Origin of the sequence: Uliginosibacterium sp. H1 (genome assembly GCF_036017065.1) — a bacterium.
Taxonomy (GTDB): Bacteria; Pseudomonadota; Gammaproteobacteria; order Burkholderiales; family Rhodocyclaceae; genus Uliginosibacterium.
Genome location: NZ_JAYXHR010000001.1, coordinates 343,129 through 573,814 on the forward strand (window position 1 = coordinate 343,129; position 230,686 = coordinate 573,814).

The 230,686-nt window shown below is 65.4% G+C and carries 192 protein-coding genes, 8 tRNA genes and 1 pseudogene (2 of these 201 running past the window's edge); 114 read left to right on the forward strand and 87 right to left on the reverse strand.

Translation table 11 applies throughout. The annotated features are described in order from the left end of the window. The 7 genes from ureA to urtA all read right to left on the reverse strand — a co-directional run. A protein-coding gene (ureA, locus tag VVD47_RS01545; RefSeq protein ID WP_327601642.1) for an urease subunit gamma crosses the window boundary here: on the reverse strand, positions 1–58 show its 5' end (the start). The gene continues 245 nt to the left of window position 1, outside the view; only the first 58 of its 303 coding nucleotides appear in the window; it begins with the start codon at positions 56–58; the stop codon falls past the left edge of the window. Between the two features lie 30 nt (positions 59–88). After that, positions 89–979 carry an urease accessory protein UreD gene (locus VVD47_RS01550; protein ID WP_327601643.1) on the reverse strand — a complete coding sequence of 297 codons (891 nt, stop codon included), beginning with the start codon at positions 977–979 and terminating at the stop codon, positions 89–91. A gap of 129 nt (positions 980–1,108) precedes the next feature. After that, positions 1,109–1,801, reverse strand: a complete 693-nt coding sequence (gene urtE / locus VVD47_RS01555) for an urea ABC transporter ATP-binding subunit UrtE (protein ID WP_327601644.1) — start codon at positions 1,799–1,801, stop codon at positions 1,109–1,111. A 113-nt stretch (positions 1,802–1,914) separates the two neighbouring features. Then, positions 1,915–2,769, reverse strand: coding sequence for an urea ABC transporter ATP-binding protein UrtD (urtD, locus tag VVD47_RS01560; protein ID WP_327601645.1), 855 nt, complete (start codon positions 2,767–2,769; stop codon positions 1,915–1,917). Beyond that, complete coding sequence (urtC, locus tag VVD47_RS01565) at positions 2,766–3,854, reverse strand: urea ABC transporter permease subunit UrtC (RefSeq protein ID WP_327601646.1); 1,089 nt, start codon at positions 3,852–3,854, stop codon at positions 2,766–2,768. Before urtC ends, urtD begins: the two co-directional genes overlap by 4 nt. A 124-nt stretch (positions 3,855–3,978) precedes the next feature. Next, positions 3,979–5,625, reverse strand: a complete 1,647-nt coding sequence (gene urtB, locus VVD47_RS01570; RefSeq protein WP_327601647.1) for an urea ABC transporter permease subunit UrtB — start codon at positions 5,623–5,625, stop codon at positions 3,979–3,981. 285 nt (positions 5,626–5,910) lie between these two features. Further along, the gene (gene urtA / locus VVD47_RS01575; RefSeq protein ID WP_327601648.1) at positions 5,911–7,182 is read right to left on the reverse strand and encodes an urea ABC transporter substrate-binding protein; all 1,272 of its coding nucleotides are present in this window, start codon (positions 7,180–7,182) and stop codon (positions 5,911–5,913) included. A 272-nt stretch (positions 7,183–7,454) separates the two neighbouring features. Between urtA and VVD47_RS01580 the strand changes: the two genes are divergently transcribed. Further along, a complete protein-coding gene (locus VVD47_RS01580) occupies positions 7,455–8,546 on the forward strand; it encodes a Kelch repeat-containing protein (protein WP_327601649.1) in 1,092 nt (363 codons plus the stop codon). 47 nt (positions 8,547–8,593) lie between these two features. After that, a complete protein-coding gene (locus tag VVD47_RS01585; RefSeq protein WP_327601650.1) occupies positions 8,594–8,959 on the forward strand; it encodes a hypothetical protein in 366 nt (121 codons plus the stop codon). A 129-nt stretch (positions 8,960–9,088) separates the two neighbouring features. Here the strand turns inward: VVD47_RS01585 and VVD47_RS01590 are convergent, their stop codons facing one another. The 5 genes from VVD47_RS01590 to bioF are packed head-to-tail and all read right to left on the reverse strand — an operon-like array spanning position 9,089 to position 13,656. Further along, complete coding sequence (locus VVD47_RS01590) at positions 9,089–10,258, reverse strand: DUF2863 family protein (protein ID WP_327601651.1); 1,170 nt, start codon at positions 10,256–10,258, stop codon at positions 9,089–9,091. A gap of 18 nt (positions 10,259–10,276) precedes the next feature. Beyond that, a complete protein-coding gene (gene bioD / locus VVD47_RS01595) occupies positions 10,277–11,011 on the reverse strand; it encodes a dethiobiotin synthase (RefSeq protein ID WP_327601652.1) in 735 nt (244 codons plus the stop codon). Next, positions 11,008–11,769, reverse strand: a complete 762-nt coding sequence (locus VVD47_RS01600; protein WP_327601653.1) for a methyltransferase domain-containing protein — start codon at positions 11,767–11,769, stop codon at positions 11,008–11,010. Before VVD47_RS01600 ends, bioD begins: the two co-directional genes overlap by 4 nt. Then, entirely contained in the window at positions 11,762–12,496 is a 735-nt protein-coding gene (locus VVD47_RS01605) for an alpha/beta fold hydrolase (RefSeq protein ID WP_327601654.1), read from the reverse strand. The genes VVD47_RS01600 and VVD47_RS01605 overlap by 8 nt, the downstream gene beginning before the upstream one ends. Next, positions 12,493–13,656: an 8-amino-7-oxononanoate synthase gene (gene bioF / locus VVD47_RS01610; protein ID WP_327601655.1), complete on the reverse strand. Its 1,164-nt coding sequence runs from the start codon at positions 13,654–13,656 to the stop codon at positions 12,493–12,495. Before bioF ends, VVD47_RS01605 begins: the two co-directional genes overlap by 4 nt. Positions 13,657–13,785: 129 nt before the next feature. Here bioF and flgK point away from each other — a divergent pair, with 129 nt between their 5' ends. From flgK to VVD47_RS01655, 9 genes are all read left to right on the forward strand, one after another. Beyond that, positions 13,786–15,726, forward strand: coding sequence for a flagellar hook-associated protein FlgK (gene flgK, locus VVD47_RS01615; RefSeq protein ID WP_327601656.1), 1,941 nt, complete (start codon positions 13,786–13,788; stop codon positions 15,724–15,726). Positions 15,727–15,752: 26 nt separating this feature from the next. Beyond that, positions 15,753–16,967, forward strand: coding sequence for a flagellar hook-associated protein FlgL (flgL, locus tag VVD47_RS01620; RefSeq protein ID WP_327601657.1), 1,215 nt, complete (start codon positions 15,753–15,755; stop codon positions 16,965–16,967). A gap of 15 nt (positions 16,968–16,982) precedes the next feature. Then, positions 16,983–17,429, forward strand: a complete 447-nt coding sequence (locus tag VVD47_RS01625) for a hypothetical protein (RefSeq protein WP_327601658.1) — start codon at positions 16,983–16,985, stop codon at positions 17,427–17,429. A gap of 180 nt (positions 17,430–17,609) precedes the next feature. After that, the gene (locus tag VVD47_RS01630; RefSeq protein WP_327601659.1) at positions 17,610–17,843 is read left to right on the forward strand and encodes a hypothetical protein; all 234 of its coding nucleotides are present in this window, start codon (positions 17,610–17,612) and stop codon (positions 17,841–17,843) included. A gap of 83 nt (positions 17,844–17,926) precedes the next feature. Next, positions 17,927–18,002 (forward strand) — tRNA-Gly (locus tag VVD47_RS01635). 76 nt (positions 18,003–18,078) lie between these two features. Continuing rightward, positions 18,079–18,152, forward strand: a tRNA-Cys gene (locus VVD47_RS01640). A gap of 21 nt (positions 18,153–18,173) precedes the next feature. Next, positions 18,174–18,249: transfer RNA gene (locus tag VVD47_RS01645), tRNA-Gly, on the forward strand. 58 nt (positions 18,250–18,307) lie between these two features. Continuing rightward, positions 18,308–19,543 (forward strand): alkaline phosphatase family protein, encoded by a 1,236-nt coding sequence (locus VVD47_RS01650; protein WP_327601660.1) that lies wholly within the window; start codon positions 18,308–18,310, stop codon positions 19,541–19,543. A gap of 60 nt (positions 19,544–19,603) precedes the next feature. Next, positions 19,604–19,783: a hypothetical protein gene (locus VVD47_RS01655; RefSeq protein ID WP_327601661.1), complete on the forward strand. Its 180-nt coding sequence runs from the start codon at positions 19,604–19,606 to the stop codon at positions 19,781–19,783. On the opposite strand, the gene VVD47_RS01660 is transcribed toward VVD47_RS01655, so the two are convergent. Then, positions 19,740–20,162 (reverse strand): DUF1178 family protein, encoded by a 423-nt coding sequence (locus VVD47_RS01660; RefSeq protein ID WP_327601662.1) that lies wholly within the window; start codon positions 20,160–20,162, stop codon positions 19,740–19,742. The genes VVD47_RS01655 and VVD47_RS01660 overlap by 44 nt on opposite strands. Positions 20,163–20,275: 113 nt before the next feature. Here VVD47_RS01660 and VVD47_RS01665 point away from each other — a divergent pair, with 113 nt between their 5' ends. The 6 genes from VVD47_RS01665 to VVD47_RS01690 all read left to right on the forward strand — a co-directional run bounded on the left by VVD47_RS01665 (position 20,276) and on the right by VVD47_RS01690 (position 24,220). Further along, positions 20,276–21,241, forward strand: a complete 966-nt coding sequence (locus tag VVD47_RS01665; RefSeq protein ID WP_327601663.1) for a tRNA dihydrouridine synthase — start codon at positions 20,276–20,278, stop codon at positions 21,239–21,241. 9 nt (positions 21,242–21,250) lie between these two features. Further along, on the forward strand, positions 21,251–21,910 hold the full coding sequence (gene trmB, locus VVD47_RS01670; protein WP_327601664.1) for a tRNA (guanine(46)-N(7))-methyltransferase TrmB: 660 nt from the start codon (positions 21,251–21,253) through the stop codon (positions 21,908–21,910). Continuing rightward, positions 21,903–22,268: a YkgJ family cysteine cluster protein gene (locus VVD47_RS01675; protein ID WP_327601665.1), complete on the forward strand. Its 366-nt coding sequence runs from the start codon at positions 21,903–21,905 to the stop codon at positions 22,266–22,268. Before trmB ends, VVD47_RS01675 begins: the two co-directional genes overlap by 8 nt. Before the next feature lie 99 nt (positions 22,269–22,367). After that, a complete protein-coding gene (locus VVD47_RS01680) occupies positions 22,368–22,958 on the forward strand; it encodes a peroxiredoxin (RefSeq protein ID WP_327601666.1) in 591 nt (196 codons plus the stop codon). Then, positions 22,924–23,403 (forward strand): FKBP-type peptidyl-prolyl cis-trans isomerase, encoded by a 480-nt coding sequence (locus tag VVD47_RS01685; protein ID WP_327601667.1) that lies wholly within the window; start codon positions 22,924–22,926, stop codon positions 23,401–23,403. Before VVD47_RS01680 ends, VVD47_RS01685 begins: the two co-directional genes overlap by 35 nt. Before the next feature lie 232 nt (positions 23,404–23,635). Further along, positions 23,636–24,220 (forward strand): C40 family peptidase, encoded by a 585-nt coding sequence (locus VVD47_RS01690; protein ID WP_443080916.1) that lies wholly within the window; start codon positions 23,636–23,638, stop codon positions 24,218–24,220. 36 nt (positions 24,221–24,256) lie between these two features. Here VVD47_RS01690 and VVD47_RS01695 read toward each other — a convergent pair whose 3' ends face one another. Both VVD47_RS01695 and VVD47_RS01700 read right to left on the reverse strand, forming a co-directional pair. Next, entirely contained in the window at positions 24,257–25,615 is a 1,359-nt protein-coding gene (locus VVD47_RS01695; protein WP_327601668.1) for an ExeA family protein, read from the reverse strand. Further along, on the reverse strand, positions 25,612–27,087 hold the full coding sequence (locus VVD47_RS01700) for a sigma-54-dependent transcriptional regulator (protein ID WP_327601669.1): 1,476 nt from the start codon (positions 27,085–27,087) through the stop codon (positions 25,612–25,614). Before VVD47_RS01700 ends, VVD47_RS01695 begins: the two co-directional genes overlap by 4 nt. Positions 27,088–27,309: 222 nt before the next feature. Between VVD47_RS01700 and tig the strand changes: the two genes are divergently transcribed. The 8 genes from tig to VVD47_RS01740 all read left to right on the forward strand — a co-directional run bounded on the left by tig (position 27,310) and on the right by VVD47_RS01740 (position 35,817). After that, positions 27,310–28,617, forward strand: a complete 1,308-nt coding sequence (gene tig / locus VVD47_RS01705; RefSeq protein ID WP_327603166.1) for a trigger factor — start codon at positions 27,310–27,312, stop codon at positions 28,615–28,617. Between the two features lie 23 nt (positions 28,618–28,640). Further along, complete coding sequence (gene clpP / locus VVD47_RS01710) at positions 28,641–29,282, forward strand: ATP-dependent Clp endopeptidase proteolytic subunit ClpP (protein WP_327601670.1); 642 nt, start codon at positions 28,641–28,643, stop codon at positions 29,280–29,282. Between the two features lie 35 nt (positions 29,283–29,317). Continuing rightward, on the forward strand, positions 29,318–30,586 hold the full coding sequence (clpX, locus tag VVD47_RS01715; protein ID WP_327601671.1) for an ATP-dependent Clp protease ATP-binding subunit ClpX: 1,269 nt from the start codon (positions 29,318–29,320) through the stop codon (positions 30,584–30,586). A gap of 87 nt (positions 30,587–30,673) precedes the next feature. Further along, entirely contained in the window at positions 30,674–33,091 is a 2,418-nt protein-coding gene (lon, locus tag VVD47_RS01720) for an endopeptidase La (RefSeq protein WP_327601672.1), read from the forward strand. A gap of 243 nt (positions 33,092–33,334) precedes the next feature. Beyond that, complete coding sequence (locus VVD47_RS01725; protein WP_327603167.1) at positions 33,335–33,607, forward strand: HU family DNA-binding protein; 273 nt, start codon at positions 33,335–33,337, stop codon at positions 33,605–33,607. Between the two features lie 33 nt (positions 33,608–33,640). Next, positions 33,641–33,716 (forward strand) — tRNA-Val (locus tag VVD47_RS01730). Between the two features lie 50 nt (positions 33,717–33,766). Next, a tRNA-Asp gene (locus VVD47_RS01735) sits at positions 33,767–33,843 on the forward strand. A 66-nt stretch (positions 33,844–33,909) separates the two neighbouring features. Then, positions 33,910–35,817 carry a SurA N-terminal domain-containing protein gene (locus VVD47_RS01740; protein WP_327601673.1) on the forward strand — a complete coding sequence of 636 codons (1,908 nt, stop codon included), beginning with the start codon at positions 33,910–33,912 and terminating at the stop codon, positions 35,815–35,817. Between the two features lie 57 nt (positions 35,818–35,874). On the opposite strand, the gene rsgA is transcribed toward VVD47_RS01740, so the two are convergent. Next, the gene (rsgA, locus tag VVD47_RS01745) at positions 35,875–36,762 is read right to left on the reverse strand and encodes a ribosome small subunit-dependent GTPase A (protein WP_327601674.1); all 888 of its coding nucleotides are present in this window, start codon (positions 36,760–36,762) and stop codon (positions 35,875–35,877) included. Continuing rightward, positions 36,759–38,006: a M48 family metallopeptidase gene (locus tag VVD47_RS01750; protein ID WP_327601675.1), complete on the reverse strand. Its 1,248-nt coding sequence runs from the start codon at positions 38,004–38,006 to the stop codon at positions 36,759–36,761. The genes rsgA and VVD47_RS01750 overlap by 4 nt, the downstream gene beginning before the upstream one ends. A 56-nt stretch (positions 38,007–38,062) precedes the next feature. Between VVD47_RS01750 and orn the strand changes: the two genes are divergently transcribed. From orn to ilvN, 3 genes are all read left to right on the forward strand, one after another. Continuing rightward, positions 38,063–38,614 carry an oligoribonuclease gene (orn, locus tag VVD47_RS01755; protein WP_327603168.1) on the forward strand — a complete coding sequence of 184 codons (552 nt, stop codon included), beginning with the start codon at positions 38,063–38,065 and terminating at the stop codon, positions 38,612–38,614. A 324-nt stretch (positions 38,615–38,938) separates the two neighbouring features. Then, positions 38,939–40,600 carry an acetolactate synthase large subunit gene (gene ilvB / locus VVD47_RS01760; RefSeq protein WP_327601676.1) on the forward strand — a complete coding sequence of 554 codons (1,662 nt, stop codon included), beginning with the start codon at positions 38,939–38,941 and terminating at the stop codon, positions 40,598–40,600. Position 40,601: 1 nt separating this feature from the next. Beyond that, positions 40,602–40,913: an acetolactate synthase small subunit gene (gene ilvN, locus VVD47_RS01765; protein ID WP_327601677.1), complete on the forward strand. Its 312-nt coding sequence runs from the start codon at positions 40,602–40,604 to the stop codon at positions 40,911–40,913. Here the strand turns inward: ilvN and VVD47_RS01770 are convergent. The 6 genes from VVD47_RS01770 to VVD47_RS01795 all read right to left on the reverse strand — a co-directional run bounded on the left by VVD47_RS01770 (position 40,896) and on the right by VVD47_RS01795 (position 52,158). Continuing rightward, positions 40,896–45,338: an EAL domain-containing protein gene (locus VVD47_RS01770; protein WP_327601678.1), complete on the reverse strand. Its 4,443-nt coding sequence runs from the start codon at positions 45,336–45,338 to the stop codon at positions 40,896–40,898. The two genes, ilvN and VVD47_RS01770, sit on opposite strands and share 18 nt — an antisense overlap. Before the next feature lie 28 nt (positions 45,339–45,366). Next, positions 45,367–46,386 (reverse strand): ABC transporter substrate binding protein, encoded by a 1,020-nt coding sequence (locus VVD47_RS01775; RefSeq protein WP_327601679.1) that lies wholly within the window; start codon positions 46,384–46,386, stop codon positions 45,367–45,369. 49 nt (positions 46,387–46,435) lie between these two features. Further along, entirely contained in the window at positions 46,436–48,526 is a 2,091-nt protein-coding gene (locus tag VVD47_RS01780) for a TonB-dependent receptor plug domain-containing protein (protein ID WP_327601680.1), read from the reverse strand. 217 nt (positions 48,527–48,743) lie between these two features. Continuing rightward, positions 48,744–49,577 (reverse strand): hypothetical protein, encoded by an 834-nt coding sequence (locus VVD47_RS01785; protein ID WP_327601681.1) that lies wholly within the window; start codon positions 49,575–49,577, stop codon positions 48,744–48,746. Beyond that, the gene (locus VVD47_RS01790; RefSeq protein ID WP_327601682.1) at positions 49,574–50,380 is read right to left on the reverse strand and encodes a hypothetical protein; all 807 of its coding nucleotides are present in this window, start codon (positions 50,378–50,380) and stop codon (positions 49,574–49,576) included. The genes VVD47_RS01785 and VVD47_RS01790 overlap by 4 nt, the downstream gene beginning before the upstream one ends. Next, positions 50,377–52,158, reverse strand: a complete 1,782-nt coding sequence (locus VVD47_RS01795) for a thiamine pyrophosphate-binding protein (protein ID WP_327601683.1) — start codon at positions 52,156–52,158, stop codon at positions 50,377–50,379. The genes VVD47_RS01790 and VVD47_RS01795 overlap by 4 nt, the downstream gene beginning before the upstream one ends. Positions 52,159–52,452: 294 nt before the next feature. Here VVD47_RS01795 and aroC point away from each other — a divergent pair, with 294 nt between their 5' ends. The 9 genes from aroC (at position 52,453) to VVD47_RS01840 (ending at position 61,536) form a co-directional block, all read left to right on the forward strand. After that, the gene (gene aroC / locus VVD47_RS01800) at positions 52,453–53,586 is read left to right on the forward strand and encodes a chorismate synthase (RefSeq protein ID WP_327601684.1); all 1,134 of its coding nucleotides are present in this window, start codon (positions 52,453–52,455) and stop codon (positions 53,584–53,586) included. Between the two features lie 8 nt (positions 53,587–53,594). Next, positions 53,595–54,776 (forward strand): MFS transporter, encoded by a 1,182-nt coding sequence (locus VVD47_RS01805; RefSeq protein WP_327601685.1) that lies wholly within the window; start codon positions 53,595–53,597, stop codon positions 54,774–54,776. A gap of 13 nt (positions 54,777–54,789) precedes the next feature. Next, positions 54,790–55,602 (forward strand): M48 family metallopeptidase, encoded by an 813-nt coding sequence (locus tag VVD47_RS01810; protein ID WP_327601686.1) that lies wholly within the window; start codon positions 54,790–54,792, stop codon positions 55,600–55,602. A 126-nt stretch (positions 55,603–55,728) separates the two neighbouring features. After that, complete coding sequence (gene gltX / locus VVD47_RS01815) at positions 55,729–57,123, forward strand: glutamate--tRNA ligase (RefSeq protein WP_327601687.1); 1,395 nt, start codon at positions 55,729–55,731, stop codon at positions 57,121–57,123. Positions 57,124–57,440: 317 nt separating this feature from the next. Continuing rightward, positions 57,441–57,599, forward strand: coding sequence for a periplasmic nitrate reductase, NapE protein (gene napE / locus VVD47_RS01820; RefSeq protein ID WP_327601688.1), 159 nt, complete (start codon positions 57,441–57,443; stop codon positions 57,597–57,599). A 10-nt stretch (positions 57,600–57,609) separates the two neighbouring features. Continuing rightward, positions 57,610–57,900: a chaperone NapD gene (locus VVD47_RS01825; RefSeq protein ID WP_327601689.1), complete on the forward strand. Its 291-nt coding sequence runs from the start codon at positions 57,610–57,612 to the stop codon at positions 57,898–57,900. Then, positions 57,887–60,382: a periplasmic nitrate reductase subunit alpha gene (gene napA, locus VVD47_RS01830; protein ID WP_327601690.1), complete on the forward strand. Its 2,496-nt coding sequence runs from the start codon at positions 57,887–57,889 to the stop codon at positions 60,380–60,382. The genes VVD47_RS01825 and napA overlap by 14 nt, the downstream gene beginning before the upstream one ends. A 10-nt stretch (positions 60,383–60,392) precedes the next feature. Further along, positions 60,393–60,884: a nitrate reductase cytochrome c-type subunit gene (locus VVD47_RS01835; protein WP_327601691.1), complete on the forward strand. Its 492-nt coding sequence runs from the start codon at positions 60,393–60,395 to the stop codon at positions 60,882–60,884. A gap of 10 nt (positions 60,885–60,894) precedes the next feature. Continuing rightward, entirely contained in the window at positions 60,895–61,536 is a 642-nt protein-coding gene (locus tag VVD47_RS01840; protein ID WP_327601692.1) for a cytochrome c3 family protein, read from the forward strand. A gap of 81 nt (positions 61,537–61,617) precedes the next feature. Here the strand turns inward: VVD47_RS01840 and minE are convergent, their stop codons facing one another. The 7 genes from minE to fliO all read right to left on the reverse strand — a co-directional run bounded on the left by minE (position 61,618) and on the right by fliO (position 65,955). Next, positions 61,618–61,881: a cell division topological specificity factor MinE gene (minE, locus tag VVD47_RS01845; RefSeq protein WP_327601693.1), complete on the reverse strand. Its 264-nt coding sequence runs from the start codon at positions 61,879–61,881 to the stop codon at positions 61,618–61,620. A 3-nt stretch (positions 61,882–61,884) separates the two neighbouring features. After that, positions 61,885–62,700 carry a septum site-determining protein MinD gene (gene minD / locus VVD47_RS01850; protein WP_327601694.1) on the reverse strand — a complete coding sequence of 272 codons (816 nt, stop codon included), beginning with the start codon at positions 62,698–62,700 and terminating at the stop codon, positions 61,885–61,887. A 49-nt stretch (positions 62,701–62,749) separates the two neighbouring features. Continuing rightward, positions 62,750–63,511 carry a septum site-determining protein MinC gene (gene minC / locus VVD47_RS01855; protein WP_327601695.1) on the reverse strand — a complete coding sequence of 254 codons (762 nt, stop codon included), beginning with the start codon at positions 63,509–63,511 and terminating at the stop codon, positions 62,750–62,752. Between the two features lie 164 nt (positions 63,512–63,675). Further along, positions 63,676–64,461 carry a flagellar biosynthetic protein FliR gene (gene fliR / locus VVD47_RS01860; protein ID WP_327601696.1) on the reverse strand — a complete coding sequence of 262 codons (786 nt, stop codon included), beginning with the start codon at positions 64,459–64,461 and terminating at the stop codon, positions 63,676–63,678. Between the two features lie 10 nt (positions 64,462–64,471). Then, positions 64,472–64,741: a flagellar biosynthesis protein FliQ gene (gene fliQ, locus VVD47_RS01865; protein ID WP_327601697.1), complete on the reverse strand. Its 270-nt coding sequence runs from the start codon at positions 64,739–64,741 to the stop codon at positions 64,472–64,474. Positions 64,742–64,763: 22 nt separating this feature from the next. Next, positions 64,764–65,504: a flagellar type III secretion system pore protein FliP gene (gene fliP, locus VVD47_RS01870; protein WP_327601698.1), complete on the reverse strand. Its 741-nt coding sequence runs from the start codon at positions 65,502–65,504 to the stop codon at positions 64,764–64,766. A gap of 19 nt (positions 65,505–65,523) precedes the next feature. Beyond that, positions 65,524–65,955, reverse strand: coding sequence for a flagellar biosynthetic protein FliO (gene fliO / locus VVD47_RS01875; protein WP_327601699.1), 432 nt, complete (start codon positions 65,953–65,955; stop codon positions 65,524–65,526). Between the two features lie 182 nt (positions 65,956–66,137). Between fliO and VVD47_RS01880 the strand changes: the two genes are divergently transcribed. The 4 genes from VVD47_RS01880 (at position 66,138) to ftsB (ending at position 69,812) form a co-directional block, all read left to right on the forward strand. Further along, complete coding sequence (locus tag VVD47_RS01880) at positions 66,138–67,775, forward strand: CTP synthase (protein ID WP_327601700.1); 1,638 nt, start codon at positions 66,138–66,140, stop codon at positions 67,773–67,775. Positions 67,776–67,818: 43 nt separating this feature from the next. Further along, complete coding sequence (locus tag VVD47_RS01885; protein ID WP_327601701.1) at positions 67,819–68,121, forward strand: Dabb family protein; 303 nt, start codon at positions 67,819–67,821, stop codon at positions 68,119–68,121. Positions 68,122–68,162: 41 nt separating this feature from the next. Continuing rightward, positions 68,163–69,452 (forward strand): phosphopyruvate hydratase, encoded by a 1,290-nt coding sequence (gene eno / locus VVD47_RS01890; protein ID WP_327601702.1) that lies wholly within the window; start codon positions 68,163–68,165, stop codon positions 69,450–69,452. A 72-nt stretch (positions 69,453–69,524) separates the two neighbouring features. Next, complete coding sequence (gene ftsB, locus VVD47_RS01895) at positions 69,525–69,812, forward strand: cell division protein FtsB (protein WP_327601703.1); 288 nt, start codon at positions 69,525–69,527, stop codon at positions 69,810–69,812. Positions 69,813–69,856: 44 nt separating this feature from the next. On the opposite strand, the gene VVD47_RS01900 is transcribed toward ftsB, so the two are convergent. Beyond that, entirely contained in the window at positions 69,857–70,477 is a 621-nt protein-coding gene (locus tag VVD47_RS01900) for an arylesterase (protein ID WP_327601704.1), read from the reverse strand. On the opposite strand from VVD47_RS01900, the gene VVD47_RS01905 reads away from it, so the two are divergent. Continuing rightward, on the forward strand, positions 70,478–71,176 hold the full coding sequence (locus tag VVD47_RS01905) for an ABC transporter ATP-binding protein (RefSeq protein ID WP_327601705.1): 699 nt from the start codon (positions 70,478–70,480) through the stop codon (positions 71,174–71,176). It abuts the gene before it with no gap. Between the two features lie 103 nt (positions 71,177–71,279). After that, on the forward strand, positions 71,280–73,070 hold the full coding sequence (locus tag VVD47_RS01910) for a M61 family metallopeptidase (RefSeq protein ID WP_327601706.1): 1,791 nt from the start codon (positions 71,280–71,282) through the stop codon (positions 73,068–73,070). A 124-nt stretch (positions 73,071–73,194) separates the two neighbouring features. On the opposite strand, the gene VVD47_RS01915 is transcribed toward VVD47_RS01910, so the two are convergent. Continuing rightward, entirely contained in the window at positions 73,195–74,565 is a 1,371-nt protein-coding gene (locus VVD47_RS01915; RefSeq protein ID WP_327601707.1) for an MATE family efflux transporter, read from the reverse strand. Beyond that, positions 74,562–75,104: a hypothetical protein gene (locus VVD47_RS01920; protein WP_327601708.1), complete on the reverse strand. Its 543-nt coding sequence runs from the start codon at positions 75,102–75,104 to the stop codon at positions 74,562–74,564. The genes VVD47_RS01915 and VVD47_RS01920 overlap by 4 nt, the downstream gene beginning before the upstream one ends. A gap of 346 nt (positions 75,105–75,450) precedes the next feature. On the opposite strand from VVD47_RS01920, the gene VVD47_RS01925 reads away from it, so the two are divergent. The 8 genes from VVD47_RS01925 to VVD47_RS01960 all read left to right on the forward strand — a co-directional run bounded on the left by VVD47_RS01925 (position 75,451) and on the right by VVD47_RS01960 (position 83,952). Then, entirely contained in the window at positions 75,451–75,687 is a 237-nt protein-coding gene (locus tag VVD47_RS01925; protein WP_327601709.1) for a hypothetical protein, read from the forward strand. Between the two features lie 199 nt (positions 75,688–75,886). After that, positions 75,887–77,044: a flagellar biosynthesis protein FlhB gene (gene flhB, locus VVD47_RS01930; protein WP_327601710.1), complete on the forward strand. Its 1,158-nt coding sequence runs from the start codon at positions 75,887–75,889 to the stop codon at positions 77,042–77,044. A 15-nt stretch (positions 77,045–77,059) separates the two neighbouring features. Continuing rightward, on the forward strand, positions 77,060–79,165 hold the full coding sequence (gene flhA, locus VVD47_RS01935) for a flagellar biosynthesis protein FlhA (RefSeq protein WP_327601711.1): 2,106 nt from the start codon (positions 77,060–77,062) through the stop codon (positions 79,163–79,165). 25 nt (positions 79,166–79,190) lie between these two features. Then, a complete protein-coding gene (gene flhF, locus VVD47_RS01940) occupies positions 79,191–80,753 on the forward strand; it encodes a flagellar biosynthesis protein FlhF (RefSeq protein ID WP_327601712.1) in 1,563 nt (520 codons plus the stop codon). After that, entirely contained in the window at positions 80,750–81,538 is a 789-nt protein-coding gene (locus VVD47_RS01945) for a MinD/ParA family ATP-binding protein (RefSeq protein ID WP_327601713.1), read from the forward strand. The genes flhF and VVD47_RS01945 overlap by 4 nt, the downstream gene beginning before the upstream one ends. A gap of 109 nt (positions 81,539–81,647) precedes the next feature. Then, positions 81,648–82,406 carry an RNA polymerase sigma factor FliA gene (locus VVD47_RS01950; RefSeq protein WP_327603169.1) on the forward strand — a complete coding sequence of 253 codons (759 nt, stop codon included), beginning with the start codon at positions 81,648–81,650 and terminating at the stop codon, positions 82,404–82,406. A 30-nt stretch (positions 82,407–82,436) separates the two neighbouring features. Further along, positions 82,437–83,177, forward strand: a complete 741-nt coding sequence (locus VVD47_RS01955) for a flagellar motor protein (RefSeq protein ID WP_327601714.1) — start codon at positions 82,437–82,439, stop codon at positions 83,175–83,177. Positions 83,178–83,217: 40 nt separating this feature from the next. Beyond that, on the forward strand, positions 83,218–83,952 hold the full coding sequence (locus tag VVD47_RS01960; RefSeq protein WP_327601715.1) for a class I SAM-dependent methyltransferase: 735 nt from the start codon (positions 83,218–83,220) through the stop codon (positions 83,950–83,952). An 87-nt stretch (positions 83,953–84,039) separates the two neighbouring features. Here the strand turns inward: VVD47_RS01960 and leuA are convergent, their stop codons facing one another. Next, a complete protein-coding gene (gene leuA, locus VVD47_RS01965) occupies positions 84,040–85,722 on the reverse strand; it encodes a 2-isopropylmalate synthase (protein WP_327601716.1) in 1,683 nt (560 codons plus the stop codon). A gap of 472 nt (positions 85,723–86,194) precedes the next feature. Here leuA and VVD47_RS01970 point away from each other — a divergent pair, with 472 nt between their 5' ends. Then, on the forward strand, positions 86,195–87,364 hold the full coding sequence (locus VVD47_RS01970) for a DesA family fatty acid desaturase (RefSeq protein ID WP_327601717.1): 1,170 nt from the start codon (positions 86,195–86,197) through the stop codon (positions 87,362–87,364). An 80-nt stretch (positions 87,365–87,444) separates the two neighbouring features. Here the strand turns inward: VVD47_RS01970 and ppsR are convergent, their stop codons facing one another. After that, positions 87,445–88,293, reverse strand: coding sequence for a posphoenolpyruvate synthetase regulatory kinase/phosphorylase PpsR (ppsR, locus tag VVD47_RS01975; RefSeq protein ID WP_327603170.1), 849 nt, complete (start codon positions 88,291–88,293; stop codon positions 87,445–87,447). A 137-nt stretch (positions 88,294–88,430) separates the two neighbouring features. Here ppsR and ppsA point away from each other — a divergent pair, with 137 nt between their 5' ends. The 5 genes from ppsA to VVD47_RS02000 all read left to right on the forward strand — a co-directional run bounded on the left by ppsA (position 88,431) and on the right by VVD47_RS02000 (position 93,169). Further along, positions 88,431–90,800, forward strand: coding sequence for a phosphoenolpyruvate synthase (gene ppsA, locus VVD47_RS01980; protein WP_327601718.1), 2,370 nt, complete (start codon positions 88,431–88,433; stop codon positions 90,798–90,800). Positions 90,801–90,989: 189 nt separating this feature from the next. After that, positions 90,990–91,943: a M23 family metallopeptidase gene (locus VVD47_RS01985; RefSeq protein ID WP_327601719.1), complete on the forward strand. Its 954-nt coding sequence runs from the start codon at positions 90,990–90,992 to the stop codon at positions 91,941–91,943. Beyond that, positions 91,936–92,283 carry a hypothetical protein gene (locus tag VVD47_RS01990; protein ID WP_327601720.1) on the forward strand — a complete coding sequence of 116 codons (348 nt, stop codon included), beginning with the start codon at positions 91,936–91,938 and terminating at the stop codon, positions 92,281–92,283. Before VVD47_RS01985 ends, VVD47_RS01990 begins: the two co-directional genes overlap by 8 nt. 21 nt (positions 92,284–92,304) lie before the next feature. Beyond that, positions 92,305–92,724: a bactofilin family protein gene (locus VVD47_RS01995; protein ID WP_327601721.1), complete on the forward strand. Its 420-nt coding sequence runs from the start codon at positions 92,305–92,307 to the stop codon at positions 92,722–92,724. A gap of 13 nt (positions 92,725–92,737) precedes the next feature. Next, the gene (locus VVD47_RS02000; RefSeq protein ID WP_327601722.1) at positions 92,738–93,169 is read left to right on the forward strand and encodes an NfeD family protein; all 432 of its coding nucleotides are present in this window, start codon (positions 92,738–92,740) and stop codon (positions 93,167–93,169) included. A 165-nt stretch (positions 93,170–93,334) separates the two neighbouring features. Here the strand turns inward: VVD47_RS02000 and VVD47_RS02005 are convergent, their stop codons facing one another. The 6 genes from VVD47_RS02005 to smc form a co-directional block, all read right to left on the reverse strand. Beyond that, positions 93,335–96,538 (reverse strand): error-prone DNA polymerase, encoded by a 3,204-nt coding sequence (locus VVD47_RS02005; protein WP_327601723.1) that lies wholly within the window; start codon positions 96,536–96,538, stop codon positions 93,335–93,337. Then, positions 96,535–98,169 (reverse strand): Y-family DNA polymerase, encoded by a 1,635-nt coding sequence (locus VVD47_RS02010; RefSeq protein ID WP_327601724.1) that lies wholly within the window; start codon positions 98,167–98,169, stop codon positions 96,535–96,537. Before VVD47_RS02010 ends, VVD47_RS02005 begins: the two co-directional genes overlap by 4 nt. After that, positions 98,055–98,756 (reverse strand): translesion DNA synthesis-associated protein ImuA, encoded by a 702-nt coding sequence (imuA, locus tag VVD47_RS02015; protein ID WP_327601725.1) that lies wholly within the window; start codon positions 98,754–98,756, stop codon positions 98,055–98,057. Before imuA ends, VVD47_RS02010 begins: the two co-directional genes overlap by 115 nt. 161 nt (positions 98,757–98,917) lie before the next feature. Then, positions 98,918–100,963 carry an NAD-dependent DNA ligase LigA gene (ligA, locus tag VVD47_RS02020; RefSeq protein ID WP_327601726.1) on the reverse strand — a complete coding sequence of 682 codons (2,046 nt, stop codon included), beginning with the start codon at positions 100,961–100,963 and terminating at the stop codon, positions 98,918–98,920. Further along, positions 100,960–102,102, reverse strand: coding sequence for a cell division protein ZipA C-terminal FtsZ-binding domain-containing protein (locus tag VVD47_RS02025; protein ID WP_327601727.1), 1,143 nt, complete (start codon positions 102,100–102,102; stop codon positions 100,960–100,962). Before VVD47_RS02025 ends, ligA begins: the two co-directional genes overlap by 4 nt. A gap of 82 nt (positions 102,103–102,184) precedes the next feature. After that, positions 102,185–105,697, reverse strand: a complete 3,513-nt coding sequence (gene smc, locus VVD47_RS02030) for a chromosome segregation protein SMC (RefSeq protein WP_327601728.1) — start codon at positions 105,695–105,697, stop codon at positions 102,185–102,187. 186 nt (positions 105,698–105,883) lie between these two features. On the opposite strand from smc, the gene dapC reads away from it, so the two are divergent. The 5 genes from dapC (at position 105,884) to prmB (ending at position 111,370) form a co-directional block, all read left to right on the forward strand. After that, positions 105,884–107,071, forward strand: coding sequence for a succinyldiaminopimelate transaminase (dapC, locus tag VVD47_RS02035; RefSeq protein ID WP_327601729.1), 1,188 nt, complete (start codon positions 105,884–105,886; stop codon positions 107,069–107,071). 64 nt (positions 107,072–107,135) lie between these two features. Further along, positions 107,136–107,957 carry a 2,3,4,5-tetrahydropyridine-2,6-dicarboxylate N-succinyltransferase gene (dapD, locus tag VVD47_RS02040; protein WP_327601730.1) on the forward strand — a complete coding sequence of 274 codons (822 nt, stop codon included), beginning with the start codon at positions 107,136–107,138 and terminating at the stop codon, positions 107,955–107,957. A gap of 59 nt (positions 107,958–108,016) precedes the next feature. After that, positions 108,017–109,195 carry a PilT/PilU family type 4a pilus ATPase gene (locus tag VVD47_RS02045; RefSeq protein ID WP_327601731.1) on the forward strand — a complete coding sequence of 393 codons (1,179 nt, stop codon included), beginning with the start codon at positions 108,017–108,019 and terminating at the stop codon, positions 109,193–109,195. Positions 109,196–109,256: 61 nt separating this feature from the next. Then, positions 109,257–110,399, forward strand: coding sequence for a succinyl-diaminopimelate desuccinylase (gene dapE, locus VVD47_RS02050; protein WP_327601732.1), 1,143 nt, complete (start codon positions 109,257–109,259; stop codon positions 110,397–110,399). Continuing rightward, positions 110,396–111,370 (forward strand): 50S ribosomal protein L3 N(5)-glutamine methyltransferase, encoded by a 975-nt coding sequence (gene prmB / locus VVD47_RS02055; RefSeq protein ID WP_327601733.1) that lies wholly within the window; start codon positions 110,396–110,398, stop codon positions 111,368–111,370. Before dapE ends, prmB begins: the two co-directional genes overlap by 4 nt. Before the next feature lie 65 nt (positions 111,371–111,435). On the opposite strand, the gene mnmA is transcribed toward prmB, so the two are convergent. Both mnmA and VVD47_RS02065 read right to left on the reverse strand, forming a co-directional pair. Further along, positions 111,436–112,530, reverse strand: a complete 1,095-nt coding sequence (gene mnmA, locus VVD47_RS02060; RefSeq protein ID WP_327603171.1) for a tRNA 2-thiouridine(34) synthase MnmA — start codon at positions 112,528–112,530, stop codon at positions 111,436–111,438. Between the two features lie 49 nt (positions 112,531–112,579). Continuing rightward, the gene (locus VVD47_RS02065; protein ID WP_327601734.1) at positions 112,580–113,026 is read right to left on the reverse strand and encodes an NUDIX hydrolase; all 447 of its coding nucleotides are present in this window, start codon (positions 113,024–113,026) and stop codon (positions 112,580–112,582) included. A gap of 159 nt (positions 113,027–113,185) precedes the next feature. Here VVD47_RS02065 and VVD47_RS02070 point away from each other — a divergent pair, with 159 nt between their 5' ends. The 5 genes from VVD47_RS02070 (at position 113,186) to VVD47_RS02090 (ending at position 116,803) form a co-directional block, all read left to right on the forward strand. Continuing rightward, the gene (locus VVD47_RS02070; protein ID WP_327601735.1) at positions 113,186–114,106 is read left to right on the forward strand and encodes a branched-chain amino acid transaminase; all 921 of its coding nucleotides are present in this window, start codon (positions 113,186–113,188) and stop codon (positions 114,104–114,106) included. 13 nt (positions 114,107–114,119) lie between these two features. Continuing rightward, positions 114,120–114,320 carry a zinc-finger domain-containing protein gene (locus VVD47_RS02075; RefSeq protein ID WP_327601736.1) on the forward strand — a complete coding sequence of 67 codons (201 nt, stop codon included), beginning with the start codon at positions 114,120–114,122 and terminating at the stop codon, positions 114,318–114,320. A 71-nt stretch (positions 114,321–114,391) separates the two neighbouring features. Further along, entirely contained in the window at positions 114,392–115,417 is a 1,026-nt protein-coding gene (gene waaF / locus VVD47_RS02080) for a lipopolysaccharide heptosyltransferase II (RefSeq protein ID WP_327601737.1), read from the forward strand. Then, entirely contained in the window at positions 115,414–115,845 is a 432-nt protein-coding gene (locus VVD47_RS02085) for a YybH family protein (RefSeq protein WP_327601738.1), read from the forward strand. Before waaF ends, VVD47_RS02085 begins: the two co-directional genes overlap by 4 nt. A gap of 7 nt (positions 115,846–115,852) precedes the next feature. Then, positions 115,853–116,803, forward strand: a complete 951-nt coding sequence (locus VVD47_RS02090; protein ID WP_327601739.1) for a hydrolase — start codon at positions 115,853–115,855, stop codon at positions 116,801–116,803. Positions 116,804–116,846: 43 nt separating this feature from the next. On the opposite strand, the gene VVD47_RS02095 is transcribed toward VVD47_RS02090, so the two are convergent. The 5 genes from VVD47_RS02095 to VVD47_RS02115 all read right to left on the reverse strand — a co-directional run bounded on the left by VVD47_RS02095 (position 116,847) and on the right by VVD47_RS02115 (position 118,580). Continuing rightward, positions 116,847–117,035 carry a putative motility protein gene (locus VVD47_RS02095; RefSeq protein WP_327601740.1) on the reverse strand — a complete coding sequence of 63 codons (189 nt, stop codon included), beginning with the start codon at positions 117,033–117,035 and terminating at the stop codon, positions 116,847–116,849. A 41-nt stretch (positions 117,036–117,076) separates the two neighbouring features. Next, positions 117,077–117,568 (reverse strand): YajQ family cyclic di-GMP-binding protein, encoded by a 492-nt coding sequence (locus VVD47_RS02100; RefSeq protein ID WP_327601741.1) that lies wholly within the window; start codon positions 117,566–117,568, stop codon positions 117,077–117,079. 137 nt (positions 117,569–117,705) lie between these two features. Then, positions 117,706–118,020, reverse strand: a complete 315-nt coding sequence (gene ppnP, locus VVD47_RS02105) for a pyrimidine/purine nucleoside phosphorylase (protein WP_327601742.1) — start codon at positions 118,018–118,020, stop codon at positions 117,706–117,708. A gap of 57 nt (positions 118,021–118,077) precedes the next feature. Further along, positions 118,078–118,293, reverse strand: coding sequence for a DUF2788 domain-containing protein (locus VVD47_RS02110; protein WP_327601743.1), 216 nt, complete (start codon positions 118,291–118,293; stop codon positions 118,078–118,080). 211 nt (positions 118,294–118,504) lie between these two features. Next, positions 118,505–118,580, reverse strand: a tRNA-Thr gene (locus tag VVD47_RS02115). A gap of 125 nt (positions 118,581–118,705) precedes the next feature. On the opposite strand from VVD47_RS02115, the gene VVD47_RS02120 reads away from it, so the two are divergent. The 7 genes from VVD47_RS02120 to VVD47_RS02150 all read left to right on the forward strand — a co-directional run bounded on the left by VVD47_RS02120 (position 118,706) and on the right by VVD47_RS02150 (position 132,037). Then, entirely contained in the window at positions 118,706–120,241 is a 1,536-nt protein-coding gene (locus VVD47_RS02120) for a hybrid sensor histidine kinase/response regulator (protein WP_327601744.1), read from the forward strand. Continuing rightward, positions 120,241–120,900, forward strand: a complete 660-nt coding sequence (locus VVD47_RS02125) for a response regulator transcription factor (RefSeq protein ID WP_327601745.1) — start codon at positions 120,241–120,243, stop codon at positions 120,898–120,900. The genes VVD47_RS02120 and VVD47_RS02125 overlap by 1 nt, the downstream gene beginning before the upstream one ends. Before the next feature lie 72 nt (positions 120,901–120,972). Further along, the gene (locus VVD47_RS02130) at positions 120,973–122,793 is read left to right on the forward strand and encodes a GGDEF domain-containing protein (RefSeq protein WP_327601746.1); all 1,821 of its coding nucleotides are present in this window, start codon (positions 120,973–120,975) and stop codon (positions 122,791–122,793) included. Positions 122,794–122,980: 187 nt separating this feature from the next. After that, entirely contained in the window at positions 122,981–126,439 is a 3,459-nt protein-coding gene (gene mfd / locus VVD47_RS02135; protein ID WP_327601747.1) for a transcription-repair coupling factor, read from the forward strand. A 314-nt stretch (positions 126,440–126,753) separates the two neighbouring features. Beyond that, a complete protein-coding gene (gene pflB / locus VVD47_RS02140; RefSeq protein ID WP_327601748.1) occupies positions 126,754–128,991 on the forward strand; it encodes a formate C-acetyltransferase in 2,238 nt (745 codons plus the stop codon). Between the two features lie 19 nt (positions 128,992–129,010). Then, positions 129,011–129,835 carry a pyruvate formate-lyase-activating protein gene (gene pflA / locus VVD47_RS02145; RefSeq protein WP_327601749.1) on the forward strand — a complete coding sequence of 275 codons (825 nt, stop codon included), beginning with the start codon at positions 129,011–129,013 and terminating at the stop codon, positions 129,833–129,835. A 312-nt stretch (positions 129,836–130,147) separates the two neighbouring features. Continuing rightward, positions 130,148–132,037, forward strand: coding sequence for a sensor histidine kinase (locus VVD47_RS02150; RefSeq protein WP_327601750.1), 1,890 nt, complete (start codon positions 130,148–130,150; stop codon positions 132,035–132,037). A gap of 268 nt (positions 132,038–132,305) precedes the next feature. Here VVD47_RS02150 and VVD47_RS02155 read toward each other — a convergent pair. After that, positions 132,306–132,390 (reverse strand) — tRNA-Leu (locus VVD47_RS02155). A gap of 232 nt (positions 132,391–132,622) precedes the next feature. Here VVD47_RS02155 and VVD47_RS02160 point away from each other — a divergent pair. Both VVD47_RS02160 and VVD47_RS02165 read left to right on the forward strand, forming a co-directional pair. After that, positions 132,623–133,156, forward strand: a complete 534-nt coding sequence (locus VVD47_RS02160) for a hemerythrin domain-containing protein (protein WP_327601751.1) — start codon at positions 132,623–132,625, stop codon at positions 133,154–133,156. A 79-nt stretch (positions 133,157–133,235) separates the two neighbouring features. Then, a complete protein-coding gene (locus VVD47_RS02165) occupies positions 133,236–135,320 on the forward strand; it encodes a catalase (RefSeq protein ID WP_327601752.1) in 2,085 nt (694 codons plus the stop codon). A 167-nt stretch (positions 135,321–135,487) separates the two neighbouring features. On the opposite strand, the gene VVD47_RS02170 is transcribed toward VVD47_RS02165, so the two are convergent. Both VVD47_RS02170 and VVD47_RS02175 read right to left on the reverse strand, forming a co-directional pair. Beyond that, positions 135,488–136,657 carry a phospholipase D-like domain-containing protein gene (locus VVD47_RS02170; RefSeq protein WP_327601753.1) on the reverse strand — a complete coding sequence of 390 codons (1,170 nt, stop codon included), beginning with the start codon at positions 136,655–136,657 and terminating at the stop codon, positions 135,488–135,490. Positions 136,658–136,706: 49 nt separating this feature from the next. Then, complete coding sequence (locus VVD47_RS02175) at positions 136,707–137,162, reverse strand: DUF2383 domain-containing protein (protein WP_327601754.1); 456 nt, start codon at positions 137,160–137,162, stop codon at positions 136,707–136,709. A gap of 241 nt (positions 137,163–137,403) precedes the next feature. Here VVD47_RS02175 and VVD47_RS02180 point away from each other — a divergent pair, with 241 nt between their 5' ends. Genes VVD47_RS02180 through VVD47_RS02200 form a run of 5 tightly spaced genes read left to right on the forward strand, consistent with a single transcriptional unit; the run spans position 137,404 to position 141,775 of the window. Further along, a complete protein-coding gene (locus VVD47_RS02180) occupies positions 137,404–138,273 on the forward strand; it encodes an STAS domain-containing protein (RefSeq protein WP_327601755.1) in 870 nt (289 codons plus the stop codon). 14 nt (positions 138,274–138,287) lie between these two features. Then, the gene (locus VVD47_RS02185) at positions 138,288–138,671 is read left to right on the forward strand and encodes an STAS domain-containing protein (RefSeq protein ID WP_327601756.1); all 384 of its coding nucleotides are present in this window, start codon (positions 138,288–138,290) and stop codon (positions 138,669–138,671) included. After that, positions 138,643–139,077, forward strand: coding sequence for an ATP-binding protein (locus tag VVD47_RS02190; RefSeq protein ID WP_327601757.1), 435 nt, complete (start codon positions 138,643–138,645; stop codon positions 139,075–139,077). Before VVD47_RS02185 ends, VVD47_RS02190 begins: the two co-directional genes overlap by 29 nt. After that, positions 139,053–140,093, forward strand: a complete 1,041-nt coding sequence (locus tag VVD47_RS02195) for an ATP-binding SpoIIE family protein phosphatase (RefSeq protein ID WP_327601758.1) — start codon at positions 139,053–139,055, stop codon at positions 140,091–140,093. The genes VVD47_RS02190 and VVD47_RS02195 overlap by 25 nt, the downstream gene beginning before the upstream one ends. Continuing rightward, complete coding sequence (locus tag VVD47_RS02200; RefSeq protein ID WP_327601759.1) at positions 140,090–141,775, forward strand: ATP-binding response regulator; 1,686 nt, start codon at positions 140,090–140,092, stop codon at positions 141,773–141,775. Before VVD47_RS02195 ends, VVD47_RS02200 begins: the two co-directional genes overlap by 4 nt. 36 nt (positions 141,776–141,811) lie before the next feature. Here VVD47_RS02200 and VVD47_RS02205 read toward each other — a convergent pair whose 3' ends face one another. Then, positions 141,812–142,633, reverse strand: a complete 822-nt coding sequence (locus VVD47_RS02205; protein WP_327601760.1) for a hypothetical protein — start codon at positions 142,631–142,633, stop codon at positions 141,812–141,814. Positions 142,634–142,819: 186 nt separating this feature from the next. Here VVD47_RS02205 and VVD47_RS02210 point away from each other — a divergent pair, with 186 nt between their 5' ends. The 12 genes from VVD47_RS02210 to VVD47_RS02265 all read left to right on the forward strand — a co-directional run bounded on the left by VVD47_RS02210 (position 142,820) and on the right by VVD47_RS02265 (position 164,152). Beyond that, complete coding sequence (locus VVD47_RS02210; protein WP_327601761.1) at positions 142,820–143,167, forward strand: PRC-barrel domain-containing protein; 348 nt, start codon at positions 142,820–142,822, stop codon at positions 143,165–143,167. A 270-nt stretch (positions 143,168–143,437) separates the two neighbouring features. Then, positions 143,438–146,497, forward strand: a complete 3,060-nt coding sequence (locus VVD47_RS02215; protein WP_327601762.1) for a hybrid sensor histidine kinase/response regulator — start codon at positions 143,438–143,440, stop codon at positions 146,495–146,497. Next, entirely contained in the window at positions 146,473–147,408 is a 936-nt protein-coding gene (locus VVD47_RS02220; RefSeq protein ID WP_327601763.1) for a CheR family methyltransferase, read from the forward strand. The genes VVD47_RS02215 and VVD47_RS02220 overlap by 25 nt, the downstream gene beginning before the upstream one ends. Positions 147,409–147,419: 11 nt before the next feature. Then, positions 147,420–148,010 (forward strand): chemotaxis protein CheB, encoded by a 591-nt coding sequence (locus VVD47_RS02225; protein WP_327601764.1) that lies wholly within the window; start codon positions 147,420–147,422, stop codon positions 148,008–148,010. Beyond that, entirely contained in the window at positions 148,007–149,170 is a 1,164-nt protein-coding gene (locus VVD47_RS02230) for a hybrid sensor histidine kinase/response regulator (RefSeq protein ID WP_327601765.1), read from the forward strand. Before VVD47_RS02225 ends, VVD47_RS02230 begins: the two co-directional genes overlap by 4 nt. Positions 149,171–149,484: 314 nt before the next feature. Beyond that, positions 149,485–151,419 (forward strand): 1,4-alpha-glucan branching protein GlgB, encoded by a 1,935-nt coding sequence (gene glgB / locus VVD47_RS02235; RefSeq protein WP_327601766.1) that lies wholly within the window; start codon positions 149,485–149,487, stop codon positions 151,417–151,419. Between the two features lie 93 nt (positions 151,420–151,512). Then, positions 151,513–152,727: a glucose-1-phosphate adenylyltransferase gene (locus VVD47_RS02240; RefSeq protein WP_327601767.1), complete on the forward strand. Its 1,215-nt coding sequence runs from the start codon at positions 151,513–151,515 to the stop codon at positions 152,725–152,727. A 111-nt stretch (positions 152,728–152,838) separates the two neighbouring features. Beyond that, positions 152,839–155,028 carry a glycogen debranching protein GlgX gene (glgX, locus tag VVD47_RS02245; protein ID WP_327601768.1) on the forward strand — a complete coding sequence of 730 codons (2,190 nt, stop codon included), beginning with the start codon at positions 152,839–152,841 and terminating at the stop codon, positions 155,026–155,028. After that, positions 155,025–156,872 carry a malto-oligosyltrehalose trehalohydrolase gene (gene treZ, locus VVD47_RS02250; protein WP_327601769.1) on the forward strand — a complete coding sequence of 616 codons (1,848 nt, stop codon included), beginning with the start codon at positions 155,025–155,027 and terminating at the stop codon, positions 156,870–156,872. Before glgX ends, treZ begins: the two co-directional genes overlap by 4 nt. Then, on the forward strand, positions 156,869–162,055 hold the full coding sequence (locus tag VVD47_RS02255; RefSeq protein WP_327601770.1) for a malto-oligosyltrehalose synthase: 5,187 nt from the start codon (positions 156,869–156,871) through the stop codon (positions 162,053–162,055). Before treZ ends, VVD47_RS02255 begins: the two co-directional genes overlap by 4 nt. Then, positions 162,052–163,632 (forward strand): glycogen synthase GlgA, encoded by a 1,581-nt coding sequence (gene glgA / locus VVD47_RS02260; protein WP_327601771.1) that lies wholly within the window; start codon positions 162,052–162,054, stop codon positions 163,630–163,632. Before VVD47_RS02255 ends, glgA begins: the two co-directional genes overlap by 4 nt. Before the next feature lie 85 nt (positions 163,633–163,717). Beyond that, on the forward strand, positions 163,718–164,152 hold the full coding sequence (locus tag VVD47_RS02265) for a DUF3224 domain-containing protein (protein ID WP_327601772.1): 435 nt from the start codon (positions 163,718–163,720) through the stop codon (positions 164,150–164,152). 115 nt (positions 164,153–164,267) lie between these two features. Here VVD47_RS02265 and glgP read toward each other — a convergent pair whose 3' ends face one another. The 4 genes from glgP to VVD47_RS02285 form a co-directional block, all read right to left on the reverse strand. Further along, complete coding sequence (glgP, locus tag VVD47_RS02270) at positions 164,268–166,820, reverse strand: alpha-glucan family phosphorylase (RefSeq protein ID WP_327601773.1); 2,553 nt, start codon at positions 166,818–166,820, stop codon at positions 164,268–164,270. Positions 166,821–167,023: 203 nt separating this feature from the next. After that, a complete protein-coding gene (locus tag VVD47_RS02275) occupies positions 167,024–169,435 on the reverse strand; it encodes a two-component system response regulator (RefSeq protein ID WP_327601774.1) in 2,412 nt (803 codons plus the stop codon). Between the two features lie 499 nt (positions 169,436–169,934). Further along, positions 169,935–170,024 (reverse strand) — tRNA-Ser (locus VVD47_RS02280). A 65-nt stretch (positions 170,025–170,089) separates the two neighbouring features. Next, a complete protein-coding gene (locus VVD47_RS02285) occupies positions 170,090–170,761 on the reverse strand; it encodes a Crp/Fnr family transcriptional regulator (RefSeq protein WP_327601775.1) in 672 nt (223 codons plus the stop codon). Positions 170,762–170,972: 211 nt separating this feature from the next. On the opposite strand from VVD47_RS02285, the gene trxB reads away from it, so the two are divergent. Both trxB and VVD47_RS02295 read left to right on the forward strand, forming a co-directional pair. Further along, entirely contained in the window at positions 170,973–171,932 is a 960-nt protein-coding gene (trxB, locus tag VVD47_RS02290; RefSeq protein ID WP_327601776.1) for a thioredoxin-disulfide reductase, read from the forward strand. Between the two features lie 26 nt (positions 171,933–171,958). Then, the gene (locus tag VVD47_RS02295) at positions 171,959–172,822 is read left to right on the forward strand and encodes a Smr/MutS family protein (protein WP_327601777.1); all 864 of its coding nucleotides are present in this window, start codon (positions 171,959–171,961) and stop codon (positions 172,820–172,822) included. Positions 172,823–172,858: 36 nt separating this feature from the next. Here the strand turns inward: VVD47_RS02295 and VVD47_RS02300 are convergent, their stop codons facing one another. Then, entirely contained in the window at positions 172,859–174,115 is a 1,257-nt protein-coding gene (locus VVD47_RS02300; protein WP_327601778.1) for an N-acyl amino acid synthase FeeM domain-containing protein, read from the reverse strand. 501 nt (positions 174,116–174,616) lie between these two features. On the opposite strand from VVD47_RS02300, the gene VVD47_RS02305 reads away from it, so the two are divergent. After that, entirely contained in the window at positions 174,617–175,843 is a 1,227-nt protein-coding gene (locus VVD47_RS02305) for an alginate lyase family protein (RefSeq protein WP_327601779.1), read from the forward strand. Positions 175,844–175,940: 97 nt separating this feature from the next. Here the strand turns inward: VVD47_RS02305 and purL are convergent, their stop codons facing one another. Continuing rightward, positions 175,941–179,873 (reverse strand): phosphoribosylformylglycinamidine synthase, encoded by a 3,933-nt coding sequence (gene purL, locus VVD47_RS02310; RefSeq protein WP_327601780.1) that lies wholly within the window; start codon positions 179,871–179,873, stop codon positions 175,941–175,943. A 221-nt stretch (positions 179,874–180,094) separates the two neighbouring features. Here purL and VVD47_RS02315 point away from each other — a divergent pair, with 221 nt between their 5' ends. Continuing rightward, positions 180,095–180,550 (forward strand): hypothetical protein, encoded by a 456-nt coding sequence (locus VVD47_RS02315; RefSeq protein ID WP_327601781.1) that lies wholly within the window; start codon positions 180,095–180,097, stop codon positions 180,548–180,550. A 170-nt stretch (positions 180,551–180,720) separates the two neighbouring features. Here the strand turns inward: VVD47_RS02315 and VVD47_RS02320 are convergent, their stop codons facing one another. Both VVD47_RS02320 and VVD47_RS02325 read right to left on the reverse strand, forming a co-directional pair. Beyond that, positions 180,721–181,323: a hypothetical protein gene (locus tag VVD47_RS02320; protein ID WP_327601782.1), complete on the reverse strand. Its 603-nt coding sequence runs from the start codon at positions 181,321–181,323 to the stop codon at positions 180,721–180,723. A gap of 202 nt (positions 181,324–181,525) precedes the next feature. Further along, complete coding sequence (locus tag VVD47_RS02325; RefSeq protein WP_327601783.1) at positions 181,526–181,999, reverse strand: acyloxyacyl hydrolase; 474 nt, start codon at positions 181,997–181,999, stop codon at positions 181,526–181,528. Between the two features lie 241 nt (positions 182,000–182,240). On the opposite strand from VVD47_RS02325, the gene msrB reads away from it, so the two are divergent. Beyond that, on the forward strand, positions 182,241–182,642 hold the full coding sequence (gene msrB, locus VVD47_RS02330) for a peptide-methionine (R)-S-oxide reductase MsrB (protein ID WP_327601784.1): 402 nt from the start codon (positions 182,241–182,243) through the stop codon (positions 182,640–182,642). A gap of 60 nt (positions 182,643–182,702) precedes the next feature. On the opposite strand, the gene VVD47_RS02335 is transcribed toward msrB, so the two are convergent. From VVD47_RS02335 to VVD47_RS02345, 3 genes and pseudogenes are all read right to left on the reverse strand, one after another. Continuing rightward, entirely contained in the window at positions 182,703–183,392 is a 690-nt protein-coding gene (locus VVD47_RS02335) for a DUF599 domain-containing protein (RefSeq protein WP_327601785.1), read from the reverse strand. Further along, positions 183,389–184,300, reverse strand: a complete 912-nt coding sequence (locus tag VVD47_RS02340) for an alpha/beta fold hydrolase (RefSeq protein ID WP_443080922.1) — start codon at positions 184,298–184,300, stop codon at positions 183,389–183,391. Before VVD47_RS02340 ends, VVD47_RS02335 begins: the two co-directional genes overlap by 4 nt. Before the next feature lie 121 nt (positions 184,301–184,421). Beyond that, positions 184,422–186,674 (reverse strand): annotated as a pseudogene (locus VVD47_RS02345) (DNA internalization-related competence protein ComEC/Rec2); the annotation flags it as partial. Between the two features lie 87 nt (positions 186,675–186,761). On the opposite strand from VVD47_RS02345, the gene VVD47_RS02350 reads away from it, so the two are divergent. Both VVD47_RS02350 and VVD47_RS02355 read left to right on the forward strand, forming a co-directional pair. Next, a complete protein-coding gene (locus VVD47_RS02350; RefSeq protein WP_327601787.1) occupies positions 186,762–187,313 on the forward strand; it encodes a DUF2062 domain-containing protein in 552 nt (183 codons plus the stop codon). 88 nt (positions 187,314–187,401) lie between these two features. After that, on the forward strand, positions 187,402–188,091 hold the full coding sequence (locus tag VVD47_RS02355; protein ID WP_327601788.1) for a hypothetical protein: 690 nt from the start codon (positions 187,402–187,404) through the stop codon (positions 188,089–188,091). Between the two features lie 78 nt (positions 188,092–188,169). Here the strand turns inward: VVD47_RS02355 and VVD47_RS02360 are convergent, their stop codons facing one another. From VVD47_RS02360 to VVD47_RS02370, 3 genes are all read right to left on the reverse strand, one after another. Then, on the reverse strand, positions 188,170–190,164 hold the full coding sequence (locus VVD47_RS02360; RefSeq protein WP_327601789.1) for a methyl-accepting chemotaxis protein: 1,995 nt from the start codon (positions 190,162–190,164) through the stop codon (positions 188,170–188,172). A 201-nt stretch (positions 190,165–190,365) separates the two neighbouring features. Next, positions 190,366–191,046, reverse strand: coding sequence for a lipoprotein-releasing ABC transporter ATP-binding protein LolD (lolD, locus tag VVD47_RS02365; RefSeq protein WP_327601790.1), 681 nt, complete (start codon positions 191,044–191,046; stop codon positions 190,366–190,368). After that, positions 191,039–192,289: a lipoprotein-releasing ABC transporter permease subunit gene (locus tag VVD47_RS02370; RefSeq protein ID WP_327601791.1), complete on the reverse strand. Its 1,251-nt coding sequence runs from the start codon at positions 192,287–192,289 to the stop codon at positions 191,039–191,041. Before VVD47_RS02370 ends, lolD begins: the two co-directional genes overlap by 8 nt. 117 nt (positions 192,290–192,406) lie before the next feature. Between VVD47_RS02370 and VVD47_RS02375 the strand changes: the two genes are divergently transcribed. Together VVD47_RS02375 and recJ are read left to right on the forward strand one after the other, a co-directional pair. Further along, positions 192,407–193,477 (forward strand): hypothetical protein, encoded by a 1,071-nt coding sequence (locus VVD47_RS02375; RefSeq protein WP_327601792.1) that lies wholly within the window; start codon positions 192,407–192,409, stop codon positions 193,475–193,477. Further along, positions 193,474–195,189: a single-stranded-DNA-specific exonuclease RecJ gene (gene recJ / locus VVD47_RS02380; protein ID WP_327601793.1), complete on the forward strand. Its 1,716-nt coding sequence runs from the start codon at positions 193,474–193,476 to the stop codon at positions 195,187–195,189. Before VVD47_RS02375 ends, recJ begins: the two co-directional genes overlap by 4 nt. Before the next feature lie 32 nt (positions 195,190–195,221). Here recJ and VVD47_RS02385 read toward each other — a convergent pair whose 3' ends face one another. Genes VVD47_RS02385 through VVD47_RS02395 form a run of 3 tightly spaced genes read right to left on the reverse strand, consistent with a single transcriptional unit; the run spans position 195,222 to position 196,913 of the window. Next, positions 195,222–195,644, reverse strand: a complete 423-nt coding sequence (locus tag VVD47_RS02385) for an ankyrin repeat domain-containing protein (protein WP_327601794.1) — start codon at positions 195,642–195,644, stop codon at positions 195,222–195,224. Between the two features lie 11 nt (positions 195,645–195,655). Further along, positions 195,656–196,138, reverse strand: a complete 483-nt coding sequence (gene rnhA / locus VVD47_RS02390; RefSeq protein ID WP_327601795.1) for a ribonuclease HI — start codon at positions 196,136–196,138, stop codon at positions 195,656–195,658. Positions 196,139–196,181: 43 nt separating this feature from the next. Beyond that, positions 196,182–196,913 (reverse strand): class I SAM-dependent methyltransferase, encoded by a 732-nt coding sequence (locus tag VVD47_RS02395; protein WP_327601796.1) that lies wholly within the window; start codon positions 196,911–196,913, stop codon positions 196,182–196,184. A 27-nt stretch (positions 196,914–196,940) separates the two neighbouring features. Here VVD47_RS02395 and gloB point away from each other — a divergent pair, with 27 nt between their 5' ends. Continuing rightward, the gene (gene gloB, locus VVD47_RS02400; protein WP_327601797.1) at positions 196,941–197,720 is read left to right on the forward strand and encodes a hydroxyacylglutathione hydrolase; all 780 of its coding nucleotides are present in this window, start codon (positions 196,941–196,943) and stop codon (positions 197,718–197,720) included. Between the two features lie 28 nt (positions 197,721–197,748). On the opposite strand, the gene VVD47_RS02405 is transcribed toward gloB, so the two are convergent. From VVD47_RS02405 to VVD47_RS02450, 10 genes are all read right to left on the reverse strand, one after another. Further along, positions 197,749–198,804 carry a lactonase family protein gene (locus VVD47_RS02405; protein ID WP_327601798.1) on the reverse strand — a complete coding sequence of 352 codons (1,056 nt, stop codon included), beginning with the start codon at positions 198,802–198,804 and terminating at the stop codon, positions 197,749–197,751. Positions 198,805–198,898: 94 nt separating this feature from the next. Next, positions 198,899–200,161, reverse strand: a complete 1,263-nt coding sequence (locus VVD47_RS02410) for a glycerate kinase type-2 family protein (RefSeq protein WP_327601799.1) — start codon at positions 200,159–200,161, stop codon at positions 198,899–198,901. A gap of 141 nt (positions 200,162–200,302) precedes the next feature. Next, positions 200,303–201,229, reverse strand: a complete 927-nt coding sequence (locus tag VVD47_RS02415) for a 2-hydroxy-3-oxopropionate reductase (RefSeq protein WP_327603173.1) — start codon at positions 201,227–201,229, stop codon at positions 200,303–200,305. A 225-nt stretch (positions 201,230–201,454) separates the two neighbouring features. After that, positions 201,455–202,246, reverse strand: a complete 792-nt coding sequence (locus VVD47_RS02420) for an HpcH/HpaI aldolase/citrate lyase family protein (RefSeq protein WP_327601800.1) — start codon at positions 202,244–202,246, stop codon at positions 201,455–201,457. A gap of 11 nt (positions 202,247–202,257) precedes the next feature. Next, positions 202,258–203,100, reverse strand: a complete 843-nt coding sequence (locus tag VVD47_RS02425; RefSeq protein WP_327601801.1) for an ABC transporter ATP-binding protein — start codon at positions 203,098–203,100, stop codon at positions 202,258–202,260. Between the two features lie 16 nt (positions 203,101–203,116). Further along, positions 203,117–203,968, reverse strand: a complete 852-nt coding sequence (locus VVD47_RS02430) for an ABC transporter ATP-binding protein (RefSeq protein WP_327601802.1) — start codon at positions 203,966–203,968, stop codon at positions 203,117–203,119. Between the two features lie 14 nt (positions 203,969–203,982). Next, entirely contained in the window at positions 203,983–204,903 is a 921-nt protein-coding gene (locus VVD47_RS02435) for an ABC transporter permease (protein WP_327601803.1), read from the reverse strand. Further along, positions 204,903–205,949, reverse strand: coding sequence for an ABC transporter permease (locus VVD47_RS02440; RefSeq protein WP_327601804.1), 1,047 nt, complete (start codon positions 205,947–205,949; stop codon positions 204,903–204,905). The genes VVD47_RS02435 and VVD47_RS02440 overlap by 1 nt, the downstream gene beginning before the upstream one ends. Before the next feature lie 222 nt (positions 205,950–206,171). Beyond that, the gene (locus VVD47_RS02445; protein WP_327601805.1) at positions 206,172–207,773 is read right to left on the reverse strand and encodes an ABC transporter substrate-binding protein; all 1,602 of its coding nucleotides are present in this window, start codon (positions 207,771–207,773) and stop codon (positions 206,172–206,174) included. A 45-nt stretch (positions 207,774–207,818) separates the two neighbouring features. Further along, positions 207,819–208,973 carry a mandelate racemase family protein gene (locus VVD47_RS02450; protein WP_327601806.1) on the reverse strand — a complete coding sequence of 385 codons (1,155 nt, stop codon included), beginning with the start codon at positions 208,971–208,973 and terminating at the stop codon, positions 207,819–207,821. Between the two features lie 331 nt (positions 208,974–209,304). Here VVD47_RS02450 and VVD47_RS02455 point away from each other — a divergent pair, with 331 nt between their 5' ends. The 5 genes from VVD47_RS02455 to VVD47_RS02475 all read left to right on the forward strand — a co-directional run bounded on the left by VVD47_RS02455 (position 209,305) and on the right by VVD47_RS02475 (position 216,347). Further along, the gene (locus VVD47_RS02455; RefSeq protein WP_327601807.1) at positions 209,305–210,024 is read left to right on the forward strand and encodes a FadR/GntR family transcriptional regulator; all 720 of its coding nucleotides are present in this window, start codon (positions 209,305–209,307) and stop codon (positions 210,022–210,024) included. A 58-nt stretch (positions 210,025–210,082) separates the two neighbouring features. Beyond that, a complete protein-coding gene (locus VVD47_RS02460) occupies positions 210,083–210,715 on the forward strand; it encodes an HAD family hydrolase (RefSeq protein ID WP_327601808.1) in 633 nt (210 codons plus the stop codon). 258 nt (positions 210,716–210,973) lie between these two features. Further along, positions 210,974–214,429, forward strand: a complete 3,456-nt coding sequence (locus tag VVD47_RS02465) for a hybrid sensor histidine kinase/response regulator (protein WP_327601809.1) — start codon at positions 210,974–210,976, stop codon at positions 214,427–214,429. Then, positions 214,416–215,390: a response regulator transcription factor gene (locus VVD47_RS02470; protein WP_327601810.1), complete on the forward strand. Its 975-nt coding sequence runs from the start codon at positions 214,416–214,418 to the stop codon at positions 215,388–215,390. Before VVD47_RS02465 ends, VVD47_RS02470 begins: the two co-directional genes overlap by 14 nt. A gap of 33 nt (positions 215,391–215,423) precedes the next feature. Further along, a complete protein-coding gene (locus VVD47_RS02475) occupies positions 215,424–216,347 on the forward strand; it encodes a DUF2971 domain-containing protein (protein ID WP_327601811.1) in 924 nt (307 codons plus the stop codon). Positions 216,348–216,359: 12 nt separating this feature from the next. Here the strand turns inward: VVD47_RS02475 and VVD47_RS02480 are convergent, their stop codons facing one another. Further along, positions 216,360–217,331: a glycoside hydrolase family protein gene (locus VVD47_RS02480; protein WP_327601812.1), complete on the reverse strand. Its 972-nt coding sequence runs from the start codon at positions 217,329–217,331 to the stop codon at positions 216,360–216,362. A gap of 11 nt (positions 217,332–217,342) precedes the next feature. Further along, positions 217,343–219,391 (reverse strand): di-heme oxidoreductase family protein, encoded by a 2,049-nt coding sequence (locus VVD47_RS02485; RefSeq protein WP_327601813.1) that lies wholly within the window; start codon positions 219,389–219,391, stop codon positions 217,343–217,345. An 827-nt stretch (positions 219,392–220,218) separates the two neighbouring features. Between VVD47_RS02485 and VVD47_RS02490 the strand changes: the two genes are divergently transcribed. The 3 genes from VVD47_RS02490 to VVD47_RS02500 all read left to right on the forward strand — a co-directional run bounded on the left by VVD47_RS02490 (position 220,219) and on the right by VVD47_RS02500 (position 222,306). Beyond that, complete coding sequence (locus VVD47_RS02490) at positions 220,219–221,022, forward strand: hypothetical protein (RefSeq protein WP_327601814.1); 804 nt, start codon at positions 220,219–220,221, stop codon at positions 221,020–221,022. 80 nt (positions 221,023–221,102) lie between these two features. Further along, positions 221,103–221,498 carry a hypothetical protein gene (locus VVD47_RS02495; RefSeq protein ID WP_327601815.1) on the forward strand — a complete coding sequence of 132 codons (396 nt, stop codon included), beginning with the start codon at positions 221,103–221,105 and terminating at the stop codon, positions 221,496–221,498. 61 nt (positions 221,499–221,559) lie between these two features. Next, positions 221,560–222,306 carry an SDR family oxidoreductase gene (locus VVD47_RS02500; protein ID WP_327601816.1) on the forward strand — a complete coding sequence of 249 codons (747 nt, stop codon included), beginning with the start codon at positions 221,560–221,562 and terminating at the stop codon, positions 222,304–222,306. A 12-nt stretch (positions 222,307–222,318) separates the two neighbouring features. Here VVD47_RS02500 and VVD47_RS02505 read toward each other — a convergent pair whose 3' ends face one another. From VVD47_RS02505 to VVD47_RS02525, 5 genes are all read right to left on the reverse strand, one after another. Then, positions 222,319–222,567, reverse strand: a complete 249-nt coding sequence (locus VVD47_RS02505) for a FeoC-like transcriptional regulator (protein WP_327601817.1) — start codon at positions 222,565–222,567, stop codon at positions 222,319–222,321. A gap of 14 nt (positions 222,568–222,581) precedes the next feature. Further along, the gene (feoB, locus tag VVD47_RS02510) at positions 222,582–224,894 is read right to left on the reverse strand and encodes a Fe(2+) transporter permease subunit FeoB (RefSeq protein ID WP_327601818.1); all 2,313 of its coding nucleotides are present in this window, start codon (positions 224,892–224,894) and stop codon (positions 222,582–222,584) included. Beyond that, positions 224,891–225,166 carry a FeoA family protein gene (locus tag VVD47_RS02515; RefSeq protein ID WP_327601819.1) on the reverse strand — a complete coding sequence of 92 codons (276 nt, stop codon included), beginning with the start codon at positions 225,164–225,166 and terminating at the stop codon, positions 224,891–224,893. The genes feoB and VVD47_RS02515 overlap by 4 nt, the downstream gene beginning before the upstream one ends. A 154-nt stretch (positions 225,167–225,320) precedes the next feature. Then, the gene (locus VVD47_RS02520) at positions 225,321–225,824 is read right to left on the reverse strand and encodes a DUF6803 family protein (protein ID WP_327601820.1); all 504 of its coding nucleotides are present in this window, start codon (positions 225,822–225,824) and stop codon (positions 225,321–225,323) included. A gap of 516 nt (positions 225,825–226,340) precedes the next feature. Next, on the reverse strand, positions 226,341–227,087 hold the full coding sequence (locus VVD47_RS02525; protein WP_327601821.1) for an alpha/beta fold hydrolase: 747 nt from the start codon (positions 227,085–227,087) through the stop codon (positions 226,341–226,343). A 399-nt stretch (positions 227,088–227,486) separates the two neighbouring features. Here VVD47_RS02525 and VVD47_RS02530 point away from each other — a divergent pair, with 399 nt between their 5' ends. After that, entirely contained in the window at positions 227,487–228,116 is a 630-nt protein-coding gene (locus VVD47_RS02530) for a tetratricopeptide repeat protein (protein WP_327601822.1), read from the forward strand. A 102-nt stretch (positions 228,117–228,218) separates the two neighbouring features. On the opposite strand, the gene VVD47_RS02535 is transcribed toward VVD47_RS02530, so the two are convergent. Beyond that, on the reverse strand, positions 228,219–229,052 hold the full coding sequence (locus tag VVD47_RS02535; protein ID WP_327601823.1) for an AraC family transcriptional regulator: 834 nt from the start codon (positions 229,050–229,052) through the stop codon (positions 228,219–228,221). 114 nt (positions 229,053–229,166) lie between these two features. Between VVD47_RS02535 and VVD47_RS02540 the strand changes: the two genes are divergently transcribed. Together VVD47_RS02540 and VVD47_RS02545 are read left to right on the forward strand one after the other, a co-directional pair. Next, positions 229,167–230,393, forward strand: a complete 1,227-nt coding sequence (locus tag VVD47_RS02540; RefSeq protein ID WP_327601824.1) for an MFS transporter — start codon at positions 229,167–229,169, stop codon at positions 230,391–230,393. A gap of 48 nt (positions 230,394–230,441) precedes the next feature. Continuing rightward, on the forward strand, positions 230,442–230,686 hold the start of the coding sequence (locus VVD47_RS02545; RefSeq protein ID WP_327601825.1) for an NADH:flavin oxidoreductase/NADH oxidase. 865 nt of this gene lie beyond the right edge of the window; 245 of the gene's 1,110 nt are visible here — the first part of the coding sequence; it begins with the start codon at positions 230,442–230,444; its stop codon lies beyond the right edge, outside the window.

Sequence of the window (230,686 nt, forward strand, 5' to 3'; positions counted from 1 at the left end):
CCAGCAGGGCGGCAGTGAAGATCAGCAGCTTGTCTTTTTCGCGCGGGGTCAGTTCCATGCCCGTTCCTCTTCTGTGAGCCCGTATCGTTCAGGTGGACCAGATGCGCGGCGCCAGCGCCTCGCGTCCGATGACGACCGGCCGGGCGCGGTGCCACAGCCGGGTGAAATAGTGGCGCAGCGACTCGGCCTTGTCACCGATGGCGCGCGCCACCACCAATCCCTTGTCAGTGCCGGCCGGCATGGTGATGCCGGCCTGGCCGTCGTCGAAGCGTTCTTCGCGCAGGCTGTCCAGCAGCGTGCGGTCGAGGCCGGCGGCATACATCCAGAACGTGCCGTTGACGGTGCAACCGGCCAGCCCGGCGTCGGCGGCAAGCAACGCATCGCTGCCCTGCAGGCTGCCCCGTTCGGTCCACAACAGGCGGCCATCCACTCGGAAGTCCAGCGCCTGCCTGAGGGTACCGCGGGTGAAGCGCTCGCCACGCGCCTGACGGCCGATACAGAGTATGTCCCAGCCCATCGCGCGTGCGCTTGACGCCAGGGCGATGTCGATGTGCTGGCGGGCGAGTGCCTCGTCGAACAGGATGGTTTCCTGCGGCAGCCACTCCAGGCGGGCTTCGGCTTCGGCTTTCAGGTGGATGCGCTGGTGCGCCCACGGTCCGATGCTGCGGTACCACTTGCCGGCTCCCGGCGTGGTGAGCTGCAGGTGCGAGCCGGTGGCGGCGGAGATATCGAGATCCAGCTCGTCACCCCCCGCGATGCCGGCGGGCGGGTGCAGCACCAGCACCTGGCAGACGGCGTCGCCTTCGGGATACAGGGCCTTCTGCACCCGCAGCGGCCCGAGGTGTTCGCGACGTACCAGCGCGCTGCGCCCGTCCCGGTTCTCGGTGCGCAGCGTCAGGCGCGCACGCCAGCCGTGGGCATGGGAATGCTGGTTGTGCTGGGCGTGGGCGGCCGCGAGGGCAGATTCGACCGGGATCATTCAGCGGGTCGGAGGCGGGACGACATGGGCGGGATCATAGCGCGCCAGGCACGGTCGCTGGCGCGCGAGCAGGCATGAGGCCTATGTGCCTCAGGTGCCCGGAGAGCCCGGCCGGCCGGGCGTTGCCGATCAGATCGCCACCAGCGACTGGACGTTCTTTTCCTTCATCTCGCTGCCGGGACCGGCCTGGATGATCTCGCCGCGCGACATCACCGCGTAGTTGTCGGCCAGCGACTCGGCGAAGTCGTAGTACTGCTCGACCAGCAGGATCGCCATCTCGCCGCCGGCAGCCAGCTTGCGGATGGCATTGCCGATGTCCTTGATGATGGACGGCTGGATGCCCTCGGTGGGTTCGTCGAGGATCAGCAACTTGGGGCGCATGGTGAGCGCGCGGCCGATGGCGAGCTGTTGCTGCTGGCCGCCGGACAGGTCACCGCCACGGCGCTTCAGCATGTCCTTCAGCACGGGGAACATCTCGAAGATGTACTCCGGCACCCCGCGCGAGGCCTTGCCGTTGGCGAGGCCCATCTGCAGGTTTTCTTCCACGGTGAGGCGCGGAAAGATCTCGCGCCCCTGCGGCACGTAGGCCATGCCCAGGGCGGCGCGCGCATACGGCGCGCTCTTCGTGATGTCCTTGCCTTCGAACTTCACGCTGCCGGACGCCACGGGCAGCAGGCCCATCAGGCATTTCAGCAAGGTCGTCTTGCCCACGCCGTTGCGGCCGAGCAGGGTGGTGACCTTGCCTTGCTCCAGCGAGAGCGACAGGCCGCGCAGGGTGTGGCTGCCACCGTAGTACTGGTTGAGTTGTTCGACTGTCAGCATGCTTGGAAACCTTGTTGAGTGAAATGTGAAAAGTGAAACGTGAAATGTGCGGCAGCACCGCGCGCATCAATACGTTTCACCTTTCACCTTTCACGTTTCACAGCGAGGCCGCGTCAGCGGCCGAGATACACCTCGATCACGCGCTCATCGTTCTGCACCTGCTCCAGCGTGCCTTCGGCCAGTACGCTGCCTTCGTGCAGGCAGGTCACCTTCTTGCTGATCTGCTTGATGAATTCCATGTCGTGCTCGACGACCACCAGCGTGTACTTGCCGGCCAGCGACAGAAACAGCTCGCCGCTGCGCGCGGTTTCCTCGTCGGTCATGCCGGCGGCCGGTTCGTCGAGCAGCAGCAGTTGCGGCTCCTGCATCAGCAGCATGCCGATCTCCAGCCATTGCTTCTGGCCGTGCGACAGCAGGCCGGCGGGGCGATGTGCCTGGTCCTTCAGGTTGATGATCTCCAGCGTCTCGGCGATGTGGTCACGCTGGGCGCCGGTCAGCTTGAAGAACAGGCTGGTCCAGATTCCCTTGTCCATCTTCATCGCCAGCTCCAGGTTCTCGAAGACCGAGAGCTGCTCGAAGACGGTGGGCTTCTGGAACTTGCGGCCGATGCCGGCGTGGGCGATCTGCGCCTCGTTCAGCTTGGTCAGGTCGATGGTCTGGCCGAAGAAGGCGGTGCCGGAGTCCGGTCGCGTCTTGCCGGTGATGACGTCCATCATGGTCGTCTTGCCGGCGCCGTTCGGGCCGATGATGCAGCGCAGTTCGCCGCGGTCGATGGCGATGTTCAGCTTGTTGATGGCGCGGAAGCCGTCGAAGGTGACGGTGATGTCTTCCAGGTACAGGATGACGCCGTGCGTGGTGTCCAGCTTGCTGCTGTCGACCGGGCGCTCCAGGCCGACGGCGCGGTCGGTCGTGCCTTGGGCGCCGCTCATGCGCGCTTCGTTCTTCTCGTTGGTGGCTGCGGCGTTCATGCGCGTTCCTTGTTGATCAGGCCGACCACGCCGCGCGGCAGGTACAGCGTGACGAGGATGAAGATGAGGCCGAGGAAGTACAGCCAGTACTCGGGGAAGGCCACGGTGAACCAGCTCTTCACACCGGCGATGAGGCCCGCGCCGATCAGCGGCCCCACCAGCGTCGCGCGGCCACCAACGGCGGTCCAGATGGCGATCTCGATGGAGTTGGCCGGGGACATCTCGCTCGGATTGATGATGCCCACCTGCGGGACGAACAGCGCACCGGCGATGCCGCAGATCACGGCCGACAGCACCCAGATGAACAGCTTGTAGGGCAGCGGGTTGTAGCCCGAGAACATCACGCGCGATTCGGCGTCACGGATGGCGTTCAGCACGCGGCCCAGCTTGCTGGTGACGATGAATCGGCCCAGCAACAGGAAGCCGATGAGGAACAGCGCGGTGATGGCGAACAGTGCGACACGGGTTTCCGGCGCAGCGATCGGGAAGCCCAGGATGCGCTTGAAGTCGGTGAAGCCGTTGTTGCCGCCGAAGCCGGTCTCGTTGCGGAAGAACAGCAGCATCGCGGCGAAGGTCAGCGCCTGGGTGATGATCGAGAAGTACACCCCCTTGATGCGCGAGCGGAAGGCGAAATAACCGAAGATCAGCGCGAGGATGCCCGGCACCAGCACCACCAGCGCCATGCAGTACAGGAAGCTGTCGGTGCCGACCCAGTACCAGGGCAGCTCCTTCCAGTTCAGGAACACCATGAAGTCCGGCAGATCGCTCTGGTAGTTACCCTCACGGCCGATGGCGCGCATCAGGTACATGCCCATGGCGTAGCCGCCGAGCGCGAAGAAGATGCCGTGGCCTAGCGACAGGATGCCGGTGTAGCCCCACACCAGGTCCATCGCCAGCGCGACGATGGCGTAGCACATGATCTTGCCGATCAGCGTTACCCAGTAGGTGGAAAGGTGGAAGGCGCTGTCCTCGGGCACGGCCAGGTTGAGGATGGGCACGAGCACCAGGGTGATGGCCGCGAAGAGAGCGAGCCCCAGCCAGCCCCTGGGGCCGAAGATGCGGGTGACGAGAGTCTTGTCGAGCATGGCTGATCAGTGAAACGTGAAAGGTGAAATGTGCAACGCAGGCGCGCGCTGATCGCGGTGATCGATTCCCTCCCCCGGTGGGGGGAGGGTCAGGGAGGGGGCATCACTTTTCACGTTTCGCCTTTCACTGCTCTACAAAGCGGCCACGCACGGCGAACAGGCCCTGCGGACGCTTCTGGATGAACACGATGATGATCACCAGCACGGCGATCTTGGCGAGCACGGCACCGGCCTGCGCTTCGAACAGCTTATTGATGACGCCCAGGCCCAGCGCGGCGTACACCGTGCCGGCCAGCTGGCCCACACCGCCCAGCACCACGACCATGAAGGAGTCGATGATGTAGCTCTGGCCGAGGTCCGGCCCCACGTTGCCGACCTGGCTCAGCGCACAGCCGGCCAGCCCGGCGATGCCCGAGCCGAGACCGAAGGCCACGGTGTCGACACGCGGGGTGGCGACGCCGACGCAACTCGCCATGTTGCGGTTCTGCGTCACGGCGCGGACGAACAGGCCGAGGCGCGTCTTGGTGAGGATCAGCGCCATGCCGGCGACGACCAGTCCGGCGAAGACGATGATGGCGATGCGGTTGTACGGCAGGATCAGGTTGCTCATCACCTGGAAGCCACCGGACAGCCATTGCGGGTTTTCCAGCGGCACGTTCTGGGCGCCGAACAGCGAGCGCACCAGCTGGATCAGCATCAGGCTGATGCCCCAGGTGGCCAGCAGGGTTTCCAGCGGGCGGCCGTACAGGTGGCGGATGACGATGCGCTCCATCGCCACGCCGACCAGCGCGGCTGCCGTGAAGGACACCGGCACCGCCAGCAGCGGGTACAACTCGAACAGGCCCGGTGCCCAGGCGCGCACCAGGTTCTGCGTAAGGTAGGTGGCGTAGGCGCCGATCATGATCAGCTCGCCGTGCGCCATGTTGATGACGCCCATCAGGCCGTAGGTGATGGCCAGGCCCAGCGCGGCCAGCAGCAGGATGCTGCCCAGCGAGATGCCGGTGAAGGCCATGCCGGCGTACTCGCCCATCTTGAGGCGGCCGTCGATGTCGCTGATGGCCTTCTGCGCCTCGATGCGCACGGCGGCTTCGGGTTCCTTGAAGGTCTCGCCGTTCTTCTCCAGCAGGCCGAGCAGCAGCTGCTTGATCTCGGAGTCACCACTGCTGGCCAGTGACTTGACGGCGGCGATGCGGGTGGACACGTTGTCGCTGGCGAGCTGCAGGCTGGCCTGGGTGGTGCGCAGCAGCGCGCCGACCTGCGGGTCCTTCTCCGCCTTCATGGCACGCTCGATCAGCGGCAGCATTTCGGGTGTGGCACTGCTCTTGATCTTGCGCGCGGCGTCTAGGCGCACGGCGGTGTCGGCCGCAGTCAGCTGCAGCGCGGCCATCGCACCTTCGAGCGCACTGCGCAGGCGGTTGTTGACCGTGATGTCCTCGGCGCCTTCGGGCACCGGGTCCAGCTTCGCGCCGGTGACGGCATCCGTCACTTCGCCGGCCTCGTTGTACAGCAGGACCTGCTGCTTCTCTTCCAGTACCTGCAGGCGGCCGTCGTCCATGGCCTGCAGCAGCGGCAGTGCGGCGGGATCGGCGGTGGCGGCGATCTGGCCCATCGCGGCGATCTTCTCGTCGCTGTCGCCGGTCGCCAACTGGAGGATGAGTTCTTTCGGAATCGCCGCGTGCGCGGTGCCCAGCATGCCGAGGCACAGGGCCAGGCACATCAGCACATCGGCGAACAGGGCAGGGAGGGGTCTTGCAGCATGAGTCATGGCCATGGCGTTTCCGTCTGTACGTCTGTTCTTTTGTGCTGTTTGTGCCGCCGGCTCTGGCGGTTTGATACGGCGACCCGTGCGGGCATCGCGGCTGCGCAACGGTCGATGCTGCGCGGGGAGTTACGTTGTTGCGGCGGTCGTTGCGGTACTGCGGTCTTGCGAATCACGCTGTCGCATCGGCGGCTGCGGTCCGCCGGTGGCCTGGCGACGGCTTGCGCCACCGCCAGGCTCTCCGTTCGTGTCATGCGCACGCAGCCTTGCGGATGCACGCGCATGACATGGTCGGTCTTACTTCTTCTCGGGCACGTTCTTCTTGCCCTTGTTCTCGGCGATGTAGTCGCTCCACGGGTCGGCAACCACCGGGCCCTTGGTCTTCCACACCACGTTGAACTGGCCATCGGCCTTGATCTCGCCGATGAACACCGGCTTGTGCAGGTGATGGTTTTCCTTGTCCATCGTGGAGATGAAGCCGCCCGGCGCCTTGAAGGTCTGGCCGGCCATCGCGGCGATGACCTTGTCGGTGTCGACCGACTTGGCCTTCTCGACAGCCTGCGCCCACATGTGGATGCCGATGTAGGTGGCTTCCATCGGGTCGTTGGTCAGCGGCTTGTCCTTGTGGCCGGGGATGTTCTTGGCCTTGGCGTAGTCGCTCCACTTCTTCACGAACTCGGTGTTGGCCTGATTCTTGACGGACATGAAGTAGTTCCAGGCGGCCAGGTGGCCCACCAGCGGCTTGGTATCCACGCCGCGCAGTTCTTCTTCACCGACCGAGAAAGCCACGACCGGCACGTCGGTCGCCTTCAGGCCCTGGTTGCCCAGTTCCTTGTAGAAGGGCACGTTGGAGTCGCCGTTGATGGTGGAGATGACGGCAGTCTTCTTGCCTTCGCTGGAGAACTTCTTGATCTTGGCGATGATCGATTGATAGTCGCTGTGACCGAAGGGGGTGTATTCCTCGATGATGTCGGCTTCAGCCACGCCCTTCGACTTCAGGAAGGCGCGCAGGATCTTGTTGGTGGTGCGCGGGTACACGTAGTCGGTGCCCAGCAGCACGAAGCGCTTGGCGGAGCCGCCGTCCTTGCTCATCAGGTACTCGACGGCCGGGATGGCTTGCTGGTTGGGCGCGGCGCCGGTGTAGAACACGTTCTTGGAGAGCTCTTCACCTTCGTACTGCACCGGGTAGAACAGCAGGCTGTTCAGTTCTTCGTACACCGGCAGCACGGACTTGCGGGACACCGAGGTCCAGCAGCCGAAGGTCACGGCAACCTTGTCCTTGGAGATCAGCTGGCGGGCCTTTTCGGCGAACAGCGGCCAGTTGGAAGCGGGGTCGACCACCACCGGCTCCAGCTTCTTGCCCAGCACGCCACCCTTGGCGTTGATCTCGTCGATCGCCATCAGGACGGTGTCCTTCAGCACGGTCTCGGAAATGGCCATGGTGCCCGACAGCGAGTGCAGCACGCCTACCTTGATGGTCTCCTGTGCCTGGGCGAACGCAGCCGAGAAGCCGGCCAGTGCCATGGCAGCGGTCATCGCCGAGGCCTTGATGAAGTTACGACGTTGCATGAGTGCTCCCCTGAGGAATTGAGTTTGTCTGACGCCGGTCCAGGTACTGCCAACCTGTCGTTACCGTGCGGGGCTCAATGTACGGAGGGGGGGGGAGGCGAGGAATACGCCAGATTGCGTAGGGGGTGCGCAGGGATGGGTATCGCCTCTTCCGCATGTCGCGGCGCCGGTGCTTGAAGGCGTCACGCCGTCGCGGTACGGTTCGCCTCGCGCCAGTTTCGTTCGATTCACGTTTCACTGCTTCACCTCATCCACCCCAACGAGGAGGCTGCATGAACCGACAACGACGTCTCATCCTGGGCGGTGCGCTGGCACTGCCCGCCGCCCGCGTCCTGGCCCAGCAGGGCAGCCCGCACGGCGCCCACCACGGCGGCATGTACGAACGCCTGCAGACACCCGGGCGCATCGACAAACCCGCCATCGCGGCCACGCAGAACGACTTCGTCAGCAATGCGCCGAAGGCCGCCCACCCCGGGCGCTGGACGCCGCGCGCGCCGCTGCCACTGCCACGCAGCGAGATGGCCTGGGCCACTGCCCACGCAGGTCGCATGCATCTCGTCGGCGGTTATGGCGAGCAGCGGGTGGACCGTCCCTACCACCACGTCTACGACGCCGCGCGCGACACCTGGCTGACCGCCGCGCCGCTGCCGCGTGGTGCCAACCACGTCGGTGTGGTGGTACTCGACGGCCTCCTGTACGCCATCGGCGGCTTCGTCGAACAGAACCGCAAGCCGCACAGCGAATGCTTCGTCTTCGACCCCGCCTCCGACCGCTGGCGCGCCATCGCGCCGTTGCCCCAGGCCTGCGGCTCGGTCGCCTGCGTCGCCATGGACGGCTTGCTGTACGGCATCGGTGGCGCCGTGGGTGACAGCTTCGACGACAAGCGCTCGATCAACTGGCACCTGGGCTATGACCCGAAGGAAGACAAGTGGCGCACCCGCGCACCGCTGCCCACCGCGCGCGACCACGTCGGTGGCGTCGTCATCGGCAAGCTGATCCACGTCGTCGGCGGCCGGGTGGACAGCTTCCACACCAACTCCAACCTGCATCACGCCTACAGCCCGGCAACGGACAAATGGGAGATGCGCAACCCGTTGCCCACCGCCCGCTCAGGACACGGCGCCGTGCTCTATCGCGGGCTGATGTTCGTCATGGGTGGCGAGGGCACCAACCGCGTGTTCGGCCAGAACGAAGCCTACGACCCGGCGAAGGACGCCTGGGAGCAATACGCACCGATGACGACGCCACGGCATGGCCTGGGCGCGGGGGTGATCGGTGACGCCATCTACGTGGCAGGCGGCGGGCCGCAAGTGGGTGGGGGTGTGCAGAGCGCGGTGCACGAGGCGTTTACGCTCGGGGTTTGATACGAGCGCTTGCCGCACTCCACTCCATTGGATACCGAGGAAAAACGATGGCAACCACGATGAGGAAGCAAGTCATCAACTACTACGCCTATGCCGCTGTCGCGCTGGGCGTGGCCTTTCTGTCGAGCCCGGCATACTTCTACGCGCTGCTGATTTCACTCCTGGGCTCTTCGATCCTGACCTGGCCGATGTATTTCCTGATGAAAATGGTGGCCGGCCGTGAGCCGGCCAGGCTCACTATCCCGGACTGGATCTACCTGGCAGGCGGAATACTCGGAGCCGCAGCAGGTGTTTACTTGCAGAGCATCGCCGCCATGCCTGCGCACGCGATCACCGCGTTCTCAGTAAGTCTGAGCTGCTTGCTCGTGCGTTGCATTCCGGAAGACGCCAACGCGGGCCTGACTACCGGATAGTCGTCGCTGCGTGTGTAAGGTGGGTTCGCGCACGCAACCCACCAGAATGATCGGCCGCCGTAGCAGCGGATACGAGGGCGGAGGGCGCCGAAGCGGCGGCAGGCTGCCTCCGCCCCTGCGCAGCACCCCTCAATGCAGGTGCTTCGGCACCTGCTCGGCCTTGTCCTCGGGCAGCTCGGCGTGGGCCACCTCGCCGTCGGGCGACGGATACATCGGCGCGCCGCAGTCGTCGCAATACTCCAGCGGGAAGCGCTGGTCGAGCTGCAGGATCTCGCTGATGCCGCATTCCCGCAGCGCAGCGTCGATCTGTGCCGGCACGTCGGCGCTGTCGTCTTCCGCTCCCAGCAGCGGCCACACCACGCCATGCAGGACGTTGTTGCTGTCCGTGGTGGTGAAGCCGATGCGGTATTCCTCCAGCTGGCGGTCGTGGAAAGGGGCGACGACCGCGCGCAGCTTGTTGGGCGGCAGGTCGAGGGTGGTGCTGAGGAAGGCGACGGAGGCGCGCACGGAGTAGGGACGGGACGCGCTGTCGGCTTCGCGGCAGCCGGCGAAGAAGGCGTCGGGCAACACCGTTTCCGTGGCGCAACCGGCGAGCAGCGGCGTCAGGCAGGCACCGCCCTGGGTGCGCCATTGCGCGGCGGCGACGTCGCGGGTGCCGTCACCCTCCTGCCAGCTGAACAGCGGGGCGCCGGGTCTGGCGGCGATGGCGAACAGCACGTAGCGCACGTCGGACAGGAAGCGCGAGGTTTCCGGCAGGGTTTCCTGGTCGACCTGCAGGTCCTGGTTGCGTAGCGCGCATGCGCCCAGTTCGGCCGCAAAACGCGCGGTCTCGCAGTAGCCCTGGGGCAACTGGTCGGGGCTGAACAGCGCGTCGGCCACTGCCAGCTTCACGCCGTCGGCCAGCACATGGGCGCTGAGGTGCACGCGCAGGTTGGCGAGCACGGTGGCCGGCAGGGTGCTGGAGGGAATGGAGAAGCGCGACCAGGCGAGCAGCGGCGCGGCGAGCAGCAGCACATTGCTGTCGGTACGACGCTCGGCGCCGCATTCGGCGCGCGACTCCAGCATGTCGGCCAGCTCTTCGTAGCCCTGGGTGCTGGAGGCGTACAGGTGGTCCAGCGCGGCGTTCAGGCTGTCTTCCTGACCGGCTTGCAGCAGCTCATCGACGGCATCGGCGAGCTTCTGTTCCCAGAAGGCGTCCTCGGCACGGCTATGGGATTCCGCCAGGCCACCGGCCAGACGCAGGAGTTCTTCCGCTTCGCGCGGCAGACCACTGCGACGCCCGAATCGAGCACGCTTCATTTTGGTATTTCCGTCAGTCTAGGAGGATTGCGGCGAGTTTAGCACCGCAGTCATGACGGGCTCAGTGAGCAAAAGGGCGGCGCGTGTGGCATTTGTCATATCGAGCCGGGGCAGCGTGCCAAGCCGTGGCGCGGCGATGCGCGCTTCCAGCGTGGCGATGTTGTCGGTCAGACCTGTCATGTGAGGATCGACCGTGTTGGCGATCCAGCCCGCCAGCTTCAGCCCGCGGTGGGCGATTGCTTCCACCGTCAGCAAGGCGTGGTTGATGCAGCCCAGGCGCAGGCCTACGACGAGGATCACCGGGAGGCCCAGGCGTCGGGCAAATTCCGCGGTGTCGGTCTCGTCGTCCAGGGGCACGATGAAACCGCCCACCCCCTCGACCAGCACTACGTCTGCGCGACGGCGCAGCGACTCGAAGCCGGCAAGCAGCGCGTCTGTGTCGATCCGGTGACCTTCTCTGCGGGCGGCCAGGTGGGGGGCCATCGGCGCCTGCAGGCACAGCGGGTTGATGTCGGCAAGGCTGAAGCCGGGACTGCTGGCCGCCAGCAACTGGGCGGCGTCTTCATTCACCCATTGGCCGTCGACCAGGGTGGCGCCGGCCGCGACCGGCTTGTAGCCGACGCAGCGCAGGCCGTCCTGCTGCCAGCGCTGCAGCAGCGCACAGGTGGTGAAGGTCTTGCCGATCTCGGTATCGGTGCCGGTGATGAAGAAGGCGCGGGCAGGAGCGTTCATGCTGAAAGGCGTGGTCTTCATGCGCGGGTCGCGCACAGGAAGATGGCGTCATAGGTGTAGGGCAGGCCGGCGGCTTCGCGCTGTGCCTCGTAGGCATCGTCCACCCGTCGCCATGCGGCGCGGCTCATCAGGCCTTGTCGGCGGCCGTCACCGATGACGTGTGCGCCCAGGGTGCGCAGGTTCTCGATGATGTCGCGCAGCGTGGCGGCATGTGCGACGAAGCGCCTGCGCTCGATGTGGATGGCGTCGAAGCCGGCGGCGGACAGCCATTCGGGGTAGCTGTCCTCGTCCGGAAACTGGCGGGTGTGCCGATGATCGTCGGCGCTGGCGAAGGCTTCGTTCAGCTCACGCAGCGTGTCCGGCCCCAGCGTCGCGACACGCAGGAAGCCGCCCGTGGCCAGCGCGCGCGCGGCCTCGCTGATCGCGCGTTCGGGTTGCGTCCATTGCCAGGCCAGGCTGGACCAGTACAGCGCCAGGCTCTGGTCCGCGATCGGCAGGCGTTCGATGTCGCCACCCAGCGTGGGGTGCGGACGCACCTGCTGCAGCATGCCGGTGGCGAGGTCCATGCCGAACACTTCTGCATCGGGGTGGGCCGAATGCAGGGCGCTCAGGCCGTAGCCCGTGCCGCAACCCGCGTCCAGCAGGCTGCCGGTAAGTCCGGGTGGCGTCATGCCGAGCAGGCGCTCGGCGATCAGCCGTTGCAGCGCCGCGGCCTTGTCGTAGTGGGAGGCGGCAGCGCCGAACGCGGCGCCGATCGCTCGCTTGTCGGCATCAAGCATCGATGAACTCCCGGATCGCATCGGCGACTTGTTGCGGACGGGACAGATGCGGCGCGTGACCGCAGCCGTCCAGCCGCAGCACGCGGCTGGCATGCCAGCGCGCCGCCAGCCAGTCGCTGGCGGCCGCCGGCATCAGCGCGTCGCCCTGACCGTGGATGAGCAGCGCGGGCAGGGCGGGCGATGGCAGTTCGCGGCGCAGGTCGGCCGTCGCGAGCAAGCGCAGGCCGTTGGCGAGCGAGGCCTGTTCCGCGCCGACGTCTGCCGCATGTGCCTCCAGCGTGGCACTCACGCCGTGGCGGTTGTCGTCACCCATGGTCTGCAAGGCGATGAAGCGTCGCTGCGTGCGCGCCGCATCGCGCAGGAGGCTGTCGCGGAAACCCTGCACGGTGGCGGCATCCAGCGCGTGCGGCCAGTCGGGACGCGCAACGAAGGCCGGTGTCGCGGCGATGAGCGCGAGGCGGGATGCCCGCTGCGGATGGCGGGCGGCAAGCGTCAGCGCGAGCATCGCACCCAGCGACCAGCCCAGCACGACCGCGCCTTCCGGAACCTGCGGCGCAATGTCGTCGGCCCAGTCGGCGAGCGTGCCGGCCGGCGCGCGCAGCAAGGGGCGCAAGGCGTCGGGGCGGTCGAGGGCGGAAACCAGCGCATCGAAGACGCCGGGACGGCTGCCCCAGCCGTGAAACAGGACCAGCGGCCTGGGTGTGGTGTTCGGTGTGGCGCTACTCATGCGGCCGCCGACAGGGTCTGCAGGGCGGCGGTCAGCGCCTGCACCTGTTTGAGGGTGTGTGCCGCGGTCAGCGATACGCGCAGCCGTGCGCTGCCTGCCGGCACGGTGGGCGGGCGGATGGCAGGCACCCAGAAGCCGGCGTCGTCCAGCGCGCGGGCCAGTGCCAGCACCTCGGCGTTGTCACCGACGATCACTGGCTGGATGGCGGTACGCGAGTCCGGCAGTGTCCAGCGCGTGCCCTGCATGCCGTGGCGGAAGGCGGCGATCAGTTTCTGCAGGTAGGCACGTTGCGTGTCGGCTTGCTCGATCAGGTCCACCGCTGCCAGCAGCGTCTCCGCCAGCATCGGCGGTGCCGCGGTGGTGAAGATGTAGGCGCGGGCGGTGTTCACCAGCCAGTCGACGAGATCCTGCGAGCCCGCCACGAAGGCGCCTGCCACCCCCGCAGCCTTGCCCAGCGTGCCCATGTAGATGATGCGCTCGCTCTGCAGGCCGGCCTCGGCCAGCGCGCCGCGCCCCTGCGGGCCCAGCACGCCGAAGCCGTGGGCGTCGTCCAGCAGCAGCCAGGCATCGAAGCGCTCGGCCAGTTCCAGCAGGCCGGCCAAGGGGGCGACATCGCCGTCCATGGAAAACACGGTGTCGCTGACGATGAGCTTGCGGCGCGAGCCGGAGGCGATCAGCGCGCCCTCCAGCGCCTTCAGGTCGCCATGCGGGTAGCGGTGCAGCTCGGCGCGGGCCAGCAGGGCACCGTCCACCAGCGAGGCGTGGTTCACGCGGTCGGCAAAGATCGCATCGTTGCGCGACAGCAGTGCCGGCATCACGGCAATGTTTGCCATGTAACCGGTGGAGAAGCTGATGGCCGCCGGCAGGCCGACGAATTCCGCCAGCCGCTTTTCCAGGGCGTCGTGGGCGCTGTAGTGCCCGCTTACCAGGTGTGAGGCGCCGGCGCCGGCGCCCCAGCGCTTCGCGGCCTTCTGCGCGGCGGTCGCCAGGGCGGGTTTGCCGGCCAGGCCGAGGTAGTCGTTGCTGGCGAAGGCCAGCAGGCGGCGACCGCCAATCTCGATCTCCGGTCCGCAGGGGCTGTCGACGATGCGGCGCTGGCGGAGCAGGGACTGGGACTGGAGGTCGGCGAGGGACTGCTTGAGTGAATCGTAGATAGGCATTGCGGGATGAATTGAACCACAACCGGCAGGCGGCCGGTCCGCTGCCGGGAAGGCGATCTGCAAGCGGCATCGGCAAGCTGGCAAGGATTTTGCACTTACCCCTCCGAAGTCCCCTTCCGGAGTTGTGCCATGAGTATGCTGAGTATCGGTCTGACAGGTCTGAATGCCGCCCAGGCGGGCTTGACCACGGCCGGCCACAACATCACGAATGCGGGCGTTACCGGCTACACCCGGCAACAGGCCATCCAGGGCACCAACACGCCGATGTTCAGCGGTGCCGGCTTCTTCGGCCAGGGCACGCGCATCGAAACCGTCCGCCGCATGTACGACCAGTTCCTCGAAAACCAGGTGCTGGCGGCCGATACCTCGCGTGCGGAACTGGAAACGTACTCCTATGAAATCAACCAGATAGACAATCTTCTGGCGGACGAGACGGTAGGCTTGTCGCCCAGCCTGCAGGAGTTCTTCAAGGGTATCCAGGAAGTGGCGGCGAACGCGGCCAGCGTGCCGTCGCGCCAGTCCATGCTGTCGGCGTCCGAAGCGCTGGTGAGCCGCTTCCAGTCGCTGTACACACGCATGGAGGACATCCGCCACGGCGTGGAGTCGCAGATCACCCAGACGGTGACCGACATCAACGCGCTGGCGGGGCAGATCGCCCAGCTCAACCAGCAGATCGTGACCGCCCAGGTAGCCGGCCCCGGCGTGCCGGCCAACGACCTGCTGGACAAGCGTAACAACCTGATTGCAGAGCTGAATCGCCAGGTCCGCGTGAGTACGACGACGGAGGCGGATGGCTCGGTCAACGTGTTCATTGGCACCGGCCAGCCGCTGGTGGTGAATACGGACACCTTCACGCTGACCGCCAGCCCGTCCCCCGACGACATCTCGCGCCTGGCCGTGGGCTTGAGCATGCCCAACGGCACGGCCGTGGCCCTGCCGGAGTCGCTGGTCACCGGCGGCAACCTTGGCGGATTGCTGAAGTTCCGCAGCGAGTCGCTGGACAAGGCCCAGAACGCCATGGGGCGTATCGCCGTCGGCCTGACCGAAACCTTCAACGCGCAGCACCGCCTGGGGCAGGACCTGGACGGCAACATGGGCGGCAATTATTTCGTGCCGCTGACGCCGACCGTGCAAAATTTGCCGGCTCCCGGCACTGGCGTGCCGCCCACCGCGACCGTCACCGCCAGCATCACCTCGGTGTCGGCGCTGACCACGCAGGATTATCTGCTGAGCTACGACGGTACCAACTACCAGCTGCGCCACCAGTCCAACGGCGCCATCGTCTACAGCGGCGCGACCCTGCCGACCAACGTGGAAGGCATCTCCGTCTCGCTGGCCGCCGGGACCATCAACGCGGGCGACCGCTTCCTGATCCAGCCGACCCGTGCCGCGGCCGGCGCCATCGAGGTGGCCATCAAGGACACCCGACTGGTCGCCGCCGGCGCACCGATCCGCACGCTGACCGCCAATACCAACAGCGGCTCCGGCAGCATCACGCAGGGGACGGTGGTCAGCAACACCGGTATTGCGGCGACCGTGCCGCACATCGGCAACATCACGCTGACCTTCGATTCCGCCACCAACCAGTTCGTCCTCGGTGGCGCCGCGGCCGGCACGCTGGCCTACAACCCGTCTTCCGAGTCGTCCGGCAAGACCTTCACGCTGGCCTCGCCGAACATCTCCTTCCGGATTGCGGGCGCGCCCGGCAACGGCGACGTGTTTACCATCACGTCGAACGACAGCGGGGTGTCGGACAACCGCAATGCGGTGGCGCTGGGGCAACTGCAGTCCGCCAAGACCCTGATCGGCGGCGGCGCCAGCTACGAGTTTGCGTACTCGCAGCTCGTCGGTGACGTCGGCAGCAAGGCGCGCGAGGTGAAGGTCGGCGCGGAGGCCCAAGAGGCGCTGCTCGACCAGGCCAAGAGTGCGCAGCAATCGGTGTCGGGCGTGAACCTCGACGAGGAGGCGGCCAACCTCGTGCGCTTCCAGCAGGCCTACCAGGCGTCCGCGCGCGTGATGAACACCGCCAACACGCTGTTCAACGAAATCCTCGGCATCGCGCGCGGTTGATGAAGAGCCGGTAGCAGGAGCAAGTCATGCGTATATCCACCAGTCAGATCTTCAACACCAACGTCGCCACGATGAATCGCCAGGAGGCCAACCTCCTGCAACTGCAACAACAGCTTGCCCTGGGCAAGCGTGTGCTGCAGCCCAGCGACGACCCGGTGGCCGCTGCCCGTTCGCTGGAGGTGGCGCAGGCCGTCAGCCAGGTGGCCCAGCAGCAGGGCAACCAGGGTACGGCCAACGACTCCCTGTCCATCCTGGAGAGCAAGCTGGCTTCCATCGGCGAGCTCGTCACGTATGTGCGCGAGCGCGCCATCCAGGCCGGCAACGCCGCGCTGAACCCCGATGACCGCAAGGCGATCGCCACCGACCTGCGCGCGCAGTTCGAGAACCTGCTCGGGATTGCCAACACCACCGACGTGAATGGCGAATACCTGTTCGCCGGTTTCAAGGGAGACACGGTGCCCTTCGTGGGCAACATCGGCGGTGGCGTGAGCTACTTCGGGGACCAGGGGCAACGCGTGCTGCAGGTGTCCAGCACGCGCCAGATGCCGGTGAGCCAGAGCGGGCAGGAAGTGTTCATGAACATTCCCAACCTGAACGGCCGCTTCAACACCGCACCGGGCGCGACCAACTCGGGCGGCGCCATCATGTCCGATGGCGTGGTGACCGGCGCTTACGCCAACGGCCAGTACGGCATCCGCTTCACCGCCCCCGGCACCTACGCGGTTTTCGACCGCGCAGTGGACCCCGGCATGACGGGCGCGCCGATGGCCACGGGTGCCTACACCTCCGGCACCGCCATCGACCTGCCGCCGGCCCCGGCTGCGTCCCAGATCCAGGTGACCATCGCCGGCACGCCGGCAGCGGGCGACACCTTCACCATCGAGCCCGGTGGCAACACCGACATGTTCACGATCCTCCAGCAATTCACGCTGGCCCTGGAGAACACCACCGGCAGCGACTACCAGAACGCCGTGGTGGAGGCGCTGGGCCGGCTCGACAACGGGCTGGAGAACGTACTGAAGCTGCGCGCGCAGGTGGGTTCGCGCCAGGTCGAACTGGATGCGCTGAGCAACTCCGCGGAGGACCTGAATCTCCAGTATGCCGAACGGATGAACCGGCTGGTCGGCCTCAACTACACCGAGGCGGTCACCAACCTGACGCTGAACAACACCTTCCTCGAAGCCTCCCGCCAGTCCTTCTCGCGGGTCTCTCAGCTCAACCTGTTCAACTTCCTCGACTGAGGGAAGGGGCCAGCCATGCGCAGACTTTCAATCGCCGTCCTGGCATGCCTGCTGGCCGCCTGCAACGCGATCAGCGGCACCTATCCGCGCAGCGGCTCCATCATTCCGGATGCGTCCATCCAGCTCACGCCCGACTACGCGATCGCGCTGGCTGATGCAGTCATGATCGCGGGCGTGCTCTACCTTGCCTACCAGGTCGTCGATCCGCTGGCACCGGCCTGGGAGATCCGAGAAGTCCACCTGGCGGAAGACCGCGTCCAGTTCGACATGCAGATGCAGCGCATCAGCATGGGCGGTGACGGCGAGGCGCGTCTCGTCATGCAGCGCCGTGCCCGCGCGCTGGCCCGGCAGGGCGGCTATTCAGGTTTCGAGATCGTGTCCTACGCCGAGAGCCTGGACTCGCGCCTGTTTCTTCCCCGGCGCATGGCGGAAGCGGAAATACGTCTCACCCGGCCGCTCTGACCGGTGGGCGGAAATCCCCTGTTGTGCGCTGCGGCGTGACGACCGTCACAAGGCATCCCCGATGCGAACTTGATTGAAATACTGAGATTGTCTGGACTGCAGATACTTGGCACAAAGGCATCGCACAGGTCTCCGTTTCTTCCTCGTGCGGCGCATCCTCCACCAGACAGGAGCTGCAGCATGTTCGAACGTCGCCGTCGTTTGCAGTCCAGCAGTGATTTTGTACAGGCCCAACGCGCACTGCGCGGAGGTGAAGCCATTCCCGCCTTGCCCGGCCTGCTCGCGCAGATAGAAGCCTGTCGCAGCGAGATGCAGCGCAGCCGTCGTCATCGCGACGAAGTCGACGACGTGCCGGTCGCAGTGGTCGTCGAAGACGACGAGGAGCAGGCCGACGGCTACGAGCTCGTGGCTTGATTCGCACCGACGGGGCGAAGACGTCCGATGTAATTTCGTCCTTGACTTCTCGCGAACGCGCATTACAATGCACGACTCCTGTTGCGGGAGTAGCTCAGTTGGTAGAGCGCAACCTTGCCAAGGTTGAGGTCGCGAGTTCGAGACTCGTCTCCCGCTCCAGAAAAAATTCAGGGGAAAGCAACGCTTTCCCCTTTTAGTTGCAAACCGGCTGTCGAAAGATGGCGCAGGTAGGCGGGGCGCGGTAGCAAAGCGGTTATGCACCGGATTGCAAATCCGTGTAGGTCGGTTCGACTCCGGCCCGCGCCTCCAGCAGGTTGTTGTGTAGTGCATGCGGGAGTAGCTCAGTTGGTAGAGCGCAACCTTGCCAAGGTTGAGGTCGCGAGTTCGAGACTCGTCTCCCGCTCCAGATAAAAGAAAAAAGGGGAAGGCTACGGCCTTCCCCTTTTTGTTTTCCGTGCCGTCGTATGGATGTCTCGCAATCGCAGCGCTTGCAGGCCGCGCTGGCGCCCTTGTCCGGTGTGGGTGCCGACTACGTGCTCCCGGACTACGCAGGCAGGGGCCTGTTCAACCTGGCCGTCTCGCTGGCGCGCGTCTGTGGTGCCTCGGTCCCTCCCGAATATGCCGATCTGCTGCTGGCGGATGGACGCAGGGCGTCGGCGGCGTGGGAGCGGTTCCCGACGCTGGTGTTCTTCCTGGTCGATGGCATGGGTGACCTCATGCTTCATCGCAACCGCGATGTCGCGCCCAACCTGTGGCGCCATCGCCAGCAGGCCATCACCTCCGTCTTCCCGTCCACGACGGCGACCGCCATCACCACCCTTATGACGGCGGAGCCGGCAGCGGTGCATGGTCTGCTGGGCTGGTTCGTGCGCGACGAGCGAAGCGGGCAGATCGTCGCGCCACTACCGATGCGCCATCGCACAGGGGGCCCGGTTACCGATACGGGCATCGTGGACCGGCTGCTGCGCGTCGAACCGATGCTGGCCCGCGCGCGGCGCAAGCCCGCTTTCGTCACCCTGCCGGAACTGGCGGAAGGGCCTTATGCCCGCCGGCACGGCGCCGCTGCAAGCGTGTGGACCTACCCGGAGCTCACGGAGCTTACGGCTGCTGTGATGCGTGCCGTGAATGGCGCGGACGGCGCTGGCTTCGTGTATGCGTACACGCCTTTGCTGGATGCGACAGCGCATGACCACGGCATCGATTCGGCAGCGGTGCGCGAGGTGCTGGCGCGCGTGGATCAGTGCTTCGTCGAGTTGTGCGAGCGCTTGCCGCAGGCGCTCGTCGTTGCGACTGCCGACCATGGGTTCATCGACTGCCCGGAATCACGTTGTATCGACCTGGCCGCACATCGCCAGCTCTACGCCATGCTGCGCGCGCCGCTCAGTGGTGAGCGCCGCGCGGCCTATTGCCATGTGAAGCCGCAGTATGTCGAAACGTTTGGTGCAGCCGTGATGGCCGAACTGGGCCATGCGGTGCTGGCGGTCAGGACCCGCGAGGCACGGGCGGCTGGATTGTTCGGGCCCGGCGTCCCCGTGACGGTGGAGGATCCGGCGGGCGACTGGATACTGATCGCGCGTGATGACTGGACCGTGCGCGACGTATTGCCTGGCGAGAATGCGTACCGGATGATCGGCGTGCATGGCGGCCTGACACCGCAGGAGATGCGCGTGCCGCTCGTCGTGCGCGAGCCGGCTGACTGACATTTTCCCGAAACCGGGCTGTCAGCCCGCTGTCACGCAGCCGCCCTAGCATGCGTGCACATGAAGACACTCATCGAACTGTGGCGGGCTGCATCCGGGCAGGCGGAGACGACCTTCGAGGCCGTGCTGGGGGAGTTCTTTCCGCTCAGCTATGTGCCGGACCGCGTCGAGCCCTGCGAGCCGGAAAGCCGGGATTTCAGTGCAGGCCTTTCTTCGGGCCTGGAACTGGCAGCACGCTGACCCCTTCTTCCAGCAGTTCGCGCATGTCCTGCGCGGATGCCGTGCCGCGGATGCTGCGGTCTTCCGCATCGCCGTGGTGAATGCGCCGTGCTTCTTCCGGAAAGCGGGCGCCGACGTCCTCGGCGTGCTCGGCCTGCTTCTTCAGCGTTTCGATCAATTGGGTGAGCAGCCCGTGCGACGCATCCGGCTGGCTGTCGGAGGCGCTGGCGCGTTGCGGGCTGCCGCGCTGAACCAACGACGGGGCGGAGGGTAGGCGACGGATCTCCTGGTTGCTGCAACTGGGGCAGGCGACCTGACCTGATGCGCATTGCTGCTCGAACTGTTCGGCCGAGGCGAACCAGCCCTCGAAACGGTGTTCCCGCGCACAGCAGAGATCCATCACTATCACTTGCAGACTTCCCGAGGATGGCCGGCCGTGCCGGCGAGGGCGGCAAGATAGCATGGGGCTGGGGGTAGAATCGCGCCCTTCCTGTTTTGCCTGCAACCCGTTTCGTGTCCCGCCTGTTTCTTGCGCCCATGGAGGGTCTGGTCGACGAGGTGATGCGTGCCACGCTCACCGAGGCGGCGCCCTACGATGCCTGCGTCACCGAGTTCGCCCGCGTGGCCGGCTCGGCGCTGCCGGCAAAATTCTTCACGCGTATCGCGCCGGAACTGCATACCCGCAGCCGTACCGCAGCGGGCACGCCGGTCAAGGTGCAGTTGCTCGGCTCGGACCCCGGCCGTCTGGCAGAGAGTGCGCTGACGCTGGCCCAGCTTGCGCCGGCAGGGATCGACCTGAATTTCGGCTGCCCGGCGCCGACGGTCAATCGTCATCGCGGTGGCGCCGTACTGCTGGACGAGCCGGAGCTGTTGCATCGCATCCTGCTGGCCGTGCGTGCGGCGGTGCCGCCATCCATGCCGGTCACCGCCAAGATGCGTCTGGGCATGCGCGACACCTCGCGTGCGCTGGAGGCAGCCTGCGCGCTTGCCGATGGCGGCGCCGGAGAGCTGGTCGTGCACGCCCGTACCAAGGAGGACGGATATCGTCCGCCGGCGCATTGGCCGTGGATCGCACGCATCGCCGAGGCGGTGAGCGTGCCGGTGATCGCCAATGGCGAGGTGTGGACGCTGGACGACTACCGTCGTTGCCGCAGCGAGAGCGGCCGTTGCGACGTCATGCTGGGGCGTGGCGCGGTGGCGGATCCTTTCCTGGTGGAACGCATCCGCGCGGCGCAGGCAGGCGCCGTCGTGCGCAGCCATGACGAGGACTGGTCGCGGCTGCATCCCTTGATCGAGCGCTTCTGGGCGCGCGTGCTGGACAAGGTGGAGCCGCGGCATGCGCCGGGGCGCCTCAAGCAATGGCTCAACCTGCTGCGCCGACACTACGCGCAGGCCGGGCTGCTCTACGACGCCATCCGCCCGCTGCGTGATCCCGCTGCCGTGTCGAACGTCCTGCAGCAGGCCGTCGTGCTCGCCTGAGCGCTTGCGATGTACGCGAATTCCCGTTCCATCCAGTCCGCCCAGGAGACGCCGCACGAACGTCTGGCCGAGATCGTGCAGCGGCATCGCGACCACGCTTTCCAGCGGCCGATCGCCGCGCATGCCCGCCAGGCCTTCGAACGCCTGAAGGCCCACTGGCACCCGTCGCAGCCGTTGGTGCTGGATGCGGGCTGTGGTGTCGGAGCCAGCAGCCTGCAACTGGCAAAGGCGATGCCTGAAGCCTTCGTCGTCGGCGTCGACCAGTCCGGGCATCGGCTCGGTCGCGGCAAGGAAGGCCCCTTGCCCGGCAACCTGCTGCTGCTGCGGACAGATCTGGTCGACTTCTGGCGCCTGATGGCCCACGAAGGCGTCCACCTGCACCGGCACTACCTGTTGTACCCGAATCCCTGGCCGAAGATTGGCCAGGTGCAGCGGCGCTGGCACGCGCACCCGGTTTTTCCTTTCCTGCTGCAGCTCGGCGGGGTGCTGGAGTGCCGCAGCAACTGGAAGGTGTACGTCGAGGAACTGGCGGTCGCCATTGCAGTGTTGAGAGGCATTCATCCGGCAGTGGAGCGTTTCGAGGCGGGCGCGCCGCTGACGCCCTTCGAGCGCAAGTACCGGGATTCGGGCCAGGAGCTCTACCGTCTGCAGGTGGAACTGGATGTCTGAACCGGCACCGTTTGATGCACTCAACCCCTGCACCAGTTGCGGGGCTTGCTGTGCGTCGGTGCGGGTGAGCTTCCACCGCAGCCAGCTCGACACGGAGCCGGGAGGGTACGTGCCCACGGAGCTGGCTGACGAAGAGAGTGCCAGCATGTGCCGCATGCGCGGCACCGACCATGCACGGCCACGTTGCGTGGCACTGATCGGCAAGGTGGGGGCCGAAGTGCGTTGTGGCATCTACGAATACCGTCCCGACCCCTGTCGAGATTTTCATGCGCATGGAGTGCATGGCATCCGCAACGAGGCATGCAACCGCGCGCGTGCGCGGCACGGCTTGCGTCCACTGGCCGACGCCGATCAGTAACGAGGCTGAATTCTCATCATTCGCGCGACTCGCCTTGTGCTCGCTGCACACCTCGTCTATCCCGACAGAGGGCAGCACGCTAAACAGTGGGGAGGCAAGATGGGCAACACGGTTTCAGTTCTCGCCAATGGCTCGGGCCCGCAGGCCGGGGTAGAATCCATGCCGTCCCGCGTGTCACCGATTGGCGAGGGGGAGAGCGCACCGTTGTTCTGTCTGCTCGATGCCGACATGGAACTGTTCGATCTCCACGAGGTACTCAATCATCAGATGGCGGTGCTGCATTTTTATCCGCGCGATGCCATGCCTTCGAGCACGCGGCTTGCCATCGGCTTCTCCGATCTGGATGAAGGATTCACCCGTTGCGGTGCGCGGGTCGCGGTAGTGAGTCTGGACAGTTGTGCGACCCATGCGGAGTTTCGCGACGAGCATGGTGTGGCCTTGCAACTGTTGTCGGATGAGGATGGCGAGGTGTCCCGACTGTTCGGCCTGTGGGACGCAAACGGCGCAAAGAATGGATCGAAGTCGAGTGCCATGCGGCGCGCGACTTGCATCATCGGACGCGATGGAATCGTCCATCGTGTGTTTAATGAAGCGCCCACGCGGGAATTGCCCGCGCAGGTGCTTGAGTATGTGAAGCAAATTTCTGGGAGCTGGAATGGAAATCGTCAAGAACACCGTCGTCACGCTTGATTACACCGTGCGGGATACGCAGGGAAACATGGTTGACGATGGCGCGCAGCCGCTGGTCTATCTGCATGGTGGCTACGACGGGATCTTCCCCTTGCTGGAAGAAGCACTGCACGGCAAGAAGACCGGTGACAAGTTCCAGATCAAGCTGCAGCCGGACGACGCTTTCGGCGACTACGACGAGTCCCTCGTCATGGTGGAAGAGCGCGCGCTGTTCCCCGACACCATCGAGATCGGCATGGCCTTCGAGCGCGTGGGCGAAGATGGCGAGGACGACATGATCTTCCGCGTGACCGACATCGAAGGTGACAAGGTGGTGGTGGACGGCAACCACCCGCTGGCCGGTGAGGCGCTGGTGTTCGATGTGACCGTTTCCGAAGTGCGCGCCGCGAGCGCCGAGGAAGTCACCCATGGCCACGTCCATGGCCCGCATGGCCACCATCACTGATCGACCTGCTTGATCGTTTTGATCCGTCGTTGTGATTCGCTTTAAACAGGCCGCCATGCGGCCTGTTTCATTTCATGGGCGCTGCCTGTTCCTGCAACCGTGATCCGTCGTCGATGGGCCAGCGATCCGTCGTGTGAGGCCCTGCCGGATGCCGGTGCAGAGCTAACCGTTTATCCCTGCTGTCGGATCAAGGGTTTACAGGTTCGCCGGGGCGCCGCTATAGTCCGGCCCCATGCGTTTGGCTAAAAGCTATTTTCTCGTCCTATGTTTCGCGCTGGCTACGGCCGCGCGGGCAGAGCCCGTGCCGACCGCAGGCGAGCAGCCGGGCGGCATGCTGGAGTCCGCCCAGCAGGCGTTGAACGCAACCCGCAGCAATATCGAGAGCCTGGTGGATCGGGGCATGAACTTCCTGGGCATGCGCTACCGGTTCGGTGGTACCGGCCCGGAAAGCGGCGGCTTCGATTGCAGCGGCCTGGTGCGCCGGGTGTTCGGCGATGCGCTGGGCCTGGGCTTGCCTCGCACGGCTGCCGAGATGGCGAAGCTGGGCGACAAGGTCGGCAAGTCTGACCTGAAGCCGGGTGACCTGGTGTTCTTCAACACCATGCGTCGCACCTTCTCGCATGTCGGTATCTACCTTGGCGAGAATCGCTTCCTGCATGCCCCGTCGAAGGGAGGCGCGGTGCGCATCGAAAGCATGGACACTGCCTATTGGCAGAAGCGCTTCAACGGTGCGCGTCGCATCATGCCGGAGGCGGAGGCCGCCCAGCCGGCAGTCGTGGTGCCGGCTTCCACCGTATCGCACGCTGCTTCTCAATAAGCGCCGGCCGCATCCGGGCGGCACTTCTGCTTTTCCCTACCTGAATACCTTGTAGCTGCGCACGTAGGCGCCGCTGCCGCGTAGCCATGCCGGCATCGCCGCCAGTGCGCGAGCGGCGCTGGCCTGATCGGCGTAGTTGCCGTAGATCACGCCCAGGCGGGGGCGGCCGGATGCAGCAGAGCTGTAGACCAGCAACGCCTCTGGATCGATTTCCTGACCGGCACGGCTGATGAAGCTGTCCACAGCCGCAGTGTCCTGAGGATTCGCGGTGAGCAACTGGATGAACCAGTGGTCCACCGGTCGTTCGGCGATGAGTGGCCTGGCTGTGGCGATACGCTCATCGAGGGAGCGCGGAGGCGAGGCCGGCGCACTGGATGCTGGCTTGAGCGCCGTAGGCCCCGATGCATCCGCTGCGGTGGCGGTCGCGGGGAGACTTGCGGCGACGGGGGCGGCAGAAGGTGCAGGCGCTGCAGCAGCTGCTTCGGGTGCTGACGGCCGGTTGACCAGCCAGATGCCCGCGGCGGCCAGCCCGGCAGCGCAGAGGGCGGCAATGGTCCATCCATGCCGGCGCCCGGAGCCGAAAACGGTTGGCGGATAGCCCGCATCCCGGATTGCCAGCCTTGCCTGCTTGCGACCGATGTGATGGGTGCCGTCGGCGTAGGCCGCGGTCAGGGCTTTGTCGGCCAGGATATTGAGACGGCGCGTGAGGCCGGCGGCCGCGCCTGAAATACTCCGCAGCGCGCCGCGGCTGAACGGGTCCGGGCCGCGATAGCCTGCCGCGTGCAGCCGGAAGCGCAGGTACTCGCTGGCTTCCCGCTGGCCCAGCGGACGCAGGGCAAAGCGTTGGGTGATGCGTTCGCGCAGTGAGCGCATCTCACGGCTGGCGAGCAAGGTGTCGAGTTCGGGTTGGCCGAACAGCACGATCTGCAGCAGCTTGCGGGTCGGTGATTCGAGGTTGGACAGCAGGCGCACCTGCTCAAGCGTGGCGGCTGGCATCGCATGCGCTTCGTCGACCATCAGTACGACGCGGCGGCCTTCCGCATGCAACTCGACGAGGCGTGCCTCGATGCTGCGCAGCGCAGTGAGCGCCTCGACTTTCCCCACCCCCAGTTCCAGCGCCAGCGTGGCGAGCAGGTCTTCCGGGCTCAGGCTCGGATTGGACAGGTAGATGACGCGCGCTTCCGCATCCAGCCGCTCCAGCAGCATGCGCGCGAGCATGGTCTTGCCCGTGCCCACCTCGCCGCTGACCATGACGATGCCCTCGTCGTGGGTCACTGCAAATTGCAAGGCGTGCAGCATTGCGCCGCGCTGTGCGCCGGAGAAGAAATACTCGAGTTGCGGCGTGATGCGGAACGGCGGTTCGCGCAGCCCGAAATGCTCCAGGTAGATCGTCATTGTCCGTTCCAGCCGGCGTCCGGGCTGTCCAGGCCGATGCCTTCGCCGTGCCGTGCCAGGGTTTCCATGCGGTTGTAGAGCGTCGACCGGTTGATGCCCAGCATGCGGGCGGCCTGGCTCATGTTGCCGCGCGCCAGGTGCAGGGCGGCGGCGATGTGCTCGCGCTCGACACGTCGCAGGGCGGCATCGAGATCAATGCCGCCTTCCCGCCGCAGCGTTTCGAGCAGGCTCGTTTCCGTCGAAGGAGGGAGCGGCGACTCCCGGGTGGGTGGAGGAAGGTCTGGTGGGCCGTCCAGTTCCAGCTCGGCCTCCAGTTGCGAGACATTGACCCGATCTCCCGGGTATCGCGACAGCAGGCGGATGACGATGTTGCGCAACTCGCGCACATTGCCGGGAAAGTCGTAGGACAGCCAGCGGCTCCGGGCCTCGTCGTCGAGGCTGAACGCAGTCGCTCCCATCTGTTGCGCCAGATCGCGCCGCAGCGCGTCCAGCAAGAGCAGGCGATCCTGGCCCAGCTCTCGCAAAGGCGGCATGGCCAGCACCAACACCCCGAGGCGATGGAAAAGGTCGGAACGGAAGCGTCCACTGCGGACTTCCTGACGCAGGTCGCGGTTCGTCGCGGCGACGATGCGCGCCTTCAGCTGGCGGGTCTGCGTTTCGCCGACGCGCTGGAAGTCTCCGGTTTCCAGAACGCGCAACAGTTTGGGCTGCAGCTCCAGCGGCAACTCGCCGATCTCGTCCAGCAACAGCGTGCCGCCAGCGGCTTCTTCGAAGTACCCCGGCTGGGCACCGATCGCGCCGGTATAAGCCCCCCGCGCATAACCGAACAACGTCGCCTCGATGAGTCCGGGGGCGATGGCGGCGCAGTTGAGCGCCAGGAAAGGGCCGTCCGCCTGCGGGCTGCATTCGTGCAGGGCGCGGGCGGCAAGCTCCTTGCCGACGCCCGACTCACCGGTGATCAACACGGGAAAGCGCGCCGGCGCGAGTTGCAGGATACGTGCGCGGCTGCCCTGGGCTGCAGGGCTGTCGCCGAGGATACGGAGCAGGGCGGGGGGCAGTTCCTTGCCTTCGTCTTCCTGCTGGCGCAGGCGTGCAGCACGGAACAAGGCCACCCGCAGCGGTTCCGGCTGCGCGGGTTTGGCGATGAAATCCAGCGCCCCGAGCGTGCGCGCGTGGCGCGCATTGCTGTCGTCGTTCTGGCCGGACAGGACGATGATCTTGCAGGCGGGTGAGATCGCCAGCAGCTCGCCGATGAGTGCCAACCCCTCGTCGGGGCGATGCGGGATCGGGGGCAAGCCGAGGTCCACCAGCGCCACATCCGGCCCGCCAGCGATTGTCCGGGCCAGGCTGGCGGCGTCGCTGCGGCTCCCGGCTGCATGAATCCGGAAACTGTCTCCCAGGAGGTAACGCAGGGTTTCGACGATCAAAGGATCATCGTCGACGACCAGCAGGGAGGGCGGGGTGTCTGCCATGACTGGTAGAAATGGTGCCGGGACAGGGTGTGCGTCGAGTGTAGCGCAGCGTCAGCGGGCGCCGGGCCGGGGGTTTCTGCTAAAATCGCCGCGTTTCGTCTTTGTGTTGCCAGGGGTGCTGCCGTTGGCCAGCCAACCGCGCAGCCCTGCGTCCAACCCAGAGGGGCGCGGCGGCGGAAGGTTGCCGGCGCGATCCCTGCCCGTTTTTCAATAGGAATTCTCATGCAAACCAACGAAGTGACGCAGGGCGCCCTGGCGCGCCGCATCGATATGGCCGTTTCGATGGCCGATGTCGAGAAGGATGTCGAGTCTCGCCTGAAGAAGCTGGCACGTACCGTCAAGATGCACGGGTTCCGTCCGGGCAAGGTGCCGCTGAAGATCGTCGAGCAGACCTACGGTCCGCAAGTCCGCTCCGAAGCCATCGGTGCCGCCGTCGAGCGCGTGTTTGGCGAGAAGGTGCGCGAGCAGAACCTGCGCGTTGCCGGCTATCCCGACATCCAGCCGGCTGACGCCAGCGCTGAAGGAACCCTGGCGTTCTCGGCCACGTTCGAGGTCTATCCGGAAGTGAAGCTGGGCGACCTGTCCGCCAAGGAAATCGAGCGCCCGGTGCTGGAGATCGGCGAAGCCGAAGTCGACCGCACCCTGGAAGTGCTGCGCAAGCAGCGCGCGACCTTCGAAGCGGTGGATCGTGCTTCGCAACCTGAAGACCGCATCGTGATCGATTTCACGGGCCGCAAGGACGGCGTGGTGTTCGATGGTGGCCAGGCGACCGATTTCCCGGTGGTCGTGGGTGGTGGCCAGATGCTGCCGGAATTCGATGTGCAGCTCCACGGTGCCAAGGCGGGTGAAACCCGTCAGTTTGACCTGACCTTCCCGGCTGAGTACCAGGCCGCTGACCTGGCCGGTAAAACCGTGCAGTTCGAAATCACCGTCAAGCGCGTCGAAGCTGCCGTGCTGCCGGAAGTGGACGCCGCCTTCGCCAAGACCCTGGGCATTGCCGATGGTGACATCGCCCGCATGCGTGAGGAAGTGAAGACCAACCTCGAGCGTGAAGCCAAGCGTCGCGTGCAGGTGCGCGTGCGCGACCAGGTGCTGGATGCCCTGATCGACGCGACCGCCTTCGACGTGCCGAAGGCGCTGATCGATGCCGAAGCCCAGCGCATGGCCGAAGCTGCTCGCCAGGATCTGGTGCAGCGTGGCATTGATGCCAAGAATGTGCCGGTCGAGGCTGGCTGGTTTACCGAACAGGCCATCCGTCGGGTAAAGCTTGGACTGATTGTTGCCGAAATGGTGAAGGACAACGATCTGCAGGCGAAGCCGGAACAGGTCCGCGAACGCGTGCAGGAAATGGCGCAAAGCTATGAACAACCGGCCGAATTCGTGAAGTGGTTCTATTCGCAACGCGATCGTCTGTCCGGTGTCGAAGACCTGGTGGTCGAAGAAAACGTCGTCGCATGGGTATTGAGCCGTGCCAAGGCCAGCGATAAAGTGGTGTCGTTCGATGAGCTGATGGGCAACGCCCAGGCTTGATTTGGAGACTTTCGGAACAGCAGATGAGCCAACACTTCTTCGGGTCCGGCAATACGCCGGTGGGTCTCGGCCTCGTGCCGATGGTGGTCGAACAGAGTGGTCGCGGTGAACGCGCCTACGATATCTACTCGCGCCTGCTCAAAGAGCGGGTGGTGTTCCTGGTCGGCCCGGTAACCGATGACACGGCCAACCTGATCGTGGCGCAGCTGCTGTTCCTGGAGTCCGAGAATCCGGACAAGGACATCTACTTCTATATCAATTCACCTGGCGGGTCGGTGACCGCCGGCATGGCGATCTACGACACCATGCAGTTCATCAAGCCGGACGTCAGCACGTTGTGCGTGGGACAGGCCGCCAGCATGGGGGCCTTCCTGCTCGCGGCGGGCGCGAAGGGCAAGCGGTTCTCGCTGCCGAATTCCCGCGTGATGATCCACCAGCCACTGGGCGGCTTCCAGGGGCAGGCGTCGGACATCGAGATCCATGCCCGCGAAATCCTGACCCTGCGTGGCAAGCTCAATGACATGCTGGCGCATCACACCGGACAACCGGTGGACCGGATCGAGCGCGATACCGATCGCGACAACTTCATGTCCGCCAAGGACGCAATGGAATACGGCATCGTTGACAAGGTGCTGGCAAGCCGGTCCGAAGCAGCGGCTGGCTGAGCACACGGATACACCGCGGTAAAGAGGGCGGCAAGATGACTGACAAGAAGGCCGGGAGCGGCGAAAAGCTCCTTTACTGCTCGTTCTGCGGCAAGAGCCAGCATGAGGTCCGCAAGCTGATTGCGGGTCCTTCGGTATTCATCTGCGATGAATGCATCGAGCTGTGCAACGACATCATCCGCGACGAGATCGGCAGCGATACCGCCACCCGCATGGACAAGGGCGACCTGCCCACGCCACGTGAGATCGGCGAGCTGCTCGACCAGTATGTGATCGGCCAGGTGGCTGCCAAGCGCATTCTTGCGGTGGCGGTGTACAACCATTACAAGCGCCTGCGCCACATTGGCAAGACCGACGAGGTCGAGCTGGCCAAGAGCAACATCCTGCTGATCGGACCGACCGGTTCCGGCAAGACGCTGCTGGCCCAGACCCTGGCCCGCCTGCTGAACGTGCCCTTCGTGATGGCCGATGCCACGACCCTGACCGAAGCCGGCTATGTCGGCGAGGACGTCGAGAACATCATCCAGAAGCTGTTGCAGAAGTGCGACTATGACGTGGAGCGCGCGCAGCAGGGCATCGTCTATATCGACGAGATCGACAAGATCTCGCGCAAGTCGGACAACCCCTCCATCACGCGCGACGTCTCCGGCGAAGGCGTGCAACAGGCATTGCTGAAGCTCATCGAGGGCACGATTGCCTCGGTGCCGCCGCAAGGTGGCCGCAAGCATCCGAACCAGGATTTCGTCCAGGTCGACACGACCAACATCCTGTTCATCTGCGGCGGCGCCTTCGACGGGCTGGAGAAGGTCATCCGCAACCGGACGGAGCAGGTCGGCATCGGTTTTGGCGCCGAAGTGCGCAGCCGCAGCGAAGTCGCGGTGTCCGAAGCCCTGCAACAGGTGGAGCCGGAAGATCTGGTGCGCTACGGCCTGATCCCGGAATTCATCGGCCGTCTGCCGGTCGTCGCCACCCTGCACGAGCTGGACGAGGAGGCTTTGATCGAAATCCTCATCGAGCCGAAGAACGCGCTGGTCAAGCAGTACCAGAAACTCTTTGCGATGGAAGGCGTCGAACTGGACATCCGTCCGGCGGCGCTGCATGCGGTTGCCCGCAAGGCGATCAAGCGCAAGACGGGCGCGCGCGGTCTGCGCTCCATTCTTGAAGGCACGCTGCTGGACATCATGTACGAGTTGCCCAGCCTCGAGAACGTGGAAAAAGTGGTCGTGGACGACAGCGCGATCGAAGGTAACGGCAAGCCGATCCTTATTTACGCCGATCAGCCCAAGGTGTCAGGTTCCAACTGATCGGTTCAAATGGGGCGGTTCAGGCACGAAGCTTGAATCGTCCTTCGTAGCCCCCATATGCTGGGGGTACCTTTCGAAGGAACCAACATGTCGAACAAGCCCGAGCTCCCCCCTGAGACCATAGAACTCGCACTGCTCCCGCTGCGGGATGTGGTGGTGTTCCCGCACATGGTCATTCCGCTGTTCGTGGGCCGCCCCAAGTCGATCAAGGCCCTCGAAACTTCCATGGAGTCCGGCAAGAGCATCCTGCTGGTGGCGCAGAAGTCTGCCGCCAAGGACGAGCCCAGCGCCGATGACCTCTACGACATCGGCTGTATTGCCAACATCCTGCAGATGCTGAAGCTGCCGGATGGCACCGTTAAGGTGCTGGTTGAAGGTACCCAGCGCGCCCGCGTGGAGCAGGTCGAGGACCAGCGTACGGTGTTCGTCGCCCGTGTGACGCCGATCCCCGGTGCCGAGATGGGTACGCACGAGATCGAAGCGATGCGTCGCGCGATCATCAGCCAGTTCGACCAGTACGTGAAGCTCAACAAGAAGATTCCGCCGGAGATCCTCACTTCGCTGGCGGGGATCGACGAAGCCGGGCGCCTGGCCGACACCATCGCTGCGCACCTGCCGTTGAAGCTTGAACAGAAACAAGCAGTGCTGGAACTGTTCGACATCGGCCAGCGGCTTGAGAAGCTGCTGGCCCAGCTCGAGACCGAGCTGGATATCCTGCAGGTGGAAAAGCGCATCCGCGGTCGCGTCAAGCGCCAGATGGAGAAGAGCCAGCGCGAGTACTACCTCAACGAACAGGTCAAGGCGATCCAGAAGGAACTCGGCGAAGGCGAAGACGGCGCCGATCTGGAAGAACTCGACAAAAAGATCAAGACCGCCGGCATGTCGAAGGAAGCGACCGCCAAGGCCCAGGCCGAGCTGAAGAAGCTGCGCCTGATGTCGCCGATGTCGGCCGAAGCCACCGTGGTCCGCAATTTCATCGAGACGCTGACCGGCCTGCCGTGGAAGAAGAAGTCCCGCATCAGCAAGGATCTGGGCGAAGCCCAGAAGGTGCTGGACAAGGATCACTTCGGCCTCGACAAGGTCAAGGAACGCATCCTCGAATACCTCGCCGTGCAACAGCGCGTCGACAAGTTGAAGGCGCCGATCCTGTGCCTCGTCGGCCCCCCCGGCGTGGGCAAGACCTCGCTCGGCCAGTCGATCGCCAAGGCGACGAACCGCAAATTCGTGCGCATGTCGCTGGGCGGCGTGCGTGATGAAGCGGAGATCCGTGGTCACCGCCGTACCTACATCGGTTCGATGCCGGGCAAGATCCTGCAGAACATGACCAAGGTGCAGGTGCGCAATCCGCTTTTCCTGCTCGACGAAGTCGACAAGATGGGCATGGATTTCCGCGGCGACCCGAGTTCCGCATTGCTGGAAGTGCTGGATCCGGAGCAGAACGCGACCTTCGTCGACCACTACGTGGAAGTCGAATACGACCTGTCCGATGTGATGTTCGTGGCCACGGCCAACTCGCTGAACATCCCGGCGCCGCTGCTCGACCGCATGGAGATCATCCGCCTGTCCGGTTACACGGAAGAGGAGAAGGTCAACATCGCCCAGCGCTATCTGCTGCCGAAGCAGATGAAGAACAACGGTCTCAAGACCACCGAGTTGTCGGTCACCGAGGACGCGCTGCGCGACATGATCCGCTACTACACCCGCGAAGCCGGCGTGCGTAGCCTGGAGCGTGAAGTCTCCAAGGTGTGCCGCAAGGTCATCAAGGGGCTCGTGCTGCGCAAGCGTTCCAGCAAGATCGTGGTGAACGCCAAGAACCTGGAGAAGTACCTGGGAGTGCGCCGCTACAGCTTCGGCGTAGCGGAGAAGGAAAACCAGGTCGGCCAGGTGACAGGTCTGGCGTGGACCGAAGTGGGTGGCGAGCTGCTGACCATCGAATCGGTGGTGTTGCCCGGCAAGGGCAAGATCATGACCACCGGCAAGCTGGGTGAAGTCATGCAGGAGTCCATCCAGGCCGCGCTGTCGGTCGTGCGCAAGCGCGCGCGGCAGCTGGGTATCCAGGACGGGTTCTACGAGAAGAGCGACATCCATATCCACTTGCCGGAAGGCGCGACACCGAAGGACGGTCCGTCTGCCGGCATCGCCATCGCGACAGCGCTGACTTCAGTGCTGACGGGTATTCCGGTGCGTGCCGATGTTGCGATGACGGGTGAAATCACCCTGCGTGGCGAGGTCCTGGCAATCGGCGGGCTGAAGGAAAAACTGCTTGCTGCGGTTCGTGGTGGCATTCGCACCGCGCTGATCCCGGAGGAAAACGTCAAGGATCTGAGCGAGCTGCCTGAAGACATCAAGGACCGTATCGAGATCGTCCCGGTGAAATGGTTCGATCAGGTGCTGGAGCGTGCGCTGGAGCGTCAGCCAGAGGCATTGCCCGACAAAGAGGAGGCGCCTGCCGTGGCAGTCGCTTCGGGCGACGCGGGTACGCCGGGAACCGTCGTGACGCATTGAGCCCGATGCAATTTGCATGAGACGGGAAAGGCAGTCCTGAACGGACTGCCTTTTTTTATGCATTTGTGAGCCATCTTTGTGCAGGTCCGATTCGCTGCAAAGCCGCTTGACACAAGGATTTTGGCCTTGTTATAAGTTCCGAGGCAGTCTTCAATGCAGCATGGCATCGTGCGTCGAGGCGTGTTGCGTAGCCAGTCGTTCCCGTTGTCTGTCCATGACCTGATAATCACAGAGGGGGTTTCCGTGAACAAATCCGAACTGATTGAAGTTATCGCCAAGCAGGCTGACATCTCCAAGGCGGCTGCGGGCCGTGCACTGGATTCGGCTGTGGCTGCCATCAAGCAATCGCTCAAGAAGGGCAACGACGTTACCTTGGTCGGTTTCGGTACCTTTTCGGTGGGCAAGCGCGCAGCGCGCACTGGCCGCAATCCCCGCACCGGCGCCACGATCAAGATCAAGGCTGCCAAGGTTCCCAAGTTCCGTCCTGGCAAAGCGCTCAAAGATGCTGTAAACTAATGCGCCTTTGGTGGCCGTGTTGTCGCCAAGCGTGGGTGCTTAGCTCAGCTGGTAGAGCGTCGCCCTTACAAGGCGAATGTCGGGGGTTCGATCCCCTCAGCACCCACCAAGCATGAGTTTTACCCCGTGTCGCCTGGCAGGCGGCACGAACACAACCGAGGAGTGGTAGTTCAGTCGGTTAGAATACCGGCCTGTCACGCCGGGGGTCGCGGGTTCGAGTCCCGTCCACTCCGCCAGTAGTAGCGAGGAAGGCGAACGGAAGTTCGCCTTTTTTGTATCCAACGCTTACCGATTGATCTGTCATGTTCGACGCCGTCCGCAACAACAAGAAGATCGTCCAGATCTTTCTTGCCCTGATCACGATTCCTTTCGCGCTGTGGGGTCTAGAGTCCTATACCAACCTGTCGAGTACGGCAGGCGGCGTAGCGGCGACGGTCGGCAAGGCCGAAATCAGCGAGGCTGAACTCAAAGACGCGCTGAGTCGCCAGCAGGAGCAATTGCGCGAGCAATACGGTCCGGCCGCGGCTGAAATCGCGCAGAGCACGGCTTTCCGTACGGGCGTGCTGGATCGCCTGATCAACGAGCGCGCGGTGGACAACAAGGTCAAGAGCGCCCGTCTGCTGGTGCCCGATGCACTGGTGCGCGACACGATCCTGAATTTCCAGGAATTCAAGAACGACGAAGGCAAGTTCTCCCGCGAGAAGTATTCGGCCGAGTTGCGCGCGCGTGGCATGACCGAGACCGCATTCGAGGAGCGCGTCCGGGTCGGTCTGGCGGAACAGATGCTGCTGGGCCCCATCGTGCAGAGTGCGCGTGCGCCGCGCAGCGTCCTGGAGCGCTGGATCGCACTGCAGGATGAAGAGCGCGAAGTGGCCGAGCTGCATATCGATGCCAAGCCCTTCGAGGCGAAGGTCAAGCTGGCCGATGACGCGGCTCAAAAGTACTACGACGCCAATCGGGCCGAGTTCGAAGTGCCCGAGCAGGTCAAGGTCGAGTACGTTGCGCTGTCTGCCGAAGACCTTGCCAAGCAGGTGAAGGTTAGCGATGAAGAAGCGCGCAAGTGGTACAGCGACAATGCCGCCCGCTATCGCGAGGCGGAAGAGCGTCGTGCCAGTCATATCCTGATCACGGCTGATCGTGGCGCGCCCAAGGATGTCCGCGATGCGGCCCGCAAGAAGGCCGAAGAGGTGCTTGCGCAGGTTCGTGCCAATCCGGCTGACTTCGGCAAGCTCGCCAAGACTGCATCGCAGGATCCGAGCAGCGCGGCGAACAATGGTGATCTGGGCTTCTTCGCGCGCGGCGCGATGGTCAAGCCTTTCGAGGACGCCACTTTCGAACTGAAGAAGGGTGAGATCAGCGGCATCGTCGAGTCCGACTTCGGCTATCACATCATCCAGCTCACAGACGTGCGTGGCGGAACGGCCAAGCCCTTCGAGGCGGCGCGTGCCGAGATCGTCGATGAACTGACCCGCCAGGCGGGCAGCAAGCGCTACAGCGAGGCCGCCGAACAGTTCACCAATCTCGTGTATGAGCAATCCGACAGCCTGAAGCCGGCAGCCGACAAGCTGGGCCTGGCGATCCAGAAGTCGGAGTGGCTGAGCAAAGGCCAGGTCCCGCCCGGCATTCTCGGCAACGCCAAATTGCAAGGCGCGATCTTCAATGCCGACAACATCAAGGACCAGCGCAATACCGAGGCCGTCGACGTCGGTGCCGGTACCCTCGTGTCGGCCCGCGTAACCGAGCACAAGGCGGCTGAGTTGCGGCCCTTCGAACAGGCCAAGCCCTTGATCGAGAGCCGGCTGGTTGCCGACGAAGCCACCAAGCTGGCCAAGGCCGATGGCGAGGCAAAGCTGGCGCAATTGGCAAAGGGTGAGAAGCTGAGCCTGGGCTGGGGTGCCAGCAACAAGCTGAAGCGTGGCGCCGGCTTGATGCCCGAAGCGCAGAAGGCGGTGTTCGGTGCGCCTTCGGACAAGCTGCCTGCCTATGTCGGTGTTGCTTCCCCGGTGGGCGGCTATTCCCTGTACCGCATCGACCGTGTCAGCAAGCCGGTGGTCGCGGCCAACGATCCGCGCTTCGAAGGCACGGGTGCGGCTTATACCCGACTCGCCGGCGAGCTCGATTCGCGCGCTTACATCAGCGCACTGCGTGACAAGCTGGGAGTCAAGATCAACGCTGCGCCCGTGGTGTCCGAAGAGATCCCCGCAGAGTAAGCAGAGCGTCCCGCCTTACACAGAACGCCACCTCCGGGTGGCGTTCTGCTTTTGTGTTCAGTAGCGAGGCAGTGCGCGGTGCTCGTCGAGCAGTTTGCGCAGGACGCCGAAACGCCGGGCGTGGATGTCGCCGTTCTCGTACGCAGTGCGCACGACGCAGCCCGGTTCGTTGTCGTGCCAGCAGTCGCGGAAACGACACTGGCCGAGCAGCGGGCGCAACTCGCGAAAACCGCGTTCGATCTCTTCGCGGGCCAGGTGCGCCAGGCCAAAGGCTTGCAGCCCCGGGCTGTCGATCAGACGGCTATCAGCGTCCAGTTGGTAAAGACGGGCATGCGTGGTCGTGTGCTTGCCGCTGTCGAGCGCTGTCGAGATTTCGCGCGTGTCGGCGCCCGCGTCGGGAATCAGTGCATTAGTCAGGGTCGACTTGCCCATGCCCGACTGCCCGACGAAGAGTGAGGTATGACCATGCAGATGATCGCGCAGGACTGCGATGTCGCCTTGTCTGGCGGATAGTTCGAGGACCGGATAGGCAAGCGCGGCGAACGGTTCCAGCTGGTGACGGGCTTCCGCCAGCCGCTCGCTGAGATCGCACTTGTTGAGGAGGATCAGCGCCTGCAGGCCCTGCGATTCAGATGCGCAAATGCAGCGACTGATCAACTCATCGCTGAACCCGGGTGCGGTCGCGGTGACGATGACGACCTGCGTAACATTGGCGGCGATCAGCTTTTCCTTGAACGCGTCGGCCCGGTACAGCAGGCTGTCACGTTCGATCAGCTTCTCGATGACGCCTTGGCCAGGCGCTGTCTCCGCGACCTGCACGTGATCGCCACAGGCGATGACACTTTTCTTGGCGCGGGGAAAACACAGGCGCGTCTCGCCATCTTGTCCAAGGACTTCGTACTGCCGACCGAAAGCGGCCACGACCGTGCCGCGCAAGGTGCTCATGTGGCTTGCAGTCGGGCTATGCGGATGGCTGCGGGCGGATGGGAGTCGTAGAAAAGCGAGTAGAGCGGGTCCGGTGTCAGCGTGCTGGCATTGTCCCGGTAAAGCTTGACCAGGGCGCTGACGAGGTCGCGGGCGTTCGCGTGGCTGGCGGCGTAGGCGTCGGCTTCGAACTCGTGCTTGCGTGACCACATGCTCATCAACGGGCTGAACGGAAACAGCAGAACCGGCAGCGCCAGCGAGAACAGGATGAGCGCTCCGGCGGGGCTCGGTTCGTCCAGCCCCAGCCCGTTGTAGAACCATATCTGCTGGCTCAGCCAGCCCAACAGCGCCAGCAGGGCGAAGGACAGCAGGGCGACGATGCCCAGGCGTTGCCACAGGTGGCGATGGCGGAAATGTCCGAGTTCATGCGCCAGCACGGCTTCGATCTCCGACGGCTGCAGCGACTTGATCAGCGTGTCGAAGAAGACGATGCGCTTGCCTGCACCGAAGCCGGTGAAGTAGGCATTGCCATGCGCCGACCGGCGGGAGCCGTCCATCACGAACAGCCCCTTCGAACGGAAGCCGCAGCGAACCAGCAGCGCATTGACGCGATCGGCAAGCGAGGCGTCTGCGAGTGGTTCGAACTTGTTGAACATCGGCGCGATGAAGACGGGGTAGATCACCATGCCTGCGAGGTTCACGCTCAGCCAGAACCCCCAGGCCCAGGCCCACCAGTTTTCACCTGCGGCCGTCATCAGCCAGAGTACGACGGCGAGAAGCGGCGCACCGATCAACACGGCCAGCAGGCCTTGCTTCAGCGTGTCGGCAATGAACAGGCGAGGCGTCATGCGATTGAAGCCGAACCGCGCCTCCAGGCCGAACACGCGGTAAAGCGTCGAAGGCAGGTCAATCACGAAACCGGCGATCGCGAGAATTCCGAACAGCAGGAGTCCGGCCAGGATGCCCGCCTTGGCGTGGATCCCGGAGGCCAGTTCGGTCATCGCCTGCAGGCCACCGCCGACCGTCAGCCACAGCAGCCAGGCCGTGCCGATGGCGAGTTCCACGAGACCCAGCCTCAGCTTGGCGACGGTGTAGTCCGCCGACTTGCGGTGGGCGCTCAACTCGATGCTGTCGGCGAAGGCAGCGGGCACGGCATCGCGATGGGCTGCAACGTGCCGCAGGTGGCGGCGTGCAAGCCAGACGCGAACGATGACGCTGAGCGCGACGGCAAGAACGAACAGGGTGGCGAAGAGCGATGCTGTCATCGACGGATGCGCATGCGACAATCCGCCGCCGCACGCTGAATGGAAAGAGGAAAATTATGGCACAGGACCCGAATCACCTCGTCTGGGTGGACATGGAAATGACCGGACTGGATCCGGATCGGGACCGCATCATCGAGGTTGCGATGATCGTCACCGATGCCAACCTGAATGTCGTGGCGCAAAGCCCCGAGGTCGCTGTGCACCAGCCCGATAGCGTGCTGGACGGCATGGACGAATGGAACCGCAATACCCACGGCAAGTCCGGACTGATCGACCGGGTCAAGGCCTCCACGCTGGATGAGTCCGCCGCGCAGGCGCAGCTTCTTGAGTGGATGCGGCAGTACGTCGATCGTCGCGTCAGCCCCATGTGCGGAAATTCGGTATGTCAGGACCGCCGCTTCATGGCGCGTGGAATGCCTGTGCTCGAAGACTGGTTCCACTACCGCAACCTCGATGTCTCCACCGTCAAGGAACTGGCGCGACGCTGGAACCCGGATGTTTTCAAGGGTGTGAGCAAGAAAGGCGCACACACGGCCCTGGCCGACATCCAGGAGTCCATCGAGGAACTGCGCCACTACCGCGATCATTTCCTCAAACTGGCCATGTAAATCGCCGTTGCTCCGGGAAAGCCGGTACTTGAGCCGGCCGTGCCCTTGTGCTTCAATGCGAGGGCGTTTCTCACTTCTGTCTGCTTTTACCCGTGAACTCCGTCCGTTACTCCGTCTCCGCTGCCCCGATCGCCCACAAGGCGCTCGCCGTAGTCGTACGCGTAGTAGTAGGCGTAGGCGGCAACGCGCCGTAACGGGGAGAAATCGGACTCAAGGATTTCAACCCCCGCCGGCGTGCCGGACGGGGGTTTTTCTTTTCCAGCCTCCGCCGCGCAAGCAAATGCGTAGTCCGGGCCATCCGGACAAGACTTGGAGGCACTACCCATGCAGTACTCAGGCGCACAGTTGATCGTCCGGTTGCTAGAGCAGCAGGGCATCACCACCGTAGCCGGCATTCCCGGCGGGGCGGCCTTGCCGCTCTACGACGCTCTGTCGCAGAGCAAGATCCACCACGTGCTGGCCAGGCACGAGCAGGGCGCGGGCTTCATCGCCCAGGGCATGGCCCGCGCGACCGGCCGGGCGGCGGTCTGCATCGCATCCAGCGGCCCGGGCGCCACCAACCTGGTCACCGCGATTGCGGACGCCAAGCTGGATTCGATTCCGCTGGTCTGCATCACCGGGCAGGTGCCCTTGTCGATGATCGGTACCGACGCCTTCCAGGAGGTGGATACCTATGGGCTGTCGATCCCGGTCACCAAGCACAACTGGCTGGTGCGCGACGTGCGTGAACTGCTCACGGTAATTCCGGAAGCCTTCCGCATCGCCGAATCCGGCCGCCCCGGCCCGGTGTGGATCGACGTTCCGAAGGACGTGCAGAACGCGGTGATCGACCTCGCGGAGCTGCCTGCACCGGGTAAGGCCGATCCGCTGCCGGAGCTCGACGCGGCGGCCATATCGCGTGCCGCCGACATGATCAACCGGGCCGAGCGGCCAGTGCTCTACCTCGGTGGTGGCGTGGTGGCATCGAACGCGACGACGCAGGCGATCATGTTTGCAGAGCAGGCCAGCCTGCCCACGACCATGACCTTGATGGGCCTGGGCACGCTGCCTGCCGATCATCCGCTGTCGCTGGGCATGCTGGGGATGCACGGCGCGCGGTTCACGAACTACATGCTCAACGAAGCCGACCTGCTGATCGTCGTCGGCGCGCGCTTCGACGATCGCGCGATCGGCAAGGCCGAGAAGTTCTGCCCTGACGCCGGCATCATCCACATCGACATCGACGAGTCGGAGCTCGATAAGATCAAGAAGGCTCACGTGGGCATCCGTGGTGACGTGAAACAGGTGCTGGAGCTTCTTCTTCCGCAGGTGCAGGTGACGCTGCGCGAAAGCTGGCTGGCGCGCATGGCCGAACTGAAGGCTGCGCACCCGCTGCAGATGCCTGATCTCGATGACCCGCGCAGCCATTACGGCTTGATCCGTGTGGTGGCCGAGCAACTGGATGACGAAGCCACCATCACCACCGATGTCGGCCAGCACCAGATGTGGGTTGCCCAGGCCTATCCGCTGCGTCGGCCACGCCAGTGGCTGACTTCCGGCGGGCTGGGCACGATGGGCTTCGGCATGCCGGCGGCGATCGGTGCGGCCCTGGCGGAGCGCGAGCGCACCGTCGTGTGCTTCTCGGGTGACGGCAGCATCATGATGAACATCCAGGAACTGGCGACGGCTGCAGAAGAGGGCGCCAACATCAAGATCGTGCTGATGGACAACCAGGCGCTGGGCATGGTGTACCAGCAGCAGGGCATGTTCTACAGCGAACGCTTCTACGCCGTGGGCTATCGTCGCCCGACCGATTTCGTCGCACTGGCGAAGGCATGCGGCATCCGCGGCGTCGACCTCGATGCAAGCGATGACCCGAAGGCTCTGCTGGCTGATGCATTGCATACGCCCGGCCCCTGCCTGATCCATTGCTCGATCGACGTGCAGCAGCGCGTCTATCCCATGGTGCCGCCCGGTGCCGCCAACACCGAAATGATCGGAGGCTGACATGAACGCACGCGAAGGTTTTGCCGAAACCGGCTTCCAGAAGGCGGTGCTTGAACTGACCGTCAACAACCATCCGGGTGTGATGTCGCACGTGGCCGGGCTGTTCGCGCGTCGTGCCTTCAACGTGGAGGGCATACTGTGCATGCCGATGGAAGGTGGCCGGCACAGCCGCATCTGGCTGCTTGTGCGCGAAGATGCGCGTCTGGCGCAGATGGTCAAACAGGTGGAGAAGCTGGAGGACGTGCTGGAGGTGTCACGGCACGGCGCCGACCATCAGGTCTTCGAGCGCCTGGAGTCATTTTTCCGGCAGTAGGCTTTCCCGCGGCAACACCCTGGCAGCGAAGTCTTCCGCTGCCAGTGGTGGGCTGATGTGATAGCCCTGGATGTAGTCGCAGTTCATCTCCGCCAGGCGCTCGCGCTGTTCGGGGTACTCCACGCCTTCGGCGACGACCTGCAGGTCGAGGGTGTGGGCCAGCGCGACGATGCCCCGCACGATGGCGTTGTCAGATTCGCTCTGCGCCAGGTGGTCGATGAAGGACTTGTCGATCTTCAGCACGTCGACCGGCAGCCGCTTGAGGTAGCTCAGCGAGGAGTAGCCGGTGCCGAAATCATCGATCGCCAGCTCGATGCCCATGTCGCGCAACTGGTGCAGCATGGAAACGGCCTCGCCGGCCTGCTCCATCCACACGCTCTCGGTGATCTCGAAGATCAGGTGACGCGGCGACAACCCGTTGTCGCGCAGCGCATGCTCGACCTGGGCGATGAAGCTCGACTCCCGCAACTGCGCACTGGACAGGTTGATGGCGACGCGGACCTCGCGATGGCCGGCTTCGATCCACTGGCGTAGCTGCGCGCAGGCCTCGTGCAGCACCCAGTTGCCGATCGGGACGATGAGCCCGGTTTCTTCCGCCAGCGGAATGAACTCCAGCGGCGAGATCCGGCCGTGGGTGGGGTGCTGCCAGCGCAACAGGGCCTCGGCGCAGTACAGGCGGCCGGTGCCGTCGACCTGCGGCTGGTAATGCAGGGCCAGTTCGTTGCGTTCGATGGCGCGACGCAGGGCGTTTTCAAGTCGCAGGTGGTCACCTGCGCGGGCGCCCATGCCGGCCTCGTAGAAGGCGAAGCCCTGGTTGCTGCGCTTGGCGTGGTACATCGCCGAGTCCGCGTGCCGCAACAGGGTGCTGACGTCTTCGCCGTCCTGCGGATAGGCGGCAATGCCCACGCTGGCGGACACGAAGACTTCGTGGTCGTCGATGTGGAAGGGTTCCGCCAGTTCGCTGGCGATCTTCTGGGCGGCCGCGGCTGCGGCCTGCACGCTAGGCAGATCGTCGAGCAGCACCGTGAACTCGTCGCCACCGAGGCGCGCGACACCGTCGCTGTTGCGCACGCAATTCTTGATGCGCTGGGCCACCGACGACAGCAGGCGGTCGCCACTTTCGTGGCCGAGTGAATCGTTGACGAACTTGAAGCGGTCGAGATCGAGGAACAGCACGGCCAGCATGCTCTGCTGGCGGCGGCTGTAATCGATGCGCTGCTTCAGGCGCTCGACGAAAAGGGTGCGGTTGGGCAGGCCGGTCAGCGGATCGTTGTAGGCGAGGTGGCGCACATGCCGCTCGGCCCGCACCGCCTCGATGCTGCGGCGGACGCGCTGGACGACGACATTGAAGTGCAGCGGCTTGGTGATGTAGTCGCTGGCACCGGCCGCGAACGCGCGTTCCACCGAGTGACGGTCGTCCAGCGCGGTGATCATCAGCACCGGCATGTCCCGGCCATGCGGCAGGCTCTTGATGACGGCACAGGCGGCGATGCCATCCATCTCCGGCATCATGGCATCCATCAGCACCAGGTCCGGCGTCACGCGTTCCAGCACTTCCAGTGCGGCGCGGCCGTTCTCGGCTTCATCCACCACGATGCCATTGAGCTGCAGGGCATAGCGCAAGGCGTTGCGGGTGCTGCGGTCGTCGTCCACCACCATCACGCGGGCGGATTCGGCGTGGCGGCTGGCAATGGCCTGCGGGGTGGCGACCAGCAGTTCCTTCAGGGTCAGCTCCGCCTGGGCGAACTCACCGTCGACGCGGTCGAGCAGCGCCAGCGCCTGGTCGACCGGCAGGTGACGGGCATGCGCCTCGACTTCGCGGATCGAGTCGGCCAGCCGGAGCACGCCCAGATTGCCGGCAGCGCCCTTGATGCGATGGGCATGCTGGCTCAGGGCATCGAAGTCCTGGCTTTGCAGGGCTTCGCGCAGCTTGGGCAGACCGTCGCGGGTGTCTTCCAGGAAGGGTTCGATGGCTTCGTTCAGCGCGCCGCCCAGCGCGTCCTGCATGCGGCCGATGACGTTGGAGTCGATGCTGGCGTCGCCGGCGAGCACGGTGGCCGTCGAGCGGCTGTGCAGCGCATCGCCGAGATTGCGTTGCGGCAACCAGTGCAGCAGGGTGGCGCGCAGTGCGTCGAGCGTGATCGGCTTGGCGAGGTGCGCATCCATGCCGGCGTCCAGGCACTTGCGGATATCTTCCTCGGCCACGTTGGCGCTGATCGCGACGATGGGGACGCGGGCACCGCTGGCTTGTTCCATCGCGCGGATGGTCCTGGCGATCTGGTAGCCGTCCATGCCGGGCATCTGGCAATCGAGCAACACGATGTCCCAGGACTGGCGCTCTACAGCGGCCAGCGCGGCGCGGCCGTCACCGGCGACCTCGCAGCGCACGCCGAGCATCCCCAGCATGGTGTGCATGACGATCTGGTTGCTGCGATGGTCTTCGATGACCAGTACCCGCAGATCCGCGAAGCGTCCGCCGGTGCTGGGCAACAGCGGCGGTTGTGCTGCCAGCCGCTCCGCCTGCGTGGTCAGGCCGTTCCTGAGGCGCTGGAAGCGCAGGGGCTTGGCGATCACCGCATCCCAGTCGCTGGCGCCTTCCATGTTGCCCGGCGAGGTGCGCATCGGTTGCGCGAGCGCTACCCAGCGTAGTGCCGCCTGCGGATAGGTGGCGCGCAGGGTGAGCAACTGGACGGTGCTGCTCGCAGGCATGTCGAGATCGAAGAGCACGGTGTCCCAGGGCTGACCCTGCTCATGGGCATCGATCAACTGCTGCTGTGCCTGGGTGGCGTTCGCACAGATGTGGCAGCTGTAGCCGAGATACGGCAGCCACGCGCGGCAGAAGGCCTGGTTGACGGGACTGTCGTTCACCAGCAGGGCGCGCTTCGTGGCCGATGGCAAGGTCGATGCGCTGGACGTGGCGACGGGCAGGGCCAGCTCCAGCCAGAAGCAGCTCCCCGCGCCTTGCTGGCTGTCGACGCCCAGCGTGCCACCCATCAGGTCGACGAGCTGGCGGCAGATGGCCAGCCCCAGCCCACTGCCTTCATGCCGGCGGGAGGCAAGACTGTCGCCCTGGGTGAAAGAATCGAAGATGCGCTGCTGCGTCGCGGGTGCGATGCCGGGGCCGGTATCGCGCACTTCGATGCGGACGGCGCAGTGATCGTTGGCAACCCGACCGATCTGCAACAGGACCGAGACGCTGCCATGGTCGGTGAACTTCACGGCGTTGCCGACGATGTTGGTGAGCACCTGGCGCAGGCGCCGTGCATCGCCCACGACCCTCGCGTCCAGTGCGCCGTCCGGCGCGTAACCCAGGTCCAGGCCCTTGCGGAAAGCCTGCGGCGCCAAGGTGTCCAGCACCTCTTCCACCACCTGGACGAGGTCCACCGGGTGCTGGGCCAGCTGCAATTTGCCGGCTTCCAGCTTCGAGAAATCCAGGACGTCGTTCACCAGTTCCAGCAGGTAGCGGGCGGACGACCAGGCCAGTTCGGTGAGCTGGTGCTGGTGCTGCGGCAGGCGGGAGGCGATCAGCATGTCCAGCGTGCCGATCACGCCATTGAGCGGCGTGCGGATCTCGTGGCTGACGGTCGATGCGAACTGCGCCTTCATGGCCGCGAAGGCGACGGCCATGTCGCGCGATGCAATCAGCTGCTGCTCACGCTCTTCCAGCACGCTCATCATGCTGTTGAAGGCGCGCGACATGTCGGCGATGTCGCGCGCGCCGCGTACGTCGGCGCGCACGTCGCGCTCGCCTAGCTCCGCGCGATGCATGTTGGCGGAAAGCTGGGCGACCGGTCGGGTCAGGCGTTCCGTCAGCATGCGGATGATGATCAGGAAGGCGAGCGCGAACACCACCGCGACGATCAGGTTGGTGATGAAGATGTTGTCGCGCAGGGCGGTGAGCGAGTCCTTGCTCAACACGATGCGTACGCTGCCTAGGGATTTCTTCGACGGGTCGGCGAGTTCGAAGGGATTGCCGTCGGCACCGTTGTCCATCGCCACGGCGGCCTGCAGCCCCCAGCTGCTTTCGTTCTCGAAGGCCAGCACGACCTTGTTGTCGAATTCCGTCGGCGTTCCCTGGCTGGCTGGCGCCGACCAGCTGACGCCGGGGCGGGCCTTGCTCAGCAGGCTGCGGCCCTGCTCGTCCACAATTTCCACCAGCATGACGTCGGGGAAGGAGTAGGTGGTCGACACCGCTTCCGCGATGTTCTCGGCCGAGCCCACGAGCAGGGCAAGGCGACTTTGTTCTGCCAGGCGCTCGGCGATGCCGGCACCCTGGCGCAGCAGGGTCTGGCGGGTCTGCGTGGAGCTGTGGAGCGTGCTTGCCAGCGAAGCGAGGAAGGCCAGCACGAAGACGCCGGCCGTGACCGTCAGCGCGATCTGCTGTTTGAAGGTGGCGTTGTGGAAGCGCTCGGCCAGTCGATTCATGTCAGGTGTCGTGGTCGTGGCGGAGGCGTCAGGGTGTCGGGAAGACCAGGCTGACACCGAGTTCGGTCGTATTCACGCGCAGGCCCAGGTGGTTGGCGCTGCGCACGTTGACGGCCAGCAAGGTGTCCTGCAAGGGCAGAAGGCCGCGTGCGGTGCCGCTGCCAGCCGCGACTTGCGCCGCACTGCCAAGGCGGCGACCGAGTTCGAGGTTGTCCGGGTAGAGGGCGAACAAGGCGCCGCGGCGCACATGCGCGAGCGAGCTGGAGAACACCGGGATGGAGCGGTTCCAGCCTTCTTCCAGCACGTAGGGCAGTACGACGGTGTCGTCCACGGCGACGCTGTCCTGCACCAGCCATACGGCGTCGCGGCCGCGCTCGGCTTCGGCAAATATCTCCTGGAAGGTGCGTGCCGCGGCCTTGGCGTCCGCGGCCTCGTAGCGGACGAGTTCCAGCCCTTGCTGGCGTGCGGCGTCGACGGCCAGTTTCATCATCCAGCCATTCTGCGCCGCATTGAAGACTGTGAGCACTCTGCGCGTGGCGGGTGCGATCTGCTTCAGGCGGGTGAACAGCAGCACGGGCGACGGTGCGAGGCTGTGCAGTTGCACCGTGGCGGCGTCGTTTTCCGAGGTGTGCAGCACGGCGCCTGCCACCACCGGCAGGCCGCTGTTGAGGGTATCGGCCATGCGCAGACCATTGCGCCCGAGTGCGATCAGCACCTTGGTGTCGTTGCGGCGGAGTTCGTCGAGCACTTCCTGCGAGGTCGTGGCGGCGCCCAGCTTCTGCGAGAACACCCGGCCGCGGCTGCGTTGCTGGATGCCTTCGACGATCTGCGAAAAGATGCTGCGGTAGGGCTCGCCGATGTCCGGATACAACACCGTGGTGCCGGACTCGGTGCTCGCCGGGCGTGCCGGTCGTGTCGTGTCGTCGTTCTGCGCGAGCAGCGGGCCGCCGGCGGGCGCCGCCAGCGCCAGTGCGGGCTGCGACAGCACGACCATCAGCAGCCAGCGCAGGCCGGCCCGCCAGCGACGCCTCAGGTCAGCGTGGCGCATGGGGCAGCGGAGCGGAAGTTGCGGAATGGGCCGGGCAACGGGCGGGCACTCAGAAACCGTAGGTGACGGATACGTAGTAACTGCGGCCAGGCAGGGGAATGTCGCCCGGAATCCGTCCGGGTGAGGGGCTGGGGTCGCGGGCGTCGGCATCGCCGAGGTTGCGGATCACGAAGTTGATGGCGCCCTTCGGGATCAGGCTGGTGTTGCGCAGGACCAGATCGGCCAGGGTGTAGCCGTCCAGCGGTACCCGCGTGTCGCCGGCGTCACGCGGGCGTTCGGTGATATGCGTCAGTTGCGGCGACAGCCACCAGCCGGGCAGGAACTGCCAGTCGGCACGCGCATGGAAACGGTGTTGCGGAACGTTCGCTGCCGGACGATCGGTTTCCGGGTCCACGGCGTCCTGATAGGAATAGTTGCCGGCCAGGTGCAGTCGCGGCACCGGGTCCCAGCTGCCTTCCAGTTCGAAACCCTTGCCACGCAGGCGGCCGGCGTTCTGCGCGGTGTTGCCGGTGCTGGGGTCGCCGTTGGGAACGAAGCGCAGGATGTCTTCCATGTCGTACTGGAAAACGTTGAAACCGACCTGGGTGCGCGGGTCGATCTGCCAGGAGATGGCGGCCTCCACGGTTTCGATGGTCTCCGGCTTGAGGTTGGGGTTGCCCACCGCCACCGGGTTGTTGATGTTGTACAGCTCCGCGAACGATGGCGGGCGGAACGCCCGTCCGTACAAGAGCTTGGTGGTGACGTTGTAGGCGGCGTCCCAGACCAGGGCGAGACGCGGGTTGGTGGTGCCGCCGAAGTCCGAGTAATCGTCATGGCGTATGCCGGCCGTCAGCGTGAGGTCGCGGATCATCTGCCACTCGTCCTGCAGGTACGCGTACTGGATCTGCCGCGCATGCGGGCGCAGGAAAGGGGCCGTGTCCGAAACGTCCTGGATGCCGCCCAGCGGCACCGGCACGTAGCCGTTGCCCGGCACATACACGTAGGTGTAGTTCTTCTGTTCCTTGATGCGGTAGATGTCCTGGTCGACATAGCCGACGCCGACGCGTGCGCGATGGTCCTTGAGGCCGGTGTAGAGCAGCGAGCCGTTCACGGCGCTGCGTCGTTCCCATTTTTCGGGCCGGCCGATCATGCCTTGCGGAAAGCTGCCACCGAAGGAACCCGGCGGAAACAGCACCAGATCCGAATACTCGTGGCGATCCGCGTACTGGAGCTGGACCGTCGCGCCAAGTGTCTCGGTGAGTTTCGGCGCGGCCCAGGTGAGGTCTGCCGTCAGTTGCTCGGATTCGTTGCGGCCGGTCGGGTCCAGCGCGTCGGCCACGCCCGAGCCGGTACCGAGGTCGCCGCGCTTCTTGTAGGCGCTGCGGAACTGGAACTGGCTGTACTTCAGGTCGATCGCCGCGTCCAGTTCGCGCCGCGTATTCGTCATGGGGCCGGGAGCATGCGAGGCACGTGTGCCGAAGAGACCGTCCAGGCTCGTCTGTGCGTCGGCATCGATGCTGGCATCGTTGCCGGTTGAGCGGCCGATGCGCAGGAAACCCGCCGCGCTGAGCCCGCCGATGCGGCCGGTCTGGCGCAGGCTGCCGCTGTAGGTGTCGAAACTGCCGGCGTCAGCGCGCACGGTGGTGCCTGGCTGGAAGTCCGGATCTTTCGTGAAGATGCTGATGACGCCCGCCATCGCCTCCGCACCATACAGCGCGGAACCGGGTCCACGCACGACTTCGATGCGCGCGATGTTGTCGACCGGTACGCTGCTCCACAGGTTGCCGCGGTCGCCGACCACGGCGCTGGTCATCGGCACGCCGTTGATGAGCACCAGCACCTGCTGGTTGTACTGGCTGTAGATGCCGCGGAAGGCATACACGGGGATGGTGCCGAAGGTGTGCACGATCTGCAGGCCGGGCACCTGGGTCAGGACGTCGTCGAGATCGCGCGCGCCCATGGCTTCGATGTCTGCCGCAGTGAACACGCTGGCGACGGAGGGCGCGCGTGCCACGGGTTGGGCGCTGCCCGTGGCAACGCTGACGGTGGTCTTGTCACCGTAGATCTGGGACAGGTCTTCTTCTTCCAGACCGGCAGCGTGGGCACCGCTGCCGACGAGGATCAGCCAGGACAGCCTCCAGCGTTTCCAGTGCTTGCGCATGTCACCTCCACGTTTTCTTCTGGGGCACCCTTGAATATCGGGAAGAGCCGCGCCGGGATTGGCTGTCCGGCGAACTCGCGTGCGGCGTGAAGGTAGCACGACTGGGGCCGCGCGGTGCGCGGCGGGCGATGATTGTCTGCTGACCGGGGGAGCGGTCAGGCGGTCAAGACAGCGGGATCTGGAGCGGGAGTCCTGCCTTGCTGTGGCAGCCGAGACTTCAGTCCGAAGGCCAGGAGCGGGGCGCCACCCCGGTGTATTGCACATCCTCCACGCGCTGCGGCATGACCGCGTGGGCAGGCTTCTCGAGGGCTTCGAGGTAGCAGGGCAGCATGCCGGCGAGGAAGGCCGGGAAGCTGCACAGGTAGTACTGGCGCACGTCCAGGCCCATGTCGGCGCACAGTGACGCGGTCAGCGCGGCGTAGTTCATGCGCAGGCGGTAGCGATGCGCGAGCAGCAGCCGCTCGATGTGCTGCACCAGGCGGCAGAAAGGGCCGTCGTGCAGGCCGAGTGCCTGGGCACGCGCACGCAGCGGCGCAATGCGTTCATCGTGGCCGTTGATCGGGCGGCCGAACCCGGCAATCTTGCGTCGCTGCGCAAGCTCGCTGCGGATGCATTCGAGCAGCTTCTCGTCGCGCGCCTGATCGCTGTCCGCCTGGCTGCTCGCACGCAATGCGCGCTGCAGGAAATCCATCGCACGCAGATCGATCTGGCGGCCATAGATGGACGCTTCCGACACGGCCAGCGCGGCGGACAGGCCCAGCGTTCCGCTGCTGCGCGTACTGGCAGCCAGGGCGGCAACCCGGTTGTTCCAGAGACGTGTGTCCGGATAGCTGGTCGTCGCCCACATGCTGCTCAGCAGTTCCAGCTGAGGTCGTTCCAGGCGGCGGCCCAGCAGGCCGAAGACGTAGAGATCGAGCCAGCTCGCATCGGCGAGGTCGCGGTGCAGGTCGTGGCCGCGGAACACCGCGCGGGTGCCGGGAAAAGCAGCGCCGACGCGGGTGCGAAGCGGGCCGCGATGCGCGTCCAGCGGATGGGCCGCCTGCCGGCTCATGCGGCCTCCCGCGACGGCACGACGGCATCGGGGTCGTCACCGAGTTCGACGCCGCCGTACGGAAATGCCTTGTAGTGTGTCGTGCGCTGCTCCAGCGCATGCGCGGCGGCCCCCGGCAGGGTCAGCAACAGGTGGAGCATTTCGGCCTGCGCGGCATCCAGGCCAAGGTCGAAGCTGGCCGCGGCGGACACGCCGCAGAAGTTCAGCCCTTCACCCGCCAGGCTGCGCAGCGCGGTCTCGTGCCGGTCCAGGTAGCTCAGGGCGCCGTCCGGCACATGGCGGGCGAGTTGCGCGATAGCCTGGCGTACCGGCAGCGGTGTCGTTGCGTCGTACGGACCGAAGCCGGGCCAGGAGGCGTGTCGGGGCCAGATGTCCAGCGCCTCGTTCTGCGTGGTCTCCAGCATCGTCGGCAGGGCGGTGAAATCACCCTTGCAGGCTCGCCAGGCGGTCACGGCCTCGAATACTTCACGCGCGCCACCGGCACGTCCTGCGCCCACTGCCAATGCGGCCTGCAGGCAGGCTGCCGCGGGTGAGCCGCCGACGGCGCCGGCCATGGCGGCGTGCACTGCGGGATGACGCGGGCCGGGGTTGGCCAGCGCGACCATCAGGTCGCTTGCCAGTGCTGCCTGCGTGGCTGTCGGCAGCTCGCCGGTGAGCATCAGCAACAGCATCTGCGGCCAGGTGATGCGACCGAGCAACTCACCGTAGACGTCGTAGCCATGACAACGGGCGACTTCGGCCTGGTAGGCGCTGTCGGCGCTGGCCGTCTCCTGCCAGATGCGCGTGCTGAGTTGCGCACTCATTTGGCGGTGCCCAGCGCCGCCAGACGCATGGTGATGGGAGGGACTTCCTCCGGATCGATGCGCACGTCGATGAGGCAGGGGCCGGGCTTCGCCAGCGCGTCGGCGAGGTTGAACTCCAGCAGCTCGGCGTAGGTGTCGATGTTGTAGGCCCGCACGCCCATGGCTCGCGCCATCGCCGCGAAGTTGGTCGAGGGCAGCTTGTGGCCGATGGATTCCGCCTGTGCCAGGCGCTGGCCGTGGCGCACCATGCCGAGCGAGGAATCGTTGAGGATCACGTAGGCGACGCTGAGCTCTTCGGCAAGGGCGACACCGATCTCCTGGCCGTTCATGAGATAGCTGCCGTCACCGGTGAGGCAGATCACCGGGCGACGACGGTCTGCCATGGCGAGGCCGACGGCAGCCCCGATGGCCCAGCCCATCGGGGCGAAATTCATCAGGACCTGCAGCCAGTTGCGGTTGCCCTGGCGCACGTTCTGTCCGCCGCCCTGTGGCTGACTGCGGCGCAGGCCACGCCGGTCGGCGATCTCCAGGCGGTTTACCGCCCAGGCCGTGCTGTTGCCGGCATCCGCCACCACGCGCGCCTGTGGCGGACACTGGCGCGACAGGAAGCGCATGAGCGCCGAGGGCGGCACCGGGGCAACCGGCGATGCGGGCGGATCGGCCGGGCGGGCCAGGTTGCCGCCGATGCGGGCAAGCGTCGGCGCCGAGGACGCGGGCTCGATGTCGAACTGCCCGAGCAGGTGCTGCATCAGGCTCGGAAGGTGGGAAAACACATGATGGCCGGCCATCGGCGAGCCGAGCAGGTGCTCGCTCTGGTCGTCGACGTGGATCAGGCGCGTGTTGAGCAGGCGCTCGCTCCAGCCGGCGCTGGTCCATTCGCTGATACCGACGCCAAAGGCGACGACGAGGTCCGGCTCGGACGCCAGCAGGTTGACCGCGCTCTCATGGCCGGCGAATCCGAACACGCCGTGGTAGCGCGGGTGCATCGGGTTGATCAGGCCCTTGGCGTCCGGCGTGCTGATGAGGTCGGCGGATACGCGATGAGCCAGTTCGATCAACGGGCCGATGATGTCGCTGCAGCCGGCGCCGATGAAGAACACCTTGCGTTGCGCGCGGCGCAGTCGGGTGACGAGGGTGTCGGCTGCCCCCAGGTCGAGCAGGGCGGGGCGGCGGGCCTGCTGTGCCAGTGTGTGCAGCGGCGTCACCTGGACGGCGCTGCGCTGGATGTCGACCGGGATCGAGATATGGCTGGGCTGGCGGCTGTGGCAGGCGTTGAGCAGCGCCGACACGATCTTGGCGTCGGCCTGTCCGGGATGGGAGATCAGTGTGTTGTAGCGGGCACAGTGGGCGAACATGCCCGGCACGTTGATGCCGGTGCAGGCGGAGTCCTGCAGGGCGCGACGGCCGAAGGACGGCAGGGGCGGCTGGCCGGTGATGGCGATCAGCGGCACGTTGTTGTCCAGCGCGGTGGCCACGCCGGTGATCATGTTGGTGGCGCCGGGGCCGGAGGTGGCGATGCACACGCCGGGCTTGCCGGTCTCGCGGGCATAGCCGTCGGCCATGAAGGCGGCGCCGGATTCATGGCGCGCCACGACGGCGCGGGGTCCACCGGCGCGTTCGCTGCGGGCCAGCGCGTTGTAGATCGGTTCGATTGCGCCACCCGGTACGCCGAACACGTATTCGATGCCGAGCTGGGCCAGGTAATGGACGATCAGGTCTGAAACGTCATTGATTGCCAGGGCCAAGCCATGGCGCGCATCGTTCGATGCGGATTGCATGGAATGCATTGTCTTCTTCCGGGGGGTATGGTGTGGTCGCTGTAGGCGCCACGCCTTTGTTTATGCGCCTTTCCGGAGATCTTAAGAACTTCGCTGTCTATTACTTGTGACATAGTTCAACAAAAACACCATTACTTTCAAAAATGCTTGGACAAGCATTTATGCGAAGGAACTTCGTCACGCCTGTGAACACGTCGGACCACCTCGCCGAGCCCTGGGTTCGGTCGCGGGACGCCGAAACCTGCGTGCTAAAATCCGCGGCTTTCCAGCCCGCGCAATCGCGCCTTCGCACCCATGTCCGGCAGTACTCTCGGCACGCTCTTCACGGTTACGTCCTTCGGTGAATCCCATGGCGCCGCCATCGGCTGCGTGGTGGACGGATGCCCGCCGGGACTGGCGCTGACCGAGGCTGACATCCAGGCCGAACTGGACAAGCGCAAACCGGGCACCTCGCGCCACGTGACCCAGCGCAAGGAGCCGGACACGGTGGAGATCCTCTCCGGCGTCTTCGAGGGCAAGACCACCGGCACGCCGATCGCGCTGCTGATCCGCAACCAGGACCAGCGTAGCGGCGACTACTCCAAGATCATGAACACCTACCGCCCCGGCCACGCGGACTACGCCTACGAGCACAAGTACGGTGTGCGCGACTACCGTGGCGGTGGGCGTTCTTCCGCACGCGAGACGGCAGTGCGCGTCGCCGCAGGCGCCATCGCGAAGAAGTGGCTGCGCGAGCGTCACGGCGTGGTGATCCGCGGCTTCATGAGCCAGCTGGGCGAGTTGCCGATTCCCTTCAAGGGCTGGCAGCACGTCGGCGAGAACGCCTTCTTCTCGCCGAACGCCGAGATCGTGCCGGAGCTGGAGGCCTACATGGATCGCATCCGCTCGGAACGCGACTCCATCGGCGCGAAGATCGATGTCGTCGCCACCAACGTGCCACCGGGCTGGGGCGAGCCGGTGTATGACCGCCTGGATGCCGACATCGCCTACGCGATGATGAGCATCAACGCCGTGAAGGGCGTGGAGATCGGCGACGGTTTCGCCACGGTCGCCCAGCGTGGCAGCGTGCATGGCGACGAACTGACCCCGGCCGGTTTCCTCAGCAACCACGCCGGCGGCGTGCTGGGGGGCATCTCGACCGGGCAGGACCTGCGCGTGTCGATCGCCATCAAGCCCACCTCCTCGATTCCGCAGGACCGCCGCTCCATCGACCGCGACGGCAACCCGGTGGCGATGATGACCACCGGTCGCCACGACCCCTGTGTCGGTATCCGTGCGACGCCGATTGCCGAGGCGATGCTGGCCCTGGTGCTGGTCGACCACGCCTTGCGCCAGCGTGCGCAGAACGGTGACGTGCGCCCGGCCGTGCCGCGTATCGCCGGGCTGGCACCCGAGGGCGTGCAGGACATTCCGTCTCCCGAAGCCTGAGCGCGGTGGTGGCACCCGCTACCGCCGGCGTGCCGGCGGTCCGCCTGTCGGGCTATTACTTCTGCTATTTCGCCTTCATCGGCGTCTTCATGCCGTATTTCGCGCTGTACCTGCAGCAGCGCGGGTTCCCGGCCGCCGAAATCGGCCTGCTGATGTCCGTCCTGCAGCTCATGCGGCTGCTGGCGCCCAACCTGTGGGGCTGGCTGGCGGACCGGCTTGGGCGGCGTACGCCGGTCATCCGCATCGCCGCCGTGCTGTCATTGCTCGGCTTCACCGCGGTGCCATTCGTCGACGGCTTCTGGCCGGTCGCGCTGGCACTGGCCGTGATGGGTTTCTTCTGGACGGCCCAGCATCCGCTCACCGAAGCGCTGACCTTCGCTCACCTGCGCGGCCAGCCGGAGCGCTACGGGCCGATCCGCGCCTGGGGTTCCTGGGGCTTCATCGCCGCCAGCGCCGGACTGGGCTGGTGGCTGGAGCGTGCCGGCATGGACTGGGTGGCCTGGTGCGGCATCGGCCTGCTGGCCGCCATCGTGATCGCCGCCCTGTGGGTGCCCGAGGCACCGGTCTGCCCGCGTGCGCACGCCGAGCGTTCGCTGTGGGCCGTGTTGCGCCAGCGCGAGGTGAAGGCTTTCCTGCTGGCGGCCTTCTTCATGTCGGCGGCACACGGCGCCTTCTACGTGTTCTTCTCCATCCATCTCGTCGAGGCCGGCTACAGCAAGACCAGCGTGGGGCTGCTGTGGACGCTGGGCGTGCTGGCGGAGATCGTGGTGTTCACCTTCGCGGCGCCGCTGCTGCGGCGCTGGTCGTCACGCGGCATCCTGCTGGCCTGCTTCGCCATCGGGATCGTCCGCTTCCTGCTGATGGGCTGGTGGGTGGAGTCGGTGCTGTTGATGGTGCTGGCGCAACTCATGCACGCCGCAACCTTTGGCGCTTATCATGCGGCCGCGGTCAGCACGGTGCATCGCTGGTTCGGCGAACGCAACCAGGCGCAGGGGCAGGCGCTCTACGGCAGCCTGTCCTTCGGGGGCGGCGGCATCCTGGGAGCGGTAGCCAGCGGGGCGGCGTGGGAGTCCTGGGGAGCGGGCATGACGTTCTCGCTCGGATCGTTTTTTGCGCTGGCAGGTCTGATTGCCGTGTGGCAAGGCTGGCCTGCCAGGCTTGCGGTGCCGGAAGCCGGCAACAAGGAATGACATGAGACATCGCATGAAATACATCGTGGCCCTGGGAAGCGTGCTGCTGGGCGTGGCGGCCTGCCAGTCGGTACAGACGACGAACCCCGGCGAGGTGGGGGTGACGCGCCAGCAGAGCGTGTCGCCGCTGGTCAATCGCGGCCAGCTGACGCAGCAGGCCAACACCCAGTACAAGCAGGTGCTGCAGCAGGCGCAGAAGAAGAACGCCCTGAACGTGGATGCAGCCCTGACCGCGCGCGTCCGCCGCATCGCCGACCGGATCATTCCCCAGGTGTCGGTGTTCCGCCCGGAAGCGGCCAAGTGGCAGTGGGAGGTCAACGTGCTGAGCTCGAAGGAGCTCAATGCCTGGTGCATGCCCGGCGGAAAGATCGCCTTCTACTCCGGCCTCATCGAGACCCTGCAGCTGAACGACGACGAGATTGCGGCGATCATGGGTCACGAGATCGCCCACGCACTGCGCGAGCATGCCTGGGAGCGCGCCTCGCAGGCTGCCAACGCCGGGCTGGGCATGACCGTGGCCGGCATCCTGCTCGGCGCACAGGGTTACCAGATGGACATGGCCAGCATGGCCTACCAGGTGATGTTCGAGCTGCCGAACTCGCGCGAGCATGAAACCGAGGCCGACCGCATCGGAGTCGAACTGGCCGCGCGCGCCGGCTACAACCCGGCCGCCGCCGTCACGTTGTGGCAGAAGATGGGCAAGCAGAGCAGCGGCGGAGAGCCGCCACAGTTCCTGTCCACCCACCCGGCCAATGCCGATCGACAGAAGGATCTGACTGTCTATTCGCAGCGGGTCCAGGGGTTGTACGAACAAGCCAGGCGATAGCGCCATGCGGCATCAACGCTGTGCAGCGCGAGTGCAGCCCGCAGTACGGTCTTAAAATACGCCACCCATTTCCGAAAATTCCGGACAACATCCGGCCTTTCCAGGCCCTTGCGGCCCTCCTGCCTCATGACTTCCGTACGTACCCGCTTCGCCCCCAGCCCCACCGGCTTTCTCCACATCGGTGGCGCGCGCACCGCGCTGTTCTCCTGGGCCTATGCCCGCCGTCATGGCGGCCAGTTCATCCTGCGCATCGAGGACACCGACGTGGCACGCTCCACGCCCGAGGCCGTGCAGGCCATCCTCGACGGCATGCGCTGGCTCGACCTCGGCTGGGACGAAGGCCCGTTCTACCAGATGCAGCGCATGGACCGTTACAAGCAGGTCATCGCGCAGATGCTGGAAGCTGGCTCGGCCTACTACTGCTACACCACGCCGGCAGAACTGGACGCCCTGCGGGAAGCGCAGCGCGCACGCGGCGACAAGCCGCGCTACGACGGCCGCTGGCGCCCCGAGCCGGGCAAGATGTTGCCCGCCGTGCCGGAGGGGGTGACGCCGGTGGTGCGCTTCAGGAACCCGCTGGAAGGTGTCGTCGCCTGGGATGACCTGGTCAAGGGACGCATCGAGTTCGCGAACGCCGAGCTGGACGATCTGGTCATCGCGCGCGGCGACGGTACGCCGACCTACAACTTCTGCGTGGTGGTCGACGACTGGGACATGGGCATCACCCAGGTGATCCGCGGCGACGACCACGTGAACAACACCCCGCGCCAGATCAACATCCTGCAGACGCTGGGCGCCGAGGTGCCGAAGTACGCGCACCTGTCGATGATCCTTGGCGACGATGGCACCAAGCTGTCCAAGCGCCACGGCGCCGTGAGCGTGATGCAGTACGACGACGACGGCTACCTGCCGGAAGCGGTCATCAACTACCTGGCCCGGCTGGGCTGGAGCCACGGCGACGATGAAGTGTTCTCGCGCGAGCAGTTCGTGCAGTGGTTCGACCTGGATCACATCACGCCGTCGGCCGCGCAGTTCAATACCGACAAGCTGAAGTGGCTGAACGCGCACTACATCAAGCAGAGCCCGATCGAGGCGCTCGTCGCCGATGTGACGCGCCGGTTGAGTGCGCGCGGCATCCCGGTTGCCGAGGGACCGGACCTGGCGGCCGTCATCGCCTTGTACCGCGAGCGCGTGTCGACGCTGGTCGAACTGGCGGACGCACTGGCGCCGTTCTACGTGGCGCCAACGATCTCCGACGAGCTTGCCACCCAGCACCTCACGCCGGCTGCACGCGACGCCCTGGGCAAGCTGGCCGGCCGTCTCGGGGCCAGTGCCTGGGACAAGGCCGCGTTGAGCCAGGCCATCAAGGACACGTGCACCGAGCTAGGCGTGAAGATGCCGCAGGTGGCGATCCCCTTGCGCGTCGCCTTGCTGGGTGTGCCGCAGACGCCCTCCATCGATGCCGTGCTCGAAGTGATGGGCCAGTCGCAGGTCATGCAGCGCCTGGCGGCATTCCGCTGACCGATCAGGATCACTGTCGTTACCTCACGACGCCACGGCCCGCGGCCGTGGCGTCTGCGGTCCGACGGCGCTGATTGCCAGTCTGTCGATGCCGCGCAATCCCCGGCCTCGCGTTGCCTCGCGGCGTTTACCTGAAAGCCGTTTCTTCCTGTCGAGGAAGGAGCGGCTTTGTTGTTTTTGCGCAAGCTTGGGGGAGAGCACCATTGACGGTGAATGCTTTTGGGCCTAGAAATATGCATGCGTGGTAACAAAGGCGTTGCTGCGAAATTACTCTTATAAACATCAAGCCTTCGCCGGGCTGTTCGTGGAGACGTCTCGTGAACGACGAGCCTGCAACATTCACGAAAGCGCAGGAACTGCGCAGCTTTCTTTTCCTCACTGCCGTGATGGCGCCAGCTTTGGCCGTCATTACGGTTGCTGGTTACGGTTTTCTGGTCTGGTTCTACCAGTTGTTCGCAGGTCCGCCCGGATCCTGAGGGCGACACCATGACCGAAGAACTGCACATCGCCAGCCTGGTCGTTCACGCCGCCCCCGGGCGCGGCGAATCCGTAGCGACCGAAATCTCCTCCCATGAATCAGCGCAGATCCACGCCAGCACGCCGACCGGCAAGCTGGTCGTCACGCTGGAGGCCGACAGTGCCGGCCAGATGATGGATCGCATCGGCGCCATCCAGAAACTGGACGGCGTGCTGTCTGCCGCGCTGGTCTATCAGCATGCCGACACGCTTGCGGCAATGAATGAAACGATCGAGGAACCCGTCCATGACGACTACTAGACGAGACTTTATCCGCCAGGCCGCGGCCGCCACTGCGGCTTCGGTGGCCGGCGTGAGCCTGCCGGCCCAGGCCCAGACCGGCGTCGGTGGTGCCAGCGACAACAAACTGAAATGGGCCAAGGCGCCTTGCCGCTTCTGCGGTACCGGCTGCGGCGTGAACGTGGCCGTGCGCGACGGTCGCGTGGTGGCCACGCATGGCGACTTCAACGCCGAGGTGAACAAGGGCCTCAACTGCGTGAAGGGCTATTTCCTCTCCAAGATCCTCTACGGCGGAGACCGCCTGACCCAGCCGCTGCTGCGCATGAAGGGCGGCGAGTACGCGAAGGATGGCGAGTTCGCGCCGGTGACCTGGGACAAGGCCTTCGACGTGATGGCCGCGCAGTTCAAGAAGTCGCTGAAGGAGAAGGGCCCGACCTCGGTGGGCATGTTCGGCTCCGGCCAGTGGACGGTGTGGGAAGGTTATGCCGCGCTGAAGCTGATGAAGGCCGGCTTCCGCACCAACAACATCGACCCCAACGCCCGTCACTGCATGGCGTCTGCCGTCGCCGGCATGATGCGCACCTTCGGTGCCGACGAACCGATGGGCTGCTACGACGACATCGAGGCCGCCGACGCCTTCGTGCTGTGGGGCTCCAACATGGCGGAGATGCACCCCATCCTGTGGTCGCGGGTGACGGATCGTCGCCTCAGCAATGCCAACGGCAAGGTCTTCGTGTTGTCGACCTTCGAGCATCGCTCCTACGACCTTGCCGACGTGACGCTGACTTTCACGCCGCAGAGCGATCTCGCGATCCTCAACTACATCGCCAACCACATCATCAAGACCAATCGGGTGAACAAGGATTTCGTGAACCGCCATACGAAATTCCTGCTGGGCAACGACGATATCGGCTACGGCCTGCGCCCCGAGCACCCGCTGCAGAAGGCCGCAAAGAACGCGAAGGATCCCGGTGGCGCGAAGCCCAGCAGCTTCGAGGAATACGCGCGCTTCGTGTCGAAGTACGACCTGGACTACGCCGCGAAGATGAGCGGCGTGCCGAAGAACCGCCTGCTGGCACTGGCCGAGGCCTATGCCGATCCGAAGACCAAGGTCATGTCCTTCTGGACCATGGGCTTTAACCAGCACACCCGCGGTGTCTGGTGCAACAACCTCGTCTACAACCTGCACCTGCTGACCGGCAAGATCTCCACGCCGGGCAACAGCCCGTTCTCGCTCACCGGCCAGCCTTCCGCCTGCGGTACCGCGCGGGAGGTCGGCACCTTCTCGCATCGCCTGCCGGCCGACATGGTGGTGGCCAACCCCGAGCACCGCAAGAAAGCGGAGCACGTCTGGAAGATTCCAGAAGGCACGATCCCGACCACCGCCGGCTACCACGCCGTGTTGCAGAACCGCATGCTCAAGGACGGCAAGCTCAATGCCTACTGGGTGATGGTGAACAACAACATGCAGGCGGCGGCGAACCTGATGGAGGAGGGCTATCCGGGCTATCGCAATCCGGACAACTTCATCGTCGTGTCGGACGCCTATCCCACGGTGACCGCGCTGGCCGCGGACCTGATCCTGCCCACCGCGATGTGGGTGGAGAAGGAGGGTGCCTACGGCAATGCCGAGCGTCGGACGCAGTTCTGGCACCAGATGGTGAATGCGCCGGGTGAGGCGAAGTCCGACCTCTGGCAGCTCATGGAATTTTCCAAGCGTTTCAAGGTGGAAGAGGTGTGGCCTGCCGACCTGATCGCGAAGATGCCCCAGCTCAAGGGCAAGACACTGTTCGAAGTGCTGTTCCGCAACGGACAGATCGACAAGTTCCCGGCCTCGCAGATCGCGGCCGGCTACGAAAATCACGAGTCGAAGGCCTTCGGCTTCTACGTGCAGAAAGGCCTGTTCGAGGAATACGCACAGTTCGGCCGCGGCCATGGTCATGACCTCGCGCCGTTCGACATGTATCACGAGACGCGCGGCCTGCGCTGGCCGGTAGTCGACGGCAAGGAAACGCGCTGGCGCTACCGTGAAGGAGCGGACCCGTACGTGAAGACGGGCACCGGCTTCCAGTTCTATGGCAATCCGGACGGCAAGGCGAATATCTACGCCTTGCCCTACGAGCCGCCAGCCGAAGCCCCGGACAAGGAGTTCCCGTTCTGGCTGAGCACCGGTCGCGTGCTGGAACACTGGCACTCCGGTTCGATGACGCAGCGGGTGCCGGAGCTGCACAAGGCTTTCCCGAACGCGGTGTGCTTCATGCACCCGGAAGACGCCAAAGCGATGGGCCTTCGTCGCGGAGTGGAGGTCGAGCTGATCTCCCGTCGCGGCAAGATGCGCACCCGCGTGGAAACGCGCGGTCGCAACAAGCCACCGCGCGGTCTGGTCTACGTGCCCTGGTTCGACGCCAGCCAGCTGATCAACAAGCTGACCCTGGACGCCACCGATCCGATCTCGCTGCAGACCGACTTCAAGAAATGCGCGATCAAGATCGTCGCGGTCTGAGGAGAAGCAAATGAAGATCTCGCACATTCTTGCCGCGCTGGCGGTCGTGCTCAGCGCCGCGCTGGCCGGCATCGTGACCGCCCAGCCGGGCGTCAGCACGCCGTTCATGGACGCCGCACGTGGCGTCACGCCGATTCCCGACACCACGCGGCCGCCGCTGCTGCTGAACGAGGAGAACAACGATCTGCGGCGCATGCGCGCTTACTCGATGCAGCCGCCGACGATCCCGCACAAGGTCGACAACTACCGCGTCGACAAGAACTTCAACCAGTGCATGTTCTGCCATGCCCGCTCGCGTGCCGAGGAGACTCAGGCCGTACCACTCAGCGTCACGCATTACATGGACCGGGAAGGCAACGTGCTGGGCGAAGTCTCGCCGCGCCGCTACTTCTGCCAGCAATGCCATGTGCCGCAGACGCCGGTGAAGCCCGTGGTGACGAATACCTTCGAGGACATCGACAGCGTGTTGCAGGCCGGTCGCCGCAACACTTCCGGCAAGTGAGGGCGCACTGATGCTCGCCTTGCTGAAGCGTTACTGGACGATCATCCGCCGCCCGAGCGTGCATTTCAGCCTGGGTGCCATCACGGTTGCAGGCTTCATCGCTGGCATCGTGTTCTGGGGTGGTTTCAATACCGCCATGGAGCTGACCAACACCGAGCAGTTCTGCACCGGCTGCCATGAAATGGGCGAGAACGTGTACGTGGAGCTGCAGTCGACGATCCACTTCACCAACCGCTCGGGCGTGCGTGCCAAGTGTTCGGACTGTCACGTCCCGCACAACTGGACGGACAAGATCGCCCGCAAGATGCAGGCGTCCAAGGAGGTCTGGGGCAAGATCTTCGGCACCATCAACACGCGCGAGAAATTCCTGGCGAAGCGTCTTGAACTGGCGCAGCACGAATGGGCCCGCCTGAAGGCCAACGATTCGCTGGAGTGCCGTAACTGCCACAACTACGATTCGATGGACTTCACCCGGCAGAGCGTGCGGGCCCAGACGATGCACTCCCAGTACCTGGGGAGCAAGGAGAAGACCTGCATCGACTGCCACAAGGGGATTGCCCACCACCTGCCGGCGATGCCGCCGGACATGTCGGTGTTCGGCATGACGGAGTACCCGCAGGTTGCTACTGCGCCCGCGTCAGTGAAGCGATAAGTGCTGGATGCAACAATAAAAAAAGCGGGCCTCGGCCCGCTTTTTGTTTGTGCTTCCTGTCTGTTCATCCCGCCGCTGCGCTCAGCGACCGCCTTCCGGCATGACGATGTTCACTTCCAGCACCTCGTAGTTGTCCTTCTTCTCCAGCTGGACCTTGATGTCATCCGGATTGACCTTCACGTACTTGGAGATCACCGCGATCAGTTCCTTCTGCAGGTCGGGCAGAAAGTCCGGAGCGTGGTTGTCGTCGGTGCGCTGGTGGGCAATCACCAGGGTCAGGCGTTCCTTGGCCAGTTGGGCCGATTTCGGCTGGCTGCCGCCGAACAGCTTCTCGAACCAGGACATGGGTCAGTTACCTCCGAACAGGCGCTTGAGCAGGCCCGGCTTCTCGTAGGAAACGAAGCGCATCTCGCGTTCTTCGCCAAGGAAGCGTGCGATGACGTCCGCGTAAGCGTCGGCGGCCTCGCTGCCCTTGGTGTGGATCACCGGCGACCCGGCGTTCGACGCCTGCAGCACGGTCTCGGATTCCGGGATGACGCCCAGCAGCGGAATGCGCAGCAGTTCCTGCACGTCCTTGTACGACAGCATCTCGCCTTCTTCGACGCGCTTGGCGGAATAGCGGGTGACGATCAGGTGTTCCTTGACCGACTCCTGGCCTTCCTTCGCGCGACGGCTCTTGCTCTGCAGGATGCCGAGGATGCGGTCGGAGTCGCGGATCGACGAGACTTCCGGGTTGGTCACGACCAGCGCTTCGTCGGCGAAGGTCAGGGCCATCACTGCGCCACGCTCGATACCGGCCGGGGAGTCGCAGATGATGTACTCGAAGCCCATGTGCTCCAGGTCCTTCAGCACCTTCTCGACGCCTTCCTCGGTCAGCGCATCCTTGTCGCGGGTCTGCGAGGCTGGCAGCACGAAGAGGTTCTCGCAGTGCTTGTCCTTGATGAGCGCCTGATGCAGGTTGGCTTCACCGTTCACCACGTTGATGAGGTCATACACCACGCGGCGCTCGCAGCCCATGATGAGGTCCAGGTTGCGCAGGCCGACGTCGAAGTCGATGACGGCCGTCTTGAAGCCGCGCATGGCGAGTCCGCTGGAAAAGCTGGCGCTGGTGGTGGTCTTGCCTACGCCACCCTTGCCGGATGTCACGACGATGATGCGTGCCACGGTTTCCCCTTGAATATGTGCGAATGGGTTTGCTGAATGTGCGGAGCGTTCAATCCAGCGTGAGCGCTTCGATGCTCAGGCTGTTCTGGTTGTTCTGCTGGACGAGGCGGGCGTGGGCTGCCTTGCCCGCGACCACGGGCGGAATGCCCTTCTCGAAAGTGCGGTACACGCCGGCGATGGATACCAGCTCGGGCCCGAAATTGGTACACAGCAGACGGGCAGTCGCGTCGCCCTGTGCACCCGCCAGTGCGCGGCCACGCAGGGGGCCATAGCAATGGATGCTGCCGTCGGCGATGACTTCGGCACCGTTGCTGACGCCGCCGAGAATCACGAGATCGGTGCCACGGGCATAGATCTGCTGGCCGGAACGGACCGAGCGGTCGATGACCATCGTCGGTGCGCGCCGGGTGGCTTCCTCCGGCCTGGCTGCGGGCTCCGCAGCGGGGGCCGGCTCGGCCTTTGCCGCAGTGGGCGCGGTCACCGCCTGCTCATTGCTGCTCGCCGCCTTGTCGCCCAGCACGGCCAGACCGGCCTTGCGGGCACTGTCGGCCAGATGCTCCGGAACGTGTCGTACGCCAACCGGCTGCAGGCCATGACGGCGCAGCAGGCTGCCCAGGCCGGACCAGTCGGCGCGTTCCGGGGCAGTCTTCAGCTGGGACAGGTCGATGACGGCAGGCTCGCCGGCGAAGAACTCGCCGGTACCGCCCAGCATGGCGTGCAGGGTGTCGGCCAGCCGGACATTGTCCAGTTCGCGGATCAGCGCGGTGACGGCGCTCAGCGTGCCGGCCTTGAATTCAATGGGTTTGGACATTCGCTCGGCGCGATCGGCTTGGCTACGGACAGCTTGCCGTAGCCGGGTTGACGGTTGCGGGTCGGGTTGCGGGCTTTCTTGCTACGACCCGCGAGTCTACTGATTTTTGGGATGTTTCGGGCAAGTTACGCCCGAGCTGCGGGGTCGGGCAGGAGCCGAGCAGCTCAGCGGACCCAGCCGCGGAGGGCCGTGTCCATCAGGTCGAAGCCACGGTCGAAGAAGTGCGCCATGACCGGAGCGAAGGCGTCCAGGCCGAACATGAGCACGAAGAAACCGATGGTGCAGGTGATCGGGAAGCCGATGGCGAACAGGTTCAGTTGTGGCGCCGAGCGGGTCAGGACGCCCAGCGCAATGTTGGTGATCAGCAGGGCGGCTACCAGTGGCAGGGCCAGCAGCAGGCCGGCACCGAAGATGATGCCCCCGGCGCGACCCAGCGCCAGCCAGCCCTCCGCACCGAGTGGCCGGGGCGAGACCGGCAGCAGCTCGAAGCTGCGCACCAGCACGTCGATCATCAGCAGGTGGCCGTTCATGGCCAGGAAGATCATGCTGGTGAGCAGCCCCAGGAATTCCGACAGCACGGCGGTCTGCGCAGCGTTCTGCGGGTCGTAGAAGGTGGCGAAGGACAGGCCCATCTGCATGCCGATGACTTCGCCGGCGACATCCACCGCCGTGAACACCATGCGCATCGCCAGCCCCATGCCGACGCCGATGAGCATCTGCTGGGCCATGACCGACATGCCAATGTAGGTGCCGGGCTGGAAGGTCGGCGCCACGTTCAGCGCGGGAGCCACGGCGGCGGTGATGGCGAGGCCCAGCACGAGACGGATGCGTGCCGGCACGGCCAGGTTGTTGAAGATCGGGGCGGCGGCGATCAGCCCCAGGATGCGCGCAGCCGGGTAGGCCCAGGTGAGGAGCAGGGCATCGAGCTGGGCGCTGGTGATCTGCAGCATCGGCGCGGCGCTAACCGATCAGCGACGGTATCGACTCGAACAGCCGCTGGATGTAGTCCGTCAGGATGGTGAGCATCCACGGGCCGGCGAGGATCATCGTGATGAACATGATGACCAGCTTCGGCACGAACGACAGCGTCATTTCGTTGATCTGCGTGGCTGCCTGCAGAATGCTGATGATGAGGCCGGTCGCCAGTGCCGCCAGGAACAGCGGGGCGGCGACCATCAGGGTGATTTCGAGTGCTTCGCGGCCAAGGGCCACGACGGTGGTGGGGGTCATGAGGTTAGTCCTTTCTTGTGCCTCAGCCGAAGCTGTTCACCAGCGTGCCGACCAGCAGGTTCCAGCCGTCCACCAGCACGAAGAGCATGATCTTGAAGGGCAGTGACACGATGACCGGAGACATCATCATCATCCCCATCGACATGAGGACGGAGGCCACCACCATGTCGATGATCAGGAAGGGCAGGAAGATGATGAAGCCGATCTGGAAGGCGGTTTTCAGTTCGCTGGTGATGAAAGCCGGCACGATGACGCGCATCGGCAGGTCCTCCGCTTTTTCCACGCGCGGCACCTTGGCGAGACGGGTGAACAGGGACAGGTCGGGCTCGCGGATCTGCTTCAGCATGAAACCCTTCACCGGCACGGCGGCGCGTGTCAGGGCCTCGTCGAACTGGATGCGGCTCTCCGACAGCGGTACCCAGGCCTCCTGGTACACGCGGTCCAGCACTGGCGACATGATGAAGAAGGTCAGGAACAGCGACAGGCCCAGCATGACCTGGTTGGGCGGCGAGGTCTGCGTGCCCAGCGCGTGGCGCAGCAGGCTCATCACGATGATGATCCGGGTGAAGCTCGTCATCATCAGCACCGCGGCCGGAATGAAGCCGAGTGCGGTCAGCGTCAGCAGCGTCTGCACGCTCAGGCTGTAGGTCGTGCCGCCGCCGGGTGCCGGCGTGGTGGTCAGCGCGGGCATGCCCTGCGCGGCGGCCACGGCCGGCAACAGGAAAACGGCGACGGTCAGGGCTCTGCGGACGAGTTGGGCCATCGGACCCGGAAGGCGCGCATCACGCATCGCGACGACGCTCCATCAGGGCCTTCAGTCGATTGGCGAAATCACCGGCAGCAGGCAGCGCCGGTGCCGGCGTTTCCGGGAGATCACTGGCGGCCAGCGTGTGCAGCGTGTTGACCCGGCCGGGCGCAACCCCCAGCACCAGCACCTGGTTGCCGACCGACACCAGCACCACCCGTTCGCGGGGACCGACCGCGGTGGCGCCGAGCACCTTGAGGCTGTGCGTCCCCTGGCCGGCTTTCTGCTGCAGTTTCTTCAGCAGGAGCAGGGCGCCGTACAGGCAGGCCAGCACCACGGCCAGACCGAGGATCATCTGCATGAAACTGGCGCTGGCCGAGGGCATGCCGGCGCTCTGCGCGGCGGCTGCCACGGGCAGTGCGGCGACCCCGCAGGACAGCAGCTGGATGGAACGTCGGGCTTGCAGCATGAAGGCTGGCAGAAGGAAAACGGATGCCAGGCAATGTAGCGGCAGACCCCTCGTGGTCAGACCGGGATAAGGCAGGGGTTTGGGCGGCAAATTCTGCCGCTCGGGCAGATCGGGCCCGCGCGGCGGGGTCGAAGCGAAGGCCGAATCGGGTACAATTCGGTTTTCCTGCCGTTGCATTTTCCATGACCAAGTACGTCTTCGTTACCGGCGGTGTCGTGTCCTCCCTGGGCAAAGGCATCGCGGCGGCGTCGCTGGGCGCCATCCTCGAGTCCCGCGGACTCAAGGTCACCCATCTCAAGCTGGACCCCTACATCAACGTCGACCCGGGCACCATGAGCCCCTTCCAGCATGGCGAAGTTTTCGTCACGGAAGACGGGGCCGAGACCGATCTCGACCTTGGCCACTACGAGCGCTTCACCAGCGCCAAGATGGGCAAGCGCAACAACTTCACCACTGGCCAGATCTACGACAGCGTGATCCGCAAGGAGCGTCGCGGCGAATACCTTGGCAAGACGGTGCAGGTCATCCCGCACATCACCGACGAGATCAAGCACAACGTCAAGCGCGGTGCCGAAGGCGCCGACGTGGCGATCGTCGAAGTCGGCGGTACGGTCGGCGACATCGAATCCCTGCCGTTTCTCGAAGCCATCCGCCAGATGCGCATCGAGGAAGGCCTGAACAACACCTGCTACATGCACCTCACGCTGCTGCCCTACGTGGCGACGGCGGGTGAGCTGAAGACCAAGCCGACACAACACTCCGTGCGCGACCTGCGCGAGATCGGCATCCAGCCCGACGTGCTGCTGTGCCGTGCCGACCGCGAAATTCCGCCGGAAGAACGCCGCAAGATCGCGCTGTTCTGCAACGTGATGCCGGAAGCGGTCATCGAAGTGCTGGACGCGGACTCCATCTACAACGTGCCGGCCATGCTGCACGACCAGATGCTGGACGAGATCGTCTGCCACAAGCTGGCCATCCTGGCGCGCGCGGCCGACCTGACGCTGTGGAACAAGCTGGTCTTCGCGCTGAACAATCCCGAGCAGGAGGTGAATATCGCCTTCGTCGGCAAGTACGTCGATCTCACCGAGTCGTACAAATCGCTGACCGAAGCGCTGACGCACGCCGGCATGCACACCCGCAGCCGCGTGAACATCCATTACCTGGATTCCGAGCAGATCGAGAACGAAGGCCCCGGCTCCTTGAAGGACATGGATGCCGTGCTGGTACCGGGCGGTTTCGGCCGTCGCGGCACGGAAGGCAAGATCGCTGCGATCCGCTACGCCCGCGAGAACAAGGTGCCTTACCTCGGCATCTGTCTGGGCATGCAACTGGCTACCATCGAGTTCGCGCGCCACGTCGCCGGGCTGGAAGGCGCCAACAGTACCGAGTTCGAGCCGGCGACGCCTCACCCAGTCGTGGCGCTGATCACCGAATGGGCCGACCGCGAAGGCCGCGTGGAGAAGCGTGACGAGCAGTCTGACCTCGGCGGCACCATGCGCCTGGGCGCGCAGCGCTGCCCGATCAAGGGTGGCACTCGCGCCGCCAGCATCTACGGTAAAGAAGTAAACGAGCGCCATCGCCACCGCTACGAGGTGAACAACACCTACGTGCCCAAGCTGGAAGCGGCCGGCATGGTGATCTCGGCGCGTACGCCGACCGAAAACCTGCCGGAGATGATGGAATTGCCGGAAGACCAGCACCCGTGGTTCATCGGCGTGCAGTTCCACCCGGAATTCACGTCGAACCCGCGCAACGGCCACCCGCTGTTCATCGCCTACGTGAAGGCGGCGATCGAACAGGCCGGCAAGCGCAAGGGATGAGCCCGGTGCGTGTGACGGCCACCTGTTTCATGCAGGTGTCACGGTGATCACGCACCTTGTGTTGTTTCGTTTCAAGCCCGGTTTTGCGGCAGAATCTCCCGCCGTGAAAGCCGTGCATGCAGCAATGGAAGCCTTGCCGGGCCAGGTAACCGGCATTCGCGAATGGCGTCACGGCTTCAACGTGACGCCGGACGCAGAGGCGTGGGATTACGGTTTGTTCGCCAGCTTTGACGACGAACAGGCCCTGTTTTCGTATTTCGAGCATCCTGCGCATCTGGCGGTGCTCGCCCGGTGGAACGAGGTGGCAGAACTGCGCTTCGTCGACCTGGCGCCGCCCAAGAGTTGAAAAAGTTGAATCTCCCAAAGCATTGATCGAAGAGGAAAGTCATGAGTGCAATCGTTGATGTGATCGCCCGCGAAATTCTGGATTCCCGCGGCAACCCCACAGTCGAAGCCGACGTGCTGCTGGAATCCGGCGTCATGGGCCGTGCGGCCGTGCCGTCCGGTGCGTCCACCGGTACCCGCGAAGCCATCGAACTGCGCGACGGCGATGCCGGCCGCTACCTGGGCAAGGGCGTGCTGAAGGCCGTCGAGAACGTCAACACCGAGATCTGCGAATCGCTGGTCGGTCTGGATGCCGAAGAGCAGGCCTACATCGACAAGACCATGATCGAGCTGGACGGCACCGAGAACAAGGCCCGCCTGGGCGCCAACGCGCTGCTGGCCGTGTCCATGGCCACCGCCCGCGCTGCTGCTGAAGAAGCCGGCCTGCCGCTGTATCGCTACTTCGGCGGTTCGGGCCAGATGACCCTGCCGGTGCCGATGATGAACGTCATCAACGGTGGTGCGCACGCCAACAACAGCCTGGACTTCCAGGAATGCATGATCCTGCCGGTGGGTGTGCCGAACTTCCGCGAAGCGCTGCGTTGCGGCGCCGAGATCTTCCACAACCTGAAGAAGATCGTCGACAAGAAGGGCTACCCGACGACCGTGGGTGACGAAGGTGGTTTCGCTCCCAACGTCTCCGGCGCGACCGAAGCGCTGGACCTGATCATGGAAGCCATCGCCAAGGCCGGTTACGAAGCCGGTCGCGACGTGGTGCTGGGCCTGGACTGCGCCGCCTCCGAGTACTTCAAGAACGGCAAGTACGAAATGCACGGCGAGAAGCTCACGCTGACGCCGGAGCAGAACGTCGACTTCCTGGCCAACCTGGCCGACAAGTACCCGATCATCTCGATCGAAGACGGCATGGCCGAGCAGGACTGGGACGGCTGGAAGCTGCTGACCGACCGCCTGGGCAAGAAGGTCCAGCTGGTGGGCGACGACCTGTTCGTCACCAACACCAAGATCCTGCGTGAAGGCATCGACCGCGGCATCTGCAACTCCATCCTGATCAAGGTGAACCAGATCGGCACGCTGACCGAGACCTTCGCCGCGGTCGAGATGGCCAAGCGCGCCGGCTACACCGCCGTCATTTCGCACCGCTCGGGCGAAACCGAGGACAGCACCATCGCCGACATCGCCGTGGGCCTGTCTGCCGGCCAGATCAAGACCGGTTCGCTGAGCCGTTCGGACCGCGTCGCCAAGTACAACCAGATCCTCCGCATCGAGGAAGACCTGGGCGAAACCGCGATCTACCCGGGCCGCAGCGCGTTCTACAACCTGCGCCTGAAGTAAACTAAGCTCCGTCGCAGCAAAACGGGGGCCGACGGCCCCCGTTGTCGTATCTGCTCACACTGAAATCTTCCGATGCGTTGGCCCACCCTGATCATCGTCGCGCTGTTGATTGCCCTGCAGTACCCGCTGTGGTTCGGCAAGGGCGGCTGGCGCCATGTGCAGGAATCCCAGGCGCAGTTGCAGCGCCTGCAGGACGCCAACCAGAAGCTGGAAGTCCGCAACGCCGGCACGGCCGCCGAAGTGCAGGACCTGAAGACCGGCTACGACGCCATCGAGGAACGCGCGCGCTTCGAACTGGGCCTCACCAAGCCCGGTGAAGTCTTCGTGCAGACGCCGGAGGCTCCGGCCGGCACCCGCTAGCAGTCAGTCGGGCAGGCGCCTCGAAAGCCCGCTATTGCAACGCCTTACTTCAGCAGCGGTCGCAGCACCGGCCACACATTGTCCGCAATTGTCTTCTGCGCTTCCGCCGTCGGGTGTATGCCGTCTGGCTGGAACAGCTCCCGCTTCTCCGCGAACCCCTCCATGAGGAAGGGGAGGAGGGCGGTCTTGTGTTCCTTCGACAGGTCGCTGAAGGTGTCGCGGAACTTCCCGGTATAGCTCTGGCCGAAGTTCGGCGGCATCTGCATGCCGATCAGCATCACGCGGGCCCCTGCCTTCTGCGACGCCTTGATCATCGCATCCAGGTTGTCGCGCATCTGTTTCAGGGACAATCCACGCAGTCCATCGTTGGCGCCGAGTTCGATGACGACCACGGCAGGTTTGTGACGTGTCAGTTCGGCATCGATGCGCGAGCGGCCGCCGGCGGTGGTCTCGCCACTGATGCTGGCGTTGGCGACGGCATAGGGTATTTTTGCCTGCGTGATGCGCTGGCCGATGATCACCGGCCAGGCGGATTGCTGGGCGATGCCGTAGCCGGCGGACAGGCTGTCCCCCATGATGAGGACCGTCTTCGTCGCCGCCAGGGTGGCGGACGAAGCGACGAAGCTGAAAACGAAGAACACCAGGCGCAACAAGGACAATCGCATATGTCTCAATCCGTTCTGACGGTGAGTGGTTTGAACAAGCAGGTGCCGCTGGCCGATGGCGGCACGCTGCGCATTCTGCAGGACATCGACTTTGCCGTGGAGGCCGGGGAAACCATGGCCATCGTCGGCGCCTCGGGCTCCGGCAAATCGACCTTGCTGGGACTGCTCGCCGGGCTGGATGTTCCGAGCAGCGGCAGCGTGAAGCTCGCAGGGCACGACCTGTTCGCGCTGGACGAGGACGCCCGCGCCCGCGTACGCGGCGAGAACATCGGCTTCGTGTTCCAGGCATTCCAGTTGCTGCCCGCGCTCACTGCGCTGGAAAACGTGATGATGCCGCTGGAGCTGGCCGGCCGCAGCGGCGCTCGCGAGCAGGCCGAGAGCTGGCTGGCGCGCGTCGGCTTGAAGGAGCGGCTGGCGCACTATCCCAAGCATCTTTCCGGTGGCGAGCAGCAGCGTGTCGCACTGGCCCGCGCCTTCGCGATGAAGCCGGCACTGCTGCTGGCGGACGAGCCGACCGGCAACCTGGACGCCGCGACCGGACGCCAGATCATCGACCTCATCTTCGAACTGAACCGCGAATCCGGCACCACGCTGATGCTGGTGACCCACGACGAGCAACTGGCCCGCGCCTGCCATCGCCTGTTGCGGCTGCGAGCGGGCAGCATGGTCGAAGACACGGTGGAAGCGCACGGCGCCTGACGCGGGCTGGCGCGCACGGAAACGCGTTTTTCCGATGCGCGCTAAACTCGGGGCTCAAGCCGACAACCCCACCCAAGGCCGCTCGCCTGCGGCCCGAGTCTCCATGCCCCGTCAAAGCGCTGCTGTCCATTACGCCGTCGAGATCCTCTCCGCACCGGCCCACCTGTTCCGCGTCACGCTGAACGTCGTGCCGCAGACCGCCGAGCCGCTCGCACTGAGCCTGCCGGTGTGGATTCCCGGCAGCTACATGGTGCGGGAGTTCGCCAAGAACATCGTCGAGATCAGCGCGACGCAGGGGGGCCGTAGCCTGTCCTTGCGCAAGCAGGACAAACAGCGCTGGCTGACCGCGAGGCCGAAGGCCGGTGAGGCGCTGCGCGTCGAGTACACGGTGTATGCCTGGGACCTGTCGGTGCGTTGCGCGCACCTCGACCAGACGCATGCCTTCTTCAACGGCACCCAGATGTTCCTGCAGGTGGAAGGGCAGGAGGATCTGCCGCATTTCGTCGATCTGCGCCGTCCGCGTGGTGCCGGCTTTGCCGCCTGGAAAGTGGCGACCACCTTGCCGACCGCGCGCGGCGCCAGGGGGGCGGCAAGACGCGGGGAGTTCGGTCTTTACCGGGCGCCGGATTACGACACGCTGGTCGACCATCCGGTCGAGATGGGTACGTACCAGAGCGTGAGTTTCAAGGCGGGCGGCGTGCCGCACGAGATGGCCGTGACCGGCCGTGTGCGCTTTGACGCGAAGCGCCTGGCCGACGATCTGTCGCGCATCTGCCAGTGGCAGATCGATTTCTTCGGCGGCGAGGCGCCGTTCCCGCGCTACCTGTTCATGACCATGGCGGTCGGCGATGGCTACGGTGGGCTGGAGCACCGCGACAGCACTGCACTGCTGTGCTCGCGCAACGACCTGCCGGCCAAGGACACGGCGATGGGCGACGCTTACCGCGGCTTCCTGGGGCTGTGCAGCCACGAGTACTTCCACTCCTGGAACGTGAAGCGCATCCAGCCCGCGGCCTTCCGGCCGTATCGCCTGGATGAAGAGAACTACACCCGCCTGCTGTGGGTGTTCGAGGGCTTCACCTCGTACTACGACGACATCGCGCTGGTGCGCAGCGGCGTCATTGCCCCCACCGATTACCTGACCCTGCTGGCCAAGACCATCGCCATGGTGGAGCGCGGCGCCGGGCGCAAGAAACAGACCGTCGCCGAGAGCTCTTTCGACACCTGGATCAAGTACTACCGTCAGGACGAGAACTCGCCGAATGCCATCGTCAGCTACTACACCAAGGGCTCGCTGATCGCCGCCGGCCTGGACCTGACGATCCGCAGCGAGACGCGTGGCCGCCGCTCGCTGGATGACGTGATGCGCCACCTGTGGAACGACTATGCACTCGCTGGCCGCGGTGTCGGGGAGGACGAGATGCCCGCGATCATCGAAGCTGCGACCGGTGTCGACGTGCGTCGCCAGCTCGCGTTGTGGGTGGACAGCAGCCTCGATGTCCCGCTCGACGCTTTGCTGAAGCCCTTCGGCGTGTCGCTGGCGCGACGTACCGGTTTGCTGTCATCCGGCCTCGGCGTGAAGACGCGCGCAGAAGGCGGCGGACTCAAACTCACCCATGTGCTGGATGGCGGTGCCGCCCAGCTTGCAGGCCTGTCCGCCGGCGACGAACTGGTTGCGCTGGACGGCCTGCGCGTTACCGGCAATAACCTCGACGTACTGCTGACGCGTTACCAGGCTGGCGACGACGTGGCGCTGACGGCATTCCGCCGCGATGAGCTGATGAGCTTCAACCTGAAGCTCATGGCGCCGCGCGTCGAGTCCTGCGAATTGCGCCTGGAGGACAAGGTGCCAGCGGCGACGCGACGGCTGCGCGAGGGCTGGCTGGCGGGTTGAGCTCAGGACGCGCCGGGACGCGAAAAGCATGAAGGGCCACGGGCAATATGCCTTGGCCCTTTGTTTTTCCCGGTGTCCTTCACGTTGGTCGTTCCGCGACCGCGACCGCAGCCGCGGCGGCAGATCAGGTCGCTTCGTGTCCCAGCCGACGCAGGTGATGGCGCAGCAACCCGAAGAAGGCGACGCTGGCGACGATGGTGGAAAGCGTGGCGGCCCACCAGAAACCGCCCAGGCCCAGCGGCGTGACGCCCACTGCGGCAAGGCCGTGGAAGCACAGCCACCAGCCGCCGGCCAGCCCGATGACCCAGAAGCAGAAGACGTGCACCAGCATGGGCACGGCGGTGATCTTCAGGCCACGCAGCGCCTGGGCGGCAACGGTCTGCACGGCATCGAAGAGCTGGTAGAAAGCGATCAACCACACCAGCGCGATCGCCAGTGACTGCACTTGCGGATCGGGCGTATAGGCGCGCACCAGCGCTTCGCCGGATAACCACAGTGCCAGTCCGAGCAGGCTGGAAGCCACCACCCCGATGAGGATGCCGGCACGCGCGGTCTTGCGCACCCGCGCCCAGTCCTGCGCGCCGGCAGCCTGGCCGACCAGGGCCAGCGTTGCGATCGAAACCGACAGCGGCAGCATGTAGCAGATGCCCGCGAAACTGCCGACCACGCGGTGCGCGCCAGCGGCCTCGGCACCCAGCGGTGCGACCAGCAGGGCGATCAGCGCGAAGCTCGTCATTTCGACAAAGGCCGACATGCCGATCGGCAGGCCGACGCGCAGCAGCTCGCCCATCCTGCGCAGTTGCGGCGCCTGCCAGTGACGCAGCAGCGCCAGTTGTCGCGAGTGGGTGGAGCGATGCAGGTAGACGAGCGAGCACACCGCCAGCACGCTGATGATGAAGGCCGCCGATGCGGCGCAGCCCTGAGCCCCCCGTGGCGCATGGCCCAGCCAGCCGAAGGCCAGCGCCGGTGCCAGCAGGATGTGCACACTGGCATTGGCGAGGCCGAAGAACATCAGCATGCGCGGACGGCCGATGGCATTGAGCATGCCGCCACATGCGCGATACACGAGGGTGCCGGGCAGGGCGAACGCGAGGACGTCCAGGTAGGCGCGCGTGCGCAACTCCACTTCTGCGCTCATGCTGCTCAGGCGCAGTATCCAGTCCGGCCACCACAGCAGCGCCATGCCGACGCCTGCGAGCAGCAAGGCGAGCCACAGCGCCTGCTGGAAGCTGCTGGCGAGCTGGTCGAAGCGTCTTGCGCCGAAGTGCTGCGCGGCGATCGGGGTGAGGCCCTGCACGATGCCGGCGAAGGCCAGCATGACGGAAACGTAGATGCCGGCTCCGATGCCTACTGCGGCGAGATCCAGCGTGCCGCTGCGGCCGGCCACCACGGTATCCACCACGGTGGTGCTCATGGTGGCGAGCTGCGCCACCAGCACCGGCCAGCCGTGGCCGGCGACGGCGCGAACCAGGTCCTTCGTGCGCGGTGCGCTCATGTCTGCGCCGGGGTTTCCTGTGCAGGCTTGCGGCGGAAGCGGGCGCGCCAGAACAGCGTGGCCAGTACCGCCAGCGTCACCGCGCCGACCAGCCAGTAGGACACGCCCATGAAGAACCCGAAGGGGTCACTGTCCAGTGCATAGATGCGATCCGGCTTGCGCAAGGCGATGAAGCCCTGCGTGACCGCCTGCCATGCAGGGCGCAACGCGCCGATGGCGGGCGCATAGCTGAGCAGCAGCGCTGGCAGGACCAGCGCCCATTGCGCTCCACGTGGCTGGCTCCCCTCGACGAAACAGCTTTCGGACGCCCAGAACGCTGCCAGCAACAAGCCGATGGCGGCGAGCACCGGCAGCGCCGCGAGTGCAAGCCCGAGTGCCGAGCTGGCCGCCAGGAACAGCGCTCCTTCCAGGTCGACCGTGCGCGTCCACAGCGATTCGACCCTCATGAACAATGGCAGGCAGGCAAGCAGGCAGGCCACGGCGAGCAGCAGGCTCAGCAGCGCCTTGCGACGCAGGCGGGATGAAGCGGGGGTGGTCATGCGGATCGAAAAGGCCTGTCGGCCAGGCGCATCAGGGGCCGGCAGTTTAACCGACCTACGTCATGCGGCGCCCTGAAGATGCATGGGAACATGCGCCAAGTCATTGATTGGATGAGCAGAATGACAAGGCCTGCCAGCAGGCGCATGAGCTCCTAAAGTTCGCGCCGGGGGCGTCGTGAACACATTCGTGGAGTTTTCTCCACGCATCGACTCTCTCCTTGAAAGCCGCCCCTCGCGGGGCGGCTCTTTTCTTGGACTTGCGCCAGGGAAAGAAGCGGGCTAAAGCTTTAGGGGAGCCTGGAGGAGGCTCGATGACCATAGCAATCACAGTGCGGAGCACAACAAGATGACGGGTCATGCCATGCAGGGTGGTGCATTTGCTGCCCAGCTGATTGCCTTGAACGCCCTGTTCGAGTCGGCGCGTGCCGGCGAGATCGCGCGCGAGGAAGCCCGTTTCATCGCTTTTTGCGACGGTGTGGCTGGCGATCTGGCCCGCCGGCAGATCGAGGAAGTGCTCGATGCGATCTGCATCGCACCGCTGGCAGCCGACCTGGATGCCGCCGCTCACCGCCTGCACGCCTGACCCCCGGCCGGCTGGCAAACCCACTCCGTAGTTACCCGTAGTCCGTCCTCGGTTCGCCCTTGGCCCGCCGTTGGCCTGCCATCAGCGCCACGATAAGGCGGGACTTTTCGCGCCTTATCTTGCCGGCATGATTTGCCGCCCCGGCAAATAATCCGCTCCATCGGTACGCAGGCTGAACTGTGTACTCACGGAGTGGCGAATGGCCGAAGAGAACGACGAGGACAAGACAGAACCAGCATCGGAGCGACGCCTTCAACAGGCGCGCGAAGAAGGCAATGTCCCCCAGTCCCGCGAACTCGCCACCTTCCTGGTGATGATGGGCGGGGTGCTCGGCTTGTGGGTGTCCTGGCGCTGGATGCTGGATCATCTGAACGGCGTCCTGCGCAGCGGCCTGTCGGTCGAGCGCGAAACCATCTTCGCTGAACGCGGCATGCTGGACATGCTGTCCAGTATCAGCAGCGAGGCCCTGTTGTCGCTGGCACCGCTGTTCGCGGTGCTCGTCATCGCCGCCATCGCCGCGCCGGTCATGCTCGGTGGCCTGTTGTTCTCCAGCAAGGCAGTGACGCCGGATCTCAACCGCGTCAACCCGCTGTCCGGCATCAAGCGCGTCTTCTCCCTGCATGGCCTCGCCGAACTGGTGAAGGGCTTGCTGAAATCCGTCCTCGTCGGTGGCGTCGGTGCCTGGGTGTTGTGGCACTACCGCTACGAGTTGCTGGGCCTGTCGACCATGTCGCTGGAAACGGCCTCGGCCGAGACCGGGCGCATCCTGCTGTGGGCCACGCTCTCGCTGGCGTCCTGCCTGGCCGTCCTGGCGCTGGTGGATGTGCCCTTCCAGCTCTGGCGCTATTACAGCCAGCTGAAGATGAGCAAGCAGGAGCTCAAGCAGGAAATGAAGGAGCAGGACGGCGACCCGCAGATCAAGGCGCAGATCCGCGCCCGCCAGCGCGAGATGGCGCGTCGCCGCATGATGGAATCGGTGCCGAAGGCCGATGTGGTGGTCACCAACCCGACCCACTTTGCCGTCGCGCTGAAGTACGACTCTGCACGCATGGGCGCGCCGACCATCGTGGCCAAGGGCGCGGACCTGGTCGCGCACAACATCCGCGAACTGGCCCGCAAGCACGGTGTGCCGCTGCTTGAAGCGCCGCCGCTGGCGCGTGCGCTGTTCCGTCACGCCGAAGTAGGGCAGCAGGTGCCCGCCGCGCTGTACACCGCCGTGGCCGAAGTGATGGCCTACGTGTACCAGCTCAACCACTTCCTGTCCGCCGGAGGCTTGCCGCCGGACGAACCGCACGACATTGCGATACCGGTGGGCATGGACCCCGGCAGCGCATCGTCCGCCGCCCAGCCGGCCTGATAGGAGCACACGGACTTGGCTACCCAGGGCAACACCCAGGCTATCGATCTGCGCCAGCTGCTGTCGCCCTCGAACATCCGTCAGCTGGCAGCGCCGATCCTGCTGCTGCTCGTGCTGTCGATGATGGTGCTGCCGCTGCCGGCTTTCGTGCTGGACGTGTTCTTCACCTTCAACCTGGCACTGTCGATGATGGTGCTGCTGGTGGGCATGTACACCCGCAAGCCGCTGGACTTCTCGGTGTTCCCGACGGTGCTGCTGGTCACCACGCTGCTGCGCCTGTCGCTGAACGTGGCCTCCACCCGCATCGTGCTGCTGGAAGGCCACACCGGCCCGGACGCGGCCGGCAAGGTGATCGAGGCCTTCGGCCACTTCCTCGTCGGTGGCAATACGGCGGTCGGCATCGTGGTGTTCGTCATCCTTACGATCATCAACTTCGTCGTGATCACCAAGGGTGCCGGCCGGATCGCCGAAGTGGGCGCGCGCTTCACCCTGGACGCCATGCCCGGCAAGCAGATGGCCATCGACGCCGACCTGAACGCCGGCCTGATCGACGAGAAGGAAGCCAAGCGCCGCCGCGCGGAGATCGCGCAGGAATCCGATTTCTACGGCGCCATGGACGGCGCCTCGAAGTTCGTGCGCGGCGATGCGGTGGCCGGCATCCTCATCCTCGTCATCAACATCATCGGCGGCCTGATCGTCGGCGTGGTCCAGCACAACATGCCGATGGGCGAAGCGCTGGAGAACTACACGCTGCTGACCATCGGTGACGGCCTGGTGGCGCAGCTGCCGGCGCTGATCATCTCGGTGGCGGCCGGCCTGGTGGTGTCACGCGTCGGAGAGGACGAAACCGACATCGGTGGCCAGGTGGTGAACCAGTTGTTCACCAACCCCATCGTGCTGGTGCTGACGGCGGGCATCCTCGGTCTGCTCGGCCTCATTCCCGGCATGCCGAACCTGGTGTTCCTGCTGCTTGCCGGCGGCCTGGCCTACCTGGCCTGGCACATGAACAAGAAACAGGCGCTGGCTCGCGAAGAAGAGCCGGTATTGAAGCCCGCCGCCGCCGCGGCCCCGGTGGAGTCGCAGGAAGCCAGCTGGTCGGACGTGACGCCGGTGGACGTGCTGGGTCTGGAAGTCGGCTACCGCCTGATCCCGATGGTGGACAAGGGCCAGGACGGCGAGCTGCTGCGCCGCATCCGCGGCCTGCGCAAGAAGTTCGCGCAGGAAATCGGCTTCCTGGCTTCGCCGGTGCATATCCGCGACAACCTGGAGCTGAAGCCGAATGCCTATCGCATCACGCTGAAGGGCGTGGAAATCGGTTCCGGCGAGGCCTACCCCGGCCAGTTCATGGCGATCAACCCGGGCCGCGTCGTCGGCCAGCTGCCGGGCACGCCGACCAAGGACCCGGCCTTCGGCCTGCCCGCCGTGTGGGTGGATGCCGGCATGCGCGAACAGGCGCACGCGCTGGGCTACACCGTGGTGGACGCCAGTACGGTGGTGGCCACCCACCTGAACCACGTGATCCTGTCGCACGCCGCCGACCTGCTGGGTCGCCAGGAAGCGCAGGCACTGCTGGACCACATCGCCAAGGAATCGCCGAAGCTCGTCGAGGACCTGGTGCCCAAGACGCTGCCGTTGCACATCCTCCAGCGCACCCTGCAGCACCTGCTGGAAGAGGGCATCAACATCCGCGACATGCGCAGCATCGTCGAAGCCCTGGCCGAGCATGCGCCGCGTACGCAGGAGCCGCTCGAACTCGCAGCCCGCGTCCGCGTGGCACTGGGTCGTGCCATCGTCCAGCAGCTCTTCCCGGGTGGTGCGGACATGCAGGTCATTGCGCTGGACCCCGGCCTGGAGCGCGTGCTGCAGCACGCCATGCAGAGCGGTGGCCCGGAAGGCGGTGCCATCGAGCCGGGTCTCGCCGACACGCTGCTGCGCGAGGCCGCTGCCGCGGCCCAGAAGCAGGAAGACCTGGGCCTGCCGGCCGTGCTGTTGGTACCGAACAATCTTCGCTGGCTGCTCGCGCGCTTCCTGCGCCGTGCCGTGCCCAGCATGAAAGTGATTGCCCACGCCGAAGTGCCGGAGTCGCGGATGATCCGCGTCACGGCAGTCATCGGTGGTTGATGGGTAGCGTCAAGGAGAAGCAAACATGGTGAATGTGAAGCGCTACGTCGCGAAAACCGCCCGCGAAGCCCTGGTCCGCGTGAAGGCCGAGCTGGGGGCCGATGCCGTCGTGCTGTCCAACCGCGCTGTGGACGATGGCGTGGAGATCGTTGCCATGCCGGCCAACGCGATGGGCGAGCTCAATGCCACCGTCAAGCAGGCTCGCCACCAGGCCGACGCTGCTGCCGCAGCGGCCCAGGCTGCCGCGCAGGCCGCTGCCCAGGTACGCCGCGCGCCGCCACCGGCACCGGCACCTGCCGTGGAGTCCGGCGACGACTTCACCGTGACGCTCGGTCAGCACATCGCCCGCCTGGCGCGTGAGCAGAAGGTCAATGACGCCGAGCGCGAGACTTTCCGCAGCGGTCTCGCCGCCAGTGCCGGCGAGGCCGTGAGTGACTCCCCGCTGGTGCGTGGCCTGCAGGCGGCCCGCCAGCGTGAAGAAGAGCAGCCGGATTTCCGTCGCGTGCGGGCACAGCATCAGATTCCCGGCCTGCGCACCATCCCGCCGCACGCCGAGGCGCCTGCGACGTCAGCACCGAACCCGGTGCAACAAGCCCGCGAACAGGCCCGGGTCGTGGCACTGGAGGCCACCAACGCCCAGCTGATGGACGAGCTGTCCTCCATCAAAGGCCTGCTGGAGCGTCAGCTCGCAGGCTTTGCGTGGAGCGAGATCTCGCGTACCGCACCGGCCCGCACCCAGATGATGGGCGAACTGCTGGAAGCCGGCTTCTCGCCGGAGCTCACCCGCCAGATCACCGAGCAGCTGTCCGGCGAAGTGCCGGTGACGGAGGCCCGCAAGGCGGTCCGCCAGGCGCTCAACCGCAGCCTGCGCGCCGTGTCCAACGATGCCGACATCATCGACCGCGGCGGCGTGTACGCCCTGGTCGGCCCCACCGGCGTGGGCAAGACCACCACCACCGCCAAGCTGGCCGCGCGCTGCGTGATGCGCCACGGCGCGGACAAGCTGGCGCTGATCACCACCGACGGCTACCGGATCGGCGCGCATGAACAACTGCGCATCTACGGTCGCATCCTCGGCGTGCAGGTGCATGTCGTGCGTGACGCGGCCGACCTGCGCCAGACGCTGCAATCCCTGCGCGACAAGCACATCGTGCTGATCGACACCATCGGCGTCGGTCAGCGGGACAAGATGGTCGACGACCAGGCGGCGATGCTGCGCTCCGCCGGTTGCGTGCGCCGCCTGTTGCTGCTGAACGCTGCGGCCAGTGGCGAGACGCTGGACGATGTCCTGCGCGCCTACGAAGGGCCGGACCTGGCCGGCTGCATCCTCAGCAAGGTGGACGAGGCGGTGTCGCTGGCACCCGTGATCGACGTCGCCGCCCGCCACGAGCTGGATGTCTTCTACGTCGCCAACGGACAGCGCGTGCCGGAAGATCTGCACCTGCCCAACCGCACCTACCTGATCCATCGCGCGCTGCGCGAGATCCCGGCCGATTCGCCCTACAAGCTCGACGACGCCGCAGCCGCGATGTTGATGGCCAGCCGCAACCGTCGTCAGGGTGACCGGCAGCAACGGGGGGCTGCATGAGGATTGCGAGCGAGGACCAGGCCGCTGGCCTGCGCAGGCTGTTCAACCATCGTCCGCCCGAGGTGCTGGGGGCGCTGGCCTGTGGCCACGGGGCAACTGCATGGCTTGCACGACAGCTGCATGCAAGGTCCGCCGAAGGCGTGCGCACGCTGGTGCTGGACGAATCCCCGGCTGCCGGCAACCTGTGCGAGGCACTCGGGGCATCGACACGCTTCGACCTGCTGCAGGCGGCAGAAGGGCACGTTGCCGGCGAATCTTGCCGGGTGGCAATCCATCCCGGACTGAGCGTGCTGTCGGTGGCACGGTTGTCGCAGCATCTGGCGGACCGCGTGCTGCGCCAGCGCACGCAGGCGCTGCTCGCCGAGTTTCAGCATGACTGCGATGAATGGCTGATCCACGCGCGTCCGCACGATGTTCTCGGCGTATCGCCACTGATTGCCGCCGCGCCCCGGCTATTGCTTGTGGTTGACCCGAATGCACGGGCCTATACCGAAGCTTATGCTGCGCTAAAGAGATGTGTGGCCTGCGCCGATAGCCTGTCCGTCGGGCTGGCTCTCTCTGCAGCGCCGACGCCGGAGACCCAGGCACTGACCGCCAACCTGCGCTCGGTGGCATGGCGCCTGCTAGGCATTGACGTGCAGACGGTGACCAGTCTGGCCGGTGCCATGCAACTGCCGCCGGGTTCCGGGGAACAAGAAGGGTTCACGCAACGTCTGCAGAGACAGACGATGACGCCGCAGGCCTTGGCGTCAAACCGCGGACGGATGATGGCAAACAGCCGATAAGACGGCTTTGCCGGGTGTTTTTCCGCACAGCAAGCAATGCAGGGGCGACCCACAATGGCACTCACAAGCTTTGTGGCACGGGTCGACCTGATAAATGAGAGAGAGCGCCATGTACAACGCGGCCGGAACGCTCGACAAAGACCAGTTGGTGACGCGGTATGCGCCACTGGTGAAGCGCATTGCCTACCATCTGATGGCCAAGCTGCCCGCCAGCGTGCAGGTCGAGGACATCATCCAGAACGGCATGATGGGTCTGCTGGACGCCATCGGCCGCTATGAGGAAGGCCTGGGCGCGCAGTTCGAAACCTACGCAGTGCAGCGTATCCGCGGCGCCATGCTCGACGGCCTGCGCGAGAACGACTGGCTGCCGCGCAGCCTGCGTCGCGAGATGCGACGCATCGAAACCGCGGTGCACAGCCTGGAGCAACTGCACGGCCGCCAGCCTACCGAGCGGGAACTGGCGGAGAGCCTGGGCATGAACCTGCCGGATTACCAGAAGATGCTGCAGGAGGCCCGCGGCTACCAGCTGGTCTACTTCGAAGACTTCAGCGATGAGGAAGAGGACGATTTCCTCGAACGGCATATCGTCGGCGAAGCGGCCGATCCGCTGTCCCTGCTGGAAGACCATGATATGCGCACCGCACTGGTCAATGCCATCGAAGACCTGCCGGAGCGGGAGAAGATGGTGATGGGCCTGTACTACGAGGAAGACCTCAACCTGCGCGAGATCGGCGAAGTGCTCGGCGTCTCCGAGTCCCGCGTCTGCCAGTTGCATAGCCAGGCAATTGCGCGCCTGCGCTCGCGTATCTCCAATGCCCGTCCGAATGACGGCAACAAGCGTGGCCGCAAGGCGGCCACCGCGAACTGACGGCCCGTTCCGCGAGGGGAGAGCGCACGGGTGGATTTCATTTCGATAGCGGGTCTGTTGCTGGGCGTGCTGGCCATCCTGGTCGGCATGCTGCTGGAGGGCGGCCACCTTGGCTCGCTGATCCAGCCGACGGCATTCCTGATCGTCATTGGTGGCACGACCGGCGCCGTCATGCTGCAAAGCCCGTGGAAGACCTTCCGTACCGGCGTGCGCATGTCGAGCTGGGTCTTCAAGCCGCCGGCACAACCGCTGGCCACCCTCATTGCGGACATCGTCAGCTGGAGTGCCACCGCCCGCAAGGAAGGCTTGCTGGCGCTGGAAAACAAGATTCCCCGGATGAACGATCCGTTCCTGCAGAAAGGCCTGCAACTGCTGGTCGACGGCGTGGAGCCGGAGCGTCTGCGTGACGTGATGGAAGTCGAGATCGGCGCGTGGGAAAAGGAAATGAAATCCGCCGCGAAGATCTGGGAAGCGGCGGGTGGCTACTCTCCGACCATCGGCATCATCGGCGCCGTGATGGGCCTCATCCACGTGATGGAGAATCTTTCCGACCCCAGCAAGCTGGGAGCTGGCATCGCTGTCGCGTTCGTGGCGACCATCTATGGCGTGGGGGCCGCCAACCTGGTCTTCCTGCCGATGGCCAAGAAGCTGCAGTCGGTGATCGGCAGCCTGGTTGCACAGCGCGAGATGCTGGTCGATGGCCTGGTCGGCATCGGCCATGGCGACAATCCGCGCATCATCGAAGCACGGTTACAGGGCTATATCGTCTGAGCGCTCCTCAGCGCATGCCGGGGCTTGCTATCCTCGCGGCATGAACACCCCGATCAGCCCGGCGGATGCGGCCGCCTTCAACGATCCGCACGTTCCCGAAACAGCCTTTGGCAAGTGGTTCCTGCGCACGCCCACATGGACGGTGCATGTGCTGGAACGTGCGTTCAAGGATCTGGAACGCCTGATCCCCGACCGCAAACCGAGCTATGGTGTGGTTGCCGACGTCGGTTGTGGCTACGGCCGTTCGCTGGCCAAGCTGCACGAGCGTTTTGCGCCGAAGCGACTGATCGGCATGGACATCGACCCGGAGATGATCGAGGCCGCGGGTCGCGAAGTCGCGGCGGCCGGCGTCGACGCAGAGTTCGTGCGTTGCTCCAGCTCGCGCATCCTGCTGCCGGACGACTCGGTCGACGTGTTGTTCTGCCACCAGACTTTCCACCACCTGATCGATCAGGACGCCGCGATCCGCGAGTTCTTCCGCGTGCTGAAACCCGGTGGCATGCTGTTGTTCGCCGAGTCGACGAAGCGCTACATCCATTCCTGGATGATCCGCCTGCTGTTCCGTCATCCGATGGAGGTGCAGAAGACCGCGGAGGAATATCTGGCGATGGTGCGTCAGGCGGGCTTCGACGTGCCGGACGAGCGCGTGTCCTATCCCTTCCTGTGGTGGAGCAGGGAAGACCTGGGGATTCTCGAAAGGGTGTTCCGCATCCAGCCGCCGGCTAGGCGTGAAGAAACGCTGATCAACCTGGTGGCGATCAAACCGACGGCCTGAGCACCAGGACAACGAGGTTGCACAGAAAGAAAGAGAAACGCCGGGGAATTCCCGGCGTTTCTCTTTCCGTGTGGCACTGCTTGCTGGTTATTTCACCAAGGCCTGCTTCGCAGCTGCCGCCCGCACCGTCGCGCGGTTGCACGCCGAGATCAGTGCGCGCAACGAGGCTTCGACGATGCTGGTGGATGCGCCAGCACCGTAGACCGTGCTGGCGAAATGTTCGCCGGACAGCTCCACGAAGGCGATCGCGCGTGCGTCCGCACCGCGGCCCAGCGAGTGCTCCTCGAAACTGTGGATGCTGACGCCCTGGATGCCGAGCGCGGCCAGCGCTGCGTCCAGCGGGCCATTGCCTTCACCGCGAAGACGCCTGGGCGAACCGTCCTGCATGACATCCAGCTCGATGACATGACGCTCGCGCGATTCATCCAGGTGGTGGGAGAGCAGGGTGATCGGCAGGTCGGCCTTGAGGTAGGTCTGCTCGAAGAGCTTCCACAGGTCCGCCGCCTCCATCTCGGCGCCAGTGGCGTCCATCTCGCGTTGCACTTCGCCGGAAAACTCCACCTGCATGCGGCGCGGCAGGGTGAGGCCATACACCGTTTCCAGCAGCCAGGCGATGCCGCCCTTGCCGGACTGGCTGTTCACCCGGATCACCGAGTCATACGTACGGCCGAGGTCGCTCGGATCGATGGGCAGATACGGGACCGCCCACACGCCGTCGGGATCCTGGACGGCGAAGCCTTTCTTGATCGCATCCTGGTGGGAGCCGGAGAAGGCCGTGAATACCAGGTCCCCGACGTAGGGGTGACGCGGGTGGATGGGCAACTGCGTGCATTCCTCGACCACGCGCGCAACGTCGTTGATGCGCGAGAAATCGAGGCCAGGGTCCACACCCTGCGTGTACAGGTTGAGCGCGAGCGTCACGAGGTCGACGTTGCCGGTGCGCTCGCCATTGCCGAACAGGCAGCCTTCGACGCGATCCGCGCCGGCCATCACGCCCAGCTCGGCAGCGGCCACCGCGGTGCCGCGGTCGTTGTGCGGGTGCACCGACACGATGGTCGCGTCGCGACGCGACAGATGGCGGCACATCCACTCGACCTGGTCGGCGAAGACATTCGGCGTGGCCGATTCAACGGTGGCCGGCAGGTTGAGGATCATCGGGCGATCCTTGGTGGGGGCCCACACTTCGGTGACGTGTTCCACGATGTCCAGTGCGAAATCGAGTTCGGTCGAGCTGAAGACCTCCGGGCTGTACTGGAACACCCATTCGGTCTCCGGGTGATCTTCCGCGAGCTGGCGGATGAGCTTCGCGGAATCCACGGCGATCTGGATGCAGCCAGCGCGATCGACGCCGAACACGGTCTTGCGGAAGACCGGGGCGGTCGCGTTGTAGACGTGCACGATGGCGCGGCGGGCGCCCTGCAGGCTTTCAAAGGTACGGCGGATGAGGTGCTCGCGCGCCTGGGTGAGTACCTCGACGGTGACGTCGGCCGGGATCAGCTTCTCTTCGATGAGCTTGCGCACGAAATCGAAGTCGGTCTGCGAGGCAGACGGAAACGCGACTTCGACTTCCTTGATGCCGATCTTCGTGATCGTCTCGAACATCCGCGCCTTGCGCGGAATGTCCATCGGCTCGAACAGGGCCTGGTTGCCATCGCGCAGGTCCGTGCTCATCCACACCGGCGGACGGGTGATGGTGCGCGAGGGCCACTGTCGATCGGGAATGTCGATGGGCGGGAAGGCGTGGTACTTGGTGCTGGGATTCTTCAACATGCTTGTGCTCCGGCGTATTCAGGTCGATTGCTTCAACGGGTGGCCTGAGACAGGGCGGCGGGCGGCCACGTATTCACGGCCCGGCACCCGCGGCGCAGTCGTAGAAACAGTCTGTATGTCGAAGCGTGCATGTGAAAACTCCAACGCCTAAAGCGTCGCGCCTTGCTGGGCAAGGTTCAGGAAAACGGAACGAGGGGGTTTGGGATTAGCTGCGCTTGCGGCGCAGCAGCAGGCCCGGGCGCAGGGCACGCACGGTCAGCAGGAGGCTTAGCGAGAGGAGGGCGGCGGCGAGGGAACGAACCGCGATTTCGAAGCTCATAGACTGACGCTAACCGCTTTCGCAGAATGCTGTCAAGCCGCCGGTCGTAAATCTTTGCCTGCATTGAAGTTTCCCGTCCGCAACCCGATATCGCCTGGATGGGTGTTCGCGTAGAATCCGCTGCGCATGCCTGCCTGAAAGGAAGTCGCTTCAATGTTTGCCGGTTTCATCGATCTGCCCTGGTGGGGATACGTTCTGGTCGCCCTCGGCCTGACCCATATCACCATCGCTTCCGTCACGATTTTCCTGCATCGCCATCAGGCTCATCGTTCGCTGGATCTCCATCCGCTCCCAAGCCACTTCTTCCGCCTGTGGCTGTGGCTGACCACTGGCATGATCACCAAGGAGTGGGCGTCGATCCATCGCAAGCACCATGCAAAGTGCGAAACCACCGAGGATCCACACAGCCCGCAAGTGCTCGGCATCCATCGCGTGCTGTGGGGTGGCGTCTTCCTGTACGTCAAGGAATCCTTCAACAAGGAAACCATGGAGCGCTACGGCCACGGCACACCGGACGACTGGATCGAACGGCACGTGTACACGCCCTTCAACAAGTGGGGCATCGCCGTGATGCTGGCCATCGACCTCGCATTGTTCGGCGTGACGGCAGGGCTGCTGATCTGGGTGGTGCAGATGCTGTGGATCCCGTTCTGGGCTGCTGGCGTCATCAACGGGGTTGGTCACTTCTGGGGCTATCGCAATTTCCAGAACAACGACGCATCCACCAACATCGTGCCCTGGGGCATCCTGATCGGTGGCGAGGAACTGCATAACAACCACCACTCCTTCGCCACCTCGGCCAAGCTGTCCGCCAAGTGGTACGAGTTCGACATCGGCTGGATGTACATCCGCATCATGGAGATGCTCGGTCTGGCGACGGTGAAGAAGACCATCCCGATGCCGAAGTTCGGGGACGCCCGTCCGGTGGTCGACCTGGATATGCTGCAAGCGGTGATCACCCATCGCTACGACGTGATGACGCGCTACATGCGTTCGCTCAAGCGCAGTTACGCCGAAGAACTGGTTCGCCTGCGCACTGCGCATGGTGATCGTTTCGACATCAAGAAACTGCGTGGCTGGCTGCACATGGACGAGTCCGACCTCGGGCAGGGCGAGCGCGCCAAGCTGCAGGAAGCGCTCGACATGAGTCCCGGCCTGGCGCGCCTGCACCAGATGCGCGGTGAACTGGCTGCCGTGTGGGCACGATCCACGGCGACCCGCGAGCAACTGGTGAAGCAATTGCAGGATTGGTGTGCGAACGCGGAAGCGAGCGGGCTGGCACCCTTGCGCGACTTCTCCCTGCGCCTGCGCTGCTACGCCTGACGACTTTCTCCGCTCAACAACAAAGGCCCGCAATGCGGGCCTTTGTTGTTTCTGTGGGTGCGCTTTCTCGGTTCAGGCGCTCAGAAGCCGGTCTTGCTGATCCGCACTTCCTGCAGGATTTTGGCGGACAACTCCTCGATCGAGCGTGACGTGGAGTCCAGGAACGGAATGCCCTCGCGCTTCATCAGCTTCATCGCCGATTCCAGTTCGGCCCGGCAGTTGTCGATGCTCGCGTACTTGCTGTTCGGCCGGCGCTCCTGGCGGATTTGCGAGAGGCGTTCCGGAGTGATGACGAGGCCGAACAATTTGCCGCGATAGCGGTGGATCTCTCCCGGCAATCGGTTGCGCTCGAAGTCTTCCGGGATCAGGGGATAGTTGGCAGCCTTCACACCGAACTGCATGGCCAGGTACAGGCTCGTCGGCGTCTTGCCCGAGCGGGAAACGCCGACGAGGATGACCTCGGCTTCCTCGAGATTGTCTTCCGTGATGCCGTCGTCGTGTGCCAGCGTGAAGTTGATGGCTTCGATGCGCGCCTTGTAGTTCTGGCTGTCTGCAATGCCGTGCGAGCGGCCCACCGTGTGCGTGGACTTCATGCCCAGTTCGTTCTCGAGCGGGCCGATGAATTTCTCGAAGAGGTCGAGAAAGGTTGCCTGGTCGTCGGCCGATCGCAGCGCCCCGACGATGTCCGGCTGCACGAGGGTGCTGAACACGATGGGACGACAGCCGTCCCGGCGGGCGGCGTCGCGGATTTTCTGCACGCAATCCAGCGCGCGATCGACCGAGTCCACGAACGGCACCCGCACCTGCTTGAAATCACATTCCGGAAACTGCGCCAGCAGACTATGGCCGAGTGCTTCTGCGGTGATGCCCGTGCCGTCCGAGATGAAGAAGGCCGTGCGGCGCTTCGATTGATTTCCGCTTTGCGACATAAGCACTATTCCCTTTTGCACAAAGTGCTTGCGGTTGTGGAGATTCCCGATCGGGTATGCTCTTATGCAGTGCAGCAATTGCGGTCTCTAGAATGCGCCACCAGGTGGTATTTGACAATCTTGAGAGGGCTCGCCGAATGTCTGCTTACGTAATTCCCTTCACCGCTTTGCGGATGACCGACGTCGAGGCGGTAGGCGGCAAGAACGCCTCGCTGGGCGAGATGATCAGCCAGCTTGCCGACGCGGGCGTCCGGGTTCCGGGAGGCTTCGCGACAACGGCTGACGCCTACCGGGATTTTCTCGCACACGAGGGCCTGTCGAACCGGATCCAGGCCGCACTGGACAAGCTGAACGTCGACGATGTGGAGGAGCTGGTACGCGTCGGCAAGGAAATCCGCGGCTGGATCGTGCAGACGCCTTTCCCGCCGCAGCTCGAAGCAGACATCCGCAAGTTTTACGACGAGCTGAGCGCGAGCGGGGAGGGGAGCTACGCGGTGCGTTCCTCCGCGACCGCCGAGGACTTGCCCGATGCTTCCTTCGCCGGGCAGCAGGAAACCTTCCTCAACATCCAGGGCTACGAAAACATCCTTCACGCCATGAAGGAGGTGTTTGCCTCGCTGTACAACGACCGCGCGATTGCTTACCGCGTGCACAAGGGGTTTGCGCATGCCGATGTGGCCTTGTCGGCGGGCGTGCAGCGCATGGTGCGGTCCGACCTCGGCAGCTCGGGGGTGATGTTCACCATCGACACCGAGTCGGGCTTCGACAAGGTGGTGTTCGTCACGGCGTCCTGGGGGCTGGGCGAGACGGTGGTGCAGGGCGCGGTGAATCCTGACGAGTTCTATGTGCACAAGCCGATGCTGGAGGCGGGCTTCCGTCCGCTGATCCGGCGTAGCCTGGGCTCCAAACTCATCAAGATGGTGTTCGCCGAGCAGAAGGAGGCCGGCAAGTCGACCCGCACCGTGGATGTGCCGGAGGCCGACCGCATCCGCTTCGCGTTGAGCGAGGCAGAAGTGCTGGAGCTGGCCCGCTACGCGATGATCATCGAACGCCACTATCAACGGCCGATGGATATCGAGTGGGGCAAGGATGGCCAGGACGGCAAGCTCTACATCCTGCAGGCACGGCCGGAGACGGTGAAATCGCGGCAGGCGCCGGGCGTGCAGGAAAAGTACCGTATCAAGCACCACGGCCGGGTGCTGGTGTCGGGCCGCGCGATCGGCCAGAAAATCGGCGCGGGTCCGGTGCGCATCATCGAGGATGCTTCCGAGATGAACCGCGTGCAGGAAGGTGACGTGCTGGTCACCGACATGACCGACCCGAACTGGGAGCCGGTCATGAAGCGGGCATCCGCCATCGTGACCAACCGGGGCGGCCGGACCTGTCACGCCGCGATCATTGCCCGTGAGCTGGGCATTCCCGCCATCGTGGGCTGTGGCGATGCCACCGACGTGCTGACCGAGGGCGAGTCGGTCACCGTCTCCTGCGCAGAGGGCGATACCGGTTACGTATACAGGGGGCGCCTGGAGTACGAGGTGACCACGACCGACATGGGCAATCTGCCCGAGATCCCGGTCAAGATCATGATGAACGTGGGTAATCCCGAGCTCGCGTTCGAGTTCGCGCAGATTCCCAATGGCGGTGTCGGCCTGGCGCGCCTGGAGTTCGTCATCAACAACATGATCGGCATTCACCCCAAGGCCGTGCTGGATGCCGATAGCGTGCCGTCGAGTCTGCGTGCGGAAATCTCCCGGCGGGCACGGGGATACGCAACGCCGCGGCAGTTCTTCATCGAGCGTCTGGCGGAAGGCGTGGCCACAATCGCTGCCGCGTTCTGGCCGCAGCCGGTCATCGTGCGACTGTCGGACTTCAAGTCCAACGAATATCGCAAACTGCTGGGCGGCGATATCTACGAGCCCGAGGAAGAAAACCCGATGCTGGGCTTCCGTGGCGCATCGCGCTATGTGGCTCACAGTTTCCGCGATTGCTTCGAACTGGAGTGCATCGCGATGCGCCGGGTGCGCAACGACATGGGCCTGCGCAACGTGCAGTTGATGGTGCCCTTCGTGCGCAACCTGCAGGAAGCGAAGGAGGTCGTCGACCTGCTCGAAGCACATGACCTGAAACGCGGGCAGGACGACCTGAAGCTCATCATGATGTGCGAGATCCCGTCGAACGCCCTCCTGGCCGAGCAGTTCCTGGAGCATTTCGATGGCTTCTCCATCGGCTCCAATGACCTGACCCAGCTGACCCTCGGGTTGGACCGGGACTCGGGCCTGGTCGCCCATGCGTTCGACGAGCGGGACCCGGCGGTGAAGCAGCTGCTGTCGCTGGCGATCCGTACCGCCAACCGTCTGGACAAGTATGTCGGGATCTGCGGGCAAGGGCCGTCCGACCACGCAGACTTCGCCGAATGGTTGATGGACGAAGGCATCCAGACGATTTCGCTGAACCCCGACACGGTCGTCAATACCTGGCTGCAACTGGCGGCTCACGCCAAGCGCTGACCTGCTTCCAACACCTGTTTTCGTACCACTTTTGATCTAGCCCCCCGTCCGTCAGTGCGCGGCGCGGGGGGCTTGTTGTCTTGCATCCAAGAGGTGCTACCATCGGGCAGATTCTCGGTAATCCGTCACGGTTACCGCTACTGACACAGCGCAGGCAATTGCAAGCGCGTCCAACCAGGGAGGAGAGCGATGGCATTCGCACTGCTGTCGAGTCGATCCATTGCCCAAGCCGGTGTAAGGCTTTGGAGCGTGCGTCGTATCACCCTCATGATCCTGGCCAGTTCCGTGCTGGCCGCGGCCGTCGCGTTCGTGGCGGGCGTGACGCTGGGCAAGTACTTTTCTGACAGCGCGCTGGTGCAGGCTGCCTCGTTGAACGCCCGTGACACGGCTGAAGGGCGCTATGCCGTGGAGCGCATGGGCGAACTGGCCGGCAAGCTGGTCCGGCTGGAACAGGAAGCCTCGGTGCTGGGCCGCAAGATCGATGCACTCGAACTGTTTGGCCAGAAGGCCGCAGGCTCCCGGGCTGCCGTATCCGTCCTCCCTGCGACCCTCAATCAAGGCGCCAACACGGGCGGACCGGCCCTGGCTCCGCGTTTGTGTGATGACCAGGCCGCCGGGCAGCCGACGCTGAGCGCAGACATGCAACGCATGGCCCTCCACATGGATTGCCTGATGGATGCTTTCTCGCTCATCCAGCAGGCGGCGGCGACACGCAGCGTCGCCTACATGAAGTTTCCCAGTCGGGCACCGATCCCGGAAGTGGAGCTCGGATCGCCCTTCGGTAATCGCAGCGATCCGTTCACCGGCTCGCTCGCATTCCACAGCGGCCTGGACTTCAGCGCTGCACCTGGCACGCCGATTCGCGCGGCCGGGGGCGGGCGGGTGGTGTTCGCAGGCTTCCGTTCGGACATGGGCAACATGGTCGAGCTCGAGCACGGTTCCGGCCTCGTCACCCGTTACGCCCATGCATCACGGTTGAACGTGCGTGCCGGTGACGTCGTGACGCCCGGTCAGGTCGTGGCATTTGTAGGTTCGACTGGGCGTTCCACTGGCCCGCACCTGCATTTCGAGGTTTTGCACGAAGGCAGTTTCGTCGACCCGCGCCACTACCTGAGCCTTGGCGAAGGAATGCGCAATGGCTAGACGGAAGACCACCCGGCTGCTGGCCAACGCGGATTGCCGTCTGGGTTTGTCGCAACGCCGTTACGGCCTGTGGGTCGGGGTGGCACTGGCGTTTGCCTCGATCAGCGCCTATGCCTACATGCGTCAACAGCCAGAGCCGCTGGCTTCCGATCTCGCCAAACTGTCGATCCAGCTCAATCAGGAAAACACGGACCTGAAGCAGGCTGTCGAACGTGCCGAACTCGATGCCCGTCATGAGGCCGCCACGCGCACTGCGCTGGAAAAGCAGATCCGTGATCTGTCGCAGCAGGTCAAGCGCCTGCAGGACGAAGTGGCGTTCATGCGCAGCCAGAAGAATTAGGTCGCTTTAGAGGGAACAGGAATGTTCGGCAAGAAGAAGCAATCCATTGAAGTCACCAAACTGTCCAGCCTTGTGGCGGACAACATGGAAGTCGTCGGCGACGTTCACTTTTCGGATGGGCTGCGCGTAGATGGCAAGGTGCGTGGCAGCGTCCAGTGCAAGGAAGGCAGCAAGAGCCTGCTGGTGCTGAGCGAGCAAGGCGCCATCCATGGCAACGTCACGGCCTACGACGCAGTCATCAACGGTGTGATCGTCGGTGACGTCGAAGTTGAGCATTTCCTCGAGCTTCAACCCAATGCCCGGGTCAGCGGCAACATCAGCTATCGCCAGTTGCAGATGGATGCTGGTGCGACAGTCGAAGGCCGCCTGGTGCTGATCGGCGAAACCAGCAGTGCTTCCAACGTCGTCGAGCTGCCCAGTTCGGCAGCGAGCAACGGCTGACGGAGCCATTGCCGTGCTGTGGTGGCACTGGATTGCGGCAGGTTTCGTCCTGATCGTTGCCGAGCTGGCGATCCCGGCGTTCTTCCTGGTCTGGCTAGGGATCGCGGCGCTGATTACCGGCGTGCTGGTTGCCATCCTGCCGCTGGGTAATGCCGCGCAGGTGCTCGTGTGGGCGCTGCTGTCCGCAGCGCTGGTGATCGCGTGGGTGAAGGTTTTCCGTCGCAAGCCGGACGATCTGGCTATCGGCACTGCAGGCGCCGTGATTGGTGAGGCAGGCCTGCTTGTCGGAGATCTCGGGCCGTTCCAGAAAAGCCAGGTGCGATTCCAGCGTCCGGTGCTCGGGTCTGACGTGTGGGAATGCGTCTCCGATGTGGAGATCAAGAGCGGTAGCCGGGTGAAGGTCGTTGCCGTCGAAGGAAAGTCCGTTCGCGTCGCAGTGGCATGAGTATTCCCAATCGGAGGCGTTCCCAAAGCAACCACAATAATGATTCCTTAAGTTTACATAATCAACATTATGCTTTTTGCCGTAGACGGCTCAGGACGCTGGTGGCGAAGGCGCTTCGAACAAGCTCAACATGCGCTGGAACGCGCTCTGGCCCCGTTCTATGAGCTAGTGAAAATCCCGGCTGACGGTATTCAGGTTGCCCAGCCAGGGCGACAGATCAACCAGGCGCTTGGCTACCAGCATCACGACGTTGTTGGCGGATTGAAGTTGGCCGTAGACGCCGAGCAAGTTGGCGCCGATGACTTCACGATGCTGTTTTTCCATCAGCCAGGGATGGACGATCACGTTGATGACACCGGTTTCGTCCTCGATGGTGATGAAGACGCTTTTCGCGGAGCCAGGTCGCTGGCGACACGTGACGATACCCGCGGCGCGGCCCGGCGCCTTGTCGGGTTCCTTGAGTACTTCTGCGTTCGGCCTGAAACGGCGTGCCGTCAGTTTCTGGCGCAGCAAGGCCAAGGGATGACGGCCCAGGGTCAGGCCGAGGCTGCGGTAGTCGGCGGTAATGTTCTGAGCCTCGCTGGGAGCTGGCAAAGAGACTGCGGGTTCAGCTGCGGTCGTCGTGGCGTCGAACAGATCGCCCTGGAGTTGCAAGCCGCTGACCTGCCAGGCAGCCTGCCGGCGGTGACCGCTGAGGAATTGCAAGGCATCGGCTGCAGCGAGCAGCTCCATGTCCGCGGCGTCCAGGCACGCTCGTGCCGCGAGATCTTCCGTATTGGCGAAAGCGCGAACGCCACGCGCGATGACGATCCTTTCGGCAGACTCTTGTGAGAAACCGCTGATTTCCCGTAATCCCATGCGTACGGCTGGCCGTCTTGCGGCACGCATGACCAGGCGGCTTCCCCAGTCGCTATGGCACACATCGACCGGATCGATATGCACGCCATGCCGACGGGCGTCCTGCACCAGTTGGGCGGGCTGGTAGAACCCCATCGGCTGACTGTTGAGCAAGGCACACAGGAAGGCCTCGGGCTCGTGGCATTTGATCCACGAGGACACGTAGGCCAGTAGCGCAAAACTGGCGGCATGGGACTCCGGGAAACCGTATTCGCCGAAACCTTCGATCTGGCGGCAGAGTGCGTCGATGAAGTGTTCGGATATCTCACGGGCACGCATGCCCGTGCGAAGCTTGTCCTTGAATTTTTCCAGATGACCATGCCGCTTCCAGGAGGCCATCGCACGACGTAACTGATCGGCTTCTCCGGATGTAAAGCCGGCTGCGACCTCCGCAAGCTTCATCACCTGTTCCTGGAAGATCGGTACGCCCCAGGTACGGCGCAAGACGTCGTCGATGTCCGGTGCGATTTCCTGAACCATCTTTTTCTTGGCATGCCCCTCCAGGAACGGATGGACCATGCCGCCCTGGATCGGCCCGGGCCGTACGATGGCTACCTGCACGACGAGGTCGTAGTACTTGCGTGGTTTCAAGCGCGGCAGCATGGACATCTGCGCCCGGGATTCGATCTGGAACACGCCGATGGTGTCGGCCTTGCAGATCATGTCGAAGGTGGCCGTGTCCTTGGGTGGAATGCGGTCCATCGTCCAGCGTTCGCCGCGCCGCACGGACACCCAGTCCAGCGCGCGGCGGATGACGGTGAGCATGCCGAGCGCCAGCACGTCCACCTTCAGCAGTCCGAGCGACTCCAGGTCGTCCTTGTCCCACTGGATCACTGTGCGCTCGGGCATCGTGGCGTTCTCGATCGGTACTAGTCGTGCCAGCGGCCCGCTGGAGATGACGAAGCCGCCGACGTGCTGCGACAAGTGACGCGGAAACATCCGCAATTTGTCGGTGAGGGCGATCCATTTGCGTACGCGGGGGCTGTCGGGGTCGAGGCCGATACCGGCAAGGCGTTCAGGCAACTGGTCGCGCCGGTCCCACCAGGCCAACGAGCGTGACAGCGCGGAAATCTCTGCTTCGCCGAAGCCGAGTGCCAGCCCGACATCACGCAGTGCGCTCTTCTTCCGATAGCGGATGACGGTGGCCGCCAGTGCTGCGCGGTCCCGCCCGTACTTGCGGTAGATGTACTGGATGACTTCCTCGCGTCGTTCGTGCTCGAAATCGACGTCGATGTCCGGCGGCTCATCACGCTCTTTCGAGAGGAAGCGTTCGAAGAGCAGATGGGCGCGCGTGGGGTCCACCTCGGTGATGCCAAGCGCGTAACACACCACCGAATTGGCTGCCGACCCCCTGCCCTGACACAGGATGCCTTCGCGGCGCGCAAACTGGACGAGGTCATAGACGGTGAGAAAAAAAGCTTCGTACTTCTTATCGAGGATGAGTGCGAGTTCCTTCTCGATCTCGTGGTCGATATCTACGCCGGTCTTCTTTGGGTCCCGATAGCCGTTCGGGTAACGGCGCTGCAGGCCGGATCTGATCTCCTGTCGCAGATAGCTCTCCGGGCTGTGTCCATGCGGCACGATTTCCTCGGGATACTCGTAGCCCAGCGTGCCCAGGTCGAAATCGCAGCGCTGCGCGATACGGGCGCTTTGCTCCAGCAGGTCTGGCGGATACAGGCGGGACAGACGTAATCGTGTCCGCAGGTGGCGTTCACCGTTGGGGAACAGCGCATGGCCGGCCTCGAACACGGTGGTGTGCAGGCGGATGGCGGTCAGCGTGTCCTGTAGCGGCCGACGGCTGCGCACATGCATGTGCGCGTCGCCACTTGCCACGAGTGGAATGCCGGTGTCTGCACCGAGGCGCTGCAGCGCCTGCAGCTTCGCGGCATCGTCCGACCCGCACAGCAGTTCGACGGCGATCCACAGGCGTGGCAATCCACTGCCAGGCTCCGGCGGAAAACGCTCGGCCAGCCAGCGTGCGTCTTCGTGGCTGCAATCCTCGCCAGGCGTCCACAGCGCCAGGCAATCAGGTACGGCGCCGCGCGGCACGATGGTGGTCAGGTCGCCACGGCGCAGGCTGTACTCACCCTTCTCCGAGCGACGGCGCGCCAGCGAGATGAGAGCCGAGAGATTGCCGTAGCCTTCGCGGTTCTGCGCCAGCAGCACCAGCTTCAGGCCGCAGTCCAGGGTGAACTCGCTGCCGACGATGAGCTTTGGTGTGGGCGGAAACAGCGGTGGTGCAGCCCCCTCCTCCAGGGCCTTCCGGGTAAGCGCCGCTTCTTCCTGGCGGATGTCCTTCAGCATCTGCCAGGCCTGCACGACCCCGGCGACCGAGCATTCATCGGTAATGGCAATTGCCTGGTAGCGCAACTGGCGTGCCTGCAGAACCAGCTCGCCGGGTTGGGACGCGCCGCGCAGGAAGCTGAAGTTGCTGAGGCAATGCAGCTCGGCGTAGTCGGGCAGCGTGCTCATGCGAATACGCCATGCAGCCACCATTGCCGGCCGTCGTTGAAGATCCACAGCCACTCGCCGGCATCGTTCACGGCGACGTAGTAATCGCGACGCACATCGGCAAAGTCGTCGACGGTGCTTCCCGGTTTGCCCTCCTCGTTGATGGCGTCGTCTGCATCCACATCACCCGCAATGTGGTTCCACCAGCCGCTCTCGATGCGTTCCGCGCCGGTCAGTCGCTGCAATTCCGCCCCCTGGTGCCAGAGCTTGCCGGCGTGCTGGCGCAAGCGGCGTGGACGTGGCAACAACCACAGAGGGCGTGCCGGGCCGGGGCTGTTTGTCTTTCCTTGCCCCTGTGTCTTGCCCCCTGCCTGATCCTGCGTGAGCGGGCGTGTCGCCATCTCCGGGCGGTGGTCAGCGTTCAGCGCCAGCCCATGCACGGCCTCCTTGCCCAGGCGTGCGCGCAAGCGTTCGATCACCGGCTCCAGCTCGTGAGCGCCGGCCTGGGCGAACAAGCCGGCTGTGCTGCCGGCGATGACGACTGCATCGCGGGCCTCCAGCCGCAAATCGGTCACGGCCTCCGGCAGGGTCCAGTTCGCAAGCCTTTCCCGCAGCACGCGTTCCATGCGCGAAAGATCGCGCGTAGCGCCTGCGAATGACAGCAGCAGGTTACTGGGCGGTAGATCCTCGTGGAGCATCACCAGCGTGCATTCGTTGATGCCGGACGCGCGTGTGGCCAGCCATCCCGACAGGCTGGCAAGCAGGCGCCTTGCCGCGAACAACAGCATGGCGGATACGCTCACCTTGGCCGGCAGTTCCAGCTTCTGTTCGAAGTGCTCAGGAAAAGCGAAAGGCAGGCGCAGGTCAGGCACTTCGCCAAGCGCCTGTGCCAGTTGCAGCGGCAGGCGTGTGCCGAAACGTCTCGCCAGGCCGGAGGATGGCAAAGCGAACAAGCCACCCAGGTGCTCGATCCCCAGCGCGGCCAAGGTGTCGCGCTCGCGTTGTTTCAGGCCGAGCACGCCGACCGGCAATCGGCCGAGCTGGTCACGCAGGCCCGCTTGCCCGGCAGCGCCCTCCTCCCCACCTCGCGCCAGCCATTCTGCGGCGAGCGGCGTGGGGGCCAGCCCCAAGCAGGGGCTGTAGCCTTGCTCGATGGCCCCCTGGCGGATCAGCGCGCACAGGTTTTCTAGTCCATCGAACAGCCGCAGGCAGCCGCCGATTTCGACCAGCAGCGTGTCGGGCCCATCGAAACCGGAGAGGCTGACATGCGGCGAGAAACCGCCTGCCCAGCACGCCAGCCGGAAGTGGGCGTCGGTTTCGCGGGCTGGCTCCCGTTCGTGGCTGGCCAGATCCGGCACCAGTCCCAGGGCGCTGGACAGGCGCATGCCGGCGTATATCCCCGCCGCTTCAGCTGCCTCGTTCGCGCAGACCACCACATGCTGCTGCACGCAGGCAGCTGGCAAGTCGTCCGGGCCGCCAGAGGGCTCGAAGATCTCCAGCGCGAAGCGCGGGAAATGAAGCGCCAGCCACAGCGGGGTCATCGCACCAGCTCGAGTGTTCGCGTGGACGGCAGCGTGACGGACGGTCCGGCAGTGGCCCGCCGTTGCCAGGACACGGGGCGCTCCACGGGCAACAGCAGGCTGTGGTTGCACGGTGGGCCGCGCCGCTTGAAGACATCCACCCGCAGCCCCTGGCGGGCACCTGCCAGTTGCAGGCGCAGCGGGGCCGGGGACGCCTGACCTGCGCTGCCCGGCGGGCGGAACATGAAAGCGAGGCTGAGCCGGCCTTCCGCGGCAAGCTGCAGTCGGCGCAGGGATTTGTTGCTGCTCTTCGCCGGCAACCAGGCCAGCAAGGCGCCTAGCGCGCCACTGGCCAGCAGCAGTTCTGTGCTCCAGGCGATGTCGTCGCCTTCGGCCTCCACGACCAGCAGGCGGGACAGTGGAAACGCCGCAGCCCAGGCTGGTGCATGGGCCATTGCAGGCGGCGCTACCAGCGCGATGGGCGCGCTGTCTTCCAGCCTGCGCAAGGCAGGCAGCAGCAAGGAGATCTCGCCGATGCCCTGCCGTCCGGCCATCAGTTCGATCAGCCCGCCACGCGGCCAGCCACCGCCGGGCAGTTCAGCGTCCAGGTTTTCGAAACCGCTGGCGACCGGCTCCGTGCCGAGGCTGGCCAGCCGGTCGCCGCGCCAGAGATCCGGGCGCAACAACAGGTTTTCCAGCGGGATCGGGGCAAGGGACATAGCAGGGCGACAAAGCAAAAGCAGCAAACGAATACTGTGATTTTATACAGTTATTGCGTGCTTGCCAGTGGCCTTTGTCCTGCAAGGAGCCAGCAAGAAAGAAGGCCGGACAAGCCGGCCCTTTCATCTTCAACAGAATCTGCGGCCTTAGCGCCGCCAGGTCACTCCTGCTCAGGGCCGCGCGCCAGCAATGCGCGCAAGCCCTCCTCATCCAGCACGGTAACGCCCAGTTGCTGCGCCTTGTCCAGCTTGGAGCCGGCCTCGGCACCCGCCACGACGTAGTGGGTCTTTTTCGATACCGAGCCGGACACCTTGCCGCCCACGGCTTCGATCATCGCCGTGGCCTCGTCGCGACTCAGGCTGGGCAGCGTGCCGGTCAGCACGAAGGTCTTGCCGGTAAAGGGCAGGACCGCCGCCTGTTCGGCCGGTTCGGTTTCCGTCCAGTGCACGCCGGCGGCACGCAATTGCTCGACGACCTCGACGTTGTGCGGCTCGGCGAAGAAGGCGGCGATGCTGTTCGCCACGATCGGCCCGACGTCCTGCACCTGCAGCAAGGCGGCTTCCTTCGCCGTGACCAGGTTGTCCAGCTTGCCGAAGTGGCGGGCCAGTTCCTTGGCCGTGGTCTCGCCCACGTTGCGAATGCCCAGCGCGTAGATGAAGCGCGGCAGCGTGGTGTTCTTGCTCTGCTCGATGCCCTGCAGCACGTTGGCCGCTGACTTCTCCGCCATGCGGTCCAGCGTGGCGAGAGAAAGCAGGCCCAGCTTGTAGAGATCGGCCGGTGTCTTGACGATGCCGCCATCCACCAGTTGCTCGACCAGCTTGTCGCCCAAGCCTTCGATGTCCATCGCACGGCGGCTGGCGAAGTGCAGCAGCGCCTGCTTGCGCTGGGCGCCACAGAACAGGCCGCCGGTGCAGCGCGTGATCGCTTCGTCCTCGGCGCGCATGGCGTGGGAACCGCACACCGGGCAGGTTTCCGGCATGACGAAATCGGTCTCCTTGCCGTCGCGGCGATCCACCACTGCGGTGACCACTTCCGGAATGACGTCGCCCGCGCGGCGTACCACCACCCAGTCGCCGATCTTCACGCCCTTGCGGCGGATCATGTCCTCGTTGTGCAGCGACGCGTTGGTGACGGTCGCGCCACCGACGAACACCGGCTGCAGCTTGGCCACCGGCGTCAGCGCACCGGTGCGGCCGACCTGGATCTCGATGTTCAGCAGGCGGGTGATCTCTTCCTGCGGGGCGTACTTGTGCGCCACCGCCCAGCGCGGTTCGCGCGTCACCCAGCCGAGCTTCTGTTGCTGCTCGACGAGGTCCACCTTGTAGACCACCCCGTCGATGTCGAACGGGAGCCGGTTGCGCAACTCGCCGATGCGCTGGTGGAAGGCGACCAGCTCCTCTGCCCCGCGCGCGACCGTACGCTCGCTGGAAACCGGGAAGCCGAACTTCTCCAGCGCCTCCAGCAGTTCGCTTTGCCGGGCCGGCAAGGTCCAGCCGGAGGTCTCGCCGATGCTGTAGGCGAAGAAGCTCAGCGGACGCTTGCGCGTCATGTTCGGGTCGAGCTGGCGCACGGCGCCGGCCGCCGCATTGCGCGGATTGACGAAGGTCTTCTCGCCGGCCTCCGTCTGCCTGGCATTGAGGCTGTCGAAGTCGTCGCGGCGCATGTACACCTCGCCACGCACTTCCAGCAAGACGGGCGCCTTGCCGCTCAGGCGCAGCGGAATCTGGCCGATGGTGCGCACGTTTTGCGTCACGTCCTCGCCGACCTCACCGTCGCCACGCGTGGCGGCACGCACCAGCAGGCCGTTCTCGTAGCGCAGGCTGATCGCGAGCCCGTCGAACTTCAACTCGGCGAGATATTCGACCGCAGGCGCCGTGGCATCCAGGCCAAGCTCCTTGCGCACCTTGGTGTCGAAGTTGCTGGCGCCGGCGTCACCGATGTCGGTCTCGGTGCGGATGGAGAGCATGGGCACGGCATGGCGTACCGGCTCGAAGCGGTCCAGCGCCCGGCCACCGACGCGCTGTGTCGGCGAGTCAGGCGTACGCAACTCCGGATGCCGTTGCTCCAGCGCTTCCAGCTCCTGGTACAGGCGGTCGTACTCGGCGTCCGATACCAGTGGCGCGTCGAGGACGTAATAGGCGTGGGCGTAGCGGTTGAGCAGCTCGCGCAGTTCTGCCGCACGCGCTGCCGGCGTGCCAGCGCTCACGAGAACAGACGCAGCGCGACGTCGCTGCCGGACGGAATGTTCTGGCGCTCCATGAACTGCTCGAACTGTGACGCCTGGCTGCGGATCAGCCCGATGGAGCGGTCGGTCAGCGGGTTGCGGTTGTCATCCACCAGCACGCCACCCAGGGCATCGGCCAGATGTTCACCGAAGGCCACCATGTGGTCGAAGGCCAGCACCGGCACCGCCGCACGCGGCACGTCCACGGTCAGGGTGAGGCCGTGGGTGTGCAGGTGGCGCAGTTGTTCGGCGGAAAACAGCGCGGCTTCCTGGTTGGACAGGGCGTACAGCACGCGGCCAGCGTCGTCGCGTGCCAGGTAGGTGCCGTCGCCGTACAGTTGCAGGCCGGCAGCTTCGGAAAGGCCACGGATCTTCGTGCCTGCAAAGGCGTGGTCACCGGCAATGAGATTGATGGCGATCTGCACGTCGACCTCCGCGCAGAAGCGGTCGAGCTCCATCGCGCGCGACATGACCTGCGCCTTGGAGGGCATGCGCGGCACGGCGAGGAACTGGTCGCACAGGCGCTGCAACTGGTCGAAGAAACGGTCCAGTTCGGTCTCGCTCACCACCCCGCGACGATCCGCCAACTGCAGCGATGCGCAGATGCGGCTGAAGCTGCCCGGCGTTGCGGCGGCCAGTGCCACCCAGGCATTGCTCGCATCGTCCCAGCCGAACCAGCGCAGCGGTTTCTGCACGCCGGCCAGCAGCGTCTGCTGTGCGTTGAACAGTGCGGGGGCCGAAATGCCTGCAGGCGCCTCGATCGGAATCGAGCAGTCGATCGCCTGCATGTCCCATTCGACGCCCGGCTCCTGAGCGCGCGCGGAGCGTACCGCCGGATTGGGCGCCGGTGCCGGCGTGGCATTGGGCTGGGCGGTGCGCTGTTCTGCCCGCTGTTCTGCCACTTCCTCCGCGGTCATGCGTGGCTCCATGCGACCGCCCGGCGCGGGGGGCACCACTTCTGCCTGCTGTTCGTCGAGCAGGACATCGCGGTGGGTCGACCGGAAGGCCTCTTCCGCATGCTTGCGCGCGCGTCGGTCCTGCCACGCGTTATAGGCAAACAGGCCCAGCACCAGTGCTGCGCCCAGGCCGATCAGGCCATATTGGAGTTCGTTACCTGCCATGTCTTGTGGATTCTCTCTTCAGCCTGGCGGGTGTCTGGGCACCCGCTCTCGTACTTCGTAGGGGAGGCGGCGGGTCGAAGGCTCATGCAGGCTGCGCCAGTCGCATGGCCTCGTCAATATCCACCTCGACGATGCGCGACACGCCCTTTTCCTGCATGGTCACACCGACGAGCTGGCGGCCCATTTCCATCGTGATCTTGCTGTGGCTGATGAACACGAACTGCGTGACTGAAGACATATGTTTCACCATGTCGCAGTAGCGCTCGGTATTCGTGTCATCCAGCGGTGCATCCACTTCGTCCAGCATGCAGAACGGCGCCGGGTTCAACTGGAACATCGCGAACACCAGCGCGATGGCCGTCAGCGCCTTTTCGCCGCCGGACAGCAGGTGGATCGAGGTGTTCTTCTTGCCCGGCGGCCGCGCCACGATGTGCACGCCCGCATCCAGGATCTCGTCGCCGGTCAGCACCAGCTGCGCCTCGCCGCCGCCGAAAAGGCGCGGGAACAGCTCGCCGAACTGACGGTTGACCGTATTGTAAGTTCCCTGCAACAGCTCGCGCGTTTCGCGGTCGATGCGGCGGATGGCATCCTCCAGCGTCGTCACGGCCTGCATCAGATCGTCATATTGCTCGTCGAGGAACTGCTTGCGCTCGGAGGCCGTTGTCAGCTCCGTGAGCGCGGCAAGGTTCACCGGCCCCAGTTCGGCGATCTCGCGGTTGAGGCGCGACACCTCCCGGCTAAGGCTACCTTCCTTCGCGTCCAACAGCAGCGGGTTGCTGTCGTCCGCCGCTTTCTCCATCTCGGTCAGGCGTTCCACCGCTTGCTGGGCGGCAAGCTCCGCCGCTTGCTGGCGCAGGCGGAAATCGTTGGTGCCATCACGCAGCGGTGCCAGCGCGCGCTCGGTGCGCAGGCGCTCCTCGTCCAGGCTGCGCAGTTTGCCGCTGGCATCTTCCAGCGCATTGCGCCGCCCGCTCAGTGCGGACTCACGCGTCTCGCGCAGGCTGATCGCCTCCTGCAGGGCGGCCACCAGCACGGCTTCGTCGAGCGCCTGGTGTTCCTGCCGTTGCTCGTCCAGCGAGCCCTGCCCTTGCGCGCGCTGCTCGCGGGCCAGTTGCAGGTTGCGGGCGATCTCGGTGAGGCGGGACTCGCATTCGCGCAACGAGAATTGCACTTCCTGCAGGCTGCGCGCATCGCGTTCGCGATTGCTGCGGCCGGTCTGCAGCGCGGCTTCGCGGGTCCGCGCCAGCTCGTCGGCTTCATCGAGTGCGGCCAGCTGTTGCTCGGCACGTTCGCGCAGGCCCTCCAGCGTGGATTCGGCTGCGGCCAGCTGCTGCTCCTCGGTAGCCTGCAGGCGGGCGACATCCTCTGCATCCGCGCTTAGCCGGCCCAGGCGTTCCTGCAGGCGATCGGCCAGTTGCTGGCGCTGCACCTGTTCGAGTTGCGCCGCATGCACGGCCTGTTGCGCGGTGGATTGCGCGCGTCGGCCTTCCTGCACGGCTTCCTGTGCGTCCTGCAGCAACTCTTCCTGCGCCTGCCAGGCGGCATGCAGGCGTTCCAGTTCCGCTTCGTGCGTGGCGAGCTCGCCACGCAGGCTGTCGATCTCGCGCTGGCGCTCCACTGCACCGTGCGTGCGCGGGTCGGGTGCGAAGAGCCGCAACTCGTCGCGGGTGAGTACGTGGCCTGATGGCGAGACGAGGTGGATGCCCGCGGGCAGGCTGGCCTGCCTGGGTAGCCAGTCGGCGAGGTTGTCCACGCAGAAGACGCCGTCGAGCCAGCGTGCGAGATGTGCTGTCGCGGAGGCATCCACGCTGCGGGTGCGGGATGCCAGGGGAATGAGGGATTCGAACGGCGCGGTGGTGACGGTCCCCGTGACCACCGGACGCGTCAGTACCAGCGGTGCCGGCGTACCTTGCGCCAGAGCCCGCGCGGGGATGTCGCCCGTCGGCTCAAGCGAGGCGATGCGCTCGCGCAGCACGGCTTCCACGGCGACGTCCCACCCCTGATCCACCGTCACGCGCTGCCACATGGGGGCTAGTTCGTGCAGACCCTGGCTGCGCACCCACTCGGCCAGGTCGCCAGCGTCGCGCAGGCGCGACTGCAGGCTTTGCAGTGCGGTCAGGCGAGCGCGCAGTTCCGCGTCACACGACTGCGCCTGGCGTTCGGCCTGCTGCGCCTCGCGCGATGCGGCCAGCTGGCTGTCCTGGCGGGTCTGCGCGGCGGCCAGGTCAGACTGCCACTGCATCAGTGCGTCCTGTGCGGCTTCGACGCGGGCCTGCGCAGCCTCCACGTCCGGCATTTCCTGCGCGCCGGCGTCGGCTGTTTCCTGCTCGATGCGCTGGCGGCGCTGCGCCAGGCCTTCCAGCGCTCGCGTAGCAGCGGCGCGGCGGGTTTCTTCCACGCGCAGCTGTTGCTCGGTCTGCGCGTGCTCACGCCGCAGGCCATCGAGGGCCTGGCGGGCCGCCGCGTGGGCGGATTCGAACTCCGGCAGTTGCGACTGGCTGTGTTCCAGTTGAGCCTGGGCGGCTTCCACACGCTGGCTGGCGGTCTCCTGCAGGGCCCCCCAGCGGGCCTGCTCCTCGGCGAGGAGGTCCTCGCGCTGCGCCCACTGGCCGCTGTCGAGCTCCAGTTGGGCGATGCGCTGTGCCAGTTTCTGGCGGCTGTCGCGCAGCTGTTTCAGCTCACTTTCGATGCGGCTGACCTCGGCCGTCGCGCCGTAGAAGTCGCCCTGTGCGACGCCGACCGCTTCGGAAGCCACGGTGTGCGCTTCGCGCGCCGCCTCGGCTTCGGCTTCCACGCGTTGCAGGCTGGTGTTGAGGCGGTCCAGTTCGGTCAGCGCGTTGGCCAGGCCCTGGCTCGCAGCGGCATGTTCCTCGCGCGCCGTCTTGTGCTTGAGCTGCCACAGCAGGGTCTGTCGGTCGGTCAGCTGCGCATGCAGGCCCTGGTAGCGCTGGGCGATTTCGGCCTGGCCGCTGAGGCGGCTGATCTGCTGACCGAGTTCGGCGCGGATGTCCTCCAGCCGCGCGAGGTTGTCGCGCGCGTCGGACAGGCGGCCTTCGGTCTCGCGGCGGCGCTCCTTGTACTTGGAGATGCCGGCGGCCTCTTCGAGGAAGGCGCGGATATCCTCGGGCTTGGCCTCGATGACGCGCGAGATCATGCCCTGCTCGATGATGGCGTAGGCGCGCGGCCCCAGGCCGGTGCCGAGGAAGAGGTCGATGACGTCCTTGCGACGCACCTTCATCTGGTTAATGAAGTACTCCGAGTCGCCGCTGCGGTCGAGCACGCGCTTCACCGACAGTTCGGCGTACTGGCCCCACTGGCCGCCCAGCTTGCCCTCGCTGTTGTCGAACACCAGCTCGACGCTGGCGCGCGAGGCCGGCTTGCGGGTGGTGGAGCCGTTGAAGATGACGTCCTGCATCGACTCGCCGCGCAGGGCGGAGGCGCGGGTTTCGCCGAGCACCCAGCGCACGGCGTCGATGACGTTGGACTTGCCGCAACCGTTGGGACCGACGATGCCGACCAGTTGCCCCGGCGTCAGCACGGTGGTCGGGTCGACGAAAGACTTGAAGCCGGCGAGTTTGATTCTGGCGAGGCGCACGCGGGTCGGGGAGCGATCGGACGTGTGTCGGTTTGGTGGAAGGCCGTTACAGGCGCCGCGACAGCCGGCAATCCTGTTCAGGTGCCTGCTGCGGCGGCGGAAAGCCGGGCGCGGCTATAATAGCAAACCACTCCGCCCGGCCACCCCGTCCGGGCGGGCGCCCCGCCCCAACGAGTCCTGGCACGCGTGAATCCCGATCTCGACCAGCTGCACCCCTACCCGTTCGAAAAACTGCGCGCCTTGTTCGCTGGCGTGCAGCCGCCCACCGGCCTGTCGCCGATCCGCCTGTCCATCGGTGAGCCGCAACACGAGACGCCTGCTTTCATCAAGGAAGCCGTGGTGTCTGCGCTGGACGGCCTGTCCACCTACCCGACCACCGCGGGCATCGATCCGCTGCGCCAGACCATCGCCGACTGGCTGAAACAGCGTTACGGCCTGCCGAACGTGGATGCCGCCACCCAGGTGCTGCCGGTGAATGGCTCGCGCGAAGCCTTGTTCGCCTTCGCCCAGTGCGTGGTGGATGGCAGCAAGCCCGGCGCCCTGGTGGCCAGCCCCAACCCGTTCTATCAGATCTACGAAGGCGCGGCCTATCTGGCGGGCGCCCAGCCGGTGTTCCTCAACCAGACACCGGCCAACGGCTTCGGGCTCGACCTGGACAGCCTGTCGCCGGCCGAGTGGTCGCGTGTGCAACTGCTGTACGTGTGCTCGCCGGGCAATCCGACCGGCCGTGTGCTGACGCTGGAAGACTGGCGCACCCTGTTCGCGCTGTCGGACAAGCATGGCTTCGTGATCGCCGCCGACGAGTGCTACTCGGAAATCTACTTTGACGAGGCCCATCCGCCGCTGGGGGCGCTGGAAGCCGCCGCGCAACTGGGCCGCGACCGCTTCGAGCGACTCGTGGTGTTCTCCAGCCTGTCCAAGCGTTCCAACGTGCCGGGCCTGCGCTCCGGTTTCGTCGCGGGTGACGCAGCCATCCTGAAGAAATTCCTGCTCTACCGGACTTACCATGGCTGCGCCATGAGCGTGACGGTGCAGAAGGCCAGCATCGCTGCGTGGCGCGACGAAACGCATGTGCGCGAGAACCGCCGCCTGTATCGCGAGAAGTTCGCCGCCCTGCTGCCCATCCTGTCGCCGGTGCTGGGCGTGTCCATGCCGGATGCCGGCTTTTACTTCTGGGCGCGCACGCCGGGCGACGACGCCGAGTTCGCGCGTGAGCTGTTCGCCCGCACCCATGTCACCGTGCTGCCTGGCCAGTACCTGGCACGCGAAGCACATGGCCTGAACCCCGGCCGCAATTACGTGCGCATCGCACTGGTGGCCGATTCGGCTGAATGCCTGGAAGCGGCGGAACGCATCGCCGCCTTCCTGTCGTGAGCACGTTGCCGCCGCGCGCATACTGAACAACCGAACCAACCTTTTGATACTGCAAGGAATGTCCATGTCACACCCCCTCCAGCCGATCATCGAGAACGCCTTCGAACGCCGCGCCGAGATCAGCGCCGCCAGCGTGGATGGCGAGCTGCGCAATGCCATCGACCATGTGATCGCCGAGCTGGACAGCGGCCGCCTGCGCGTCGCCGAAAAGATCGACGGTGACTGGGTGACCCACCAGTGGGTCAAGAAGGCGGTACTGCTGTACTTCCGCACCCACGACAACGGTGTGATGGGCAGCGGCCCGCTGCGCGCCTTCGACAAGGTGCCGACCAAGTTCGAGGACTACTCCGAAGCGCAATTCCGCGAAGGCGGCTTCCGCGTGGTGCCGTCGGCCGTCGCCCGCCGTGGCAGCTTCATCGGCAAGAACGTGGTGCTGATGCCGTCGTACGTGAATATCGGCGCCTATGTCGACGAAGGCACGATGGTCGACACCTGGGCTACCGTCGGCTCCTGTGCGCAGATCGGCAAAAACGTCCACCTGTCCGGCGGCGTCGGCATCGGTGGCGTGCTGGAGCCGCTGCAGGCCAACCCGACCATCATCGGCGACAACTGCTTCATCGGCGCCCGTTCGGAAGTGGTGGAAGGCGTGATCGTCGAAGACAACGTGGTCATCTCGATGGGCGTCTACATCGGCAAGAGCACCAAGATCTACGACCGCGCCACCGGCGAAGTCACCTACGGCCGCATTCCGGCCGGCTCGGTGGTGGTCTCCGGCAACCTGCCCTCCGCCGATGGCAAGTATTCGCTGTATTGTGCGGTCATCGTGAAGAAGGTCGACGCGCAGACCCGCGCCAAGACCTCGATCAACGAACTGCTGCGCGACTGATCCGATCGCGCTGACACGCGGTGCGGGGGCACCGCGTGAATCACCCACCGGGAGTAAGCATGATCTTCGACAAGCTGTTCTCGCTGATGGCCGAGCGCCAGGCATCCGACATCTTCGTGTCGGCCGGGGCGCCGATCCACATCAAGATCAACGGCAACGTCGTGCCGATCAACCAGCAGATCATGGAACCGGCGGTCATCCAGCGGATGGCCTACGAGATGATGACGCCGGAACAGGTCGCCCGCTTCGAGCGCGACCGCGAGATGAACCTCTCGTTCGGCCGCCGCGACCTGGGCAACTTCCGCGTCAATTTCTTCTGGCAACGCAGCAGTGTCGGCATCGTGGTGCGTTACATCCAGAGCGAGATCCCGGCGCTGGAATCGCTGAAGCTGCCCGACGTGCTGTCCGAAGTCATCATGGAAAAGCGCGGCCTGGTGCTGATCGTGGGCGCCACCGGCTCCGGCAAGTCCACCACCATCGCGTCGATGCTGGACTACCGCAACATCAACCGGCCGGGCCACATCCTGACGGTCGAAGATCCGATCGAATACCTGTTCAAGCACAAGCGCTCGGTGGTGAACCAGCGCGAGGTAGGCTTCGATACCGCGAGCTGGCACGAGGCCCTGCGCAACGCCATGCGCCAGGCACCGGACTGCATCCTGATCGGAGAGATCCGCGACCTGGAAACCATGAAGGCCGCGATTTCCTACGCGCAATCCGGCCACCTCGTGGTGGCGACGATGCACGCCAACAACGCGTATCACGCGCTCAACCGCGTCGCCAGCTTCTTCCCGCTGGAAAACCGCACCCTGCTCTACCTTGATCTGTCGGTGGCCCTGCGCGCGGTCATCTCCCAGCGCCTGGTGAAGAAGCCGGACGGCAGCCGCATCCCGGCAGCCGAAGTGCTGATGAACACCCGCCACATCGCGGAGCTTGTCGAGAAAGGCGAGTTCGGCGCGATCAAGGAGGCTATGGAGCAATCCCTGGCACCCGGTTCGCAAACCTTCGAACAGGATTTGTTCCGCTTGTTCAAGGACCAGGAAATCACCCTGGACGAGGCGTTGGCGCACTCCGATTCGCCGACCAACTTCTCCTGGCTCGTCAACAACGCGCCAAGCGATTCCGGCCCGGGCTCCACCAAGGCCGAAGCCAGTCCGCTGGTGGACTTCGAGCCGGCCGAAGAGGACGGGACGTCCTTCTCCTCCTTCACCTTGCACATGGAAGAAACCCAAAGCTGAGCCAGCGCCGAGGCTTCGGGTTTCTGTCTGACTCTTCATTTCCAGGATTTCCGGGTACTGCATGCAACACATCCAGGCCGAGACGCTCGCGTTGACCCGCGCGCTGATCGAACGTCGTTCCGTCACGCCGGCCGATGAGGGCTGTCTCGAAATCATCGCCCGCCGCCTGCAGGCGATCGGCTTCAACTGCGAGCGCATCGACAGCAACGGCGTATCCAACCTGTGGGCGCGGCGTGGCACCGCCCGCCCGGTCGTCGTGCTGGCCGGCCATACCGACGTGGTGCCGACCGGCCCGGTCGAGCAGTGGCAGACGCAGCCCTTCGCGCCCACCGAGAAGGATGACGGCCACCTTTACGGCCGTGGTGCCGCCGACATGAAGACTTCGCTGGCCGCCTTCGTCACGGCCGTGGAGCGCTTCGTCGCCGCGCATCCGGACCACAGCGGTTCCATCGCCCTGCTGCTGACCTCCGACGAGGAAGGCGTGGCGACCGATGGCACCGTGAAGGTCGTCGAGGCTTTGCGCGCGCGCGGCGAAGCCATCGACTACTGCATCGTCGGCGAGCCGACCTCCACCGATCTTCTGGGTGACGTGATCAAGAACGGCCGTCGTGGCTCGCTCAATGGCGAGTTGAAGATCCTCGGCGTGCAGGGTCACATCGCCTACCCGCATCTGGCGAAAAACCCCATCCATACCGCGCTGGCCGCGCTTGCGGAGCTGACCGCCATCGAGTGGGATCGCGGCAACGAGTTTTTCCCGCCGACCAGCTTCCAGATTTCCAACATCCACGCCGGCACGGGCGCCAACAACGTCATCCCCGGCGAGATGAACCTGCTGTTCAACTTCCGCTTCAGCACCGAGTCCACCGAGGCCGGCCTGAAGGCGAAGGTGCACGAAGTGCTGGACCGCCACGGCGTGCAGTACGAACTGGTGTGGAAGCTGTCCGGCAACCCCTTCCTGACCGGGCGCGGCAAGCTGGTGGGCGCGATGGTGTCGTCCATCCGCGAAACGACCGGGCTGGACACCGAACTGTCCACCACCGGTGGGACGTCCGACGGACGCTTCATCGCCACGATCTGCCCGGAGGTTGTGGAGTTCGGTCCGGTGAACGCCACCATCCACAAGATCAACGAGCGCGTGCGCATCGCCGACATCGGCCCGCTGTCGCAAGTCTACCAAGGCGCCATCAAGGCCCTGCTGTCATGAATCATTCCTACAAGCCTGTGCAGGATCACGAGCACGAACACGACGAGAGCTGCGGCCCGGATTGCGATCACGACCACAGCGGCGGCCCGCTGGAAGAACTGGTCACGGTGCGCGACCTGGTGCGCTACGCCACCAGCCAGTTCAACCGCGCGAAACTGTTCTTCGGTCACGGCCTGCAGGACGCCTACGACGAGGCGGTGTACCTGGTGCTGCACAGCCTGCACCTGCCGCTGGATCGCCTGGAGCCTTTCCTCGATGCCTGCATCCCTATCGCCGAGCGCATCGAGGTGCTGGAGATCATCCGTCGTCGCGTCGAAGAGCGCGTGCCGGCTGCCTATCTCACCAACGAAGCCTGGCTGGGCGAGTACCGCTTCTACGTGGACGAGCGGGTCATCGTGCCGCGCTCCTACTGCGCCGAGCTGATCGCCGACGGCCTGTCACCGTGGATTGCCGACGATGCTGCGGTGACGCGCGCACTGGACCTGTGCACCGGCAGTGGCTGCCTCGCGATCCTGATGGTCCTGCGCTTCGGCAACGCACAGGTCGACGCCATCGATCTGTCGCCGGACGCGCTGGAAGTGGCCGCGCGCAACGTCTCGGACTACGGGCTGCAGGACGATGTACGCCTGATCCAGTCCGATGTCTTCGATGCGCTGGGTGACGAGCGCTACGACCTGATCATCAGCAACCCGCCCTACGTCACCGAAGACGCAATGGATGCCCTGCCCGACGAATACCTGCGCGAGCCGCGCATGGCGCTGGCAGCTGGCGACGATGGCATGGACGTGGTGCGCCGGATCATCGCGCAGGCGCGTCGCCACCTGACCGACGACGGCGTGCTGATCGTCGAAGTGGGCCACAACCGCGAGTTCGTCGAAGCCGCATTCCCGGACCTGGAATGCGTATGGCTGACCAACACGACGGAGGCGGAGAAGGTATTCCTGGTGCGTGCGGACCAGTTGCCTGCCTGACCGACTTCTGCCCATGAAAAAAGGCCCGATCAGATCGGGCCTTTTTTCATTCTCCTTGCTCGCTCTCAGGCAATGATCCCGCCGCCCAGGCACACGCGGCTTTCATACACCACCACCGACTGCCCCGGTGTCAGTGCCCACTGCGGCGCGGCGAAGGCGATCTCGCAGTCCTGCTCGTTCAGCGCATCGATCTCGCAGGGCGAGTCCGGCGTGCGGTAGCGCGGCTTGGCGGTGTAGACCCAGTTGGTACGTGGCGCGCGTCCACCGATCCAGTTCAGTTCGATGGCCTGCAGGCGTTCGCGCTGCAATGCCGGGTGCTCGTGCCCCTGCACGGCCAGCAGCACGTTGCGCTTCATGTCCTTGGCGGCGACGTACCAGGCGTCATGCTCGCCAGCGTGGTCATTGCCCTTGATGCCGCCGATGTGCAGGCCCTTGCGCTGGCCGATGGTGTGATACATCAGTCCCTGGTGCTCGCCGAGCAGGCGGTCGTCATCCAGGCTGCGGATTTCGCCCGGCTTCGTCGGCAGGTAGCGCATCAGGAATTCGCGGAACGGCCGCTCGCCGATGAAGCAGATGCCGGTGGAATCCTTCTTGTCGTGCACGTGCAGGCCGGCGGCCTCGGCGATGCCGCGCACGTCGCGCTTGTAGATGTTGGCCAGCGGGAACAGGGTCTTAGACAGCTGCGCCTGGTTCAGCCGGTACAGGAAGTAGCTCTGGTCCTTGGTGCCGTCCTCGGCCTTCAGCAACTGGAATTCGGTGCGGCCGTCACTGCTCCACTCGCGCACGCCGGCATAGTGGCCGGTGGCGATCTTGTCGGCGCCCAGTTGCAAGGCGTGGTCCAGGAAGGCCTTGAACTTGATCTCGCTGTTGCACAGGATGTCCGGGTTGGGCGTGCGGCCGGCCTCGTACTCGTGCAGGAAATCGGCGAAGACGCGGTCCTTGTACTCCTTGCTGAAGTTCACGACCTCCAGGTCGAGACCCAGCACGTCGCACACCGAGGCGACGTCCACGAGATCCTGTCGCGTCGAGCAGTATTCGTCGTCGTCGTCGTCCTCCCAGTTCTTCATGAACAGGGCGCTCACGTCGTAGCCGGCTTGCTTCAGCAGCAGGGCCGCGACGGAGGAATCCACGCCGCCGGACATGCCGACGACGACTTTCATGCCCTGCCCGTCAGGCAAACCGGTGTTCAGGCCGTTGGGCAGTTTCACATCAACCATAGTGACGAATCAGTTCCATCGGATAGCGGTGGCCGGCGACATGGTCGCGCACGCATTGCAGTACCAGCGGGCTGCGATGGCGGTCGGCCGAGGTTTCGAGTTCCTGCAGGCTGAGCCAGACGGTGCGGACGATGCCACGGTCCAGCGTGCGGGTGGCATCGAAGGCGCCCAGCTCACCGGCAAAGGCAAAGCGCAGGTAGGTCACGTCGCCCCTCGGCCGTGGCCACTGGTAGATGCCTACCAGCTGGCGCGGCGTGAAGCCGTGGGCGGTTTCTTCCAGCGTCTCGCGGGTACAGGCCTCGATCAACGACTCCCCCTGCTCCAGGTGACCGGCCGGCTGGTTCAGGCGCAGACCGTCCTCGGTACGCTCCTCCACCATCAGGAAGCGCCCTTCGCGCTCCACCACCGCGGCCACCGTCACGTCGGGTTTCCAGATCATCCGGCCTCCTTGCAAAGCAGCAATTGTAGCTTGCACACCCCGCCAGACCGGCAAAACCAAGTCAAAGGGGTGTCGATGCGCTAAAATTCCGCGCCTTGGCCGGCAACAGCCGGCTTCCCCGATCACCCCACACCAACTGGTTACTACGGAGTTTTTCTCATGTCGATGGCGGACCGCGATGGATTCATCTGGATGGACGGCAAGCTTGTGCCCTGGCGCGAGGCCAACATCCACGTATTGACCCATTCCCTGCACTACGGTCTGTCCGTCTTCGAAGGTGTGCGTGCCTACAAGACCGCCAAGGGCAGCGCGATCTTCCGCCTGAAGGAGCACACCGATCGTCTCTTCAACTCGGCACACATCTACATGATGAAAATGCCGTTCGACAAAGAGACGCTGAACGAGGCCCAGAAGGAAGTGGTGCGCGCCAACAAGCTGGAGTCCTGCTACCTGCGTCCGATCGCCTTCTACGGTTCCGAGAAGATGGGCGTGTCGCCGCGCGGTGCCGCCGTGCACGTCGCCATCGCTGCCTGGCCGTGGGGTGCCTACCTGGGCGCCGATGGCCTGGAAAACGGCATCCGCGTGAAGACTGCATCCTTCGCCCGTCACCACGTCAACGTGACGATGCCGCGCGCCAAGGTCGCCACCACCTACGCCAACTCCATCCTGGCCAACCTGGAAGCCACCCAGGACGGTTACGACGAGGCCCTGCTGCTGGACACCGACGGCTTCGTGGCCGAAGGCGCTGGCGAGAACCTCTTCATCATCCGCGACGGCGTGATCTACGAACCGGAAATCGCCTCGGCGCTGACCGGCATCACCCGCGACACGGTGCACAAGCTGGCGCGTGACCTCGGCATCGAAGTGCGCACCCGCCGCCTGACCCGCGACGACATCTACATCGCCGACGAAGCCTTCTTCACCGGCACCGCCGCCGAAGTGACACCGATCCGCGAGCTGGACAACCGCCAGATCGGCGAGGGCAAGCGCGGCCCCATCACCACCAAGGTGCAGGCCCGCTACTTCGACCTGGTCAACGGCAAGCTGCCGGAGTACGACAACTGGCTGCACTACGTTTGAGGGAGACGCAGCAATGCCCGAGAATCGTGACAAGGCCCAGGTCATCGAGGTAAGCGCCAAGGACCTGCCGCTCCACTGCCCGATGCCGGACGCGCCGCTGTGGGCGCGGCATCCGCGCGTGTTCCTGGACGTGCTCGACACCGGCGAAGCCTCTTGCCCTTACTGTGGCGCCAGATATAAGTTCACTGGCGAGGCTCCCAAGGGTCACCACTGATCACAGCAAGGGGGCTTCGAGCCCCCTTCTCACATGTTTCAATCGGCGCGCTCAACGAGACACCACAAGCCATGAAGATCCTCGTCATCGCGCCGTCCTGGATCGGCGACACGGTTGCCGCACAGCCGCTGTTCCTGCGGATCAGGCAGCGACATCCCGACAGCATCATCGAGGTCCTTGCTCCCGGCTGGGTCGCGCCGGCGCTGCAGGCGATGCCGGAAATATCCCGTGTCATCGAGAACCCGTTCAACCACGGCGAACTGAAGCTGCTGGCGCGCTGGCGTCTGGGCCGCCGGCTGGCGAAGAACGGCTATGCCGCGGCCTACGTGCTGCCCAACTCCCTGAAGTCCGCGCTGGTGCCGTGGTTCGCGGGCATTCCTCGCAGGATCGGCTTCGTGGGCGAAGCACGCTACGGGCTCATCAACGAGCGCCACGTCCTCAACGAGGATCTGCTGCCGCTGCAGGTCGAGCGTTATGCCCAACTCGCCGAGCAGCCGGGGCAGGATCTGGAGCGCCCGCTGCCTTACCCGAAGCTGAAGCTGGAGCAGAAGGATGCGCTCAGCGCATTGGCGGTGCTGGGCCTGGACGCGGAGCCCGCGCCGGTGGTGTTCTGCCCCGGTGCCGAGTACGGGCCGGCCAAGCGCTGGCCGGAGCAGCACTTCGCGTCGCTGGCGCGCAAGCTGCTCGAGCGGGATATCCCGGTGTGGATACTGGGTTCGCGCAAGGACGCGCCGGTGGCGGCCGAGATCGTCCGCCTGGCGGGCGGCGACAGCAAGAACCTGCGCAACCTGTGTGGCTCGACCAACCTGGGCCAGGCCATCAGCATCATCTCGATGGCACGCCACGTGGTCACCAACGACTCCGGGTTGATGCACGTTTCCGCCGCGCTGGATCGCCCCACGGTTGCGCTGTTCGGGTCGTCCAGCCCGAACTACACCCCGCCCCTGTCCTACAAGGCCGAGGTGATCTGGCTGAAGCTCGCCTGCAGTCCCTGCTTCAAGCGTGAGTGCCCGCTGGGACACCTGGACTGCCTGCACCACATCAGCCCCGATCAGGTTTTCCAGCGCCTCGTCGACAAGCAGGTGCACGCCGCATGACACGCCCGATCTTTGCCACCCCCGAGGATGCCGAACGCGCTTTCTACGAAGCGTTCGCGCGCATGGACATCGACGCCCTGATGACGGTGTGGGCCGAGGATGAGGAAGTGGTCTGCATCCACCCCGGCGGTGCCCGCTTCAGCGGCCTGCCCGCCATTCGCGAAGCCTGGCGACAGCTCTTCGCGAGCGGGGTGAAGTTGCGCATCCGCACCAGTCAGGCGATCCGCAACCAGGCCATGCTGATGGCCGTGCATAGCGTGCTGGAGCACGTCACCGTCGAAGGCGACGAGCAGATGTCGCCGCCCATGATCGCCACGAATGTCTATCTGCGCGGCTCGCAAGGCTGGCAGATGATCCTGCATCACACGTCGCCAGCGCCTGACACCGAGGGGCTGATGCTGCAGGACACGCCGCGCATCGTGCACTGAGCGTTCCATGTTCCCGAGCTATCAGTCCCCCGCCTGGCTGAACGGTCCGCACTTCCAGACCATCTGGCCGCTGGCCATCAAGGGCGACATGCCGGTCATGAAGCGCCGCCGCTGGGACACGCCGGATGGTGATTTCATCGACGTGGATTTCCTGCCGCGACGCGAAAGCACCCCGCTCGTCGTGCTTTTCCATGGGCTGGAGGGTTCGAGCAGCAGCCACTACGCGCGCGCGCTGATGCGTCTGCTGGCCATGAAGGGCTGGAACGGCGCGGTGGTGCACTTCCGTGGCTGCTCCGGCGAGCCGAACAAGCTGCCACGCGCCTATCACTCCGGCGATGCCGACGAGATCGACTGGGTGCTGCGCCGCCTGATCCGGCGTTATCCGGAAGTGCCTCGCCACGCGGTGGGCGTGTCGCTGGGCGGCAACGCCCTGCTGTGCTGGCTGGGCACCCGGCGCCACAAGGCGGCGGAACTCATCAGCAAGGCCGCCGCCGTGTCGGCACCGGTCGACCTGACGGCCGCCGGCCACCACCTGGGGCTGGGCTTCAACAAGATCTACACCCGGCACTTCCTGCGCAGCATGCTGCGCACGGCCCGCCACAAGGCGGGCGCCTTCCCGGGGATGTTCGACGTGGAGCGTGCGCTCAGGTCAAAGACACTGCAGGAGTTCGACGACGCCTACACCGCGCCGCTGCACGGCTTCTCCGATGTCTCGGACTACTGGAAGCGCGCCTCCAGCAAACAGTGGCTGCCCTATATCGCGCTGCCGACCCTCGTGCTGAACGCACGTAACGACCCTTTCCTGCCGGTCGAATGCCTGCCGGGAAAACGGGACGTCTCGGGATCGGTGATGCTGGAGCAGCCAGAGCACGGCGGCCATGTCGGTTTCGTCACCGGCAGCTTCCCGGGAAAACTCGACTGGCTGCCGCAGCGGCTGCTGAACTTCTTCGAGGGCTGAGCCGGGGAGCTCCCGGCCGATGTAAAAAACGCCCGGCGGGCGCTCAGGCGAAGGTATTGACGATCGCGCCCGGCTGGCCCGGCGCGGCCTTCGGCGGCTCGGGGATGGCTTGCAGCAACTGCGCCATCTGCGCTTCCTGCATGTCCATCTGCTTGCGCAGCATCACGACCTGCACCTGGCCCTGCACTTGCTGCTGGGCGTTCGCTGAAATGGAGGCTGCGCTGATTTCCATGGTGTGACCTGTCCTGCGGGCTGTTTCGCTACTGACTGTTCCTACTCGCGGAAATTCCCGAACTGCAGCGGAAAGTCCGTGATCGCCTTCTTCAGCATCGCAATCGTTTCCTGCAGCACATCGCGCTTGGCGCCGGTGATACGCACCGTATCGCCCTGGATGCTCGCCTGGACCTTCAGCTTGCTGTCCTTCACCAGGCGGACGATCTTCTTCGCCAGCTCGGTGTCGATACCCACCTTAACGACAATCGGCTGCTTGACTTTATTGCCGCTGATCTTCTCGCTGTCCTTGCGCTCCATGCAGCGGATGTCCACGTTGCGCTTGGCGAACTTGGTGGTGGTGATATCCCACACCTGGTCCAGCTTGAAATCGTCGTCAGCGAACAGAGTGATCGTCTTGTCCTTCTCGCTCATCTCCACCCGTGCATCCGACCCCTTGAAGTCGAAACGGTTGGTGATCTCCTTGTTGCCCTGGTCGACGGCGTTGTGCACCTCGGGCCAGTTCAGCTCGTTCGTGACGTCAAACGAAGGCATGGGTTCTCTCCTCAGGAAAATGCGTCGGGGCGCGTAGCGAGCGGATGGCTGGCAAGGCGGCGCGCACAGACGTACATCAGGTACGTCGAGCACGCCAACGCAGCCAGGCGGCCGCGCAGTAGCGCCCCGAGGTATTTTTAGCCGAAGTGGCAGACGTAGTGGTAGGCCTCACCTGCGACTTCGATGTCGAAGCTGGAATCACCCGGCACGTTGAAGCTCTGGCCTGCGCCGTAGGTCTTCCACTCGGTCTCGCCCTTCAGGCGCACGCGGCAGCTACCGGCCACGCCTTCCATGATTTCCGGGGCGCCGGTGTTGAAGGTCAGGGTCGCCGGCAGGATCACGCCTATCGATTTGCGGGTGCCGTCAGACAGCACGACGGTGTGGCTGACGCACTTGCCGTCGAAGTAGACGTTGGCTTTCTTGATGACGGAAACGCTGTCGAACTGGCTCATTGCAGGCTCTCGTTGGGGATGGGAAAGGCGGCGATTATACCGAGCGCCGCGCTTGCCTTACTCCAGCCCGAGCACCTTGGCAATCACCGTCTTGGCGGAGAAGCCGAACATCCCCAGCCCGAGCACGAAGAACAGCATGACGGTACCGAAACGGCCGGCACGCGAGTCGCGCGCCAGGTTCCAGATGATGAACAGCATGTAGGCGATGAGGCCACTGAGCAGGAACCTGAGGGACAGGCTCTCGAACTCGGCCACGGTCAGTCCGAAGATCATGGGAGCAGCTTGAAGTAGTTGTCCCGAACGCACTTTGACAGGCGGCAAAGAACGCTCGGGACAGGCACTTCCAACTCATACAGGAAAACCCTGACAGTGGCGATTTTAGCGTTTCGTGCGGCGACGCACAATCGCGTCAGGGATGGACAGCCAGGGAGCAGAATGACAAAGGCAGGACAGCCGGTGAGGCTGCCCTGCCTTGCAGGATGTCTGGTGCCGCTTGTCGGATTCGAACTGACGACCTACCGCTTACAAGGCGGTTGCTCTACCAACTGAGCTAAAGCGGCGAAGGGATGTGCGCGAAGCGCAGCTTGAATATCTGTGTCGGCAACCCGCAGCGTGTCGGCCGGATGCCGCGGCGGATTATACCCGTGCTATCTTTTTTTCACCTGCCCGCCGGAAAGCCCCGTCCATGCTCAATTCCACACCTGATCGCCTGCTGCGTGTCCTGCTCATCGAGGACAACGAGGACGACGTCCTGCTGCTGGAGCGTCACCTGCGCGGCATCGGCTACCAACCGCAGGTGTGTCAGGTGAATGACCTGATCGAACTGCGGGCAGCGCTCATGCGCGAAGAATGGGACGTGGTGATTTCCGACTATCACCTGCCCGGCTTCACTGCCATGCTGGCACTCGACATGCTGCAGGAACTGGACTGCGACCTGCCCTTCATCGTCGTGTCCGGTGTCATCGAGGAAGAAAGCGCCTGCCAGATCATGCTCGCGGGGGCACAGGATTTCATGAGCAAGTCCAAGCTCGACCGCCTGGCGCCGGTCATCGAGCGCGAGCGGCGTGAGGCCTGCATGCGCCGCGAGCGCCGCGCCGCACTGGACGGCATGCGGGTATCCGACGCGCGTTTCCACGCCCTGGCCGCCAACGTGCCTGGGGTGCTGTTCCAGATGCAGGCCGACCAGATGGGCCTGTTGCAGTTTCTTTACGTCAGCGAAGCCAGCCACATGCTGCTGGGCCTCAGTGCCGAGGAATTGCGTGCGCGTCCCGACCCGCTGCTGGAACTGATCGTCGCCGACGACCGCGAGGACTTCCTGGCCGCGCTGAACAGCGCTTCCGAGCGCAATGCCACGCTCAACTGGGAGGGGCGCATCCTGCCGCAGGGCGCCGAGGAGAAATGGATCAACCTGCGTTGCTCCCCGCGCCAGATCGAGAACGGCACCACGCTGTGGGAAGGGGTGATGTGGAACATCACCCAGAGCAAACACAACGAGATCGAGCTGCGGCAGTCACGCAAACAGCTGGCCGAACTGTCCAACCACCTTCAGCACGCCAAGGAAGAGGAGCGCGAGCGTATTGCCCGCGACATCCACGACGTGCTGGGCGGGACGCTGGTCGGTATCAAGATCGCCGTGTCCCTGCTGGCCGGCAAGCTGGATCACGAACTGGCGCTGAAGGAGCGGGTACGCGGCATCGAACAGATGCTGGACGACGCCATCACCACCACCGGTCGCGTGGCCCGCGAACTGCGCCCCGGCATCCTCAAGGAGTTTGGCCTGGCGGCCGCGGTCGAGAGCTATGCGGAGGATTTCGAGCATCGCACCGGCCTGCGCTGCGCGGTGTTGTGTGCCGATCACGACATCGAGACCTGCGATGACACCTCCCTGGCGATGTTCCGTACCTTCCAGGAAGCCCTGACAAATGTTTCCAAGCATGCGCAGGCGGGCCTCGTCGAAGTCCGCCTGATGCAGGAAGGTGACGAGATCGTGCTGGAAGTGGCCGATGATGGACGGGGCGTGAAAGTAGCCGATCTGAACAAACCGAAATCCTTCGGCCTGCGTGGCATCCGCGAACGTCTGCACGCCCTGGGTGGCACCATGCAGATCCGTCCGCGTGCCGACTGCGGCACGCTGGTCGTCCTGCGGGCGCCCTTGCGCGACGACAGTATTGAAGTATCCCGCGACGGCGCCGCTATACCCAATGGACAGGCCTTGGCCTGATGAGTACCTTTGCCGCCATGAGCGAAAAAATCCGCGTCCTGATCGTCGACGACCACGCCATCATCCGCCACGGCCTGAAGCAGATCCTGTCCGATACCGAGGACATGGAGGCCGTCGGGGAGGCCGACGGCGGTGTACGTGCCTTGCAGATGCTGCGCAACAGCCAGTACGACGTCGTCCTGATGGACGTATCCATGCCGGATCGCAACGGCATCGACACCCTGAAGCTGATCAAGAAGGAATTCGCCAAGCTGCCGGTGCTGATCCTCAGCATGCACCCGGAGGAGCAGTACGCCGTGCGTGCGCTGCGTGCAGGTGCGGCAGGCTACCTCTCCAAGCAGGGGGCGCCGGAGCAACTCGTCACCGCCCTGCGCCAGGTCGCTGCAGGCAAGAAATACGTGAGCGCCGCGGTCGCCGAGGAGCTGGCCAATGCCATCACCGAGGATCTCGAACGGCCGCCGCACGAGAAGCTGTCGGATCGTGAATACCAGACGCTGTGCATGATCTCCTCCGGCAAGACGCTGACGCAGATCGCCGAGCAGCTCAACCTCAGCGTCAAGACGGTCAGCGTGTATCGGGCCCGCCTGCTGGAAAAGATGAAGCTGCGCAACAACGCAGAGCTGACCCATTACGGGCTCAAGCACGGACTGGTCGAGTGACCGGCACGCCGCAAGAACGAAAAAGAACGCAGTAGTCGAAGTGCCAATCTGTCGCTGGGGGCGACACGCAACATGCCGGAACAATCCAACCCGTCGGAAATTGCTCGCGAAGTCCTGCGGCGTCTTGCCACGCAGCGCATCCCGCCCACGCCGGAGAACTTCAGGGAGTTCTACAACAAGATCTCCGGCGCGCCGAACGACGAAACCTTTCCCGAACGCCAGCTCAAGATGCTGGCCGCGTCGCTGCCACGCGCGACGCCCGAGCAATTACGGCTGGCCCGCCGCATCGAGGTTGCCATCCAGGAACGCAACTGGAACGGCTTCCGCAACCAGATGATCAACCTGCTCGGCGAGCAGGCCGCCCCCGCCCCTGCGTGGTCGGCGCTGTTGGGAGACCTGCTGGCACAACTGGAGCGCCGCCAGGCCGGCCTCAGCGAAACCAGCAAGCGCGAGGCACTGGAGCATGTGCTGCAGGCCAACGCCTCCGACGCGGACCTGCTGTTCACCCGCCTGCAGGGGCTGGTGCGCGGTTGGGCGCAGGCGCCCTCCTCGACCGCCACGGCCATCGAGACCCTGGGAACGGCTGACTCTCCCGTTACGAACGCCTTGCCGCGGCCGGTTGCGACAGCGGCTGCGGCCGCCACGGCGGCCAGCGCGTCCTTGGCGACTGCTGCGGCCTCTGCCGTCGCGACGGCGGGTGGTGGCAGCTCCCTGCTCGAAGTGGTGGCGGCCACGCTGGACAACGCCATCGGCATGCTGCTGATCGACACGCCCGAACTGGCGGACGAATCGAAGGCACTGGCGCGCGAGTTGCGCACGGGCTTGCCCGGCGGCGAGGACGAGTTCCTGCAGCGCCTGCAGAAGTTCGCCTACCGCGTGCAGTGGGTCGCACAGGACCAGAGCTACATCCGCCAGGCCTTGCTGAACCTGCTGCAGCTGGTCATCGAAAACATCGGCGAGCTGGTGGTGGACGACAAGTGGCTGTCCGGCCAGATGTCGGTACTGCTCGAGCTCTTCGGCAAGCCGCTGGACAAGGACATCATCGAGGAAGTCCGCGAGCGCCTGCGCGACGTCATCTTCAAGCAGGGCACGCTCAAGCGCAGCCTGAGCGACGCGCAGAGCAAGATGCGCGAGATGCTGGCCAGTTTCGTCGAGCGACTGTCCGAGCTGGCCGACTCGACCGGCGTCTTCCACGGCAAGATGGAAGTCTTTGCCGGCCGCGTGTCGAAAGCGCACGGCATGGACGAATTGTCCGGCCTCATCGAAGAGATCATCAGCGAGACCCGCCACGTCCAGACCCGCGCCCATCAATCGCAGGCAGAACTCACCGCCTTGCGCACGACGGTGGACCAGGCCTATCGCGAGATCGCCCGGCTGGAAGGCGAGCTGGAAACGGCCAGCGAACTGGTGCGGCACGATCCGCTGACCGGCGCGCTCAACCGCAAGGGCCTGGAAGAAACCATCGCCCGCGAGATCGCGCGGATGCGCAGGCGCAACTCGCCGCTGTGTATGGCGTTGCTGGACATCGACAACTTCAAGCAGCTCAACGACACCTTCGGCCATGCCACCGGCGACGAGGCGCTGCGCCACATCGCCGGCGTGGTGCGCGAAAACCTGCGCCCGCAGGACTCCTGTGGCCGCTACGGCGGCGAGGAGTTCGTCATCCTGCTGCCCGATACCGTGGTCGATGGCGCGGTGGGTGTGCTGACGCGCCTGCAGCGGGAGCTGACCAAGCGCTTCTTCCTGGCCGACAACCGCAAGCTGCTGATCACCTTCAGTGCCGGCGTCACGCAGATGGGCATGGAAGAAGAGCCGGCCACCGCGCTGGATCGTGCCGACCAGGCGATGTACCGCGCCAAGCGCGCGGGCAAGAACCGCGTCGAGGCGGGTTGAACAACAGGCCGGGCGGCCTTTCCGATTGCTGATGCTGTCTTGCTGAAGGGCCCGTGAAAACGGGCCCTTCATACTTTCAACTTATAATCCCTTCGCTTGTCTGCCCTTCCGTGCGCCGGTTCCGACCGCCGCGCGGTGTGTTCATTTGTGCTGCTTCTCCGCAGCCTTGCCAGCCCTGTCCGATCGCATGTCCAGCCAGCCCGTCGCCCTGCCCATTCCGTCCTTTTCCCGACTCGCCTTGCCGAAGGCCGGCCAGCGCATGGACCTGCCGCGCCTGCACGGCGCCGCCGATGCCGCCGCGCTGGCGCAGCTCGCCAGCCAGGGCCAGAAGCTGGCGGTGGTGACGGCCAACCCGCTGGACGCCCAGCGCCTGGCCGAAGAGATCGCCTGGTTCGCACCGGCCCTGCGGGTGAACCTGCTGCCTGACTGGGAAACGCTACCCTACGACGCTTTCTCGCCGCACCAGGACCTGGTGTCGGAGCGGCTGGCCACGCTGTATGCGATCCAGAAAGGCGAATCCGACGTCACGCTGGTGCCGGCGTCCACCGCGCTGTACCGCATGGCGCCGCCGGCCTACCTCGCCGGCTACACCTTCTTCATGAAGGCCGGCCAGCAACTGGACGTGGAAGGCCTTCGCAACCAGATGACCCTGGCCGGCTACGACCATGTCACGCAGGTGGTGCGCCCGGGCGAGTTCTCGGTACGCGGCGGGCTGATCGACCTGTTCCCGATGGGCGCGCAACTGCCCTACCGGCTCGACCTCTTCGACGACGAGATCGAGACCATCCGCACCTTCGACCCGGACACGCAGCGCACGGTGTTTCCCGTGCCGGAGATCCGCCTGTTGCCGGCGCGCGAATTCCCGCTCGACGAGAAGGCGCGCAGTGCGTTCCGCCAGCGCTTCCGCGAAGCCTTCGAGGGCGACCCGACCAAGAGCATCATCTACAAGGATGTGTCGAACGGCATCGCGTCGCCCGGCATCGAGTACTACCTGCCGCTGTTCTTCGACGAGACGGCGACGGTCTTCGATTACCTGCCGACCGACGCCATGCTGGTGCTGCACCAGGACGTCAATGCCGCCATCGAGGCCTTCTGGGTCGAGGCGAACAGCCGCTTCAGGCTGATGGCGGGCGACCGTGCCCGCCCCTTGCTGCCACCTGCAGACCTCTTCCTGTCCGCCGAGCAGTTCTTCGTCGCCGCCAAGACGCGCACCCGCGTCGCCATCGGCGCCAGCGGCAGCGAGGTGCCGCCACCTGCGGTGGCGCTGCCGGAGCTGGCGGTCGAGCGCAAGGCGAACGATCCGCTCTACAAATTCAAGGCTTTCCTGTCCGGCTTCGATGGCCGCGTATTGGTGCTGGCCGAGTCACCGGGCCGCCAGCAGACCATCGCCGAGTATTTCGCCGAGTACGGCTTGAAGCCGGAAACGAGTGCGGACCTGTCAGGCTTCATGGCAGGCGGTGCGACGGTGGGGCCAAAATTCGCGCTTGGCACCGGACCCTTGTCGTCCGGCTTCCTGCTGGCCGAATCGCGCATCGCCATCGTCACCGAGAACGAGCTGTACGCCACCCAGGCGCGTCCCCGCGGTCGTGGCCGCGAAGGCCGCAAGGCCACCGTCGAGGGTTGGCTGAAGGACCTGTCGGAACTGAAGGTCGGCGATCCGGTGGTGCACCAGAGCCACGGCATCGGCCGCTACCAGGGCCTGGTGCACATGGACCTCGGCGAAGGCGACATGGAGTTCCTGCTGCTGGAGTACTCCAACGACGACAAGCTGTACGTGCCGGTGTCGCAACTGCACGTCATCACCCGCTACGCCGGTGCCGATCCGGAGAACGTCGACCTGCACAAGCTGGGCAGCGGCCAGTGGGAGAAGGCCAAGCGCAAGGCTGCGCAACAGGTGCGCGACACCGCGGCGGAACTGCTCTCGCTGTACGCGCAGCGTGCCGCCCGTCCCGGCCACAAGTTCGACTTCAAGCAGCACGACCTGGATGCCTTCGCCGAGGGCTTCGGCTTCGAGGAGACGCCGGACCAGCTCGCCGCCATCAACGCGGTGGTGGCCGACATGCGTGGCGGCAAGCCGATGGACCGGCTGGTGTGCGGCGACGTCGGCTTCGGCAAGACGGAGGTCGCCCTGCGTGCCGCCTTCATCGCGGTGGCCGACGGCAAGCAGGTGGTCGTGCTCTGCCCCACCACCCTGCTCGCCGAGCAGCATTTCCAGACTTTCAGCGACCGCTTCGCCGACTGGCCGGTCAAGCTCGCCGAGCTGTCGCGTTTCCGCAGCGCCAAGGAGCAGGCCGAATCGCTCGAGCTGCTGGCGGAAGGCAAGGTCGACATCATCATCGGCACCCATCGCCTGTTGCAGAAGGACGTGGAGTTCAAGCGCCTGGGCCTGGTGATCATCGACGAGGAGCACCGCTTCGGCGTGCGCCAGAAGGAGGCGCTGAAGACGCTGCGCAGCGAGGTCGACATCCTGACCCTGACCGCCACGCCGATTCCCCGCACGCTGGGCATGGCGCTGGAAGGCCTGCGCGAGTTCTCCGCCATCACCACCGCGCCGCAGAAGCGGCTGGCCATCAAGACCTTCGTGCAGGCCTACTCCAAGGGCATCGTGCGCGAGGCCGTGCTACGCGAATTCAAGCGCGGCGGGCAGGTGTATTTCCTGCACAACGAGGTGGATACCATCGAGAACATGCGCGTCGCGCTGGAGGAAATGCTGCCGGAGGCGCGCGTCGTCGTCGGCCACGGCCAGTTGCCGGAGCGCGAGCTGGAGCGCGTGATGCGCGACTTCACCACCCAGCGCGCCAACCTGCTGCTGTGCTCGACCATCATCGAGACCGGCATCAACATCCCGACCGCCAACACCATCATCATCAACCGTGCCGACCGCTTCGGCCTGGCGCAGCTGCACCAGCTGCGCGGCCGCGTCGGCCGCTCCCACCACCAGGCCTACGCCTACCTGCTGACCGACGCGAACGCCAAGCCGACGGCGCAGGCGCAGAAGCGGCTGGAGGCCATCACCATGATGGAGGACCTCGGCTCCGGCTTCTTCCTGTCGATGCACGACCTGGAGATCCGCGGCGCTGGCGAGGTGCTGGGCGAGTCCCAGTCGGGCGAGATCCAGCAGGTCGGCTTCTCGCTGTACAGCGAGATGCTGAAGCGCGCGGTGAAGGACCTGCAGGCCGGCAAGGAGCCGGACCTGTCGCAGCCGCTGGACGTCGTGTCGGAAATCAACCTCCACGCCCCTGCCCTGTTGCCCAATGCGTACTGCAGTGACGTGCAGGAGCGCCTGACGCTGTACAAGCGCATGGCCAACTGCGACGACACGGAGGAGCTGCAGGCTTTGCAGGAGGAACTGATCGACCGCTTCGGCGAAATGCCGGAGCAGACGCAAACGCTGCTGGAAACCCACCGCCTGCGCGTGGCAGCCAAGCCGCTGGGCATCATCAAGATCGACGCGAGCGAAACCCGGGTGCAGTTGCACTTCGTCGCCAACCCGCCGATCGAACCGATCCGGATCATCCAGCTCATCCAGAAGAACCGGAACTGGAAGCTCGCCGGGCAGGACAAACTCACTGTCAACATCGCCGCCGTGGACAGCAAGCTGCGGGCCCAGAAAGTGCGGGAAGTACTTAAGCAGTTGTCCGCTTGAAAAGTCACGTCAATGGCACGAATCGGTGCCATCATGTTGATGCTGAAGGCATTCATGTGGACCGCATATTTGTTTGCTGCGATCGCACATAAGCCAGTCTGATTCCGGAATCAACTAATCAGAACAAGCATTTACCTGCGAACTTGATCTGCATCAGGTTTTCGAGAAAGGCCGGTCACATACTGAAGTCGTGGCGCGGAAGTGGTTCAAAAGACCACTGAAAGCGCAGGAATCCAGACCCGGATTCCGACCGATTTTCTTAATGCAAGGAGCAGATCATGTCCGAACGAGACCCTCTGGTTGTGGAGACTGTCATGGACGATCAATTGACGCAGGCCTGGCGCGGATTCAAGCCGGGTAGCTGGAAGCTTGGCATCGACGTACGCGATTTCATCGTCACCAACGTGACACCGTACGAAGGCGACGACAAGTTCCTCGCCGGCGCAACCCCGCGCACCACCGCGCTGTGGGCAAAACTGTCCGAATTGTTCGTCAAGGAACGCGAGCGCGGCGTGCTCGACGTCTCCCAGATTCCCTCCTCCATCACCGCTCACGACGCCGGCTACATCGACCGTGACAACGAAGTCATCGTCGGCCTGCAGACCGAAGCCCCGCTCAAGCGCGCGATCTTCCCGAACGGTGGCTGGCGCATGGTCGAAGGCGGCCTCAAGGCCTTCAACTTCCCGGTCGACCAATCGGTGAAGGACATCTTCACCAAGTACCGCAAGACGCACAACGAAGGCGTGTTCGATGCCTACACCGAGGACGTGCTGAAGGCCCGTCGCTCGCACATCGTGACCGGCCTGCCCGATGCCTACGGCCGTGGCCGCATCATCGGCGACTATCGTCGCGTGGCGCTGTATGGCGTGGATCGCCTGATCGAGACCAAGAAGGCCGAAAAACTCTCGATCGACGGCGAGCACTCCACCGACGCGATCATCCGCGACCGTGAAGAACTGTCCGAACAACTGAAGGCACTGAACGAACTGAAGGAGATGGCGGCCAAGTACGGCTTCGACATCTCGAAGCCCGCTGCCACCGCCAAGGAAGCCGTGCAATGGCTGTACTTCGGCTACCTCGCCGCGGTGAAGGAGCAGAACGGCGCCGCCATGTCGCTGGGCCGTACCTCCACGTTCCTGGACGCCTACTTCGAACGCGACCTCAAGGAAGGCACGCTGACCGAAGCCCAGGCGCAGGAGATCATCGACGACTTCGTCATCAAGCTGCGCATCGTGCGCTTCCTGCGTACGCCGGAATACGACGCACTGTTCTCCGGTGACCCGACCTGGGTGACCGAGTCCATCGGTGGCATCGCCGAAGACGGCCGTTCGCTGGTGACCAAGACTTCCTTCCGCTACCTGCAGACCCTGTACAACCTGGGCCCGGCACCGGAACCCAACATGACCGTGTTCTGGTCGCCCAAGCTGCCCGCCGGCTTCAAGCAGTTCTGCGCCAAGGTGTCCATCGACACCAGTGCCGTGCAGTACGAGTCCGACGAACTGATGCGTCCGGCCTGGGGTGACGACACCGCCATCGCCTGTTGCGTATCCGCCATGCGCGTCGGCAAGCAGATGCAGCTGTTCGGCGCCCGGGTGAACCTTGCCAAGTGCATGCTGTACGCCATCAACGGCGGCCGCGACGAAATGTCCGGCGCACAGGTGATGCCCGCCTTCGACGCCGTCAAGGGCGACGTGCTGGACTTCGACACGGTGATGAAGAATTTCGACACCGCGATGGACTGGCTGGCCCGCACCTACGTGAATGCGATGAACGTCATTCACTACATGCACGACAAGTACGCCTACGAGCGTATCGAGATGGCGCTGCACGACTACAACCCGCTGCGCACGATGGCCTTCGGTATCGCCGGCCTGTCGGTAGTGGCGGACTCGCTGTCGGCCATCAAGTACGCCAAGGTGAAAGTGGTGCGCGACGACAGCGGCCTGGTGACCGACTACGTGACGGAAGGCGACTTCCCGAAGTTCGGCAACAACGACGACCGCGTCGACCAGTTCGCCACCTGGCTGGCCGAGTCCTTCATGAACAAGCTGCGCACGCACAAGACCTACCGCGACGCGCTGCACACCCAGTCGGTCCTGACCATCACCTCCAACGTGGTGTACGGCAAGAACACGGGCAACACGCCCGACGGCCGCCGTGCCGGCGAACCGTTCGCACCGGGTGCCAACCCCATGCACGGCCGCGACAAGCTGGGCTTCATCGCCTCGGCCATGTCGGTCGCCAAGATTCCGTACGAGCACTGCCAGGACGGTATCAGCATGACCTCCAGCATCGTGCCGAGCGGTCTGGGCAACACGCGTGACGACCAGGTCGTGAATCTGGCCGGCTCGCTGGACGGCTTCTTCGGCACTACCGGTTTCCACGTGAATATCAACGTGCTGAACCGCGACATGCTGGTCGATGCCATGGAGCACCCGGAGAACTACCCGCAGCTCACCATCCGGGTGTCGGGCTACGCGGTGAACTTCATCAAGCTGACGCGCGAGCAACAGCTGGATGTGATCAACCGCACCTTCCACGGCGAAGTCTGAACGAGCCGAGGCAAGCATCATGGACACGCCCCTGCGCGGTAGCCGTTTCGATCTGCGCGTCGAGCACAGCAACACCATGCCCGACGCGCAGACGAACGACCTGCTGCGCGGCGGGCGCTGGGGTTTCCTCCACTCGGAGGAAACCGGCTCTGCGGTCGATGGTCCGGGCATGCGCCTGGTTTACTGGACCACCGGCTGCGAGTTCCGCTGCCAGTACTGCCACAACCCGGACACCTGGAAGCTGAAGAACGGCAGGCTGGTCTGCGTCGACGACCTGCTGCAGGAGCTGGCGAAGTACGCGCCCTTCCTGAAGGCCGCCAACGGCGGCCTCACCGTGTCTGGCGGCGAGCCCCTGGTGCAGGACCGTTTCGTCATGCAGCTGATGCATGGCGCCAAGGCCCTGGGCGTACACACCGTGCTGGATACCAACGGCTTTCTTGGCAACAAGCTGTCGGACGAGGAACTGGAAGAGATCGACCTGTTCCTCCTCGACATCAAGAGCTGGGACCCGGAGACGCACCTTCGCGTCACCGCCAAGCCGGTCGAGCCGGTGCTGGAATTCGCCCGCCGGCTGGCCGAGCGCAAGCGCCCCGTGTGGTTGCGTTATGTGCTGGTGCCCGGCCTCACCGACGCGCCGGACAACGTCGAAGGCGTGGCGAAGTTCTGCGCCGGACTGGGCAATGTCGAACGGGTGGACGTCCTGCCCTTCCACCAGCTCGGCAAGTTCAAGTGGGACCAGCTCAACATGAAATACGAGCTTGCCGACACGCTGCCCGCGACGGCGGAACAGACCGCTGCCGCACGCGCCCTCTTCCGCAAGCATGGCCTCAACGCGGCAGAGTAAGCCCCGGCCCTGAAGTCCATCGCATGACCGACAACGCCCCGATCCGGGGCGTTGTTTTTTCCTGGACCGCGGTTCCGCTACCGGGCGCCGGGGTCCGTACTGACATCTCCCTGACGATGACCCCTTGCGTGGCATGCGTCCGCGAGACCTGCCTCGTCACTTCGAGCCCTGGGCTCCGTGGAGTGAGTCCAGGTCCGCAGGTGCAGGCCTTCAACTCAGGCGTTCAATTAACTCTCCTGCGTCCGCCAACCTCTGCGCAGTCCTTATACTCCGCGGAGGTGCGGCATGGGCCGCCAGTTCCAGGATTGACTCATGAATCCCCCGGTAGCGCCTTCGACTGGAGCGGACCGCGCCGTTCTTCTGGTGATGCAACGCGGCGCCACGGTCCATCTCAATACATGGTGGGCCGAGTTTTCCGGTTTGTCGGTATGCGACGCTAAAGCTCTCTGGCAGCGCTCGGCTCCGGCAGAACAAGAACGCCTGTCCACAGTTTGGCAGCTGGGTCTTGATGAAGGCCATTCGTTCCAGCTCCGCTTCAGTGCCATCAGGGCTGCTGACGGTGAAAGTCGCGCACTTGTACTTGATGCCACACCCGTGGCTTCAGCCGATTTTCCGGATGGGCGGTGGCTCGTGACTGTCGCCGATACGGGCTTCGATGAAGCCGGCAAGGATGTCGTAAGTGCGCCTGCAACGGCGTGTGCCCTCGACGTCATGCGAATTGCCGCGTGGGAGTGGAATCCGGCGGATGGCCGGGCATGGTGGAGCCAAGGGATCTATCAGATGCTTGGCGTGCCCGAACGCTCCGGACGCGAGATCGACGAAGACTTCTTCAGGTACATCGTCCCGGACGACATCGAGGCTGTCATGGCCGGGGTCAGCCGCTCGCTTGCCACCAGTGAAGAACTCAGCATTCGCTTCCGGATCAAGAGGGCCGACGGAGAGACGCGATGGCTCGCGACGCGCGCGGCCGTCGAGACCGGCCCGGAGGGCAATTCGCCGCGTCTTGTCGGGGTGAACTTCGACGTCACGGAGCAGATCGTCGTTGAGCACAAGCTGCAATCTGCACTTCTGCAAACGCAGGAAAAGGCCCAGATCCTGCAAGCTATCCTCGATCACGTTCCAGAGGGGCTCGCCATCGCACTCGGACCCGACAAACAGATCGTCGCGGTCAGTCGGCATGGCCAGAAAATGATTGAAGGCAGTACGCCGGCTGACAGTCGGGCGTGGGACGCTTGGGGCGTCTACCACCTGGACGGCGTGACGCGTGCGGCCCCTGAAGAAATGGCTTTGCACCGGGCCTGCGACGGTGCCGTGATCATCGACGAAGAGTGGTTGCTGCGAGCCGCCAACGGGGCGTTGATCCATGTGTCCTCCAACGCCGCTCCGATTCTGAATGCAGAGGGGAAGCCGATTGGCGGCCTGGTGTCATGGGTGGACATCTCGCATCGGAAGCGAGCCGAAACAGAACGACGACACCTTCTGGAATCCGAAACTGCAGCCCGGGCTGCTGCGGAGGAAGCCAACCGGATGAAGGACCTGTTCCTCGCCATGCTGTCCCACGAGCTTCGCAACCCCATGAGTGCGATTCTGGGGTGGGGCCAGATCCTTCAGACGGGTAAAGCGGGTCCGGACATGAGGGAGCGTGCGGCCGACGTCATCATCCGCAACGCGATGACGTTGAAGCATCTGGTGGATGATCTGCTGGACGTGTCCCGCATCATGGCCGGCAAGCTCGAAATCCAGCCCGTCGAGACGGACCTGACTGGTTGTGTAGAGGCAGCACTCGAGACCATGAAACCGATGGCCGATGCCAAGCAGATTGCGCTGGTCCAATCGGACAGAACCTCTCTACCAGCCGTGGCGGACCCGCATCGGATGCAGCAGGTAGTGTGGAATCTGCTGTCCAACGCGGTGAAATTCTCGCCACGCGACTCCAGGGTGGAGATCACAGCACAGCGCATCGGCGTCGTTGCAGTAATCGAGGTCGCTGACAACGGCCCCGGGATACCTGATAGCTTGCTGCCCCACATCTTCGAGCGCTTCCATCAGGGTGATGACCCGCTTGTCCGTTCTCAAGGCGGTCTGGGGCTGGGACTGTCCATTGCCCGACATATCGTCGAAGCCCACCAAGGAAGTATTGAAGTCCGCAACCGTGCTGGTGGAGGCGCAAGTTTCTCGGTCCGGCTTCCGCTGCGCGGGTGAAGTTTAAGAAGTCACCACGCAAGAGCAGAAGGATCCTCCGCCGCTCCGGCCCTTTGAGTTGCTGCGGGTGAAAGAAGCGTAGAACTGACAGCTGGTCGGGGATCGGCAAGCAAGGGCAACGCCGCGATCAGCGGTTCCACTCCCCCAGCTTTCCGAGAAAGATCTTGCACTGCCCGATTGTCTTCAGTGCATCGCACACGGCAATCCGCTGCCAGCCGCCTGTCTGAAAGGCTGTTCGGACTTCGTCGGACGCTGCAGGAATGCAGGCTGGTGCCCGGAACGGGAATCGAACCCGTACAGCTTGCGCCGAGGGATTTTAAGTCCCTTGTGTCTACCAGTTTCACCATCCGGGCACAGGGCCGGGATTCGAACCGATCGGGCCAGCCAAGTCAAGGACGGCGACCGCCGTTTAGCAACGTCCCCAGGCGTTGGTGCATGCACAGGAGAGTGCGGTCTGTCGCCACCGCTCGACTGTAGGAGCGTACCGACACCCGAAAGCGCAGCGTTCCGACCCTGACGGCTTGCCATTGAGTCGATGATCCGCCTCAGGTCATCCGTGATGACACCTTGAAAAGGGGAATCGACATGCCGAGCACCCACGCCAATCCGCACAACGTACGCCACGCACCTCAGCAAACGCCTCATGGCCGTGTTGAGCGTGCGCAATCCACCGACGCGATCCGCCTGCTGCGCGCGGATCACAAGGAAGTCGAAGCGCTGTTCGACCAGTACGAGCGCCTACGGTCGGCCGCACGCAAGCGCATCGTCGCCGACCAGATCTGCATGTTGCTGGAAGTGCACACCCAGATCGAGGAAGAGATCTTCTACCCCGCCGTGCGCCGCATGCTGCAACTGGACGACCTGCTGGACGAGGCCGTCGTCGAGCATGCCAGCGCGAATGAGCTCATCGCCCAGATCCGCGATGACGATCCCGAGGAACCGTACTTCGATGCGCGCGTGAAGGTGCTGGGCGAGTACATCCAGCACCACGTCAAGGAGGAGCAGCGCGAACTGTTCCCCCGCGTCGATGCCAGCCGCATCGACACCGCCGCACTGGGCAGGCGCATGCAGGCACGCAAGGAAGCGTTGCTCGCAGGCTACGCCCCTCAACCTGCCTGACCGACGACGGCAGGACCGCATCACACCCGACGCGTACCCAGGTACGCGTTTTTGTTGTCCCGATAACAGGAGCTTCGCCATGAACACTCGTACCGCCCACTCCCACCCTGGCGCGCCGGGCGCCGATCGCACCGGAAACGGCGGTGAGCTTCACCGCCAGCACGGCGGGGGCAAGGAGACGCTGCTGACCACGAACCAGGGCATTCCTGTCGCGGACAATCAGAACTCCCTGCGCGTGGGCTCGCGCGGGCCGACCTTGCTGGAGGACTTCGTCCTCCGCGAGAAGATCACCTCCTTCGATCACGAGCGGATTCCCGAACGCATCGTCCACGCGCGCGGCTCCGGTGCGCACGGATACTTCCAGCCTTACCGCTCGCTGTCCGGCATCACGCGCGCGAAGTTCCTGCAGGACCCGTCGGTCAGGACGCCGGTGTTCGTGCGCTTCTCCACCGTCGCGGGTGGTTCCTCGTCGATCGACCTGCCGCGTGACGTGCGTGGCTTCGCGGTGAAGTTCTACACCGAGGAAGGCAACTTCGATCTGGTGGGCAACAACATCCCGGTGTTCTTCATCCAGGACGCGATGAAGTTTCCCGACCTGGTGCACTCCGTGAAGCAGGAGCCCGACCGTGGCTTCCCGCAGGCCGCCTCGGCGCACGACACCTTCTGGGACTTCATCTCTCTGATGCCGGAATCCATGCACATGATCATGTGGGCGATGTCGGACCGCGCCATTCCGCGCTCCTACCGCATGATGGAAGGCTTCGGCGTGCACACCTTCCGTCTGGTCAACGAATTCGGCGAGAGCCGCTTCGTCAAGTTCCACTGGCGGCCGGTGATCGGCAGCGAATCGGTGCTGTGGGACGAGGCGGTGAAGATCAACGGCGCCGATCCGGACTACCACCGCCGCGACCTGTGGGAAGCGATCGAGAGCGGCCAGTACCCGGAGTACGAACTGGCGCTGCAGGTGTTCGACCAGGAGACCGCCGACAGGCTGGCCTTCGACGTACTCGATCCGACCAAGCTGATTCCCGAGGAAGAGGTTCCGCTGGATATCGTCGGCAAGCTGGTGCTTGACCGCAATCCCGACAACTTCTTCGCCGAGACGGAGCAGGTCGCCTTCTGCCCCGCCAACATCGTGCCCGGCATCGACTTCAGCGACGACCCCTTGCTGCAGGGGCGCCTGTTCTCCTACCTGGACACCCAACTCAGCCGCCTGGGCGGGCCGAACTTCCACCAGTTGCCCGTCAACAAGCCACGCTGCCCGATGCACAACTTCACGCGCGACGGTATGGCGCAGATGGAGGTGCCGAAGGGCCGCGTGGCCTACGAGCCGAACTCGCTGGCGGCGGACGCGCCGCGCGAATGCCCGGTGCACGGCTTCACCAGCTTCCCTGCCCCGGTGGAAGGCAACAAGACGCGCCTGCGCGCCGAGTCCTTCTCCGATCACTATTCGCAGGCCCGCCAGTTCCTGCTGTCGATGACGCCGCCCGAGCGCGAGCACATCGCCAACGCGCTGGCGTTCGAACTCGGCAAGGTCGAGACGATCGCGATCCGTACCCGCATGCTGGGTCACCTGAAGATCATCGACGCAGCGCTGGAGGTCGAAGTCTCGGACCAGTTGGGAATGAGCGGCAAGGCCGACGTCATCGAGCCGGCGCAGGCCCCGCAGGATCTGCCGCCGAGCCCGGCCCTGAGCCTGCTGGCCAAGGCACGCAGCACGCTGGAAGGCCGCAAGCTTGCGGTGCTGCTCGGTGACGGCTTCGATCCCGACATGCTGGTCGCGCTGGAAAGCCGCCTGAAGAACGAGAAAGCCAAGCTCGCCAAGGTGGCCCTCAAGCCGGGTGCCGTGCAGGACAGCAGCGGCAAGGTGCATGCAGTGGACATGGCGCTCGCCGGTGCACCGTCGGTCCTGTTCCACGCTGTCGTGGTGCTGAGCAACGAGTCGGTCAGCGATGCGCTGGTCGACCTGCCGACGGCCCAGCAATGGCTGCGCGATGCCTTCGGTCACTACAAGGCCATCGGGATTGCCGGCTGCGACGCGCTCGCCGGCAAGGCTGCAGTGAAGGGAGAGTTCGGCGTCATCGACCTGGCCAGCCCCAGCGAGCTGGACGACCTCGTGCTGGCGGCTAAGTCCGGTCGCGTGTGGGACCGCGTGGGCTTCTGAGACCCGTGACGCGTCATCGCGACGCGTCGCAACGTACTGACCACATCGCAATGAGAACGGCCTCCCTCGGGAGGCCGTTTCTTCATTCAGCTGACTGATTCAGCTGAATGAGTGTCTTGGGAACCTGGAATGATCAGAGCGCAGGACGGGCCCTCAGGCCCTGCCGTTCAGGAATGCCCCGAAACAGTCCGGCCGATGGGCGCGGCACCGGTGCGGGCCGGCGTGTATGCCGGACGGGACTGCGACGGCAGGCGTGGCACATCGTCCATCATGCGCAAGGTGAGCACACCCGCCAGCGCACGCAGAAAACCTACGCCCTGCGGCAGGCGGGCCTCGTCTTCCAGCTTGCAATCGAAGCACATTAGGCCGTGGAGGTGCGCACGCAGCGCGGCGTTGAACTGACGGTCGCGCACCACCAGGTGCGTCTCCATGTTCTGGCTGCCCGAGCAGATCGTCGCCCATTGGTCGTCCACCATGCCGACGCTGCCATGCAGCAGCGAGCGGCGGTACGACAGCATCTCCACGCCGTGGCGCAACAGATAGGCGTGGATCTGCTTCATCGCCCAGCGTGCCGCCGCATGGCGTGGCCAGTGCTGCACCACCAGGCGCACGCGCACGCCGCGCGCGGCGGCTTCGGTCAGCGCTTTCATCAAGCGCCAGCCAGGCGTGAAATAGGCACTCGCCAGCACGATGTCCTGCTCGGCGTGACGGATCGCTTCCAGGTAATGCCGCAGCACGTCGCCACGCTTGCTCTTCTCGTCTCCGCTGACCAGGCATGCCCAGCCTTCGCCGCCGGGCTGTTCGGCCCTGCCGCGACGCGCGTAGCGACGCTCGCTTTCCAGCGGATGGCGATTGCCGGCCAGACGTGCGAACAACAACAGCCGCACGCTCTCGACCAGCGGCCCGACCAGTTCAGCACCGTACTCCTGCACTGGTGGTGCGCCCACCGGGGCATCGCCATCGAAGCTGAAGCCGCCGAGAAAGGCGCGCTCGCCATCGACGACGGCCAGCTTGCGTGGCGGGCAAGGCCGGCCATCGACGTAGGTCTCCGCGCTCTGGATCTTCACGCCGGCGGCGATCAGGCCCTTGATGAACGGGCTGGGTTGCGATGACGAACCCATCGACTGCAGCGTCACGCTGACGCGCAGGCCACGCTGGGCCGCACCGATCAGCACAACGGCCAGGGCACGGCCGATGACGTCGTCGCGCAGGTGATCGGCTTCGATCAACACCTCGCGGTTCGCGGTGGCGACGGCGCCGCACAGACGCTCCAGATAGACTTCGGAGCTGGGCAGCAGATTCACCCGGTGATTCGATTTCCACTCAGAGCGTTTCATGAGATCTCCTGCGCCAGCATCAATGAAGAGGGCGTTCGGTGTCGGGGGTTCAGTGGAGGCCGGGGGCCAGACGCAGCGCGCGGATCTTCTCCGCATAGCGCAACATGCCGCCGAAGTGACGCTGCAGTGCACGGCGGATGCCGACCGGCATCGGAATGGTCAGGGCGCGCTCATAACGGTAGCGGATGCCCTCCTGGCCACGCAGGCACTCCTCCAGCACTGCCCGGTCGCTATTGCGGCCCAGGGCCTGCGTCAGTTGCGGCCCCCATCGCGTGGCGTCGTGCTGGCTACCATGCGCGGTGGCGGTAGGTCCGTTGATGAGGATGTCGAGCTCGGCGGCCGCGGCGCGACAGTCTTCCGCGCTCGCCCACAGCAGGCGCTGCAGGGCGGGCAGCCGTACGTAGGCAGCACATTCGCCGAAGCCGAGGGCACGTATCCGGCAGTCTTCCGCCAGATGTTTCAGCGTGTTGATCACGACTTGCGGATCGATGGCTTCCCGACTCATTGCGACGCCTCCAGAAAGTGTCTGACGCGGACGGACCTGACAAACAGCCACAAAGGGACCGTCATGACTTGTGTGGCGACTGTAGGGACAGGCCGGCGATGCAGGCGTAGTAGTCGTCGGATCAAACTGTAGGACTGGTCTGACATCTGCGCTCAGGCGCAGGTCTTAAACTCGCGCCATGCATGGCGAAGATGGCTCTGCACATGCCAGACGGGGCGACCCGTTCAAACAGGGAGAGAACGTGAACAACAATGCAACCGATGTCGCTGCCGTCGTCGCCCGTTACAAGGCGGACATCCTCAAGGAATGGGTCCAGCAGCAGCGGGAAGGTTCCTCCTCCCTGTCGGGCGTCCGGAGCAATGGCGATGCGCTGGAGCAGTCCTCCCAGTTCATCGACCTGTTCTCTGCGGCGCTGACTGCCGACCCCACGGTGGAGAACGAGTCGGCCTGGGCAGATGTACGCACGGTGCTGGAATCCGTATCCAGGGCACGCGCGATACAGGGTTTCTCGCCGACGGAAACAGCCACTTTCGTGCTGTCACTTAAGCAGCCGCTATTCCAGCGCCTGCGGCAAGAGGCCAAGAGCGCGGAAGCACTCGGCGACGCCGTGTGGGCCGTGAGCACCGTGCTCGACTCGCTTGGCCTTTACACCACCGAAGTCTTCCTGCGCAGCCGCGAGGAAGTCATCATGAAGCAGCAGCAGGAATTGCTGGACCTGTCGACGCCGGTGGTGGAGCTCTTCAGCGGCGTGCTGGCATTGCCCCTCATCGGCACGCTGGACAGTGAGCGCACCCACTCCGTCATGGAGAACCTGCTGGAAGGCATCGTCGAACATGAAGCGGCCATCGCCATCATCGACATCACAGGCGTGCCCACCGTCGACACACTGGTTGCGCAGCATCTCATCAAGACAATCGCAGCCGCGCGGCTCATGGGGGCTGAGTGCATCATCAGCGGCATCCGCCCGCAGATCGCACAGACCATCGTGCACCTGGGTGTAGATCTTGGCGACGTGACCACCAAGGCCAGCCTCGCCGACGCCCTGAGACTGGCGCTTGCCAAGCTGGGACGCGGGATCGCCCCCCTGAAATCCAGTACCGAGAAATCCTGACGGAGCGCGCCGGGATGGAACGCATTCCAGTTCTGAAACTGAATCAGTTCCTGCTCGTCACCATCCAGGTGGAGCTTCACGACCAGCTGGCCCTGACCCTGCAGGACGATCTGACCACCATGGTGTCGCGGCATGGCTCGCGAGGCGTGCTGATCGATATCTCCGCGCTGGACATCGTCGACTCGTTCATCGGCCGTACCCTGGCCCATATCGCCTTGCTGTCCCGCATCCTCGATGCGGAGACCGTACTCGTCGGCATGCGCCCCGCCGTGGCCATCACGATGGTGGAGCTTGGACTGACATTGCCCGGCGTGCGCACTGCGCTGAACGTCGAACGCGGCATGGCCCTCCTGCGGGAGGCCGTTGGCGATGATCGCGACGAAAACGACGCGGAGTGAGTCGGCACCCATCCGCAACCAGGAAGATCTGCAGCGGGTTCGTGCACTGGTGCGTCAATGGACACAGCCACCCTTGGCCTTCTCCACGGTCGAGCAGACCAAGTTGATCACCGCGGCCAGCGAACTGGCGCGCAACACGCTCATCTACGGTAAAGGCGGTGTGTTCACCATCGAAGACGTGACGGACACGGCGGCACGCCGTGGACTGCGGCTGTCTTTCCGCGACGAAGGCCCGGGGATTCCGGATATCACCAAGGCGCTGCAGGACGGCTTTACGACCGGCGGTGGCATGGGGCTGGGCCTCGGCGGCGCCAAGCGTCTGGTCAGCGAATTCAGCATCGATTCCGCGCCCGGAAAGGGCACTCTGGTATGCATCACGCAATGGACGCGAAAACTGCAGAAATAATCGCGATCCGCGAGCATACCCATGTCGCCGAGGCACGCCGCCGCGTGATTGCGCTGACGCGCCGCCACGGTGTGGACGAAGTGCGCGAGGCACAGATATCCGTCGTCACCAGCGAGATCGCGTCCAACGTGTTCAAGCACGGCGGCGGTGGCACCCTATTCCTCATGCAGATCAACGACGGCGAACGCAACGGAATCGAGATCGTGGCCAGCGACAAGGGGCCGGGCATGCACAACGTCAGCCAGTGCCTGGCGGACGGCTATTCCACGGCCGGCAGCCTGGGCCTGGGGCTGGGTGCCATCGTCCGCCAGTCGGATGCCTGGGACATATTCTCCCTGCCAGGCCGTGGCACCGTGTCGCAGGCAAGGTTCTGGTTCGACGCCCAGGCCGCGCCGGCGACGACGGTGCCGGTGATGCGCAAGCCGAACCTGCTCGAAATAACCGGCATCAGTTCGCCGAAGGTCGGCCAGGACGTGAGCGGCGATTGCTGGCGCGTACGCCGTGCCGGACAGGTTTCATGGATCATGGTGGCGGACGGCCTGGGCCATGGCCCGATGGCAGCACCGACGGCGGAACGTGCCATCGAGATCTTCGAGTCCTCTCCGCTGGACTCACCGGCAGACATTCTTGCGCGCCTGCATGAAGGCCTGCGCCAGACGCGTGGCGCGGTGGCTGCAGTTGCAGCGGTGGACGCACAGGCCGGCGGGTTGCGCTACGCTTCGATCGGCAACATCAGCGGCGTGAGGCTCGACGAGGCCGGAACGCAGCACCTCGTCGTGCAGGACGGCACGCTGGGCTACCAGGCCCGCCCCGCCCGCGAGCAAAGCTATCCATGGACGCCCACCAGCATGCTGATCATGAGTTCTGACGGGTTGTCGTCGCGCTGGAGCCAGCGCGACTATCCCGGCCTGCTCATGCGGGCGGGTTCTCTCGCCGCAGCCACCCTCTTCCGCGATCTGCGGCGTGACAACGATGACGCCACCATTGTCGTGGCGAGAAACGGCAGGCCGTCGTGATTCCCATCCTGACAGCACGCATCGCCAACGATTCCGACATCTTCTCCGGTCGTCGACGTGCCCGGCAGATCGCCACCATGCTGGAGCTGGACGACAACCACGCCACCCGGCTAGCCACGGCGGTGTCCGAGATCGCCCGCAATGCGCTGCAGCACGCCGGCAGTGGCAGGATCGAGTTCGTATTGGCCCGCCTGCCCCAGACCAATGCAGCCTTCCTGATGGCCAAGGTGATCGACGACGGTCCGGGCATCAAGAACGTGGAGCAGATGCTGCGCAGCCCAAGCAATTCCGCACACATGGGCATCGCGGGCAGCCGTCGGCTGGTGGATGAATTCGTCATCGAAGCGCGCCCCGGGGGCGGCACCACCGTCACCCTGAAAATGGCGCTGGCGCCCCGCTATGCGCGAATGACGCCGAACGAGTTGCAGGCCTTTGTCGATGACCTCATCCGTCGCCACCCCACCACGCTGATCGAGGAACTGGAGCAGCAGAACCGCGAAATGATGGTGACGCTGGACCAGTTGCTGGAGCACCAGCAACAGCTACGCGAGCAGGACCGCCGCAAGGACGAGTTCATGGCCATCCTGGCGCACGAACTGCGCAACCCGCTGGCGGCCATCAGCAATGCGCTGAATCTGCAGCAGCACGTCTCCGGCAAGGAACTGCCGCCGGAGCAGGCGATCATCAAACGCCAGACACTGCAACTCCGGCGCCTGGTCGACGACCTGCTGGAAGCTTCGCGCTTCACGCTGGGCAAACTGCAGATCCATCGCACGCCGGTGCGGGTGGGCGAGATTGCCTCGCAGGCCGTGGAAGCCTGCGAGAGCATCTTCAACGAGCGATCCCAGCACTTCCACATGAGCCTGCCTAAAGAGGATCTGTGGGTGGACGCGGACCAGGCCCGACTGTCACAGGCGTTGGGTAACCTGCTGCACAACGCCGCGAAGTTCACCCCGATGGGCGGACGCATCCACCTGGATGTGTGGAGCGAAGCCGGACAGATCATCCTGAGCGTGCGTGATAATGGCATCGGCATCGACCCGACTTCCGTCAGCGGCCTGTTCAGGTTGTTCAACCAGGGTAACCAGCCAGCGGCCCTGCCCTCCGCAGGCCTGGGCATCGGCCTGAGCGTGGCCGAAAACCTGGTTCGCCTGCATGACGGCAGGATCGACGTGCTGAGCGAAGGGGCCAATCACGGCAGCGAGTTCCGCATCACGCTGGATCTCATCGCTGCACCGGTCGAGCCGCAGAAGGAGCCCACCGTGCCCGCGGAGCCCGCCGTCGAAGCACCTTCATCAGCCAGCGGGTCGCGCATCCTCCTGGTAGACGACAACATGGATGCCGCCCGCACGATGGCGGAACTGTTCAACCTGTTGGGTCATGAGACGGCGACGGTTTTCGACGGCGAGTCGGCCATCGCGCGCTTCAAGCAATGGATGCCGGAAGTGGTGGTGCTGGACATCGGCCTGCCGGATATCAGCGGGCTGGATGTCGCCAAGGCCATCCGCAGCGAGACGGACACGGCGCAGCCGATGCTGATCGCCCTCACCGGCTTCAGCCACGACGCCGCGCGCAAGGCCATCGTGGATGCCGGTTTCGATCATTACCTCGTGAAGCCGGCCATGCCGGACGAACTGCTGGACATCATCACCCGCCGGACAGGCGCCTCTGCCCTGTCCTGAGAGGCCTGCGTCGTAGCAGTCGATAGGGTGCGAGCGTCAGTGCCCTGTCTGGACGTGCGACGCGGTGAAGTGCCTGCCTGCTTCGTCCAGCTTCACCGACAGCCCAAGCTGTTCGGCCAGCGCGATGACGCCGGTCCAGTCGAGCCGCCCCGTTTCCGGTGACATGTCCGTCCCGCCCAGCCCGGAGACACCCCAGCTCAGGTCGACGACCACCTTCCTGTCCGCCTGACGGACAGCGAGGCGCAGGAGGTTCAGGTCGGGGTACTGATCGATGGCTGCCAGCATGCTCGCGATCAGCAAGTACAGCAGATCCCTGTCGCGCATTGCGGCCAGCGGCTGCCCATCCCCCTCCTGCTCGATGGTGACCTGGCGCAGTGCCAGTTCCAGTCGCAGCTGGTTGACCGCATCGGCGACGATCTCCGTCACTGTGCGTGGCGGGCCGCGGCGCGAGGACGTATCCCCGCTCAGCCAGCCGATAAGGTTCTCGAAGCGTTTTCGCGCGGTGGCGATCGCACCTTCCGCCTGCTCGACGACCTGTCCGAGTCGCGTCAGGTCGGGCTGCGGTTGCTGCAGCAGGCTCTTGCCGAGCTGGAGGTTGATCGAGATCGGTGCGATAGAGCCGACGAGCTCGTGATGGAACACCGGTGACAACCGGGCCAGCACCGCCAGCCGCGTTCCATGGGCCGTGTCGGCATCGCCGCAGTGGCGGGTCCTGTTCAGTTCTGTGGCCATTGCGGTATCACCTGGAGTGGCGGCCACGACGTCGACGTCTGAACAAAGTTCGTCTGGCATGTTTATCTTTGGGGAACGGATCTGGAATTTCGGATCTTCGGCGCAGCGTCCTTGCACCAGGAACAACCATGTTCCTTCCGAAATACTACGGCCAATTGGCGGCGCCCTTGTGTAAGCGAACGCTGACATTGGCATCGTCACGCGCTGACAGTCGTGACTTTTCACCAAAAGTACACTTCGGGCAAGGTTCCTTGAAGGGCTTCCGGCAAGCAGATCACCCGATCCGCAACGCTCCGCCCAAGGAGAAAAGCCATGAACAATCATCTTCCCGCTACGGCCCTGGCCGGCACCAAGGTCATCAATCACCTCGGCGAACAACTGGGCACGATCAACGACTTCATGGTCGACTTCGGCTCGGGACGCGTGGCCTACGTGGTACTCGAATTCGCCGAGACACCGGACTCGGACAGCAAGCTGTTCGCGGTGCCGCTGCAGGCCATGCAGTTCGATCCGACGCGCATCTGCTTCGTGTTCGACCAGACCCGCGAGCATCTGAAGGAAGCGCCGGGCTTCGATCGCGACGACTGGCCCGACTTCGCGGATCCGGCGGTGTGCCGGTCGCTGCACGCCTTCTACAGCGTGCCGCCCTACTGGTCATAAGGCGTCGCAACCTGGTTGCAACGCAGCACGCGACATTGCGTAGTGGCACCCGTCGTTCGTGGTGCCATTTCCATTGCTCGTGGTGCCATTGCGATAGCCACGCAGTACATCACGCTACGCGCGTCATTTCGCCTTCAGGTGTAGGAAGGGTCTGACAGTAGCCCTCTTGTCGGGGCCCTTACACTCCTTGCTCCCATTGCAAGAAAGTGTGAGCAGGCCCTAATGGTTGCCCAGTCCAACAGAGATCGCACAGTCCAGATCGTCGTTGCGGTGGTAACGGTCTGCATCTTCCTGCTGGACCGGCACACGCAGATCTCGGAATGGATCCTGTACATCGTTCCGGTCACGTTCTGCGTCTGGCAGTCGCGCGCCTCGGTGCCGCTGTTCGTGGCAGCGGCCGCATCCGCATTCCTCGCACTGACGTTCTGGCTCAGTCCGCCCGCCACGAATCATCTCGTCGCCCTGTCCAACCGCGGTGTCTACCTAGTCGCAGTGTGGGCAGTGGCGTTGCTCATCCAGCAGGTCATCCGCTCACGCAATTCACTGGCTGAAGCGGCCTGGCAACGCCAAGGCGCCACCCAGGTCTCGCAGGCCATGATCGGCGAACAGACCATGGAGGTCATGGGCGCAAGGCTGCTCGACACGATTACCGGCTACCTGCGAGCGTCCGTAGGCGTGCTCTATCTGCGCGAGGGCGAAAAACTGCGTCGCATCGCGTCGCATGCCTACGACCCCCAGGGTGTCCCCGAGGCCTTCACACTGGGCACCGGGCAGATTGGCCAGGCTGCCCGCGACGGCCGCCTGCGCATCGTCGAACAGGAGGCGCACGCGGACCTGCGCATTTCATCCGCCCTGGTCGACATGCCACCCCGTGCAGTGCTGATTGCGCCGCTGGCCGTCGATGGCACGGTGATCGGCATGGTGGAACTGGCGTTCACGCGCCCGGCGCGCGAGCTGGGCGACGCGCAGGCGCTGATGGAGGTGGTCAGCGAAGCCATCGCCATCGGCATCCGCTCCTGCCACTACCGAAGCCAGCTTGCGGAGTTGCTGGAACGCACGCAGCGCCAGAGCGAGGAGTTGCAGGTCCAGCAGGAAGAACTGCGCGTCTCCAACGAAGAGCTGTCGGAACAGGGCAACGTCCTGCGTGCCTCGCAGTCGCGCCTGGAGAACCAGCAGGCCGAACTGGAACAGAGCAACGAGGTGCTGGCCGAGCGCACCCATCAGCTCGAACGCCAGAAGACCCACCTTCTGTCGGTTCAGAAAGCGCTGGAGGACAACGCGTCGGAGCTGGAGCGCTCGAACCGCTACAAGTCCGAGTTCCTCGCCAACATGTCGCACGAGCTGCGCACGCCGCTCAACAGCTCGTTGATCCTTTCCCGCCTGCTGGCCGAGAACAAGAGCGGCCACCTGAGCGACGAAGAGATCCGCTATGCCAACACCATCCACGCGGCGAACGGCGACCTGCTGGACCTGATCAACGAGATCCTGGACCTGGCCAAGATCGAGGCTGGTCGTCTCGACATCTCGCTGAAGGAAGAGCCGGTCGCACGCATCACCTCGTCGCTGGCCGCCGTGTTCGAAGGCATCGCGCGGCAGAAGCGCCTGGGCTTCCGCATCGATGTGGACCCGTCGGCACCGGACGTCATTACCACCGACCTCCAGCGGCTGCAGCAGGTGCTGCGCAACCTGTTGTCGAACGCCTTCAAGTTCACCGACGCCGGCGAGGTCCGCCTGCAGGTGTCGGCGCCGGAAGATGGCTGGATCGTCTTCGCTGTGCAGGACACCGGTTGCGGCATAGAGCAGCATCAACTGGGCGTGATCTTCGAGCCCTTCCGACAGGCCGACGGCACCACCAGCCGCAAGTACGGCGGCACCGGCCTGGGCCTGTCGATCTCGCGCGAGCTGGCCCAGCTGCTCGGCGGCACGGTGGAGGTCACCAGCGAGCCCGACGCCGGCAGCACCTTCACGCTGCGCCTGCCGGTGCTGCCCGTCGCACCGGCCCAGGCCACCAGCGCGGACGTGGCCGATGCGCCGGCGTCGCGGCCGGCACCAGTTTCGGCTGCCGCGGCGTCAGCCTCGCGCATCATCACCCAGCCCGACCTGGAGGCGCCCCGCTTCGTCGCCCAGATCGACGACGACCGCAACAAGCCGCCGCGCGCCGGCCGCACCATCCTGGTGGTGGAGGACGACCTGCGCTTCGCCCAGGTGCTCTACGACCTGGCGCACGAACTGGATTTCGACTGCGTGCATACCTCGACCGCCGGCGCCGCCCTGCGCCTTGCCGAGGAGTTGCAGCCGGTCGGCATCCTGCTGGACATCAACCTGCCCGACGAATCCGGCCTGACCGTGCTGGAGCGGCTCAAGCACAACAGCGCCACACGCCATATCCAGATACACATGGTGTCGGTGCACGACCATCGGCAGACGGCGCTGAAACTCGGTGCCGTCGGCTATGCCATCAAGCCGGTGGCGCGCGAGGAACTGGCCGATGCCATGCGCAAGCTGGAAGAGCGCCTGAAGACGCGCCTGCGCCGGGTGCTGGTGGTGGAAGACGACGAGACCCTGCGCGAGAACATCGGCCGCCTGATCGGTGCCGAGGACGTGGAGACGGTGCTGGCCGGCACCATGAGCGATGCGCTGGCGCAACTGTCGAAGCAGAGCTTCGACTGCATGGTGATGGACCTCACGCTGCCGGATGCTTCCGGCTACGACCTGCTGGAGCGCATGACCGAGAACGCCGGCTCGTTTCCCCCGGTCATCGTCTATACCGGTCGCGCGCTGACCCGTGCGGAGGAAGATCACCTGCGCCGCTACTCGGCGTCCATCATCATCAAGGGCGCCCGCTCGCCGGAGCGGCTGCTGGATGAAGTCAGCCTGTTCCTGCATCGCGTCGAGGCCGACCTGCCGCCCGACAAGCAGCGCCTGCTGCAGCAGGCACGCCAGCGCGACAGCGGCTTCGAGGGCCGCCGCATCCTGCTGGTGGAAGATGACATGCGCAACGTGTTCGCGCTGACCGCGGTCATCGAGAACCTGGGCGCCAAGCTGGAAGTCGCGCGCAACGGGCGCGAAGGCGTGGACATGCTGGACGGCCGCAGCGACATCGACCTGGTGCTGATGGACATCATGATGCCGGAGATGGACGGCATCACCGCCATGCGCACCATCCGCCGCAACCCGGTGCATTCCCGCCTGCCAATCATCGCGCTGACCGCCAAGGCCATGCAGGATGACCGCCAGCACTGCCTGCAGGCGGGCGCCAACGACTACATTCCGAAGCCTGTGGACATCGACAAGCTGGTGTCCCTGTGCCGCATCTGGTTGCCGCAATGATGGGCGCGCGCAACGATCATGGGCAGGCACGCGAGCAAGAACGCGAAAAACCACGCGAGCACTATCACGAGCGCGTGCCGGCGATGCCTCCCCTGCTCTCCGATTTCGACATCCAGCTGCACCTGCTGCTGGAAGGCGTGTTCCTCAAGTACCAGCACGACTTCCGCAACTACACGCGCTCGTCCTTGCGCCGTCGCGTGCAGCAGGCGATGGAACACTTCGGTTGCACCACCGTGTCCGGCCTGCAGGACAAGGTGCTCAACGACGCCGAGCTGTTCGGCCGCATGCTGCAGTTCTTCACCGTGCAGCATTCCGAGATGTTCCGCGACCCGCAGCATTTCCGCCTGCTGGCGGACGAGGTGCTGCCGATGCTGGCCACCTACCCGTCCATCAAGGTGTGGGTGGCGGGCTGCAGCAGTGGCGAGGAAGTCTGGTCGCTGGCCATCCTGCTGCACGAGCAGGGCCTGCTGGAGCGCAGCGTGATCTACGCCACCGACATCAACGCCCAGGCCCTGCGCGCGGCCGAATCCGGCATCTACGCCACGAGCCGCATCGCCCAGTTCAGTACCAGCTACCTGGAGGCCGGCGGCCGGCGTTCGCTGTCGGACTACTACCACGCCGCCTACGACAAGGCGGTGTTCGATCGCGACCTGCGCCGCCACATGGTTTTCGCCGATCACAGCCTGGCCACGGACAACGTGTTCTCCGAGGTGCACCTGGTGTCCTGCCGCAACGTGCTGATCTATTTCGACCGGCGCCTGCAGGACCGAGCCCTCCGGCTGTTCCGCGAATCGCTGGTGCCGCGTGGCTACCTGAGCCTGGGCTCCAAGGAGAGCCTGGCGTTCTCCGAGCATGGCGATGCGTTCGCGCCGCTGCACGCCGAGCAGCGCATCTACCAGCTTCGTACGTGAGGGGCATGTCCATGGAACGGCTGAAAATTGTGGTCATCGGAGCATCGGCGGGCGGGGTGGACGCCCTCATCACGCTGCTGCGCGAGTTGCCCGCCAGCTTCCACGTGCCGGTGATGCTCGTGCTGCACGTGCCGCCGGACCAGCCCAGCCTGCTGTCGCAGGTGCTGGCGTTCCACTGCGCCCTGCAGTTCGTGGAAGCCCAGGACAAGCAGCCGCTGGAAGCCGGCTGGGTGTATTGCGCGCCGCCTGGCTGCCACATGATGGTGGAGCCGGACGGCTATGTATCCCTGAGCGTGGACCCGCCCGTGAACCTTTCGCGCCCCTCGATTGACCTGTTGTTCGAATCGGCCGCCCACGCCTACGGCCCCGACGTGCTGGCCGTACTGCTCAGTGGCGCCAGCGACGACGGCGCAGCCGGCATGCAGTCGGTGTTCACACTCGGCGGCCAGGGCTGGGCCCAGGCGGCGGAAGAAGCGGCGGTGCCGACCATGCCGCTGGCCGCGCTGGCACGCAACCCGCGGTGCGCCGAACTGCCCTTGCGCGCGATGACCGACCGCTTGCTGGGACTGCAGCAGAAAGTGGCGCTGGAGGTGTCCGCATGAAATCTGAAAAGCTCTCGCAGGACGGCATGACGGCGCCGGCCAAGATCCTCGTCGTGGACGACACGGAGCAGAACCTCATCGCGATGCTGGGCCTGCTGGACAGTCCCGATCTCGAAATCCTGACCGCCTCGTCCGGCAACACCGCGCTGGAGATCCTCCTGCGCGAGGATGACATCGCCCTGGCACTGCTGGACGTGCAGATGCCGGACATGGACGGTTTCGAGCTGGCCGAGTTGATCCGCGGCACCGAACGCACCCGCAGCATCCCGCTGATCTTCCTGACCGCGGCCTCGCACGACCCGTTGCGCACTTTCCGGGGCTACGAAGCCGGTGCGGTGGACTTCCTGTACAAGCCCTTCGATCCGTTCAGCCTGCGCTCCAAGGTCGGCATCTTCGCCGAGCTGCACCGCCAGCGGCGGCGCATCGCCCAGCAGGTGGAGGACCTGAGCAACGCGCTGCAGCTCAACGAACTGTTCAGCGCGGTGCTGGCCCACGACCTGCGCAATCCGCTGATCGCCATCCGGCATCTGGCTGAGTCCATGGCCAGCAACGAGAACGCCACGGTCGCGCGCAACTCCAGCCTCATCCTGGACAGCAGCAAGCGCATGTCGCGGATGATCCACCAGTTGCTGGAGCTGGCCCGCCTGCGCAGCGGCGCAATGATGCTCAACCTGCAGAACGTCGACCTGGCCGAAACCTGCCGGCGCATCTGCGCGGAATTCGCCCCGCTGGACGAAGCCGGGCGCATGGTCATGCAGCAGGTGGGTGACACCCGCGGCGTGTTCGACGACGACCGCATGGCGCAGGTGATTTCCAACCTGCTGGGCAATGCGCTGGAGCACGGCCCCGCCGGGCAGCCGGTGAAGCTCGGGGTCGACGGCCGCCACCCGGACACGCTCAGCATCACCGTCAACAACCGCGGCACCCTGCACACGGTGGATCCGGCCGAGCTGTTCAAGCCCTTCACCAGCGGCAACCGTACGGACACGGTGCATCACCTGCAGGGCCTGGGGCTGGGCTTGCACATCGTGGAGCGTTTCGTCAGCGTCCACGGCGGCAAGGTGGACGTGGACTCCAGCCTGCGGGACGGCACGACCTTCAGCGTCACCATCCCCCGCCGCCGGCCCGCCGGCAAAGTGGCCGCCGAGTTCCCCCGCTAGCCCCCGCCCCCGGCGCCCGCCCGCCGGGAAGAACCGCAACAGGGCCGGCAGCCCGCTCAAGACTCAAGACATTACGTGCCCGGATGGCCGCCGGAGGCCTCAGCTCGCACGCATATTGCTAGCCTTTCAAGCGTAACGCTGCACTGCGTCATCCGCCTCCTACAAGGGCTTTGGATTTGTCCGACACGGGGCCGCTGCCGCATCGCATACCTTTGCCAGATACGAACTGACAAGGCGCGGGTGTCACCAGCACGTCGACGGTGACATCCACCGGCCCTGCCAGTAAGCGGGATCAACCAGCCAACGAGGTTGCAGTGGACAACAGCAGCGACATACAGCCCCATACCGCCCTTCTCGACGCAGGGGCGGGGCCGACCGGCGTTTCACGCCTGTCGTCGCTGGATATCTACCTGTTCCGCGAAGGCAACCACCACGGCCTGCACCACCATCTTGGTGCCCATGCCCGCCCCGAGGGCGGCGTCAGCTTCGCCGTGTGGGCGCCCGCCGCCCGCGAGGTCTCGCTGGTGGGTGATTTCAATGGCTGGCAGCCGGTGCCCATGTACCCGCGCTGGGACAGTTCCGGCATTTGGGAACTGTCCGACGCGGGCGCCCAGGTCGGCCAGTGCTACAAGTACCGGATCGTCGGCGCCGACGGCAGCACGGTGTGGAAGGCGGACCCGCTGGCCTTGGCCTCCGAGGAGGCGCCGCGCACGGCATCCATCGTCACCCGGCTGGACTACGACTGGCAGGACCGCGAGTGGATGCACGGCCGTGGCGCACGCAACGCGCTGGATGCACCGTGGTCGATCTACGAACTGCACCTCGGCTCCTGGCGCACGCCGGAAGGCCGCCGCTTCTTCGGCTACCGCGAGATGGCCCAGCCGCTGGCGCACTACCTCGTGGAGATGGGTTTCACCCACATCGAGCTGATGCCGCTGACGGAGCATCCGTTCTACGGCTCCTGGGGCTACCAGACCACCGGCTACTTCGCGGCCAGCTCGCGCTACGGCAGCCCGCAGGACCTGATGTACCTGATCGACACCCTGCACCAGCACGGCATCGGCGTGATCATGGACTGGGCGCCGTCGCACTTCCCGAACGACCCGCACGGCCTGGCGCATTTCGACGGCACCGCGCTGTACGAGCACCAGGACCCGCGCCGCGGCTTCCACCCGGAGTGGAACAGCCACATCTTCAACTACGGCCGCAACGAGGTACGCGCCTTCCTGATCAGCAGCGCGCTGTTCTGGCTGGAGAAATACCACGTCGATGCGCTGCGGGTGGATGCCGTGGCCTCGATGCTGTACCTGGACTACGCCCGCCGCGAAGGCGAATGGCTGCCCAACGAGTACGGCGGCCGCGAGAACCTCGAAGCCGTCGCCTTCCTGCAGCAGCTCAACGCCGCCGCCTACCGCGACCACCCGGACGTGCAGATGATTGCCGAGGAGTCCACCTCCTGGCCCGGCGTCACCCGACCGGTACACCTCGGCGGTCTGGGCTTCGGCATGAAGTGGAACATGGGCTGGATGCACGACACGCTGAACTACTTCGGCCGCGAGTCCATCCATCGCCGCTTCCACCACAACGACATCACCTTCAGCCTCGTCTACGCGTTCAGCGAGAACTTCGTGCTGCCGCTGTCGCACGACGAGGTGGTGTACGGCAAGGGCTCCCTGCTCGCCCGCCAGCGCGGCGACCGCTGGCAGCAGTTCGCCAACCTGCGCGCCATGCTCGGCTACATGTGGGGCCACCCCGGCAAGAAGCTGCTCTTCATGGGCGGTGAGTTCGGCCAGCCGGAAGAGTGGAGCCACGAGGCCCAGCTGGGCTGGCACCTGCTCGAAGTCATCGAACACCGCGGGCTGAGCCAGTGGGTACGCGACCTCAACCGTTGCTACCGCGAGCAACCCGCCCTGCACCGCCGCGATTTCGACGGCGGTGGCTTCCAGTGGGTGGAAAGCAACGACGCCGACCAGAGCGTGCTGGCTTTCCTGCGCTACGCGGACAACGCCGCGCCGGTCCTGGTGGTGTGCAACCTCACGCCGGTGCCGCGCCCCTTCCATCGCCTCGGCGTGCCCACTGCCGGTTACTGGCGCGAACTGCTCAACAGCGACGCCGTGGAATACGGCGGCAGCGGCATCGGCAACCACGGTGGCGTCCACAGCCAAGCACAGACCTGGGGCGCGTTCCCGCACAGCCTCACGCTGCATCTGCCGCCACTGTCCACCCTCATCCTGGCCGCCCCGCCCTAGTGCCCTTGGCGAGTTCCCCGCGAGCTCATGGCAAGTGTGCCCCCATACACCATACCCCCCGACTGAAATACCCCTCGCTAAGGAAACACAATCATGATCGCCGGCAAGAACGTCCTCGCGTTCGTCATGGCAGGTGGAGAAGGAAGCCGACTCCACCCTCTCACCGCCGAACGCTCCAAGCCCTCGGTCCCGTTCAACGGCAAGCACCGCATCGTGGATTTCGTGCTGTCCAACCTGGTGAACTCCGAGATCTACAGCGTCTACCTGCTGGTGCAGTACAAGTCGCAGTCGCTGATCGAGCACGTGCGCAAGTCCTGGGTCATGACGCCCTTCCTGCCGCACCAGTTCATCACCGTCGTGCCGCCGCAGATGCACCACGGCGCCGCCTGGTTCCAGGGCACCGCCGACGCGGTGTGCCAGAACATCCACCTCATCAACCTGGTGAAGCCCGACCTGGTGGCGGTGTTCGGCGCCGACCACGTGTACCGCATGGACGTGCGCCAGATGGTGCAGCACCACGTCGACACCCAGGCGCACGTGTCGGTCGCCGCCCTGCCCGTCCCGGTCTCGCAGTGCGACCAGTTCGGCATCATCCGCACCAACAGCGACACCCGCATCACCGCCTTCGAGGAGAAGCCGCGCACGGCCGACTCCATGCCCGGCCGCCCCGGTTTCACGCTGGCCTCGATGGGCAACTACATCTTTTCCACCGACGTGCTGCTCGATGCCCTGAACGAAGCGCACAGCAAGGGCGAGAACGACTTCGGCAAGCACATCCTGCCGCGCCTGACGAAGACGCACAAAGTGGTGGCCTACGACTTCGCCACCAACAAGGTGCCCGGCGTGCAGGAGTACGAAGAGGCCGGCTACTGGCGTGACGTGGGCACCATCGACGCCTACTTCGCCGCCAACTTCGACACCATCGGCGAGCGTCCGCGCTTCCGCATGACCAATCCGCAATGGCCGATCTACGCCTCACCCGACCAGGTGGAAGCCGCGCAGATCATCGACGGCCAGTTGCGCAACTCGTCCATCGGTGCCGGCTGCGTGCTGCGCGGCGCCCGCATCAACGGCGCACTGCTGCGTCGCGAGGTGGTGGTGGAAGAGGATGCCGAGATCACGGAAAGCATCATTATGGACCGCACCGTCATCGGTCGCGGCGCCAAGGTGCGGCGCGCGATCATCGACCAGAACAACATCGTGCGGCCAGGTGACCGCATCGGCTTCGATCCGGCGCGGGACCGCGAGCGCGGTTTCCACGTGAGCGAGCAAGGCATCGTGGTGGTGGGACGCGGGCAGCTTCGCTGACGCGCCACGCCATACGGTATTCCAGAGGAGGAGGCCGAGGTGCCACCGCCACAGCGTGAGGCTGCGGCAGTGGCCGGTCTTGACGCGCCTGTCGCGCGCCGACACACAAGGATGAAAATGGACGCAACCACTACAAGCGGCGCTGTGAACGATCCGCACGCCGTCATCGACAAGCATGCATCGATCGCCGCGCAGAGCGTCTGGCGCGGTACCCCCTATCCGCTGGGCGCCACCTGGGACGGCATGGGGGTGAACTTCGCCCTGTTCTCCCAGCATGCCCAGAAAGTCGAGCTGTGTCTGTTCAACCACGATGGTCGGCGCGAACTGAGCCGCATCGAGATGATCGAGCGCACCAACTTCGTGTGGCACTGCTACCTGCCCGGCATCCGTCCCGGTCAGCTCTACGGCTACCGCGTGCACGGCCCCTACGAGCCGGAGAACGGCCATCGCTTCAACCCCAACAAGCTATTGCTGGATCCGTACGCCCGCGCCATCGTCGGCCGCCTGCGCTGGAGCGACGCGCATTTCGGCTACCGCGTCGGCAGCAAGCGCGAGGACCTGTCCTTCGACCAGCGGGATTCCGCTTCCGGCATGCCGAAGTGCCAGGTCGTCGACAGCGCCTTTTCCTGGGGTGACGACAGGCCGCCGCGCACGCCCTGGCAGGACACGGTGATCTACGAGACCCACGTCAAGGGCTTCACGCAACTGCACCCCGGCATTCCCGAACACCTGCGCGGCACCTACGCCGGGCTGGCCTCGCCGGCAGCGATCGCCCACTTCAAGCGCCTGGGCATCACGGCTGTCGAACTTCTGCCGGTGCACCACTTCATCGATGACAAGCGGCTGGTGCAGGAGAACCTGCGCAACTACTGGGGCTACAACAGCCTCGGCTTCTTCGCGCCGGACATGCGCTACAGCGCTACCGGCGACATCAACGAATTCAAGTCCATGGTGCGCACGCTGCACGCCGCCGGGCTGGAGGTCATCCTCGACGTGGTCTACAACCACACCGCGGAAGGCAACCAGATGGGGCCGACGCTGAGCTTCCGCGGCATCGACAACGCTACCTACTACCGCCTCGGCGGCGAAGGCAAGCGGCACTATATCGACTACACCGGCACCGGCAATACGCTGCACACGCGCAACCCGGTGGTGCTGCAGCTGATTGCCGACAGCCTGCGCTACTGGGTGACGGAGATGCACGTCGACGGCTTCCGCTTTGACCTGGCCAGCACGCTGGCCCGCGAGGAGGCTGCCTACGACTTCTACAGCGGCTTCCTGGACATCATGCGGCAGGACCCGGTGCTCAACTGCGTGAAGCTGATCGCCGAGCCCTGGGACATCGGCGAAGGCGGCTACCAGGTGGGCGGCTTTCCCCCCGGCTGGTCGGAGTGGAACGGCAAATACCGCGACGACCTGCGCTCCTACTGGAAGGGCGATGGCGGCGTGATCGGCGAGGTGGCGTATCGGCTTTCCGGCTCCAGCGACATCTATACCTACTCGGGTCGCGGTCCGACTGCGAGCGTCAATTTCATCACCGCCCACGACGGCTTCACGCTGAACGACCTGGTCAGCTACAACGACAAGCACAACGAGGCCAACCACGAGGACAACCGCGACGGCGAATCCCACAATCGCAGCTGGAACTGCGGCGCCGAGGGTCCCACCGACGATCCGCAGATCAACGCGCTGCGCGCGCGCCAGGCACGCAACATGATGGCCACCCTGCTGCTGTCGCAAGGCGTGCCGATGATCCTGTCCGGCGACGAGATGCGACGCACCCAGGGCGGCAATAACAATGCCTACTGCCAGGACAGCGAGATCAGCTGGCAGGACTGGAATCTCGGCGAAGAGCAGCAGCAGATGATCGACTTCACGGCCGAGGTCATCCGCCTGCGCAACGCCCATCCGCTGTTCCGCCGCCGTACCTTCTTCCGCGGCATCGAGGTGCATGAAGGCAACAAGGACATCACCTGGCTGTCGCCCGACGGCCACGAGATGACCGATGCCGAATGGAGCCAGACCTTCGCACGCTGCATCGGCGTGTTCCTGTCCGGCAAGGGCCTCGCCGAGCACGGCGAATGGGGCCAGCCGATCGAGGATGACGACCTCGTGTTGCTGCTCAATGCCCACCACGAGGAGATCCTGTTCACCCTGCCCGGCAACGGCGGCGCGAAGTGGGACCTGCTGCTCGACACGCGTGACGCACTGACGCCGGCCGGTCAGGAGTTCGACGCCGGCAGCCGCTATACCCTCCTCGGCCGTTCGCTGGCCCTGTTGCGCATGCGGAGGCAGGAATGAGGTTTCGCCACGACGGGCCCTTCGGCGTCCAGCTCCTGCCCCAGGGCGCAGGCGCTGACTTCCGCCTGTGGGCGCCTGCCGCGGCGCGTGTCGAACTCCTGCGCTGGCGTGGCGATGCCGTCGAACCGACGGCACGCGAGCTGGTCCCCCAGCACGTCGGCTGGCACATGCTGCACGACGAGCATGCGCGGGCCGGGGACCGCTATGCCTACCGCATCACCGGGCAGGACGGCGAGCAGGTACAGGTGCCGGACCCGGCATCCCGCTACAGCCCGCAGGGTGTGCACGAACCTTCGGTGATCCTGGACCCCGAGGCCTTCCGCTGGTCGAACGAAGAGCTGGAATGGAAGGGCCGCCCCTGGTACGAGGCCGCCATCTACGAACTGCACGTCGGCTGCTTTACGCCCGAGGGCACTTTCGCGGCGCTGGAAAAGCGCCTGCCCTGGCTGGCTGAGCTGGGCATCACCGCCATCGAGCTGATGCCGCTGGCGGACTGTCCCGGCCAGTTCGGCTGGGGCTATGACGGCGTGCAGCACTACGCGCCGAAGGCCGCCTACGGCACGCCCGACGAACTGAAGCAGCTCGTGCAGAGCGCTCACCGGCTGGGGCTGATGGTCTTCCTGGACGTGGTGTACAACCACTTCGGGCCCGAAGGTAACTACCTGCACACCCATGCGCCGCAGTTCTTCACCACCCGCCACCAGACGCCCTGGGGCGTCGGCCTGGCCTTCGATGGCGAGTACGGCCGCATGGTGCGCGACTACTTCCTGCACAACGCCCTGTACTGGCTGAAGGAGTACCGCTTCGACGGCCTGCGCTTCGACGCGGTGGACCAGATCCACGATCATTCCCAGCGCCACTTCCTCCATGAACTCGCGGCCACCCTGCGCAGCAGCGTCGGGCGCGAGCGGGAAATCCACCTGGTGCTGGAGAACGGTGGCAACGAGGCCGGCCGGCTGGGTCCGCCGCGCGCGCCGGAGCGTTTCGATGCGCAATGGAACGACGATTTCCACAACGCCATGCACGTGCTGCTGACCGGCGAGACGCACCACTACTACATGAACTTCGCGCAGCGCCCCATCGAGCACCTGGCGCGCTGCCTGACCGAGGGCTTCGCCTTCCAGGGCGAGTCCTACGAGACCTGGGGGCGTCCGCGCGGCAGCCGCAGTACCGACCTGCCGCCCAGCGCCTTCATCAACTTCATCCAGAACCACGACCAGATCGGCAACCGTGCCTTTGGCGACCGCCTGACCTCCATGTGCCCGCCGCAAGCGATCCGCGCCGCCACGGCACTGTTGCTGCTGTCACCGATGCCGCCCATGCTGTTCATGGGCGAAGAGATCGGCTCGCGCGCGCCGTTCCAGTATTTCTGCGACTTCAAAGAAGAGTTGTGCCAGGCCATCCGTGGCGGCCGGCAGCGGGAGTTCGGCATCGGCCTGCGTGGCGAGAAGCTGCCCGACCCCTGCGATCCGGCCACCGTCCAGGCCTCGAAGGTGGACTGGGCGCTGGAGGGGCCGGAAGCTTCCGTGGAACAGCGCGAATGGCTGTCCTTCTACCGCAACCTGCTGCACCTTCGCCAACGCGAGATCGTGCCGCTGCTGCCGCGCATGAAGACCGGCAGCCACCTGCGCCGCGTGGTCGGCGACTGCGCGCTGGAAGTCGTATGGTCGATGGAAGATGGCGGCAGCCTGGTGATGCAGGCCAACCTGTGCGATGCCGGTCTCAGCATTCCCCTGCCCGCCGTGGGTCGCGAGCTGTTCCGCACCGGCGGCATGCAGGATGAACACCTCGAAGCCTGGTCGGTACGATGCTTCGTCGCCGACCCCAAGGGAGATGGCCAATGAGCGAGGACGCCCTCGATCGTCTGTGCGAATACATCGGTATTGCGACCAGCTACACCGACGCCTTCGGTGAGCACATACGTGCCAGCGCCGCGACCAAGCGCAGCCTGGCGATCGCGATGGGTTTCGCCGCGCAGGACGAAACAGCTGCCCACGACACGCTGCTACGGCTGCAGCAGGAAGATGCCGCGCGCATGCTGCCGCCCGTCATGGTGGTGCGCGAAGGTCAGGGCGTGGAGGTACAGCTGCGCCCCGGCCCCGAACTGGGCAACGTGCTGCTGGCCTGGCGGCTGATCTGCGAGGACGGCCAGGAATTCCGCGGCATCCTGTCGGCGATGCCGGCCGGCGCCGCACAGGTGACGATCCCCTTGCAACTGTCCAGCCAGTTGCCGCTGGGCTATCACGACCTCACCGTGTCCGAGGCCACCGGCGCCATGCGCGTGTTGGGCCGCATGCGCCTGGTGATCTGCCCGCACGCCTGCCACACCCCGGCGCAACTCGCCGCGGGTGGCCGCGTGTGGGGGCCGGTGGTGCAGGTGTATGCCCTGCGCTCCTCGGACAACTGGGGCGTTGGCGACTACAGCGACCTGCGCCGCCTCATGGAAGTGACCGCGGCGCAAGGCGCCCAGTTCATGGGGCTGAGCCCGACCCACGCCCTCTTCCCCCACGAGGCGGAGCGCGCCAGTCCCTACAGCCCCTCCTCGCGCACCTGGCTCAACGTGTTGTACCTGGGCATCGAGGCGATCGCCGACTTCGCCGAACACGCAGCACTGCGCGCCCGCGTCGCGACGCCGGAATTCCAGGAGCGCCTGGCAGCCCTGCGTGCCACGGAGCTGGTGGACTACGCAGCCGTCGGCGCGCTCAAGTTCGAAGCGCTGGAAGCGCTGTACGCCCACTTCCGCCAGCAGCACCTGCTGCGTGGCACGCGGCGTGGCCGGCAGTTCCGCGAATTCCAGCGCGAGGGTGGCGCCAGCCTGCGCCTGCACGCGCTCTTCGAGGCACTGCAGGCACATTTCTTCGCGCAGGACCCTCACGTATGGGGCTGGACCACCTGGCCGGAAGCCTATCGCGACAGCAAGGCAGCGGCGGTGCGCAGGTTCGCGCGGGATCACGAAGAGCGCGTGGAGTTCTTCGAGTACCTGCAGTGGCAGGCCGACCTCCAGTTGCGCGGCCTGTGCCAGCGCGCAGAGTCGCTGGGCATGCAGCTGGGCCTCTACCGTGATCTCGCGGTCGGCGTGAACCAGGGTGGTTCGGAAACCTGGATGCAGCCCGCGCTGTTCGCGCTGAAGGCGAGCGTCGGCGCGCCGCCGGAAGAATTCAACCTGACCGGACAGGACTGGGGGCTGCCCCCGCAGGTGCCGCGCCGCCTGCGCGATGCGGCTTACGAACCTTTCGTCGAGGTGCTGCGCGCCAACATGCGCAACGCCGGCGCCCTGCGGCTGGACCACGTCATGGGCCTGATGCGCCTGTACTGGGTGCCCGCCGGCAGCAGCGCCACCGAAGGCACCTACGTGGCCTACCCGCTGCACGACCTGCTGGGCATCGTCGCGCTGGAGAGCGTGCGCCAGCAGTGCCTGATCATCGGGGAAGACCTCGGCACCGTGGCCGACGAGATGCGCCACGCCATGGCGTCGCAGGCCATGCTGTCGTACAAGCCCTTCTACTTCGAACGCGGCTGGGAGGGGCGCTTCAAGCCGCCGGCGGAGTGGACGCCGCATGCACTGGTGGCGGTCAGCACCCACGACCTGCCGACGCTGCGCAGCTTCTGGAACGGCTTCGACCTGGAGCTGCGCACCAAGCTCGAACTCTTCCCGACCGAATCGCTGCGCGAACGCCAGATCCAGGGCCGTGCCGACGACCGCTGGCGCCTGCTCGAAGCCTTGACCCGCGAGGGGCTGCTGCCCGAGGGGCTCAGCCCTGACCCGCGTGAAACGCCGGAGGCCACCACCGGGCTGGTCCGCGCCATCCACCAGTACCTGGCACGCACGCCGTCGCGCCTGATGGGTGTCCAGCTGGAAGACGTCTTCGGCCAGCTCGAACAGGTCAACGTTCCCAGCACCAGCGAGGACCGCTACCCGAACTGGCGCCGCAAGCTGCCGCTGTCGCTCGACGATGCGCGGGCCGACGGCCGCCTGGCCGCGCTGTCCCGCGCCATCGAATCGGAGCGCCCGCTCCTGCCGCGCGATGCCCCCACGGCGGAACCCGTGCCGCCGCTGGACAGCGCCATCATCCCGCGCGCCACCTATCGCCTGCAGTTCCACAAGGACTTCCGCTTCCAGGACGCGACGGCCATCGTGCCCTACCTCGCCAGGCTGGGCGTGAGCCACGTGTATGCCTCGCCTTACCTGCAGTCGCGTCCCGGCAGCACGCACGGCTACGACATCGTCAATCACGACACCATCAATCCGGAGATCGGCAGCGAGGAAGACTTCGATGCCTTCTGCGACGTGCTGCGCGAGCATGGCATGCAGCAGGTGCTGGATTTCGTGCCCAACCACATGGGCGTGATGGGGGCCGACAACGCCTGGTGGCAGGATGTGCTGGAACACGGCGAGGCCTCGGAATCCGCCCAGACCTTCGACATCGACTGGAGTCCGCCCGACCCCGACATGCAGGGCCGGTTGCTGGTGCCGGTGCTGGGTGACCACTACGGCGTGGTGCTGGAAAGCGGCGAGCTGCGTCCGGTCTTCGACCTGGAGCGTGGCGAGTTCCGCATCGAGTACCACGGCAACCAGTTTCCGGTCGATCCGCGCGAATATCCACGTGTCCTCGAAGCACTGCAGTCACAACAGGTCTTCGAGGGGGAACACGCCAGCAACCTGGAGGCCTTCCGCGCCCTGCTCGCGGACTTCGCCGCCCTGCCCCCGCGTGATGCGACGCAGGTCGTCAAGCGGCGCGAAGCGGCCGACGCCTGCAAGCAGCGGCTGTCGGCGCTGTGCAAGGCATCTGACTGGGTGCACCAGCTGGTGCGCCAGTGCGCGCAGAGCCTTGCCGGCCGCGTCGGCGATCCGCACAGCTTCGACGCGTTGGACAGCCTGATCCGCGTGCAGGCCTGGCGACTCGCCCACTGGCGTGCCGCTGCGGACGACATCAACTACCGCCGCTTCTTCGACATCAACAACCTGGCCGCCCTGCGCATGGAGAGCGAGTCGGTGTTCGAGGCCACTCATGCCACCGTGCTGCGCTGGCTGGAGGAAGGTCGCGTCGCCGGCCTGCGCCTGGACCACCCCGACGGCCTGTTCGACCCGCAGGGCTACTACCGCCGCCTGCAGGAGCGATACACCGAACGCCGCCATGCCGCGCAGCCTGACGAGCCCCGTCGTGCGCTCTACGTGCTGGTGGAGAAGATCCTCGCCGACTATGAGCGTCTGCCCGCGCAATGGGACGTGCATGGCAGTACCGGCTACGACTTCACGAACCTGGTGAACGGCCTTTTCGTCGACACCGACAACGAGTCGCGCTTCGACCGCATCTACGCCGCCTTCAGCGGCGAGAAGCTCGACTACGACGAGGTGCTCTACCGCAGCAAGCTGCTGATCATGATGAACGCCCTGGCCAGCGAGCTGAACATGCTGACCCACCGGCTGCATCGCATCGCCAAGGCCGACCGCCGCACCTGCGACTTCACCCACAACCGGCTGCGCCGCACGCTGATGCAGGTGACCGCCTGCTTCCCCGTGTACCGCACCTACATCGGCGAGGCCGGCGTGCGCAGCGAGGACCGACGCTACCTCGCCTGGGCAATTGCCGCCGCGCGCCGCCGCAGCCCGTCGGAAGACGACAGCGTGCTGGACTTCGTGCACGACATCCTGCTGGGCGCGGGCGGCGACCCGCACCCGGCCGGGCGCGAGGCGATCCTGCGCTTCATCGGCGCCTTCCAGCAGTTCACCTCGCCGGTCACCGCCAAGGGCATGGAGGACACGGCCTTCTATCGCTACAACCGCCTGGTGTCGCTCAACGAGGTGGGCGGCGATCCGCGCAACTTCGGCATCTCGGTCAACGCCTTCCACGCCGCCAACCAGCATCGCGCGCGCTTCGCGCCGTACACGATGCTGGCCACCTCCACCCACGACACCAAGCGTGGCGAGGACGTGCGTGCGCGCATCGACGTGCTGTCGGAAACGCCCGGCCACTGGCGGCTGGCCCTGCGGCGCTGGAGCCACTCGAATGACCGCCTGCGCGCACGCACCGACGGCGAACTGGCGCCTTCGCGCAACGACGAGTACCTGCTGTATCAGACCCTGCTCGGCTCGTGGCCGTCCGGCGAAGGTGGCCGCAACACCCTGGACCAGGCGGCGCTGGACGCCTATCGCGAACGCATCCACGCCTACATGCTGAAGGCGACCCGTGAGGCGAAGGCACGCACCAGCTGGGCACGACCGGACGAGGAGTACGAGCGCGCACTGGCCCATTTCATCGACGGCCTGCTGGGCAGCCCGGAACGCAACGCCTTCCTGGCCGACTTCCTGCCGCTGCAGCAGCGCGTGGCGGAATTCGGCTACTACAACAGCCTGGCGATGACGCTGCTGAAGCTGACCGTGCCCGGCGTGCCCGACATCTACCAGGGCTGCGAGCACTGGAACTTCAGCCTCGTCGATCCGGACAACCGCCGACCGGTGGACCACGATGCCCTGCAGACGCAACTGGGCGCCCTGCAAGGCAGCCATGCCGGGGCGGGTACGCTTGCCGCCGGGCTGATGGACAGCGTCGAGGATGGCCGCGTCAAGCTGCACATGGTGGCCGAAGTGCTCGGCCTGCGCCGCCGCCTGCCGCAGTTGTTCGAACGCGGGCGCTACCTGTCGGTCGGCGTGCAGGGGCCGGCCGCCGCGCACCTCGTGGCCTTCGCGCGCTACCTGCCGGACCGCAACGGGGAACGCAATGGCGAACAGCTGGTGGTGGTGCTGGTGCCGCGCCTGCTGCACACCCTTGCCGGCGGCGACATCACGGCACTGCGCGACGCGGGCCTGTGGGCCGGCAGCTTCGCCGTGATGCCCGAGACACTCGATACCCAGCGCTTCCGCGAACTGTTCAGCCAGCGGGAACTGTCCTTCGACGCGCGCCTGCGCCTGCCGCTCGACAGCGTGTTCGCTGCCCCTCATTCCGTCTTCCCCTTTGCCGTGCTCGTGGCCGATCATCTGGCAGACACGGAACAACCCCAGCAACAAGAGCGCGACGCCCGTCCATGAAGACACCCAAGCTGAGAATCCTGTTCGCAACACCCGAGTGCGCGCCGTGGATCAAGACCGGCGGCCTGGGGGACGTCAGCGCCGCCCTGCCCCATGCCCTCGCGGAGCTGGGGCACGAAGTCAGGGTGCTGATGCCCTTCTACTCATCCGTGAAGCCAAAGGTGCGTGGTGCCCGCCTGCTTGCCGAGCTGCCACAGGATGGCGCCATGCCGGCCTGCAGCCTGCTGGTGGCGAAGATGCCGAACGGGGTGACGGCCTGGCTGATCGATTGTCCGGACCTGTTCGAGCGTGACGGCACGCCCTACCAGAATCCCCGCTACCAGGACCACAGCGACAACCACCTGCGCTTCGGCCTGCTGTCGCGCGTCGCCGCGGTGCTGGCCAGCGGCGCCAGCCCGGTCAAGTGGCGGCCGCACGTCCTGCACTGCAATGACTGGCCGACCGGCCTCGGCCCCGCCTACCTGAAGCTGGGCCTGCCGGACCCGGCCGCCTCGGTGATGACCATCCACAACATCGCCTTCCAGGGCATCTACCCGATGCACCTGGCGGACGCCCTGATGCTGCCGCCGGAAAGCCGCCAGATGGAAGGCATCGAATACTGGGGCCAGATGTCCTTCCTGAAGGCCGGGCTCTACTATGCCGACGCCATTACCGCGGTGAGCCCGACCTATGCCCGCGAAGTGCAGGGAGAGGAGCTGGGCTTCGGCATGCAGGGCCTGATGCGCGCGCGTGCCGACCGCCTCACCGGCATCCTCAACGGCATCGACACCAACGAGTGGGACCCGGCGAACGACAGCTACCTGACCCAGCGCTACAGCGTGAACGACCTGGCCGGCAAGGCCGCCAACCGCAAGGCGCTGCGCCTGCGCATGGGCCTGCGCGAAAGCAACGAGATGGTGCTGGGCATGGCCTGCCGGCTGACGGCGCAGAAAGGCGTCGACCTGGTGATCGAGACAGCAGACCGCCTCATGTCGCTGCCGGTGCAACTGGCGATCCTCGGTTCCGGCGACATCGGCTACGAGCGCGAGCTGCAGGCGCTGGTGGCCCGTCATCCGGGTCGCATCAGCGCGCACCTGGGCTTCAGCGAATCGCTCGCCCACGTCATCGAGTCGGGCTCGGACGCGTTCCTCATGCCGTCGCGCTTCGAACCCTGCGGGCTCAACCAGATGTACAGCCAGCGCTACGGCACGCCGCCCATCGTCAATGCCACCGGCGGCCTCGCCGACTCGGTGATCGACTTCGACCCCGCTGCCAGCAAGGGGGACGCCACCGGCTTCAGGCTGGCCCATGCGACCGCGGCGGGCCTGTACGACGCCGTGGTGCGCGCCGTGGATGCGTTCGGCCAGCCGGCGGTGTGGGCACAGCTCCAGCGCAATGGCATGCAGGTGGATTTCGGCTGGCAGCGCAGCGCCGCCAGCTATGTCGAGGTGTATCGCAAGGCGATCGGGCTGGAGGCCGCGGACACGACTGCCGTGGCCGAACCGGCAGTGCCCGCGCCCGCCCTGCCTGCCCCGACCACCGCAAAAGCGCCGGCGCTGAAGCGACGCGGCAGGAGCCCGGATGTGAACGTCGCCTGAACAGGTTTGCAGCACCCGGAGACCCGATTGCTGCCGTCGGGTCTTCGCGAGGAAATCCGCGGACACGGCAGCGAAGGAGTCGATCATGCAGCAACAGGAAGCCACCAGCATCTTCCAGGTCGCCAGCTGGGAAGAGAGCCCCTTCGGCGAAGCCGATTGCCCCGCGCGCCTGGCGCGCGTGCAGGCCACCCACATCTACCAAGGTGACTTCAGCGGCGAAGGGCACGCGGAATACCTGATCGCCTACAAGCCGGACGGCACCGCGAGCTTCGTCGGCATCGAGCACATCACCGGCGAGATGGGCAACCGCTCCGGCAGTTTCGTCATTGAGCACATCGGCAGCTTCGTCGGTGAGCGCGCCTGCAGCAAGTGGGTGATCCTCACCGGCTCCGGCAGCGGCCAGCTCGCCAGCCTCAGCGGCGACGGCAGCTCCCTGGCCGGCGACGGCAAGCCCGCCACCGCCACGATGCGCTATGAGCTGCGCATCGACCCGATGGTGTCACTCGCACTCGCGAGCTGAGAGCCGCGGGAGCAACGACAAAGAAAACGGGACGCCCTGGAGCGTCCCGCCTGCTGCTGGTATCGACTGATTCGCTACGGCCTGCGACGCGGGCCGTGGCGCTACACCCGTCTGCTCACAGCCACTTCATGAGACCGGTTTCCATCGGATGGCTGAGCAGTTCGTGCTGCGGATAGATCCGCACGCGCATCTCCAGCTTTCCACACAGTTCCGGCGCCAGGCTCAGCTCGTAGAGCTGTTCGCCGCCTTCGTTGGTGCCCGTGGGTGACAGGGCATAGGCGGTGGAGGTGGCGACGGTCTCGCCGAGGCCGCGGGACAGGATGAGCTCCAGCTTCACGTCTTCCGGCTGCAGGCCGTTCAGGCTGGCAGCGACGCTGACCGTCACCGCGTCGCCGAAACCGATGCGACGCTGCGGCGCCGCGAGCAGGCGCAGCCCCACGCCGCCCCACGCTTGGCGCACCTTAGTCTTCCACTCCGCGAGTTGCTTCGCGCCGCGGAACTGGTCGTCGCTGAGACGGCGGCCCTGCTTGATGCCGGACAGGTAGAACTTGCTGACGTACTCGTCGACCATGCGCGCCGAAGAGAACGTGGGCAACAAGGTACGGATGGAGGACTTGGCCATCTTCACCCAGTCGGGTGAGTAGCCCTGTGCGTTTGCCCTGAAGAAGGTGGGCACCACCTGGTCCTGGATCAGCTCGTAGAGCGTTTCCGATTCCTCGCGGTCGCGCTTTTCAGGGTCCATACTCTCCGGCGAGGGCACCACCGCCCAGCCGTTGCCCGGCTCGTAGCCTTCGCCCCACCAGCCGTCGAGCACCGAAAGGTTGAGCACGCCGTTCATGGCGGCCTTCATCCCCGAGGTGCCGGAGGCTTCCAGCGGGTAGATGGGGTTGTTCAGCCACACGTCGGAGCCGCTGACCAGCCGGCGCGCCAGGCGCAGGTCATAGCCTTCCACCAGCAGCACGTGGCCGAGGAACTCCGGCAGCTGCGAGATGCGGTAGATCTCGCGGATGAACTCCTGTCCGGGCAGGTCGGCCGGGTGTGCCTTGCCTGAGAAGATGAAGAGCACCGGGCGTTCCGGGTTCGACACCAGCTCATGCAGGCGCTTGAGGTCGGAGAACAGCAGGGTGCCGCGCTTGTAGGTCGCGAAGCGGCGCGCGAAGCCGATGACCAGCGCCCGCGGATTGGTCGGGTCGGCCAGCCGCAGCATGCGTTCGATGTGCGAATCGCTGACCTGGTTGCGACGGCACTGGACGGTGACGCGATGACGCACCAGGTGCATCAGCTGCACCTTGAGGTCCTGGCGGATGCTCCAGAAGAAGTGATCCGGAATCTCGTCGATCTTTGCCCAGGTTTCCTTGTCGTAGATCCGTTGCTGCCAGCCGAACCCGAGGTAGCGATCGAACACTTCGTACCATTGCGGTGCGAGGAAGGTCGGCACATGCACACCATTGGTGACATAGCTGACGGGGTTTTCCTTCACCGGCACTTCCGGCCAGAACTGCTGCAGGATCTCCGCCGACACATCACCGTGGATGCGCGAGACGCCATTCTGGAAACGCGAGCCACGCACTGCCAGCGCCGTCATGTTGAAGTCGTTCTGGCCGGCGGTGGCGCCGAGGTCCACCAGCCTGTGCATGTCCACACCCATCTCCGACATGTAGGGCGTGAAGTAGTGGGCCATCATCGTCAGGTCGAAGTGGTCGTGCCCCGCCGGGACCGGCGTGTGGGTGGTGAACACCGTATTGCCGGCCACCGCTTCCAGCGCGGTCTCGAAATCCAGGCCTGCCTTGATGAGTGCACGCATGCGCTCCAGCACCAGGAAGGCGGCGTGGCCTTCGTTGATGTGCCACACCGCGGGCTTGATGCCCAACGCGGCCAGGGCGCGGGCTCCGGCGATGCCGAGCACCATTTCCTGCTCGATGCGCGTGCTGCGATCACCGCCGTACAGGCGATGGGCGATGGCACGGTCGTGGTCGCTGTTTTCCGGCAGGTCGGTGTCCAGCAGGAAAAGCCGGATGCGGCCGGCCCGCGCCAGCCAGACCTTGACCCGCACCTGTCGCTCGGCCAGCAGGACGCTGACCACCAGCGGCGCGCCGGTGGCGTCCAGCACGGGGTCGACCGGCAGGTCCTCGAAATCAGAGTTGTTGTAGTTGGCGTGCTGGATGCCGTCCTTGTCCAGCTGCTGGCTGAAGTAGCCCTGGCGGTACAGCAGGCCGATGGCCACGAAAGGCAGGTTCGCGTCGCTCGCCGCCTTGCAGTGGTCGCCGGCGAGGATGCCGAGGCCGCCGGAATAGATCGGCAGGCTGGCGTGGAAGCCGAACTCGGCACAGAAGTATGCGATGACGTCCTCGCTGCCAAGCTGCGCAGCGGCGCCGTGACGACGGTCGTCCTGGTGGTAGAGGTCGTATGCGCTCAGCACCCGGTAGAGGCTGTTGAGGTACATCGAATCTTCGGCCGCGGCGTCCAGCCGGCTTTCGTCCACGCGCTTCAGCATGGCGCGCGGGCTGTGGCCCACCGCATTCCACAGCGCCGGGTGCAGCCGGGAGAAAAGGCTTCTCGTCGGCCTGTCCCAGCTGTACCAGAGATTTCCTGCCAGTTCCCTCAACCTGCCAAGGGAGGCAGGCAATTCGGGATTCACTTCCACATGCAGCACGCTAGCGTTGACCATTTTTCTGCAGCTCCCCGTGGCGCGCATTCGCGCCGTGACGCATATCGTCCCAGTTGCGCCGGACGATCTTCCGGCGCCTGCAAATACTGTCTTTCTTCCTTAGCCCCGCACTCCGACCTCAGTCACCCCGAACAGAATGTCTCATAAGTTTCCTCATCAGTTGCACCAGTTGCGTTCAGTTGCGATCCGCCCGCTCAATGGCCTCAGTTACGCAGGCCTTCAGCGAGCGTCCCGGCGCCTTCCCAATCCGCCAGGCTGACCGCCGGACTGAAGTAATGGCCCTGGGCTTCGTTGCAACCCAGACGTAACAATTGCCGCCGCTGGGCTTCGGTTTCGATCCCGGTGGCGCCCATGCGAAGACCGAGCGCGCCGGCCAGGGAGGTCAGCGCACGCACGATCTCCACATCACTAGCATTTTCCTTGCCCAGTCCGGAGACGAAGGCGCGGCCGATCTTGATGCGGTCGATCGGCAGGTGTTTGAGCATGGCCAGCGATGACATTCCCGAGCCGAAATCATCCAGCACGATGGAGAAACCCTCGTTGCGCAGGCGTGTCAGCGCGGTGCCGGCCAGATCGGTGGCATACAACAGCCCCTCGCTGACCTCCAGGTCCACCTTGGCTGCCTCCACGCCATGATCCTCCAGCACGCTGAGCAATTCCTGCGCGAAGCTGGTGCTTGCGACCTGGCTGGCGGACAGATTGAGTGCAAGCCGGTGGGACTTCTTGCGCACTTTCTGCCAGCGGGCGAACTCCTGGACGGCCTTGTTCATCACGCAGCGGCCCATCTGGTCCATCAGCCCGCTCTGCTCGGCGATCGGGATGAAGCGCTCCGGCGGTATCTCGCCCAGTTCGTCCAGCGTCAAGCGCGCCAGCGCCTCCCAGCCACTGACCCGGCCGTCATACAGCGACACGATGGGCTGGAACAGCACGCCGATCATGCCGTCCTCCATGCAGTGCCGGATGCCCTCCTCCACCAGCTTGCGCTGGTTCAGTTCCTCGCGCATGTCGGAAGAGAAAAACGCGTATCCGCCGGCATCGCGCTGCTTGGCCTCGTACATGGCCATGTCCGCCGCGCGGATCAGTGCGTCACGCGTGACGCCGTGTTCCGGCGCGATGGCCACGCCGGCACTGGCGCGCGGGCACACCTCGGTGTCACCGATGCGCACCGGCTGCGAGATCACGTTGAGCAGCTTCTCCGCCAGCGCCTGGCAGTCCGCCATGCCGGCAGGCGCCGACACCATGACCACGAACTCGTCTCCTCCCAGCCGGATGGCGCGGTCTCGGGAGCGCAGCACACCCTGTATGCGTCGGGCGATCGCCACCAGCAACTGGTCGCCGGCGCTATGGCCCATGGTGTCGTTGATGCCCTTGAAGTCGTCGAGATCGAGGAACAGCAGGCCGAGCCGGGTGTCGCCCTGCTCGCCCGACAGGAAGGCATCCAGTTCGCGCTCCATCGACAGGCGGTTTCCCAGGCCCGTCAGCGCGTCGTGATAGGCCATGTAGTCGAGTTGCTGGCGCGCCTCGTGCAGCGCCGTCGTGTCGGAGAAGGCGATCACGTAGTGCTGCACTTCGCCACGCATGCCGCGCACCAGCGCGACGTGCACCCAGGCGATGAACACCGATCCGTCCGCGCGCAGGCAGGCGTTCTCGCCGTGCCACTGGTCGTTCTCGAAGGCTTCCAGCGGCGGGCAGAAGGCATCCGACTCGCGACGCGCATGCACCAGGGTTTCCAGCGGCGCGCCGATGATGTTGTCCAGCGCGTAGCCGGTCATCGACAGGAAGGCCGGATTCGCCGTGACGACCTTGCGGTCGTGCGACAGCATGACGATTGCCTCGGCCGCGGTATCGAAGACGACGCGCGAGGTGCGCAGCGCCTGTTCCTTCTCGATCTGCGCGGTGATGTCGCGCACCGCGCCGGTCACGATGGAACTGCCACGACGCACCGCCGGCAGGCGCGCGAACACCTCCACCCAGCGCGGCTGCTCGACGCCGGCGACCCGGTAGATACCGCTCAGGTCGCGGCCTTCGCGCATGGCTTCGGTGATCGCGGCGGGGTCCAGCGTCGGCACGTCGTCGTCCACCGGATCGGGCTGCGGCGGCGCCGTACGGTCCAGCGCCAGCAAGGCGCGGGAGCGCTCGTCCGCCACCAGCGACTGTTCTGCGGCGTTCCACTCCCACACGCCGAGGTCGACCGCGTCCAGCGCCAGCTCCAGCCGGCGCCTGTGGGTCTCCGCCTCGATTTCCGCGCGGCGACGCGCCAGCGCCAGGCGGATGGCGATGCGCACGTCGAGGAAGCGGAAAGGTTTGGCGACGAAGCCATAGGGCTGGGTGGCCTCGGCACGCTCCAGCGAGGCTTCGTCGAACTGGCCGGTCATGAAGATGACGGGCGGCCCTGCGGACTCGTGCAGGCGTCGCGCGACGGAGATGCCGTCGATCCGCCCACCCAGCATGACGTCCATCAGGATGACGTCGGGCCGATGCTGTTCGACTGCCTGCTCGACGTCTTCGCCCTTGTCCACCCACGCCGGGACGAGGTAGTCATTGGACTCCAGCCACATGCGCAGCGGTCCGGCGATGGCGGGGTCGTCTTCGACGATCAGTATGCGGGGGAGCATCGGCATGCAGGCGAAGACATGCCGAAACCGCGCTCGCGCACGCTGACGACCTGGTGGGGATTAGGCGAAAAGACGTGGAGGAGCGAAGTGGCGTATCGGGAGCGCCGCGATCCAGGCGAATACATGCCGACGGCACTGTCTCGTCCGGTCGGGGGAGAGGCCGGCTGACGCGCATCTGAACAGCATGTATGCCTCATGGAGGATCGCAGCGCTCCCAATACAGGGTTCGAGGCCGGGGGAACCACGAACCGGGGCCGATGCCCTGCAAACCAGGGCACCGACGAGCATCGCGCGACCGGGGAAAGTCAGCGTGCGTCGTCAGGACGATTCTTTCGCTGCACCCCAGCATCGGGGTGTAGGAATAGTCCGATTCGGGGGAGGGAAAACGGCGCAGATGACCAGTGGCTGCGGCTGCGCGTCAGACAAGGGGGCGTGGGAATCGTCGGAAAAAAGTGGCGCCGGAAAAACAAAACGCCCCGGAAGGGGCGTTGTTGTCGGCTGGCGGAGAGGGAGGGATTCGAACCCTCGGTAGGCTTGCACCTACGCCTGATTTCGAGTCAGGTACATTCAACCACTCTGCCACCTCTCCGCGACAGGGGGCGGATTATAGCCAGCAGTGCGGCAAATTCCTAGCCCGGCGTATGTGCGCCTGCATCAAACTTCGTGGATCTGGTCACGCAGGATCACGCCGCCGTCCGTTTCCTCGATCAGGCCACGGATCTGCAGGTCCTTCATGACCCGCGACACCATCTCCCGCGAGGCGCCGATCATCTTGGCGATGTCCTGCTTGGAGATCTTCTTCTTCACGATGGTCACGCCGTCGGCCTCTTCCGCCATGTCCAGCAACAGGCGGGCCACGCGGCCATACACGTCCATCAACGCCAGGCTTTCGATCTTGCGATCGGCCTCGCGCAGGCGATGGCTCAGGTGGCTCATGATGCGCAGGCAGACGTCGAAGTTGTCCTGCAGGATGCGGCGGAAATCCGCCTGGGCAATCTGCACCAGGTCGGCCGACGCAATCGCCGTGACCGTCGCGGAACGCGGCGCCTCATCCACCACGCCCATCTCGCCGAACACGTCGCCCTGTCCGATCATGGTCAGGATCACCTCGCGGCCATCCTCGTCGCTGACCGTGACCTTCAGGTTTCCGTTGAGTACGAAATAGATGAAATCGGTGCTGTCACCCGCCAGCACCACGGCAGTCCCGCGCGACACGCGGCGCATGACTGCGACCCGCGATACGGACTCGAGGCGCTCCGGCGCGATGCCCTGGAAAACCGGCAGGGTTCTCAGGGCTGTGACGGATACGGTGTTGCCGCTGGCCATGATGTGTTGTCTCCGAATTAGAACTTTTGGGGTAGAGGGTAGCCTGCTGAATTGCTTGCGCAAGTATATCCACGAAGTGATCGGCCGCTGCATCCGGTTCTTGAGTGATGGCTGTCAAGCTATCGGCGTGATGACCCTTTCCGGCACCCTGCCCGGGCGGTAGCCGGGGAGTCGCCGGCTATAATCCGCACGACCAATCTGGAGGAATTTCATGAGCAGCGCCACACAACACCACTCCCTGATCATCCTGGGTTCGGGTCCGGCCGGTTATTCCGCTGCCGTGTACGCCGCGCGCGCCAACCTGAAGCCGGTGCTGATCACCGGCCTTGCCCAGGGCGGACAACTCATGACGACCACCGAGGTGGACAACTGGCCTGCCGACGCGGACGGCGTGATGGGGCCGGACCTGATGGCCCGCTTCGAGAAGCACGCCACGCGGTTCAACACCCAGATGATCTTCGATCACATCCACACGACGAAGCTGACCGAGCGCCCCTTCACGCTGATCGGCGACTCCGGCACATACACCTGCGACGCGCTGATCATCGCCACCGGTGCCACGGCCAAGTACCTGGGCCTGCCTTCCGAAGAACAGTTCGCCGGACGCGGCGTGTCGGCCTGCGCAACCTGCGACGGCTTCTTCTACCGCAACCAGGAAGTTGCCGTGGTGGGCGGTGGCAATACGGCGGTCGAGGAAGCGCTGTACCTCGCCAACATCGCCAGCAAGGTGACCCTGGTGCACCGTCGCGACAGGTTCCGCGCCGAAGCCATCATGGTCGACAAGCTGATGGCCCGCGTGGCGGAAGGCAAGATCGCGCTGGAGCTGAACTCGACGCTGGAGGAAGTGCTCGGCGACGGCACGGGCGTGACCGGCATGCGCATCAACAGCCTCAAGTCCGGTTCGTCCAAGGACGTGGCGCTGAAGGGCGTGTTCATCGCCATCGGCCACAAGCCGAACACCGACATCTTCAAGGGCCAGCTGGAGATGGACGACACCGGCTACCTCATCACCTTCGGCGGCCGCGAAGGCAACGCCACGCAGACCAGCATCCCGGGCGTGTTCGCCGCCGGCGACGTGCAGGACCACGTGTATCGCCAGGCCGTCACCTCGGCCGGTACGGGCTGCATGGCCGCACTGGATGCCGAGCGCTACCTCGACAGCCTGAAGTAGTCCTCCAGCCAGCGCGAGCGACGCCCATGGCCCGTGAGAAGGCCTCCCTGGAAGCCTTGCGTGCGCTGCAACCGCAGCTGCGCAAGGCGGGCGTTGCCCGGCCGACGTCGAAAGACGTCCGCGACGGCGCAGGCCCCCAGCCCTCGACCAGCATGGAGCCTGCGAACTGGCAGGCTGGCGCCACGCCGCTGCCTTCCGACAACCGCGTCGAGTTGCGCCCGCCGCCTCCCCCGCCCGTTCCGCGTCCGCGCACGGCCGATCCCGAAGCGTCGGCATCGGATGACACCGGAGCCGTCCCGGCGGTGGACAACAGCCTCGACCTGCCCTCGCACTGGTTCGCCGCGGATCGCGATCTGCCCACGACACCGGAACAGCAAGCACTGCGCCAGGCATTGGCCGGGGTCCGGCCGATCCACCACGATCGCGTCGAGCTCGACCTGCCCAAGCCGCGGCCTCACCCGCGCCAGAGCGAACTGGACGAGCGCGAAGCGCTGGCGGAATCCATCTACGCTCCGACACCCCTCGAACTGCGGCTGGAAGGCGGCGACGAGCTGGCCTACCTGCGCGAGGGAATGGGACGTCAGACCCTGCGCGATCTGCGGCGCGGCCGCTGGGTGATCCAGGACGCGGTGGACCTGCATGGCTGCAACCGGGACGAGGCACGCGAACTGCTGGCCGCGTTCATGGGACATTGCCGCAAGCAGAACACCCGCTGCGTGCGCATCATCCATGGCAAGGGCCTGGGCTCACCGGGCAAGGAGCCGGTGCTGAAAGGCCTCGTGGCGGGCTGGTTGATGAACTACGACGACGTCCTGGCCTACTGTCAGGCGCGGGTGCATGACGGCGGTGCCGGCGCGCTCATCGTGCTGCTGCGCCACCACCCGAACTAGGAAATCCGTCCACCGGCCCTCACCCGGCCGGCTGCATCACGCCCGCAGGAAGCGGGTGGCTTCCGCAAGGTCGCCGTGCGTGCGGGCCTTGCGCAGGACGTTGACGAACTTCTGCCAGGTCTTGTCCTCGCCGTAGATCTTGAAGACGAAGGTGTGCTCGTCCGAGCGGCCGCGCCGCAGCACCTCCACCTGCAGGCGGCAGTGGTCCACTTCGCCGAGATCCACTTCGATCACACCCTTCATGCCGGCCTGCAGTTGTGCGTCGGTGCGCACCCGGAAGCCGGTCATCGAGCACTCGATGACCTTCATGGCGAAGCGCTGCTGCTCGCCATCGACATCCACCGAGAATTCGGCCGGACACATCACCGAGAAGCGGCGGTGCTGGCGCTTCTTGAGCTCGGTACGCTCACCCAGTGGCTGCGGCGGAAGGTAGGCGCGATACGCGGGCAGGTCGTAGATCGCGTGCAGCAGCATCTTCTCGCGGTCGCTGATGCGACTGAAGACGCGGGTCCGCATGTTGAAGAAGTGGTTGATCAGCGACGGCGTCATCACCGGGTCGTTGGTGGTGAAGAAGCGCTTGTCGGGAAACTCGATGTTCGGGATCTTCAGGCCGGTGAAGTAGTGATACAGATTCTTCTCCGGCGGCCGATGCGCGTAATGCTTGCGGTAGATCTCCGGCGCGTGGGCCAGGTCGAGGTGTGCACCGACGGCGGGCGCGCCATTGACGAAGTCATAGTGCTCCACCGGATTCGGCCGCAGCCGCTTGAAGAACAGCAGCGACTCGTACAGACCGATGTGGCGGGGATTCACCGCGATCACCAGGTGACGGGTATCGAAATACCTCACCGCGTACTCATGCATGAACTTCATGAGTGGAAACAGGATGGCGCCACCAGTCGCCTGGAAACGCCGGTCGACCGCCAGCGCGGAAACCTCCGCAATGTTGCCGCCGACGCGGCGGATGGCGGTGATGTCGAAAATCTTCTGCAGCGGAAAACCGAGCACGCTCTCGCGGATCAGCGATACCGTTCCCACCACGCGGTCATCGAACTTCGCCAGCAAGGTCGAAGTCGTCGGCAGCGCGTGATACACCGTGACGCGCAGGCCGGAAGTGTCCGGCTGCATGAAGCCCGCGGCCACGTAGGCATCGTGCAGCAGGCGGAAACAGGCCTCGAGTTCTTCCTCCGTCTCCGCCAGTTTGAACGTGAGACGTGGCGAAGGCTGCTGGTCGCAACGCACCATGTTGCGATAGACAGCAGAACGCGCCCGCCGTGGCAGTAATGCACCTGCCATGCGGACAAACTGTCGCCCCCATCCCCCCAATTTTCTTTTCACGCGTGATCCGTTTCCAGCGAGTGCCGCAGATTACCCCGGACTGGCGAGGATTGCAGCGCCCCGCTTCGCGATGGCGTCACACACGGGATGCACGGAAAAGATCGCCGCAGAAATGAAAGAAAGCACTCCAGCCATTTCCGCTTTTTCCCGGACGAATTGCAGAGCGGAAGCTTGTCATGCAGCAGGGCGTCCACAATGCAGGCTGTCAGGCAGCCATGGTCTGTCTACGCTGTCTCGGTGTGACAGCGTGGCAGCCTGGAGCGGAAGATCGGCTTCCGACCACTGCGGGTTATCCCGTGGAGCACTAAAGAAAACGTTTTACCTCCCGTTGATCCGGGCTGTAGCATGCGTGCCCGACCTACGCATGACCGGGCATCGTTGCCCCTTGACTGGTCACGGGAGACTGAAGGAATGGTTCGTTTTTTTCGCAATGCTTGTCTTGCCGGCGCAGGCAGTCTGATGGCCCTCGCTTCCACCTCTTTGCTCGCAGCCCCGCCTGCCACCATCACGATGGATGGCGCCTACCTCGAGATTGCCAAGCAACGCGCGGGCAGCGACGCGAGCTTGAAGCCGGCCTTCGACAAGCTGGTGCAGGATGCCACCGCCCTGCTTCCGCTTGCGCCCGAGGCGGTGACCCGCAAGAACATGACACCGCCGTCCGGCGACAAGCGCGACTACATGAGCCTCGCGCCGTACTGGTGGCCGGACCCGAACAAGCCGAACGGCCTGCCCTACGTGCAGCGCGACGGCGAGTTCAATCCCTCGTCGAAGAACGACGACACTGATTCGGTACGCATGCAGGTCATGTGCATGGGCACCAACACGCTGGCGATGGCTTACTTCTTCACCGGCGACGCCAAGTACGCGAAGAAGACGGCCGACTTCATCCGCACCTGGTTCCTCGACCCGCAGACCCGCATGAACCCGCACCTCAAGTACGGACAGGCCGTCATGGGACGCGTGGAGGGACGTGGTATCGGCCTGATCGACACCCGTAACTTCTGGATGGTGATCGACGCGGTGGCGTTGATCGAACCCAGCGGCGAGCTGAAGCCGGCGGAAGTGGCCGAGCTGAAGAAGTGGTTCCGGGAGTTCACCGAGTGGATGCTGACCAGCGACATCGGCATCGACGAGTTCAACGCCTTCAACAACCACGGCACCTTCTATGACATGCAGGTCGCCAACTACGCGCTGTTCTACGGCGACACCGACACCGCGAAGCGCGCGGTCGAGCGCACGGTGGACCTGCGCATCGCCTCGCAGATCTCGCTGGAAGGAAAGCAGTACGCCGAACTGGAGCGCACCACGCCCTTCCACTACAGCGCCTTCAACCTGGACGCGATGACCAACGTGGCGCGCTACGGCGAGCTGCTGAAGGTCAGCACCTGGAAGGCCCGCGAGAAGACCCGCGGCCTGCGCAACGGCATCAATTACCTGGTGCCCTTCGTGCTGAAGCCCGAGACCTGGCCGTACAAGGAACTCAAGCGCATGGAAGTGGAACTCGCGCTGCCGCTGATGCTGAAGGCCGAACGCGCCTACGGCGGTGGTGGCTACGCGAAGGCAGCTGCCGCGATTCCGGAGACCAAGCTGGAAACGCAGGAGTACATCGCGCTCTACAACGCCATCAAGCTGCCACACCCGACCACGACGAACTCGCTGGATAGACTGGCCTGGCCGGTGAAGTAACCGACGCACAGCAACACGGACGGCCTGCGCTGCCGGCATGAAAAAAGGCGAACCCGAGGGCTCGCCTTTTTCGTTGGTGCGAGACCGCAAACCGATTTCAGCCGACCCACTTCCGCGCATTGCGGAACATGCGCATCCACGGCGAATCCTCGCCGAGCGTCTTCGGCGCCCAGCTCATCTGCAGCGTGCGACGGCTGCGTTCCGGGTGCGGCATCATGATCGTGAAGCGACCGTCCGGTGTCGTCAGGCCGGTGATGCCGTCCGGCGAGCCGTTCGGGTTGGCCGGGTAGGCCGTGGCGACAGCTCCCTTGTTGTCGATGTAGCGCAGCGACACCAGCGCGTTTTGCTTGTCATCCACACCCTGGAATACCGCGCGGCCTTCACCGTGGCTCACCACGATGGGCATGCGGCTGCCCGCCATGCCGCCGAGGAAGATCGACGGCGACTCCAGCACCTCTACCATCGCCACGCGTGCTTCGAACTGCTCGCTGCGGTTGCGGTGGAAACGCGGCCAGCAATCGGCACCGGGGATGATCTCGGCGAGGTTGCTCATCATCTGGCAGCCGTTGCAGACGCCCAGCGCGAAGGTGTCGTTGCGCTGGAAGAAGGCCGCGAACTGCTCGCGCAGTCTGTCGTTGAACAGGATGGACTTGGCCCAGCCCTGCCCCGCGCCCAGCACGTCACCGTAGGAGAAGCCACCGCAGGCCGCGAGGCCGGCGAAACCTTCCAGCGACACACGGCCGGCGATCAGGTCGGACATGTGCACGTCGTAGGGTGCGAAGCCCGCCGCTTCGAACGCAGACGCCATCTCGTTCTGCGAGTTCACGCCCTGCTCGCGCAGGATCACGACCTTCGGACGCGCACCGCTCTTGATATACGGCGCGGCGATGTCCTCGGCTGCGTCGTAGCTCAGCGCCACCGACAGGCCGGGGTTGGTCTTGTCGGCCAGCGCAGCGAACTCCTCGTCCACGCTCGCCACGTCGTCGCGCAGGCGGGCGATGCCATGGCTGGTCTCGCTCCAGACCTGCAGCAGGTCATTGATCTGCGCTTCGAACACCAGCTTGGCGTTACGACGGATGCGCAGTTCACCGCGGTCGTTCGGATAGCCGATGAAATGCGTGGCGGCACCGAGGCCGGCTTCGCGCAGCATTTCCTGCACGCGCTCGCGATCGGCGTGGCGGATCTGGATGACCGCGCCCAGCTCTTCGGCGAACAGCGCGCCGAAGACGCGATCGTTGAAGCGACCCTTCAGCAGGTCCGGACGCTTCTCGCTGCCATCGACATCACTCATCAGCTCGTCGAAGCAGATCGAATCCAGCTCCACCGAGATGCCGCTGCGCGATGCGAAGGCCATCTCGGCCAGCGTCGCAAACAGGCCGCCGTCGGAACGGTCGTGGTAGGCCAGCACCAGGCCGGCGCGCTTCAGCGCGGCGATACCCTGAGCGAACGCCTTCAGCGTTTCCGCATCGATGTCCGGCGCGTGCTCGCCCACCGAGTTGTAAGCCTGCGCCAGCACCGAACCGCCGAGGCGATGCTGTTGCTTGCCGAGATCGATCAGCACCAGTTCCGTTTCTTCACCGTCCAGTTGCAGTTGCGGCGTCAGCGTCTTGCGCACGTCGTTCACCGGCGCGAAGGCGGTGGCGATCATCGACAGCGGGGAGATGACGGATTTTTGTTCGCCGCCCTCCTCCCAACTGCTGCGCATCGATAGCGAGTCCTTGCCGACCGGGATCGCCAGGCCGCTGTCCACGCACAGGTCGCGCACGGCCTTCACCGTCTCGTACAGGCGCGCGTCCTCGCCACGGTGACCGCAGGCGGCCATCCAGTTGGCGGACAGCTTCACCTCGGCCAGTTCGCCGATGTCGGAGGCCATCAGGTTGGTGATCGCCTCGCCGATCGCCATGCGGCCGCTCGCAGCCGGGCTCACGCAGGCCAGCGGTGTGCGCTCGCCCATCGCCATCGCCTCACCGGTATAGCCGTGGAAGCTCAGCGTGGTGACGGCCACGTCGGCCACCGGCACCTGCCAGGGACCGACCATCTGGTCGCGCGCGGTCATGCCGCCCACCGAGCGGTCGCCGATGGTGATGAGGAAGGACTTGGACGCTACAGCCGGCATGCGCAGCACGCGCAGCGCGGCTTCCTTCACGTCGATGTCGCTGACGTCGAAGGGCGGCAGGAATATTTGCCGGGTCGATACGTTGCGCGTCATCTTCGGCGGCTTGCCGAGCAGGACCTGCATCGGCATGTCGACCGGGTTGTTGTCGAAGTGGCTGTCGCTCACCACCAGCTGGCCGTCCGCCGACGCTGTGCCGACCACCGCGAAGGGGCAGCGCTCGCGCTCGCACAGGCGCTGGAAATCCGCCAGACGCTCCGGCGCAATTGCCAGCACGTAGCGCTCCTGCGATTCGTTCGACCAGATCTCGCGCGGGCTCATGCCCGGCTCTTCGATGTTTACCTTGCGCAGCTCGAAGTGCGCGCCGAGGTGAGCGGAGTCCGCCAGCTCGGGAAAGGCGTTGGACAGGCCGCCGGCCCCAACGTCGTGAATCGACAGGATCGGGTTGTTGCTACCCATCTGCCAGCAACCGTCGATGACTTCCTGCGCACGGCGCTGGATTTCCGGGTTGCCACGCTGCACGGAAGCGAAGTCGAGGTCGGCCGCGTTGCTGCCGGTACTCATCGACGAAGCGGCGCCGCCGCCCAGGCCGATCAGCATGCCGGGACCGCCGAGCTGGATCAGCAGCGTGCCAGGCTTGAATTCCTCCTTGAAGGACTGCTCGGCCTGGATGTTGCCGACACCGCCGGCGATCATGATCGGCTTGTGATAGCCGCGCACTTCGCCCTGCACCTCCTGCTCGAAGCTGCGGAAGTAACCGGTCAGGTTGGGGCGGCCGAACTCGTTGTTGAACGCGGCCGCGCCGAGCGGGCCGTCGATCATGATCTGCAGCGCCGAGGCGATGCGCTCCGGCTTGCCGTGCTCCTGCTCCCAGGGTTGCACCGCACCGGGAATCTTCAGGTTGGACACCGAGAACCCGGACAGGCCCGCCTTCGGGCGCGAGCCACGACCGGTCGCGCCTTCGTCGCGGATCTCGCCGCCCGCGCCGGTGGAGGCACCCGGGAAGGGCGAAATCGCGGTCGGGTGGTTGTGCGTCTCCACCTTGGCCAGCAGGTGGGTCAGCCCGGACGTGTAGGTCCACTGCCCTTCGGCGTCCGGATGGAAGCGGTCGACCGTGCGGCCTTCGATGATCGAGGCATTGTCGGAATACGCCACCACCGTGTGCTGCGGCGTCGCCTTGTGGGTGTCCTTGATCATGCCGAACAGGCTCTTGTCCTGCGGCGCGCCGTCGATGATCCAGTCGGCGTTGAAGATCTTGTGGCGACAGTGCTCCGAGTTCGCCTGCGCGAACATCATCAGCTCCACGTCGGTCGGGTTGCGACCCATGCGGCTGAAGTTCTCCACCAGGTAGTCGATCTCGTCGTCCGACAGCGCCAGGCCCAGCTCACCGTTGGCAGCGACCAGTGCGGCACGGCCACCGGCCAGGATGTCCACGCTGGTCAGCGGCTGCGGCTCGTAGTGCGCGAACAACGCATGGGCGGCATCCACGTTGTCCAGTACCGACTCGGTCATGCGGTCGTGGAGCAGCGGCAGCACGGCCTCGCGTTCGCCTGCCGACAGGGCTTTCACGTCCAGCGTGTAGGCCACGCCGCGCTCGACCCGCAGGATCTTGCCGAAACCGCAGTTGCGCGCGATGTCGGTGGCCTTCGACGACCACGGCGAGATCGTGCCCAGACGCGGCGTCACCAGCAGGGATTGCCCGGCCGGCAAGGCATCCGTGGCCGGACGGGCGTCCAGCAGATCCACCAGCCGTGCCTGCTCGTCGGCCGTCAGCGGCGCATTGACCTCGACGAAGTACCAGAACTCGGCAGCCAGGCCACGCAGGCTGCGGACGGAGGACTTGAGGGAATCGGAAAGACGGCCGGCGCGGGCGGCGGACAGGGCCGGCGCACCACGCAGCTTGAGGATGTCGGACATTGGGAGAGGCTCGGGGCAGATCGGCCCGGGAGGGCCAGGTCAGTCAAGCCCGCGATTATACCGGACGGCCCCGGTCCGCCCCAGTCGGCCAGGGAGCCTCCTCCTGTGCGGCCGGAAGTACGGCGGAATCCGCATCACTACATTCAGCGGACGGGCGTAATCAGGCGCAGACTATGCTGAAGGCGTACGCAACCAGACCGCGCAACCAAGGAGGAACGACCATGAAGAACACAAGCATCCGGCTGGGCGCCGGCCTGTTGATGCTGTGCCTTGCCGCCCAGGGCTCCGCACAGTACGTCTATCCCGCGAAGGGCCAGTCGGCCGAGCAGCAGAAGAAGGACGACTACGAATGCCACACCTGGGCGGTCGGCCAGACGGGCGTCGACCCGTCCAAGGGCACCAGTCAGGCCGCAGCGCCTGCCCCGGCCCCCGCACCCTCCGGAGGGCGGGTCCGGGGCGCCGCAGCCGGGGCTGTCGTGGCCGGCATTGCCGACGAGGATGTCGGTAAGGGCGCAGCGGTCGGCGCGGTTGCAGGCGGGGTCGCGCAGCGTTCGCAGCGCCGGCAACAGGCCCGCGCCCAGAACGAACAGGCCTCCGCCAGTCAGCAACAGGGTTCGGCGGCCTATCAGAAGGCCAAGGCAGCCTGCCTGGAGGGGCGGGGTTATACGGTCAAATGACGGTCAAATGAGGCGGATATATCTGCGCGGTTGACGCGCATTCCGGCGCAATCCCCTGCGGCTGTTACACCCTGCTCTTACCGGAGCCGCGTAGCGCCGCCCTAAAACAAACGGCACCTTCAGGTGCCGTTTGCTTTGGCAGCAGCACAACCCACTCGGGACGGTCACCTTCAAGCAGATCCCTGCTTGCGACGACGTGACATGAGCAACGCAATAATGCCGATGCCCGCCAGGGCCACGCCTTGAGGCTCGGGGACCTCACCATCGACCAGGCGTGACGGAGCCCAGACGGCATACACCAGGAGACTGGAACTGGTGGTATCGATTGAAGGCAGAACGCCTCCAACCTGCCCAAAGCCGTATTGAGGAAGACCGTAGGCTTCATACAGACGGTGGGCCTGGTTGAAGACCCAGTCTTGCGCCGCATTCAAGCCGAAAGGGGTGACGATGTGACACATGCTTGGGTCTTCGCAGCCACGCACCGACGGTGGCGGAACGTAGAAGCTCGGGTCCCCCGCATTCGTAAGAAGGGCGAACAGTGCATGGCTGGCTGCATCGGCCGACGCGAAATCCGTGAATGTGAAACTCGTGCAACCAGCAAACAAGGCGTTACAGGAACCGTCCACAAACCGGACGTCGTAAAGCGTCCCTGAGACATCGACGCTGTCGGCACCGACGAATTCGCCGCTCTGGACAAGCAGTACGGGCGCCGCAAGAACTGCTGGCGATGCAAAGACCAGAAGAGCGAACAACAACGTCCGGAGATGAAACATGAGGGCCTCTGCGAGACAGGAAAGTGGAATGCAGAGGCCAAGCAAGGATGGTGCCCCGCCCAGAGTTCCCGCAGGAGCCGCGAAAACTCAAACCTTCGGGAGCAGACGCGACCGGGACTTCCAGTGCCTTACATGACTGGCGTAAAGATTGCCGACATGGGCGGACAAGCCGGTCATCCCGTGTGTCGGCCTTGGCCCATCGCTACCAGGGGACCGAAACGCCCAGTGATGCCCCATGCGCGTCATACGCCGGATTGTGGTCGCCGCTCCCCTGTCCGTTCGAGACGTGCATCCAGTGGTATTGCAGGTTCAACGTTGCGGCCGGCCCGAGCTTGAACTGCAGGGCCGGGCCTGCACGCCACATGAAGTTGTAGCGGTCGCCACCGTACGGAAAATCCTCGCTGTAGAGCAGCACCGCGCCGCTGGCCTGCAGCCACAGGCTTGCCGCGCTGCCCTGCCAGGCCGCCCAGCGCACCTGCATGGCGGGGCCTGCACCCCAGGCGCCGGTGTCGTGGCGTCGCATGACACCGGCTTCCTCCCGCTCCATGTACCCGTCCGCGTTCGTCAGCGTAAAACCCAGGCCGTACTGCCAGCGGCTGGCTTCGGCGGGACGCTTGCCGAACAGCACATGGAGGTTGGTGGTGTCGATCTGGCGGTCGCCTCGGCTGGGGCTCATGTACTCCAGGCTGGCTTCGGCCCAGTGCGGGGCCGGCTCGGCCGCGCGGGCGCAGGTGATTGAAAACAAAGCAATCAGGCAGCAGCCAAGGGAAGGCGCAATCTTCATGGGACCGAGGTGGGCGGTAGAAGGAGACGCCGTTGTAACACGAACGTCACGCCCCACCGAGACATGCCGACCTTCTTGGCAAAAAGCCCCGCTCGGTTCAGCATGGATGCCCGGCTTTCTGGAGATCGTCTGCATGCCTCGAAACGTCGACAAGCCCGACACGGAGTGGCGGGCCTCGCTGTCCGCCGAACAGTACCGCGTCGCCCGCCTGAAAGGCACCGAGCGGCCCTTCACCGGCGAATACTGGAACGTGTGGTCCCCCGGCGAGTACCACTGCGTCTGCTGCGGCGCGACGCTGTTCCACTCGGATCACAAGTTCGACTCTGGCTGCGGCTGGCCCAGCTTCTTCACCGCGGCGGAGCCGGACAACATCGAGACCCAGGCCGACTTCAGCCACGGCATGCAGCGCGTGGAGGTGCTTTGCCAGCAGTGCGGCGCGCACCTCGGCCACGTCTTCGAGGACGGGCCACAGCCGACGGGGCTGCGCTTCTGCATCAACTCGGCCTCGTTGAAGCGGGCAGCCGAAAAGCGCTGAAGCCCGTCGCAGCATGAGCTGGCTTCGGCTGGCTTCGGCGGGCCCAGCCAGCGGTTAACGCTACTGCAGCGCCCTGAGCACCGGTGAGGCGAACTCGCGGCGCGCCAGCACGATGGTGATCACCGTCGTGCCCACGAGGAACGCCCAGGGCGACAGCATCCACGCCAGCACCGCCATGCCGAAATAATAGGCACGGATGCCCCGGTTGAAGTCGTCACCCGCGCTGGAGTTGACCGCTGCGGTGCGTTGCGCGAACTGCTCCAGCTCCTGGCTGTCCGCCTCCTTGGGTGGCACCGCCCCCATCAGGATGGACAGCACATTGAACTCGCGCAGCGCCCAGGTGAACTTGAAGTAGGCGAAGACGAACATCGCCAGCAGCAGGAACAGCTTCACCTCCAGCACCTCGCGCGTGACAGCGCGCGCGAATGGCAGCTCCGACGCCGTCGTGATGAACTGGTCCAGCGCGCCCAGCACGGCGAACAGGCCGGCGATGACGTAGATGGAGGTGTTGGCGTAGAAGGACACGCTGTGCACCAGGTTGCCGACAAGGGCGGCATCGACGATGCGGTTCTCGCGCGTGAGCATCTGCCGTGCCCACAGCACGCGGTAGCGGTGTCCCTCGGCAAGCAGCGTGCGGTCGACGAGTCCGTGGTCGATCACCATGTCGAAGCCAAACCAGCACACCGCGAACCACGCCAGCCCCGCCCAGTCCAGCCAGCCGAAGCCGGAGAAGAAGGCCTGCAGGGTCATGCCGTGCCTCCCAGCAGGAAGTCACGCACGACGTCGATCTGCGCGCTGGAGAACAGGGTGGGCGCATGGCCCACCGCCGGAATCTCCACCACCTTCGCCATCGGTCCGCGACGTGCCATTTCGGCAAAGGTCTCAGCCGTCAGCAGGTCGGACAGCGCACCGCGGATCACCAGGGTCGGAGACTTGATGGTGTCGTAGATCGGCCACAGGCTCATGTCGGTGATCATGGGCGTGCTGCGGAAGGCATCGCCGATGGCCGGGTCGTAGCGCAGGCGGAACAGGTTGCCGATGGCCTGCACCGAGTGCTCGGTGAGATGCCGCCACTGCGCCGCAGTGTGCTCGCCGAAGGATTCGCTCACCTTGCGCACGTAGGTCTCGGCGGCTTCCAGCGACGGGAATTCCGGTGCGCGACCGACGTATTCGCCAATGCGCCGCAAGGATTCCGCCGTGATCACAGGCCCCACATCGTTGAGCACCAGCTTGCGGACGGGCGTGCCTTCCTGCGCCGCCAGCGCCATGCCGATCAAGCCACCCATCGACGTCCCCACCCAGTCGACGCTGTCCACGTCGAGGCGTGCGATCAGGGTCACCATATCCGCCACATACTGCGGGACGGTATAGCCCGCCGGGCTCTTCAGCCAGTCACTCTCGCCACGCCCCACCACGTCCGGGCAGACGACGCGGTAGTGCTCGCTCAGCGCCTGCGCCAGGAAATCGAAGTCGCGTGCATTACGTGTCAAGCCATGTACGCAGACCAGCACTCGCGGATTGCGGGGATTCCCCCACTCCAGGTAGGACATCCTGTGGAGCCCGAGCGGACTCACGCATTGCACCGAATGCCTGCGCATGCCGGCCTGTGCCTGTGGCGTGCCGAGCAAGCTGGAAATCCTGTCGCGCCAGAATGTCATGGTGTCCTCCTTGGGTCGCCCCATCTTACCGCCCTTGCCAGTAGCGCCGATGCGTCACGCGCATGGCATGCACTTCCGGCCCCGATGGCGCGAACTGGAAATGCAGCACGCCGTGCGTATCCGAGCGCCAGATTGTCGCGCCCTGTGTGGCATAGCGCTGCAGCACCTGCGGGTGAGGATGGCCGAAGCGGTTGCGATAGCCGGCGGTGAAGACGGCGTGCCGCGCCGACACGCCATGCACGAAGGCCTCGGTCGACGATGTGCGGCTGCCGTGATGCGGCACCACCAGCACGTCGGCGCGCAGGCGCCCGGCCTCGACGGCCAGCAATTCGCGCTCGGCACCTGCTTCGATGTCGCCGGCGATGAGCAGGCTGCCCTGCGCTGACGACACCCTGAGCACACAGGAACGATCATTGTCCTTGCCGCCGGCGCCGTCACCCGGGTGCAGGAAGCTGAATTGCACGCCGTCCCGCTGCCAGCCTTCACCACGCAGGCAGTCGACGTGACGCCGGGCGCTGCGCCGCAGGACATGGTCGACGGGCAAGGAACTCGCCAGCCAGGCCACCGGAATGCCCTGCAGCACACTGGCCGCCCCACCGGAGTGATCGATGTCGTCATGCGACACGATCAGCCCGTCCAGGCGCCGTGCGCCCACGGCCCGCAGGTAGGGCAGCACGATGCGGTCACCGCTGTCGGCCTCCTCGCTCCAGCGTGCGCCGGTATCGAACAGCCAGTCGCCGCTCGCGGTACGCAGATGCACCGCCAGCCCCTGCCCCACGTCCAGCACCCGCACCTCGAAGCTGCCGGGCGGCGGGCGTGGCGGACTCCAGGCCAATAGCGGCACGAAACACAGCAACGCCGTCCAGCGTCCCGGCACACCGCGCGGCAGCAGCGCGAACAAGGCCGCCACTACGCACAGCGCCACCAGCCAGGCCGGCGGTGCCGCCTGTTGCCAGTTCGCAACCGGCATGGCCGCGAGCCACTGCAGGAACTGCATCAGGAAGGCGAGCAATCCATGCGCCAGCTCGGCCAGCGCAGGAAGTGGCAGGACCGCGAAAAGCAGGGCCAGTGGCGTCACCAGCAGGCTGACCACCGGGATCGCCACCAGATTGGCCAGCGGTGACACCAGCGAGAACTGCTGGAACACACCCAGCAGCAATGGCAGGGTCAGCAAAGTGATGGCCCACTGCGCGCGCAGCCACTGCCCCGCCCGCCACCACAGTTGCGCCGGCATGCCTTCGGCATCTGCATCCCCCGTGCTGCGTGCCGCGACCAGCAGCGCGGCCACCGCACCGAAGGACAACCAGAATCCCGCGGACAGGACAGCCCAGGGGTCAATCAGCAGCACCAGCATGAGGGCGCAGGCCAGCGCGAAGGACACGCCACCACGACGCCGCAGCCATAAGGACAGCGCGGCCATCAGCAGCATGTACAGGGTGCGCTGGGCCGGCACGCCGAAGCCGGCGAGCGCGACATAAAGCGTGGCCGCCAATGCGCCCGCCAGCACCGTGATGCGCTGTGCCGGCTGCACCAGGCAAAGGCGCGCCGACCGACGCCACAAGGCACCGGCCAGCATGCCGACCAGCGCAGCCACCAGGGTGACATGCAAACCGGATATGGACATGAGGTGAGTCACCCCGGTGCGTGCGAACAGATCCCACTGTGCGGCCGGCACGGCGCCCTGGTCGCCGATTGCCAGCGCGGACAGCACGCCGCGCCACTGGCCGTCGGGCAGTGTCTGCTCGAAGCGTTCGCGCACGGCCTGACGGGTCGCCTGCAGGGCCGGCACGAAACCGGCGGCACGGGTTGCCAGCAGCCTGTTGTCACCCGCCGCGCCAACCCCTCCCCTCACATACCCGACCGCACGGATTCCCCGCTCGAACAGCCAGGCCTCGTAGTCGAAGCCATGCGGGTTGAGATTGCCGTGCGGACGACGCAGGCGTACCCGCAGTTGCCAGGACTCGCCCGCGCGCAGGACCGGCGCAGCAGAGGCACCCTGCGCATACCAGGACAACAGCAGCCGGGGCGGGATGCCCGCCGGCGGATCCTCGATCCGCAGCACGAAGCGCCAACCGCGCTCGGTACGCTGCGGCAGGTCGGCGATGTAACCAGATACCGTGAAGTCACCACCCTCCAGCGCCTGCGGCAGCCCCTCAGCCAGGCGTTGCCCCGCGCGCCAGTCCGCCCAGCCGAAGCCCGCGCACAGGCCGAGCACGACGAGGCTTGCCGCCAGCGCCCGGGGACGTGAGCGCAGCATCCACGCCGCTCCGCCCGCCAGCGCGATACCGCACAGGGCGGGCCACGATGGCGCCAGTACTGCCTGCTGCTGGCACAAGGCAACGCCCAGTGCAAAACCCAGGGTCAGGAAGAGCATGCGGCATTAGAGCATGACACCCGCAGCGAGGCAGCCGAGGGAGGTCGAGCGGGGCTGAAGCAGGTTAAGGGTAAGATCGCTCCCACCATGCGCAAGCTCCTCCGCCCTTACCTCCCCTCCCCCGAGAAGCTGCAGGACCAGGCCTGGAGCCGATACTTCGGCAGCAGCATCCTCCACCCGCGCCTGTGGCACCTGAACCGGCATTCGGCCGCAGGCGGCGTGGCGGTCGGCCTTTTCTGCGGCCTGATCCCCGGGCCGCTGCAGATGCTGGGCGCGGCGATCCTGAGCGTGATCTTCAAGGTCAACCTGCCGCTGGCCCTGGTGTGCACGCTGTTCTCCAATCCGCTCACCATCGTGCCGCTGTACCTGCTCGCCTACAAACTCGGCACCCTGGTGATCGATGACGGCGGCAAGGGATTCACGCATCCCCCCGAACGCGGCGACCTGGAGCTGCTGCAATGGGGCCAGGCGCTCGGTGACTGGGTGGTCGGGCTCGGCCCACCGCTGGCGCTCGGCCTGGCGATGCTCGCTGCCATCCTCGCGGCCGCGGGCTATCTGGTGGTCAGCCTGGGGTGGCGCATATACCTGATCCGCGCACTGCGCAGGCGCAAGCGAGCGCGGGCGGCACGCGGACGCTGACCTGCTCTCTGCCCGGCCGCCAATTCATGCGGCTGTCGTCGCGCACCCGGATGGCATAGACTGGAACAGGTCTTCACCGGAGAAAGCCATGCGTACGACGCTACCCGCGGTGCTGCTTGCCAGCCTGATCCTGACAAGCCTTCCTGCCCACGCCGGGCGACCGCTGGGGACGGACGACGCCGGCACGGCTGGCGACCGGCAGTGCCAGCTGGAGGGCTGGGCAGAGGACGGCGACCATTTCCACGGCTGGACGGCGTCACCAGCCTGCGGCATTGGCGACTTCGAACTCGGCTTCGAATACGCGCGCAGCAGCGAAGCCGGACTGGTCGCGAAGGATGGTGTCGTCGCACTGAAATGGGTGCCCGGTCAGCTGGAATGGGGGCCGCTCCGGTTCGGAGCCAAGGCCTTCTACGGCCGCGTGAAGCCCGAGCCGGAAGACTGGCGCGGATCGGAAGGCGGCGCCTTCGCCATCATGAGCTGGGACATCGCCCCGAGCTGGACAGCGCACCTGAACCTCGGTGCCGCGCGTGACTACATCGACGGCAAGACCAACGGCACCGGCAACGCGGCGCTGGTATGGACGCCGCACGAGCGCTGGCTGTTCTTCGCGGAAGTCCTCGGCACGCAGCGCAGCCCGGCCACGCAGAACATCGGTCTGCGTTTCTGGATCGTCCCGGAAAAATTCGGCCTCGACCTCACGGCGGGTCGCGATGCCGGCGTCGATGACTCGACGCGCTACACCGCCGGCTTCGGCTGGTACGGCATCTTCGGCGACTGAACCCACGTTCTCGAAATGCTACGGGGCAAGGAGTGACCTCCTTGCCCCGTAGCATTTCCTGCAGCCCGATGACCGGAATCAGCGCAGCCGGAACCGCGCAACTGCCGCCTGCAGTTCGCTGGACAGCGTGGTCAGCTGCCGTGCGGTGGACGAGGCCTGGGCGATGGCGGCGTCGTTCTCCTCGGCCATCTGCGCCACCCGCTCGACGCTTTGCGAAATGGAGGTGGCCGCGGCGTTCTGTTCGCTGATCGCCACCGAGATGTCCCGTACGGCATGGGTCACGGTCTCGGCACCTTCCTGGATGCGTTGCATCGCCTTGCCGGCGCGCAAGGTCTTCTCGACGCCGCTGCGTACGTGGGCGACGCCCTCCTGCATGGCTTCCACCGCGCGCTGTGTTCCCTCGCGCACGCCGGCCACCACGTTGCCGATCTCCTCGGTGGCCTTGCCGGTGCGTTCGGCCAGCTTGCGCACCTCGTCGGCAACCACCGCGAAGCCGCGGCCCTGCTCGCCCGCACGTGCCGCCTCGATCGCCGCATTGAGGGCCAGCAGGTTGGTCTGGTCGGCAATCTCCCTGATGACGCTGACGATCTCGTTGATGCGCTGCGACTGCTGGCCCAGATCCTCGATGGCCAGCGCGGAATCGCCGACGACCTGGGCAATGTGCTCGATCTCCGTCACCGACTCACCCACCACCCCAGCGCCTTCCGTCGACAGGTCGCGGTTCTGCACGGAGTTCGATTCCGCCGCGTGCGCATTGCTACCGATCTCGCCAATGCTGACCGTCAGCTCCTCCACGGCAGCCGCCATGCTGGCCGCTGCACTGCTCTGCGCGGACGAACTGCTGGCGATCCGCGCCGAGGTGTCGGCCAGCGCATGCGCGGCCTGTGCAACACCCTGCGCCGAACGCTGGGTCGCCCCGATGCTCGCCGCGACCGAATCCGCCATGGCGTTGAAGCGGTCCGCCACCTGGCTCAGCTCGTCCTTCGCCGAGAAGCGGATGCGGAAGGCAAGGTTCCCGCCCGCAAGCTGGTCAGCGCCTTCGGACAATTCCCTCACCGAGCGCTTCACGGCGGTGAAGAAGCCGAGCTGCAGCCAGGCCAGCACGCCGATCACCACGACCATCAGGCCGACCTCCATCAGCACACGCGTCTGCCCCGCCTGGGCACGCGCCGCGAGCCGTTGGGACACCGCGGGGATGAAGGTTTCGTCGACGTCCTTCACCAGGCGCGCGATCGGTTTGCTGGCCAGCGCGAAGTACTCCGGCGGGGCCATCAGGAAACGCTGGTCGAGGATTTCCATCTGCACCGTATCGCGCACGCTGGCGATCTCCGCCTGCAATGCCTTGTGCAGTTCCTGCAGCTTGCCGGCGAGTTCCGGGTCGGCGTCCTGCGCCAGGGAAATCTGGTCATTCAGGTTGCCGTAGAAGGCATCCAGCTCACCCAGGTTGCGAAGCACCTCGGTCTTCACCATGTCCGGCAGTTCCTTGCGCGCGAGGATGCCGGCGCCCATGCCACGCAGGCGGCCCAGGCGCTCGGCGAGGGCCGGGCCGGTGCTGCTGCTGAGCATGATCAGGTAGTAGGTGTTGGCTTCCGGGTCCAGCGACAGGCCGGAGTCGTCGGCCACCTTGCCGACGAAGCGCAGCACCATGTCCACCAGCCGGGTATGCGCCGCGAAGTTCTCCGCCTGGCCCAGCTTCGCACCGTCAGTCCGCAGCGCATTCCAGCTCTCGCCGATCCTGGTCCACTGCTCCATCGTGCCGGCGTTGTAGGCATGGCGCTTCAGTTCCTCATCGATGCCCGACAAGGCTGCGGTCACTTCGCCGGCCTTGGCGCCCAGTTGCCCTTGCATGGAGGCATCGCCCCCCAGCGCGGCGGATGTCATGCCGCGGTGCTGCTGGATGAGTGTCACCGCCTTCAGTGCAGGCTGCAGGGTCTGCAGGCCTTCGAGCTCGCGACTGGCCACACTGGCGGCCTGATTGGTCGCGCCAAGGTGGCCGACTGCCAGCCAGACGATGACGACCAGCGCCGACGCGCTGATGAGGGCGAACTTCGCCGGGTAGCTCAGGCGGGCCATGAGGCGCGCCGCGGGAGCCAGCAGAACATTGACCAAAGCGTCTCTCCGTTGAGGTTGTGAATCAGTTTTTCACAGTTACCTCGCCTGTTATCGGGAGAGAAATCGGCGACTTGAGGCTCCGGAATGGCGCATGCGACGCCCCATTCCGGGGCATGCGCATTTCGCGGAGAACCGCGCCGGTGCTGGCTGAGCGGCGGGTGACTACACCCCTGCAATGACGCCGTCGTTGATGGTCAGCGACCGGCTGGTGCGGCGGGCCAGCTCAGGGTCGTGCGTGACGACCACCAGCGCGGTGCCCAGGCGTGCATTCAGCTCGAGCATCAGGTCGAACACCGTCTCGGCGGTGTGGCGATCGAGGTTGCCGGTGGGCTCGTCGGCGAGGATGCATCGGGGCTCGGTGACCAGTGCGCGGGCAATCGCCGCGCGTTGTCTTTCGCCACCCGACAACTCCGCGGGCGTATGGTCGAGCCGGTGCCCCAGCCCCACCGCCGTCAGCATGGCCTCGGCCTTCGCGTGTGCAGCGGCCTTTTCCATGCGACGGATGAACAGTGGCATGGCCACGTTTTCCAGCGCACTGAATTCGGGCAGCAGGTGGTGGAACTGGTAGACGAAACCAAGCGACTGGTTGCGCATGGCGCCGCGCTCCGCCTCGCTCAGCGAGGACAGCTCGCGCCCCAGCAGACTCACCGTGCCGGCGCTGGGCGTATCCAGTCCGCCCAGCAAGTGCAGCAGCGTGCTCTTGCCCGAGCCCGAGGCGCCGATGATGGCCACGGTCTCGCCATGCGCCACCTGCAGGTCGATGCCGTGCAACACGCGCACCGCGCGCTCGCCGGTGCCGAACTGCTTGGACAGGCCGCGTGCCTGAAGGACGATCTCACTCATAGCGCAGGGCCTCCGCGGGGTTGATGCGCGAGGCGCGCCAACTCGGGTACAGGGTTGCCACCAGCGTCAGCACGAAGGCCACGGCGACCACGAAGGACACGTCGTTCCACTCCAGCTTGGACGGCAGGTCGGAGATGTAATAGACGTCCTTGGCCAGGAACTGGATGCCGAAGGTCTGCTCGATGAAGGGCACCACGACGTCGATGTTCTGCGCCAGCAGCACGCCCAGCGTCACGCCGACACCGAGGCCGATCATCCCCATCAGCGCGCCCTGGATGACGAAGATGCCCATCACCGAGCGCGGGCTGGCGCCCAGGGTACGCAGGATGGCGATGTCCGCCCGCTTGTCCTGCACCGCCATCACCAGCGCCGACACGATGTTGAAGGCGGCCACCGCGACGATCAGCGACAGGATGATGGACATCACGCGCTTCTCGATCTGCACGGCGCGGAAGAAGTTGGCGTGGCTCTGCGTCCAGTCGCTGGCGTAGGCCTCGGCGGGAATGACGCTGCCCAGCTCCATCGCCACGCGGCGCGCATCGAACAGATCCTTCAGCTTCAGGCGCACGCCGGACACACCGTCCAGCCGGTACAGCGTCTGCGCGTCCTGCAGGTGGATCAGCGCCAGGCCCACGTCGTATTCGTACATGCCGGCCTCGAACACGCCGACCACCTTGAACTGCTTCACCCGTGGCAGCACTGCCGCCGGCGTCACCAGCCCTTGCGGCGCGATCAGCGTCACCTTGTCGCCGTACTGCACGCCCAGCGCGCGGGCCAGCTCGATGCCCAGCACCACGCCGAATTCGCCCGGCTTCAGGTCCTCCAGCTTGCCGACCTTCATGTGCTTGGCGAAGTCGGCCACCTTGTCCTCCAGCGCCGGGTCGATGCCCCGCACCACGCTGCCGCGCACCGCGCTGTCCAGCGAGAACATGGCCTGTTCCTGCACGAAGGGCGCGGCGGCCACCACGTCCGGCCGCCTGGTGGCGATGTCCACGTAGCGTGGCCAGTCGGTGAGCTGTCCCTGGAAGGCCTGGATCTGCACGTGCGAAGCCACGCCGAGGATGCGTGCGCGCAACTCTTCCTGGAAGCCGTTCATGACCGACAGCACCACGATGAGCGCCGCGACGCCCAGCGCGATGCCGGCCATGGACACGAAGGAAATGAAGGAGATGAAGCCGCCACCGGTACGGTTGCGGCGCCTGGCGCGTACGTAGCGCAGGCCGACTGCGAGTTCGAAAGTCATAGCGGGCTGGATGCTACACTGCCAGGCCTCCGCGAGACAGGAGATCGCTGCCCGGCGCATCGCCGGAAAGCCGCTCCGTCGGCCGCCGCCGACCGCCGCTCGCGCCTGTCGGAACCCATGAAATCCCCGTCCGCCTCCCGCGCCCGAATCACCTGCGTGCTGCCCGGCCTCGTCTGGCCGCAAGCCCTGCCCGGCCAGGTCTTCGCGGCAAACGAGCTCCCCGGCCTGCGTGCCCTGCTGGGCCGCCACGAGGCGCTGTCGTCGCCCGCCCGGCCCTTGGCAAACTGGCTGGCCGGCCAGTTCGGCGCCACCACCCTGCCCGTCGCCGCCCTGCGCCGGCTCGGCGAGGAGGACGCCCCCGACATTCCGCCGGCGGACGACGGTCGCTGGCTGTGTGCCGACCCGATCTCGCTGAATTTCATGCGCGACGCCTTCCTGGCCACCGGCCCGGACGCGCTGGAAATCCGCGGCGACGAAGCCCGGGCGCTGGTCGCTGCATTGAACGAACAACTCGGCGACATCGGTCGCTTCGAGGCCAGCGCCCCGGATCGCTGGTACCTGCATCTGCCCGCGCCCGCCGCGGCACGGTTCTGCGCGCTGGACGACGTGGTCGGCCGGCCCGTTGCGCTGTTTCCGCCCGAAGGCGAGCGCGCCCGCGACTGGGCCCGCATCGGCAACGAGGCACAGGTCATCCTGCACAACCATCCCGCCAACCAGGCGCGCCTGGAGGGGGGCCATCCTGCGCTCAACGCACTGTGGTTCTGGGGGGAAGGCGATACGACGCCCACCCTGACGGCCCCCGCCGACACGCTGGTGGGCAACGACCCGCTGTTGCGAGGCCTGGCACGTCGCAGCCGGGCACTATGGCTGGACGAAGCCACCGCACGCAGCCCCGCCCACGGCAAGCACGGACACACCTGGTGGCTGGACGACCGCCTGCACCGGGCCGTGCTCGCCCGCGATCTCGGCGCCTGGGCGGCCGGCCTGCGCGCACTGGACGCCGAGCTGCTGCAGCCCTTGTGGCAATCGCTGCGGGACGGGCGCATCGACACGCTCGACCTCGCCGCCCCTTCGGAACGCTGCCTGCTTGAAGTACGCGCCACGCGCGCGCCGGCCTGGCAGTTCTGGCACAACTTCCGGCAACCCCTGACGGTCGCCGCCCTGACGCAAATTCTGCAGAACCCATGACCCGACTCATCGTCCGCGACGTTCCCCAGCGTTGCGCCCAAACCCTCGCCGGCAGCGGCATCCACCCGCTGCTGGCGCGCCTGTACGCCGCGCGGGGCGTCAGCATGCCGGCCGAGCTGGCCGGCGACATGGGGGCCATGCTGCCACCGGACGGCCTGCTGGGAATCCGCGAAGCAGCGGAAGTACTGGCCGACGGCATCGAGGCCGGTGCGCGCATGCTGATCGTCGCCGACTACGACTGCGACGGTGCCACGGCCTGCGCGGTCGGTATCCGCGCACTGCGCGCCATGGGCGCCGAGGTGCACTACCTGGTGCCCAACCGCTTCGAATACGGCTACGGCCTGACGCCGGCCATCGTCGAGCTGGCCGTGCGCATGGAGCCTGAAATCCTCATCACCGTGGACAACGGCATCGCCAGCGTGGAGGGCGTGGCCGTCGCGCGCGCGCTGGGCATGACGACGGTTATCACCGACCACCACCTGCCCGGCGACACGCTGCCGGATGCGGATGTCATCGTGAACCCCAACCAGCCGGCCTGCACCTTCCCCAGCAAGTCGCTGGCCGGCGTGGGCGTGATGTTCTACGTGGCGCTCGCGCTGCGTGCCGAACTGCGCAGCCGTGGCTGGTTCGCATCGAGCGGGCTGCCGGAACCGAAGCTCGCCGAGCTGCTGGACCTCGTCGCACTGGGCACAGTGGCCGACGTCGTCAAGCTGGACGCCAACAACCGCCTGCTGGTGCGCCAGGGCCTGGCCCGCATGCGCGCCGGCCGCATGCAGCCGGGTGTGCGCGCACTGTTCGCCGCCGCCGCCCGCGACCATGCCCGCGCCAGCACCTTCGACATGGGCTTCGCACTGGGCCCGCGCCTGAACGCCGCCGGCCGCCTCGCCGACATGTCGCTGGGCATCGAATGCCTGATCACCGACGACATGGCCCGTGCGATGAACATCGCGCAGCAGCTCGACCAGCTGAACCGCGAGCGTCGCAGCATCGAGGAAGAAATGCGCGACGTCGCACTCGCCACGCTGGAAATGGAAGGCCTGGAACAGCGCAACTCCATTGCCCTGTTCGAACCCGACTGGCACCAGGGCGTCATCGGCATCGTCGCCGGCCGCATCAAGGACCGCGCCCACCGCCCCACCATCGCTTTCGCGCGCGCCAGCGACGATCCGCTCAACGACCAAGGCGAGCTGAAGGGCTCCGGCCGCTCCATCGCCGCGCTGCATTTGCGCGATGCGCTGGACCTCATCACCAAGCGCCACCCGGATCTCATCGTGAAGTTCGGCGGCCACGCCATGGCGGCCGGCCTCACCATCCGCGAGCAGGACTTCGCCCGCTTCTCCGACATCTTCGAACAGACCGTCAGCGAGTTGCTGGAACCGCACGAACTGCAGCGCCACATCGAGACCGACGGCGCACTGGAGTCTGCCTGGATGTCACTGGAGATCGCCCGCCTGCTGGAGGCCGAGATCTGGGGCCAGGGATTCGGCGCGCCGGTTTTCGAGGACGTCTTCGAAGTCGAGAACCAGCGCCTGCTGAAGGAACGTCACCTCAAGCTGCGCCTGCGCAAAGGCATGGCCACCTTCGACGCGCTGCGCTTCAACTGCACCGACAACGTTCCGGGACGCATCCGTTGCGCCTACCGCCTCGCCACCAATGAATACAACGGGGTCACCAGCCTGCAGTTGATGCTGGAGCATTTCGAGGCCGCATAACCGAGTCTGCGAGACAAGGCGCCCGCTCGGCCCTATCCGGCGCGACAGTTCAGTGCACGCTGGATGGCATCTCGCATCTCCACGAGTCTCGCGGGAGAAGCCCGGGATGGTTCAATTTGCGCAACAGCCTCTAGCGGCGTCAAGCCATCATTGTTCGACATAGAAGGCGACGCACCGTACGAGAGCAGCGTTACAACCATCTCCAAATCACACCTCTCTATCGCGTGAATGAGGGGTGTCGTTCTGGCGTAGGTGAAGTTGGGATCAACTCCATGTTCCAGCATCGCAATCAAGCTACTAATTGACGGAGCTTGAATGGCCATGATGAGTGGGTATCCGTTGTGGCTACCTGGATTTGCACCTTGACTCAATAGCTCCATGACTTCAGAAGCGTCGTCGTAGTCCGCCGCCTGAATGAGGGCGCCGTCGAGAAAGTCCTGCGTTTCTTGCACCATCTCAGTCCCGCTCAGACGTTCTCCACGACTTGCCCTGTCTTGCGCACAGCCTCCACGCCCTTTCGCGCCAGCACATCACAACGCTCGTTCTCGGCGTGACCGTTGTGCCCGCGCACCCAGTTCCACTCCAGTTTGTGATGGGCGGTCAGGGCATCGAGCTGGCGCCACAGGTCCTCGTTCTTCACCGGTTCCTTGCTGGCGGTTTTCCAGCCGCGCGCCTTCCAGCCCTTGATCCACTCGCTGATGCCTTTCTGCACGTACTGCGAGTCCGTGTAGACCCGGGCCTGCACCGGTCGCCTGAGCGCCTGCAAGGCGCGGATCACCGCCAGCATTTCCATGCGGTTGTTGGTGGTGGCCGGCTCGCCGCCCCACAGCTCTTTCTCGGTGCCGCCTGCACGCAGGATGGCACCCCAGCCGCCCGGGCCGGGGTTTCCGCTGCAAGCGCCGTCGGTGAAGATCTCGATGAGTTGCGGGCCTTGTTCTACCTGTGACACTGGGAGGGTCCTTCGGGGTTTTCGTAGTTCGTAATGGATGTGCTTACTGCCGGGTGTGCAGGTGGTCAGACTTCTGCGCGACCGGCACCATCGCCTTCTTGCTGCGCATGGATTCACGCCAGCGCGGCATGATGAGGCGCATGCCCTGTACGCGCTTCACCGCAGGCAGCAGGTAGGCGCCGCCCGCGATCGGCCACCAGCGACTGCCCGCGGTGTCCATGAAGCTCCAGCGATGCAGCCAGGCGTCGGACGACACCGGCGGCGCATGACAGCCGAAGCTGCTGATGCGTGTTTCGAAACCGAGAAGCTTGAGCCAGTCCTTCAGTCGCGACACGGACAGGTACTGCCCTTGCCAGGGCATCTGCCCGAGGTGGCCGGAGAAGGAGCGGCGCAGTCCCCACAGGCTGTACGGATTGAAGCCGGTGATCACCACGCTGCCCTCCGGCACCAGCACCCGCTCCACCTCCCGCAGCAACTGGTGCGGGTTGTCCGCGAACTCCAGCACGTGTGGCAGCAACACCAGGTCGATGCTCTGCGACGCGAACGGCAGGTCGGTGCCGTCGAAACGGACGCAGCCCGCCCCCGCTCGCGTGCCGCAGCAGAAACGGAAGCTCATGCGGTTGTTGCGCAGCAGGTCGAGACCGGAAAGGCCGACCTGCACGGCATTGAAGCCGAACAGGTCGGCAACCGCGGCATCGATCTTGCGCTGCTCCCAGGCCAGCAGGTACTGGCCGCGCGGGGTCTGCAACCAGGCATCGAAATCGGGGTTTGACATCGTGGAACGGGGCGCCAGAATGCACGCATGAATGCCAAGGCGGACATTGTTGCCGAAATCGTCCCGTTGCGCGCGCTGCGCGACAACTACATCTGGGCCCTGCACGAGGGCAATGCCTGCGTGGTGGTGGACCCCGGCGAAGCCGGCCCGGTGCTGCAGCATCTGGCTGCGCATGGCCTGACGCTCACCGCCATCCTCATCACGCACCGGCACCCCGACCACGTGGGCGGGGTTGCCGGCATCGTGGCGCAACACCCGGTGCCGGTGTTCGGCCCGGCGAGCATTCCCTGCGTGACGCACCCGGTCGCCGAAGGCGATACGCCCTCGGTGCCGGGTCTCGGTCGTCGCTTCGGAATCTGGTTCATTCCCGGCCACACCGAGGAACACATCGCCTGGCTGTCGGACGGCCTGTTGTTCTGCGGCGACACCCTGTTTTCCGCGGGCTGCGGCAGGTTGCTGGGCGGCACGGCAGCACAACTGCATGCGTCGCTGATGCGGCTACGCACGCTGCCCCCGCAGACGCAGGTGTACTGCGCGCACGAATACACCCTGTCCAACCTGCGCTTCGCAGAAGCCGTGGAACCGGACAACCCGGAACGCACGGCCTACCAAGCGCATTGCGAGGCATTGCGTGCGGAGGACCGGCCCACCCTGCCCTCGACGATCGCCACCGAATGCGCGATCAATCCGTTCCTGCGTTGCGACGTGGAAGCCGTTGCACGCGCGGTGGAGGCCGGAACGGGGGCACCGATGGCCGGCAGCGAGGCCGTGTTCACGGCACTGCGCCAGTGGAAGGACCGCTTCTGACCAACCCCCTAGCCAGAAAGCGCCCTGGTCAGCTCCGGGTCAGTTCCACGAACTCGATCCAGTTCGGACTCTTGCCGCAGGCATGGCGGCCCGCGTGCTGCAACGTGCCGTCCACCGGATCGATGGCATAGACCGAGAAGTGATCGCTGTGCAGGCCCGCAGCGATCAACCAGCGCCCGGAGGGATCGATGTTCATACCACGCGGATGCTTCTCGGTCGGATAGGTCGCAATCCGTGCAAGGTGGCCGCTCTGCGGGTCGATACTGAACGCGCTCAAGGTGTCCGACCCACGCTCCGACACGTACAGGAAGCGACCATCCGGCCGGACGCGGATTTCCGCGCCGGAGGCTTGGCCGGTGAAGTCCGCTGGCAAGGCGCTGGCTGAATGAACCGGCGCCAGGGCATTCGTATGCGGGTTGCGCGCCAGCACATGCACGCTGGCGTCCAGCTCGCAGAACACGAAGACGAAGCGACCGTCCGGGTGGAGCGCGAAGTGACGCGGACCACTGCCCTCAGGCATGGCAACCACGCCCTCGTGCGACGGCACCAGCGTGCCGCTGCTTGCATCCAGCTCGAACTGCATCAGCTCGTCGCCCCCCAGGCTGGCCGCCAGCACCATGCTGTTGTCACCAGCGGGAAGGATGCAATGCGCTTTGGGCTTCGTTTCGATGACCTGGTGCGCATTCGCCACGCGGCCATCCGCGCCGATGCGACTGACCCCCAGCTTGCTGCCGGCGTACGAGGCGGTGAACAACAGCGTGCCACTACGGTCAGTGGCGATGTAGGCCATGTTGTCCGGCAGCGGATCGACTCCGATGGGCGCCAGCAAGCCGGTGGCGGCGTCGACCGCAAACGATGCGACACGGAAGGGTTCGGTCCGTACCGACACGAAGAGGAAGCGCCTGTCCGGACTGAGGGCCATCGGCATGGCAGCACCGTCGACCGGCACCTGCTGGATCAGGTGCATCGCGCCGGTGTCGCGATCCAGCCGCCATACGCTCAATTCGCGGCTGTCGGCATGAGAAACGTAGACGCAGGTCGCCGGCGCATCACTCTCGTGCGCAGAGTTGGTTACGGTTTGCATAGGTGGAGGGAATGGATCGAGGAAGGGGTCGAGGAAGTGAAATTGTCGTCTGGCGGAAGCCTGCAACCTTACCGGATGCGGTCGCGTGTTGGCGCTACTGGATGATGATCAAGCGCAAGTCATTGACGTTGGTACACGTCGGCCCGGTGACGATGAGGTCATCCAGCGCAGCGAAGAAGCCGTAGCCGTCGTTGTCGGCCAGCATCCGCTTCGCCGAAAGCCCCTTGGTGCCGGCACGTGCAAGACTGTCAGGCGAGAGAATGCAACCGGCATTGTCCTCACTGCCGTCGATGCCGTCCGTGTCCAGCGCCAGGGCATGGATGCCCGGTGCGCCATTCAGTGCATCCGCAAGCGCAAGCAGGAACTCGGCATTACGTCCGCCGCGCCCCTTGCCACGCACGGTCACCGTGGTCTCGCCGCCTGATATCAGCACACACGGTGCGGCGACCGGCTGGCCATGCTGGCGTACCTGCTGCGCGATGGCGGCGTGCACTTTGGCAACCTCACGCGACTCGCCTTCCAGTGCATTGCCGAGGATCACCGGCTTGATGCCCGCAGCGCGTGCCACGTCCGCAGCGGCCTCCAGCGCCTGTTGCGCAGTCGCCAGCACCTTCAGGTCGTGGCCTTCGAAGCGCGGATCGCCGGGCTTGGGCGTCTCGCCGCGACCACTCGCGAGGTGCGCGTGTACGTTGGCCGGCACCGCAATGCCATGACGCTGCAGGATGTCGAGCGCATCTGCGCAGGTCGTCGCGTCGGGCAAGGTCGGGCCCGATGCGATGACCGCGGGGTCGTCGCCGGGCACGTCGGAAATCATCAGGGTGACGACGCGCGCCGGCGCACAGGCCGCACCGAGCCGGCCGCCCTTGATGGCGGAAAGGTGCTTGCGCACGCAGTTCATCTCGCCGATGGAAGCCCCAGAGCGCAACAGCGCACGGTTGATGGCCTGTTTGTCGGCAAGTGCGATGCCCTTGGGTGGCAGCGCCAGCAGCGCAGACCCACCGCCTGAGATCAGGCACAGCACGAGGTCATCGGCCGTCAGCCCCTGCACCATTTCCAGGATGCGGCCAGCCGCTGCACGACCGGCCTCGTCCGGCACCGGATGCGCCGCCTCCACCACCTCGATGTGCCTGCAGTCCGCGCCGTGGCCGTAACGCGTGACGACGAGACCCGACAGCGGTCCGTCCCAGTGCGCTTCGACCGCCTGCGCCATGGCAGCGGCAGCCTTGCCGGCACCGATGACGACGGTGCGGCCTTTCGGTGGAGTCGGCAGGTGTGGCGGCAAGCAACGCGCCGGGGCCACTGCGGCGATGGCCGCGTCCGCCATCTGGCGCAGGAGTGTTGCGGGATCAAGTGTCATGCGTCGTTGCACTACAAATCGCTGATGTGGACTCAGGGTGAGTTCGCGAAACAACCCACCGCCTCTCTGCAAGACCAAGGACAGTGCGTCGTCGCCGGGTTTGCCAATCCCGGCCGAACCACCCCAAGCCCGGGTTGCGTACTACTGACCGATCTCGAAATTCGCGAGCTTCTCCAGCGCACGCACCATGCCGGAGTGGTCCCACTGCGAGCCACCGTGTGCCGCACAGCTGTTGAACAACTCCTGCGCCGTGGCGGTGTTGGGCAGCGACACGCCGACCGCACGCGCGGTGGACAGCGCGAGGTTCAGGTCCTTCTGGTGCAGCTCGATGCGGAAGCCGGGGTTGAAGGTGCGCTTCACCATGCGCTCGCCATGCACTTCCAGCACGCGCGAATTGGCGAAGCCACCCATCAGCGCCTGGCGTACGCGGGCCGGGTCGGCGCCGGCCTTGGCAGCCAGCAGCAGCGCCTCGGCCACCGCCTCGATGTTCAGGGCGACGATGATCTGGTTGGCAACCTTGGTGATCTGGCCGGCACCGACATCGCCCACCAGGGTGATGTTCTTGCCCATCTTCTCGAACAGCGGCTTCACGCGCTCGAACACCGCTTCCTCGCCACCGCACATGATGGTGAGGCTGGCAGCCTTGGCGCCCACCTCGCCACCGGACACCGGCGCATCGACGTACTGCACGCCCTGCTTCGCCAGGCGCGCGGCGAACTCCTTGGTGGCCACCGGGGAGATGGAGCTCATGTCCACCACCACCTTGCCGGCGGCAATCGTCGAGGACACGCTGTTCTCGCCGAACAGCACGGCTTCGACGTGGGGCGTGTCCGGCACCATGGTGATGATGACGTCAGCCTTGCTGGCGACATCCGCCGAGCTGGCACAGGCCAGGCCGCCGGCCGCCGTCAGTTCGGCGGGGATGCCGCCCTGGCTGTACAGGAAGACCTGGTAGCCCGCGGCGAGAAGATGACCCGCCATGGGGTTGCCCATGATGCCGAGACCGATGAATCCGATTTTTTCCATTTGATGCTCCGGGGGAATGACTGGGTTCTTGGTTGGTGTAATTCGTTGCTGGTGCGGCGGCGCCCGGCTTGCTTCGACCAGGCTCCGCACACGTCGCCGCGCCCTTGGTGCGGCCTTGGTGCGTCAATCCCGCCCTTCGACAAGCTCAGGGCACGAGACTTCGATCAGGCAGGGCCGTTGGCTGAGCCCGTCGAAGCCAACCCGCAGAGGCCGATCCGTGGAAGCGGCGTATCACTCACAGAAGGGCGGCAACGACGCAGAGACGGCTCAGGCAGCCTTCACCCGCGTTGCCTTCACCTGCTGGAAGCGCGCCGCCAGTTGCTCCGACGCCCGTGCCAGCAGCGCGATGTCGGCGCCGACGGCCGTGAAGGTGCAGCCCCATTCGATGTACTGGCGCGCCAGGTTCTCGTCGCCGGTCAGGATGCCGGCGGGTTTACCGGTGGCGATGATGCGGGCGACGGTCTGCTGGAAGATGCGCTGCATGTCCGGATGCGCCGGGTTGTTCAGGTAGCCCATCGCGGCCGACAGGTCACCGGGACCGATGAACACGCCGTCGACACCTTCCACCGCGGCGATCGCCTCCAGGTTGTCCAGCGCCTCGGCGGTCTCCACCTGCACCAGCACGCAGATCTCGTCCTGCGCGCGGGCGTGGTAGTCCTTGATGCGACCGAAGCGTGACGCACGCGACAGGCCGGTGAAGCCGCGCGTGCCGGCGCCCGGGTAACGCGTCGCCGCGACGGCGGCGCGTGCTTCCTCGGCGGTCTGCACGTAAGGCACCAGCAGGGTCTGCACGCCGATGTCCAGCACGCGCTTGATCAGCACCTTGTCGTTCCAGGCCAGGCGCACCACCGGGTGCGAGCCACCTTCGGTCAGCGCCTGCAGTTGCTGATGCAGCAGGAAGGTCTCGTTCGGCGAGTGCTCGGCATCCAGCACGATCCAGTCGAAACCGGAGCCACCGATCACTTCGGTGCTGACGTGATTCGACAGGTGCGACCACAGGCCGATCTGCAGCTCGCGCTGCTGGATGGCGCGCTTGAACTTGTTGAGGGTCATTTCCATATCTGCGCTCCTCAGGCAGCTACACGCGACGCCGCTGCGGCGTCCGTAGCTGCAATCTGGGCCATCTCGCGGCTGTAGTGGCGGCTGGCTTCCACCAGCATGCGGGTGTAGGGATGGGTCGGCATCGATCCGCTGAGCGCCGCGCACTCCTGCATGTCGACGATGCGGCCCTGCTGCATCACCGCCACGCGGTCGCACAGGTGGGCCACCACGCCGAGGTCGTGCGTCACCAGCAGGTAAGTCAGGCCGTCGCGCACGCGCAGGTCCGCCAGCAGGTTGAGGATCTCCGCCTGCACGGACACGTCCAGCGCCGAGGTCGGCTCGTCCAGCAGCAGGATGCGCGGCTCCAGGATCAGCGCGCGGGCGATCGCCACGCGCTGGCGCTGGCCACCGGACAACTGGTGCGGATAGCGGTAGCGGAAGGACAGCGGCAGGCCCACCTTGGTGAGGATGGCGTCGATGCGCGCATCGCGGTCACCGATGCCGTGGATGGCCAGCGGCTCGGCCAGCGCGGTCTCCACCGTGTGGCGCGGATGCAGCGAACCGTAGGGGTCCTGGAAGACCATCTGCACCTTGCGGCAACGCGCACGGTCCAGCTTGCGACCCAGCTTCTGGCCCTGGATGGACAGGCTGCCCTGCCAGTGGTCGTACTGGCCGGCGAGGCAGCGCAGCACGGTGGTCTTGCCGGAGCCGGACTCACCCACCAGGCCGAAGGCTTCGCCCTCCTCCACCGAGAAGTTCACGTCGTGCAGCACCTGGTTGGCGCTGGCACCCACGCCGAAGCTGAGGTCGAGATTGTCGACCTGGATGGTCGGGCCGTTCGCGGGGGTGTTCATCGTCACTGTCTTTGCCATGTTCGTGTCTCTCCGCTCAAGCGGCCATCCATGCCGGGTCGCGCTGCAGCACCGGCAAGCGCTCGCGACGCTCGTCAATGCTCGGCAGCGAAGCCAGCAGGCCGCGCGTGTAGGGGTGTTGGGCGTTTTCGAGATCGGCCGCGGCGATCGACTCCACGACGCGGCCGGCATACATGACCAGCACGCGGTCGCAGAAGCTGCGCACGAGGTTGAGGTCGTGGCTGATGAAGATGAGGCCGAGGCCACGCTGGCTCACCAGGTCGTCCAGCGTCGCCAGTACCTGCAGGCGCACCGACACGTCCAGCGCCGAGGTCGGCTCGTCGGCGATGACGATCTCCGGCTCGGTGATCAGCATCATCGCGATCATGATGCGCTGGCCCATGCCGCCGGACACCTCGTGCGGGTAAAGCTTGAACACGCGTTGCGGCTCGCGGATGCGCACGGCTTCCAGCATGGCGAGTGTGCGCTGGTTGGCTTCGCTGCGCGGCACCTTGTGATGCGCGAGGTAGGCCTCGGCGATCTGGTCACCGACGCGCATCACCGGGTTCAGCGAGTACTTCGGGTCCTGCATGATCATCGACATGCGACGGCCGCGGATGTCCTGCAGGGTCTTCTCGCTGCAGGACAGCAGGTCGGTGTCGCCGAAGCGCAGTTTCTTCGCCTCGATGCGCGCGCTGCGCGGATGCAGGCGCAGCAGCGTGCGGCCCACCGTCGACTTGCCGGAGCCGGACTCGCCGACGATGGCGAGCTTCTCGCGGCCGAGGTCGAAGGACACGCCGCGCACGGCATGCACCAGGCCCTCGCCGGTGGCGAAGCGTACGTTGAGGTCTTCGACCTGCAGCTTGGCCGGATTGGTTTGTTCGCTCATGTCCGTACTCCCGATCATTCGCTACGCGGGTCGAGCACGTCGCGCAGACCGTCGCCCAGCAGGTTGAAGGCAAGGCTCACCATCATGATGGCGGCGCCCGGCATGGCGACCAGCCACCAGCACTCCATCATGTAGCGGCGGCCGGAGGAGATCATCGCGCCCCATTCCGGAATCGGCGGTTGCGCGCCGAGGCCGAGGAAGCCGAGGCCGGCGGCGGTGAGGATCACGCCCGCCATGTTCATGGTGAGGCGCACGATCACCGACGACAGGCACATCGGCGCGATGTGGCGCACCAGGATGCGCAGCGAGGACGCACCCTGCAGCTGCACCGCGACCACGAAGTCGGCCTTGCGCAGGCTGAGCGTCTCGGCACGTGCAAGACGCGCGATCGGCGGCCAGGCGGTGAGCGCGATGGCGATGATGGCGTGGTCCAGGCCCGGGCCGAGTGCGGCGACGAAGGCCAGCGCCAGCACCAGGCCGGGGAAGGAGATGAAGATGTCGGTGATGCGCATGAACACCGTGTCCACCCAGCCGCCGAAGTAGCCGGAGATCACGCCGACCGCCAGCCCGATGGGACCGACCACGATGGTCACCAGCGAAATGATGTACAGCGTGATGCGCGAGCCATGCACGAGGCGGCTGAAGATGTCGCGGCCGTACTCGTCGGTACCGAACCAGTGCTCGGCGCCCGGTGCCAGCAGCGTCTTCGACAGGTTCTGCACGAAGGGGTCATGGGTGGCGATCCACGGTGCGAAGGCGGCCAGCAGCAGCAGGCCCAGCACCACCACCAGACCGGCGACGGTCAGCGGGTTGCGGGTCAGGCGGCGGGCGCCGCGTGCGAGGTTTTGGCGCAGTGCCTGCGAACTGGAGCGCGGGGTGCCGTCATACGTGGCGGCGACGTTTGCAGTTGTACTTGTCATGATCGTGGCAGCCATCAACGGGTCCTCGGATCGAACACCTGGTAGAGCGCGTCGGCCAGGAGGTTCAGGGTGACGAAGATGAGGCCGACCAGCAGCACGCATCCCATCACGGCGTTCATGTCGCCCAGCATCAGGCTGCTGGTGAGGTAGCTGCCGAAGCCGGGCCAGGCGAAGACGGTCTCGATGAGCACCGCGCCTTCGAGCAGGCCACCATAGGCCAGCGCGACGATGGTCAGCAGTTGCACGAGGATGTTGCGAAAGGCGTGGCCCCAGATCACCTGGCGCTCGGACAGGCCCTTCACGCGGGCGGTGATGATGTATTCCTGCGAGAGTTGGGCCAGCATGAAGCTGCGCGTCATGCGGCTGATGTAGGCCATGGAGTGCAGGCCGAGGATGCAGGCCGGCAGCGTGATGTGCTTGATGACGCTGCGGAACACGTCCCACTCGCCGGCCATCGCGGAGTCGATCAGCAGGATGCCGGTGCGCGACTGCACGAGGCCGTCGTAGGCGAGGTCGACCCGCCCTGCTCCACCGGCCCAGCCGAGCCAGGCGTAGAAGATGATCAGGCCCATCATGCCGAACCAGAAGATCGGCACCGAGTAACCGAACAGGCTGAGCACACGCACGATCTGGTCACCCATGCGGCCACGGTGCGTGGCGGCGAAGACGCCCAGCGGCACGCCGGCGAAAGTGCCGAGGATGATCGCCACGGTGGCCAGCTCGATGGTGGCCGGGAAGACGCGGGCGATGTCGGTGGTGACCGGGTTGCCGGTCAGCAGCGCCATGCCGAGATCGCCGTGCATCAGGTCGCGCAGGTAGTAGCCGAACTGCACGTACAGCGGACGGTCCAGGCCGAGCTGCTGGTAGACCTGCTGGTACGTGGACTGGTCGGCATCCGAGCCGACGATGGACAGCACCGGGTCCAGCGGCATCACGCGGCCGATGAAGAAGGTGAGTGCCAGGAGGCCGAGCAAGGTCACCGCGACGGTGCCGAGCCGGTGGCTCCAGCCTGCCAGGTGGCGCATGCCACCGCCGGACAGGCTGAGGGAAAGTGCAGACATGTGATGTCTCCGGTGCTTGGATGCGGGTACGACGGTTACATCCGGGTGAAGCCGATCCAGCGAAACTGCCGCCCGCCCCCTCCCCCCTCGCGGGAGAGGGTTGGGGAGAGGGGGAGACGACAGGCAGGCAGGAGAGTCTCCCGATGCCATCGCCCCCTCTTCCTTAACCCCTCTCCCACGAGGGGAGAGGGGAACTTCGTGCGGCTTCGCCGGGTGTGTGACTCAGCGTTGCTTGGTGACTTCGCGCAGGCGGGTGGTGGCCGCCGGGTGGCCGACGTAGCCGCGGATGTCCTTGCCCATCACGACCGTGTCCACCATCTGCGACACCGGGACGATGGCGCCGACCTGGCTGTCGTAGAGCTTCTGGATCTCCTGGTACATCTCGACCTGCTTCTTGGTGTCCTTCTCGATCTCGGCCTTCTCGATGAGGGCGTTGATCTCGGGGCTGATGAAGGAGGTGCGCCAGCCCTGGAAGTTGGTCAGCTTGGCCTCGTCGCGGTTGTCCGGGTTGTAGACCAGGGCGCGCAGGCTGCTGTGCGGGTGCGGTTCGGCACCGCCGCCGCCACGACCGACGATGATCTCGAAGTTGCGGTCACGCATGGCGCCGTACACCTGATTGCCGGTGCCCGGCAGCACTTCGGCCTGGATGCCGGCCTGCGCCAGCGTGGACTGCAGGTTGGTGGCGATGTTGATGAAGGGCGGGTCGGACAGCACGCGGATGGTGGTCTTGAAGCCGTTGGGCTGGCCGGCTTCCGCCAGCAGCTTCTTGGCGCCCGCCACGTCCAGCTTGTAGCCGGGGTTGGGCAGGGTTGCCGGCAGGCCCATCTGCACCGGACGCTGGTGGAGGATGCCGTAGTTGGGCATCACGGTGGTGTTGATGCCGTCATAGTCGATGAGGCTGCGGATCGCCTGGCGCACGCGCTTGTCGGCGAACTTGGGGTCCTTCACGCTCATCGCCACGTAGTAGATGTTGCCGCGCTTGACGGCCTGCACCACGGCGTTCGGGTTCTTCTTCATCGCCTCGATGTCCGGCACCGACATGCCGGTGGCGATGTCGATGTCGCCACGCTCGATCATCAGGCGCAGGGTCTGCGACTCGGTCATGTTGCGCATGATCACGCGACGCAGCTTGGGCGCACCGCGCCAGTAGCCGTCGAAGCGGGTCATCATCAGCACGTCCTTGGCGCGCCACTCGTTCAGCACGAAGGGGCCGGAGCCGGCGGCGTTGGTAGTCAGCCACACGCGGCCGAGGTCACCGTCCTTCTCGTGCTCCAGCACTTTCTTGCGGTCCAGCACGTTGCCGCTCACCGAGGTGCCCAGCGTGTAGATGACCATACGCGGGTCGGTCGGCTCCGGCAGCGTGATGACCAGGGTCGTCGGGTCGGTGGCGCGGATGTTCTGCTCCACGTTCTGCGCGGTGAAGCCGTAGCTCTTCCACGGCGAGGCCAGCGCGAGATTCAGCTTCAGCACGCGGTGCAGCGACCAGGCGGCGTCTTCCGCGGTCAGCGGGTTGCCGGTGTGGAACTTCACGCCGCTGCGGATCTTGAAGCTGATGCTCTTGCCGTCCGGCGCGATGGTCCAGCTCTCCGCCAGGCCGGGCAGGATCTTGCTGGTGTCGACCGGGTCCAGCTCCACCAGCCCGTCATACAGGTTGGCGTTGATCTCGACGACGTCGTTGCCGGTCGCACCGGCCGGGTCCAGCGACAGCAGGTTGGTCATGCTGATGCCGACGATCAACTGGTCGTCGGGCGTCTTGGCGAGTGCAGGCATGGCCATCAGCGACAGGGCGATGGCGCAGGTGCCAAGCAGTTTCGGCATTTTCATGAACGGTCTCCTCACACTTATGTTGGTGATTGCTGGTTCAGTGGTTCAGTAGGTGGATACGGTGTGCGCGGCGATGTAGTCGAAGTTGATGTCTTCGCCCAGGCCGGGAAGCTGCGACAGATGCACGTAGCCGTCCTCGTCCATCGGGTCGGCCAGGCTGTTGAGGTAGGCCGGCACTTCGTCGTAGTCGAGGAAGGGGTGCAGCAGGCCGCGTTCGTACCACTGGCAGTTCTTGATGGCGGCGCAGACCGCCAGGTTGGCGGCGCCGTTGCCGTGCACTTCGCAGTTCATGCCGAAGGCATCCGCCATGCCGGCGACCTTGAGGGTCGGGGTGATGCCACCGACGCCCGGCACGCCGGCGCGGGTGATGGTGGCGGCGCCGGACTTGATCCACTCGGCGCGGGTGTGGTGTTTGCCGCCCATGTACTCCGGGCCGAGGATGGGAATGTCGAGTTGCTGGGTCAGCCACACGTAGGACGACATGCTCTGCTCGTCCATCATTTCCTCGAACCAGGCGAACTGCAGCTTCTCCAGCGCGCGACCGATCTTCAGCGCGTCGGTGCGGCTGTACCAGTGGTAGCCGTCCAGCATCAGGTCGATGTTCGGGCCCACCGCCTCACGCACGGCGGCGCAGCACTTGATGTCCATCTCCACGCTGGGCGCGTAGGACACCGGCGGCATCCAGGTATGCAGCTTGATGGCCTTGTAGCCACGGGCCACCAGCTTCTCGGCGAAGGCGGCGTATTCCTCCGGGGTGGAGAGGCCGCCCTTCAGCTCGTCGCCGCACATGGTGCTGCCATAGGCCGGCACCTTGTCACGGAAGCCCCCGATCAACTGGTACACCGGTACGCCGAGCTTGCGGCCGGCGAGGTCCCACAGCGCCTGGTCGGCCACCGCCATCGCACGGTCGGTCAGTTGGCCGGCGCTGCCGCGCTGCCAGTGCGCCAGGTCCTGCCAGATCTGCTCGCGCATGAAGGGGTTGGCACCCACCATCACCTTGCGGAAGAAGGCATCGACCACGTGCTTGCGGACGACTTCCACCGGGCCGAAGGCGTGACCTTCGCTGCCGTCGTCGCAGGTGATCGTCAGCATGGCCATGCTGGCCTGCTTCTCCGGCCCAGGGTGCGAATGCCCTGCGGCATCGACCGAGCGCTTGGAGGGATAGGTGAATACGGTGCCGCGCAGGCTTTCAATCTTCATTGGCTCTCCTCTACCCATTCCGCTGACTGACCTTGCGTCATTGCTGTCAGTCATCATACGAGTTGATCGAATACTAGGAGGCCGCAAAATTGCCTGTCAAACCACTGAAACCCTTAAGGGTTTACGCCAACAATTCCTTAATATCCTTAATAAACAACGCATTTGTACGGAATACAGACACTTGCGAGGGCTGGCGAAACACAAGGTAACGAGTTGAAGACGAGCCAGCCGATTCGTCGTGTCATGTAATGAGTTTCCCTAAACACAGGTGACTCATCATACGAGTGACGAGTATGATCGCCATCAAGGAAATACAAGCAGGGAGACAGGGATGCAAAGCCTTCGCCGTCGCGAAACACTGACCGGACAACTGACGCGCACCATCGCCGAGCGCATCGCGTCCGGCCGGTACCCGCTGGGTGAGCGCCTCCCCAGCGAACAGGAAATGATCGACGAGTTCGGCGTCAGCCGTACCGTCGTGCGGGAAGCCATCGCCAACCTGCGTGCCAACGGACGCGTCACCACCGTGCAGGGCGTCGGCGCCTTCGTGGTGCAGCAGGAAAAGCCGGACGGTTTCCAGATCGACGCCAGCGGCCTGTCCGTCGTGCAGGAGATGGTGTCGGTGCTGGAGCTGCGCATCGCACTCGAATCCGAAGCCGCCGTGCTGGCCGCCCAGCGCCGCAGCGAGGAGCAACTGGTGGCGATGAAGGCGGCGCTGGCCGAATTCAACGACGCCATCGAACGTGGCGAAGACGCGGTGCACGCCGACATGAAATTCCACCGGCTGATCGCCGAGGCCACCGGCAACGCCCACTTCCTGAAGCTCTTCAACTACGTGGGCGAGCTGCTGATTCCGCGCGCGCGCCTGCAGTCCTTCAAGCTGGACGGCGTACCGCAGAAGGAATACCTGCAACGCGTGCAGCGCGAGCACGAGCAGATCTGCTACGCCATCGAGCGCAAGGACTCCGAAGCCGCCCGCGCGGCATTGCGCATGCACCTGTCCGGCAGCCGCGACCGGCTGCAGCGCAGCCTTGCCAAGGCCGCGAGCTGACGACCGGCAGCCGCGGTAACATCCGGGGCCGCCGTTCTACCGTCCCTGTCGCGCCCCCATGAACCCTGCCACCAACGCCGCACGCCGCATCGACACCGTCGTCTTCGATCTCGGCAACGTCCTCATCCCCTGGGACCCGCGCCGCCTCTACCGCAAGCTCTTCGCCACCGAACCGGAAGTCGAACACTTCCTGACCGAGATCTGCCCGATGAGCTGGCACAGCCAGCAGGACGGCGGCCGCGCGCTGGCCGAGGCCACGGCCGAACGGCTGGCCCTGTTCCCGCAGCACGAGGCGTTGATCCGCGCCTTCTACGACCGTATCGACGAGATGTTCGACGTGCCCATCGAAGGCTCGGTGGCGCTGCTGCATGAACTGAAGGCGAAGGGTTACCGCCTGTACGCCCTCACCAACTGGCCGGCGGAGATGTTCCCGGCCGCTCGTCGCGACTACCCGTTCCTCGCCGAGTTCGAAGGCATCCTGGTGTCCGGCGAGGAGAAGCTGGTCAAGCCGGACCCGGCGATCTACCACCTGCTGTTCAAGCGCTTCGCCATCGACCCGGCCCGCGCCGTGTTCATGGACGACAGCCCTGCCAACGTGCAGGCCTCGCTGGATGTCGGCATGGCCGCGATCCACTTCCAGTCGCCGGAGCAGACGCGCGCCGCGTTGCGCGAGCTGGGCGTCGAGGTCTGACGCACCGGACCATTGCAGCCGTTGGCTGCGGTCCCTGAGCTTGTCGAAGGGATCGAAGCCCACATCGCCGAAGCCTTGAACCCTCTTCGGGAACCGGCACAGACCTTTGCCGGCGCCCTGGAACGTTCCCTTCGACGGGCCCAGGAACGGGGTCATCACGCGCACCTGCGCCCGGCAGCGGCTCCTCTACGCCAATCTGCGTAGCCTTCGTGCACTGCCCGGCTTCCCCGGCCGCCGCCGCACCGCGATAATCGCGGGGTGAACGCGCCCGCCCCTTCTTCTGTCCCCGACGCCCCGGCGACAGCCGCCGACAGTGCGGACCCCCAGGCCGTCCAGCGCGTCGTCAAGATCCGCCGCGACTACAACACCTGGGTCGCCAACGAGACCATCGAGGACTATGCGCTGCGCTTCACGCCGCGCAGCTTCCGCAAGTGGCCGGAACTGCGCGTCGCCAACACGGCCTTCGGCGCGGCCTCCTTCCTGATCCTGGAGGCGGTCGGTGCCACGCTGATGGTGCAGGCCGGCTTCCTCAACGCCTTCTGGGCGATCATCGCCACCGGCGTCATCATCTTCCTGTGCGGCCTGCCGATCAGCTACTACGCGGCGCGCCACGGGGTGGACATGGACCTGCTGACTCGCGGTGCCGGTTTCGGCTACCTCGGCTCCACCCTCACCTCGCTCATCTACGCCAGCTTCACCTTCATCTTCTTCGCGCTGGAAGCGGCCGTCATGGCGTATGCGCTGGAGCTGGCCTTCGACATACCGCCCTATCTCGGCTACCTGATCTGCGCGCTGGTGGTCATCCCGCTGGTGACCCACGGCGTCACCGTCATCTCGCGGCTGCAGACCATCACCCAGCCGATCTGGCTGATCCTGCTGGCCCTGCCCTTCATCTTCGTGCTGTGGAAGAACCCGGGCGTCATCAGCGAGCTGAGCCAGTACGCCGGCGCGAACGGCCAGGGCGGCGAGTTCGACATCTACCTGTTCGGTGGCGCGCTGACGGTGGGCATCGCGCTCATCACGCAGATGGGCGAACAGGCCGACTACCTGCGCTTCATGCCGGAGCGCACGGAAAAGAACCGCGTGAAATGGACCATCGGCATGCTGGTCGGGGGACCCGGCTGGGTCGTCGTCGGCGTGGCCAAGATGCTGGGCGGCTGCCTGCTGGCCTACCTGGCGATCCGCAACCTGGTGCCGGTGGAAAGCGCGGTGGACCCGAACCAGATGTACCTCGTCGGCTTCGAGTACGTCTTCTCGCGGGTCGACTTCGCGGTGGCGGCCACCACCATCTTCGTCATCATCTCGCAGCTCAAGATCAACGTGACCAACGCCTACGCCGGCTCGCTGGCCTGGTCCAACTTCTTCGCGCGCCTGACCCACAGCCACCCCGGCCGCGTGGTGTGGATGGTGTTCAACACCATGATCGCGCTGATGCTGATGGAGCTGAACGTCTTCCAGGCGCTGGGACAGGTGCTGGGGCTGTACTCCAACATCGCCATCTCGTGGATGGTCGCCGTGGTGGCGGACCTCGTCATCAACAAGCCGCTGGGCCTGTCGCCCAAGGGCATCGAGTTCCGTCGCGCCTATCTGTACGACGTCAACCCCGTGGGCGTCGGCGCGATGATCATCGCCTCGGTGCTGTCGGTCAGCGCGCACGTCGGTATCTTCGGCCGCGAGGCGCAGGCCTTCGCCTGGGCCATCGCGCTGACCACGCCGCTGGTGGTGTCACCGCTGATCGCCTGGGCCACCGGTGGCCGTTACTACCTCGCACGCCAGCCGGAGGCGCCGCATGGCCGCACCGTGCAATGCGTGATCTGCGAGCGCCAGTACGAAACCGACGACATGGCGCGCTGCCCGGCCTACGGCGGCCACATCTGCTCGCTGTGCTGCTCGCTGGACGCGCGCTGCAGCGACCTGTGCAAACCCGACGCGCGCCTGTCGGTGCAATGGACACGCGCCCTGCAGCGCATCCTGCCCCGCCGCATCTGGCCTTTCCTCGAAACCGGCCTGTCGCACTACCTGCTGCTGATGAGCGTGGTGCTGGGCCTGCTCAGCCTGATGCTCGGCCTGCTGTACTACCACGAGCTGCAGACCCTGGTTGCCGCCGGCCGTTACTCGATGGATGGCGAGCAGCAGCTGCGCATGGTCTTCGTGAAGGCCTTCTTCGCCCTGTTCCTGGTGTCCGGCATCGTGTGCTGGTGGCTGGTGCTCACCCACAAGAGCCGTCAGGTCGCGCAGGAGGAATCCAACCGGCAGACCAACCTGCTGATGCGCGAGATCGAATCCCACCGCCGCACCGACGAGCAACTGCAGCGCGCCAAGCAGGCGGCGGATGCGGCCAACCAGGCCAAGAGCCGCTACATCACCGCGGTGAGCCACGAGCTGCGCACGCCACTGAACAGCATCCTCGGCTACGCGCAGATCCTCGACGGCGACCCCTCGATTCCCAACCACCGCCAGCAGGCCGTGCGCGTCATCCGCAAGAGCGGCGACCACCTGCTGTCGCTCATCGAAGGCACGCTCGACATCGCCCGCATCGAAAGCGGCAAGCTGACCCTGGAACAGAAGCCGCTGGATTTCGCCGAGTTCCTGCAGCAGCTCACACGCATGTTCGAACAGCAGGCACAGGCCAAGGAGCTGGACTTCCGCTTCGAGCATGGCGACATTCCGGCCGTGGTGCGCGCCGATGAAAAACGCCTGCGCCAGATCCTCATCAACCTGCTGGCGAATGCCGTGAAGTTCACCAGCACCGGCGGCGTGGTGCTGCGGCTGCGCTACGCACGCGAGATGGCGACCTTCGACATCGAGGACAGCGGCCCCGGCATCAGCGCCGAAGAGCTCGAACGCATCTTCGAACCCTTCGCGCGCGGCAACGCGGCGCAGAGTGCGGCCGCCGGCGGCACCGGTCTGGGTCTCACCATCGCGCGCATGCTGGCCGACGTCATGGGCGGCGAACTCAGCGTGCGCAGCACGCCCGGCACCGGCACGGTGTTCACCGTGCGACTGTTCCTGCCCCAGCTGCACAACGTGCAACTCCGCGCACCTCACCCGCGCGGCAAGCGCGTGGGCTACAGCGGCGAGCGGCGTCGCATCCTGATCGTGGACAACGAGCAGGTCGACCGCGAACTGCTGGCCAGCGTGCTGGCGCCGCTGGGCTTCGAACTGGACCAGGCCGCGTCCGGCATCGAATGCCTGGAAGTGCTGCCCCGCTTCCGCCCGCATCTCATCTTCATGGACCTCGCCATGCCCGGCATCGACGGCTGGGAGACCATCCGCCGCATCCGCGCCGGACAGCACGGGGGGCCGGTCAGCGACGCACACATCGCCATCATCTCGGCCAATGCTTTCGACAAGGGGCTGGACAACGACGTCGGCATCGCTTCGCGCGACTTCATCCTCAAGCCGGTGCGGGTGGACGAACTGCTGGACTGGATCGGCCACCGCCTGAAGATCGAATGGATCTGGGCTGCCAGCGAGTCGCCCGCCCCCATCGTCATGCCCCTGCGCACCGACCTGCCGCCACGCACCCAGCTGGAGGCACTGGCCGAGCAGGTGAACCTCGGCTACGTCCGCGGCATCCAGCGCGTGCTCGACGAGATCGCCGCAGAAGCCGCCCACGAAGCCTTCGTCACCCGCATGCGCAGCCTCGTGGCAGAGTTCCAGCTCGACACCATGAACGACATCCTCAAGAGGCAACTCGATGGCAGCGCTTGACCGCGCCAACAGCGTCATCGTCCTCATCGTGGACGACGTGCCGGAGAACCTTTCCGTCCTGCACGACGCCCTGGACGAATCCGGCTTCACCGTGCTGGTCGCCACCAACGGCGAAAGTGCGCTCGCCCGCGCCCGCCAGAGCCTGCCCGACATCATCCTGCTCGACGCCATGATGCCGGGCATGGACGGCTTCGAGGTCAGCCGTCGCCTGAAGGCCGACTTCTCGACGCGCCACATCCCCATCATCTTCATGACCGGCCTGACGGAGACCGAACACATCGTCGCCGCCTTCGACGCCGGCGGCACCGATTACGTCGCCAAGCCGGTGCGCACCGGCGAAGTCATCGCGCGCATCACCACCCACCTGCAGAGCGCGCGCCAGATGAAGCAGGCCCGCAGCGCGCTGGACGCCTTCGGCCAGGCCACCCTGTCGATCCACCCCGGCAGTCACCGCATCACGTGGCAGACCCCGCTGGCACGCCGCCTGATGCGCGAGCATTTCCCGCAACTGAGCACGCAACTGAGCGCATCGCACCCCGGCGAGGACGACAACACCGCCCCGCCCACCCTGCTCGACTGGATTGCCGCGACCCGCGCCCGCCGCGCCACCGGCCAGGCCGACAGCACGCCGCTGGTGCTCGCGCACGGCGGCAAGCGCCTGATCCTCACCCCGCACGAGGAGACCGCCGACGGCGAGTGGCTGCTGGTGCTGCGCGAGGAATCCGACACCGCCAGCATCGAAGCCCTGATCGCTGCCTTCCGCCTCACCATGCGCGAAGCGGAAGTGTTGCACTGGGTGACGAAGGGGAAGACCAACAAGGACATCGGCGACATCCTCGGCACCAGCCCGCGCACCGTGCACAAGCATCTGGAGCACGTGTTCGAGAAACTGGGGGTGGAGACGCGGACGGCGGCGGCGAACCTGGCGCTGGGGAAGCTGCAGCGACAGATCAACGAGTAGCACCGACACCCCATTGGCAGGAGACAAACCGAGATGCTTCCTATCGGCGACTTCAGCGATCTTCATGATCGCGTGCTTTCTGTGTTATCGAGCAGCGAAGCAACCCCACCATCGACGCTTTATCACTACACATCCGCGGCAGGTCTTCTTGGCATGATCCAAGGAAAATCATTGCATGCAACGCATTACGCACACCTCAATGACCGCGTCGACGGCATTTTTGGAATGTCAGTACTAGAAAAACAAATCGATACTCTTGCACGCGATCTCGCTATTGAGAGCACAGGTCTTCCAGACACGCGCTACAAGCCAAGTTACTTTCAAGACGGGAACGATCTGTTTGTGTGTTGCTTCTCTTCGAAATTTGATCACCACGGGCAGTGGATGGAATACGGTGACAGGGGGCAAGGCTACGCCCTTGAATTCAGTTCCCACGGGCTAGCAACCATAGGTCGAAGCCATGGCGGTTCAACACAACCAAGGCTTCTCAAGGTTCTGTACAAGAAAGATGAACAAGATAAGCTCATTGCGCACGCCAAGGAACTGACCCTCGCTTTCATCAAAGAAAGAGCCGGCTCCTGTAGCTCGAAGTACGAGAAAGACGTGTTCCACTCAAACTGCCTGAGAGTTCTCGCGGAAAACTTGTATCTCTACTGTTTCGCGATGAAAGACCCAAGATTCGCGGATGAAGAGGAGTGGCGCCTATGCATACCTATGGATCGAAAAGCTGAAGAGCAGATTTCCTTCCGCTCAGGAAAATATGGCATCACACCGTATATCGAACTTTGTAACCACTTCTCTTGCTCGACCAATAGAAGCCATTTGCCGATAGTAAACATCTACCCAGGTCCGAACGTCGATGAATATTCCGCAAAGCAGGCGTGGCGGCTACTAAAGTGGAAAACGAGTGCTCCCGGACATATGCAAGACTATTCGAGTCTTCCCATCCGCCGATAAGCTGCATTTTCTTCAATGCCCAAGCGACAGGTAATACGCCCCCAGCTCCGTCAGCTGCCCGTTCGCCGCCAGCAGGCTGGTGTGGTGAGGGTCGGGTGACCAGCGCCCGGTGAACCAGGCGTAGCGGAACACGTCGCTGCGCGACTCGCACACCGCCACCATGTCGCGCATCTGCGTCCTCTGTTTGGCGACGGAGTCGATCTCCGCACTGCCGTCGCCCTTGTGCCAGTTGGCGAACTCGGTGACCCAGAAGGGCTTGCCGTACTTCGTGAGGCGGTCCAGTTGCGCAGCCAGTCCGTAGTCGTACCAGTGGAAGGCCAGGTAGTCGATCTGCGGATCGCGGCCGCCGTTGGCATTGCGGTAGGCGGTGTAGAAAGCGTCCAGCCATGCGACCGGATCGCTGTAGCCGCTCTGCGTGCCCCAGGTGATGGCCGGGCCGACGATCTTCACGCCGGTGCGCGCGGCGACTGCTTCGTAGCTGGGCCAGATGGCGGCCGCCTGGGCGGGCGTGAGATTGGCCTGGTCCGTCAGGTTCGGCTCGTTCATGACGAGCAGGTAGCGGACGTGCGGATTGGCGAGCAGAAAGCTCTCGACCGCGCCGGTGTTGAAGTTGCCGTTCCACAGCATCGGAATGAAATCCATCGCGTAGCGGCCGCGGTAGTCCGCCGGCACGCCGCCATGCGGGCGCGGGCTCCAGTTGTACCACCAGCTCACACCAGCAGAGAGTGCGGCCATGTCCTCCGGCGTCGCGAGGTCGTAAGCGATGCCACGCTTGCTGCTCTTGCCCGCGACGGCTGCGCCGCTACTGGAACCAGCGCCGGAACCGCTGCTGGAGCTGCTGGTCGACGGACCGCCCGGTGACGCACCGACAGGTGCCGAGGTACCCGCCCCGCCACCCCCGCAGGCACCCAGCATGAATGAAAAGGCCCACGCCACGACGAACGCCAGCAAGGGGCGACGCGGCGCGCGCCTGTACGCGTACATGGCGCCGGCTCTCACAGCGACTCCAGGAACTGCAGCACCGCATCGCGATCCGCCGCAGGCAGGGCCTCGAAACGCTGGCGAGCGGCATCGGCCTCTCCGCCATGCCAGAGGATCGCCTCCAGCGGCGTGCGCGCACGGCCGTCGTGCAGGAAGCGGGCCTTGCCGGCACCCTGCGTGTACTTCAGCGAGCCCATGCCCCACAGCGGCGCGGTGCGCCACATGGACGGCGCGGCCTTGTACTCCTGCACGGTGTCGGCAAGGTCCGGCCCCATGTCGTGCAGCAACAGGTCGGTGTAGGGACGGATCGTCTGGTTGCGCAACTCGGCGAAAGGATGGGTGGCACTGGTGCGCAGCTCGCTGACGTGGCAAGCGCTGCAACCTACGCTGGCGAACAGTGAAGCCCCACGATTGATCGTCGCGGTGTCGACATCATGTTCGGCCGCCACCCGCATGCCGGAAGGGTAGCCACTGCGCAGGCTGCGCTGGGCGGGTACGCCGAGCAACGACAGGTAATGCGTCAGGCGCTGAAGCTCCAGCTCGCTCAGTGCAGTGCTCCCCGGGCTGCTGCGGCAATCGCTGGCGCCGAGCTGGCAGCTGTGGCGCGGGTAGGTCGTGCTGGTGACGCTCATGTCGTTCATCATGGCTTCCGCGGCCTGGTGGCGCACGCTCGCCTTGGAGGCCTTCCAGCCGAAGCGTCCGACGCGGGGCTGGCCGGTCTCCGGGTCGGTCACCAGGTTGAACACGCCGCGTATACCGTCGCCATTGCGGTCGTCCGGATCCGCCATCGCCAGGATGCTCGTCTCCGGTACCGCCTCCAGCAACCCTGCGCCGATGACCTGCGGCGCCTGCCGCACCGAGTATAGGTTGGGCACCGGCCCCCTGAAGGCATACACCGGCTTGCGCAGTGCCACCTGCGTGCCATCCGGCAGCGTGCGTGTCTGCGTGTCGAAGCGGCTGATCGTCACGTCCCAGGCATTGCTGCTGCCACCGGTGACGTGATGCTGCACGTTGAGGCCGTAGTCGGCGTGGGGCGTGCGGCGTCCGTTCACCATGGCAGTGCCAGTCATCACCACCATCATGTCCAGCGGCGTGCCGACATCCGGCGCCGCGCTGCGCCCGTTGTTCACATGACAGGCGATGCAGCTCTCCTGGTTGAAGCGCGGCCCCTGATTGGCGATGTGCGCCGTGAAGACCGGGTTGGTGCGGTCGTGTTCCGAATGCCTGCCGTCCTTGAAGGAGGTGTGGAACAGGCGGCGTCCTTCCACGAAACGCTGCACGTTGCGGATGCCGATGTTGTTGGCCGGTTGCTGGAAGACCCGCATCGGTTCCTCGGCATAGTTGTACGAGATGCTGGTGTCACCGCCCAACAAGGTGGCATCGGGCAGCGGCTCGGAATCGAGGTTGGGCGCGATGCCGTACCAGGGGCGCAAGCCCTTGCCGACGACATACAACTGTTCCAGCGAGTAGTAGCGGCTGCCACCACCATCGATGAGCGCACGGCCCTGCGCGTCACGCGCCAACCGCACGGCAGGCGCCAGCTCGATCTTGTCGCCAATCTGCAGCGGGCTGTGCGGATCGGTTCGCCAGTTGGAGTTGAACTCGATCATGCAATCCTCGCGCGCTTGCCCCGCATGGCAGATCGGGCGATTGCCTTCCTTCGGATTGTTGAAGCCGGTGTTCATCGACCAGCCGTAGTCCCGCACGTCCGGGTTCAGGATGTTGCGGAAAAGGCTGAAGGTGGTGCCATCGAAAGTGCCGGCGTTGGAATGCAGGAAGATCTGGATCTTCTTTCCACCGGCCGGGATCGTGTCGCGGATCTCCAGCCCCAGCGTGCGGTTCTGGAAGTAGAAGGTCGGGAAAGTGAAGTAGGCACCCGGCCCGCGATCCGCCTCGAACCAGCCTTCACCCCGCTCCCGCGCGTGACGGTCAGTCGTGCGGAAACCCGCGAGCGTCACCAGCGTGCCGTCGGCCTCGGTGTACTGCAGTTGTTCGATGAGTTGCGCGCCGCTCGGAAACAGGGGCACATAGCCTTGTGCGGTGACGATGCCCGGACCGGGCACGCCTTCGTTCAGTGTCGGCGCTACAGGTGTTTCAGGCGCTGACGGCGTGCCACCGCCTGCGTTGGCGCTACCGGACGAGCCACCTCCACCTCCTCCACCCCCTCCGCAAGCCGCCAGCAAACCGGCGAGCAGCAACAGGCAGGCGGACCTGCCGGGATGGAGCGGACGCACAAAGGTGATGCGGGAAAAAGCAGCAATGGCAAAGCGGATGTGATGCATCAGGGACACTCTCGTACGTTGCGCGGCTTCTGGCGACCGCCTCTGGTATGCGGCGAGTGTGATGCCTCGACAAGCTCACGAAGGTCGTGGAAACGATTGACGCGCGCCGCAAGTCGATGAGCGTTCCGATGAAAATGACATTGATATTTCAGTGACCCTGCGCGTCATGCCGGTGCCGGATTGCGGCACCGCGTCCCTGCCTTCCTGCAAGGGACGAGTCACTGGAATCACTGCTGATCCAGCGGCAGGCTGCTGACGTTCTGCGGCAGCCGTCCGGCATGGCAGCCTCCGCGGCGTGCTGCGCAATGGAACGCGTGTCGTCAGGTCCGTCCGATGACAGGTCGATCGCCCCGTTGCGTGAGCAATCGGAGCATCGGTATCGACAACCTGATCCCCGGGCTTTCATCTCTCCCTGCGTGAGCACCGTTCTCCCGCATGGCCCCGCGCCTGGACCAACGAGGATGACGCACCCCGGAATACCCTCCATCCGGCCTGCTGACGGCCTGCGGCTCACCTTCGTCCGATGGCAGCCTTTACCCGTTTCAGGTAAAACGGTTGCGGCACGACCAGCCCGGGTTCTGCCCCCGCCCACAAGAAAAGGAACCGCCGTGAAGACTGTTGCCGTTGCAGCACTTGCGCTCACCGCCCTCGCCACGGCGCCGGCCCACGCCCAGACGAAAGCCGCGGATCCGGATGCGTGGCACTGGGAAGCTGCCATCTACCTGTACCTGCCGGTCGTCTCCGGCTCGACCTCGTTCCCGACCGGCGGCGGTGGCTCGAACATCGATGTGGGACCGGTCGACTACACCGATGCGCTGCAGGCGGCGTTCATGGGCCAGATCGAAGCGCGCAAGGGACGCTGGGGCGCCTGGTCGGACCTGGTGTACTACAGCTTCCAGGGTGATCGTCTGGGAGCCAGCGACTTCACCGTCGGCCGGCGTACGATAAGCACCAGCTCGGAGCTGAGCGTCGGCCTGGATGCCACCATCTGGACGATTGCGGGCACCTACGCCCTGCAGGCGCCGGCCAACCTGCCCACCTCGCTGGTCTTCGGCACGCGCATGCTCAACATCAGCGAGACGCTGGACTGGCGGTTCGACAGCAGCGTTCCCCAACTGTCCGGGACGTCCAGCTCGTCCTCGGCCCGGCAGATCAACTGGGACGCAGTGGTCGGCGTCAAGGGCCAGTACCGCTTCGGCAACAACCAGCGCTGGAGCATGCCCTACTACGCAGACGTCGGCACCGGCGAATCGCGACTGACCTGGCAACTGAGCGCGGGGCTGGGCTACCGCTTCGGCTGGGGCACCCTGTTCGGCAGCTGGCGCCATATCGCGTACGAGATGAAGTCCGGCAATGCCGTCGAGACGCTGGAGGCCAGCGGCCCCTTGCTGGGCGCGTCGTTCCAGTGGTGATGAACGCGGTGGCGCGCTGATCGCCGACGACCGAATCACCGACGACCGAAGTGCTGCCCCCACGAACTACTGCTCACGAAGTGCTGCTCAATCTCCTGCGCACGGTTTTCATCGTCATCGGCGCCTTGCTGATCTACGAGACCACCCTGCCGGTACGCGGAGAGTCCCTGCTGGTCGATCGCCTCAGCGAGGAGACGAAGTCCGTCGACCCGTCCGAGCGGAGAGGCACGGAGAACTACATCCTCCACTTCGCAGGCGACGGGCAACTGACGTCGTGTACGGTGAGCCGCTCTGCGTACGAGCGCATCGAGGCCGGCGACAGGCTGGACGTGGAGTACACACCGCTACTCAGGCAGTGCGTCTCCATACGGCGCGGTGCCGAAGCCATCGTGACGGCCAGCCACTGGAAGACGCTCAGCGTCGTCTTCGGTGTCTTGCTGATCGGCCTCGTCATCTTCCGGATCAAGCCCGGATGAGCTTGCGAGAGCTTTGCCTGAGCATTGTCGCGACACCCATGCCAACATCCGATCGCCAGCCATGAAGCATGTCCTCCTCGTCACCGGCGCCAGCCGCGGCATCGGTGCCGCGACGGCCAGGCTCGCAGCGGCCCGCGGCTACGCCGTGTGCATCAATTACCTGCGCAACGCCTCGCATGCCACTGCGCTCGCAGCCGAAATCGAGGCCGCCGGGGGCGAAGCCATGGTGCACCAGGCGGACGTCGGCAACGAGGCCGATGTCGTCGCGATGTTCGAGGCCATCGACGCCAGGCTGGGCCGCATCACCGCGCTGGTGAACAATGCCGGCATCCTGGAAACCCAGATGCGCGTCGAGGACATGGATGCCGGCCGCCTGGCGCGCACCCTGCAGGCCAACGTGATCGGCAGCTTCCTGTGCGCGCGCGAGGCGGTGCGGCGCATGGCCAGGAAGCACGGTGGTGCGGGCGGCACCATCGTGAATGTGTCGTCGATGGCTGCGCGCCTCGGCTCACCCGACGAGTATGTGGACTACGCGGCGTCGAAGGGCGCCATCGACAGTTTCACCATCGGCCTGGCACGCGAGGTTGCCGCGGACGGCATCCGCGTCAACGCGGTGCGCCCGGGGCTGATCCGCACGGACATCCACGCCGCGGGTGGCGAGCCGGGCCGGGTGGACCGATTGAAAGGCAGCCTGCCGCTGCAACGCGGCGGCGAGCCTGAGGAAGTGGCCGCCGCCATCCTGTGGCTGCTGTCCGACGAGGCGTCCTACTCCACCGGCACGTTCATCGACGTCTCCGGCGGACGCTGAGTACCCGCCCGTTCAGCCCACCCACTCGTACACCGAGTCCGACGAACCGCCGCAACAGTTGGCGCACTTTCCGCCGCCGCCTGAACCGCCACAGCCACCACCTGAGCCGCCTTCCTGCAGCTTGCGCACGCGGCCGCGGCTCTCCCATTCGATCAGCGCGAAACGCACTGCATCGGCCTGGGTGTTGAAGTGGGTGGCAAGGTCGGTAATGCGCGTGCGACCGTGGCGTTGCAGGTAGTCACGCAGGCTCAGCAGATCCATATCGAGTGTTCCTTTCAGGCCGGCACCCAGGCCGGTTTGTGACGGGCAGCCCATACAAGCCCGGCGATCACACCCAGCCAGGCGGCTGCCACCACGGCGAGCGTGATCGTCGATGTGAGCGGCTGGGATGCGAAGCGGCCGATCTGGTAACACAGCACCGCTGCCGTGTAGCCGACGAAGAAGGTCCAGCCGGCGGTGATGGCCATCCAGCCACCTCCCAGTTCGTTGCGCACAGCGCCGTTGGCGGCGACGCAGGGCGTGTAGAGCAGAATGATCAACAGGTAGGAGAAGGCGCCGAGCGCACCGTCGAAGCGCGCCTGCATGGCGCCGAACACGCCGGTGGATGCCTCCAGCTCCTGCGCGGCGCTGGCCTGGTCGCTCACGTAGCCGACGTCGAGGCCGAGTGGGTCGAGCAGCTTGCCGCCAAGCTCAGACAAGTTGTCGGGAATCGTCTGAAAGGCGGCGCCCAGCCTGGCGACGATGCCCTCGTCCTGCGCGCCCTCGGCCCCCTCCGGATCGGCGGCGGCCTCGTCGGTGCCGGCGTACAGTGCGTTCAGCGTACCGACCACCGCCTCCTTGGCGAGGATGCCGGTGAACAGGCCGACGGCCGCCTGCCAGTTCTCCTCGCGGATGCCCATCGGCGCAAAGGCCGGGGTGATCACGTGTCCCACCTTCGCGAGCACCGATGCCTCGCTGTCCTCGTGGCCGAAGCTGCCATCGGTGCCCATCGAGTTGAGCAGGCTCAGCACCACGACCATCGGCACGATGACCTGGCCGGCCCGCACGACGAAATCACGCAACCGGTCCCAGGCACGACGCACGACGGTGCCCGGCATGGGCACGTGGTACAGCGGCAGCTCCATGACGAAGTGGCCGGATTTGCCCTTCAGCAGCGTGTGCTTCATCAACAGTCCGGTGAGCACCGCCACCGCGATGCCGATCAGGTACAGCGCGAACACCACGTTCTGCCCGTTCTGCGGGAAGAATGCGGCCGCGAACAGCGCATACACCGGCAGGCGCGCGCCGCAGGACATGAAGGGCACCATCAGCGTGGTGAGGATGCGATCGCGGCGGTGTTCCAGCGTGCGCGTCGCCATGATCGCCGGGATGTTGCAGCCGAAGCCGACGATCAGGGGAACGAAGGCCTTGCCGGGCAGGCCCAGCGCGCGCATGGCGCGATCCATCACGAAGGCCGCGCGTGCCATGTAGCCCGAGTCTTCGAGCGCGGACAGGGCGAGATACAGGAAGCCGATGACCGGAATGAAGGTCGCCACCGTCTGCACGCCGCCGCCGACACCGTTGGCCAGCAGCACCTTCAGCCAGGACGGTGCACCGACGCCATCGAGCCAGCCTCCCAGGCCGTCGACCAGCACGGCACCGAAGGCCTGGTCGAAGAAGTCGATGAAGGCGCTGCCGACATTGATGGTCAGCAGGAACATCAGGTACATCACGGCCAGGAAGATGGGAATGCCGAGCACACGATGCAGCACCACCGCGTCGATGCGATCGCTGAGATGTCGCGACAACTGGCCGCTGAAACTGCGGCTGTCCGCACATGCCGCGCTGACGAAGCGGTAGCGCGCGTCGGCAACCAGGATGTCTGCCTCGACCCCTTCTGCACTTTCAACCCGCGCGCGTTGCGTGGCCAGCACGTCGGCCAGCGGTGCGCACAATGTTTCCGCGCGGGTATCGCCTTCGAGCAGGCGCGTGGCCAGCCAGGACGCCTGCCCCGCCTGCACGGCGATGCTCGTGCCGATGGCGTCGGACAACGCGTCGATGGCGTCCTCCACCACCGGCGCGAATACGGGCCCGGTACTGGAGTTGCCGGCGGACTGCCGGGCGATCGCCTGCTTCAGCGCATCGATGGTGCGTCGTCGTGTCGCCACCACCGGCACCACTGGGCAGCCCAGCCTGCGCGACAGTGCCTCGGCATCCACGACCACGCCTTGCTCGCGCGCCACGTCCACCATGTTCAACGCCACCAGCACCGGGACGCCCGACTCCAGCAGCTGGGAGCTCAGGTAGAGATTGCGCTCCAGGTTGGCGGCATCGACGATGTTGACGATGAAGTCCGCACCGCCTGCGGCCACGTACTCGCGCGCCACCTGCTCGTCGGTGGAGGTGTCCCGCATCGCCACCAGCGAGTACAGGCCGGGCAGGTCGACCACCTCGACGTCCGTGTCGTCCAGGCGGAAGTTGCCGCTCTTGCGCTCCACCGTCACGCCGGGCCAGTTGCCCACCTGCTGGCGACTGCCGGTCAGCGCGTTGAACAGCGTGGTCTTGCCGCAATTGGGATTGCCGACGAGTGCGACGCGCAGGCGATTCATGCCTGCGGCTCCGCCGTGTTCTCCCCGACCGGCTCCACCAGCAGCATGTCGGATTCATGCTTGCGCAGGCTCAGCGTGAAGCCCCGCAGGCGGATTTCGTAAGGGTCGCCGAGCGGCGCGACGCGCAACACCTCGAAGCGGGTGCCGGGCGTTGCGCCCATGGACAGCAGGCGCTGGCGATACGTGCGGTCACCGTCCGCCAGTCCGACGATACGGCCACTGCCGCCGGGTTTGATCGAGCGGATCGTCCTGTCGTCGGTGTTGCTGGCCATGCACGCGCCTCACTGTCGTTTGCTAACGAGAGTGATTGTCATCCCGATGCGCAGCCCGGCTGTTGATGAAGCGCAAGCAGTGCACGACGGAAACGACAGGCAAAAAAAAGCGGGTGCCAATGCACCCGCCAAAACAACATCCCCACATCTCAATTCAATGATGTGCGCCTGGGATGTCGTGCCCACCCGTTTCGAAGCCCAGCACGCCAGGGTCCAGCATCCCGAAGATCATGGCGACGTGCGCCACGATCAGGAACACCGCCACCAGTGCGGCGTGCAGCTTCAGTCTCGTTTCCTCGTCGCTGTGACGCGCAACGAGGTTCATGTCCAGCAGCGCCAACCCGGCCAGCGGAATCACGCCCGCCAGGTAGAAGCCCACCGCGATGACATCCGCCGGCCCGCGCCAGCCGCCCCCGCTCGTCAGCGGCACGACGGCCGTGAAGAACAGGTAGACAAACACCGCGCAGAAGTAGAGGCCGCCCGCGATGCTCGCGATGCGGTTGGCCGTGCGTACTGCGCCGGTGAAGCGGCGCGTGAAGAGGATGTACAACTCGGTGATGGCGACGGTCTCGGCCAGAATGACCGGGATCGCCATGAAGAGGATCAGGTTCCACGGCTGATTGACAGCCAGTAGCTCCATGTAATGTGTCATGGGCATGAGCTTTTCTCCGTAAGACGGACTGCAGGTGCAACGCGGCATCCACGTTGCGACGAAGCGGAATGAAAAGCTCAGCCACGGGGTGGCCTCGGTTCGGGTGCGACAGGGCGGCCCATCCAGGGCTGGACATCGAAGGTCGGCGCAAGATGCGCCAGTGCCGGCACGAAACCGGCGTCTACACTGCTGGGCAACGGGGACATACCGCCCTGGCAACAGGCAAGCTCCGCCCCCCCGGCACAACGACCGTGCGACAGTTGCGCGAGGTCGCCCGCAGATTCAGCAGGCATACGTGCCGTTGCGGCGGTTCGCGTCCCACTCGTCTGCGCGTCGGCAGCATGCGTGGCGCAAAGCTGCACGTGCATGGGCTCGCCCGCTTCCGCCTGCACGGACAGGGCCGGCAGCAGAAGGCAGATGAGCGAGAGTGCGTAGCGCAGAACCACGTTCGACATGCATGCAGCGTAGCCACGCGACGGCCGCCGCATTTCGATCTGCGTCAAACTCCGGGCGGAAAACCACTCATACGGATGACATGTCGTCGCGCAGGACGCGACGACAGAATGCCGCCAGCGCCTGCGCACTCTCCTGCGGACGCACCTGCAGGACGAGATGCGGCGCAGGAAGGCGAACGACTTCGGTGTCGGGCCGCAGGCGTCGCACGCGCGCGAGGTTGCTGGCGGGCACCACGTGATCCTGCTCGCCACGCAGATACATCAGCGGCACGGCGCACGCGCCCAGTTCCGCCTCCACGCTGACGCGGATCAGTTGCCGCACGCGATGAGCGAACACTTCCGGCGCCACCATCGTCAGCGCTTCGGTGGACAAGGCGCTCAGCGTCGACGTGCCATATCCACCCAGCCGCCCGCGCAAGCGCGCGAAAGCCGGGAAATGCCGGAACGGAAACGCCGGCACCAGGGAAGACATCCATAGCGGCAGCCAGTCGTAGGGACAGGTCACGAAGCTGGCACTCAGCACGAGGCCGCGCAGCCCCACCGGCTTGCTGGCGGCGATGCGCAATGACAGCGGACCGCCGAAGGACTCGCCCAGCAGTACGAAGTCGCCTTGCGGCAGTGCCGGTGTCACGAGCGCCAGCAACTCGTCGTAGCCCAGCGCCTCCTGCGTCGGATAACTGATCACCACCGGCTCGATGTCCGGCGGCAACGCGGACAGCAGCGGGCGGAACAACACGCCGGTGCCATCCAGCCCGGGCAGCAACACGAGCTTGATGCGCGCCTGTGTCGTAGCGTTACTCGAGGATGTGCTCATGAAGACTCGCCAGAAGCGCATGCGTGATGGCATGCCGTACTGACGATGGACGACAGGCAAGCGCAAGCGTTCAAATGGCAAGCGTTCAACCGGAGCGACATCTGCGCATCTGGCAAAGGCTGTGAGGGTGCGGGGAAGTGGCGTGGCGTTCGGTCGGCCTGGGTCACGCGGCCGTCCCCAGCGTCGTCGCGTGCGCATTGCCCTTCAGGGTGCTGAAGCCGCTTCGCACACGGATCGATAATCCGCATCCCGACGCGGGATGCCGATGTAATTCCCCGATCTGACGCCGCGATGTCGCGCCACGAGGTCCGCGATGCCCGCGACGGCCACGACGCCCACGACGCAATGCCGGCAGACCCGCCCCCGGAACCGCCCTGCCCACTACCCCGGAGAACTTCCATGCCTGCACGCAATCTGCTGGTCGCGATGGCACTCGCGACCTCGACCACCTGCTTCGCCCAGACCCAACCGGCCACGCTGTCGCCGGCCGACACGGCCGCACGCAAGGCGCACGAACTCGTCGAACAGAACAAGCTCTCCGAAGCGCTGCCGCTGCTCGACCAGGCGCTGGAGGGGAATCCCAACCACGCCCGCGCCGCATTTGACCGCGCGATGATCCGTTACGTGCAGGGCGACCTGGCCGGTGCGCTTGCCGACATCGAACACGCGGCCAGGCTGACGCCCCAGGACTCGCGCGTCGTGGGCGCCCAGTGCGTCATCCGGGTGGCCAACGGACAGGCCGAGAAAGGCGCCGAGGCCTGCCGGTCCGCCCTGCCCAACCAGACGACCATTCCGGTCGTCAATGCGCTGATCTCACGCGGACAGGCCAGCCTGCTGCTGAACGCCGACCGCGAGGCGCTGGCCGACTTCGACGCGGCCCTGCGTCTGGAGCCGCGCGCGGTGCGAGCCCTCTACGGTCGCGGCGTCGCCCGCAAGAAGCTCGGCGATGCCGCGGGGCAGGCCGACATGGACGAGGCAGTCCGCCGTCTTCCCGGGGCAGGCCGCGAGTATCCGAACGCCAGATCCTGACCTGGGTCCGGCAACACCGGCTGGCGCTGCGTACCGGAATCCTCACCGGTCGCGGCGCCGGCAGGTCCAGCGGAGAGTTCGGTGGAGAACTCAGCGGAGAGTTCAGCGGAAGAACATGCTCGGCGGCACGCCGAACTGGCGGCGGAACATGGTGGCGAAGGCGCCGGGGCTGCTGTAGCCAAGGTCCAGCGCCACATCCACCACCTTGGCACCGGCCGCCAGCCGCTCCAGCCCGGCCAGCAACCGGGCCTGCTGGCGCCACTGGCCGAAGCTCATGCCCGTCTCGCGTGCGAACAGGCGTTGCACGGTCTTGGCATCCACGCCCTGCTCCGCCGCCCACTCCGGCACGGTGCGCACGTCGTCCGGCTGCTGGAGGATGGCATCGCAGATGCGTTGCAGGCGGGCGTCGGCCGGGCGTGGCAGGTGCAACGGCAGCGTCGGCAACAGCTCCAGTTCGTCCAGCAGCAACTGCATGAGACGACCGTCGCGTGAGTCTTCCTCGTAGGGCAAGGGCACCTCGATGGCGGCGAGGATCAACTCGCGCAACAGCGGCGACACCACGATCACCGAACAGGCCGGCGGCAGGTTGCCGCGCGCGTCCGGCCGTATGAAGGCAGTGCGCATGCGCACCGCACCCACCATGCGTACGCTGTGCGTCACGCCGGCCGGCATCCACAGGCCGCGCGTGGGCGGCACCACCCACTGGCCTTGCGATGTGCTGACGACCATGACGCCGTGCTCGGCATGCAGGAGCTGCGCCGTGGGATGCACATGCAAGGCGGTCACGTGCCCGGGCGTGTAGTCGGCCGCGATGGCCGTCACCGGCAGTTCGCTGCGGTCATAGCCCTCGAAATGGGCGGGCATGACGGCCTCGCCGGGCGCGATCTGCGGAACCGGGACGCCGGGCTTGCGCTGGCCGTGGGGCGCTGCGGGCACGCTTATGTCCTTTTTACGAAATGTTCATTCCCATTTTCGCAGGACGGGCGCGATCAAGGCCAGTAGCATCACGCTTCGCAGTTTTCGCGCCGGGCGCGCCAAGGATGCACCGCCATGTCAGAACGTCTCGTCCCCTCGGTTGCCAACGGCGGCACCGTACAGGACGCCGCCGCCGAGCAGACCCGTTTCCGGGTGCTGGGGGCGATCAGCTTCTCGCACTTCCTGAACGACATGATCCAGTCGATGATCCTGTCGATCTACCCGCTGCTCAAAGGCGAGTTCTCGCTGAGCTTCACGCAGATCGGCCTGATCACGCTGACCTACCAGATCACCGCGTCGCTGCTGCAGCCGATGGTGGGTGCGTACACCGACAAGCATCCCAAGTCCTGGGCCTTGTCGCTGGGCATGGGCTTCACGCTGGTGGGGCTGCTGGTGCTGGCGACGGCGCCGGACTTCGCCACCGTGCTCATCGCGTCCGCCCTCGTCGGCACCGGGTCGTCGATCTTCCACCCCGAGTCCTCACGCGTCGCGCGCATGGCCTCGGGCGGTCGCCACGGCCTGGCGCAATCCATCTTCCAGGTGGGCGGCAACGCCGGCAGCGCGATGGGGCCGCTGCTCGCCATCTGGGTGGTGATGCCGCGTGGCCAGGGGGCCATTGCCTGGTTCTCGCTGGCGGCATTGCTGGCCATCGGTGTGCTGTGGCAGATCGGCCTGTGGTACCGGCGCGAGCTGGCCCACATCCAGCGCAAACCGCGCGCCGCCACGCATGACAACAGCCTGCCTCGCGGCCGCGTGATGCTGGCCATCGGCGTGCTGCTGGTGCTGATCTTCAGCAAGCACTTCTACCTCGCCAGCCTGCAGAGCTACTACACCTTCTACCTGATCGAGAAGTTCGGCCTGTCGGTGGAGTCGGCGCAGCTGCACCTCTTCGTGTTCCTGTTCGCCGTGGCCGCCGGCACCATCCTCGGCGGGCCGATCGGCGACCGCATCGGCCGCAAGCAGGTCATCTGGTTCTCCATCCTCGGCGTTGCACCCTTCACGCTGCTGCTGCCCCACGCCAACCTGCTGTGGACCGAGATCCTCACCTTCGTCATCGGCTTCATCCTGGCCTCGGCGTTCTCGGCCATCGTGGTCTTCGCGCAGGAGCTGATGCCCGGCAAGGTGGGCATGGTGTCCGGCCTGTTCTTCGGCTTCGCCTTCGGCATGGGCGGCCTGGGCGCGGCCGTGCTGGGCAAGGTGGCGGATGCGCGCGGCATCTTCTACGTGTATGAGATCTGCGCCTGGCTGCCGCTGCTGGGGTTGCTCACCGTCCTGCTGCCCGACCTGCGCAAGCGGTCCTGATTCCTATGCCTGACTCCTGCACATCCTGAACAATCACCGGAAGCCACCATGTCGCAAGCCCTGCTCTTCACGCCGCTCCAGCTCAAGGACATCACCCTGCCCAACCGCATCGCCGTGTCGCCGATGTGCATGTACTCCTGTGAGGATGGACTCGCCACCGACTGGCACTTGGTGCACCTGGGCAGCCGTGCCAGCGGCGGCGCCGGCCTGGTGATGGCAGAAGCCACGGCGGTGTCGCCGGAAGGCCGCATCAGCCCGGAAGACCTGGGCCTGTGGGACGACCGTCACATCGA

Bases quoted from the DNA above. Each gene is read 5' to 3' on its own strand.
- VVD47_RS01550 (WP_327601643.1), bottom strand. From the start codon at position 979: ATGATCCCGGTCGAATCTGCCCTCGCGGCCGCCCACGCCCAGCACAAC.
- urtE (WP_327601644.1), bottom strand. From the start codon at position 1,801: ATGCTGACAGTCGAACAACTCAACCAGTACTACGGTGGCAGCCACACC.
- urtD (WP_327601645.1), bottom strand. From the start codon at position 2,769: ATGAACGCCGCAGCCACCAACGAGAAGAACGAAGCGCGCATGAGCGGC.
- urtC (WP_327601646.1), bottom strand. From the start codon at position 3,854: ATGCTCGACAAGACTCTCGTCACCCGCATCTTCGGCCCCAGGGGCTGG.
- urtB (WP_327601647.1), bottom strand. From the start codon at position 5,625: ATGGCCATGACTCATGCTGCAAGACCCCTCCCTGCCCTGTTCGCCGAT.
- urtA (WP_327601648.1), bottom strand. From the start codon at position 7,182: ATGCAACGTCGTAACTTCATCAAGGCCTCGGCGATGACCGCTGCCATG.
- VVD47_RS01580 (WP_327601649.1), top strand. From the start codon at position 7,455: ATGAACCGACAACGACGTCTCATCCTGGGCGGTGCGCTGGCACTGCCC.
- VVD47_RS01585 (WP_327601650.1), top strand. From the start codon at position 8,594: ATGGCAACCACGATGAGGAAGCAAGTCATCAACTACTACGCCTATGCC.
- VVD47_RS01590 (WP_327601651.1), bottom strand. From the start codon at position 10,258: ATGAAGCGTGCTCGATTCGGGCGTCGCAGTGGTCTGCCGCGCGAAGCG.
- bioD (WP_327601652.1), bottom strand. From the start codon at position 11,011: ATGAAGACCACGCCTTTCAGCATGAACGCTCCTGCCCGCGCCTTCTTC.
- VVD47_RS01600 (WP_327601653.1), bottom strand. From the start codon at position 11,769: ATGCTTGATGCCGACAAGCGAGCGATCGGCGCCGCGTTCGGCGCTGCC.
- VVD47_RS01605 (WP_327601654.1), bottom strand. From the start codon at position 12,496: ATGAGTAGCGCCACACCGAACACCACACCCAGGCCGCTGGTCCTGTTT.
- bioF (WP_327601655.1), bottom strand. From the start codon at position 13,656: ATGCCTATCTACGATTCACTCAAGCAGTCCCTCGCCGACCTCCAGTCC.
- flgK (WP_327601656.1), top strand. From the start codon at position 13,786: ATGAGTATGCTGAGTATCGGTCTGACAGGTCTGAATGCCGCCCAGGCG.
- flgL (WP_327601657.1), top strand. From the start codon at position 15,753: ATGCGTATATCCACCAGTCAGATCTTCAACACCAACGTCGCCACGATG.
- VVD47_RS01625 (WP_327601658.1), top strand. From the start codon at position 16,983: ATGCGCAGACTTTCAATCGCCGTCCTGGCATGCCTGCTGGCCGCCTGC.
- VVD47_RS01630 (WP_327601659.1), top strand. From the start codon at position 17,610: ATGTTCGAACGTCGCCGTCGTTTGCAGTCCAGCAGTGATTTTGTACAG.
- VVD47_RS01650 (WP_327601660.1), top strand. From the start codon at position 18,308: ATGGATGTCTCGCAATCGCAGCGCTTGCAGGCCGCGCTGGCGCCCTTG.
- VVD47_RS01655 (WP_327601661.1), top strand. From the start codon at position 19,604: ATGAAGACACTCATCGAACTGTGGCGGGCTGCATCCGGGCAGGCGGAG.
- VVD47_RS01660 (WP_327601662.1), bottom strand. From the start codon at position 20,162: ATGGATCTCTGCTGTGCGCGGGAACACCGTTTCGAGGGCTGGTTCGCC.
- trmB (WP_327601664.1), top strand. From the start codon at position 21,251: ATGTACGCGAATTCCCGTTCCATCCAGTCCGCCCAGGAGACGCCGCAC.
- VVD47_RS01675 (WP_327601665.1), top strand. From the start codon at position 21,903: ATGTCTGAACCGGCACCGTTTGATGCACTCAACCCCTGCACCAGTTGC.
- VVD47_RS01680 (WP_327601666.1), top strand. From the start codon at position 22,368: ATGGGCAACACGGTTTCAGTTCTCGCCAATGGCTCGGGCCCGCAGGCC.
- VVD47_RS01685 (WP_327601667.1), top strand. From the start codon at position 22,924: ATGGAAATCGTCAAGAACACCGTCGTCACGCTTGATTACACCGTGCGG.
- VVD47_RS01690 (WP_443080916.1), top strand. From the start codon at position 23,636: ATGCGTTTGGCTAAAAGCTATTTTCTCGTCCTATGTTTCGCGCTGGCT.
- VVD47_RS01695 (WP_327601668.1), bottom strand. From the start codon at position 25,615: ATGACGATCTACCTGGAGCATTTCGGGCTGCGCGAACCGCCGTTCCGC.
- VVD47_RS01700 (WP_327601669.1), bottom strand. From the start codon at position 27,087: ATGGCAGACACCCCGCCCTCCCTGCTGGTCGTCGACGATGATCCTTTG.
- tig (WP_327603166.1), top strand. From the start codon at position 27,310: ATGCAAACCAACGAAGTGACGCAGGGCGCCCTGGCGCGCCGCATCGAT.
- clpP (WP_327601670.1), top strand. From the start codon at position 28,641: ATGAGCCAACACTTCTTCGGGTCCGGCAATACGCCGGTGGGTCTCGGC.
- clpX (WP_327601671.1), top strand. From the start codon at position 29,318: ATGACTGACAAGAAGGCCGGGAGCGGCGAAAAGCTCCTTTACTGCTCG.
- lon (WP_327601672.1), top strand. From the start codon at position 30,674: ATGTCGAACAAGCCCGAGCTCCCCCCTGAGACCATAGAACTCGCACTG.
- VVD47_RS01740 (WP_327601673.1), top strand. From the start codon at position 33,910: ATGTTCGACGCCGTCCGCAACAACAAGAAGATCGTCCAGATCTTTCTT.
- rsgA (WP_327601674.1), bottom strand. From the start codon at position 36,762: ATGAGCACCTTGCGCGGCACGGTCGTGGCCGCTTTCGGTCGGCAGTAC.
- VVD47_RS01750 (WP_327601675.1), bottom strand. From the start codon at position 38,006: ATGACAGCATCGCTCTTCGCCACCCTGTTCGTTCTTGCCGTCGCGCTC.
- orn (WP_327603168.1), top strand. From the start codon at position 38,063: ATGGCACAGGACCCGAATCACCTCGTCTGGGTGGACATGGAAATGACC.
- ilvB (WP_327601676.1), top strand. From the start codon at position 38,939: ATGCAGTACTCAGGCGCACAGTTGATCGTCCGGTTGCTAGAGCAGCAG.
- ilvN (WP_327601677.1), top strand. From the start codon at position 40,602: ATGAACGCACGCGAAGGTTTTGCCGAAACCGGCTTCCAGAAGGCGGTG.
- VVD47_RS01770 (WP_327601678.1), bottom strand. From the start codon at position 45,338: ATGAATCGACTGGCCGAGCGCTTCCACAACGCCACCTTCAAACAGCAG.
- VVD47_RS01775 (WP_327601679.1), bottom strand. From the start codon at position 46,386: ATGCGCCACGCTGACCTGAGGCGTCGCTGGCGGGCCGGCCTGCGCTGG.
- VVD47_RS01780 (WP_327601680.1), bottom strand. From the start codon at position 48,526: ATGCGCAAGCACTGGAAACGCTGGAGGCTGTCCTGGCTGATCCTCGTC.
- VVD47_RS01785 (WP_327601681.1), bottom strand. From the start codon at position 49,577: ATGAGCCGGCAGGCGGCCCATCCGCTGGACGCGCATCGCGGCCCGCTT.
- VVD47_RS01790 (WP_327601682.1), bottom strand. From the start codon at position 50,380: ATGAGTGCGCAACTCAGCACGCGCATCTGGCAGGAGACGGCCAGCGCC.
- VVD47_RS01795 (WP_327601683.1), bottom strand. From the start codon at position 52,158: ATGCAATCCGCATCGAACGATGCGCGCCATGGCTTGGCCCTGGCAATC.
- aroC (WP_327601684.1), top strand. From the start codon at position 52,453: ATGTCCGGCAGTACTCTCGGCACGCTCTTCACGGTTACGTCCTTCGGT.
- VVD47_RS01810 (WP_327601686.1), top strand. From the start codon at position 54,790: ATGAAATACATCGTGGCCCTGGGAAGCGTGCTGCTGGGCGTGGCGGCC.
- gltX (WP_327601687.1), top strand. From the start codon at position 55,729: ATGACTTCCGTACGTACCCGCTTCGCCCCCAGCCCCACCGGCTTTCTC.
- VVD47_RS01825 (WP_327601689.1), top strand. From the start codon at position 57,610: ATGACCGAAGAACTGCACATCGCCAGCCTGGTCGTTCACGCCGCCCCC.
- napA (WP_327601690.1), top strand. From the start codon at position 57,887: ATGACGACTACTAGACGAGACTTTATCCGCCAGGCCGCGGCCGCCACT.
- VVD47_RS01835 (WP_327601691.1), top strand. From the start codon at position 60,393: ATGAAGATCTCGCACATTCTTGCCGCGCTGGCGGTCGTGCTCAGCGCC.
- VVD47_RS01840 (WP_327601692.1), top strand. From the start codon at position 60,895: ATGCTCGCCTTGCTGAAGCGTTACTGGACGATCATCCGCCGCCCGAGC.
- minE (WP_327601693.1), bottom strand. From the start codon at position 61,881: ATGTCCTGGTTCGAGAAGCTGTTCGGCGGCAGCCAGCCGAAATCGGCC.
- minC (WP_327601695.1), bottom strand. From the start codon at position 63,511: ATGTCCAAACCCATTGAATTCAAGGCCGGCACGCTGAGCGCCGTCACC.
- fliR (WP_327601696.1), bottom strand. From the start codon at position 64,461: ATGCTGCAGATCACCAGCGCCCAGCTCGATGCCCTGCTCCTCACCTGG.
- fliQ (WP_327601697.1), bottom strand. From the start codon at position 64,741: ATGACCCCCACCACCGTCGTGGCCCTTGGCCGCGAAGCACTCGAAATC.
- fliP (WP_327601698.1), bottom strand. From the start codon at position 65,504: ATGGCCCAACTCGTCCGCAGAGCCCTGACCGTCGCCGTTTTCCTGTTG.
- fliO (WP_327601699.1), bottom strand. From the start codon at position 65,955: ATGCTGCAAGCCCGACGTTCCATCCAGCTGCTGTCCTGCGGGGTCGCC.
- VVD47_RS01880 (WP_327601700.1), top strand. From the start codon at position 66,138: ATGACCAAGTACGTCTTCGTTACCGGCGGTGTCGTGTCCTCCCTGGGC.
- eno (WP_327601702.1), top strand. From the start codon at position 68,163: ATGAGTGCAATCGTTGATGTGATCGCCCGCGAAATTCTGGATTCCCGC.
- ftsB (WP_327601703.1), top strand. From the start codon at position 69,525: ATGCGTTGGCCCACCCTGATCATCGTCGCGCTGTTGATTGCCCTGCAG.
- VVD47_RS01900 (WP_327601704.1), bottom strand. From the start codon at position 70,477: ATGCGATTGTCCTTGTTGCGCCTGGTGTTCTTCGTTTTCAGCTTCGTC.
- VVD47_RS01905 (WP_327601705.1), top strand. From the start codon at position 70,478: ATGTCTCAATCCGTTCTGACGGTGAGTGGTTTGAACAAGCAGGTGCCG.
- VVD47_RS01910 (WP_327601706.1), top strand. From the start codon at position 71,280: ATGCCCCGTCAAAGCGCTGCTGTCCATTACGCCGTCGAGATCCTCTCC.
- VVD47_RS01915 (WP_327601707.1), bottom strand. From the start codon at position 74,565: ATGAGCGCACCGCGCACGAAGGACCTGGTTCGCGCCGTCGCCGGCCAC.
- VVD47_RS01920 (WP_327601708.1), bottom strand. From the start codon at position 75,104: ATGACCACCCCCGCTTCATCCCGCCTGCGTCGCAAGGCGCTGCTGAGC.
- VVD47_RS01925 (WP_327601709.1), top strand. From the start codon at position 75,451: ATGACGGGTCATGCCATGCAGGGTGGTGCATTTGCTGCCCAGCTGATT.
- flhB (WP_327601710.1), top strand. From the start codon at position 75,887: ATGGCCGAAGAGAACGACGAGGACAAGACAGAACCAGCATCGGAGCGA.
- flhF (WP_327601712.1), top strand. From the start codon at position 79,191: ATGGTGAATGTGAAGCGCTACGTCGCGAAAACCGCCCGCGAAGCCCTG.
- VVD47_RS01945 (WP_327601713.1), top strand. From the start codon at position 80,750: ATGAGGATTGCGAGCGAGGACCAGGCCGCTGGCCTGCGCAGGCTGTTC.
- VVD47_RS01950 (WP_327603169.1), top strand. From the start codon at position 81,648: ATGTACAACGCGGCCGGAACGCTCGACAAAGACCAGTTGGTGACGCGG.
- VVD47_RS01960 (WP_327601715.1), top strand. From the start codon at position 83,218: ATGAACACCCCGATCAGCCCGGCGGATGCGGCCGCCTTCAACGATCCG.
- leuA (WP_327601716.1), bottom strand. From the start codon at position 85,722: ATGTTGAAGAATCCCAGCACCAAGTACCACGCCTTCCCGCCCATCGAC.
- VVD47_RS01970 (WP_327601717.1), top strand. From the start codon at position 86,195: ATGTTTGCCGGTTTCATCGATCTGCCCTGGTGGGGATACGTTCTGGTC.
- ppsR (WP_327603170.1), bottom strand. From the start codon at position 88,293: ATGTCGCAAAGCGGAAATCAATCGAAGCGCCGCACGGCCTTCTTCATC.
- ppsA (WP_327601718.1), top strand. From the start codon at position 88,431: ATGTCTGCTTACGTAATTCCCTTCACCGCTTTGCGGATGACCGACGTC.
- VVD47_RS01985 (WP_327601719.1), top strand. From the start codon at position 90,990: ATGGCATTCGCACTGCTGTCGAGTCGATCCATTGCCCAAGCCGGTGTA.
- VVD47_RS01990 (WP_327601720.1), top strand. From the start codon at position 91,936: ATGGCTAGACGGAAGACCACCCGGCTGCTGGCCAACGCGGATTGCCGT.
- VVD47_RS01995 (WP_327601721.1), top strand. From the start codon at position 92,305: ATGTTCGGCAAGAAGAAGCAATCCATTGAAGTCACCAAACTGTCCAGC.
- VVD47_RS02005 (WP_327601723.1), bottom strand. From the start codon at position 96,538: ATGAGCACGCTGCCCGACTACGCCGAGCTGCATTGCCTCAGCAACTTC.
- imuA (WP_327601725.1), bottom strand. From the start codon at position 98,756: ATGTCCCTTGCCCCGATCCCGCTGGAAAACCTGTTGTTGCGCCCGGAT.
- VVD47_RS02025 (WP_327601727.1), bottom strand. From the start codon at position 102,102: ATGGCAGGTAACGAACTCCAATATGGCCTGATCGGCCTGGGCGCAGCA.
- dapD (WP_327601730.1), top strand. From the start codon at position 107,136: ATGTCACACCCCCTCCAGCCGATCATCGAGAACGCCTTCGAACGCCGC.
- VVD47_RS02045 (WP_327601731.1), top strand. From the start codon at position 108,017: ATGATCTTCGACAAGCTGTTCTCGCTGATGGCCGAGCGCCAGGCATCC.
- dapE (WP_327601732.1), top strand. From the start codon at position 109,257: ATGCAACACATCCAGGCCGAGACGCTCGCGTTGACCCGCGCGCTGATC.
- prmB (WP_327601733.1), top strand. From the start codon at position 110,396: ATGAATCATTCCTACAAGCCTGTGCAGGATCACGAGCACGAACACGAC.
- mnmA (WP_327603171.1), bottom strand. From the start codon at position 112,530: ATGAAAGTCGTCGTCGGCATGTCCGGCGGCGTGGATTCCTCCGTCGCG.
- VVD47_RS02065 (WP_327601734.1), bottom strand. From the start codon at position 113,026: ATGATCTGGAAACCCGACGTGACGGTGGCCGCGGTGGTGGAGCGCGAA.
- VVD47_RS02070 (WP_327601735.1), top strand. From the start codon at position 113,186: ATGTCGATGGCGGACCGCGATGGATTCATCTGGATGGACGGCAAGCTT.
- VVD47_RS02075 (WP_327601736.1), top strand. From the start codon at position 114,120: ATGCCCGAGAATCGTGACAAGGCCCAGGTCATCGAGGTAAGCGCCAAG.
- waaF (WP_327601737.1), top strand. From the start codon at position 114,392: ATGAAGATCCTCGTCATCGCGCCGTCCTGGATCGGCGACACGGTTGCC.
- VVD47_RS02085 (WP_327601738.1), top strand. From the start codon at position 115,414: ATGACACGCCCGATCTTTGCCACCCCCGAGGATGCCGAACGCGCTTTC.
- VVD47_RS02090 (WP_327601739.1), top strand. From the start codon at position 115,853: ATGTTCCCGAGCTATCAGTCCCCCGCCTGGCTGAACGGTCCGCACTTC.
- VVD47_RS02095 (WP_327601740.1), bottom strand. From the start codon at position 117,035: ATGGAAATCAGCGCAGCCTCCATTTCAGCGAACGCCCAGCAGCAAGTG.
- VVD47_RS02100 (WP_327601741.1), bottom strand. From the start codon at position 117,568: ATGCCTTCGTTTGACGTCACGAACGAGCTGAACTGGCCCGAGGTGCAC.
- ppnP (WP_327601742.1), bottom strand. From the start codon at position 118,020: ATGAGCCAGTTCGACAGCGTTTCCGTCATCAAGAAAGCCAACGTCTAC.
- VVD47_RS02110 (WP_327601743.1), bottom strand. From the start codon at position 118,293: ATGATCTTCGGACTGACCGTGGCCGAGTTCGAGAGCCTGTCCCTCAGG.
- VVD47_RS02120 (WP_327601744.1), top strand. From the start codon at position 118,706: ATGCTCAATTCCACACCTGATCGCCTGCTGCGTGTCCTGCTCATCGAG.
- VVD47_RS02125 (WP_327601745.1), top strand. From the start codon at position 120,241: ATGAGTACCTTTGCCGCCATGAGCGAAAAAATCCGCGTCCTGATCGTC.
- VVD47_RS02130 (WP_327601746.1), top strand. From the start codon at position 120,973: ATGCCGGAACAATCCAACCCGTCGGAAATTGCTCGCGAAGTCCTGCGG.
- mfd (WP_327601747.1), top strand. From the start codon at position 122,981: ATGTCCAGCCAGCCCGTCGCCCTGCCCATTCCGTCCTTTTCCCGACTC.
- pflB (WP_327601748.1), top strand. From the start codon at position 126,754: ATGGACGATCAATTGACGCAGGCCTGGCGCGGATTCAAGCCGGGTAGC.
- pflA (WP_327601749.1), top strand. From the start codon at position 129,011: ATGGACACGCCCCTGCGCGGTAGCCGTTTCGATCTGCGCGTCGAGCAC.
- VVD47_RS02150 (WP_327601750.1), top strand. From the start codon at position 130,148: ATGAATCCCCCGGTAGCGCCTTCGACTGGAGCGGACCGCGCCGTTCTT.
- VVD47_RS02160 (WP_327601751.1), top strand. From the start codon at position 132,623: ATGCCGAGCACCCACGCCAATCCGCACAACGTACGCCACGCACCTCAG.
- VVD47_RS02165 (WP_327601752.1), top strand. From the start codon at position 133,236: ATGAACACTCGTACCGCCCACTCCCACCCTGGCGCGCCGGGCGCCGAT.
- VVD47_RS02170 (WP_327601753.1), bottom strand. From the start codon at position 136,657: ATGAAACGCTCTGAGTGGAAATCGAATCACCGGGTGAATCTGCTGCCC.
- VVD47_RS02175 (WP_327601754.1), bottom strand. From the start codon at position 137,162: ATGAGTCGGGAAGCCATCGATCCGCAAGTCGTGATCAACACGCTGAAA.
- VVD47_RS02185 (WP_327601756.1), top strand. From the start codon at position 138,288: ATGGAACGCATTCCAGTTCTGAAACTGAATCAGTTCCTGCTCGTCACC.
- VVD47_RS02190 (WP_327601757.1), top strand. From the start codon at position 138,643: ATGATCGCGACGAAAACGACGCGGAGTGAGTCGGCACCCATCCGCAAC.
- VVD47_RS02195 (WP_327601758.1), top strand. From the start codon at position 139,053: ATGGACGCGAAAACTGCAGAAATAATCGCGATCCGCGAGCATACCCAT.
- VVD47_RS02210 (WP_327601761.1), top strand. From the start codon at position 142,820: ATGAACAATCATCTTCCCGCTACGGCCCTGGCCGGCACCAAGGTCATC.
- VVD47_RS02225 (WP_327601764.1), top strand. From the start codon at position 147,420: ATGGAACGGCTGAAAATTGTGGTCATCGGAGCATCGGCGGGCGGGGTG.
- VVD47_RS02230 (WP_327601765.1), top strand. From the start codon at position 148,007: ATGAAATCTGAAAAGCTCTCGCAGGACGGCATGACGGCGCCGGCCAAG.
- VVD47_RS02240 (WP_327601767.1), top strand. From the start codon at position 151,513: ATGATCGCCGGCAAGAACGTCCTCGCGTTCGTCATGGCAGGTGGAGAA.
- glgX (WP_327601768.1), top strand. From the start codon at position 152,839: ATGAAAATGGACGCAACCACTACAAGCGGCGCTGTGAACGATCCGCAC.
- treZ (WP_327601769.1), top strand. From the start codon at position 155,025: ATGAGGTTTCGCCACGACGGGCCCTTCGGCGTCCAGCTCCTGCCCCAG.
- VVD47_RS02255 (WP_327601770.1), top strand. From the start codon at position 156,869: ATGAGCGAGGACGCCCTCGATCGTCTGTGCGAATACATCGGTATTGCG.
- glgA (WP_327601771.1), top strand. From the start codon at position 162,052: ATGAAGACACCCAAGCTGAGAATCCTGTTCGCAACACCCGAGTGCGCG.
- VVD47_RS02265 (WP_327601772.1), top strand. From the start codon at position 163,718: ATGCAGCAACAGGAAGCCACCAGCATCTTCCAGGTCGCCAGCTGGGAA.
- glgP (WP_327601773.1), bottom strand. From the start codon at position 166,820: ATGGTCAACGCTAGCGTGCTGCATGTGGAAGTGAATCCCGAATTGCCT.
- VVD47_RS02275 (WP_327601774.1), bottom strand. From the start codon at position 169,435: ATGCTCCCCCGCATACTGATCGTCGAAGACGACCCCGCCATCGCCGGA.
- VVD47_RS02285 (WP_327601775.1), bottom strand. From the start codon at position 170,761: ATGGCCAGCGGCAACACCGTATCCGTCACAGCCCTGAGAACCCTGCCG.
- trxB (WP_327601776.1), top strand. From the start codon at position 170,973: ATGAGCAGCGCCACACAACACCACTCCCTGATCATCCTGGGTTCGGGT.
- VVD47_RS02295 (WP_327601777.1), top strand. From the start codon at position 171,959: ATGGCCCGTGAGAAGGCCTCCCTGGAAGCCTTGCGTGCGCTGCAACCG.
- VVD47_RS02300 (WP_327601778.1), bottom strand. From the start codon at position 174,115: ATGGCAGGTGCATTACTGCCACGGCGGGCGCGTTCTGCTGTCTATCGC.
- VVD47_RS02305 (WP_327601779.1), top strand. From the start codon at position 174,617: ATGGCCCTCGCTTCCACCTCTTTGCTCGCAGCCCCGCCTGCCACCATC.
- purL (WP_327601780.1), bottom strand. From the start codon at position 179,873: ATGTCCGACATCCTCAAGCTGCGTGGTGCGCCGGCCCTGTCCGCCGCC.
- VVD47_RS02315 (WP_327601781.1), top strand. From the start codon at position 180,095: ATGAAGAACACAAGCATCCGGCTGGGCGCCGGCCTGTTGATGCTGTGC.
- VVD47_RS02320 (WP_327601782.1), bottom strand. From the start codon at position 181,323: ATGTTTCATCTCCGGACGTTGTTGTTCGCTCTTCTGGTCTTTGCATCG.
- VVD47_RS02325 (WP_327601783.1), bottom strand. From the start codon at position 181,999: ATGAGCCCCAGCCGAGGCGACCGCCAGATCGACACCACCAACCTCCAT.
- msrB (WP_327601784.1), top strand. From the start codon at position 182,241: ATGCCTCGAAACGTCGACAAGCCCGACACGGAGTGGCGGGCCTCGCTG.
- VVD47_RS02335 (WP_327601785.1), bottom strand. From the start codon at position 183,392: ATGACCCTGCAGGCCTTCTTCTCCGGCTTCGGCTGGCTGGACTGGGCG.
- VVD47_RS02340 (WP_443080922.1), bottom strand. From the start codon at position 184,300: ATGACATTCTGGCGCGACAGGATTTCCAGCTTGCTCGGCACGCCACAG.
- VVD47_RS02350 (WP_327601787.1), top strand. From the start codon at position 186,762: ATGCGCAAGCTCCTCCGCCCTTACCTCCCCTCCCCCGAGAAGCTGCAG.
- VVD47_RS02355 (WP_327601788.1), top strand. From the start codon at position 187,402: ATGCGTACGACGCTACCCGCGGTGCTGCTTGCCAGCCTGATCCTGACA.
- VVD47_RS02360 (WP_327601789.1), bottom strand. From the start codon at position 190,164: ATGGCCCGCCTGAGCTACCCGGCGAAGTTCGCCCTCATCAGCGCGTCG.
- lolD (WP_327601790.1), bottom strand. From the start codon at position 191,046: ATGAGTGAGATCGTCCTTCAGGCACGCGGCCTGTCCAAGCAGTTCGGC.
- VVD47_RS02370 (WP_327601791.1), bottom strand. From the start codon at position 192,289: ATGACTTTCGAACTCGCAGTCGGCCTGCGCTACGTACGCGCCAGGCGC.
- VVD47_RS02375 (WP_327601792.1), top strand. From the start codon at position 192,407: ATGAAATCCCCGTCCGCCTCCCGCGCCCGAATCACCTGCGTGCTGCCC.
- recJ (WP_327601793.1), top strand. From the start codon at position 193,474: ATGACCCGACTCATCGTCCGCGACGTTCCCCAGCGTTGCGCCCAAACC.
- VVD47_RS02385 (WP_327601794.1), bottom strand. From the start codon at position 195,644: ATGGTGCAAGAAACGCAGGACTTTCTCGACGGCGCCCTCATTCAGGCG.
- VVD47_RS02395 (WP_327601796.1), bottom strand. From the start codon at position 196,913: ATGTCAAACCCCGATTTCGATGCCTGGTTGCAGACCCCGCGCGGCCAG.
- gloB (WP_327601797.1), top strand. From the start codon at position 196,941: ATGAATGCCAAGGCGGACATTGTTGCCGAAATCGTCCCGTTGCGCGCG.
- VVD47_RS02405 (WP_327601798.1), bottom strand. From the start codon at position 198,804: ATGCAAACCGTAACCAACTCTGCGCACGAGAGTGATGCGCCGGCGACC.
- VVD47_RS02410 (WP_327601799.1), bottom strand. From the start codon at position 200,161: ATGACACTTGATCCCGCAACACTCCTGCGCCAGATGGCGGACGCGGCC.
- VVD47_RS02420 (WP_327601800.1), bottom strand. From the start codon at position 202,246: ATGGAAATGACCCTCAACAAGTTCAAGCGCGCCATCCAGCAGCGCGAG.
- VVD47_RS02425 (WP_327601801.1), bottom strand. From the start codon at position 203,100: ATGGCAAAGACAGTGACGATGAACACCCCCGCGAACGGCCCGACCATC.
- VVD47_RS02430 (WP_327601802.1), bottom strand. From the start codon at position 203,968: ATGAGCGAACAAACCAATCCGGCCAAGCTGCAGGTCGAAGACCTCAAC.
- VVD47_RS02435 (WP_327601803.1), bottom strand. From the start codon at position 204,903: ATGGCTGCCACGATCATGACAAGTACAACTGCAAACGTCGCCGCCACG.
- VVD47_RS02440 (WP_327601804.1), bottom strand. From the start codon at position 205,949: ATGTCTGCACTTTCCCTCAGCCTGTCCGGCGGTGGCATGCGCCACCTG.
- VVD47_RS02445 (WP_327601805.1), bottom strand. From the start codon at position 207,773: ATGAAAATGCCGAAACTGCTTGGCACCTGCGCCATCGCCCTGTCGCTG.
- VVD47_RS02450 (WP_327601806.1), bottom strand. From the start codon at position 208,973: ATGAAGATTGAAAGCCTGCGCGGCACCGTATTCACCTATCCCTCCAAG.
- VVD47_RS02455 (WP_327601807.1), top strand. From the start codon at position 209,305: ATGCAAAGCCTTCGCCGTCGCGAAACACTGACCGGACAACTGACGCGC.
- VVD47_RS02460 (WP_327601808.1), top strand. From the start codon at position 210,083: ATGAACCCTGCCACCAACGCCGCACGCCGCATCGACACCGTCGTCTTC.
- VVD47_RS02470 (WP_327601810.1), top strand. From the start codon at position 214,416: ATGGCAGCGCTTGACCGCGCCAACAGCGTCATCGTCCTCATCGTGGAC.
- VVD47_RS02475 (WP_327601811.1), top strand. From the start codon at position 215,424: ATGCTTCCTATCGGCGACTTCAGCGATCTTCATGATCGCGTGCTTTCT.
- VVD47_RS02480 (WP_327601812.1), bottom strand. From the start codon at position 217,331: ATGTACGCGTACAGGCGCGCGCCGCGTCGCCCCTTGCTGGCGTTCGTC.
- VVD47_RS02500 (WP_327601816.1), top strand. From the start codon at position 221,560: ATGAAGCATGTCCTCCTCGTCACCGGCGCCAGCCGCGGCATCGGTGCC.
- VVD47_RS02505 (WP_327601817.1), bottom strand. From the start codon at position 222,567: ATGGATCTGCTGAGCCTGCGTGACTACCTGCAACGCCACGGTCGCACG.
- feoB (WP_327601818.1), bottom strand. From the start codon at position 224,894: ATGAATCGCCTGCGCGTCGCACTCGTCGGCAATCCCAATTGCGGCAAG.
- VVD47_RS02515 (WP_327601819.1), bottom strand. From the start codon at position 225,166: ATGGCCAGCAACACCGACGACAGGACGATCCGCTCGATCAAACCCGGC.
- VVD47_RS02520 (WP_327601820.1), bottom strand. From the start codon at position 225,824: ATGCCCATGACACATTACATGGAGCTACTGGCTGTCAATCAGCCGTGG.
- VVD47_RS02525 (WP_327601821.1), bottom strand. From the start codon at position 227,087: ATGAGCACATCCTCGAGTAACGCTACGACACAGGCGCGCATCAAGCTC.
- VVD47_RS02530 (WP_327601822.1), top strand. From the start codon at position 227,487: ATGCCTGCACGCAATCTGCTGGTCGCGATGGCACTCGCGACCTCGACC.
- VVD47_RS02540 (WP_327601824.1), top strand. From the start codon at position 229,167: ATGTCAGAACGTCTCGTCCCCTCGGTTGCCAACGGCGGCACCGTACAG.